This is a genomic window from Bradyrhizobium sp. 199 (genome assembly GCF_023073355.1).
Lineage (GTDB): Bacteria > Pseudomonadota > Alphaproteobacteria > Rhizobiales > Xanthobacteraceae > Bradyrhizobium.
The window spans coordinates 954844-1180150 of sequence record NZ_JADPJI010000005.1; the positions used below are offsets into that span (position 1 = coordinate 954844).

General features: G+C 64.4%; 218 protein-coding genes, 5 tRNA genes and 6 pseudogenes (2 of these 229 running past the window's edge). 140 read left to right on the plus strand and 89 right to left on the minus strand.

Features of this window, described 5'->3' with window-relative positions:
- The 4 genes in view from IVB28_RS13000 to IVB28_RS13015 are tightly spaced (at most 30 nt apart) and all read left to right on the plus strand, a layout consistent with a single transcriptional unit that may run on beyond the window.
- Positions 1-801, plus strand: partial view of an NAD(P)/FAD-dependent oxidoreductase gene (locus tag IVB28_RS13000; RefSeq protein WP_247526570.1) — the 3' portion only. The gene continues 99 nt to the left of window position 1, outside the view; only the last 801 of its 900 coding nucleotides appear in the window; its start codon lies off the left edge, out of view; it ends in the stop codon at positions 799-801.
- Between the two features lie 27 nt (positions 802-828).
- Positions 829-1848, plus strand: coding sequence for a cation diffusion facilitator family transporter (locus tag IVB28_RS13005; RefSeq protein WP_247528526.1), 1020 nt, complete (start codon positions 829-831; stop codon positions 1846-1848).
- A 30-nt stretch (positions 1849-1878) separates the two neighbouring features.
- Positions 1879-2208 carry a four-helix bundle copper-binding protein gene (locus IVB28_RS13010; RefSeq protein WP_247526571.1) on the plus strand — a complete coding sequence of 110 codons (330 nt, stop codon included), beginning with the start codon at positions 1879-1881 and terminating at the stop codon, positions 2206-2208.
- A 10-nt stretch (positions 2209-2218) separates the two neighbouring features.
- Positions 2219-2407: a hypothetical protein gene (locus IVB28_RS13015; protein WP_247526572.1), complete on the plus strand. Its 189-nt coding sequence runs from the start codon at positions 2219-2221 to the stop codon at positions 2405-2407.
- A 121-nt stretch (positions 2408-2528) separates the two neighbouring features.
- On the opposite strand, the gene IVB28_RS13020 is transcribed toward IVB28_RS13015, so the two are convergent.
- Positions 2529-2786, minus strand: a complete 258-nt coding sequence (locus IVB28_RS13020) for a hypothetical protein (protein WP_247526573.1) — start codon at positions 2784-2786, stop codon at positions 2529-2531.
- 276 nt (positions 2787-3062) lie between these two features.
- Between IVB28_RS13020 and IVB28_RS13025 the strand changes: the two genes are divergently transcribed.
- The gene (locus IVB28_RS13025) at positions 3063-3437 is read left to right on the plus strand and encodes a hypothetical protein (protein WP_247526574.1); all 375 of its coding nucleotides are present in this window, start codon (positions 3063-3065) and stop codon (positions 3435-3437) included.
- Positions 3438-3440: 3 nt separating this feature from the next.
- On the opposite strand, the gene IVB28_RS13030 is transcribed toward IVB28_RS13025, so the two are convergent.
- Complete coding sequence (locus IVB28_RS13030; RefSeq protein ID WP_247526575.1) at positions 3441-4721, minus strand: polysaccharide deacetylase family protein; 1281 nt, start codon at positions 4719-4721, stop codon at positions 3441-3443.
- 178 nt (positions 4722-4899) lie between these two features.
- Positions 4900-5673 carry a polysaccharide deacetylase family protein gene (locus IVB28_RS13035; protein ID WP_247528527.1) on the minus strand — a complete coding sequence of 258 codons (774 nt, stop codon included), beginning with the start codon at positions 5671-5673 and terminating at the stop codon, positions 4900-4902.
- Between the two features lie 116 nt (positions 5674-5789).
- On the opposite strand from IVB28_RS13035, the gene mgtE reads away from it, so the two are divergent.
- From mgtE to IVB28_RS13055, 4 genes are all read left to right on the plus strand, one after another.
- A complete protein-coding gene (gene mgtE / locus IVB28_RS13040; protein WP_247526576.1) occupies positions 5790-7211 on the plus strand; it encodes a magnesium transporter in 1422 nt (473 codons plus the stop codon).
- A 197-nt stretch (positions 7212-7408) separates the two neighbouring features.
- Positions 7409-7723 carry a helix-turn-helix domain-containing protein gene (locus tag IVB28_RS13045; protein WP_247526577.1) on the plus strand — a complete coding sequence of 105 codons (315 nt, stop codon included), beginning with the start codon at positions 7409-7411 and terminating at the stop codon, positions 7721-7723.
- 152 nt (positions 7724-7875) lie between these two features.
- On the plus strand, positions 7876-8694 hold the full coding sequence (locus tag IVB28_RS13050) for an aldo/keto reductase (protein WP_247526578.1): 819 nt from the start codon (positions 7876-7878) through the stop codon (positions 8692-8694).
- A gap of 49 nt (positions 8695-8743) precedes the next feature.
- Positions 8744-9730: a hypothetical protein gene (locus tag IVB28_RS13055; protein ID WP_247526579.1), complete on the plus strand. Its 987-nt coding sequence runs from the start codon at positions 8744-8746 to the stop codon at positions 9728-9730.
- Positions 9731-9996: 266 nt separating this feature from the next.
- Here the strand turns inward: IVB28_RS13055 and IVB28_RS13060 are convergent, their stop codons facing one another.
- Positions 9997-10710 carry a DUF599 domain-containing protein gene (locus IVB28_RS13060; RefSeq protein ID WP_247526580.1) on the minus strand — a complete coding sequence of 238 codons (714 nt, stop codon included), beginning with the start codon at positions 10708-10710 and terminating at the stop codon, positions 9997-9999.
- Between the two features lie 124 nt (positions 10711-10834).
- Between IVB28_RS13060 and IVB28_RS13065 the strand changes: the two genes are divergently transcribed.
- From IVB28_RS13065 to IVB28_RS13080, 4 genes are all read left to right on the plus strand, one after another.
- A complete protein-coding gene (locus IVB28_RS13065; RefSeq protein WP_247526581.1) occupies positions 10835-11497 on the plus strand; it encodes a glutathione S-transferase family protein in 663 nt (220 codons plus the stop codon).
- Between the two features lie 303 nt (positions 11498-11800).
- A complete protein-coding gene (locus IVB28_RS13070; RefSeq protein WP_026202495.1) occupies positions 11801-11992 on the plus strand; it encodes a hypothetical protein in 192 nt (63 codons plus the stop codon).
- Between the two features lie 156 nt (positions 11993-12148).
- Positions 12149-13141: a hypothetical protein gene (locus IVB28_RS13075; protein WP_247526582.1), complete on the plus strand. Its 993-nt coding sequence runs from the start codon at positions 12149-12151 to the stop codon at positions 13139-13141.
- Between the two features lie 42 nt (positions 13142-13183).
- Positions 13184-13624 (plus strand): DUF1489 domain-containing protein, encoded by a 441-nt coding sequence (locus IVB28_RS13080; RefSeq protein ID WP_247526583.1) that lies wholly within the window; start codon positions 13184-13186, stop codon positions 13622-13624.
- Here the strand turns inward: IVB28_RS13080 and panC are convergent.
- Positions 13621-14472 (minus strand): pantoate--beta-alanine ligase, encoded by an 852-nt coding sequence (gene panC, locus IVB28_RS13085; protein ID WP_247526584.1) that lies wholly within the window; start codon positions 14470-14472, stop codon positions 13621-13623. The two genes, IVB28_RS13080 and panC, sit on opposite strands and share 4 nt — an antisense overlap.
- A 75-nt stretch (positions 14473-14547) precedes the next feature.
- Between panC and IVB28_RS13090 the strand changes: the two genes are divergently transcribed.
- From IVB28_RS13090 to IVB28_RS13110, 5 genes are all read left to right on the plus strand, one after another.
- On the plus strand, positions 14548-14772 hold the full coding sequence (locus IVB28_RS13090; RefSeq protein ID WP_247526586.1) for a hypothetical protein: 225 nt from the start codon (positions 14548-14550) through the stop codon (positions 14770-14772).
- A complete protein-coding gene (locus IVB28_RS13095) occupies positions 14756-15679 on the plus strand; it encodes a division plane positioning ATPase MipZ (RefSeq protein ID WP_247526587.1) in 924 nt (307 codons plus the stop codon). Before IVB28_RS13090 ends, IVB28_RS13095 begins: the two co-directional genes overlap by 17 nt.
- 339 nt (positions 15680-16018) lie before the next feature.
- Complete coding sequence (locus tag IVB28_RS13100; protein WP_247526588.1) at positions 16019-16879, plus strand: alpha/beta fold hydrolase; 861 nt, start codon at positions 16019-16021, stop codon at positions 16877-16879.
- 166 nt (positions 16880-17045) lie between these two features.
- Positions 17046-17795 (plus strand): VWA domain-containing protein, encoded by a 750-nt coding sequence (locus IVB28_RS13105; RefSeq protein WP_247526589.1) that lies wholly within the window; start codon positions 17046-17048, stop codon positions 17793-17795.
- Between the two features lie 74 nt (positions 17796-17869).
- Complete coding sequence (locus tag IVB28_RS13110) at positions 17870-18595, plus strand: DnaJ domain-containing protein (protein WP_247526590.1); 726 nt, start codon at positions 17870-17872, stop codon at positions 18593-18595.
- Between the two features lie 234 nt (positions 18596-18829).
- Here the strand turns inward: IVB28_RS13110 and IVB28_RS13115 are convergent, their stop codons facing one another.
- Complete coding sequence (locus IVB28_RS13115) at positions 18830-20665, minus strand: D-alanyl-D-alanine carboxypeptidase (RefSeq protein ID WP_247526591.1); 1836 nt, start codon at positions 20663-20665, stop codon at positions 18830-18832.
- 387 nt (positions 20666-21052) lie between these two features.
- On the opposite strand from IVB28_RS13115, the gene IVB28_RS13120 reads away from it, so the two are divergent.
- Positions 21053-21391, plus strand: a complete 339-nt coding sequence (locus IVB28_RS13120; RefSeq protein WP_247526592.1) for a phasin family protein — start codon at positions 21053-21055, stop codon at positions 21389-21391.
- Between the two features lie 74 nt (positions 21392-21465).
- Here IVB28_RS13120 and IVB28_RS13125 read toward each other — a convergent pair whose 3' ends face one another.
- Positions 21466-22812: a pilus assembly protein gene (locus tag IVB28_RS13125; RefSeq protein ID WP_247526593.1), complete on the minus strand. Its 1347-nt coding sequence runs from the start codon at positions 22810-22812 to the stop codon at positions 21466-21468.
- A gap of 482 nt (positions 22813-23294) precedes the next feature.
- Between IVB28_RS13125 and clpS the strand changes: the two genes are divergently transcribed.
- On the plus strand, positions 23295-23627 hold the full coding sequence (clpS, locus tag IVB28_RS13130) for an ATP-dependent Clp protease adapter ClpS (RefSeq protein ID WP_247526594.1): 333 nt from the start codon (positions 23295-23297) through the stop codon (positions 23625-23627).
- A 279-nt stretch (positions 23628-23906) separates the two neighbouring features.
- A complete protein-coding gene (gene clpA / locus IVB28_RS13135; protein WP_247526595.1) occupies positions 23907-26312 on the plus strand; it encodes an ATP-dependent Clp protease ATP-binding subunit ClpA in 2406 nt (801 codons plus the stop codon).
- A gap of 70 nt (positions 26313-26382) precedes the next feature.
- Here clpA and IVB28_RS13140 read toward each other — a convergent pair whose 3' ends face one another.
- The 5 genes from IVB28_RS13140 to IVB28_RS13160 all read right to left on the minus strand — a co-directional run bounded on the left by IVB28_RS13140 (position 26383) and on the right by IVB28_RS13160 (position 30736).
- Entirely contained in the window at positions 26383-26841 is a 459-nt protein-coding gene (locus IVB28_RS13140) for a PEGA domain-containing protein (protein ID WP_247526596.1), read from the minus strand.
- Between the two features lie 129 nt (positions 26842-26970).
- Entirely contained in the window at positions 26971-28392 is a 1422-nt protein-coding gene (locus tag IVB28_RS13145) for an MFS transporter (RefSeq protein WP_247526597.1), read from the minus strand.
- Between the two features lie 178 nt (positions 28393-28570).
- A complete protein-coding gene (locus IVB28_RS13150) occupies positions 28571-29596 on the minus strand; it encodes an aldo/keto reductase (RefSeq protein ID WP_247526598.1) in 1026 nt (341 codons plus the stop codon).
- Positions 29597-29725: 129 nt separating this feature from the next.
- The gene (locus IVB28_RS13155; RefSeq protein WP_247526599.1) at positions 29726-29956 is read right to left on the minus strand and encodes a hypothetical protein; all 231 of its coding nucleotides are present in this window, start codon (positions 29954-29956) and stop codon (positions 29726-29728) included.
- 141 nt (positions 29957-30097) lie between these two features.
- Positions 30098-30736, minus strand: a complete 639-nt coding sequence (locus tag IVB28_RS13160; protein WP_247526600.1) for an HAD family hydrolase — start codon at positions 30734-30736, stop codon at positions 30098-30100.
- 89 nt (positions 30737-30825) lie between these two features.
- Between IVB28_RS13160 and IVB28_RS13165 the strand changes: the two genes are divergently transcribed.
- The 4 genes from IVB28_RS13165 (at position 30826) to tsaA (ending at position 33641) form a co-directional block, all read left to right on the plus strand.
- Positions 30826-31779, plus strand: coding sequence for a lytic transglycosylase domain-containing protein (locus tag IVB28_RS13165; RefSeq protein ID WP_247526601.1), 954 nt, complete (start codon positions 30826-30828; stop codon positions 31777-31779).
- Between the two features lie 250 nt (positions 31780-32029).
- The gene (locus IVB28_RS13170; protein WP_247526603.1) at positions 32030-32770 is read left to right on the plus strand and encodes an AzlC family ABC transporter permease; all 741 of its coding nucleotides are present in this window, start codon (positions 32030-32032) and stop codon (positions 32768-32770) included.
- Positions 32767-33117, plus strand: a complete 351-nt coding sequence (locus IVB28_RS13175) for an AzlD domain-containing protein (RefSeq protein ID WP_247526604.1) — start codon at positions 32767-32769, stop codon at positions 33115-33117. Before IVB28_RS13170 ends, IVB28_RS13175 begins: the two co-directional genes overlap by 4 nt.
- Before the next feature lie 32 nt (positions 33118-33149).
- Positions 33150-33641, plus strand: coding sequence for a tRNA (N6-threonylcarbamoyladenosine(37)-N6)-methyltransferase TrmO (gene tsaA / locus IVB28_RS13180; protein ID WP_247526605.1), 492 nt, complete (start codon positions 33150-33152; stop codon positions 33639-33641).
- Positions 33642-33657: 16 nt separating this feature from the next.
- Here tsaA and IVB28_RS13185 read toward each other — a convergent pair whose 3' ends face one another.
- From IVB28_RS13185 to IVB28_RS13200, 4 genes are read right to left on the minus strand one after another with little or no spacing between them, the layout of a single operon-like run.
- Entirely contained in the window at positions 33658-34086 is a 429-nt protein-coding gene (locus IVB28_RS13185; protein WP_247526606.1) for an HIT family protein, read from the minus strand.
- Between the two features lie 50 nt (positions 34087-34136).
- The gene (locus IVB28_RS13190; RefSeq protein ID WP_247526607.1) at positions 34137-35393 is read right to left on the minus strand and encodes a GNAT family N-acetyltransferase; all 1257 of its coding nucleotides are present in this window, start codon (positions 35391-35393) and stop codon (positions 34137-34139) included.
- A 54-nt stretch (positions 35394-35447) separates the two neighbouring features.
- On the minus strand, positions 35448-36194 hold the full coding sequence (locus IVB28_RS13195) for a glycerophosphodiester phosphodiesterase (protein WP_247526608.1): 747 nt from the start codon (positions 36192-36194) through the stop codon (positions 35448-35450).
- A gap of 5 nt (positions 36195-36199) precedes the next feature.
- Positions 36200-36667 carry a RidA family protein gene (locus tag IVB28_RS13200; RefSeq protein ID WP_247526609.1) on the minus strand — a complete coding sequence of 156 codons (468 nt, stop codon included), beginning with the start codon at positions 36665-36667 and terminating at the stop codon, positions 36200-36202.
- A gap of 246 nt (positions 36668-36913) precedes the next feature.
- Here IVB28_RS13200 and IVB28_RS13205 point away from each other — a divergent pair, with 246 nt between their 5' ends.
- Together IVB28_RS13205 and IVB28_RS13210 are read left to right on the plus strand one after the other, a co-directional pair.
- Positions 36914-37759: a cell envelope integrity EipB family protein gene (locus IVB28_RS13205; protein WP_247526610.1), complete on the plus strand. Its 846-nt coding sequence runs from the start codon at positions 36914-36916 to the stop codon at positions 37757-37759.
- A gap of 181 nt (positions 37760-37940) precedes the next feature.
- Positions 37941-38342 (plus strand): RidA family protein, encoded by a 402-nt coding sequence (locus IVB28_RS13210; RefSeq protein WP_247526611.1) that lies wholly within the window; start codon positions 37941-37943, stop codon positions 38340-38342.
- A gap of 69 nt (positions 38343-38411) precedes the next feature.
- Here the strand turns inward: IVB28_RS13210 and IVB28_RS13215 are convergent.
- The 3 genes and pseudogenes from IVB28_RS13215 to IVB28_RS13225 form a co-directional block, all read right to left on the minus strand.
- Positions 38412-38805: pseudogene (locus IVB28_RS13215) on the minus strand (ACT domain-containing protein).
- Positions 38805-40094 (minus strand): DNA polymerase IV, encoded by a 1290-nt coding sequence (locus IVB28_RS13220; RefSeq protein ID WP_247526612.1) that lies wholly within the window; start codon positions 40092-40094, stop codon positions 38805-38807. Before IVB28_RS13220 ends, IVB28_RS13215 begins: the two are co-directional and overlap by 1 nt.
- Positions 40091-40402, minus strand: coding sequence for a DUF3572 domain-containing protein (locus IVB28_RS13225; RefSeq protein WP_247526613.1), 312 nt, complete (start codon positions 40400-40402; stop codon positions 40091-40093). Before IVB28_RS13225 ends, IVB28_RS13220 begins: the two co-directional genes overlap by 4 nt.
- A gap of 242 nt (positions 40403-40644) precedes the next feature.
- Here IVB28_RS13225 and IVB28_RS13230 point away from each other — a divergent pair, with 242 nt between their 5' ends.
- Both IVB28_RS13230 and IVB28_RS13235 read left to right on the plus strand, forming a co-directional pair.
- Positions 40645-41010 carry a response regulator gene (locus IVB28_RS13230; protein WP_008130064.1) on the plus strand — a complete coding sequence of 122 codons (366 nt, stop codon included), beginning with the start codon at positions 40645-40647 and terminating at the stop codon, positions 41008-41010.
- A gap of 14 nt (positions 41011-41024) precedes the next feature.
- Positions 41025-42398, plus strand: coding sequence for a PleD family two-component system response regulator (locus IVB28_RS13235; protein ID WP_247526614.1), 1374 nt, complete (start codon positions 41025-41027; stop codon positions 42396-42398).
- Between the two features lie 309 nt (positions 42399-42707).
- Here the strand turns inward: IVB28_RS13235 and IVB28_RS13240 are convergent, their stop codons facing one another.
- Positions 42708-43319 carry a TetR/AcrR family transcriptional regulator gene (locus IVB28_RS13240; RefSeq protein ID WP_247526615.1) on the minus strand — a complete coding sequence of 204 codons (612 nt, stop codon included), beginning with the start codon at positions 43317-43319 and terminating at the stop codon, positions 42708-42710.
- Positions 43320-43448: 129 nt separating this feature from the next.
- Between IVB28_RS13240 and IVB28_RS13245 the strand changes: the two genes are divergently transcribed.
- The 3 genes from IVB28_RS13245 (at position 43449) to IVB28_RS13255 (ending at position 45767) form a co-directional block, all read left to right on the plus strand.
- Positions 43449-44687 (plus strand): MFS transporter, encoded by a 1239-nt coding sequence (locus IVB28_RS13245; RefSeq protein WP_247526616.1) that lies wholly within the window; start codon positions 43449-43451, stop codon positions 44685-44687.
- 166 nt (positions 44688-44853) lie between these two features.
- Positions 44854-45426, plus strand: coding sequence for a chemotaxis protein CheB (locus IVB28_RS13250; protein ID WP_346730730.1), 573 nt, complete (start codon positions 44854-44856; stop codon positions 45424-45426).
- Positions 45423-45767 carry a hypothetical protein gene (locus tag IVB28_RS13255; RefSeq protein WP_247526625.1) on the plus strand — a complete coding sequence of 115 codons (345 nt, stop codon included), beginning with the start codon at positions 45423-45425 and terminating at the stop codon, positions 45765-45767. Before IVB28_RS13250 ends, IVB28_RS13255 begins: the two co-directional genes overlap by 4 nt.
- Before the next feature lie 87 nt (positions 45768-45854).
- Here the strand turns inward: IVB28_RS13255 and IVB28_RS13260 are convergent.
- Positions 45855-46102 (minus strand): annotated as a pseudogene (locus tag IVB28_RS13260) (tyrosine-type recombinase/integrase); the annotation flags it as partial.
- A 253-nt stretch (positions 46103-46355) separates the two neighbouring features.
- On the opposite strand from IVB28_RS13260, the gene IVB28_RS13265 reads away from it, so the two are divergent.
- Positions 46356-47636, plus strand: a complete 1281-nt coding sequence (locus tag IVB28_RS13265) for an amidohydrolase/deacetylase family metallohydrolase (protein WP_247526627.1) — start codon at positions 46356-46358, stop codon at positions 47634-47636.
- A gap of 362 nt (positions 47637-47998) precedes the next feature.
- Here the strand turns inward: IVB28_RS13265 and IVB28_RS13270 are convergent, their stop codons facing one another.
- The 7 genes from IVB28_RS13270 to topA form a co-directional block, all read right to left on the minus strand.
- Positions 47999-48556: a hypothetical protein gene (locus IVB28_RS13270; protein ID WP_247526629.1), complete on the minus strand. Its 558-nt coding sequence runs from the start codon at positions 48554-48556 to the stop codon at positions 47999-48001.
- Positions 48557-48838: 282 nt separating this feature from the next.
- A complete protein-coding gene (gene rpmG, locus IVB28_RS13275) occupies positions 48839-49006 on the minus strand; it encodes a 50S ribosomal protein L33 (protein WP_007603295.1) in 168 nt (55 codons plus the stop codon).
- A gap of 124 nt (positions 49007-49130) precedes the next feature.
- Positions 49131-50456 (minus strand): LLM class flavin-dependent oxidoreductase, encoded by a 1326-nt coding sequence (locus IVB28_RS13280; protein ID WP_247526632.1) that lies wholly within the window; start codon positions 50454-50456, stop codon positions 49131-49133.
- 155 nt (positions 50457-50611) lie between these two features.
- Positions 50612-51364 carry an NUDIX domain-containing protein gene (locus IVB28_RS13285; protein ID WP_247526633.1) on the minus strand — a complete coding sequence of 251 codons (753 nt, stop codon included), beginning with the start codon at positions 51362-51364 and terminating at the stop codon, positions 50612-50614.
- A gap of 32 nt (positions 51365-51396) precedes the next feature.
- Positions 51397-51837 (minus strand): DUF983 domain-containing protein, encoded by a 441-nt coding sequence (locus tag IVB28_RS13290; protein ID WP_247526634.1) that lies wholly within the window; start codon positions 51835-51837, stop codon positions 51397-51399.
- Positions 51831-54188, minus strand: a complete 2358-nt coding sequence (gene rnr, locus IVB28_RS13295) for a ribonuclease R (RefSeq protein WP_247526651.1) — start codon at positions 54186-54188, stop codon at positions 51831-51833. Before rnr ends, IVB28_RS13290 begins: the two co-directional genes overlap by 7 nt.
- Before the next feature lie 7 nt (positions 54189-54195).
- A complete protein-coding gene (topA, locus tag IVB28_RS13300) occupies positions 54196-56946 on the minus strand; it encodes a type I DNA topoisomerase (protein WP_247526653.1) in 2751 nt (916 codons plus the stop codon).
- A gap of 227 nt (positions 56947-57173) precedes the next feature.
- On the opposite strand from topA, the gene IVB28_RS13305 reads away from it, so the two are divergent.
- Positions 57174-57413 (plus strand): hypothetical protein, encoded by a 240-nt coding sequence (locus IVB28_RS13305; protein ID WP_247526654.1) that lies wholly within the window; start codon positions 57174-57176, stop codon positions 57411-57413.
- Between the two features lie 40 nt (positions 57414-57453).
- Here IVB28_RS13305 and IVB28_RS13310 read toward each other — a convergent pair whose 3' ends face one another.
- Together IVB28_RS13310 and IVB28_RS13315 are read right to left on the minus strand one after the other, a co-directional pair.
- Positions 57454-58008: a flavodoxin family protein gene (locus IVB28_RS13310; protein ID WP_247526656.1), complete on the minus strand. Its 555-nt coding sequence runs from the start codon at positions 58006-58008 to the stop codon at positions 57454-57456.
- 92 nt (positions 58009-58100) lie between these two features.
- Positions 58101-58568, minus strand: coding sequence for a helix-turn-helix domain-containing protein (locus IVB28_RS13315; RefSeq protein ID WP_247526657.1), 468 nt, complete (start codon positions 58566-58568; stop codon positions 58101-58103).
- Positions 58569-58682: 114 nt separating this feature from the next.
- Here IVB28_RS13315 and IVB28_RS13320 point away from each other — a divergent pair, with 114 nt between their 5' ends.
- Both IVB28_RS13320 and IVB28_RS13325 read left to right on the plus strand, forming a co-directional pair.
- Positions 58683-59456 (plus strand): SDR family oxidoreductase, encoded by a 774-nt coding sequence (locus tag IVB28_RS13320; RefSeq protein ID WP_247526671.1) that lies wholly within the window; start codon positions 58683-58685, stop codon positions 59454-59456.
- 173 nt (positions 59457-59629) lie between these two features.
- Positions 59630-59812, plus strand: a complete 183-nt coding sequence (locus IVB28_RS13325) for a hypothetical protein (protein WP_247526673.1) — start codon at positions 59630-59632, stop codon at positions 59810-59812.
- 72 nt (positions 59813-59884) lie between these two features.
- Here the strand turns inward: IVB28_RS13325 and IVB28_RS13330 are convergent, their stop codons facing one another.
- On the minus strand, positions 59885-60493 hold the full coding sequence (locus IVB28_RS13330; RefSeq protein WP_247526675.1) for an NAD(P)H-dependent oxidoreductase: 609 nt from the start codon (positions 60491-60493) through the stop codon (positions 59885-59887).
- Between the two features lie 83 nt (positions 60494-60576).
- On the opposite strand from IVB28_RS13330, the gene IVB28_RS13335 reads away from it, so the two are divergent.
- Positions 60577-60987, plus strand: a complete 411-nt coding sequence (locus tag IVB28_RS13335) for a helix-turn-helix domain-containing protein (protein ID WP_247526677.1) — start codon at positions 60577-60579, stop codon at positions 60985-60987.
- Here IVB28_RS13335 and dprA read toward each other — a convergent pair.
- Positions 60984-62126 carry a DNA-processing protein DprA gene (gene dprA / locus IVB28_RS13340; RefSeq protein ID WP_247526679.1) on the minus strand — a complete coding sequence of 381 codons (1143 nt, stop codon included), beginning with the start codon at positions 62124-62126 and terminating at the stop codon, positions 60984-60986. The two genes, IVB28_RS13335 and dprA, sit on opposite strands and share 4 nt — an antisense overlap.
- A gap of 91 nt (positions 62127-62217) precedes the next feature.
- On the opposite strand from dprA, the gene IVB28_RS13345 reads away from it, so the two are divergent.
- On the plus strand, positions 62218-63462 hold the full coding sequence (locus IVB28_RS13345) for an amidase (protein WP_247526681.1): 1245 nt from the start codon (positions 62218-62220) through the stop codon (positions 63460-63462).
- Here IVB28_RS13345 and IVB28_RS13350 read toward each other — a convergent pair.
- From IVB28_RS13350 to IVB28_RS13365, 4 genes are all read right to left on the minus strand, one after another.
- Positions 63454-64653, minus strand: coding sequence for a patatin-like phospholipase family protein (locus tag IVB28_RS13350; protein ID WP_247526682.1), 1200 nt, complete (start codon positions 64651-64653; stop codon positions 63454-63456). The two genes, IVB28_RS13345 and IVB28_RS13350, sit on opposite strands and share 9 nt — an antisense overlap.
- A gap of 202 nt (positions 64654-64855) precedes the next feature.
- Positions 64856-65452 (minus strand): glycerol-3-phosphate 1-O-acyltransferase PlsY, encoded by a 597-nt coding sequence (plsY, locus tag IVB28_RS13355; protein WP_247526695.1) that lies wholly within the window; start codon positions 65450-65452, stop codon positions 64856-64858.
- A gap of 44 nt (positions 65453-65496) precedes the next feature.
- Positions 65497-66804 (minus strand): dihydroorotase, encoded by a 1308-nt coding sequence (locus IVB28_RS13360; RefSeq protein WP_247526703.1) that lies wholly within the window; start codon positions 66802-66804, stop codon positions 65497-65499.
- Positions 66804-67751: an aspartate carbamoyltransferase catalytic subunit gene (locus IVB28_RS13365; RefSeq protein ID WP_028135931.1), complete on the minus strand. Its 948-nt coding sequence runs from the start codon at positions 67749-67751 to the stop codon at positions 66804-66806. Before IVB28_RS13365 ends, IVB28_RS13360 begins: the two co-directional genes overlap by 1 nt.
- A 237-nt stretch (positions 67752-67988) precedes the next feature.
- Between IVB28_RS13365 and IVB28_RS13370 the strand changes: the two genes are divergently transcribed.
- Positions 67989-68726 (plus strand): M15 family metallopeptidase, encoded by a 738-nt coding sequence (locus IVB28_RS13370; protein WP_247528529.1) that lies wholly within the window; start codon positions 67989-67991, stop codon positions 68724-68726.
- 49 nt (positions 68727-68775) lie between these two features.
- Positions 68776-69540, plus strand: a complete 765-nt coding sequence (locus IVB28_RS13375) for a type II CAAX endopeptidase family protein (protein WP_247526706.1) — start codon at positions 68776-68778, stop codon at positions 69538-69540.
- 127 nt (positions 69541-69667) lie between these two features.
- Here IVB28_RS13375 and IVB28_RS13380 read toward each other — a convergent pair whose 3' ends face one another.
- Both IVB28_RS13380 and ruvX read right to left on the minus strand, forming a co-directional pair.
- Positions 69668-70591 carry an AEC family transporter gene (locus IVB28_RS13380; RefSeq protein ID WP_247526708.1) on the minus strand — a complete coding sequence of 308 codons (924 nt, stop codon included), beginning with the start codon at positions 70589-70591 and terminating at the stop codon, positions 69668-69670.
- Positions 70592-70594: 3 nt separating this feature from the next.
- Positions 70595-71086, minus strand: a complete 492-nt coding sequence (ruvX, locus tag IVB28_RS13385) for a Holliday junction resolvase RuvX (protein WP_247526710.1) — start codon at positions 71084-71086, stop codon at positions 70595-70597.
- 46 nt (positions 71087-71132) lie between these two features.
- Here ruvX and IVB28_RS13390 point away from each other — a divergent pair.
- Together IVB28_RS13390 and IVB28_RS13395 are read left to right on the plus strand one after the other, a co-directional pair.
- A pseudogene (locus tag IVB28_RS13390) lies at positions 71133-71346 on the plus strand (hypothetical protein).
- A gap of 319 nt (positions 71347-71665) precedes the next feature.
- Entirely contained in the window at positions 71666-73888 is a 2223-nt protein-coding gene (locus tag IVB28_RS13395; RefSeq protein ID WP_247526713.1) for a DNA/RNA non-specific endonuclease, read from the plus strand.
- A gap of 167 nt (positions 73889-74055) precedes the next feature.
- On the opposite strand, the gene IVB28_RS13400 is transcribed toward IVB28_RS13395, so the two are convergent.
- Positions 74056-74946 (minus strand): LysR family transcriptional regulator, encoded by an 891-nt coding sequence (locus IVB28_RS13400; protein ID WP_247526715.1) that lies wholly within the window; start codon positions 74944-74946, stop codon positions 74056-74058.
- A 95-nt stretch (positions 74947-75041) separates the two neighbouring features.
- On the opposite strand from IVB28_RS13400, the gene IVB28_RS13405 reads away from it, so the two are divergent.
- From IVB28_RS13405 to IVB28_RS13440, 8 genes are all read left to right on the plus strand, one after another.
- Positions 75042-76019: a nitronate monooxygenase gene (locus tag IVB28_RS13405; RefSeq protein ID WP_247526717.1), complete on the plus strand. Its 978-nt coding sequence runs from the start codon at positions 75042-75044 to the stop codon at positions 76017-76019.
- A gap of 19 nt (positions 76020-76038) precedes the next feature.
- The gene (locus IVB28_RS13410) at positions 76039-77115 is read left to right on the plus strand and encodes a nitronate monooxygenase family protein (RefSeq protein ID WP_247526719.1); all 1077 of its coding nucleotides are present in this window, start codon (positions 76039-76041) and stop codon (positions 77113-77115) included.
- 77 nt (positions 77116-77192) lie between these two features.
- Complete coding sequence (gene gatC, locus IVB28_RS13415) at positions 77193-77480, plus strand: Asp-tRNA(Asn)/Glu-tRNA(Gln) amidotransferase subunit GatC (protein ID WP_247526726.1); 288 nt, start codon at positions 77193-77195, stop codon at positions 77478-77480.
- A gap of 23 nt (positions 77481-77503) precedes the next feature.
- Positions 77504-77716: a hypothetical protein gene (locus IVB28_RS13420; RefSeq protein WP_035709922.1), complete on the plus strand. Its 213-nt coding sequence runs from the start codon at positions 77504-77506 to the stop codon at positions 77714-77716.
- The gene (gatA, locus tag IVB28_RS13425) at positions 77713-79188 is read left to right on the plus strand and encodes an Asp-tRNA(Asn)/Glu-tRNA(Gln) amidotransferase subunit GatA (RefSeq protein WP_247526728.1); all 1476 of its coding nucleotides are present in this window, start codon (positions 77713-77715) and stop codon (positions 79186-79188) included. The genes IVB28_RS13420 and gatA overlap by 4 nt, the downstream gene beginning before the upstream one ends.
- Positions 79179-79484 (plus strand): hypothetical protein, encoded by a 306-nt coding sequence (locus IVB28_RS13430; RefSeq protein ID WP_247526729.1) that lies wholly within the window; start codon positions 79179-79181, stop codon positions 79482-79484. The genes gatA and IVB28_RS13430 overlap by 10 nt, the downstream gene beginning before the upstream one ends.
- Positions 79481-80965, plus strand: a complete 1485-nt coding sequence (gatB, locus tag IVB28_RS13435) for an Asp-tRNA(Asn)/Glu-tRNA(Gln) amidotransferase subunit GatB (protein ID WP_247526732.1) — start codon at positions 79481-79483, stop codon at positions 80963-80965. The genes IVB28_RS13430 and gatB overlap by 4 nt, the downstream gene beginning before the upstream one ends.
- Before the next feature lie 1475 nt (positions 80966-82440).
- The gene (locus tag IVB28_RS13440) at positions 82441-82707 is read left to right on the plus strand and encodes a hypothetical protein (RefSeq protein WP_247526733.1); all 267 of its coding nucleotides are present in this window, start codon (positions 82441-82443) and stop codon (positions 82705-82707) included.
- Between the two features lie 422 nt (positions 82708-83129).
- Here the strand turns inward: IVB28_RS13440 and IVB28_RS13445 are convergent.
- Positions 83130-83222 (minus strand) — tRNA-Ser (locus IVB28_RS13445).
- Between the two features lie 829 nt (positions 83223-84051).
- On the opposite strand from IVB28_RS13445, the gene IVB28_RS13450 reads away from it, so the two are divergent.
- The gene (locus IVB28_RS13450) at positions 84052-85623 is read left to right on the plus strand and encodes a porin (RefSeq protein WP_247526734.1); all 1572 of its coding nucleotides are present in this window, start codon (positions 84052-84054) and stop codon (positions 85621-85623) included.
- A 561-nt stretch (positions 85624-86184) separates the two neighbouring features.
- Here the strand turns inward: IVB28_RS13450 and IVB28_RS13455 are convergent.
- A complete protein-coding gene (locus IVB28_RS13455; protein ID WP_247528532.1) occupies positions 86185-88641 on the minus strand; it encodes a lytic transglycosylase domain-containing protein in 2457 nt (818 codons plus the stop codon).
- A gap of 279 nt (positions 88642-88920) precedes the next feature.
- On the opposite strand from IVB28_RS13455, the gene dapA reads away from it, so the two are divergent.
- The 4 genes from dapA to IVB28_RS13475 all read left to right on the plus strand — a co-directional run bounded on the left by dapA (position 88921) and on the right by IVB28_RS13475 (position 91502).
- Positions 88921-89811, plus strand: coding sequence for a 4-hydroxy-tetrahydrodipicolinate synthase (gene dapA / locus IVB28_RS13460; RefSeq protein ID WP_247526735.1), 891 nt, complete (start codon positions 88921-88923; stop codon positions 89809-89811).
- Positions 89812-89968: 157 nt separating this feature from the next.
- Positions 89969-90382 (plus strand): large conductance mechanosensitive channel protein MscL, encoded by a 414-nt coding sequence (gene mscL / locus IVB28_RS13465; RefSeq protein ID WP_247528533.1) that lies wholly within the window; start codon positions 89969-89971, stop codon positions 90380-90382.
- Positions 90383-90439: 57 nt separating this feature from the next.
- Positions 90440-90913, plus strand: a complete 474-nt coding sequence (gene smpB, locus IVB28_RS13470; protein WP_061847806.1) for an SsrA-binding protein SmpB — start codon at positions 90440-90442, stop codon at positions 90911-90913.
- 4 nt (positions 90914-90917) lie between these two features.
- Positions 90918-91502, plus strand: a complete 585-nt coding sequence (locus IVB28_RS13475; protein WP_247526736.1) for a peroxiredoxin — start codon at positions 90918-90920, stop codon at positions 91500-91502.
- Here IVB28_RS13475 and IVB28_RS13480 read toward each other — a convergent pair.
- Together IVB28_RS13480 and IVB28_RS13485 are read right to left on the minus strand one after the other, a co-directional pair.
- Complete coding sequence (locus IVB28_RS13480) at positions 91499-92173, minus strand: uracil-DNA glycosylase (protein WP_247526737.1); 675 nt, start codon at positions 92171-92173, stop codon at positions 91499-91501. The genes IVB28_RS13475 and IVB28_RS13480 overlap by 4 nt on opposite strands.
- Positions 92154-92798: an NYN domain-containing protein gene (locus IVB28_RS13485; protein WP_247526738.1), complete on the minus strand. Its 645-nt coding sequence runs from the start codon at positions 92796-92798 to the stop codon at positions 92154-92156. Before IVB28_RS13485 ends, IVB28_RS13480 begins: the two co-directional genes overlap by 20 nt.
- Before the next feature lie 327 nt (positions 92799-93125).
- Between IVB28_RS13485 and rpoZ the strand changes: the two genes are divergently transcribed.
- From rpoZ to IVB28_RS13545, 12 genes are all read left to right on the plus strand, one after another.
- On the plus strand, positions 93126-93518 hold the full coding sequence (gene rpoZ, locus IVB28_RS13490; protein WP_007603391.1) for a DNA-directed RNA polymerase subunit omega: 393 nt from the start codon (positions 93126-93128) through the stop codon (positions 93516-93518).
- 204 nt (positions 93519-93722) lie between these two features.
- Positions 93723-96005, plus strand: coding sequence for a bifunctional (p)ppGpp synthetase/guanosine-3',5'-bis(diphosphate) 3'-pyrophosphohydrolase (locus IVB28_RS13495; RefSeq protein ID WP_247526739.1), 2283 nt, complete (start codon positions 93723-93725; stop codon positions 96003-96005).
- A gap of 44 nt (positions 96006-96049) precedes the next feature.
- On the plus strand, positions 96050-96802 hold the full coding sequence (locus IVB28_RS13500) for a pyridoxine 5'-phosphate synthase (protein ID WP_247526741.1): 753 nt from the start codon (positions 96050-96052) through the stop codon (positions 96800-96802).
- Positions 96799-97218, plus strand: coding sequence for a holo-ACP synthase (acpS, locus tag IVB28_RS13505; RefSeq protein WP_247006372.1), 420 nt, complete (start codon positions 96799-96801; stop codon positions 97216-97218). Before IVB28_RS13500 ends, acpS begins: the two co-directional genes overlap by 4 nt.
- Before the next feature lie 247 nt (positions 97219-97465).
- Positions 97466-98230 (plus strand): signal peptidase I, encoded by a 765-nt coding sequence (lepB, locus tag IVB28_RS13510; RefSeq protein ID WP_247526749.1) that lies wholly within the window; start codon positions 97466-97468, stop codon positions 98228-98230.
- Positions 98227-99153, plus strand: a complete 927-nt coding sequence (gene rnc, locus IVB28_RS13515) for a ribonuclease III (RefSeq protein WP_247526750.1) — start codon at positions 98227-98229, stop codon at positions 99151-99153. Before lepB ends, rnc begins: the two co-directional genes overlap by 4 nt.
- Positions 99143-100069, plus strand: a complete 927-nt coding sequence (gene era / locus IVB28_RS13520; RefSeq protein WP_247526751.1) for a GTPase Era — start codon at positions 99143-99145, stop codon at positions 100067-100069. The genes rnc and era overlap by 11 nt, the downstream gene beginning before the upstream one ends.
- A 21-nt stretch (positions 100070-100090) precedes the next feature.
- Positions 100091-100471: a hypothetical protein gene (locus tag IVB28_RS13525; RefSeq protein WP_247526752.1), complete on the plus strand. Its 381-nt coding sequence runs from the start codon at positions 100091-100093 to the stop codon at positions 100469-100471.
- A gap of 139 nt (positions 100472-100610) precedes the next feature.
- Entirely contained in the window at positions 100611-101363 is a 753-nt protein-coding gene (recO, locus tag IVB28_RS13530; RefSeq protein WP_247526757.1) for a DNA repair protein RecO, read from the plus strand.
- A gap of 101 nt (positions 101364-101464) precedes the next feature.
- The gene (locus tag IVB28_RS13535; RefSeq protein WP_247526758.1) at positions 101465-101740 is read left to right on the plus strand and encodes a hypothetical protein; all 276 of its coding nucleotides are present in this window, start codon (positions 101465-101467) and stop codon (positions 101738-101740) included.
- Positions 101741-101801: 61 nt separating this feature from the next.
- Entirely contained in the window at positions 101802-104060 is a 2259-nt protein-coding gene (parC, locus tag IVB28_RS13540; protein ID WP_247526760.1) for a DNA topoisomerase IV subunit A, read from the plus strand.
- Between the two features lie 346 nt (positions 104061-104406).
- Complete coding sequence (locus IVB28_RS13545; RefSeq protein ID WP_247526766.1) at positions 104407-105951, plus strand: GMC family oxidoreductase N-terminal domain-containing protein; 1545 nt, start codon at positions 104407-104409, stop codon at positions 105949-105951.
- A gap of 52 nt (positions 105952-106003) precedes the next feature.
- Here IVB28_RS13545 and IVB28_RS13550 read toward each other — a convergent pair.
- Positions 106004-107216 (minus strand): annotated as a pseudogene (locus IVB28_RS13550) (YeeE/YedE family protein).
- Positions 107217-107886: 670 nt separating this feature from the next.
- On the opposite strand from IVB28_RS13550, the gene IVB28_RS13555 reads away from it, so the two are divergent.
- Positions 107887-108867 (plus strand): sensor histidine kinase, encoded by a 981-nt coding sequence (locus IVB28_RS13555; RefSeq protein WP_247526769.1) that lies wholly within the window; start codon positions 107887-107889, stop codon positions 108865-108867.
- Positions 108868-109530: 663 nt separating this feature from the next.
- Positions 109531-110724, plus strand: a complete 1194-nt coding sequence (locus tag IVB28_RS13560; RefSeq protein ID WP_247526770.1) for an HWE histidine kinase domain-containing protein — start codon at positions 109531-109533, stop codon at positions 110722-110724.
- 93 nt (positions 110725-110817) lie between these two features.
- On the opposite strand, the gene chrA is transcribed toward IVB28_RS13560, so the two are convergent.
- A complete protein-coding gene (chrA, locus tag IVB28_RS13565; RefSeq protein WP_247526775.1) occupies positions 110818-112200 on the minus strand; it encodes a chromate efflux transporter in 1383 nt (460 codons plus the stop codon).
- Positions 112200-113018 (minus strand): chromate resistance protein ChrB domain-containing protein, encoded by an 819-nt coding sequence (locus IVB28_RS13570; protein WP_247526782.1) that lies wholly within the window; start codon positions 113016-113018, stop codon positions 112200-112202. The genes chrA and IVB28_RS13570 overlap by 1 nt, the downstream gene beginning before the upstream one ends.
- A gap of 197 nt (positions 113019-113215) precedes the next feature.
- Here IVB28_RS13570 and dmeF point away from each other — a divergent pair, with 197 nt between their 5' ends.
- Both dmeF and IVB28_RS13580 read left to right on the plus strand, forming a co-directional pair.
- The gene (gene dmeF / locus IVB28_RS13575) at positions 113216-114187 is read left to right on the plus strand and encodes a CDF family Co(II)/Ni(II) efflux transporter DmeF (RefSeq protein ID WP_247526785.1); all 972 of its coding nucleotides are present in this window, start codon (positions 113216-113218) and stop codon (positions 114185-114187) included.
- An 89-nt stretch (positions 114188-114276) separates the two neighbouring features.
- Positions 114277-115107 (plus strand): N-acyl homoserine lactonase family protein, encoded by an 831-nt coding sequence (locus IVB28_RS13580; RefSeq protein ID WP_247526786.1) that lies wholly within the window; start codon positions 114277-114279, stop codon positions 115105-115107.
- An 8-nt stretch (positions 115108-115115) separates the two neighbouring features.
- Here the strand turns inward: IVB28_RS13580 and IVB28_RS13585 are convergent, their stop codons facing one another.
- Both IVB28_RS13585 and IVB28_RS13590 read right to left on the minus strand, forming a co-directional pair.
- On the minus strand, positions 115116-115307 hold the full coding sequence (locus tag IVB28_RS13585) for a hypothetical protein (protein ID WP_247526787.1): 192 nt from the start codon (positions 115305-115307) through the stop codon (positions 115116-115118).
- A 31-nt stretch (positions 115308-115338) separates the two neighbouring features.
- Positions 115339-116496, minus strand: coding sequence for an MFS transporter (locus IVB28_RS13590; protein WP_247526789.1), 1158 nt, complete (start codon positions 116494-116496; stop codon positions 115339-115341).
- A gap of 165 nt (positions 116497-116661) precedes the next feature.
- Between IVB28_RS13590 and IVB28_RS13595 the strand changes: the two genes are divergently transcribed.
- Positions 116662-117921: an adenylate/guanylate cyclase domain-containing protein gene (locus IVB28_RS13595; RefSeq protein ID WP_247526792.1), complete on the plus strand. Its 1260-nt coding sequence runs from the start codon at positions 116662-116664 to the stop codon at positions 117919-117921.
- A gap of 28 nt (positions 117922-117949) precedes the next feature.
- On the opposite strand, the gene IVB28_RS13600 is transcribed toward IVB28_RS13595, so the two are convergent.
- Positions 117950-119194, minus strand: coding sequence for an MFS transporter (locus IVB28_RS13600; protein ID WP_247526793.1), 1245 nt, complete (start codon positions 119192-119194; stop codon positions 117950-117952).
- 166 nt (positions 119195-119360) lie between these two features.
- Between IVB28_RS13600 and IVB28_RS13605 the strand changes: the two genes are divergently transcribed.
- Positions 119361-120716 (plus strand): Nramp family divalent metal transporter, encoded by a 1356-nt coding sequence (locus IVB28_RS13605; RefSeq protein WP_247526796.1) that lies wholly within the window; start codon positions 119361-119363, stop codon positions 120714-120716.
- Between the two features lie 483 nt (positions 120717-121199).
- Here the strand turns inward: IVB28_RS13605 and IVB28_RS13610 are convergent, their stop codons facing one another.
- The 3 genes from IVB28_RS13610 to hemB form a co-directional block, all read right to left on the minus strand.
- Positions 121200-121976 (minus strand): arginyltransferase, encoded by a 777-nt coding sequence (locus IVB28_RS13610; RefSeq protein ID WP_247526798.1) that lies wholly within the window; start codon positions 121974-121976, stop codon positions 121200-121202.
- Positions 121977-122095: 119 nt separating this feature from the next.
- The gene (locus tag IVB28_RS13615; RefSeq protein WP_247526800.1) at positions 122096-122638 is read right to left on the minus strand and encodes an RDD family protein; all 543 of its coding nucleotides are present in this window, start codon (positions 122636-122638) and stop codon (positions 122096-122098) included.
- A 322-nt stretch (positions 122639-122960) separates the two neighbouring features.
- Positions 122961-124022 (minus strand): porphobilinogen synthase, encoded by a 1062-nt coding sequence (gene hemB / locus IVB28_RS13620; RefSeq protein ID WP_247526801.1) that lies wholly within the window; start codon positions 124020-124022, stop codon positions 122961-122963.
- A gap of 123 nt (positions 124023-124145) precedes the next feature.
- Between hemB and IVB28_RS13625 the strand changes: the two genes are divergently transcribed.
- The 12 genes from IVB28_RS13625 (at position 124146) to IVB28_RS13680 (ending at position 134724) form a co-directional block, all read left to right on the plus strand.
- Positions 124146-124646 (plus strand): DUF6163 family protein, encoded by a 501-nt coding sequence (locus IVB28_RS13625; RefSeq protein ID WP_247526803.1) that lies wholly within the window; start codon positions 124146-124148, stop codon positions 124644-124646.
- A 477-nt stretch (positions 124647-125123) separates the two neighbouring features.
- Entirely contained in the window at positions 125124-125642 is a 519-nt protein-coding gene (locus IVB28_RS13630; protein WP_011087797.1) for a MarR family winged helix-turn-helix transcriptional regulator, read from the plus strand.
- A 194-nt stretch (positions 125643-125836) separates the two neighbouring features.
- On the plus strand, positions 125837-126073 hold the full coding sequence (locus tag IVB28_RS13635) for a hypothetical protein (RefSeq protein ID WP_247526805.1): 237 nt from the start codon (positions 125837-125839) through the stop codon (positions 126071-126073).
- Between the two features lie 37 nt (positions 126074-126110).
- Positions 126111-126332 carry a hypothetical protein gene (locus tag IVB28_RS13640; RefSeq protein ID WP_247526806.1) on the plus strand — a complete coding sequence of 74 codons (222 nt, stop codon included), beginning with the start codon at positions 126111-126113 and terminating at the stop codon, positions 126330-126332.
- A gap of 271 nt (positions 126333-126603) precedes the next feature.
- On the plus strand, positions 126604-127902 hold the full coding sequence (gene glyA / locus IVB28_RS13645; RefSeq protein WP_247526808.1) for a serine hydroxymethyltransferase: 1299 nt from the start codon (positions 126604-126606) through the stop codon (positions 127900-127902).
- A gap of 15 nt (positions 127903-127917) precedes the next feature.
- Positions 127918-128400 carry a transcriptional regulator NrdR gene (gene nrdR, locus IVB28_RS13650; protein WP_247526809.1) on the plus strand — a complete coding sequence of 161 codons (483 nt, stop codon included), beginning with the start codon at positions 127918-127920 and terminating at the stop codon, positions 128398-128400.
- On the plus strand, positions 128397-129545 hold the full coding sequence (gene ribD / locus IVB28_RS13655; RefSeq protein ID WP_247526812.1) for a bifunctional diaminohydroxyphosphoribosylaminopyrimidine deaminase/5-amino-6-(5-phosphoribosylamino)uracil reductase RibD: 1149 nt from the start codon (positions 128397-128399) through the stop codon (positions 129543-129545). The genes nrdR and ribD overlap by 4 nt, the downstream gene beginning before the upstream one ends.
- The gene (locus tag IVB28_RS13660) at positions 129545-130156 is read left to right on the plus strand and encodes a riboflavin synthase (protein WP_247526814.1); all 612 of its coding nucleotides are present in this window, start codon (positions 129545-129547) and stop codon (positions 130154-130156) included. The genes ribD and IVB28_RS13660 overlap by 1 nt, the downstream gene beginning before the upstream one ends.
- A gap of 63 nt (positions 130157-130219) precedes the next feature.
- The gene (gene ribH, locus IVB28_RS13665; protein ID WP_247526816.1) at positions 130220-130711 is read left to right on the plus strand and encodes a 6,7-dimethyl-8-ribityllumazine synthase; all 492 of its coding nucleotides are present in this window, start codon (positions 130220-130222) and stop codon (positions 130709-130711) included.
- A 3-nt stretch (positions 130712-130714) separates the two neighbouring features.
- Positions 130715-131212 (plus strand): transcription antitermination factor NusB, encoded by a 498-nt coding sequence (gene nusB, locus IVB28_RS13670; protein WP_247526817.1) that lies wholly within the window; start codon positions 130715-130717, stop codon positions 131210-131212.
- A gap of 167 nt (positions 131213-131379) precedes the next feature.
- Positions 131380-132378: a thiamine-phosphate kinase gene (thiL, locus tag IVB28_RS13675; RefSeq protein WP_247526819.1), complete on the plus strand. Its 999-nt coding sequence runs from the start codon at positions 131380-131382 to the stop codon at positions 132376-132378.
- 225 nt (positions 132379-132603) lie between these two features.
- Positions 132604-134724 carry a sodium-translocating pyrophosphatase gene (locus IVB28_RS13680; RefSeq protein WP_247526822.1) on the plus strand — a complete coding sequence of 707 codons (2121 nt, stop codon included), beginning with the start codon at positions 132604-132606 and terminating at the stop codon, positions 134722-134724.
- A 108-nt stretch (positions 134725-134832) separates the two neighbouring features.
- Here the strand turns inward: IVB28_RS13680 and IVB28_RS13685 are convergent, their stop codons facing one another.
- From IVB28_RS13685 to IVB28_RS13700, 4 genes are all read right to left on the minus strand, one after another.
- Complete coding sequence (locus IVB28_RS13685) at positions 134833-135249, minus strand: carboxymuconolactone decarboxylase family protein (RefSeq protein WP_247528534.1); 417 nt, start codon at positions 135247-135249, stop codon at positions 134833-134835.
- Positions 135188-135616: a MerR family transcriptional regulator gene (locus tag IVB28_RS13690; protein WP_247526823.1), complete on the minus strand. Its 429-nt coding sequence runs from the start codon at positions 135614-135616 to the stop codon at positions 135188-135190. Before IVB28_RS13690 ends, IVB28_RS13685 begins: the two co-directional genes overlap by 62 nt.
- 136 nt (positions 135617-135752) lie before the next feature.
- Entirely contained in the window at positions 135753-136766 is a 1014-nt protein-coding gene (locus IVB28_RS13695; protein WP_247526825.1) for a tripartite tricarboxylate transporter substrate binding protein, read from the minus strand.
- Between the two features lie 215 nt (positions 136767-136981).
- Positions 136982-137467 carry an outer membrane protein assembly factor BamE gene (locus IVB28_RS13700; protein ID WP_247526827.1) on the minus strand — a complete coding sequence of 162 codons (486 nt, stop codon included), beginning with the start codon at positions 137465-137467 and terminating at the stop codon, positions 136982-136984.
- Between the two features lie 98 nt (positions 137468-137565).
- On the opposite strand from IVB28_RS13700, the gene IVB28_RS13705 reads away from it, so the two are divergent.
- From IVB28_RS13705 to IVB28_RS13740, 8 genes are all read left to right on the plus strand, one after another.
- Positions 137566-138117, plus strand: coding sequence for a ubiquinol-cytochrome C chaperone family protein (locus tag IVB28_RS13705; RefSeq protein WP_247526829.1), 552 nt, complete (start codon positions 137566-137568; stop codon positions 138115-138117).
- The gene (locus IVB28_RS13710; protein ID WP_247526832.1) at positions 138114-138698 is read left to right on the plus strand and encodes a DUF177 domain-containing protein; all 585 of its coding nucleotides are present in this window, start codon (positions 138114-138116) and stop codon (positions 138696-138698) included. The genes IVB28_RS13705 and IVB28_RS13710 overlap by 4 nt, the downstream gene beginning before the upstream one ends.
- Positions 138699-138996: 298 nt before the next feature.
- Complete coding sequence (gene plsX, locus IVB28_RS13715) at positions 138997-140058, plus strand: phosphate acyltransferase PlsX (RefSeq protein WP_247526835.1); 1062 nt, start codon at positions 138997-138999, stop codon at positions 140056-140058.
- A complete protein-coding gene (locus tag IVB28_RS13720) occupies positions 140055-141035 on the plus strand; it encodes a beta-ketoacyl-ACP synthase III (protein ID WP_247526836.1) in 981 nt (326 codons plus the stop codon). Before plsX ends, IVB28_RS13720 begins: the two co-directional genes overlap by 4 nt.
- A 133-nt stretch (positions 141036-141168) precedes the next feature.
- Complete coding sequence (locus IVB28_RS13725; RefSeq protein WP_018456841.1) at positions 141169-141510, plus strand: integration host factor subunit alpha; 342 nt, start codon at positions 141169-141171, stop codon at positions 141508-141510.
- Positions 141511-141534: 24 nt separating this feature from the next.
- On the plus strand, positions 141535-142116 hold the full coding sequence (locus IVB28_RS13730) for a MerR family transcriptional regulator (RefSeq protein WP_247526837.1): 582 nt from the start codon (positions 141535-141537) through the stop codon (positions 142114-142116).
- Between the two features lie 107 nt (positions 142117-142223).
- Positions 142224-142301, plus strand: a tRNA-Pro gene (locus tag IVB28_RS13735).
- A 235-nt stretch (positions 142302-142536) separates the two neighbouring features.
- Entirely contained in the window at positions 142537-142905 is a 369-nt protein-coding gene (locus tag IVB28_RS13740) for a hypothetical protein (RefSeq protein WP_247526838.1), read from the plus strand.
- 740 nt (positions 142906-143645) lie between these two features.
- On the opposite strand, the gene IVB28_RS13745 is transcribed toward IVB28_RS13740, so the two are convergent.
- Together IVB28_RS13745 and IVB28_RS13750 are read right to left on the minus strand one after the other, a co-directional pair.
- Positions 143646-144206, minus strand: coding sequence for a hypothetical protein (locus IVB28_RS13745; RefSeq protein ID WP_247526839.1), 561 nt, complete (start codon positions 144204-144206; stop codon positions 143646-143648).
- A gap of 43 nt (positions 144207-144249) precedes the next feature.
- Positions 144250-144834 carry a TetR/AcrR family transcriptional regulator gene (locus IVB28_RS13750; protein ID WP_247526840.1) on the minus strand — a complete coding sequence of 195 codons (585 nt, stop codon included), beginning with the start codon at positions 144832-144834 and terminating at the stop codon, positions 144250-144252.
- 163 nt (positions 144835-144997) lie between these two features.
- Here IVB28_RS13750 and IVB28_RS13755 point away from each other — a divergent pair, with 163 nt between their 5' ends.
- On the plus strand, positions 144998-145963 hold the full coding sequence (locus IVB28_RS13755; RefSeq protein ID WP_247526844.1) for an alpha/beta fold hydrolase: 966 nt from the start codon (positions 144998-145000) through the stop codon (positions 145961-145963).
- A 132-nt stretch (positions 145964-146095) separates the two neighbouring features.
- Here the strand turns inward: IVB28_RS13755 and IVB28_RS13760 are convergent, their stop codons facing one another.
- Entirely contained in the window at positions 146096-146335 is a 240-nt protein-coding gene (locus IVB28_RS13760) for a hypothetical protein (RefSeq protein ID WP_247526845.1), read from the minus strand.
- Between the two features lie 144 nt (positions 146336-146479).
- A complete protein-coding gene (locus IVB28_RS13765) occupies positions 146480-146692 on the minus strand; it encodes a hypothetical protein (protein WP_247526846.1) in 213 nt (70 codons plus the stop codon).
- A 19-nt stretch (positions 146693-146711) separates the two neighbouring features.
- On the opposite strand from IVB28_RS13765, the gene IVB28_RS13770 reads away from it, so the two are divergent.
- A complete protein-coding gene (locus tag IVB28_RS13770) occupies positions 146712-147683 on the plus strand; it encodes an SDR family NAD(P)-dependent oxidoreductase (protein WP_247526855.1) in 972 nt (323 codons plus the stop codon).
- A 248-nt stretch (positions 147684-147931) separates the two neighbouring features.
- Complete coding sequence (locus tag IVB28_RS13775; protein WP_247526857.1) at positions 147932-149047, plus strand: alpha/beta hydrolase; 1116 nt, start codon at positions 147932-147934, stop codon at positions 149045-149047.
- Between the two features lie 112 nt (positions 149048-149159).
- On the opposite strand, the gene IVB28_RS13780 is transcribed toward IVB28_RS13775, so the two are convergent.
- Positions 149160-149666 carry a MarR family transcriptional regulator gene (locus IVB28_RS13780; RefSeq protein ID WP_247526858.1) on the minus strand — a complete coding sequence of 169 codons (507 nt, stop codon included), beginning with the start codon at positions 149664-149666 and terminating at the stop codon, positions 149160-149162.
- Between the two features lie 408 nt (positions 149667-150074).
- Between IVB28_RS13780 and IVB28_RS13785 the strand changes: the two genes are divergently transcribed.
- On the plus strand, positions 150075-151631 hold the full coding sequence (locus IVB28_RS13785; protein WP_247526859.1) for a porin: 1557 nt from the start codon (positions 150075-150077) through the stop codon (positions 151629-151631).
- A gap of 515 nt (positions 151632-152146) precedes the next feature.
- On the opposite strand, the gene IVB28_RS13790 is transcribed toward IVB28_RS13785, so the two are convergent.
- From IVB28_RS13790 to IVB28_RS13800, 3 genes are all read right to left on the minus strand, one after another.
- A complete protein-coding gene (locus IVB28_RS13790; protein WP_247526860.1) occupies positions 152147-152617 on the minus strand; it encodes a GcrA family cell cycle regulator in 471 nt (156 codons plus the stop codon).
- A gap of 72 nt (positions 152618-152689) precedes the next feature.
- Complete coding sequence (locus IVB28_RS13795) at positions 152690-152887, minus strand: hypothetical protein (RefSeq protein ID WP_007603456.1); 198 nt, start codon at positions 152885-152887, stop codon at positions 152690-152692.
- A 200-nt stretch (positions 152888-153087) separates the two neighbouring features.
- Positions 153088-154029, minus strand: coding sequence for an acetamidase/formamidase family protein (locus IVB28_RS13800; protein WP_247526861.1), 942 nt, complete (start codon positions 154027-154029; stop codon positions 153088-153090).
- 167 nt (positions 154030-154196) lie between these two features.
- Here IVB28_RS13800 and IVB28_RS13805 point away from each other — a divergent pair, with 167 nt between their 5' ends.
- The 4 genes and pseudogenes from IVB28_RS13805 to IVB28_RS13820 form a co-directional block, all read left to right on the plus strand.
- Complete coding sequence (locus tag IVB28_RS13805) at positions 154197-154964, plus strand: YdcF family protein (RefSeq protein ID WP_247528535.1); 768 nt, start codon at positions 154197-154199, stop codon at positions 154962-154964.
- Positions 154965-155020: 56 nt separating this feature from the next.
- A complete protein-coding gene (locus IVB28_RS13810) occupies positions 155021-155803 on the plus strand; it encodes a DUF169 domain-containing protein (protein ID WP_247526862.1) in 783 nt (260 codons plus the stop codon).
- 9 nt (positions 155804-155812) lie between these two features.
- Positions 155813-156997 (plus strand): saccharopine dehydrogenase NADP-binding domain-containing protein, encoded by a 1185-nt coding sequence (locus tag IVB28_RS13815; protein WP_247526863.1) that lies wholly within the window; start codon positions 155813-155815, stop codon positions 156995-156997.
- 79 nt (positions 156998-157076) lie between these two features.
- Positions 157077-157234 (plus strand): annotated as a pseudogene (locus tag IVB28_RS13820) (MarR family transcriptional regulator); the annotation flags it as partial.
- Here the strand turns inward: IVB28_RS13820 and IVB28_RS13825 are convergent.
- The 3 genes from IVB28_RS13825 to IVB28_RS13835 form a co-directional block, all read right to left on the minus strand.
- Entirely contained in the window at positions 157203-158459 is a 1257-nt protein-coding gene (locus IVB28_RS13825; RefSeq protein ID WP_247526864.1) for an O-antigen ligase family protein, read from the minus strand. The pseudogene IVB28_RS13820 and the gene IVB28_RS13825 overlap by 32 nt on opposite strands.
- Positions 158460-158626: 167 nt before the next feature.
- Positions 158627-160174, minus strand: a complete 1548-nt coding sequence (locus IVB28_RS13830) for an undecaprenyl-phosphate glucose phosphotransferase (RefSeq protein ID WP_247526866.1) — start codon at positions 160172-160174, stop codon at positions 158627-158629.
- Between the two features lie 113 nt (positions 160175-160287).
- Positions 160288-161421, minus strand: coding sequence for a glycosyltransferase family 4 protein (locus tag IVB28_RS13835; protein WP_247526867.1), 1134 nt, complete (start codon positions 161419-161421; stop codon positions 160288-160290).
- A 203-nt stretch (positions 161422-161624) separates the two neighbouring features.
- On the opposite strand from IVB28_RS13835, the gene IVB28_RS13840 reads away from it, so the two are divergent.
- Positions 161625-163919, plus strand: a complete 2295-nt coding sequence (locus IVB28_RS13840) for an exopolysaccharide transport family protein (RefSeq protein ID WP_247526868.1) — start codon at positions 161625-161627, stop codon at positions 163917-163919.
- Positions 163920-163967: 48 nt separating this feature from the next.
- On the opposite strand, the gene IVB28_RS13845 is transcribed toward IVB28_RS13840, so the two are convergent.
- On the minus strand, positions 163968-165149 hold the full coding sequence (locus IVB28_RS13845; protein ID WP_247526869.1) for a GNAT family N-acetyltransferase: 1182 nt from the start codon (positions 165147-165149) through the stop codon (positions 163968-163970).
- Between the two features lie 130 nt (positions 165150-165279).
- On the opposite strand from IVB28_RS13845, the gene IVB28_RS13850 reads away from it, so the two are divergent.
- The gene (locus IVB28_RS13850) at positions 165280-166323 is read left to right on the plus strand and encodes a polysaccharide deacetylase family protein (protein ID WP_247526871.1); all 1044 of its coding nucleotides are present in this window, start codon (positions 165280-165282) and stop codon (positions 166321-166323) included.
- Between the two features lie 5 nt (positions 166324-166328).
- Here IVB28_RS13850 and IVB28_RS13855 read toward each other — a convergent pair whose 3' ends face one another.
- Positions 166329-166550, minus strand: coding sequence for a DUF2842 domain-containing protein (locus IVB28_RS13855; RefSeq protein WP_247526873.1), 222 nt, complete (start codon positions 166548-166550; stop codon positions 166329-166331).
- Between the two features lie 110 nt (positions 166551-166660).
- Here IVB28_RS13855 and IVB28_RS13860 point away from each other — a divergent pair, with 110 nt between their 5' ends.
- Complete coding sequence (locus tag IVB28_RS13860; protein WP_247526875.1) at positions 166661-167743, plus strand: COX15/CtaA family protein; 1083 nt, start codon at positions 166661-166663, stop codon at positions 167741-167743.
- Positions 167744-167767: 24 nt separating this feature from the next.
- On the opposite strand, the gene IVB28_RS13865 is transcribed toward IVB28_RS13860, so the two are convergent.
- The 4 genes from IVB28_RS13865 to IVB28_RS13880 all read right to left on the minus strand — a co-directional run bounded on the left by IVB28_RS13865 (position 167768) and on the right by IVB28_RS13880 (position 171212).
- Positions 167768-168112 carry a hypothetical protein gene (locus IVB28_RS13865; protein ID WP_247526876.1) on the minus strand — a complete coding sequence of 115 codons (345 nt, stop codon included), beginning with the start codon at positions 168110-168112 and terminating at the stop codon, positions 167768-167770.
- 161 nt (positions 168113-168273) lie between these two features.
- Entirely contained in the window at positions 168274-169554 is a 1281-nt protein-coding gene (locus IVB28_RS13870) for an O-acetylhomoserine aminocarboxypropyltransferase (protein ID WP_027567230.1), read from the minus strand.
- Between the two features lie 139 nt (positions 169555-169693).
- On the minus strand, positions 169694-170278 hold the full coding sequence (locus IVB28_RS13875; protein ID WP_247526877.1) for a CoA-binding protein: 585 nt from the start codon (positions 170276-170278) through the stop codon (positions 169694-169696).
- 109 nt (positions 170279-170387) lie between these two features.
- Positions 170388-171212: an enoyl-CoA hydratase gene (locus IVB28_RS13880; RefSeq protein WP_247526878.1), complete on the minus strand. Its 825-nt coding sequence runs from the start codon at positions 171210-171212 to the stop codon at positions 170388-170390.
- Between the two features lie 86 nt (positions 171213-171298).
- Between IVB28_RS13880 and IVB28_RS13885 the strand changes: the two genes are divergently transcribed.
- From IVB28_RS13885 to IVB28_RS13910, 6 genes are all read left to right on the plus strand, one after another.
- On the plus strand, positions 171299-171727 hold the full coding sequence (locus tag IVB28_RS13885; RefSeq protein ID WP_247526879.1) for a PaaI family thioesterase: 429 nt from the start codon (positions 171299-171301) through the stop codon (positions 171725-171727).
- A 157-nt stretch (positions 171728-171884) separates the two neighbouring features.
- Entirely contained in the window at positions 171885-172349 is a 465-nt protein-coding gene (gene rplM / locus IVB28_RS13890; protein WP_091965253.1) for a 50S ribosomal protein L13, read from the plus strand.
- 1 nt (position 172350) lies between these two features.
- Positions 172351-172830: a 30S ribosomal protein S9 gene (gene rpsI / locus IVB28_RS13895; RefSeq protein WP_008547917.1), complete on the plus strand. Its 480-nt coding sequence runs from the start codon at positions 172351-172353 to the stop codon at positions 172828-172830.
- A gap of 230 nt (positions 172831-173060) precedes the next feature.
- Positions 173061-174281, plus strand: coding sequence for a GGDEF domain-containing protein (locus IVB28_RS13900; RefSeq protein ID WP_247526880.1), 1221 nt, complete (start codon positions 173061-173063; stop codon positions 174279-174281).
- A 60-nt stretch (positions 174282-174341) separates the two neighbouring features.
- Positions 174342-174581 carry a hypothetical protein gene (locus IVB28_RS13905; protein WP_247526883.1) on the plus strand — a complete coding sequence of 80 codons (240 nt, stop codon included), beginning with the start codon at positions 174342-174344 and terminating at the stop codon, positions 174579-174581.
- A gap of 131 nt (positions 174582-174712) precedes the next feature.
- A complete protein-coding gene (locus IVB28_RS13910) occupies positions 174713-175009 on the plus strand; it encodes an antibiotic biosynthesis monooxygenase family protein (RefSeq protein WP_247526886.1) in 297 nt (98 codons plus the stop codon).
- 6 nt (positions 175010-175015) lie between these two features.
- On the opposite strand, the gene IVB28_RS13915 is transcribed toward IVB28_RS13910, so the two are convergent.
- Positions 175016-176155, minus strand: a complete 1140-nt coding sequence (locus IVB28_RS13915; RefSeq protein ID WP_247526888.1) for an AI-2E family transporter — start codon at positions 176153-176155, stop codon at positions 175016-175018.
- 134 nt (positions 176156-176289) lie between these two features.
- Here IVB28_RS13915 and IVB28_RS13920 point away from each other — a divergent pair, with 134 nt between their 5' ends.
- Together IVB28_RS13920 and IVB28_RS13925 are read left to right on the plus strand one after the other, a co-directional pair.
- On the plus strand, positions 176290-177036 hold the full coding sequence (locus tag IVB28_RS13920) for a hypothetical protein (RefSeq protein WP_247526890.1): 747 nt from the start codon (positions 176290-176292) through the stop codon (positions 177034-177036).
- 93 nt (positions 177037-177129) lie between these two features.
- The gene (locus IVB28_RS13925) at positions 177130-177903 is read left to right on the plus strand and encodes a gamma-glutamyl-gamma-aminobutyrate hydrolase family protein (RefSeq protein WP_247526892.1); all 774 of its coding nucleotides are present in this window, start codon (positions 177130-177132) and stop codon (positions 177901-177903) included.
- A gap of 841 nt (positions 177904-178744) precedes the next feature.
- Here the strand turns inward: IVB28_RS13925 and glnA are convergent.
- Together glnA and IVB28_RS13935 are read right to left on the minus strand one after the other, a co-directional pair.
- The gene (glnA, locus tag IVB28_RS13930) at positions 178745-180154 is read right to left on the minus strand and encodes a type I glutamate--ammonia ligase (protein ID WP_247526894.1); all 1410 of its coding nucleotides are present in this window, start codon (positions 180152-180154) and stop codon (positions 178745-178747) included.
- Between the two features lie 152 nt (positions 180155-180306).
- The gene (locus IVB28_RS13935) at positions 180307-180645 is read right to left on the minus strand and encodes a P-II family nitrogen regulator (RefSeq protein WP_007603495.1); all 339 of its coding nucleotides are present in this window, start codon (positions 180643-180645) and stop codon (positions 180307-180309) included.
- Positions 180646-181025: 380 nt separating this feature from the next.
- Between IVB28_RS13935 and IVB28_RS13940 the strand changes: the two genes are divergently transcribed.
- A complete protein-coding gene (locus tag IVB28_RS13940) occupies positions 181026-182525 on the plus strand; it encodes an NAD(P)H-hydrate dehydratase (protein ID WP_247526896.1) in 1500 nt (499 codons plus the stop codon).
- Between the two features lie 4 nt (positions 182526-182529).
- Here IVB28_RS13940 and IVB28_RS13945 read toward each other — a convergent pair whose 3' ends face one another.
- Positions 182530-183846: a multicopper oxidase domain-containing protein gene (locus IVB28_RS13945; RefSeq protein ID WP_247526897.1), complete on the minus strand. Its 1317-nt coding sequence runs from the start codon at positions 183844-183846 to the stop codon at positions 182530-182532.
- A gap of 154 nt (positions 183847-184000) precedes the next feature.
- Between IVB28_RS13945 and IVB28_RS13950 the strand changes: the two genes are divergently transcribed.
- The 3 genes from IVB28_RS13950 (at position 184001) to IVB28_RS13960 (ending at position 186533) form a co-directional block, all read left to right on the plus strand.
- A tRNA-Leu gene (locus tag IVB28_RS13950) sits at positions 184001-184085 on the plus strand.
- Between the two features lie 172 nt (positions 184086-184257).
- Positions 184258-185619, plus strand: coding sequence for a trigger factor (gene tig, locus IVB28_RS13955; RefSeq protein ID WP_247526898.1), 1362 nt, complete (start codon positions 184258-184260; stop codon positions 185617-185619).
- Positions 185620-185897: 278 nt separating this feature from the next.
- Positions 185898-186533 (plus strand): ATP-dependent Clp protease proteolytic subunit, encoded by a 636-nt coding sequence (locus IVB28_RS13960; RefSeq protein WP_247321790.1) that lies wholly within the window; start codon positions 185898-185900, stop codon positions 186531-186533.
- 72 nt (positions 186534-186605) lie between these two features.
- Here IVB28_RS13960 and IVB28_RS13965 read toward each other — a convergent pair whose 3' ends face one another.
- Complete coding sequence (locus IVB28_RS13965; protein ID WP_247526899.1) at positions 186606-186812, minus strand: hypothetical protein; 207 nt, start codon at positions 186810-186812, stop codon at positions 186606-186608.
- A 178-nt stretch (positions 186813-186990) separates the two neighbouring features.
- On the opposite strand from IVB28_RS13965, the gene clpX reads away from it, so the two are divergent.
- The 3 genes from clpX (at position 186991) to IVB28_RS13980 (ending at position 191485) form a co-directional block, all read left to right on the plus strand.
- Positions 186991-188262 (plus strand): ATP-dependent Clp protease ATP-binding subunit ClpX, encoded by a 1272-nt coding sequence (gene clpX, locus IVB28_RS13970; protein ID WP_091965274.1) that lies wholly within the window; start codon positions 186991-186993, stop codon positions 188260-188262.
- 323 nt (positions 188263-188585) lie between these two features.
- On the plus strand, positions 188586-191009 hold the full coding sequence (gene lon / locus IVB28_RS13975; RefSeq protein WP_247526900.1) for an endopeptidase La: 2424 nt from the start codon (positions 188586-188588) through the stop codon (positions 191007-191009).
- 71 nt (positions 191010-191080) lie between these two features.
- Positions 191081-191485: a GFA family protein gene (locus tag IVB28_RS13980; protein WP_247528536.1), complete on the plus strand. Its 405-nt coding sequence runs from the start codon at positions 191081-191083 to the stop codon at positions 191483-191485.
- Positions 191486-192282: 797 nt separating this feature from the next.
- On the opposite strand, the gene IVB28_RS13985 is transcribed toward IVB28_RS13980, so the two are convergent.
- A complete protein-coding gene (locus IVB28_RS13985; RefSeq protein ID WP_247526901.1) occupies positions 192283-192501 on the minus strand; it encodes a hypothetical protein in 219 nt (72 codons plus the stop codon).
- 83 nt (positions 192502-192584) lie between these two features.
- Positions 192585-192660, minus strand: a tRNA-Val gene (locus IVB28_RS13990).
- A gap of 367 nt (positions 192661-193027) precedes the next feature.
- Here IVB28_RS13990 and IVB28_RS13995 point away from each other — a divergent pair.
- From IVB28_RS13995 to IVB28_RS14005, 3 genes are all read left to right on the plus strand, one after another.
- Positions 193028-193888: a methyltransferase domain-containing protein gene (locus tag IVB28_RS13995; RefSeq protein ID WP_247528537.1), complete on the plus strand. Its 861-nt coding sequence runs from the start codon at positions 193028-193030 to the stop codon at positions 193886-193888.
- 122 nt (positions 193889-194010) lie between these two features.
- Positions 194011-195009, plus strand: a complete 999-nt coding sequence (locus IVB28_RS14000; protein WP_247526902.1) for an acyltransferase — start codon at positions 194011-194013, stop codon at positions 195007-195009.
- Between the two features lie 36 nt (positions 195010-195045).
- Positions 195046-196692, plus strand: a complete 1647-nt coding sequence (locus IVB28_RS14005) for a hypothetical protein (protein WP_247526903.1) — start codon at positions 195046-195048, stop codon at positions 196690-196692.
- 6 nt (positions 196693-196698) lie between these two features.
- On the opposite strand, the gene IVB28_RS14010 is transcribed toward IVB28_RS14005, so the two are convergent.
- The 5 genes from IVB28_RS14010 to IVB28_RS14035 all read right to left on the minus strand — a co-directional run bounded on the left by IVB28_RS14010 (position 196699) and on the right by IVB28_RS14035 (position 203904).
- Positions 196699-197667: a cation diffusion facilitator family transporter gene (locus IVB28_RS14010; RefSeq protein ID WP_247526904.1), complete on the minus strand. Its 969-nt coding sequence runs from the start codon at positions 197665-197667 to the stop codon at positions 196699-196701.
- Between the two features lie 2 nt (positions 197668-197669).
- Positions 197670-200888, minus strand: coding sequence for a CusA/CzcA family heavy metal efflux RND transporter (locus tag IVB28_RS14015; protein ID WP_247526905.1), 3219 nt, complete (start codon positions 200886-200888; stop codon positions 197670-197672).
- A complete protein-coding gene (gene ihpB / locus IVB28_RS14020) occupies positions 200881-201858 on the minus strand; it encodes a divalent metal ion exporter adaptor subunit IhpB (RefSeq protein WP_247526906.1) in 978 nt (325 codons plus the stop codon). Before ihpB ends, IVB28_RS14015 begins: the two co-directional genes overlap by 8 nt.
- A complete protein-coding gene (ihpA, locus tag IVB28_RS14025) occupies positions 201855-203129 on the minus strand; it encodes a divalent metal ion exporter subunit IhpA (protein ID WP_247526907.1) in 1275 nt (424 codons plus the stop codon). The genes ihpB and ihpA overlap by 4 nt, the downstream gene beginning before the upstream one ends.
- A 532-nt stretch (positions 203130-203661) precedes the next feature.
- Positions 203662-203904 (minus strand): hypothetical protein, encoded by a 243-nt coding sequence (locus tag IVB28_RS14035; RefSeq protein ID WP_247526909.1) that lies wholly within the window; start codon positions 203902-203904, stop codon positions 203662-203664.
- A gap of 358 nt (positions 203905-204262) precedes the next feature.
- On the opposite strand from IVB28_RS14035, the gene IVB28_RS14040 reads away from it, so the two are divergent.
- Positions 204263-205150 carry a hypothetical protein gene (locus IVB28_RS14040; RefSeq protein ID WP_247526911.1) on the plus strand — a complete coding sequence of 296 codons (888 nt, stop codon included), beginning with the start codon at positions 204263-204265 and terminating at the stop codon, positions 205148-205150.
- Positions 205151-205307: 157 nt separating this feature from the next.
- Here the strand turns inward: IVB28_RS14040 and pepT are convergent, their stop codons facing one another.
- The 4 genes from pepT to IVB28_RS14060 form a co-directional block, all read right to left on the minus strand.
- Positions 205308-206558: a peptidase T gene (gene pepT / locus IVB28_RS14045; RefSeq protein WP_247526913.1), complete on the minus strand. Its 1251-nt coding sequence runs from the start codon at positions 206556-206558 to the stop codon at positions 205308-205310.
- Between the two features lie 105 nt (positions 206559-206663).
- Positions 206664-206978 carry an HU family DNA-binding protein gene (locus IVB28_RS14050; RefSeq protein ID WP_247526916.1) on the minus strand — a complete coding sequence of 105 codons (315 nt, stop codon included), beginning with the start codon at positions 206976-206978 and terminating at the stop codon, positions 206664-206666.
- Positions 206979-207184: 206 nt separating this feature from the next.
- Positions 207185-207261 (minus strand) — tRNA-Asp (locus IVB28_RS14055).
- A gap of 160 nt (positions 207262-207421) precedes the next feature.
- Positions 207422-207625 (minus strand): hypothetical protein, encoded by a 204-nt coding sequence (locus tag IVB28_RS14060; protein ID WP_247526918.1) that lies wholly within the window; start codon positions 207623-207625, stop codon positions 207422-207424.
- 178 nt (positions 207626-207803) lie between these two features.
- On the opposite strand from IVB28_RS14060, the pseudogene IVB28_RS14065 reads away from it, so the two are divergent.
- The 17 genes and pseudogenes from IVB28_RS14065 to IVB28_RS14145 all read left to right on the plus strand — a co-directional run.
- Positions 207804-208316, plus strand: a pseudogene (locus IVB28_RS14065) (MarR family transcriptional regulator).
- 172 nt (positions 208317-208488) lie between these two features.
- Entirely contained in the window at positions 208489-210726 is a 2238-nt protein-coding gene (locus IVB28_RS14070) for a TonB-dependent siderophore receptor (RefSeq protein ID WP_247528538.1), read from the plus strand.
- Positions 210727-211427: 701 nt separating this feature from the next.
- On the plus strand, positions 211428-211793 hold the full coding sequence (locus IVB28_RS14075; protein WP_008136158.1) for an NADH-quinone oxidoreductase subunit A: 366 nt from the start codon (positions 211428-211430) through the stop codon (positions 211791-211793).
- Positions 211784-212371 carry an NADH-quinone oxidoreductase subunit B gene (locus IVB28_RS14080; RefSeq protein WP_247526920.1) on the plus strand — a complete coding sequence of 196 codons (588 nt, stop codon included), beginning with the start codon at positions 211784-211786 and terminating at the stop codon, positions 212369-212371. Before IVB28_RS14075 ends, IVB28_RS14080 begins: the two co-directional genes overlap by 10 nt.
- 11 nt (positions 212372-212382) lie before the next feature.
- Positions 212383-212994, plus strand: a complete 612-nt coding sequence (locus IVB28_RS14085; RefSeq protein WP_247526922.1) for an NADH-quinone oxidoreductase subunit C — start codon at positions 212383-212385, stop codon at positions 212992-212994.
- A gap of 2 nt (positions 212995-212996) precedes the next feature.
- Positions 212997-214193, plus strand: coding sequence for an NADH-quinone oxidoreductase subunit D (locus IVB28_RS14090; protein WP_247526924.1), 1197 nt, complete (start codon positions 212997-212999; stop codon positions 214191-214193).
- Positions 214193-215155, plus strand: a complete 963-nt coding sequence (locus IVB28_RS14095; RefSeq protein WP_247526926.1) for an FkbM family methyltransferase — start codon at positions 214193-214195, stop codon at positions 215153-215155. The genes IVB28_RS14090 and IVB28_RS14095 overlap by 1 nt, the downstream gene beginning before the upstream one ends.
- A gap of 12 nt (positions 215156-215167) precedes the next feature.
- Complete coding sequence (nuoE, locus tag IVB28_RS14100) at positions 215168-215779, plus strand: NADH-quinone oxidoreductase subunit NuoE (RefSeq protein WP_247526928.1); 612 nt, start codon at positions 215168-215170, stop codon at positions 215777-215779.
- Entirely contained in the window at positions 215779-215979 is a 201-nt protein-coding gene (locus IVB28_RS14105; RefSeq protein WP_247526929.1) for a hypothetical protein, read from the plus strand. Before nuoE ends, IVB28_RS14105 begins: the two co-directional genes overlap by 1 nt.
- A 15-nt stretch (positions 215980-215994) precedes the next feature.
- Positions 215995-217320, plus strand: a complete 1326-nt coding sequence (nuoF, locus tag IVB28_RS14110) for an NADH-quinone oxidoreductase subunit NuoF (protein ID WP_247526930.1) — start codon at positions 215995-215997, stop codon at positions 217318-217320.
- A gap of 5 nt (positions 217321-217325) precedes the next feature.
- Positions 217326-219401, plus strand: coding sequence for an NADH-quinone oxidoreductase subunit NuoG (gene nuoG, locus IVB28_RS14115; RefSeq protein WP_247526931.1), 2076 nt, complete (start codon positions 217326-217328; stop codon positions 219399-219401).
- A 10-nt stretch (positions 219402-219411) separates the two neighbouring features.
- On the plus strand, positions 219412-220479 hold the full coding sequence (nuoH, locus tag IVB28_RS14120) for an NADH-quinone oxidoreductase subunit NuoH (RefSeq protein ID WP_018320148.1): 1068 nt from the start codon (positions 219412-219414) through the stop codon (positions 220477-220479).
- 14 nt (positions 220480-220493) lie between these two features.
- The gene (gene nuoI, locus IVB28_RS14125) at positions 220494-220982 is read left to right on the plus strand and encodes an NADH-quinone oxidoreductase subunit NuoI (RefSeq protein ID WP_026202312.1); all 489 of its coding nucleotides are present in this window, start codon (positions 220494-220496) and stop codon (positions 220980-220982) included.
- Positions 220983-221116: 134 nt separating this feature from the next.
- On the plus strand, positions 221117-221755 hold the full coding sequence (locus IVB28_RS14130; protein ID WP_247526932.1) for an NADH-quinone oxidoreductase subunit J: 639 nt from the start codon (positions 221117-221119) through the stop codon (positions 221753-221755).
- Positions 221752-222060: an NADH-quinone oxidoreductase subunit NuoK gene (gene nuoK, locus IVB28_RS14135; RefSeq protein WP_008547737.1), complete on the plus strand. Its 309-nt coding sequence runs from the start codon at positions 221752-221754 to the stop codon at positions 222058-222060. The genes IVB28_RS14130 and nuoK overlap by 4 nt, the downstream gene beginning before the upstream one ends.
- A 65-nt stretch (positions 222061-222125) precedes the next feature.
- Positions 222126-224231, plus strand: a complete 2106-nt coding sequence (gene nuoL, locus IVB28_RS14140) for an NADH-quinone oxidoreductase subunit L (RefSeq protein WP_247526933.1) — start codon at positions 222126-222128, stop codon at positions 224229-224231.
- Positions 224232-225307, plus strand: the 5' portion of a protein-coding gene (locus IVB28_RS14145) for an NADH-quinone oxidoreductase subunit M (RefSeq protein WP_247526934.1). It continues 433 nt past the right edge of the window; 1076 of the gene's 1509 nt are visible here — the first part of the coding sequence; its start codon is at positions 224232-224234; its stop codon lies off the right edge, out of view.

Sequence of the window (225307 nt, forward strand, 5' to 3'; positions counted from 1 at the left end):
GTCGATAAGGGCGCGAGCCGGGCCGCGCTGATCCCGCGCAGCCACAACGTTCCCGGATTCGTTCACGGGCTATCGGGCGCGGACCTGATTGCCCGCATGTCGGCGCAGCTGGACGAACTCGCCGTACCGCGCGTAGAGGCCGAGGTCACCGCGTTGCGGCGGCACGATCATGGTTTTGAGGCGAGCTGGAACGGCGAGGCGCATGCCGCCGCCACCGTCATTCTCGCCAGCGGCATCGTCGACATCCATCCGCCATTTCGGGAGTGGCGCGCTGCCGTCGCGGACGGGTTGTTGCGCTACTGTCCCGTCTGCGACGCCTTCGAGGCGACCGGCCATCGCATCGGCGTCATCGGCCCGCTTGACCGTGCCGCCGGCAAGGCGCTGTTCCTGCGCGGCTACTCGCACGACGTGACGCTGCTCGCGATCGGCCAGGATGACGAACGAAGCGCAACTTCGGAGCTGACCGAGGCCGGCATCGATGTCGTGTTCGCACCCCACCCGCATCTGCGGCGGAGGGGCGGGGGCATCGAGGCCGTCATCGAAGGCGGCCGGACGCTGCAATTCGACACGGTCTATCCGGCGATGGGAGCCGAGGTGCGTTCGCAGCTCGCGGTGTCGCTGGGGGCCGAGCATGTCGGGGAAGGCAATCTGAAAGTCGACGACCATCAGCGCACCTCGGTCAGCGGACTCTATGGCATCGGCGACGTCGTCACCGACCTGCACCAGATCTCGGTCGCGTTCGGCCACGCGGCGGTCGCGGCTTGTGCGATCCACCACAGCCTGCCGCGGCCCCTGGCCTGAGCAGCGGGATATCGGACAATGGCAAACATGGCCGCGGGATCATCCACGAAGACCTCGGTCTATGCGGCGCTGCTCGGCAATGTCCTCGTCGCGGTCACCAAGATCGGCGCCGCCGCGTGGACGGGAAGCTCGGCGATGACGAGCGAAGCCGTGCACTCGCTCGTCGACACCACCAACGAGATCCTGCTGCTCTACGGGTACCGGCGCGCAAGCCGTCTGCCCGACGAATCTCATCCGCTCGGCTACGGCCGCGAGCTGTACTTCTGGAGCTTCATCGTTGCGCTGCTCATCTTCGCGCTGGGTGCCGGCGTCTCCCTGTATCAGGGTATTCTGCACGTTGCTTCCCCCGAGCCGATCCAAGATCCCATGGTCAGCTTCGCGGTGCTGGCCTTGTCCTTCCTGTTTGAAGGCGGCTCCTGGCTGGTCGCCCTGCGGCACTTCCGCTCCGAAGCCCGGCGCTTCGGATACTATCAGGCCTTCGTTCGCAGCAAGGATCCTCCCGCGTTCATGGTGCTGCTCGAAGACAGCGCGGCGCTGGTCGGCATTGCGATTGCTGCCGCGGCCACTGCGGCCGCCGTTTGGCTGGGCCAGCCGGTCTGGGACGGGATCGGCTCGATCCTGATCGGCCTGTTGCTGGCGATCACCTCCGTCGGCCTTGCACGCGAGAGCAAGAGCCTGCTGATCGGCGAGCCTGCCGATCCGGAGCTGGCGCGGTCCGTCCTCGACATCGCGAGGCGCTCGCCCGGCGTGCTCAGGGCCAACGGCCTCCTCACGGTGCAATTGTCGCCGGCTGAAATCGTGGCGGCCCTGAGCGTCGAGTTTGCGGATGACAAGCGCGCGGACGACATCGAACAATGTGTCATCGCGATCGAGACCGAGATCCGCAAGCGGCATCCAAGCGTGGCGGCGCTGTTCATCAAGCCGCAGACCGCTGCCCGCTACCGCGCGGTGCGCGGGAGGCGTTTCGGCGCGGTGGCATCGCGCGGTTCCCCGGATGTCACAATCGACCAGAACGGGGAACGAAGGGCATCGCCTCGCCTTGGTTGAGCTGGGCGGGCGCGCCAAAGGAAGAGAGATATGGCCCAATCAGAAGACATGACCCGCTGCATCGCGCTCTGCATGAGCTGCTACCAGACCTGCCTCGGCACGGCGATGAACCACTGCCTCGAGACCGGCGGGAAGCACGTCGAGCCGAAGCACTTCCGCCTGATGATGGCCTGTGCCGAAATGTGCCGGACGGCTGCGCATTTCATGCTCATCAACACGCCGCATCACCGGCATACCTGCGGCGAGTGCGCCGAAATCTGCACCGAATGCGCTGCGGATTGCGAGCGGGTCGGCGGCATGGACGAATGCGTCGCGATGTGCCGCTCCTGCGCACAATCCTGCCGCGCGATGGCAGCCTGAAGGAGAGCCCATGCTGGAAGAGAAACTCAAGGACGCCATCATCGGCGAATTGCAGCGGCAAGCCGCGAACCGGCCGCAAGCGCTGAAGGTTCAAGGCGCGGACGATGCGAACAGTTCGGAGGAGCTGATCGTCAATGGCAGGATCGATCTGGGCGCGCTGGTCATGGTGATCGCGGGATCAGTCGCGGGCGGGCCTTAGGCTCGATCGGCAAGCGGCTCCTAAAGCATGATCCGGAAAAGTGCGCAGCGGTCTTCCGAAAAGATCATGCTTAAACAACAACCTAAAGCGCGATGGCGATTCATCCTGATCGCATCGCGCTTTAGCCGTATTCCTCTCCGATGCCGTATTCCCGATAGATATCCAGCGGGTCGAGATCGGGAAACAGGCGGCATTTGGCCTGGGCGAGGTGCAGGGTCACCGCCGCCGGCTCCTTGCCGTTCGCCAGCATCTTGCGGATGTCGTCCATATGCGCGTTCGGCTGGTGCTTCGGATCGAGCTGCTCCAGCGCGACCAGGGCAGTCGCGAGGGCCTCGGTCAGAACCCAGTCGTCGTGGCCGGTGATTCCCTTCTTCGACATTCCGCAGACCCCAGCTGTGGCGGCAGCGTCCAGTCTATCGCGACTTCCGCCAGAAAAGCCATTGAGCCGTAACGGACGCGCTGCGGGGGGCGGCCTCCGGCTTGCATTATGGCAGCGTGTGGCTAAAAGGCGGCGACTTGCGAGACGCTAGTATCTTTGTCGAAACAAAGTTGGCGTAGACGGGCCGCTACCGCATCCAGGCTGCCCGTTCCGGTCTGGGTCCCCGATCCCGAATTGCAACACCATTGGGTTGCGCCCCTCAAGGTTCGAGCCAGCATGATCTTTCTCAGCTTCGTCTATCGCTTCGTGACCAACTTCGCATTCATGGCGATGGTCTATTTCAGCTTGAACTTCATGGAGAAATACCAGAACCGGGCGATCATCGCGATCCTGGTGCTGGTCTATGCCGCCATGCGCGCCGTCTCGACGCTGCGCGCGTTCTACTTCTTCCAGAAAATCGAGAAGCTGGAAGCCGAGACGCGGCGCCTTCAGGGCCCGATCAATGACGGCTCCGGGGGAACGAACGTGCGCAAGCAGGTCGTCGCCGACGTTGCGCGGCTGCGGCGCGACGGCGAGCTCAAGTCCTATATGGACCTGTTCTTCCTGGCGCTGATCGTGCTGCTCTGCGTCGCCGCCATCATGCGGCAGTAGAACTCACGCGCGTTTCTTCGCGCTGGTGGCGAGGCGGGTCGGGCGGGGGGCAGTCGTCTTGGCCTGCGCGGCATGGTTCAGTGCGGCCGGTATCGCATGCGCGGTGTGTCGAGCCTGGGGCTTGGCTGCCTTGGCCCTTGCTGCCTTGCCTCCGGCCGCATGCTGGGTCTCGGCCGCCATCGCCAGCCGCGTCGCGGCACGCCGCGACAATGTCGTCGACAGCAGCACCTCGACCGAGCCTTCCGGGATTGCAAAGAGAGCGCGGCCGGGCACGGGCAGGGTCGCCGCGACATTGGCCTGTGCCATGGTCCGGCGCGGCAGCAGCGGCTGGTGCTCGGGCTGCGCATTGAGATCGGCAACCGAGGGCGCCGGAAGCGTCTTGCTCTGCGTGAACACGAAGTTCGGGACAGCCGGCCAGCGCGCGATCGGCACAGTCTCGGTCGGCGGATGCAGCAGCCACTCCACCGGCGCGGTTGGTGTCGCCGGACGGTCGGCGGTCGCCGGCACCACATGCACGATGCGATAGCCGCGCGCCTTGAGGTCGCGGATGATCTTCGGCAGCGCCGCCACCGTCCGGGCCTGAATATCGTGCAGCAGCAGGATGCCCTTGCCCTTCGCCTCCAGCCGCTGGATCGCGAGCTGATAGACGCGGTCGGACGACACATGGCGCCAGTCGTCGGCCGGGAAGTCTGCGCTCCAGACCTGGATGCCGCGCGAGATCAGATGATGCTCGACGCCTTCGGCGCGCATCAGGCCGGGAATGCGGAAGAACGGCGCCAGCTTGGACGGATCGGTCATCGCGGCCGAGGTCCACTCGATGCCGCCGTTGATCTCGGCCTCGAATTTCTCGGCCGGCATCCGGTCGAAGGTCAGCGGATGGCTCATGCTGTGGGTGCCGACGGTGTGGCCCGCCGCCACCAGCTTGCGCACGCCTTCCGGGTTCGCCTTGGCTTGGCCGCCGATGATGAAGAAGGTCGCCTTGATGCACTCGTCGTCGAGGATCTTGAGGACTTGGTTGGAATATTTCGGCAGCGGACCGTCGTCGAAAGTCAGGACGACTTCATGGTCCTTCAGCGGCAGCGTCTCGCGATACTGCATGGTGCCGATCAGCGGATGTTCGTGCGGATCGACCACGAGGGTGCGGGAGGTCCCCAGTGCGTCGGGGTGGCCAGGGCAGTCGGCCGCAAGCGCCGCCGGCGATCCGATGGCCGAAAATCCGAGGAATCCGCTGAGGCAAAGGACGGTCCACGATCGCGTCCGCGAAACAACGCTAGTTCCGATCATGAACCCGATCTGCCCTCATCTGCGCTTGCCGCCATAGTAGGTCGGAGACATCGGGAAACGGTTCAGGCGCAAGACCCTTTCCCATCGCAAAGTCTCCATCCATTTGCATGGGGTAGCATGAACGGAGTGTTAATAGGGCTCAAATCACCCCATTTTGCCCCGGCGTGACATTCCGGCATCAGCGCGCGTCGGCATTCTTCTGCGGCAGGCCGGCCGGTACGACGTGGACCACGCGAAAACCGTTCTCCCGGAGATACCGTAGGAAGGCCGGCATGATCGCGGCCGTGCGTGCCTTGGGGTCATGGAAGAGGACGATGCCCTTGCCGCTCGCGGCGAGGCGCTCGGTGACCAGCTTCAATTCCTGCTGCGGCGTCATCTCGTTCCAGTCGCTGGCCCACAAATCGGCCCCGAACACGACGATGCCGCGCGACTGGAGCAGGTCGAGCTGCGCCGGCGTCCCCTCGAAATAGGGGAAGCGGAAGAACGGCGTCGAGGGCGTCGTCGTCGAAGTGCCGTGCAGTGCCGTCTCGACGGCTGCGATGCCGCGGTCGATCTCGCTCTTCGCCTTGTCGAACGGGATCCGCGCCATGAACGGGTGCGAGAAGGTGTGATGGCCGATGGTGTGGCCCTCGCGGGCGATGCGCTTGACCATGTCGGGATGCTCGCCGGCGTGCAGGCCGATCAGGAAGAAGGTCGCGCGCACGCATTCCTGCGCCAGCGCCGCCAGCACCTTCGACGTCGTCGGCGGGTTCGGCCCGTCATCGAAGGTCAGCACGACCTCGCGATCGGCCAGTGCAAGCGTCTGCGGAAAGCTCTTCAGGCCGACGCGCGGCGTGGTCTTGGCATCGACGCTCAGCACGCGCGAGGTGCCGAGCGCGTCCTTGCGCGGGCACTCGGCCGCTTCAGTCCAGGTGATGCCGGTGAGGGCCGCGAGGAACACGCCCAGCGACATCGAAGTCCACCTCAGTCGAAGCATCTTTGTCATTGCGCTCGCGATTGCCTTGTGGGTATTGCCTGACCGTCAGCTCAGACCACCTGATCCCAACCTGTCAAACGGCGAGGCGCGCCATGGATGAACATATGGACGTTGCCCGATCCGCCGCGGATTCGGTACTCGACCACGTGCCGATGCGCAATGAAGACGGCGATATCAGGCACGAATTCGTCGAGGAGATCGCGCATGCGATCGAGGCGGGCGACAGCGCATCGCTGCGCGCGTGCGTCGCCGAGCTGCACGAGGCCGATCTCGGCGACCTGATCGGCGCTCTGGAGCCCGACGACCGCGTCCGCCTGGTCGAGCTGACCGGGCGCGACTTCGATTTCGCCGCGCTGAACGAGGTGGACGAGGCCGTCCGCGAAGAGATCTTGGACGAGCTGCCGCCGGAGACCGTCGCCGAGGGCGTCCGCGAGCTCGAATCGGACGACGCCGTCGAGCTGCTGGAGACCCTGGATCAGGCCGAGCAGGAGGAAATCCTCGAAAAGCTGCCGCTCAAGGAGCGCGTCGCGCTCGAACGCAGCCTGCTTTACCCCGAGAATTCCGCGGGACGCCGGATGCAGACCGAGTTCATCGCGGTGCCCCAGGATTTCACCGTGGGCCAGGCGATCGACTACATGCGCGAGACCCCGGATCTGCCCGACCGCTTCTACGAGATCTACGTCGTCGACAAGGACCAGCACTGGCAGGGTGCGGTGCCGCTCGACGTGCTCTTGCGCGCGCGCCGGCCGGTGCCGCTTGCCGAACTCACCGATGAGGACCGCCGCCGCGTCTCCGTTCTGGAGGACCAGGAGGAGGTCGCGCGTATGTTCGGCAAGTACAATCTCGTCGCAGCCCCCGTGCTCGACACCCAGGATCGCCTGGTCGGCGTCATCACCGTCGACGACGTTGTCGACGTCATCGAGGAGGAGGCGGACGAGGACCTCAAGGCGCTCGGCGGCGTCACCAGCGACGAAGAGCTGTCGGACACCTTCCTGACCATCGCGCGCGGCCGCTTCAACTGGCTGCTGGTCAATCTGGCCACCGCGTTCCTGGCGTCCTCCGTGCTCGGCCTGTTCGAGGGCCAGCTCGAAAAGATGGTCGCGCTCGCCGTGCTGGCGCCGATCGTGGCGAGCCAAGGCGGCAATGCCGCGACCCAGACCATGACGGTCGCGGTGCGGGCGCTGGCGACGCGTGAGCTCGGCGCCTCCAACGCCTGGCGCGTAGTGATGCGCGAAGCGCTGGTCGGCCTTATCAACGGGCTCGCCTTTGCCGTGATCACGGGCATCGCGGCGGTGGCCTGGTTCAAGATTCCCGGCCTCGGCATCGTCATCGGGCTTGCGATGATCTGCAACCTCATCGCCGGTGCGCTCGGCGGCATCCTGATCCCGATGGCGCTCGAACGCGTCAGGGCCGATCCGGCGGTGGCCTCCGGCACCTTTGTCACCACCGTGACAGACGTCGTCGGCTTCTTCTCCTTCCTCGGCATCGCGACGCTGTGGTTCGGGCTGAGGTGATCTCGTGTCCCGGGCGCTGCGGCGCGTAAGCGCTGCTGCGCAGAACCGGGACCCAAAAAGCAGCGGACTCCGCGACGAGATGGGCCCCGGCTCTGCAGCGCACCGCTGAAGGAGCGCTGCGCTGCGTCCGGGCCACGATGCCGCTATCTTTAATCCGAACTTAAGCGACCTGCCGCATCATCGCCTCGCTTGGGGGAATGGGCATGCGTGTGCGGTTAAAGGCGGACGGACGGATCGTCGAGGTGCGGGACGGGCAGGAGTTTCCGGTCCAGCCGTCCGCGGTCGAGCCGGCGGCCACCGCCGCGCCTGACAACTCTTCGCTCGCGGTGCGCGATTTGCGCCGCCGCGCCTGCCTGACCCAGATGGAGTTCGCCGCCAAGCTCGGCGTTCCCGTCGAGACCATCCGCAACTGGGAGCAGGGCAAGCGTGCTCCGCGGGGACCGGCGCGCGCGCTGCTCGCGGTGATCGCGCACGCCCCCGATATGGTGTTCCAGGCGCTCGCCAAAGCCTGAGCCGAGGGCCCAAGCCCGACGCGAGCCTTGCGTTAGCATTGCGCCAAATATCCCGCCGGACTGCCGCGGCTTCCGTTGGCAGCGTCATGCGCCGGGTCCATAATGAAGGGCCTGATGACGTCAGGGGCTGCCGCAACGGAAGAGGACTCCTCATGCTGTTCGTCGAGGCCAACGGCGCGAGAATCCCGGCGATCGGGCTCGGGACCTGGGAGCTGAGCGGAAGGCCTGCCGCGCGCGTGGTCGAGCAGGCTTTGCGGCTCGGCTATCGCCACATCGACACCGCGCAGATCTACGACAATGAACGCGAGGTCGGCGACGGCTTGCGCGCCTCGGGCGTGCGCCGCGACGACGTCTTCCTCACCACCAAGGTCTGGACCAACCATTTCGCGCCCCATGATCTCGAGCGATCGGTCAAGGAGAGCCTGGCGCGTTTGCGGCTTACCTCCGTCGACCTCTTGCTGCTGCACTGGCCCAATCCGCACGTGCCGCTGGCGGAGACGCTCGGCGCACTGTCGCATGCCAAGCGCATGGGCCTGACCCGCCACATCGGCGTCTCCAATTTCACGGTGGCGCTGATCGAGCAGGCGGTGGCGCTGTCGGGCGAGCCGCTCGTCTGCAACCAGGTCGAATACCACCCCTATCTCGGCCAAACAAAGGTGAGGGCAGCCTGCGATCAGCATGGCCTTGCCCTCGTCGCCTATAGCCCGATTGCGAAGGGTCGCATCAAGACCGACCAGACGCTGGCCGAGATCGGGCGCATCCACCACAAGACGCCGGCGCAGATCTGCCTGCGCTGGCTGGTGCAGCAGAATGTCGCTGCGATCCCGCGCACCTCGCGCATCGAGCGCCTGTCCGAAAACATCGAGATATTCGATTTCGAGCTATCGGCGGATGAGATGAGCCGGATCGCCGCACTCGCCAGTCCCAAGGGCCGCCTGACCGACTTCGGCTTCGCCCCGAAATGGGATTGAGAGGGGGCCGGGGTATGCTAGGACCGCGGCGGCAACCCAAGATCGGTCGATGGAACTGCGGAAGATCATACGGACGGACATTGCGGCGTCGGCAATCGCGCATCTGACGCTGGTCGCGCTGATCATCGTGATCAGCGAGGTCCATCCGTTTCACGCCGCACCGCCCGAGACCGTTACCGTTGACATCGTCACGCCGGAGCAGGTGAAGGAGGAGATCAAGGAGCAGGAGACGAAGGAGGCGGCCAAGGAGAAATTGCCGGAGCCGCCGCCCGATCTGAAGCTGCCCAAGCTAGATTTCACCGACAAGTCCGAAGCGGCGGGCAAGCCTGCGGCCAAGCAGCAGGCAGCAGCATCATCGCCGCAGCAGACGCCAGCTGAACCGCAGCAGAAGCAGCCGCAGCCGCAACCCTCGTCGGCGCCGAAGCAGCGTGAGGCCAATGTGCAGCCGCAGCCTGAACAACCGCAGCCCTCGCATCAGCCGCCGCCGCAACCGCAGCAACAACCGCCGGCCCAGCCCATGCAGCAGCCATCGACGCAGCCACCGACGCAGCCGCCGCCACAGGCGATGCAGCAGCCACAGGCCGCGCCGCCGCCGGCCTATCAGGCTCCGCAGCCTGACGTCACCGTCAAGTACGGCGTCATGCTGGGCTTGCCGCCCGAACTGCCGACGCAGTTGCCGAAAGACGCCCCCAAGGACGATGGCGGCGACGCCAAGGATTCGATTGCAGCCAAGCTGCCGGCCGAGATCATCGCCGCGCTTCGCAGCTATTTGCGCAGCTGTGCGAAATTGCCGGCCGGACTCAGCCCGACTGACAACGTTCACATCAAGCTGCGCACGGTGCTCGCCACCGACGGCACCTTGGCGCGCGAGCCGATCCTGCTTGAAGCGCCGCCGTCCGCGAAAGGGGTGGCCCTCGTGAAGTCCGCAATGAGCGCGCTTCAGAATTGTCAGCCTTACAAGATGCTGCCCGCCAATCTGTACGAGGAATGGAAGGTGCTGGACCTGCCGTTCAGCCCGCGGGATCTTGGCGGGTAGCGCGGGTAGTCCTCCCTCCGGGCTACGAGCCGCTCCTGTGTCGCCCCGGCGTCAATCCATTCCGTTAAAAATATTCCACTTTACCGAAATGCGGTTTTGCGGCGTAGCCGGACACAGCCCGGCCCGACGAAGAGGGGCGGCGTAGCGCTCCTTCAGCGGTGCGCTGCAGAGCCGGGGCCCATCTCGCCGCATCGTACCGTGTGGCCCCTGGGTCCCGGCTCTGCGCCGCATGCTTGCGCATTGCAGCTTGTCCGGGACACGTGCCCTCAATGGCCGCGCTTACCCATCCCCTCATCCACATGCTCCGGCGCCATCGCCTCCCACGCACTCGACGCGAACTGCCGTCGCCAGGTCACGATCACCACGGCGGCCGTGGTGACGAACAGCAGCCAGGGGCTGACGAACCAGCCGAGATAGCCGAGCGCGAAGAAGAAGGCGCGCTGGCCGCGGTTGAAGTGGCGGCCGGCGGATTCGAACAGGCGCGAGGTGCGGATGACATGGGCTTCGGCCGCTGGCGTGTCGCGCTGGTCCGCCGGCGGCATGCCGCCGAACAGGATCGCGACGTAATTGAACAGGCGGTAGGCCCAGGCGAACTTGAAGAAGGCGTAGACGCAGATCAGCACGAGGCCGACGCATTTCAGCTCCCACATGGCCGGCGAGGTGCTGAGGTCGATCGGCAGCTTGCTGAGAATCGTGATGGCGTCGTTGGTGGCGTGCAGCAGCGCCAGCGCGCCGCCGAGCGCGATCAGGCTGGTCGAGGCGAAGAAGGCGGTGCCGTTCTGCAGCGATGTCATGATCTGCATGTCGACCATGCGCGTGTCGCGGTCGAGCAGGCGGCGCACCCAGACCTCGCGATAGCGGTTCATGCGCGCCGACAGGCTGTCGCGGCCATAGGCCGAATGTTCCAGCGTCAGCGCATAGACCAGCCATTCGATGATGAAGAAGCCGACGGCGGTGATGTCGACCCAGTGCCTGCTCATGTCTGTCTCCTGGCGCGGACCGCAACGATTGCCACGCATGACGGGGCGCAGCAACGATTGATTGGCGGCAGGCGATGGCGTTAAAAGCGGCTCGTTCCAGGACGCCTCGGGAAGGACTGATGACATGGCTGCGCTGAAACTCGCGATCGGCAACAAGAACTACTCGTCATGGTCGATGCGGCCCTGGCTCGCACTGCGCGCCAACGACATCCCGTTCGTGGAGACGCTCATCCCGCTCTACACCGACAATCCCGCGGACAAGGAGCAGATCCTGTCCTTCAGCCGCGCGGGCAAGGTGCCGGTGCTGGTCGACGGCGACGTCACGGTGTGGGACTCGCTCGCCATCATCGAATACATCGCCGAGCGCTATCCGGAAGTGAAGCTGTGGCCGGACGACGTCGCCGCGCGCGCGCATGCCCGTTCAGTGTGCGCCGAGATGCATTCCGGATTCCTCGCTCTGCGCAACGAATGCGGCATGAACCTGCATCGGCCGATCCGCCCCGTCGCGCTGTCGGCGGACGCCAGGGCCAACGTCGCGCGCATCGAGGAGATCTGGCGCGAGTGCCGCACGCGCCACGGTGCCGACGGACCGTTCCTGTTCGGCCGCTTCGGTGCCGCGGACGCGATGTATGCGCCGGTCGTGCACCGCCTGCGCACCTACGCGATCGACGTCGCGGCGGACACCAAGGCCTACATGGAGACGATGATGGCGCTGCCGGCGTTCCAGGAATGGACCCGCGACGGGCTGGCTGAAACGCTTGTCATCGCCAGGTTCGAGGATGCCTGATCGTCGGGGTTGACCGTGGCGGCCGGCCGGCGGACTGATGGGCCGGAAATTGCCCGGGGGCAGGGATGGTCTGGGCTGCGACCGGCCTGCGACACGCCGCCGGAACATGCGGCCCCCGGCGGTATCATTGGCCCGCCGGTTCCATCTCTATCACTCTGAAAAGATTGCAAAATGTGCGTGTTTGCCATGCTGGCATCGCGCTGGCCAAAACCGCCGGCCGCGTGCTATACAGTGCTCGGGTTTCCGGCCGGCCGTCGCAGTGGGACCATGGGCGAGGCAGGCGTTGTTTGAGTGGAGAGGGTGTTGAAGCACAAATTCCCGATTGGAACGCGCGTATTGTTCACGGCCAGCAACGTCGCGCGTCCCGCTGCCAGCGGCTCGTATGAGGTCATCCGTCTGCTGCCGACCGACGGCGATGATTGCCAGTACCGGATCAAGAGCTCGACCGAAGCCTTCGAACGCGTCGCCAAGGAAAGCCAGCTCGCGCTCTCCTAGATATAGACGCCACCAGCGCATTCGCGCCTCCTGCGGAATTGCGTTCTGCCGCCGTTAAAAGGCCCGCTTCGCCTCCAAAAGGTGAGCCGGGGCAGTTGCCGACTCGCGGTGCTCGCTTGACCATTCGCTCTCTGCTCGCGTGAGGGGACGTCGCGCATGAACTGGGCATGGGCCACTTCGCTCGATCAAATCTGGCGCTCGCCGGCCTTTCCGATGTGGATGACGCTGGCCGCAGCCGGATTCTTCGGCTTGATCCTGCTGATCACGCTGCTGCGCGCCGAGAAATCGGTCGCCAACGGCGCGCTGACCGTGATTACGCTGCTATCCATCGTGGTCGCCGGAGCTGCCACCATGCGGGTCTATGGCCCGGCGGGCCAGGACGCGCCGACCGAGGCGCGCGCGCAAGGTGCTGTCGTCGCGAGCCTGCCGGCGCTGGCCTGCCTCGACGATCTCGCCGGCGATGCGGTCGCCATTGGCTGCGAGAAGGCGCTGTTCGGCTCGCCGGATGCTGCGGCCGCGGCCGTGTCCTACACCGCGGCCCGGATCGACCGGCTGACGGCGCTCGGTGATGCCGCGGCCGCCGAGAAGAGCCTCACGGCGGATATGAAGGCGCTGCGCAAGGCGCTGGAGCACGATCGCTACGGCCTCGTGGCGCAGGTGCTGGTGGCACGCGACGGCTGTACCCAATTCGACTGCGCCGCGTTCCGCGCGCTGACCGACCAGCAGCAGGTCGCCGCCAACATGGACTCCCATCTCTACGACACGCTGGTCGCGCGCCATGCGCCGTCCTGGAACGTGCCTGCAACGGCGCCGCCGATGCCGGCCAATGCGGCGCTCGCCGGGCTGCCGCCTTCGATGCCGACGGGTAAGCCGACCAGTGCGGAGTTCCCGAGTGCCTCGTCGACGCCGCCGGTGAGCATCATGAATCCGGAGCCTACGGCAACGACGCGGCAGGCCTCGCCCGCCGCAAACGCAACAGCCGCGCCGCGCGCGCCAGCGGCTGCCTCCGCACAGGCCGCGGCGCCTGCGGCACCACCGGCTGCGAAGAAGCCTCCGGCACCGAAGGCTGCGCGTGCCCCAGCAGCACCGGTTCCGCTCGCGCCGCCGGCGGCCACGGCGGCCGCTCCCGCGGCTGCGGATAACGAGTAGATCGGCATTCCAAATGCGGTGTTGCCCGGCTAATGCTGGGGCATGCCGCTACATCTGATCAAGCTCGCCGTCGGCTGCGACTCCGTCAAGGAATTGAAGGGGTGGATCGCCGAACGGATGCAGACCGCCAAGAAGAAGGGTCTGCCGCAACGTCACATCCACATCACCCGCATGGTGCCCAAGCGCGACGCCGAGATCCTCGCGGGCGGGTCGCTCTATTGGGTGATCAAAGGCGAGATCGCCGCGCGGGAAAAGATCATCGGGATCGAGCCGTTCCGCGACAAGGACGGCATCGGGCGCTGCCGCATCCTGATGCAGCCGAAGGTGATCTCGGTATCGCCGCGGCCGATGCGCCCGTTCCAGGGCTGGCGCTACCTCACCGACGATTCCGTGCCGTCCGATCTCGGCAGGTCCGCCGCCGGCTCGATCGCGGCGATGCCGGAGCCGATGCGGCGCGAACTGCGCGACCTCGGGCTGCTCTAAACCGCGATATTGTCGATCAGCCGGGTGTTGCCGAGCTTGGCCGCGACCAGGATCCGCAAGGGGCCATCCTTGCGCGAGGTGGCTGGCGCCAGCGTCTCCGCATGGCGGATCTCGTAATAGTCGAGCGCAAAACCCGCTGCCTTGATCATTTCGGCGCCGCCGGCCATCGCGGGCGCGACGGCATCGCCGGCCTTGATCCGCCGCGCGCTCTCCTTCATGGCGCGGTAGAGGACGGTCGCGGTCTGCCGCTCCTCGGGCGACAGATAGACGTTGCGCGAGGACATCGCGAGCCCGTCGCGCTCGCGCACGGTGCGGGAGCCGATCACCTTGACCCCGAGGTCGAGGTCGCGCGCCATCTGCGTCACCACCCGCAACTGCTGAAAGTCCTTTTCGCCGAAGATCGCAAAGTCCGGCCGGCACTGCGTGAACAGCTTGCCGACGACGGTGGCGACGCCGCCGAAAAAGTGCGGTCGGAAACGGTCCTCAAGACCGGCGAGCGCCGGCCCCTGCGGCACGATTCGGGTGGCGAAGCCGTCGGGATACATGGCCTTGACGTCCGGATGCCAGACGATGTCGACGTCCTCGGCCGCGAGCTTGGCGATGTCGGCCTTCCAGGTGCGCGGATAGGCGCCGAAATCCTCGGTCGGGGCGAATTGGGTCGGGTTGACGAAGATCGAGACCACGACGCGGCTGGCGCGCCGCTTGGCGAGGCGGACGAGGGACACATGGCCGTCATGGAGGGCTCCCATGGTCGGGACCAGTGCTATCGCGGCCTTTCGCTTGCGAAGATTGTCGACGGCGCGGCGCAAGGTTGGGACCGTGCGGACGATCAGGGGACTTGGTGACATCAGGACTCGGCAGGGTTCGGAATCGGCGCGGCACGATCTGGCGCCCGGGGCGACTAACCTTAACAAGCAGCGATCATGGACGCCATGCATCCGGATGCGGCACAGCATCCCGCGCAAGCAGCGCACGCCATCGCGCCGTTGTGGGCTGGATCACAGACGAAAATTGGCGCCGCGATTCATGATGAAGAACGGCGCACTACGATTTGCATGACCTGTCACGCATTTAACTTGACCGCAGAGGCGGCCAACTCGAAGATATTCATCAGGGGTGTTGAGGATCGCCATGCTTGTGCAGGCTAGCCAAGGCCAATCCGGCTCGGCGCATGTAGTCGTGCTCGGCAACGAGAAGGGCGGCTCCGGCAAGTCGACCACCGCCCTGCACATCGCGGTCGCACTCCTGAAGGCCGGCCAGCGCGTTGCGACCATCGACCTCGACTGCCGTCAGCAGAGCTTTACCCACTACATCGGCAACCGCGCCGCCTGGGCGCGCCGCACCAAGCTCGACCTCGAGTTGCCGGTGCATCGCTGCATCAAGCTCGGCGAGACCATGCAGATCGCCGACAACGAGAATTCCGAGTTCCAGCAGTTCATGGAGGCGGTCTCGGCAGTCGAGAGTAGCTTCGACTTCATCGTCATCGATACGCCGGGCACCGACAGCTACCTCATGCGCCTCGCGCACTCGATGGCGGACACGCTGGTCACGCCGATCAACGACAGCTTCCTCGATTTCGACGTGCTCGGTACCGTCGATCCCGCGAGCTACGCGGTGACGGGCGAGAGCCACTATGCCGAGATGGTGCGCGACGTCAGGCGCAAGCGCCGTCAGCTCGACGGTTCGACCACCGACTGGATCGTCGTGCGCAACCGCCTGTCGATGCTTGGCTCCCGCAACAAGCAGCTTGTCGCGGAGGGGTTGAAGGATCTGTCGCTGCGGCTCGGCTTCCGATATGTCGACGGCTTCGCCGAACGCGTGGTCTATCGCGAATTCTTCCCGCGCGGCCTGACCGCCCTCGACGAGATCGACGAGGCTACGCTCGGCATGCGGCCCAATCTCGGCCATCTTACCGCGCGCGAAGAGGTGACGAGCCTGCTTCGCCAGCTCAAGCTGCCGCTCGACGAGCGCGGGCGCCGCCGCGCCGCCAACCGGGCCGAGTGGTTCAACCAGATCGACAAGCCGCTCGAAGTTCACGACATCCTGGGCGCCTGAGCGGTATAGCGCTACTTTCGATGGATCTGAGCGCCTGGTTCCCGCGGGAACCCCGGTGGTGTTCGGCCGTTTTCATCCCGCATTCACCGTGAAATTGAACCCGATGGCGACAGGTTGCGTCCGATGGTGAGCTGCACCTGACGTGGCCTAGGAAATAGCGGGTGCCTACAAAACGTGTGCGCCGCACAATGAAAGAGCTGCCGGCTCACAATATTTGGCCTTCCTGTCACGCGCCTGTGACATATATTAGCGAATAGGCGACCAGGGGACGAAGAGCCCCGGAAGGACACGATTTTCAACAGGGATTCAGGCCGCAAGAGCCTGAGGCTGAGGACGAAAATGAAGCGTGGAATTGCCGTTCTGGTTTCGGTCAGCGCCCTCTGCGGCATCGCCTATTTCACGGCGAGCAAGTGGGCGATCAAGCACGAGACCATCACCTTCTACGACGCCTCCCGCGATAATCGTCCGGTGCCCCTGCAAATCGCAGTGCGCCGTGACAAGGAAATGCAGGCCAATGCCGGCATGATCACGCTGCCGGTCGCGGTGATCAATCACGGCAATACCGTCAAGAACACCGAGTACGGCTTCCTCGCCAACATCTTCGCTGCGCGTGGCTATATGGTCGTGAGCCCGCAGCACGATCTGCCGACCGATCCTCCGATGGTCACCAAGCCCGGTGAGCTCTATGTCGGCCGGCTGCCGCAGATCCTGCGCGGCGTTGCCAACATTCATCTCGCCCTGCAGGAGATGAAGAAGGTTCAGCCCAACGCGGACTACGCCAAGGTGACGATGGTCGGCCACTCCATGGGCGGCGACATCACGATGTATTTCGCCAAGCAGTATCCGGATGAGGTCAAGAAGGTCGTCACGCTCGACAATCTGCGCGTGCCCTTCGTCACCGCAGGCAAGTTCAAGATCCTGTCGTTCCGTTCGCAGGATCCGCAGTTCAAGGCCGATTCGGGCGTGCTCCCGACCGACGAGGAATGCGAGAAGGCGGGTATCCAGGTCGTAAGGACCGAGTTCCAGCACAACGACATGCGCGACACCGGTCCGGATGTCGCCAAGAACTCGATCCAGAGCATGCTCGACAAATTCCTGAGCGCGACCGACAGCGAGATCGCGCCGGTCGACACGCAATCATCGCCGCCCAACATCCTCGAGCCCGGCCCGGTCGCGCTGATGGCACCTGCCAAGAGCTGATAACCAAGAGCTGGTGCCTTAGGAGCGGACAGCAGCTTAGAACTGCTGTCTCCCTCATCGCCGATCACGATTGTCAAAGCCTCCGCCGGTCTCGGCCCGCGGGGGCTTTGCACATTGACCGGGCTGCCCGCGCTGACCACATTAGCCGCTCACGCAGGGTCGAGGGATGTCGGGCGAACCCATCAAGCCGCGCCGCGGCCATGCCGTCTCGGCGCAAGCAGGCGGCGCGGTGCCGCAGGCCGGAACGTCGACCGCGGAGGACATTGCCGCTTTCGTAGCCAAGGCGCGGGCGCTGTCACCGCATGCTCCTGGTGCGAAAGGTCGGCTGATCTTCGCATTGGATGCGACGATGAGTCGACAGCCGACCTGGGACATGGCCTGCGCGCTTCAGGCCGACATGTTCCGCGAGACCGCGGCACTCGGCAGTCTCGACATCCGGCTCGTCTATTATCGCGGTCTGAACGAGTGCCGGGCAACGGGCTGGATCTCCGACAGCACAAGGCTTGCGGCGTTGATGAGCAAGATCGATTGCCGCGGCGGCGACACCCAGATCGGCAAGGTGCTGAGCGAGGCGCGGCGCGAAGCGGTCACATCCGGCGTGCGCGCCGTGGTTTTCGTCGGCGATGCCATGGAGGAGAAGGTCGACGAGCTCTGCGTCAAGGCCGGCGAGCTCGGCATGCTCAGCGTGCCAGTGTTCGTGTTTCAGGAAGGTCATGACGCCATCGCTGAGCAGGCCTTTCGCGAGATCGCGCGCCTGACCGGCGGCGCCTGGTGCCGGTTTGATCCGGGCGCGGCGGCGCAGTTGCGCGAGCTGCTGCGGGCGGCCGCGGCCTATGCCGCCGGCGGTCGCGAGGCATTGTTGAAACTGGCGAAGACCGCGAGCGGAGCGGCCAGGCTCATCGGTCAGATGAAGTAGCGCTCAGCTCGTCGGGGCTCGCGGCGAGGGGCGTATGCCATGCATTTTGCCGCGAGGGCGACTATATTCCTGATATGACCCTGATCGCCGGCGCTGTCGCAATTATCACGCTCTACCTGCTGCTCCAGATGTTCCGCGCCGCCAACCCGGCGGTGCTGGCGCGCGCCATCAGGTTCGGCGGCGGCGTGGTGGCGCTGGCGGTCGCAGCATTCACGGGCTTGCGGGGCGAGCTGGTGGTGGCGATCCCGTTGGGGATTTTCGGCGCCGGGCTGCTGGGCTGGACACCGCTGGCAAATGCCGGCTTCGGTAATGTCGGCGGGCTGTTCGGCGGCGGTGCCGCGCCCGCGCCAGGGCAGGCCTCGCGCGTGCGCTCGCAATTCCTGGATATGCGACTCGACCACGACACCGGCCAGCTTGGCGGGCAGATCGTCGCCGGGCCTCACGCCGGGCGCGATCTCGGCCAGTTCGATCTCGCGAGCCTTTTGGCAATGGTCCCGACGTTCGACGCCGAGAGCGTGGCCTTACTTGAAAGCTATCTGGACCGCCGGTTTCCCGCCTGGCGTCAGAACGCGCAGGGCGATGCGGCAGGGGGGCAGCGCCGCCCGCCGGCGAGCGGAAAAATGACGGCGGAGGAGGCCTATCAGATCCTTGGCCTGCAGCCGGGGGCGGGGCGTGACGACGTCCGCCGGGCGCACAAGTCCCTGATGAAGAAACTCCATCCCGACCAGGGGGGCTCGAACTATCTCGCTGCCCGTGTAAACGAGGCCAAGGATACTCTGCTTCGTACGCATAACGGCTAACTCCGGCACCACGCCACAAACGCCCGTACCGTGTGAGCTCCGCTTGCTCTGTTTGCCGTCGCCCCGATGCCCGCCGTTTCGGCGTGGTCGATCCCTTGGGCAAAGTTTTAACCGTAAATTCTTGACGAGAGGTTGTCGCGGAACAGCCTTGTGACGAACAGCCCCGCGTCACCGCGTCCCAAAAACGAAAATGCCCGCGCTGAGCGCGGGCATTTCCTTGGAAGGGAAAGGAGATCAGTTGCGGACGGTGATGCAGGAGATCTCGGCGCGCTTCAGGGTACGGCAGACGGCTTCGGCCTGGTCACGCTCGAGGCCGGCGAAGCGGGCGCGGTAGAGCTTGCGATTGTCCTTTGCGACGACCTCGGTGAACGGATCAGCCTTGCTGAGCAGGCCGCGGGCCGAACTGCGCGCGGCGTCGATGCGGTGCTGCGCTTCGTTCTCGGTCTCGAGCGCGCCGACCTGGACGATCCAGCCGCTGTGGGCGGCGACCGGCTTGGTGGTGGCGCTCATCTGGACCGGCGTCGGATCGGCGGAGGCAAGCTTCGGACTGGCCGGGGCGGGTGCGGCGGGTGCGGCGGCCGTCGCGGCCGGCAGCACCCCGAGGATGCCGTTGCCGGTGCCGAAGCCCGCCGGCTGCCGCGGCAGTTCGGCACGGGCGATCTCGGCCTTCGGCGCTTCCGGTTGGCTGACGATCTCGGGCTTGTTGATGAGATCGGCCCGGGCGACGACGGCACCGGAGGTTTCCGCGACGTCGGAACGGGACGGAATGGCGTTGGTGACCGGCGGGGCGACCTGGGTCGGGGCGGCCGAGGCGACCTTCACGGCGCCGGCCTTGACCTGAACCGTCTTGACGCGAACCGGCTTCATCGGCTCGGACGAGCCGGGGATGATCGAGAGCGGCTGGCTCGAGATCACGCCACTGGTGAGCGGCGCGGGCTCGATCCTGGATTCCGTCGGCCGAGCTTCGGGTTTGGGCTGGGCGGGCGGCACCGCGGCCGTCGCGGCTGCCAGCGTCGATAGACGCGCCGCGAGACGCGACGGGGCAGCTTCGGGGGCGGGGGCAGAAGCGGCCTGAATCGGCGCAGCGGGCCGGGCCGGAGTATCCGATGCGTCGGCGACCTCGGTATTGGCGTCGGCGCCGTTACGCTCGGTGACCGCGACAACCGTGTGGGCGGTCGCGCCCTTCTCGAGATTCTCGGCAAGCAGGTTGCGCATGATGGCATCGCGCGAGCCGCCGCTGCGGCCGCCGAGCACGACGCCGATCAGGTGGCGGTTGCCGCGGCGCATCGAGCTGACGAGGTTGAAGCCTGAGGCGCGGGTATAGCCGGTCTTGATACCGTCCACGCCCTCGACGCTGCCGAGCAGGTGATTGTGATTGCGGATCGACTGTCCACGCCAGTTGAACGTCGAGGTCGCGAAATAACGATAGTAGCGCGGGAAGCGCTCCTGGATGGCGCGCCCGAGCGTGGCCTGGTCGCGCGCGGTCGTGACCTGCTCGTCGTTGGGAAGGCCGTTGGCGTTGCGGTAGACGGTCTTGGACATGCCGAGCGCGCGCGCCTTGCGCGTCATCATCTGCGCGAAGTCGTCCTCGTGGCCAGCGATTGCTTCCGCGATCACCACCGCGGCGTCGTTGGCGGAGCGGGTGACGAGACCCTTGATCGCATCCTCGACACGGATGGTCTGGCCGGCACGCAGGTTCAGCTTGGTCGGATCCTGATCGGCAGCGTGCTTGGACACCGGCATCTCGGTGTCGAGTTTCATCTTCCCGGACTCGAGCCGCTCGAACAGCAGATAGAGCGTCATGATCTTGGTCAGCGAGGCGGGGTGGCGGATCCCGTCGGGGCTCGTTGCCTGCAGCACCGCGCCGGAATTGCCGTCGACGATGATGGACGCGAATTTCGGGCTGGAGCTCTCGGAGACATCGCGCTGCACCCGGTGATGCGCGTAGTGCCGGCGATGGCGCCGCGCCTCGGCGGCATCGGTGGTGAAGATGACCGCGGCCGTAACCGTAAGAAGCCCGAAAACGCCAACCCGCGCCAAGCGCGAGGAAGACAAGTTTTTACGAAGCATGGAACCCCGTCCCCGTTTCTGACTTGATCACCGGCCCGTGAGGCGAAATTGTGCCCACTGGACCCGGGATCATTACCTGCTCAGGCTGTCCCTCCGCTGGTGTTCGCCGCGGGGGACGTTAGGCCTGAGCCGCTATTCTGGCTAAGGCGATGTTCTCAAACGGCTTTTGACCGTTTGCGGAAGTTGAACACGTCCAGGGAATCAGGGTAGGGGTCCGCGGTTTCCAAAAGCTTAAGGAACTATTGCGGGAAACCCCGGGAATCTCTTCGATTTCAGTGCATTTTTGTGCGCCGCACAATATTCTTGACTTTTTTGTGCGTTGCACTAATTGTGGGCAGAGTCAGGGAGCCGGGCTTCCCGACGAGAGCCAGGGAAAAGGATTCCGAAATGTTCAAGGTTGAAGACTTCCAGAGCTACGGGAAAGAGCACTTCGAGCAGTACGTCGCCTCCGCGACCTCGGTGCAGCACGGCCTCCAGGCGATCGCCAGCGCCTATGGCGACTATACGAAGAAGTCGTTCGAAGACACCAAGTCCTTCGTCGAGAAGCTTTCCGGCGTTAAGTCGCTGGACAAGGCGGTGGAAGCGCAGACCGATTTCGCCCGTTCCGCCTACGAGACCTTCGTTGCGGAATCGCAGAAGATCGCCGGCCTCTACAGCGACCTCGCCAAGCAGGCGTTCAAGCCGGTCGAGACCATCGTGTCGAAGTTCACCCCGGCTGCTCAGTAATATTTTCAGGACGTCCTGGAATCGAAAAGCCCGGCTGAAGCAGCCGGGCTTTTTGTTTGTGGGCGGTCAATCCGTCAGCGCGCCACGCGCAGCTTCGACAGAGAAGTGCCGATGTCCTTGAACACGGAGACGGTCTGGCTCGCCGACGTGACAAGATAGAACTTGTCGGTGCTGCTGGCGCAATATTGCAGCACGCTCGAGGTCGGATCGCTGCCGGTGTTCACCTGCACCGTGTAGATCGTGATGTTCTCGGCCTTGGCGTTGTCGCACAGCTTCTTCTGTCGCGCGTCGATCTGCGAAGCGTTGCTATACCAGCGGTTCTGCGTGTTCAGACCGTCGGAGAGCAGAACGATGGCGTCCTTGTAGGTGTAGTTCGCATCCTTGGCCGGCGCGTTCATGGGATTGCCGGTCGACAACGTCATCCAGCCCCAGGCCAAGCCGATGCCCTGGTTGGTGTTGCCGGTCGGCTTCATGGCATCGATGCGGCTCTTGAGGGAGCTCCAATCGTAGCTCAGCGGCATGATCGGTTGCAGATAGGAAGAACTGCCGGAGTTGCAGTAGGAATACTGCTCGGCCGGGAAGAGCGTTCCCACATTGCCGCTCGTCGGCGTGGTGTTCTTGGTGTCGAAGTCCTGGTCGCGATCGACCACACAACCGGTCCAGGTGTTGTGGCTGGCCGGCGTCCACTTCCAGTTATTGCAGTTCCAGTTGTTGCCTGCGGTGCAAGTCCAGCTGCCATTGGCGGCATCCCAACCGCTGAAATCAATCCAGTCCTTGTTGGAGTTGCTGGCGCCGACGTTGACGTCCTTGGCGAACGGAACGATCGAGATGTAGACGTCGCCATCGGCCTTCGCGAGCGCGCTGAGCTGATCGACCAGGTTCTTCGCGGCCGTCTGCATCGCCGGCATCTTGCCGTCGTTGGCCATCGAGCCGGTGTTGTCGAGCACCAGGGCCACGCGCATGCGGACATTGCCCCAGGCGCTGGTGGACGTGGTGCCGATGCCGAGCGTCGGAAAGCCGGCGATCTTCATGAAAGTGGTCGTGTAGGTGCCTGTTCCGCTGAGCTGGATCGTGGAGCCCATGCTGGTGCTCGCCGTATAGGTGGCGGCGACGCTGACCGATGGCAGGGCGGAGGTAGCTGTAAATAGCGCGTTGAAATAGGCTTGCGCCTTCGTGCCGAGCTGCGACGTCGTGATGGTGCCGGACGACAGATCCTTGGAGAGCATCAGGGCGGCGGAGTCGAGGGCCGCCTGCATGGACGTGCGGGCCTGGACGGCGCGGCTATAGTCCACTGCGGCACCGATGAAGCTTAGCACCGGAACCAGCGCGATCGCGAAGATCATGGCGATATTGCCTTGCTCGGCCGCTACGAAGCGGGCGAACTGTCGACCAAACAGGCTGACGAGCAGCGAGCGAAACATGACGTGCCCCGAAATCGGTGGTTTTGCCCGATTTCGCGCCACGCCATTGAAGGCTTGGTAAATTGCACCGTAGAAGTCCGGGGTATCGCGGACGAAACGTCGGAATCGTGTCAAATGACCGGGTTCCTGGTCAACATGGTCTGGCCGCCGCACCGGAAATTTTTGTCAAATCGGTCCGGGTTGATTAACCTTGGCTGGATCGCCCGGACCGGGAATCGGGACTGCCGTGGTCGCATTGGCCGGACTTTTGCGCGCTTGCGGCGGGCCAGGGGCAGGCCCATATTGCTTGCGAACGATCCGGCTTGGACCGGATTTGTCGGGAGCGGCGATCCAATAAGGCGGCGCGCCTGCGCCAGGCTCCGAAGGGCGGGGTCGCGCGGTGACCGCCATTCGCTTCCGTGGGGAATATGAACGCCTGAGCCATGCCGCAATTGACTTCCAGCCTCGAACTGTCCGCGCCAGCCGCTGCCTACGCTCCTCGCATGAGTAATGACGAGAACCGTTCGGGTAACCCCACGGGTCCGAACACTTCGGTCATCACCAAGGTCAAGCCCAAGACCAAACGGCCGAACCTCTACCGCGTGCTGATCCTGAACGACGACTACACGCCGATGGAATTCGTCGTCCACGTGCTGGAGAAGTTCTTCAACAAGGACATCGAGGCCGCGACCAAGATCATGTTGCACGTCCACCATCATGGCATCGGGGAGTGCGGCGTGTTCACCTACGAGATCGCCGAGACCAAGGTGACGCAGGTGATGGATTTCGCCCGCAAGCACCAGCATCCACTGCAATGCGTGATGGAAAAGAAGTAACGCGTTCGCGTTCTTTAGAGTGGTTCTGTTCGCGTGGTGTGTGATGGCAGCACAGGCTGCTGCGCGATCCGGCGAGTATCTGCACCAGCGTCAACCTGCCCAATTGGGTAGTTCTGCCCAAATCGGAACGGGTTTTGCATCGAAAATACCGTGGGTGTGTCGCCGCCGAGTCGCGGAACCGGTCTTTCGCCGCGGTCTTGTATAACTATATGTGACAAAGGTTGTTGTTGCCTGACCGGGTGATGGCGATCATGATGATGGGGGCCATAGAGGACGCGAATGCCGACTTTTTCCCAAAGCCTTGAACAATCCCTGCATCGTGCACTGGCGATCGCAAACGAGCGTCATCACCAATATGCGACGCTCGAGCATCTCTTGCTCTCCCTGATCGACGACTCCGATGCAGCCGCCGTCATGCGCGCCTGTAGCGTCGATCTCGACAAGCTCCGCACGAGCCTGGTCAATTATCTTGAGACCGAATTCGAGAACCTGGTGACGGATGGCGCCGACGACGCCAAGCCGACCGCCGGCTTCCAGCGCGTGATCCAGCGCGCGGTGATCCACGTGCAGTCCTCCGGTCGTGAAGAGGTGACCGGTGCCAACGTGCTGATCGCGATTTTCGCCGAGCGCGAGAGCCACGCCGCCTATTTCCTGCAGGAGCAGGACATGACGCGCTATGACGCGGTCAACTACATCAGCCATGGCATCGCCAAGCGGCCGGGCGTGTCCGAGGCGCGGCCGGTGCGCGGCGTCGACGAGGAGACCGAGGCCAAGGGCAACGATGACGCCAAGAAAAAGGGCGAGGCGCTCGATACCTATTGCGTCAACCTCAACAAGAAGGCGCGCGACGGCAAGATCGATCCGGTGATCGGACGCAATTCCGAAATCAACCGTGCGATCCAGGTGCTGTGCCGCCGGCAGAAGAACAACCCGTTGTTCGTCGGCGAAGCCGGCGTCGGCAAGACCGCGATTGCGGAAGGCCTCGCCAAGCGCATCGTCGACAGCGAAGTGCCGGAGGTTCTGGCGGCCGCCACGGTGTTTTCGCTCGACATGGGCACGCTGCTCGCGGGCACGCGCTATCGCGGCGACTTCGAAGAACGCCTGAAGCAGGTGCTGAAGGAGCTCGAAGCGCATCCCAACGCCATCCTGTTCATCGACGAAATCCACACCGTGATCGGTGCGGGCGCGACGTCGGGCGGGGCGATGGACGCCTCGAACCTGCTCAAGCCCGCCCTTGCCTCGGGCACCATCCGCTGCATGGGCTCGACCACCTACAAGGAATATCGTCAGCACTTCGAGAAGGACCGCGCGCTGGTGCGGCGCTTCCAGAAGATCGACGTCAACGAGCCCACGGTCGAGGACGCGATCGCGATCCTGAAGGGCCTCAAGCCGTACTTCGAGGATTACCACCGTCTGAAGTACACCAATGAGGCAATCGAGGCCGCCGTTCAGCTCTCCTCCCGCTATATCCACGACCGCAAGCTGCCGGACAAGGCGATCGACGTGATCGACGAGTCGGGTGCGGCGCAGATGCTGGTCGCCGAGAACAAGCGCAAGAAGACCATCGGCATCAAGGAGATCGAGACCACGATCGCCTCGATGGCGCGGATCCCGCCGAAGAGCGTGTCGAAGGACGATGCCGAGGTGCTCAAGCATCTCGAGCAGACGCTGAAGCGCACGGTGTTCGGCCAGGACAAGGCGATCGAGTCGCTCGCCGCCTCGATCAAGCTGGCGCGTGCCGGCCTGCGTGAGCCGGAGAAGCCGATCGGCTGCTACCTGTTCTCGGGCCCGACCGGCGTCGGCAAGACCGAGGTCGCAAAGCAGCTTGCGGCAAGCCTCGGCGTCGAGCTGTTGCGCTTCGACATGTCCGAATACATGGAGCGGCATACCGTGTCGCGCCTGATCGGCGCGCCTCCCGGCTATGTCGGCTTCGACCAGGGCGGCCTGCTCACCGACGGCGTCGACCAGCATCCGCATTGCGTGGTGCTGCTCGACGAAATCGAGAAGGCGCATCCCGATCTCTACAACGTGCTGCTCCAGATCATGGATCACGGCCGACTCACCGACCACAACGGCAAGCAGGTCAATTTCCGCAACGTGATCCTGATCATGACCACGAACGCGGGTGCTTCCGATCTCGCCAAGCAGGCGTTCGGCTTCACGCGCTCCAAGCGGGAAGGCGACGACCACGAGGCGATCAACCGGCAGTTCGCGCCGGAATTCCGCAACCGTCTCGATGCCGTCGTCTCGTTCGGCCATCTCAGCGTCGAGGTGATCGGCACGGTCGTGGAGAAGTTCGTGCTGCAGCTCGAGGCGCAGCTCGGCGATCGCGACGTCACCATCGAGCTGTCCGAGCCGGCCAAGGCCTGGCTGGTTCAGCATGGCTACGACGAGCAGATGGGCGCACGTCCCATGGCCCGCGTGATCCAGGAGCACATCAAGAAGCCACTGGCGGATGAAGTACTGTTCGGCAAGCTGAAGGGCGGCGGCCATGTCCGCGTCGTTCTGGTCAAGGACGAGGTCGACGAGACCAAGGACAAGATCGGCTTCGAATTCGTCGAGGGGCCTGTTACCCCGAAGCAGGAGAAGCTGCCTGGCGCCCGCAAGCGTCCGCCGGGCAAGTCCAAGCCGGGTGGCCCCGGCGGCTCGAAGGGACCGACCAAGAGCCCGCTGGTCAAGGTTTGATCCGCACGCGATGAATTGAAAAGGCCGGCTGCGAAGCCGGCCCTTTTGTTTCCGAGCCCGGATGTGACCCTTACGTCCCGGCTTCCGGCGCAGCCGCGAGCGGGCGCGGCTTGCGCGGAGCGGCGGGCCGTGCGCTGCGGGCGGGGGCCGACGGCTGCATCGTCACGATGACCGGATTGGGCTTGTGATCGGTTGCCGCGCCAGTCGCGGCATCGACGCCCATGCCGACGACGCCACCGAGCAGGAGATTGCCGGCGAAGCCGGCGGCCCCCGACGTCTGTACGTCCCGGCTGAGCGGCACGACCTGGGGTTCATAGCCTTCCTTCTGGAAGGTGATCGAGATGTCGGCGTTGCGCTTGACGACCACGGAGCAGGGCGTCGTGCAGGTGGTCGGAACTTCCATTCCGCTGACGACGGCTTCCACGCCTGACGGTGTCGATGAGATGCTGATGTTCTCGGTCGTGCCGCGCGTGACGGACGCGCAGCCGCCCAGCATGACGCTGAGCGCCACAATTCCCAATGAACGCATGTAATGCCCCTTGTTCCCCGCGCCACTAAAACGCAACCGGAGCGCGAGGGCAATAGGTCACAAGTCGGGATAGTTAAGCCACGCCGGGGTTGTGCACGAAACAGCGGGAACCTGGACGTGGGCCTGGTGCTATTCGCCGCGCAGGCGCTGATCGTCCTGCACGCGAACATGCTCGGCGCCGCGCGCGCCTGCGGGAGACAGCCGCATCATGCTCAGCACCGCTCCGCAGAGCGCGAAGCCGACGCCGGTCAGCAACGCGATCCTGGTTCCCTCGATCGGATAGCGGCCGAGGAACAGCGCGACCAACGCCGCGCCGGTGGTCTGGCCAAGCAGCCGCGCCGTCCCCAGCATGCCGCTGGCGCCGCCGGCGCGCTCGCGCGGAGCGGCCGCGATCATGGTGCGGTTGTTGGGCGTCTGGAACAGACCGAAGCCGGCGCCGGCCAGCGCCATCCGCCAGATCACGTCAAGCGATGTCGGAGTCGCCGGCAGCAAGGCGAGCGCGGCGAGGCCGCAGGCGAACAGCGTGAGCCCGATGCCGCCGAGCAGGCCGGCGGGATAACGCTCGACCAGGCGGCCGGCGAGCGGCGCTGCGAACGCCACCGCGATCGGCCATGGCGTAATCAACAGGCCCATATGCACCGCCGAATAGCCGAAGCGGCTCTGGAGGTAGAACGGGATCGCGACGAAGGCGAGCATCTGTCCGCAGAACGAGGCGATCGAGGTCGCAATCGACAGGGCGAACACCGGGATGCGCAACAGGTCGATCGGCAAAAGCGGCGAGGCCATGTGGGTCTCGCGCCAGATCAGCAGCGCGCCTGCGACGATGGCAATGGCGAACTGCACGAGGCAAGTGATCGCGGCCTCGCCATGGCCGACGCTGTCGACTGCAGCGATGCCGACGCCGAACGTGATCGCCGATAACCCCGCGCTTTGCCAGTCGAAGGAACGGCTCGCAGGCTTGGTGTGCGGCAGGCTGCGCAGGCCCAGCAGCAGCGTCACCGCACCGAGCGGTACGTTGATGGCGAACAGCCAGGGCCAGCTTCCGACCGCAAGGATGCCGGCGGCGAGCGTCGGGCCGACCGCAGCGGAGAAAGCGACGACGAGCGCGTTGAGCCCGATGCCGCGGCCGAGCTGGCTGCGCGGATAGGTGAAGCGCACCAGCGCCGCATTGACGCTCATGATGCCGGCGGCGCCAAAGCCCTGGATGATGCGTGCGATCGTCAGCAGCGGCAGCGTATGCGCCAGCGCGCAGAAGGCGGACGCCAGCGTGAACAGCACCAGCCCGACCAGATAGACGCGGCGGTAGCCGACGATCTCGCCGAGCGAGGCCAGCGGCAGCAGCGAGATCGTGATCGCCAGCTGGTAGCCGTTGACGATCCAGATCGAAAACGCCGGACTCGCATCCAGGTCGGCGGCTATCGTCGGCAGCGCGACATTGGCGATGGCGCTGTCGACGACCGCCATGATGATGCCGAGCGCAATGGTCAGCACCGCCTGGTTGCGCTGCGGCTGCGGCAGTCCGTCGGCATGCTCTATCGGGGCGGACGACATGAGGGCGGGCTTGATCCGAGCCGTGTTTCATCTCCGGATTAGGAAATTGCGGGATGCATCGCAACCCGGCAGGACACGGACAGTTCCTTCGCCGGAAGCGGTCTTCCGGCATGGCAAGCATGGTCGGAAGCGCTTTCGAGAGCGCTCAAGGGTCGGGCGGTCAGGCGATCTGCCGTCGCTACACCGTCGGCGGGTTCCGGTCAGTGAAGGTCGTGCGCTGATGCCAGTAGGGATAGGGCAGCGTGACCTTGCTCGCCGCGTCGAGCTTCGCGATCTGGTCTTTGGTCAGCGACCAGCCGACCGCGCCGAGATTTTCGCGCAGCTGCGTCTCGTTGCGCGCGCCGATGATCAGCGTCGATACTGTCGGGCGCTGCAGCAGCCAGTTCAGCGCGATCTGCGACACGCTCTTTCCCGTTTCCTTCGCGACATCGTCGATGGCCTCGACGACACGATAGACGTGTTCGTCCGGCACCGGCGGGCCGAAATCGGCCGTCTGGGGCAGGCGGCTCACCTCGGGCTTGGTCTGACCCCGGCGGATCTTGCCGGTGAGGCGTCCCCAACCGAGCGGCGACCAGACCACTGCACCCAGCCCCTGGTCGAGGCCGAGCGGCATCAACTCCCATTCGTAGTCGCGCCCGATCAGCGAATAGTAGGTCTGGTTGGCGACGTAGCGCGGGAAGCCGTGCTCGTCGGCAACAGAGAGCGATTTCATCAGGTGCCAGCCGGAGAAATTCGAAACGCCGACGTAGCGGATCTTGCCGGCGCGCACGAGCACATCGAGCGTCGAGAGCACCTCTTCGGGCGGGGTGAAGGCGTCGAAGCCATGAAGCTGAAACAGATCGATGTAGTCGGTGCCGAGCCGGCGCAGCGAACCGTCGATGGCTGCGAGCAGATGCTGCCGTGACGAGCCGATGTCGTTGGGACCGTCGCCGAAACGGAAGGTTGCCTTGGTCGAGACCAGGACCTTGTCGCGGCGGCCCTTGATGGCTTCGCCGAGCACACGCTCGGACTCGCCGAGCGAATAGACGTCGGCGGTGTCGAACATCGAGACGCCGGCCTCGAGACAGATGTCCAGCAGGCGCCGGGCTTCGGTCGCATCCGTCGTGCCCCACGCCGCGAGGCGGCCGACGCCGCCGAACGTGCCGGTCCCGAGACTCAAGGCGGGCACCATGAGGCCCGATCGGCCCAAGCGTCGGTATTCCATCGCTATGCTCCTCCGCTGACTGCTGATTGTTCGTTGCGGCCTTGGTGGGTGAAGTTAGCGCAAGCGAACGCCTTGTCCTATCGCGCGCTCACATACCGGCCCTGCTTGGGAGCCCTGCTTGGGAGCGGTCTAGTCGTGCAGCAGCATGTCATCGAACGCTGCATCGGCAACCCGCGAGCGGACCGCTATCGCCTGGGCCTCGCTCCTCGTCACACGCGGGTGAAGGCAGGCGCGTTCGCTGTCACGCATCTGCGGCGGCAGGAGCGTCAGGCCCCAGCCGACCAGAACCAGCGCTGCGAGCCGGATCGCGATCACACCAAGCAACAGCTCCGATCCGCTTATCGTCGTGCGAGTCCTCATGCCCGCGAGCCTGATGCAGGCGGCAGGACCTGACAATCTGGAATTGACGAGCCTTGTCTTCGTCGCAAGCGAAGGCTCGGGCTGATGGCTGTCGGAAAACGGGCATGCTGGCGGCGGTGGAGACCTCCAGCGTCTGACAGCCTAGCCCACGCAATGCCCGAGCAGCTCGGGATGCGCGGCGCAGATGTGATGCGCGCCGGCGTCCCTGAGCTCGGCCTCGCTGCCATAGCCGTAGAGCACGCCGATGGCGGTCATGCCGTTGGTGCGGGCGCCGATGACGTCGTGGCTGCGGTCGCCGATCATGATCGCGCTGCTCGCATCGGCCATGGTCTCGTTGAGCGCGTAGCGCAGCAGGTCGCGCTTGTCGACGCGCGTGCCGTCGAGCTCGGAGCCGAACACACGCTCGAAGTAGGGCTTGAGGCCGAAATGATCGACGATGCGGGTGGCGTAGACCGCGGGCTTGCTGGTCGCCACGAACATGCGCGGCGTGGTCGCGGCCAGCGTCGTCAGGGTGTCCACGATGCCCGCATAGGCCTCGTTCTCGAACAGGCCGATATCGCTGAAGCGCTCGCGATAGAGCAGCAGCGCGCGGTCGGCGAGTTCATCGGTTCCGGTGAGCTTCTTCAGGCTGGCATGCAGCGGCGGCCCGATGCACCAGGTCAGCTCGTCCTCGCTTGGTACTGCAACGTCCAGCCGCTCCAGCGCATACTGGATCGAGCGAGTGATCCCCGGCTTCGGGTTCGTGAGTGTGCCGTCGAGATCAAAAAAGATTGTCACCATTCGGGCGAGACCTGCGTTGATACTGCCGTCTTTTGCTAGTTGGCTGGGGTTCCAAGTCAAGGTCCGATTTGTCCGATAGCGCCAGTGCCATGCGATTAGCTCAGGTTATTGCTGTCTTGTGCCAGGCCCTCGTGCTGTCGCCGACGCTCGCGGAGGAGACGCTGCCGCCCGTCGCGCCTCCGAAGGCGGAGGAGCCCGCCAAGCCCGCGGAGAAGCCAGCTGACGCGCGCGCGAGCGATGCGCGGGAGTCGATCTGCCTGATAGTGGAGGCGGCCGCGCGCGATGCCAACCTTCCGCTGGAATTCTTCGCCCGGGTGATCTGGCAGGAGAGCCGCTTCCAGGCCGATGCGGTAGGCCCCACGACACGCAGCGGCGAGCACGCGCAGGGGATCGCGCAATTCATGCCGGGCACGGCAAGCGAGCGCGGGCTGCTCAATCCGTTCAATCCGGTGCAGGCGTTGCCGAAATCGGCAGAATTTCTCAACGAGCTGCGCAACCAGTTCGGCAATCTCGGCCTTGCGGCGGCCGCCTACAATGCCGGCCCGCGGCGCGTGCAGGAATGGCTCGCCGGCACCGGGGGCATGCCGGAGCAGACCCGCAACTACGTCTTCGCCATCACCGGCACGAGCGTCGATGCCTGGGCCAAGGCCGGCAGCACCGGCAAGGGACCGCCGAGTTCGCCGCCGACGAGCTGCCGTGACCTGATGGCGCTGCTCAAGCGCGCGCCGAATGCCTTCGTCGCCGAGCTCGAGCAGCATGTGGAGCTTGCGGCCGCAAAGGCCTGGGGCGTCCAGCTCGCCGCCGGCTTCGACCGCAACAGGGCGCTGGCGATGTACTCCCGCGCCGTGACGCGACTCAGCCCGGTGATTGGCGAGCGCGATCCGAGCCTGCTGTCATCCGTGATGCGCAGCCGCGGCACGCGCGCGTTCTATCAGGTGCGCATCGGCACTGAGACGCGCAGCGAAGCGGATGATTTGTGCACCCGGATCAGGAAGGCGGGTGGTGCGTGCTTCGTGCTGAGGAACAAGGGTGTGACGGGGTAGGGTCGCACTCCTCTCCTTTCCGGCATTCCGGGCGATGCGAAGCATCGATCCCGAAATCCATGGGGCCACTGAGATCGTCGCGAGATGGATTCTCAGGTGCGCAATCGCGCACCATAATTCGCGCTTCGCGCGCCCCGGAATGACGGCGTTGGGTGTGCCGCGCATGCCAGCCCCGCCGCGTGCTTCCTTGACGCGAGCCGCCGTCTCGCCCGTTATGCGGGCACGATTCCGCAACCCGGCCAAAGCTCCCGTGGCGCTTCCTCCGCTCGATTCACCGCAATGGAATAGCCGCTGGCTTGCCTTCGGCTGGGGCCTGCGCTCGATCACGCAGACGATCCTCACCATCGTGTTGTTCGTGACCTATCTCGGTATTGGCGCGCTCGCCCATGACACCCATTTCAGCCTGGCCTGGGCGCTCGCCTCGACACTGTTCGTCTGGGCGGGGCCGGCGCAGATCATCCTGATCACCACGCTCGGCTCCGGCGCCACCATCATTCAGTCGGCGATTGCAGTCACGGTCAGCGCGATCCGTCTGTTTCCGATGGTTGTCTCGGTGCTGCCTCTGATGCGCACACAGGCGACCAGACGGCGCGAGTTGATCTTTGCCGCGCACCTCACCGCGGTGACGCTGTGGGTCGAATGCCACCGCTTCCTGCCGCTTGTGCCACGTGAGCGACGGATCGCCTTCGTTCATGGGCTCGGCTGTGGCCTCGTCTCGGTGTGCCTCGTCGCCAACACGGTCGGCTATTTCCTCGCCGCCAATCTGACGCAGACGCTCGGAGCCGCGATCCTGCTGCTGACGCCGCTGTCCTTCCTGTTCTCGACGGCGCGCAACAGCCGCGAGGTCGCCGATGTCGTGGCGCTCGTGCTGGGCATATTGCTGTATCCGCTAGCCGCGAAAATGAACTCCGGCGTCGATATCCTGGTCAGTGGGGTGGTGGCCGGCACGATCGCCTATGGAGTGCATTGGTGGCGACAGGTGCGCGCATGAGCTTTGCGCAAGCGATCGGCGACTGGCATGCGCTGGCGGTGCTGTTCGTCGCCGGTGTCGTTCCCAACCAGATATGGCGCATGCTGGGCCTGTGGTTCGGCGGCGGCATCGATGAAGGCTCCGAACTGCTGGTCTGGGTGCGGGCGGTTGCGACCGCGATCCTCGCCGGCGTCATCGCCCAGATCGTGGTCGAGCCTCCAGGCGCGCTTGCCAGCGTGCCTGATGTCCTGCGCTATGGCGCGGTAGCGGCCGGCCTCGTCGCCTTCCTGCTGGCCCGCCGCTCGATCTTTGCGGGCGTGGTGACCGGCGAAGTCTTCATGCTGGCCGGCAAGTGGTGGTTGGGCTAAAACCGCCGGCGAACAGCTGAGGAACAGGAAATATGGTTCGCGAACAGGAGCTCCGCGAGGGCGAGGTCGCCATCGAGCTGCCACCGACGCAAGATGCCGGCCTCGTCTTCATCGGCCGGATCCGCACGCCCTGGGCGTCGCGGCTGGAGACGCCGCGGCAGGGACGTCAGGATGGTCCGGTGTGCCGCCTCGAGATCTTCGAGCCGTTCGTACCCGCCATCAAGGGCGTCGATTTCTACAGCAATCTCGAAGTGCTCTACTGGCTCGACCAGTCGCGCCGCGACATCGTTTTGCAAAGCCCGAAGAACAACGAGAAAACCCGCGGCACCTTTTCGCTGCGCTCGCCGGTGCGTCCCAATCCGATCGGAACATCGATCGTGAAGCTGGTCGGCATCGAGGGCAACGCGATCCTGGTGCGCGGGCTCGACTGTCTCGACAACACGCCGCTGATCGACATCAAGCCGGATCGTTGCGAGTTCACGCCGCTGGCAGCGCCGCAGAAGGGTGATTTCGAGACGGAGTAGGGCTACGAACGCAGATCTACCCCGCCTTCAACGCCGCGATCAGCTTCGCCGCATTCTCTTCCAGCACCTTGGCGTCTTCCTTGCGGCTGGCGGGCGGCAGCATCGCCACGCCATCGTGGCGCGGCATCACGTGCATGTGCAGGTGAAACACCACCTGTCCGCCGGCGGCCTCGTTGAACTGCTGCACCGTGATGCCGTCGGCGTTGAAGGCCTTCATTGCGGCGGCCGCGATCTTGTGCGCGCCGCGGGCGACATGGGCGTAATCGTCGGGCTTGATGTCGAGAATGTTGCGGGCAGGGGCCTTCGGGATCACCAACGTGTGGCCAGGCACGCGCGGCATGATGTCGAGGAACGCGAAGACGTGCTCGTTCTCGTAGACCTTGGCGCAGGGCAGCTCGCCGCGCAGAATCTTCGCGAAGATATTATTGGTGTCGTAGGCGGTCATGACGGCTCCCTCAGGATTTTGCGCTTACTGTCACCAGCCACGGCGAGGCGTCAAGGCGCCTCGTCGATGCCTTTGCGAAACGGGCCGAGCTCGGCGAGCTCCCGTCCGGCTTCCGCGACATAGGCGCGCTCTCGCTTGAGATAATCGTCGATGGCGCGGCGCAGGCCGGGATCGGCGATGAAGTGAGCCGAATGCGTGGTGCGCGGCAGGTAGCCACGCGCGATCTTGTGCTCGCCTTGCGCGCCGGCCTCGACATGCTTCAGGCCGCGACTGATCGCGAAATCGATCGCCTGGTAATAGCAGACCTCGAAATGCAGAAAAGGATGATGCTCGACCGCGCCCCAGTTGCGGCCGAACAGCGTGTCCGCGCCGATGAAGTTGATCGCGCCCGCGATCCATCGAGCGTTGCGGCGGGCCATCACCAGCAGCACGTCCTCGCTCATGGTCTCGCCGATCAGGGAGAAGAACTCGCGTGTTAAATACGGGCGCCCCCATTTGCGCGAGCCGGTCTCCATGTAGAACATGAAGAAAGCATCCCAGGCGTCCTCGGTGATGTCCTTGCCTGTGAGCCAGTGGATGGTGGTCCCTGCGGCAAGCGCATCGCGCCGCTCGCGCTTGATCGACTTGCGGTGGCGTGAATTCAGCGTCGCCAGGAAGTCGTCGAAGCTCGCAAAGCCTTCGTTGTGCCAATGGAACTGCTGGTCGGTGCGCTGAAGGAAGCCGTGCTCGGCGAGCAGTTTCCATTCGGCCTCGCGCGCGAAGGTGACGTGCACAGAGGATGCCTTGCTGTCGCCGCACAGCGCCACCAGCCCGCTCGCCAGCGCTTCCATGATGCGTTCGCGATCGACGCCGTCGCGGACCAGCAGCCGCGGCCCGGTTGCCGGTGTGAAGGGAACCGAGACCTGGAGCTTTGGATAATAGCGCCCGCCGGCGCGCTCATAGGCATCCGCCCAGCCGCGGTCGAAGACGTACTCTCCTTGGGAATGCGATTTCAGATAGCAGGGCACGACGCCGGCGACGCGGCCATCGAGCTTGGCCACGAGATGCCGCGGGCCCCAGCCGGTGCGGATGGTCGCCGAACCCGATGTCTCGACGGCCGACAGAAATGCGTGCGAGACGAACGGGTTATAGGCGGGTCTTGAGAGGCCGAGGGAATCGCCTGGAACGTCGGATGAGGTTCCCGGATCATGCCCGTTGCAGGCCTTCTCGGTGAAGGCCTTGCCGGGATTGGCGCAGGCGTCCCAATCCTCTGGCGATACCTCGCCAATGGACGGTACGGCCTCAAGGGTAACGTCGGATGATGCCATCTTGGCCAAGATCGTGCATTGCAGCAGCGACTTCAAGAGTGGGAAACATCAAGCCTACGGCACGAAGCCCTCGAAGATCATCTGATCCGCATGTTGCGCGACCCGTGTTCGCTGCTCGGTCGTGCGCACGGTCCAGCCGAGCAGGGCGCAGCCGAAGACGTTGCGGGCGATCCAGGGGGCGGGGGTCGGCAGGTCGTCGATCCTGAAGGCGACGAAGTGGGGTTGGGTCTGAAAGCCGTGGCGCAGATGCAGCATGCTGTCGCGCTGCGCCTGGCTCAGTTTGGCCCAGTAGTCGTCTTCATAGGTCCGCTGCGCCACAATGCCCCGCGGACGGGAGGGCAACAGCTCGCGCAGCGCCAGCACCTGGTCGGGATCGAACGACATGCCGACGGCGGGGCCGTCATAGGATGCCAGCACCTCGGTCATCCGCTTCACCAGCTTGCGGTCGCCGTCAAAAAGGCTCTTGACCTCGATCACCAGCGGCACGCGGCCGGCGACGAGAGCGCAGAGGTCGCTGAGCGACATCATCCGCTCAGGGGTGTCCTTGAACCTGATCGCCTTCAACTCCGCCGCGGTCCTCTCGACCACCTCGCCGGTCGCCTCGGTGAGGCGGCCGAGGGCATGGTCGTGATGCACCATGGCCTCGCCGTCGGCGGAGAGCTGGATATCGACCTCGATCGCGAAATTGCCTGCGATTGCAGCCTGCACCGCGCCCGGCATGTTCTCGACGATGCCGCGAGAGATGTCATGCAGGCCGCGATGGGCGACCGGCCGGGCTGTCAGCCAATCAGGAGCGCGCATGCGCGTCAGGCGACCTCGAACACGCCGTCGACCTCGACCGCCGCATCGGCGGGCAGCGAGGCGACCCCGACGGTGGTGCGGGCATGGCGGCCCTTGTCGCCGAAGGCCGCGACCATCAGATCGGAGGCACCGTTGAGCACCTTCGGCCCGTCCAGGAAGTCCGGGGCCGAGTTGATGAAGCCGCCGAGGCGCACCACGCGCACCACCTTGTCGAGATCGCCGAGCGCCGCCTTGACCTGGGCAAGCAGGTTGACCGCGCAGCCGCGTGCGGCCGCCGCGCCGTCCTCGATCGAGACGCCGGCACCCAGCTTGCCCTTGGCGATCAGCTTGCCGGCGGGGTCGAAACAGACTTGGCCGGAGACGAACAGCAGATGACCGGTGCGCACGAACGGGACGTAATTGGCGACGGGGGTGGGGGCCTCGTGCAGGTTGATGCCCTGTTCCGCCAGCTTTTGCTCGACCGTGCCCGCCATGTCCGACCTCGTGTCCAGAAAACATTCGCCCCGGCACGTCCGCAAGGCGCCGGGCGCGCCCTGTTTCGCCCATCGGGCCGCCACATGCAAGCAACCGGAAGGGGCTGCATTTTGTTGAGGTCGGACGGCAGGTTCGACGCACGGGCCGCAACTTTACGTGAAGCCGCCTCAGTTGCGACGCAATGGAACGGCCACTAAAATGTCGAATCTGCGCTTCCCAAGGATCTGCGCTTCCAAGGAACAGACATGGTGCACCTTTTCCGGACTTCGCTCGGTGTGATAGCGTTCGCGGCGGCCGCGTTCGGTCCCGGCGGCGGGGCCCACGCCGCTAACGGTCCGTTTCTGGCGCACCAAGCGCTCTATGACCTCAGTCTCGTGAAATCGCGCTCCAACTCCGTCAACAGCGCGCGTGGCCGCATCCTCTACAACTTCACCGGAAGTTCGTGCGAGGGCTATACCTCCGAATTCCGCCAGGTGTCCGAGCTCGACAGCGGCGAGGGCAAGGTCACGCTCAGCGACCTCCGTTCCAATTCCTGGGAGGACGCGGCCGGCAAGAGCTACCGCTTCAAGATCGAGACGCGCATGAATGAGGCGGATGCCGGCCGGGTCGACGGCTCGGCCGAGCGCGACGGCGACCACATCAACGTCAAGCTGAAGCTGCCGGCGCCGAAGAGTTTCACCCTCGACGGCAAGATCGTGTTTCCGACCGAGCAGATCCAGCGCATCATCGCGGCAGCCAACGAAGGCAAGTCGCTGCTCGAGCTCTCCGTCTATGACGGCTCCGACGACGGCCAGAAGGTCTACAACACGCTGACTGTGATCGGCCAGCCGATCCCCCCTGACCGCGCCGGCTCGCCGGATCCGTCAACCTCCGACGAGCACATGAAATCGCTCAAGCGCTGGCCGGTCACCGTCAGCTATTTCGACCGCGACGCCCAGCAGAAAGAGGGCGAGCAGACGCCGGTCTACGCGATGGCGTTCGAGCTTTACGAGAACGGCGTCTCGCGCCAGCTCGTGCTCGATTACAACGATTTCGTGATTTCGGGCGCGATGGGCAAGTTCGACGTCAAGGACAGCAAGCCCTGTAATTGAGGGTTTTTCTTTCTCTCGTCATTGCGAGCGAAGCGAAGCAATTCAGACTATTCCCACGGTGGCAGTCTTGATTGCTTCGTCGCTTTGCTCCTCGCAATGACGAAAGAGATGTTGCGGGCTAGCCCTTAGCGCGCTGTACGGCTACGCTCCCACCCAAGGACAAAACCTCCGGGAGGCAACCATGCCCAAGCTCGATCATCTTCGCCCCAGCGGCCTGCATCACAACCCCGCTTATTCCCACGTCGTGACGGCGACCGGTGCGCGGACCATCTACATCTCCGGCCAGGTGTCGGTGGATGAAGAGGGGCGCATCGTCGGCGAGGGCGATATTGCTGCACAGACGACGCAGGTGATGCAAAATCTCGGGCATGCGTTGAAGGCGGCGGGCGCGAGCTACGCCAACATCGTCAAGATCACGACCTTCGTCGTGAACTACAAGCCGGAGCTGCGCCCCCTCATCGGCAAGGCCCGCTCCGCCTTTTTCGAAGGCATGGAGCCGCCCGCATCTACGCTCGTCGGCGTTTCCGCTCTGGCCGCGCCGGAATGGCTGATTGAGATCGAGGCGGTGGCGGTCGCGGATTGAGGTGACTGTAGGATGGGTAGAGCGAAGCGAAACCCATCCTTCTGTTGCACGGAAGGAGCTTGACCCGTCCTACGCGGAGCTCGCCTTCAGGACCGCCATTGCCTCGTCGGCCCTTTCCGCCGGCACAAACAGGTGATCGTGATAGAAGCCCGACACGGCGTTCACGCTGATGCCGTTCGGCAAGACGTGAGGTGACGGCCGCCAGAAAGCCTACCGCATCGAGTGCGGAGTGGATCGTCAGAGTGATCAGGCGCGAGGCACATTCGTAGCGCAAGCCTGCCGCTTCGGCCGCTTCGCGGGGGATCACGAGCGTGTTGCCTTCCTGCTCGCGAAACGTCAGCAGCGGATTGAGTCCCGTAGGAATCGTCTCACTTGCCGGGATCGTGCAAAAGACGAAGATGCCGGGCCGAATGTCCGGCTTCAGCTTTCCCAAGAGAGTGGCGAGGTCGCGTTCACCCGTCATCACTCCTGCGCCTTCTGAGGTCCTTCATACGCGATGCCGCGGATCACGGCGGCGCTGCCAAATTTTTTGCGCAAGCTGTCCACCGCGCGTTCGGCGTGGGCGGCACGGCGGTCGAGCATGTCGGTGTCGTCGCGGACCGAGCCGTCGCGCAGTGCACTGACGCCGGCGCCCATCAGGCGGAAGGCGGTGCCGTCGATCTCTTTCGCCAGCATCTCGCGACAGATCGCAAAGATCTTGGCGGCGAGCTGGGTCGGGGCGGCGATGGACTGCGAACGGGTGCGCTGGCGGAAATCGGCCGTCTTCAGCTTCAGCGTGACGGTCGAGCCGGCGAGCTCGCCGCTCTTGAGCCGCGACGACGTCTTTTCGCACAGCCGCCACAAGATCTTCTCCAGCGTCGCGAAGTCGCGGATATCGGCCTCGAAGGTGGTTTCGCTGGAAATCGTCTTGGCGCCCCGATCAGGCTCGACGCGGCGGTCGTCGATGCCGCGCGCGAGCCGCCACAGCCTGCGGCCGTCGCTCGGAAACTGCCGCATCATCTCGATCTCGTCGGCCTTCTGCAGATCCGCGATGATGCGGAAGCCGCGCTGCACGAGGCGCTCCTGCGTAGCCGGGCCGACGCCAAAGATGAAGCCGACCGGCTTATCCGCCAGCATCGTCAGTGCTTCCTCCCGGTCGAGCGTGGCAAAGCCGCGCGGCTTGTCGAGGTCGGAGGCGATCTTGGCCAAAAACTTGTTGCAGGACAGGCCGACCGAGACGGAGATGCCGATGTTGCGCTCGACGTCGCGGGCAAAGCGCGCCAGCACCTTTGCCGGGATCATGCCGTGCACCCGTTCCGTGCCGGAGAGGTCGAGGAAGGCCTCGTCGATCGAGAGCGGCTCCACCTGCGGCGTCAGCGCCTGCATGGCCTGGCGCACCTCGCGGCCGACGCGGACGTACTTCGCCATATCCGGCGGGATTACGGTCGCATGCGGACAGGCGTCCAACGCCTTGAACATCGGCATCGCGGAGCGCACGCCATAGGTGCGCGCGATATAGCAGGCGGCCGACACCACGCCGCGCTTGCCGCCGCCGATGATGACGGGCTTGTCGGCGATATCGGGGTTATCCCGCTTCTCGACTGTCGCGTAGAAGGCGTCGCAGTCGATATGCGCGATGTTCAGCGTAGACAGCGCCCGGTGGCGCACGAGGCGAGGGGAACCGCAGGCCGAGCAGCGCCGCACACCCATGTCCAGATCGGCCAGACAATCCCGGCAGAAGCAGCGGGGCCCGGCCGGGTCGGGGCTGGTCACGGCACCTCGCGCTCCCAGGAGCGGTCGCCGAGCGCGTCGCCGAGGACCTGCCGCGCTGCGGCAACGTTGGTCGGGTGCAGCTCCGCGGAGCTGGCAAAGGCCTTCGCAGTGGCGTCATCGCGCAGCACGAAGTCGAGGACGCTGAGCAGGAAATTGGGGTCCGCAGCGGCATTGCGCAGGGTCTCAGGACCGACCCCCGTCTCGGCCAGAAACAGGCCCAGCCGCTCGGGCTCGCTCGCGACGAAGGACAGAGCCTGAATTGCAACGATTTCAGCGACTTCGCGAGGGTTGTGAACAGGCTTTTTCAAGGGGGCGGTTTGCCTTTCCGTTAACTTTCGGTGTCTACTTTGGAGTCATCATGCCCGAGTCTCGTCCGTAAGTCTTCCGACCCCAGGCAAGCAACTGGAAACCACATCGCAGAAAGTCGCCCCTCGGGTTTAACGAAACTCAAGCGAATCTGAGGCTAGTTTGAATCCAGTTTTCGAAGCGCCGGCGAGCGGCGCCTGAGGCGTCACATGTATGGGTCCTTCGGACCAATCAGGAGGGCGGGATGGCTAAGACCGTCCTGATCGTGGAAGACAACGAGCTCAACATGAAGCTCTTCCGCGACCTGTTGGAGGCGCACGGCTACCAGACCTCCGGCACCAGCAACGGCTACGAGGCGCTCGACCTCGTTCGCAAGATGCGGCCCGACCTCGTGCTGATGGATATCCAGCTGCCGCAGGTCTCGGGCCTGGAGGTGACGCGCTGGATCAAGGACGATCCGGAGCTGCGCAGTATTCCCGTCGTCGCGGTCACGGCGTTCGCCATGAAGGGCGACGAAGAGCGCATCCGCGAGGGCGGCTGCGAGGCCTATTTGTCCAAGCCGATCTCGGTCGGCAAATTCATCGAGACGGTCCGGCGTTTCATCGGATAGGAAGTGAGTTCACAGTGTCCGCGCGTATCCTGGTCGTCGATGACGTCCCTGCCAACGTCAAGCTCTTAGAGGCCCGCCTTTCCGCCGAATATTTCGACGTGATGACCGCCTCGAATGGCGCAGAAGCGCTGGCGATCTGTCATCGTGCTGAATGCGACATCATCCTGCTCGACGTGATGATGCCGGATATGGACGGTTTCGAAGTCTGCCGCCGCCTCAAGACCGATCCGACGACGCACCACATTCCCGTCGTCATGGTGACGGCGCTCGACAGTCCCTCCGACCGCAATCGCGGGCTCGAGGCTGGCGCCGATGATTTCCTGACCAAGCCGGTGTCCGACGTCGTGCTGATCGCCCGCGTGCGTTCGCTGACGCGGCTGAAGATGATGACGGACGAACTGCGCATGCGCGCCATCACCTCGCTCGAGATCGGCATGCAGGCGCCCGAGCGCAGCGCCGTGGCCGACACCGGAAAGGGCGGCCGCATGCTGCTGGTCGACGACCGTCAGTCCTCCTACGAGCGGCTGGCGACGATCCTCGCCGCCGAGCACACCATCGACGTCGAGCCGAACCCGACGGAGGCGCTGTTCCACGCCGCCGAGGGCAACTACGACCTCCTGATCGTCTCGCTCGACCTCAACAATTTCGACGGCCTGAGGCTCTGCAGCCAGGCGCGCTCGCTGGAGCGCACGCGCCATGTGCCGATCCTGGCGATCGCCGACCCCGAGAATTCGACGCGGCTGCTCCGCGGCCTCGAGATCGGCGTCAACGACTACCTGCTGCGTCCGATCGACAAGATCGAGCTTCTGGCGCGCGCCCGCACCCAGATCCGCCGCCGCCGCTACACCGATCATTTGCGCGACAACGTGCAGAACTCGATCGAGATGGCGATCACCGATGCGCTCACCGGCCTGCACAACCGCCGCTACATGGAGAGCCATCTGGCGACCCTCGCCGAGCAGGCCGCGAGCCGCGGCAAGCCGCTGGCGCTGATGATCCTGGACATCGACTTCTTCAAGTCGATCAACGACAATTACGGCCACGACGCCGGTGACGACGTGCTGCGCGAATTCGCGGTGCGGGTGCGCAAGTCGATCCGCGGCATTGACCTTGCCTGCCGCTACGGCGGCGAGGAATTCGTCATCGTGATGCCGGAGACCGATCTCCACGTCGCCGGCATGGTCGCCGAGCGCCTGCGCCGCTCGATCGCGGGCGAGACGTTCGCGATCCACAAGGGCGCCAAGCGCATCGAGGTCACGATCTCGATTGGCCTGACCACGCTGGAGCAGAAGGGCGAGGCAGTCGGCGACGTCCTCAAGCGCGCCGACACCGCGCTGTATCGTGCCAAGCATGATGGGCGAAATCGGGTGGTGTCGCACGCGGCGTGAGGGCCGGCTACGCAAAATTGCGAAAACAACCCCATGCACAGTAGCCGGCGCTAACGGAATCAACAGCTTACGTCGGGGCCAAAGCGGTTGGTGCAGACCACAACGCCGTTTGACTCGTCGGCCAAAACAGGAGCATCCTGCTAGCATCCCGAACGTCCACGAACTCTGCTGTCATTCCCGCGAAGGCGGGGAATCCAGTACGCCGCGGCTTCTCCGTATCCAACAACTGTCTCTGGCATACTGGATCACCCGCCCGCCGTGCGCCATGCGCAGAAGGCGGGTGGGGACAGCGAACGATGGCGGTAGCTATTACGGCGGCGTGGGTTTGCGCCCGGTCGTAGCCCCCACCGGCTTCGCATCCCCCACATCCACGCCGGCATTGCGCAGCAGCACTGTCGCCGCCTCCTTCGCGGCCCGCGCCATCGCGGGGTCATCGCGGACGAGGTCCTGTGCGATCGAGCCGTCGACCAGCAGCACGAGCTGCGTTGCAAGCGCTTCCGCGTTCGTAACGCCGAGCTCGTTCAGCCGGTCGCGAAACCAGAGGCGGCGGCTTTCCTTGAAGGCGACCGCGATCTTCTTCACGGCGCGGTCCGCAGGACCGAGCTCGGCGACCGCATTCACGAACGGGCAGCCGCGAAAATCCTTTGCTGCAAACCGCCGCTCCAGCGAATCGAAGGTGGCGAGGATCTGCTCGGCGGGGGGCTTGTCGGAGGGACGCTGAGCGACGAAGCGGCGTTCCAGATAGGCGGTGATCAGCGCGTCCTTGGAGGGGAAGTGGTTGTAGAGCGTGCGCTTGGAGATGCCGATCTCGGCCGCGATGGTGTCGACGCCGATCGCGCGAATGCCCTGCAGATAGAACAGCTTGTCAGCGGTCTGAAGGATCCGCTCTTTCATCGACTGTGGGGTGGGCGGGGGAGCCATGCAGCGGAAACCGTCCTGTTCGCTTGACAGCACCTGCCATTCATAGCCTATGTACACAGGTCTGTGTAACCAAAATCAACGGCAAAAGCAGACGACGGTCTTCGCGCCGTGCCCACGAGGGAGAAGAAAATGCCCCTGCTGCAGGTCCTGCGTCCGACATTGCCCATCCTGATCGGCGCCTCGATCATGCTGACGCTGAGCATGGGGCTGCGGCAGTCGCTCGGCATCTTCATGCAGCCGCTGACGCATGACATCCACCTTTCGATCTCGGACTTCACGCTGGCGCTCGCGGTGCAAAACCTCGCCTGGGGCTTTCTCCAGCCGCTCGCCGGCGCGATGACGGTGCGCTACGGCTTCCGTCCCATCATGATCGTGGGATCGCTGATGTACATCCTCGGTCTCATTCTGATGGCGACCGCGAACGGGCTCGTCAGCATCATGATTGGGGCCGGCGTGTTGATCGGGACGTCGCTGGCCTGTACCGCGGCGGCGATCGCGATGTCGGTGGCCGCGCGCGCGGTCCCTGCGACGGTGCGCTCCACCGTGCTCGGCATCGTTTCCGGCGCGGGCTCGCTCGGCGCGCTGCTGTCAGCGCCGATCGGACAGATGCTCAACGAAGGATTTGGCTGGCGCGTCGGGCTCGCCGGCTTCGTCGTCATGTCGGTGCTGATGATTCCGGCGGCGTGGTATGCCGGTCGCGTCGATCAGGTGCCGCTGCCGAAGCCGGCGGCCGACGAGATCGCCGATGCTACGGCGATGACCGCGGCAAAAACCGCGTTCGGCAACGCGTCATTCGTCGTGATGACCTGCGCCTATCTCGTCTGCGGCATGCAGCTGGTGTTCCTCACCACGCATCTGCCGTCCTATCTGGCGATCTGCGGTCTCGATCCGATGCTGAGCGCGCAGACGCTCGGCATGATCGGCGGCTTCAACGTGCTGGGCTCGCTGTTCTTCGGCTGGGCCGGCCAGCGCTGGAACAAGCTGGTGCTGCTCGGCGGCATCTACGTCCTGCGCTCGCTCGCGCTCGCCTGGTACTTCATGCTGCCGGCGACGCCGTTCTCGACACTGCTGTTTGGGGCGATCATGGGCTTTTTGTGGATGGGCGTCGGCCCGCTGGTCGCCGGCGCGGTCGCCGAGATGTTCGGCCTGCGCTGGCAGGCGATGATCCAGGGCCTTGCGTTCATGAGCCACCAGATCGGCAGCTTCCTCGGCGCCTACGGAGGCGGGGTGCTCTATGACGCGCTCGGCTCCTACACCATGGCCTGGCGCATCGGCGTGGCGCTGGGTCTGGCCGGCGGCATCGTGCAGGTCGCGTTCGCGCTGATCAGACCGTCGCAGCCGCCGGCGCCGGTGTTGGGGACGGCGTAAGGCGGGGAGGGTGCGCGCTTCTGAGCGTCCGCTTGGGACCTTACAGCGGACGCCGCGTCGCCCGGTCGTGATCGGCCGCTTCTGACTCAAAGCAGACGTTCCAGGCTCTTGATCGGCCCCTGGGGGCGATCACGGGAACCTTTCATTGTTCCTAAGCTTGTTCTGTGTGCCTGACCAAAACATCATCATAGCGATTGGCTGTTCTCAGGGTGGCGTGGAGGCGCTGATCAGGCTAGTTCAAAAGTTCGATCTTATGTGGCGTGCGAGCATTCTCATCACGAGCCATATCGGGCGCAGGGGTTCTTCCTTGCCGCAAGTGCTGCAGCGGCATTCCGAACTCGCGGTTTCGCACGCGCGCAATGACAGCCTGATGGTGCCCAATCACATCTACATAGCCCCGCCCGATTATCACCTCTGCACGCTGGGGGACCGGCTCAAGCTGAGCCACGGCCCGACCGAGAATTGGTCCCGTCCCGCGATAGACCCGATGTTCAGGTCTGTTGCGGGAAGTCATGGTCGAGGCGTCATCGGTATCCTTCTTAGTGGCCGGCTGGATGACGGTGTGAGCGGGCTCATCGCTATCCAGAGTCAAGGTGGCCAGACCATTGTCCAGAACCCCACAGATGCGCTTGTGCCTGACATGCCGGAAGCAGCTCTGAAACGGATGACACCGACTCGTGTCGCTTCAATAAGAGAAATTCCGGGAGCGATAGAATCCTGTGTTGAGGCCCGACGATGACCGGCTACAACATGCAAAGGCCATATACCATCACCTGCCCCGAGTGCGGGGGCGCGTTGTTTCCCATGATCGCAGAGCCGGCGCCTCATTTCGAGTGCCACATCGGCCACAAGCTCTCACCCGAGACTATGATGGAGTCTCAATTGAAGCGGCTGGAGGTTTCGCTTTCAGCGGTGATGGTGGGCATGAAGGAGCGAGCTGAACTTTGCCGCCAGCTTGAACAAAGTGGCCTTATACACCGCGAGACAGCAATCAAAATGATCGCGGAAGCAGATGAACGGGCTAGGGAAATGAAGAAGCTACTGGAGTCTTCTTGGCTGCCCATTCCTGCCGAATTGTAGATTCGCTTTCACCCGAGACCATGTCCGCTGATGGCCCGAAGCCGGCTGCAAGAAAGGGGCAGAGTATGTCCGCTCTGCGCACTTAGTTCAGACGTCGACTTGCTCTGCTATTGCAAGCGCATCGGCCACTTCAATTCCCAGGTATCGGCGGTACTGTTGGTGTGTCCCAGAAGCAGCTGCACGGCTCGCAGGTTGCCCGTGCGCCGATAGATAAGGGTCGCTTTTGTTCGACGGAGCGAATGCGTTCCAAACAGGTGAGGATCCAACCCTATACCGGCCAGCCAGCCCGATAATTGACGCGCATATTGCCGAGTGGTCAGGCTGCCCCCGCGCCCTCGACGGCCGGTACTTTAGGTCCAATTCGATGGACCAAAGGTCGCAATTTGACCCAAGCGGAATCGTTGCCCGTCCGCGGTGCGGCTCATGCGGCCCCAATAGGGATCGTTCCGGCCAGCCGCGTAGGCGGCCACAGGATCGGATCATCGAGCGAACTGGCTTTGGCACTGCATTCGTTCTAAGCTCTGCGTTGACGCCGAAGGCGAAGCAACTCGTCGAAGCGCGAACAAAAAAAGCACAGGGGGGATCATCATGTCCGCGTTGTCACGCCGCGATTTCCTGGCACTTTCGACATCAGTGGCCGCCGTCGGCCTCGCCTCACCGGTGCAAGCCGCGATGGGGCCGAACGACAAATACGATCTGGTGATCCGCGGCGGTGAGGTTCTCGACCCCAGCCAGTCGCTGCGCGCCAGACGCGATATCGGTATCCGCTGGGGCGTCATTGAGACGGTACAGGAGACGATTCCTGCCGAGCGCACGCTGAAGAGCATCGACGCGTCGGGCAAGCTCGTGATGCCCGGTCTCATCGATCTGCATAGTCACGTCTATCCCTACGGCTCGGCAATCGGCATTCCCGCGGACGAGCTCGTGCAATTCCAGGCTACGACAACCGTCGTCTCGGCGGGCGATGCCGGGGTCAACAATCTGGCGGCGTTGCGCCGGTTCATCGTGGCCCAGACAAGGGCGCGGATGTACGCCTTCGTCCATATCGCCAATAACGGACTTTCGGCGTTCCCGGCCGCCGAGCTTTACAATATCGACGTCGCACAGACCGAAGCCTGCGCGATGGCGCTCGCCGAGAACGCCGATTTCCTGCTCGGGGTCAAAGTGCGGATGTCGGAGAACGTGATCTATAAGCACGGGCTCGAGCCGCTGAAGCGCGGCATCCAGGCTTGCGAGATGTGCGGCTGGCCGGCCAAGATGATGGTGCATATCGGCGGCGTCGAGTCCAAGGAGCTGATGTCGCAAATTCTCGACTTGCTCCGCCCGGGCGACGTGCTGACGCATGCCTATTCGGGCGCGCCGAACATGACGAACGTCTTCACCAATATCGTTCAAGACGGCAAGCTGCTGCCTGCGGCTCTGGCTGCCAAGCAGCGCGGCGTCATGTTTGACGTCGGTCACGGCGGCGGCAGTTTCGATTTCACCGTGGCGGAGGTGGCGATTCCCGGCGGATGCACGCCGGACACGATCTCCTCCGACATCCATGTCTTCTCCGGTAATTCGCCAGGCATTCCGTTCCTGCCCAACGTGATGAGCAAGTTCATGACGCTCGGCTTTACGCTGGAGCAGGTGGTCGCGATGGCCACCACCGCCCCGGCGAAAATCATCAATCGCGCGCCGAAGATCGGCACTTTGCAGGTCGGTGCGCCCGGCGACGTCGCCATCATGGAGCTGGTGGAGGGGCCGGTCAGCTTCCTTGACACCCGCAACAACAAGAGGGAAGGGAAGGCCTATCTCAAGCCGTTCCAGACCGTCATCAACGGGGTCCCCTTCGGCCGGCCCTATCAGGCGCCGTTCGCGGTGAGATGACGCGGTAGAAAGCAGCTAGGACGCGGCGACGTTCACCCTGACCGTGGACGGATCGCGGAAGGCGAAGCCCGCGAGCCAGCACCGAGCGGCGCGGGGGCCGGCTGCCGCCGCGCCAATGCGGGAGCTGATCGGGGGATCTGTCGCTCACGGCGTTCGCCGTCAAAAGCGCTGCATTTCAGCAAATTGATCGCAGCGGCCCCGCCAAGCTCTTCAACGCCGTGCGCCATCTTGCTTGATGATTGGCTTTGCGTAGGTCGGCGTGCTTGCCGCAACCGCCGGACGAGGTCCGGCGATCCGCGACCGGCATTGGCCAACAGCCCGGCCCAAGTTCAAATAGCCAGGAAGTCGGCCGACGGTATGGGCTAACGCGTGCGTCCTGACCGCTTGAGATCGGCGACCTTGAACCTGTTGCCGGCGGCCAGGCTGCTGCACAACCAGTGCGCCTTGTTTCGGTTGTCGCCTAGGAACGTTCTGGTCTCGACGCAATCGAGGAAGGATTTGTGGGTGATGGTGTCTCGGCAGGTTGGCGAGAAAGGTCCGTAGTCTATGTTGCCGCCCGACAGGCTGCATCCAACCCAGGGCTCCTTGCCATTTGAAAAGCTTGATGCACAGCCACCGTTGCAGCTGCTAGCGACTTTCTCCAGGCTGGCAAGCCTCGCCATTGCTGAGCCCGGCGCATAGGACGGCGTTCGGGCGGCCGTCGACGTCGTTCGAGCCGCCGGAGTCCGGCGCGATGTGCCGGTGCTTGCCGCGCGCTGCGGCGCATGCGGTTTCGCCACCGGTTTTGCCGCATCGACCGTGATGGGGGGAAGCGTGGCAGCGGAGCCTGTCGGGATTTGCGATGCTGCCGAGGTGCACAGCAAAATGGTCGACAAGGCAGCGATGGTTGAAGGCACGACAAGGCTTGATGACAATCTCATGACCATGTCCTTCAATGCCGGGCGGAAATGCCCCCGGTAGTGCACGCTAACACACATTTGGGATGGAGCAACCGAGGGTTGAAGTGACGTCTGCTCGATGACTCGGCATCGACGTCGCAGTCAGGCGAATGTGGATCGCGTCGCCGCGTCGCCGCGTCGCTTTGGGCCCCGGCTCTGCGGAGCAGCGTTGCACGCTGCACCGCGTCCGGGGACACGAGCGGAGCCAAAAACAAAAACGGGGCCCGCAAGGGCCCCGCAAACTCTACAACGCTTGCCGCGATCTTACTTGATCTTGGCTTCGCGGAATTCGACGTGCTTGCGCGCGACCGGATCGTACTTCTTCTTGACCAGCTTGTCGGTCATGGTGCGCGAATTCTTCTTGGCGACGTAGTAGAAGCCGGTGTCGGCCGAGGACACGAGCTTGACCTTGATGGTGACCGCTTTGGCCATGTTCAGAACCTCAGGAATGAAGGGAATCTGGAGCCGGCCAAACGGCCCGCGTTGGCCGGCAACCTAGCCAGAAACCGCTTGATGTCAAGGTTTTAGACCCCAAAAACCACCCGAAACGGGCCCATTAGGCCTCGAAGAACCGGTTTTTCGGCCGCGGCAGGCCCAGATTCTCTCTCAGAGTGGCACCTTCATACTCCTTGCGGAAAATCCCGCGGCGCTGCAACTCCGGCACCACCTTGTCGACGAAATCATCGAGGCCGGCGGGCAGGAACGGGAACATGATGTTGAAGCCGTCGGAGCCGCGCCCGACCAGCCATTCCTCCATCTGGTCGGCAATGGTTTTGGCCGTGCCGACAAAGGACAGCCCGCCATAGCCGCCGACGCGCTGGGCGAGCTGACGCACGGTGAGCTTGTCGCGCTTGGCGAGGTCGACCATCCGTTGGCGGCCGCTCTTGCTGGCATTGGTCTCGGGAATCTCGGGCAGGGGCCCATCGGGATCGAAGCCCGAGGCATCGGTGCCGAGAACGACGGAGAGCGAGGCGATGGCGCTGTCGTAATGCACGCGGCTGTCGAGCAGCGCGCGCTTCTCCTTGGCCTCGTCGACGCTGTCGCCGACCACGACGAAGGCGCCGGGGAGGATCTTGAGGTGCTCGGGGTCGCGGCCGATCTTCTCCATGCGGCCCTTTATGTCGGCATAAAGCTTTTGGCTATCGGCGAGGCTGCCGCCGCCGGTGAACACGGCTTCCGCGGTTTCAGCCGCGAGCTGCCTGCCGTCTTCCGACGCGCCGGCCTGCACGATCAGCGGCCAGCCTTGCACCGGACGGGCGATGTTGAGGGGGCCGCGCACCTTCAGATATTTGCCCTGGTGGTCGAGTACATGCATCTTCGCGGGATCGACGAACACGCCGCTTTCGACATCGCGCACGAATGCGTCGTCGGCGAAGGAATCCCATAGGCCCGTGACGACGTCGTAGAACTCGCGGGCCCGCTTGTAGCGCTCGGCGTGCTCCATGTGGTCATCCAGACCGAAATTCAGCGCCGCGTCCGGGTTCGAGGTGGTGACGATGTTCCAGCCCGCGCGGCCGCCGCTGAGATGGTCGAGCGAAGCGAAGCGGCGTGCGACGTGATAGGGCTCGTCGAACGTGGTCGAGCCGGTCGCGATCAGGCCGATGCGCTCGGTGACCGCCGAGAGCGCCGACAGCAGCGTGAACGGCTCGAACGAGGTCACCGTGTGGCTGCGCTTGAGCGCGTTGATCGGCATGTTCAGCACGGCGAGGTGATCGGCCATGAAGAAGGCGTCGAACTTGCCGGCCTCGAGCTTCTGGATCAGCTGCTTGATGTGCGAGAAGTTGAAATTGGCGTCAGGCCAGGCCCCGGGATAGCGCCAGGCGCCGGTGTGGATGCTGATCGGGCGCATGAACGCGCCAAGCTTGAGTTGCCGTTGTGCCATCGCCCGGTGTCCGTTCTTGGTGACGCTCGGGAAGACATAGGCATGCGCGGGAACTCCGCCATCGGGGAAGGCGGGAAGATTATTTTGTTTTTCGATGTGAGCTCAGCACAATCTCGTCATTCCGGGCTCGCGCTGCGCGCGCCGGGAATGACAAGTCAGCTCAAAATATCCTTCTGCATCTTGCCGCCGTAGAAATGGAAGAACGGCACCGGTGCATCGTGGCGGAGCGGGCCGGTGGCGAGGCGGGTGTCGAGCTCGTTGAGCACGTTGCGCGTCATCGGATGCAGATCGGCGAGCGGCTTCGAGCCGAGCTCGACCCAGACCAGCTCGACCAGTTCGGCGTCGGCGTGGATCACGCCGTCGACGCGGTGGGTGATCGCGGAGGCATCTGCGGTGAAGAAGCGCGTGTCGAAGCGCTTGACGCGGCCGGGCGGGGTGATGGCGCGGGCAATCAGGAACAGGCCGGAGGGATCGGGCAACAGGCCTGCATCCGCAAACGGCTTCCAGGGACCATCGAGCTTCGGCGCCTTGCCCTCCGCTCTGCGGCCGAGGCAGAGACCGGTCTCCTCGCAAGCCTCGCGGATCGCGGCGATGGCGAGCGACTTCGCGCGTGAGGCCGGCGTCTTCGGGCTGCCCTTGGCGAGATTGGCCTCCAACTCTGCCGTGATCGGCGCCGCACACGGCACGCGGTAGTCGGCCTTGTCGACGCGCCCGCCGGGGAAGACGAACTTGCCGGGCATGAACACCACCTTGTCATGGCGTTTGCCAACGAGCACCTTCGGAATGGCGCCGCTGCGATCGACCAAGATCAGGGTCGCCGCATCCCTCGGGCGGAAATAGGGATGGTGATCGGCTTCCTTCTCCTCGTGAACCTTTGCCTTCTCCGCGACGTGCGTCGTATCCGTCATGTCCTCACCCAGACCGTTCCTGTTTATTTTGCTTATACAGGCGGAATACCATCCGGAGGGTTCTCGTCAAACCCGTGCATGCGCAGAGCCCATTGCAAGCCGACCACAGCTCCCTTCATCGGCTGCAGCAGCGCGAGCGAGGCCACGAAGGTGAAGGGCAGATAGGCCGCGAAGCTGATCCAGACCGGTGTCGTGTAATTGGTCTCGATCCAGAGGATGGCGGGTACCACGATATGGCCGACGATGACGATGACGAGATAGGCGGGCAGATCGTCCGCACGATGCGGCGTGAAGTCGAGGTCGCATTTGGCGCAATCATCGGCGGTCTTCAGGAAGGCGCGGAACAGCTTTCCCTCGCCGCAGCGCGGGCAGCGGCCGCGAAAGCCGCGCTTCATCGCCGTCCAGAGATCGCGCTTCTCGATAAGACCCGTCTCGCGCGTCCAGATTTTTGGGGCCGTGCTCATCGTCACCACGCTTTGCCCTTTTTACCTCCGCCTTTTCCCTTGTTCTTTCCTTTGCCCTTCTTCGGCTTGCCGGACTTCTGCTTTGTCGGCTTGCGTTTCTTATCCGGACTGCGTCCGGGGTGCGCCTTGAACGAGGGGCGGCGTTGTGTGCCAGTTGGTCTGCGGCCGGGCGGCGCGCTTTCACTGGTCGACGACAGCAGCTCGAAGCGCAGCGCGCCCGCGATGGGGGCCGCTTCTATGAGACGAACATCGACCACGTCACCGAGCTGATGCATGGTGCCGCTGCGCGTGCCGACCAGCGCGTGCCGGCTCTCGTCATAGTTGAAATATTCCGTGCCGAGGGATCTGATCGGGATCAGACCGTCGGCGCCGGTCTCGGCAAGCTTGACGAACAGGCCAGCGCGCGTGACGCCGGAGACGCGGCCCTGGAAGCTTGCGCCGATGCGGTCTGCGAGGTGATGGGCGATCAGGCGGTCGACGGTCTCGCGCTCCGCCTTCATGGCGCGCCGCTCGGTCATCGAGATGTGCGCTGCGACTTCGCCAAGGCTTTCCGGCGTCTCGCTGTCGGGCAGGGCGCCTTCGCCGAGGCCGAGCGCGCGGACCAGCGCGCGGTGCACGACGAGGTCGGCATAGCGACGGATCGGCGAGGTGAAATGCGCGTAGCGGCGCAGGTTCAAGCCGAAATGACCGTAATTTTCCGACGAGTATTCAGCCTGCGCCTGCGCGCGCAGCACGACTTCGCTCACCAGCGGAAAATGGTCGTGGCCTTCCTGCTGGGCCAGCACGCGGTTGAAAAGAGCGGGCCGCAGCGCGCCGGATTTCGCGAAGGGGACGTCGAGCGTCTGCAGGAATTCCGCGAGCGCGTGGACCTTCTCCAAGGTCGGCTCGTCATGCACGCGGTAGATCAGCGGGAGCGATTTCTTCTCCAGCATCTCGGCCGCGGCGACGTTGGCGAGGATCATGAACTCCTCGATCAGCTTGTGCGCGTCGAGCCTTTCAGGCACGATGACACGGTCGACCGTGCCGTCGCTCTTCAGCAGGATCTTGCGTTCCGGCAGATCAAGGTTGAGCGGATCGCGCTCGTCGCGTGCGCGCTTGGCGCAGGCGTAGGCGGCATAGAGCGGCCTCAGGATCGGATCGAGCAGGGGACCGGTGGTGTCGTCCGGCCTCCCATCGATCGCAGCCTGCGCCTGCGCGTAGCTCAGCTTCGCGGCCGAGCGCATCAGGATGCGGTGGAAACTATGCGAGCGCTTGCGGCCGTCGGGGCCGAGCACCATGCGCACCGCGAGCGCGCCGCGCGGCTCGCCCGGCACCAGCGAGCAGAGGTCGTTGGAGATGCGCTCGGGCAGCATCGGCACAACGCGGTCGGGAAAATACACGGAGTTGCCGCGGTCGAGCGCGTCGCGATCGAGCGCGGTGCCGGGCCGGACGTAGAAGCTCACATCGGCAATGGCGACGTTGACGATGAAGCCGCCCTTGTTGTTGGGGTCGTCGTCAGGCTGCGCGTGCACCGCGTCGTCGTGGTCTTTCGCATCCGGCGGATCGATGGTGACGAGCGGCACGTCACGCCAGTCCTCGCGACCCTTCAAACTGGCGGGCTCCGCTGCTTCGGCCTCGCGCTCTGCCGCGGGGCGGAATTGCAGCGGGATGTCGTGCGCGTAAATCGCGATCAGGCTGATCGCCTTCTCCGACTTGACCGAGCCGAGCTTCTCTTTCACCCGGCCAGACGCCAGCCCAAAGCTGCGCGTGCGGACGATGTCGACGCTGACGAGGTCACCGTCCTGCGCGCCATGCGTATCGGCTGCTGCAATGTTGAGCTCGCGGTCGGCGGACTTCTTGTCGACCGGGACCAGCCGTCCGCCGCCTTCGGGAAGGCTGCGGAACACCCCGAGGATGCGGGTCTTGGCCTTGTCGAAGACCTTGATGATGTGGCCGCGATAGGCCGGGCCGTCGGTCTCATCGGAGCGCTCGACGCGCACCAGCGCGCGATCGCCAACGCCGGCCGTGGTGCCGGGCTTTGGCCGGCGCGGCATCGTGATCAGGATTTTTGGCGGTTCGCCGCTTTCGACCTCGTCCCATTCGGTGGGGGAGGCGACCAGCTCGCCGTCGGCGTCGCGGCCGGTGATGTCGGCGACCAGCGTCGGCGGCAGGCTGTCCGGCTCGGAGATCGTGTGGCGCTTCTTCTTGACGACGCCGTCATCGGCGAGTTCGCGCAGCATGCGCCTGAGCTCGGCGCGATCGGCGTTCTTCAGCCCGAACTCGCGTGCAATTTCGCGAGTCCCGACCTTTCCTGGATGTGCCTTGATGAAGGCGACGACGGCGTTCCGGTCGGGAAAGCCATGGTCATTCTTGCGTTTCACTTAACCTCTAGGTCGTGCCGGCGCTCTTCTTGGCCGGAGCTTTGGCGCTCGCGGCCTTGGTCGGCGACGTTTTGGCCGTCGACGACACGGCTGCGCGCGCCTTGCTGGTGGATTCGGTTTTCGATTTGGCCGCAGCTTTCTTTGCGGCCGGCTTCTTCGGCTTTGGCGCGGCGTCCTCGCCATCCGTGGCCTTCGCCGCTGCCTTCTTGGCCTTGGCCGGCTTTGCCGCCTTCTTCGCCTTGGTCTTGCCGCCGCCCTTGGCGGCGCGCTCGTCGATCAGCGCGATCGCCTGCGGCAGCGTGACGGTGTCCTTTTCGAACTCGGCGGGGATTGTGGCGTTGACGCCGCCGGCCGTGACGTAAGCGCCGTAACGGCCGCTCTTGACGGTGACGGTGCCGAGCGTCGGATGGTCGCCGATCGCCTTGCCGGGATCGGCGCCGAAACGGCGGCTAGGGCCCTTGGCAACCTTTTCCGCGATCAGCGTCACCGCGCGATTGAGGCCGATGTCAAAGACCTCGTCGCCGGCTTCCAGGCTGGCATAGGTCTTCTCATGCTTCACGAACGGCCCAAAGCGGCCGAGGCCGGCGGTGATGGGCTGGCCGGTTTCCGGGTGCTTCCCGATCTCGCGCGGCAGCGACAGCAGCTTCAGCGCGAGCTCGAGGTCGACATCACCGGGCGAGGTGCCCTTGGGAATGCCTGCGCGCTTCGGCTTCTCGCCTTCCTCATAGTCCTTCTGCTCGCCGAGCTGGATGTAGGGGCCGAACCGGCCGGCCTTGACCCAGACATCGCGACCCGTATCGGGATCCTGGCCGAGCGAACGGTCGGCGCTGGCTTCGCCGTCGGCGGCGAGCTGGCGGGTGTAGCGGCACTCCGGATAGTTCGAGCAGCCGACGAAGGCGCCGAACTTGCCGGCCTTCAGATTGAGGCGGCCATTGCCGCAGCTGGGGCACTGCCTGATGTCGCCGCCATCGGGCCGAGGTGGATAGATGTGCTGTCCGAGCATCTCGTCGAGGACGTCGAGCACCTGCGCCACACGCAGGTCCTTGATCTCGTCGACGGCGCCGATGAAGCCGGTCCAGAAGTCCTTCAGCACCTGCTGCCAGGAGATCTCATTGTTGGAGATGCGGTCGAGCTGCTCTTCCAGATTGGCGGTGAAATCGTATTCGACATAGCGGGCGAAGAAGCTCTCGAGGAACGCGACTACGACGCGGCCCTTGTCCTCGCCGTGCAGGCGCTTCTTCTCCAGCTTGACGTAGCCGCGGTCCTTCAGCACCTGGAGGATCGAGGCATAGGTCGAGGGCCGGCCGATGCCGAGTTCTTCCATGCGCTTGACCAGCGAGGCCTCGGAGAAGCGCGGCGGCGGCTCGGTGAAGTGCTGGGTGACGGCAAGCGACTGCCGCTTGAGCGCATCGTTCGGGCTCATCGCGGGCAGGCGGCGGGAATCCTCGTCTTCCTCGTCGTCGCGGCCTTCCTGGTAGAGCGCAAGAAAGCCGTCGAACTTGACGACCTGGCCGGTGGCGCGCAGCTCCAGCGTGCGGCCGCCCGCCTTCGCCGTGATGTCGACGGTGGTGCGTTCCAGCTCGGCCGATTCCATCTGGCTCGCAATGGTGCGCTTCCAGATCAGCTCGTAGAGCTTCGCCTGATCGGCATCGAGCTTGCGGCTCATGCTGTCGGGGCGGCGCGACATGTCGGTCGGGCGGATTGCTTCGTGGGCTTCCTGGGCGTTCTTGGCCTTGGCCTGGTACTGGCGGGGGGCGTCAGGCACATAGGCGTTGCCGTAATCCTCGCCGATCACCTTGCGCGCCTGGGTGATGGCGGACGGATCGATCTGCACGCCGTCGGTACGCATATAAGTAATGAGTCCGGTGGTCTCGCCGCCGATGTCGATGCCCTCATAGAGGCGCTGGGCGATGCGCATCGTGTGCGCCGGCGCAAAGCCGTATTTGCGGCTGGCTTCCTGCTGCAGCGTCGAGGTCGTGAATGGCGCCTGCGGGTTGCGCCGGGCCGGCTTGGCGTCGACCGAGGTCACGGCGTAAGCCGCCGCCTCCAAGGCCTTCTTGAAGTCTTCGGCTTCCGCGCCGGCGCCGATGTCGAGGCGCTGGATCTTCTTGCCGTCGGCGCCGACGAGGCGGGCCTCGAACGCATCGCCGCGCGGGGTCAGCAGCGTCGCGACCAACGACCAATATTCACGCGCGACGAACTTCTCGATCTCGAGCTCGCGGTCGCAGACAAGGCGCAGCGCCACCGACTGCACGCGGCCGGCGGAGCGGGCGCCCGGCAGCTTGCGCCACAGCACGGGGGAGAGGGTGAAGCCGACGAGGTAGTCGAGCGCGCGGCGCGCCATATAGGCGTCGACGAGCGCGCCATCGATCTGGCGCGGATGCTTCATCGCGTCCGAGACCGCTTGCTTGGTGATCGCGTTGAACACCACCCGCTCGATCTTATGGTCCTTCAGTGCGCGCTTTTCCTTCAGCACCTCCAGCACGTGCCAGGAGATGGCCTCGCCCTCCCGATCAGGGTCGGTGGCGAGAATCAGGCGATCGGCGCCCTTCAGGGATTTTGCGATGTCGTTGAGCCGGCCAGCCGCCTTGGGATCGATCTCCCAGATCATCTTGAAATTGGCGTCGGGATCGACGGAGCCGTTCTTCGCCGGCAAGTCCCGGACATGGCCGAACGAGGCCAGAACCTCGTAGGACGAGCCCAAATACTTGTTGATCGTCTTGGCTTTCGCCGGCGACTCCACAATGACGATATTCATGTAGTTCCAGTAACTTATGGGAAAATTCTGGGCCGAATTCGATGAGATTCGGGTCGGCCGCTTCGTCCCGAACATGGGTGGTGAGGCCGTCTCTGTCAAATCGAAGGGTGTTGAAAGCCCCCTAGATGAGAAAAGTTTCATATCGAGAAAGTTGCAGAATACCGCCTTTGAGTTGCGGCCGATGCCGGCGTAATGTTTCTGTGGGGCATGGATTCGGGTAGGGGCTGGTGGCTAGGCCAGGGAAGAAACGGGCGGCCGCCGCATCGCGGGCGGCGGGAGGCTCGCGTTACGAGGAACCGGGAGAGGGCGGGGCGGACGAGGCCGTCGCCTTCATCGCCGAGCAGGTCGGGACGCTGCGCAAGCTCGCCGAGCGCCACAAGCTCGACGTGCTGCATCATCTCCTGGGGATGACCAAGCTCGAGGCCGACGAGCATCTGCGGCTGCGGAGCAAGCGCAAGCTGTCGTGAGGATGCGGCACTCCTTCAACCTCGGCAATGACGGGTGAGGTTAGCCGTTGCGGCGTGCCATTTTGGCCAATCGCTGGCCGAGATACTCGGCCGTGCTGACGTCGCTCTGAGGCAACGTGCCGTCGACCAAGTGTGTCGCCAGGCCTAGTTGGCTACCCAACCGGTTACGATCGCTCGGGTCCTCGCCCCCGGGAATGTCGAGCCCGCACCAGAGCATGCCGTGCTGGGCGGCCAGAATAGAAAAGTAGGTCAGCGCGTGGAGCTGGTCGCCACCCGCGCAGGCACCGGTCGTGAAGCCGCCTGCGATCTTGTTGGCCCATCGCTGCTTGCTCCATCGGTCGCTTGAAGCGTCTGCGAAGGCTTTGAATTGGGCCGCTGGCCCGCCCATATAGGTCGGGCTGCCAAACGCGACCGCGCCGGCGCGGTCGATCGACTCCAACAGGCTCTCATTCTGGAAGCGGCCTGACACGATGTCGTCGCCGACGATCCGACAAAACGCGATCTCCGCCATACCGTCCGCTCCCCGCGCCATTGCATGCGCCAGCCGCTCGGTGGTGCCGGAAATGGAAAAATAGACGATGGCGAGCAGGGGCATGGCGGCGCCGCTTCGGGTGTTCAACCATCTTCGGCCTCGCCGATGTTTTGTACAAGGCCCGCAACGACGAGTGTGGTGGCAGTGCGCCGCTGTCAGGCCGAGCGGCGGCGCGGTGCAGGCCGCAGTTTGAGCGTCGTGTCGGCCTGCGTGAGCAGGCGGCCGTCGTCCGCGCGCAGTTCGAGCTTGCGTACCGGGCGGCCCTTCTTGCGATCGACCAGAATGGTGGCGATCTCCTCCGGGTGGTTGTCGAACTCCTCACTCCATTGCCGCAGCGCCACCAGGATCGGGAAGGTGCCGCGACCCTTCGGCGTCAGCACATACTCTTGATACGCGCTGCCGTCGGAGGCGGGGGCAGTCGCCAGTATGCCGTGATCGACCAGCGCGCGCAGCCGCGCCGCCAGGATGTTCTTGGCCATGCCGAGCTTGCTCTGAAACTCGCCGAAGCGGCGCTGGCCGGACAGGGCCTCACGGATAATCAGCAGCGACCACCAATCGCCGATCGCTTCCAGCGCTCGCGCGACCGGGCAGGAATCGCCTTCGAAACTCGTTCGTTTCACCATTGCTTCGTCTTTCGCGTTCGCTCGAGAACCCATCACGCGCTTGTGTGGTTGCATTATAAAACCATAGGCCCTAGATGGCAAATTGGTTTTATGATGCAACCGTTGGAGGCGAACGTGAGATTGAAGAACAAGACGGCCCTGATTACCGGCGGCAACAGCGGCATTGGTCTTGCGACCGCAAAGCTGTTCGTCGCCGAAGGCGCGAAGGTGGTGGTCACCGGACGCAACAAGGAGAGACTGGAGGCCGCCGCGAAGGAGCTCGGGCCGAACGCGCTCGCGCTCGCCGCCGACGCTACCGACATCGCCGCGACGGAAGCGGCGATCAAAAAGGGCGCCGAAAAGTTCGGCAAGTTCGACATCGTATTCGCCAATGCAGGCATCGCCGGCGGCACGCCGCTCGGCTCGGCGACGCTGGACGTGTTCGAGAAGGTCATCAGCACCAACCTCACCAGCGTCTTCTTCACCGTTCAGTCCGCGCTGCCTTATCTCAACGACAACGGCTCGATCATCCTCAACGGCTCGGTGATCTCAGTGCTCGGGATTCCCGGCTACTCGGCTTACGGCGCCGCGAAGGCGGGCGTGCGCGCGATGGCGCGGATCATGGCCTCGGAGCTGTCGCCGCGCGGCATTCGCGTCAATGTGGTCGCGCCCGGCGCGATCCGCACGCCGATCTGGGGGGCAGCAACCGCCACACCGGAAGCCGAGAAGGCGTTCGAGAAGCGGATCGCGCTGACGACCCCGCTTGGCCGAATTGGTGAAACAGATCACGTTGCGAAGACGGTGCTGTTCCTGGCTTCGGATGATTCCGCACATGTGCAGGGCCAGGAAATCTTCGTGGACGGCGGCGCGGTTGCCTCTCCAAGCGGCGCACCGATCTATCGCGGCTGATCAAGTGAAGTGAAAACGAACTAGTCGGCGCGACCGCGCGGTTGCGCCGACAGGTTCCTGCACTGCGCAAGCTGTATTTCTTGAACCTTGCGTGAGGCGTTGAACCTTCGCTTGCGCTGGCAAGACCCTTTTACGGGCAGGGGTCACAAGACTCATTTTCGAGGGAGCCCGAAATGCCAAAGGCAGCTCGTATTATTTCTCTGATTTCAGCACCGCCCATTTACACCGAAAACTCCGCCGTTCCCGCCAGGCATTCCGACGTCTCCGAGTTCATCGGGGTGGCTGTTTTCGCCGGTATCGGCCTGTTCGTTTCGCTCGTCGCCGTCATCCTCGGCATTCAGGGCGCCTGGTTTTAGCGTTGTCGCTCGCGCGCCGTTCGATCAGCCGCCGCACGCGGTGTTGCGGCGGCTGATGATGTGCGCGTCGCCTCAGGCCGCCCGGAGGCTGGTTGCCGCCTGAAGCGCGCTTGCGAGCGACTTCTCGCGGTGCTCCGGCCCGACCTGGATGCCGTCGGCACTGATGAATTCGGGGGCGTGAATGCCCATGAAGCCGAACACGCCACGAAGATACGTTTCGAGATGCTCCAGCGACGCGGCCGGCGAGCCCGCGCCGTAATAGCCCCCGCGCGAGATTGCGAAGATCACGCGCTTGCCACCGGCAAGACCCTGCGGTCCGTTCGCCCCATAGCTGAACGTCTTCCCCGCCACCAGGACGCGGTCGATCCAGGCCTTGAGCTGGCTCGGAATGGTGAAATTGTACATGGGCGCGCCGATCACGACGATGTCGGCGGCAAGGAACTCATCCAGCGCGGCCGCGCCCGCCGCGAGGTCGGGGCCCAGCTCCGCCGGCGCAGGTGCGCCTTGCGCGGCGGCGAGATGGGAGCCGGAGAGGTGGGCGAGCGGGCTCTGGGTCAGGTCGCGATAGACGATGTCCAGCGCAGGCGTCGCCTGGCGCAGCCGGTCGACGATGGCGGCGGAGACCTGCCGGGAGACGGAGTGGGGGCCGAGCACGCTGGAGTCGATATGGAGAAGTTTCATTCGGGAGCACCCTGGTATATGTTTGTAACCAGAGCTACATGAGTGACTATCAAAATCCCCGCAAGAACGCACTTTTTTGAGCCATGGACACATCCTTGAAACTTGAGCACATCGATTTGCCTGCCTCACCGAGGCCGAATCCCGACCATGCCGACTGCCGCGGCGTGGCCTCGGTGCTGTCGCGCGTCGGCGACAAATGGAGCGTGTTCGTGATCATGATGCTCAGCGACGGGCCGAAGCGCTTCAACGAGCTCAAGCGCATGATCAACGGCATCTCGCAGCGGATGCTGACCTTGACGCTGCGCGGGCTGGAGCGCGACGGCCTCATCACGCGCACGATCTTCCCGACCATTCCGCCGCGCGTGGATTACGAACTGACCGATCTTGGTCGCGGGCTGCAACAGCCGGTAAAGGCGCTCGGGCAATGGGCGATCGCGCATCAGGAGCAGATCGCGGCGGCACGCACACGCTTCGACGCGCGCAACGAGACCTAAACCAGCGACACCAATCCGCCCCCATGGCGCTCGAGCTTTCCGGCAAGCTCGAGCTCCAGCAGCACGGTGCGCACGATCGCGGGCGAGGCTCCTGACATGCGCACGAGGTCATCGATCGAGATTGGCGTCGGCCCAAGCAGGCCGGTGATCTGGTCGCGGTCGTGGCCTTGCGGATCGCTCTCGAACGGCTCGCTGTCGGGCTCTTCGGCCGGATGCATCGGCGGCCGCTCCATGATCGGCTGGACCGCGTTGACGATGTCGGCGGCTTCCGTGACGAGCGTTGCGCCCTGCTTGATCAGATCATTGGCGCCGGCGGCGCGCGGGTCGAGCGGCGAGCCGGGCACCGCGAACACCTCGCGGCCCTGTTCGGCCGCCATGCGCGCGGTGATCAGCGAACCCGAGCGGTGCGCCGCTTCCACCACGACCACGCCGAGCGAGGCGCCCGAGATCAGCCGGTTGCGGCGAGGGAAGTCACGGGCGCGCGGCTCGTGGCCGAGCGGCATCTCGGAGATCGCGGCGCCCGCGTGGTCGAGGATTGCAGTGAGGAGATCACCATGTTCGGGCGGATAGATGCAGTCATGCCCGCCGGCCAGCACGGCGACGGTGCCGCTTTCGACGCTCGTGCGATGCGCGGCCTGGTCGACGCCGCGGGCGAGGCCGGAGATGACCACGAAGCCGGCTTCGCCGAGCTCACGCGCCAGCATGCCTGCGAATTTCAGTCCGGCGCCGGAAGCATTGCGCGAGCCGACGATCGCGATCATCGGCCGCATCAAGGTTTTCCTGTCGCTCCGCACGGCGAGCAGCGGCGGCGCATCGTCGATCATCGCCAGCCGGGCCGGATAGCCGTCCTCGCCCGGCGCGAGCCAGGCGATGCCGAATTTGCGGCTTGCGGCGAGCTCGGCCTTGGCCTCATCGGCGCTGCAGATGCGCCCCGATCGCTGCGCGCCCCCGCGGCGCGCCAGATCAGGCAGCCGCTCCAGCGCGGCGCGCGGGCTGCCGAAATGATCGACCAGCGAGCGGAAGGTGCGCGGCCCGACATTGTCGGAACGGATCAGCCGCAGGCGGTCGATCCGTTCAGCCTCCGTCAGCTCCATGCTTGGATTGATGGCGTCCACGGTGTCTCCTTGCAGGGGCAGCATGGAACAACCTGAGGGCGTTGCGCAACAGGGACGTGTGCTTGCGTGGCCTCGCCCCGATGCTAAAAGCGATCCCAATAAGAAGGATGTTGCCATGATCTCACTCGCCGATCTCCAGCGTCGCATTGAAGCCGGCGAGTTGTCGCCCGATGCCGCGATCGCGCAGTCGCATGCGGCGATCGAGGCCAGGGAGAAGGACGTCCGCGCCTTCGTCCGCCACGACAAGTCGGCAATAGCGCAAGCCTCCGGTCCGCTGCGCGGCATCGCGGTCGGCATCAAGGACATCATCGACACCGCCAATATGCCGACGGAGATGGGCTCCGAGATCTATCGCGGCTGGCAGCCGCGCGCGGATGCGCCCGTGGTGATGATGCTGAAGCGGGCAGGCGCCACCATCATCGGCAAGACCACGACCACGGCCTTTGCCTCGCGCGATCCGACCCCGACACTCAATCCGCACCACCTTGGCCACTCGCCGGGCGGCTCGTCCTCGGGCTCTGCGGCGGCGGTCGGCGCCGGCATGATCCCGCTGGCGCTGGGGACCCAGACCGGCGGCTCGGTGATCCGGCCCGCCGCCTATTGCGGGACCGCTGCGATCAAGCCGTCGTTCCGAATGCTGCCGACGGTCGGAGTCAAATGCTACTCGTGGGCGCTCGACACGGTCGGCCTGTTCGGCGCGCGTGCGGAGGACCTGGCGCGCGGACTCCTGGCGATGACGGGCCGCAGCGAATTTTCCGGCATCGTTCCGGCGACGTCGCCGCGCATCGGCGTCGTCAGGCAGGAGTTCGCCGGCGGCGTGGAGCCGGCGGCGGAAGAGGGGTTGCTGGCCGCGATCAAGGCGGCGGAGCGCGCCGGTGCCAGTGTGCAGGTCATCGACCTGCCCCAGGGGGTGCAGGAAGCCTGGCGCATCCACCCCATCGTCCAGGATTTCGAGGCCCATCGCGCGCTTGCCTGGGAGTTTTCGGAGCGTCACGACGAGATCGCGCCGATGCTGCGGGCAAGCCTCGATGCAACGGCCCATCTGACGCCGAAGGAATATGACGAGGCGCGGCGGATCAGCCGCCGCGGCCGCCGCGAACTCGGCGAGCTGTTCGAGGGTTTTGACGCGCTCCTGACCTATTCGGCGCCGGGCACGCCGCCGGCCAAGGAGCTCGCGACCACGGGCGATCCCCGCTACAACCGGCTCTGGACGCTGATGGGCAACCCTTGCGTCAACGTGCCGGTGCTGAAGGTGGGTGGCCTGCCTGTTGGCGTGCAGGTGATCGCGCGCTTCGGCAACGACGCGCGCGCGCTGGCGACGGCGTGGTTCCTGGAAGACGCGCTGGCGAAGTCAGGCTAGCGCCGGTTCCGCCACGGGCGATTGGCGTTGGGCCTCGTTGCTCGTCGCGCCTTGCCCGAGCCAGCGCTCGGCGGCTGCGCGGCCGCTTCGGTGCAAGAGGCGAATGAAGCCGCGGCCGAGATCGGTCGATGAGCGCTGCGCCAGGCCGTCAATGGAGTCTTCTGCCGCGATCCGGGTGAGCCGCAGCGAAGAGGCTGCGTGCGACTGCGCCCATGCGATCGCCGCGATCTCGGCATTGAGCGCGGCATTGGCTGCGATCTGGTCGAGCCGGCGGTCGATCGCGGCGAGGGTGATCGGCACATAGCTGTCGCGCGTCGGCGTGACCTGGACGAGCAGGACGTCGGAAGTCGTCGTCTCCTGCACCAGCCGCAGCAGGGGCGGATTGCCGCCGAGGCCGCCGTCCCAGTAGGCTTCGCCGTCGATCTCGACTGCGCAGTGAACCAGGGGCGGGCAGGTCGAGGCCAGCGCGACGTCGGCGGTGAGGGCGTCGTTGCGGAAGATCTGCTGATGCCCGTCGCGGATCCGCGTCGCCGCGATCAGCAGCTTGGGAGCGCGGGCACTGCGCAATGCGGAAAAGTCGATGTCGCGCGACAGCGCCTGCCTGAGCGGATCGAGATCGAATGGATCGAACTGGCCGGAGCGCAAGGTCGGACCGAATGCGACCGAGCTTCCCGCCGGCGAGAAGCCGCCGACCAGCATCAGCGAGCGGAACGAGCCCTCGTGCATCAGGCGAAGCCAGAACCGGTTCAGCCGGCTGCGTGCAGCTTCGCGGCCGCCCTCGGCGAGGCCCGAGGCGAGCAGGAACGCATTGACGGCGCCGGCGCTGGCGCCGCTGATGGTGTCGATCTCGATCGGGTCTTCCAGCAGCCGCTCCAGCACGCCCCAGGTGAAGGCGGCAAAGGTGCCGCCGCCCTGCAGGGCCAGCGAGAGTCTCCGCGGCGGCCATTGGTTGGAACGCGGCTGCACGGTCGCGATCGGCGCAGCTCTGCTCACGACCTCGATTGTCACAGGCGCTGGCGCGATCACATCGGGTTGGGGCGCCGGCGGCAAAACCGGAACAGGTTTTGGCGAAGGTGGAGGCGAGGGCGCGTCGGACCAGATATTGGTCGTCGAGAGCAGCCGGCTTGCTGCGGTGCCGGAAGCACCGAGTGAACCAACCTCGTCACACGCGCCGCCAATTTTCTCGCTCATTCTGAGCAACCGCCGCCATTTCCGCTGTCGGGATGACAGGTTCGGAACCCGCTCGCCATACAACCGTGATTCGGTCGCAAGTAGCGAACAGGATTTGAGATATAATGCAGAAGGTCGCTTCGGTATCCGTAGATGCCCGGCTTTGGATTCTTGTTTGACGCGTTCTCTGATGCGAACCGTATCCACTTCGCTCGAGAACGCTCTAAGCCTTCTCGCCGATCCGGCTTTCCTTGCCCCCTTGCAATCGCTTGATGTTCTCGCGATGCGCGTAGAACAAGAGCAGCGTCAGCACCGCGAACAAGGCTGCGAGCGCGAGGTGCCCGAACCACCACAGGAACATTGGCGCGATAAACGCCGCCACCAGCGCCGAGAGCGATGAGTAGCGGGTAGTGAGGGCGGTCGCCAGCCAGAGCAGGCAGAACACCACCATGCCGGGCCAAAACAGGCCGAGCAGGATGCCGATATAGACGGCGACGCCTTTGCCGCCCTTGAACTTCAGCCAGACTGGGAAAAGATGGCCGAGGAAGGCGCCGAGCCCGGCCACCATGGCGGCATTGGGGCCGGCAAGGTAGCCGGCGATCACCACGGCCGCGGTGCCTTTGAGCGCGTCGAGCAGCAGGGTGCCTGCGGCGAGGCTCTTGCGTCCGGTGCGCAGCACGTTGGTGGCGCCGATGCTGCCGGAGCCGATCGAGCGGATATCCTGGGTGCCGGCGAGCCTGGTCAGAACCAGGCCGAACGGAATCGAGCCGAAGAGGTAGCCGATCACGAGTGCCACCGGCAGGAATGCTTCAAGCCCCATGGCTCATCTCCAAAGGCTGGATATCGATCGCGCGATCTCGCACGTCAGACATGCTCGTACACCGTGCGACCACCGACAATGGTGCGCACCACGCGGCCTGTAAAGCGGGCCTCGTCGAACGGGGTGTTCTTGCAGGGCGATTTGAGGTCGGCGGGATCGACCACCCAGGGCACATCGGGGTCGATCACGATCACGTCGGCCGGGCTGCCTGGGCGCAGGGTTCCGCCAGGCAAGCCGAGCAACTCGGCCGGGCGGGTCGACATCGCCCGGATCAGTGTCTTCAGTTCCAGTTCGCCATTGTGAACGAGGCGCAGGCCGGCGGGCAGCATGGTTTCCAGACCGAGGGCGCCGGGAGCGGCTTCCGCGAACGGCAGGCGCTTGACCTCGACGTCCTGCGGATTGTGGTCGGACATGATGACGTCGAGGAGGCCGGAGGCGATTGCGGCCACCAGCGCGCGGCGGTCGTTCTCGGTCCGCAGTGGGGGCGCCAGCTTCAGGAACGACCGGTAGGGGCCGATGTCGTTCTCGTTCAGCGCGAGATGATTGATCGAGACCGAGGCGCTGACCGCGAGCCCGGCATCGCGGGCCCGCTGCAGGACGTCGAGCGAGTCGATGCAGGTCAGCGAGGCCGCGTGATAGCGGCCGCCGGTCAACGCCACGAGGCGCATGTCGCGTTCGAGCATCACCGCCTCGGCGGCATTCGGGATGCCCACCAGGCCGAGGCGCGATGCGAACTCGCCCTCGTTCATCACGCCCTCGCCGACCAGATCGGGGTCCTCGGTGTAGTGGACGATCAGCGCGTCGAAATCGCGCGCGTAGGTCAACGCGCGGCGCATCACCTGCGCATTGGTCACGCTTCTGGCGCTATCGCCGAAGGCGATGGCGCCAGCGGCTTTGAGCAGGCCGAACTCGGTCATCTCCTCGCCGTGCATGCCCTTGGTGAGCGCCGCCATCGGCTGGATGTTGACGATCGCGGTGTCGCGGGCGCGGCGCATCACGAAGTCGACGGTCGCCGAATTATCGATCACCGGAGAGGTGTCGGGCTGGCAGATAATGGTGGTGATGCCGCCGGTCGCAGCCGCCTGGCTCGCGGTGGCGAAGGTCTCGCGATGGCTGAAGCCGGGTTCGCCGACGAAGGCACGCATGTCGATCAGGCCGGGCGCGACGACCTTGCCGGAGCAGTTGACGATGTCGGTGCCTTCGGGAACGCCGGCAGCGCCAATGCCGCGGCGGGTTTCGCGGATGATGCCATCGGCGATGAGAACGTCGCCGACACCGTCGAAATCCCTGGAAGGATCGACGACGCGGGCGTTGGCGAGCAGGATGGGGCGGCGATCGGTCAACATTGGCATCACGCGTTCGGCAGGTTACGGGCGAGCGCTTCCAGCACCGCCATGCGCACGGCGACGCCCATCTCCACCTGTTCGCGGATCAGGGACTGGGCGCCGTCGGCGACGATCGAGTCGATCTCCACGCCGCGGTTCATGGGGCCGGGATGCATCACCAGGGCGTCCGGCTTGGCGTAGGCGAGCTTCTTCTGGTCGAGCCCGAAATAGTGGAAATATTCGGAAGACGACGGCACGAAGGAGCCGTTCATGCGCTCGCGCTGGAGCCGCAGCATCATGACGATGTCAGCACCGTTGAGTCCCTCGCGCATGTCGCGCGCGACCTCGACGCCCATCCGCTCGATGCCGGGCGGCAACAATGTCGTGGGGCCGACCACGCGGACACGGGCGCCCATCGTGTTGAGCAGGATGATGTTGGAGCGGGCGACACGCGAATGCAGCACGTCGCCGCAGATTGCGACCACGAGCCCTTCGATCCGGCCCTTGTTGCGACGGATGGTCAGCGCGTCGAGCAAGGCTTGCGTCGGATGCTCGTGGGCGCCGTCGCCGGCATTGATCACGGAACCGTCAACCTTGCGCGCCAGCAGTTCCACCGCGCCGGAGGCGTGATGGCGCATCACCAGGATGTCCGGATGCATCGCGTTCAGGGTCATCGCGGTGTCGATCAGCGTCTCGCCCTTCTTCATGGACGAGGAGGACACCGACATGTTCATGACGTCGGCACCTAAGCGCTTGCCGGCGAGCTCGAACGAGGACTGGGTCCGGGTGGAGGCCTCGAAGAAGAGGTTCACCTGCGTCCGTCCCCGCAGGACGGTGCGCTTCTTGTCAACCTGACGGTTGAGCTCGACGTATTCTTCGGACAGGTCGAGGAGGCCGGTGATGTCGGCCGCGGAAAGGCCCTCGATGCCCAGCAAATGCCGGTGGCCGAGGACGAAGGTCGATTTCGATGTCATTAAAAGCAGAGCTATAGGGGGGGATGGCGGGGGGAGCAAGGGGCAAAGGCGAGGAAGTGAGTTATCCCCTGATCTGTCGGCGTGGCACGACGCGGCCTGGAGCTGCTGGCGTTTTTCTCCGTCATGCCCGGGCTTGTCCCGGGCATCCACGATCTCTATCGCATTTGACGCAAAAACCTCGTGGATGGCCGGGACAAGCCCGGCCATGACGATGGGAGACATCGCGTGAAACCAACAATGGCTGCGGTCGTGGCAATCGGCTTCATCTCATCCGCCCACGCCCAATCGCTGCCCGGCGGCTTCGTCTATTTGCGCGACATCGACCCGAGCATCGTCCAGGACATCCGCTACGCCACCTCGAACAATTTCATCGGCCGTCCGCTCGCCGGCTACGGTGCGGGCGAATGCGTGGTGAAGCGGGAGGTGGGGCTGCGGCTGAAGGCGGTGCAGGAGGAGCTGGCGGGGCAAAACCTGTCGCTGAAAATGTTTGACTGCTACCGGCCGGCGCGGGCTTCGCTCGACATGGTCAAGTGGTCGCAGAACGGCCACGAGACCGCCGCCGAGCGGCGCTACAATCCGAAGATCGCGAAGACCGAGCTGTTCCGCCTCGGCTACATCGCGAGCCGTTCGCAGCACTCCACCGGTGCAGCACTCGATCTCACGCTGGTTGATCTCAAAGCTGACAATTCGGGCAGGTACGACCCGTCAAGGACCTATGCCGACTGCACGGCCTCCGTCGAGACGCGCGCGCCGGAAGGCAGCGTCGACATGGGCACCGGCTACGACTGCACCGACACGAAAGGCCATACTGCGGCACCGTCAATCACGCCGGAGCAGCGCGCCTGGCGCAGGCGGCTGGTTGCTGCGATGGCCAGGCAAGGCTTTGTGAACTATTCGAAAGAGTGGTGGCATTTTTCCCTGCCAGGGGCCGGTGGGGCAGCCTATGATTTCCCGATCCAGCCGCGGATGAAGTAGATCGCAATCCGACCAGCCCGGAATGCTTCCCCCAAACGAAAGCGCTTTGATGGACTCGCTCAATCCCGATCATCCGCCGCCGACCGTGACGCCAGCGGCGCCGGGGGTCTGGAAGTTCTGGGGCACGGCGATATGGGGCCTGCTTATTTTCGCCGCGATGTTCATCGGGCAGATCGGCGCCATTGTTCTGCTGGCGGTGCAGCGTGGCCTTCCGATGGATCTCGCCTCGCTTCAGCTCGTCGGCCACGAGCCGCAGGCGCTGGCGCTATCGGTGATCATGGGATTGCCGGCGACGCTGGCGGTGGTGTGGCTGGCTATCCGCATCAAGAAGGTCTCTTTCGTCGATTACCTCGCACTGCATTGGCCGTCATGGAAGCAACTCCTGTTCGGCGCCGTCGGTCTCATCGTGATCGTGCTGGCCTGGGAGGTCACATCGCGATCCCTAGGCCGCGAGGCGACACCGGGCTTCATGACCGATCTCTTGAAATCGGGCCGCGACAAGGGCGCCGCCGTGATGCTGCTGCTCGCCTTCAGCGTGGCGGCACCGATGTCGGAAGAGGTCTTGGCGCGCGGATTCCTGTTTCGCGGCTGGTCGGCGAGCTTCCTGCGCGTGCCCGGCGCGATCGTCCTGTCGTCGCTGGTGTGGACGGTCGTGCATCTGCAATACGACATGTACTTCCTCGCCGAAGTCTTCTCCATCGGCCTGTGGTTTGGCTACATGCGCTATCGGGCCAACTCGCTCTGGCTCACCATCGTGCTGCACGCGCTGAATAATTTGACGGCCGTGGTGCTGACGATGTGGCTGGGGAGCTAGTCCATATTCGGTCATTGCGAGCGCAGCGAAGCATCCAGAATCCCTCCGCGGGAAGATCCTGGATTGCTTCGTCGCAAGGGCTCCTCGCAATGACGGGGTGAGACGGGTGCGCGCGCAATGACCATTGTCAAGCCACCAGCGCGATCGCGATCGGCATCGTGATCGCTGCCAAAATCGTCTGCAGCGTGATGATCTGCGCCAGCAGCGGCGCATCGCCGCCCATCTGGCGCGCCAGGACATAGGCGCTCGAAGAGGTCGGGACCGCGGAGCAGATCGCAACGATCGCCAGGCTCTCGCCTGACAGCCCGAACCAGACGGCGAGGGCGAGGGCAAGTGCGGGCATCAGCACGAGCTTGAAAGCGACGCCGATGGCAGCGCCGGCGCTCGGGCGCAGCAGGCCTTCGAGATGCAATCCCGCCCCCGTGACGAGCAGGCCGATCGCGAGCGAGGAGCGGCCGAGCGCATCCGCCACCTCATGCCAGAGTTTCGGCAGCGGCAGGTGGGTGATGTTGACCAACAGTCCGATCGCGCAGGCCCAGATCAGGGGGTTGCGCACCAATGTCATGACGATGGCGCGGCCGGATTGCTTTTCTGGCGCAGCATAATGGGCGAGCACGGCAACGCTGAACACGTTGACCAGCGGGATGATCGCGACCATCGCGACGGAGGCCAGCGCCAGCCCGACATCGCCGAACATGTTGGCGGAAACGGAGAGCGCGACATAAGTCTGCCAGCGTGTCGCGCCCTGGAAGATCGAGGTGAAGGCGGGCCCGTCGATACCGAGCCGCGCCAGCGCAGGGCGGAGCGCGAGGCAGAGCAGCGACATCGCCAGCGCCGACAGCAGCAGCGCGCCGCCGACGCCGGCGACCGGCACCTTGGACAGATCGGCCTTCACCAGGGTCTGGATCAGCAGCATCGGAAACAGCACGAAATAGGTCAGCCGCTCCAGCCCGTGCCATTGCGTGTCGAGCCGCATCAGGCTGCGCTTGAGCACCACGCCGAGCACGATGAGGATGAAGACCGGCAGCAGCGCCGCGATCACGACGGCCATGGATCAGTCGGTCCCCGAGGCGGCGTTAAGATTGGCGAGGCGGTCGAGCGCGCCTTGCAGGATGAAGATCGCGGCATGCTCGTCGATCACTTCGGCGCGTTTGGCGCGGCTGACGTCCATGCCGATCAGCTCGCGCTCGACCGCCGCGGTCGAAAGCCGCTCGTCCCACAGGCCGATGGGAAGCGCGGTAAGGCCGGCAAGGTTGCGGGCGAAGGCGCGGGTGGATTGCGCGCGCGGTCCTTCGCTGCCGTCCATGTTGATGGGCAGGCCCAGCACGAAACCGGCCGCCTTGCGCTCGGCCGCAATCGCGAGCAACCGGGCGGCGTCCTGCTTGAACGCCTTGCGCCGTACCGTTTCGACGCCGGTCGCAAGCCGCCGGTCCGGGTCGGACACGGCAACGCCGATGGTCTTGGTGCCCAAATCAAGCCCGACCAGCGCGCCGCGCGCGGGCCAGTAGGTTGCAGCATCGACGAGAGGCAGGATAAGAGCCGGCATGGATTTAGCGCATATCATGCGTCGCGCTGCGGAGTGAACCCGGAACATGGATGTGCTGACACTATTCGGCCTGTTGGCCGTCGCGGCGATGCTGGTCTGCTATGCGATGGAAGACCGCAGCCACTGGTTCGTGCTGCTGTTCGCGGCGTCCTGCGCGCTCGGCTCGGCCTACGGTTTTCTCCAGGGCGCCTGGGCCGTTCGGTCTGGTCGAAGCGGTCTGGGCATTGGTGGCGCTGCGGCGGTGGCATCGAAAGGCGTAGCGAGAGAAACTCGTCTTCGGTCCGCTCCCGAGAAGGACTTTCGAAATCGTGATGCACGCACGCGAGAACATCGCTCATTTGTTGTGTAGTTCACACAAGCAAAGCCGCTTCCCATGACATGATGTCGCGCAAGCGGCCGTCGGCATCGATTGACGCTTCGGTTGTGGCGGCGTAAGTTTATCGGGCTTAAGTAGTAACGGGCCGGTCCCGATTTTTGAACAATTCTTGGCAGTGAACGGCCGGTCGGGCCGCACTGCAGCCTTGGCGCAATTTTCAGCGTCCACACGTCGATGTTCATCCGAATTTTCGAGAGGTCATCATGTTCATCAAGCCAAGCCTGATCGCGGGCGCAGAACGGCGATTCAAGCAAGCCGAGTTTTCACCGGAAGTCCTGAACCGAAAACTGGGCGACGGTCCGATCGAGATGTCCGTCGACAAGATGCGCCTGCGCCAGCGCCAGCTGCTGGCCGAGACGCAGGACGTGGAGAAGGCAGAGATCGGCCTGGAGCGGATCATCCAAGGCAACGATCTCGACAGCATCAACTATCTCGCCAAGGGGACCACGGCCTCGCGCTCGGTCTGCCGCATTCAGCTCAGGGATCTCAAATCGAACCTGCTCGGCTACGGCTCGGGCTTTCTGATCGGGCCCGGCTTGCTGCTGACCAACCATCATGTGTTCGGCAAGCCGGCCGACGCCGCCAATTCGATCGCCGATTTCAACTACGAACTCGACATCTCGGGCACGGAGCGTGTCTCGGTCCGGTTCGGCTTCGAGCCGAGCAAGTTCTTCTACACCAACGACAGGCTGGATTTTTCGATCGTCGCAGTGGCGCCGACTTCGCTGTCGGGCGGGGAAGAGCTTGAGGACTTCGGATGGCTGCCGCTCAGCGGCGCGCCCGGCAAGGCGGACCCCGGCGAATATCTCACCATCGTTCAGCATCCCAGCGGGCAGATGAAGCAGGTCTGTGTCCGCGAGAACAAGCTGCTCAAATATGTCGGCGACTTCCTCTGGTACAACACCGATACCACGGCTGGATCGTCGGGCTCGCCCGCGTTCAACCGCTTCTGGCAGGTGGTCGCGCTGCATCACAGCGGCGTGCCCCGCAAGGATGGGCAGGGCCGCACCCTGACCAAGGACGGCAAGGTGTGGAAGCCGTCGATGGATGAATCCCTGATCGATTGGGTCGCCAATGAAGGCATCCGGATCAGCGCGATCATCGCCGATCTCAGGGTTGCCGTCGGCTCCCATCCCCTCATCAAGCCGGTGCTGGACGAGGAGGAGCCGCCGATCCGGCAGGAGATCGAGAAGGTCCGCGCGCCGGCCACAGCGCCTGCTTTCGGCGCCAATATCTGGGTCGAGCAGACCCTCGACGGGACCTCGCTCGTGGTTCCGATCCGCGTGCCGTTGCCGATGCTCAGGGCCGAGATTCCATTTGCTCCGCTGCCGCCCGTGCCGACCCCCGCGCGGGGCAACGGCGGCGCGTCCAACGGCGGCATACCAAACGGCGGCACGCCGTTGATCCCGCCGCCGGCCGGCCTGCTACCTCACATCAGCGTCAACAACGGCCTGCCCATGGAGGCCGTGCATATCGACCAGAGCACGCTGAAATCGCGCCCTGGCTACAAGGCGAATTTCCTCGGCACAGGCAAGTTCTCGGTGCCCTTGCCGAAGATTCCGGCTGCGCTCAAGGCCCGAATCGCGACGCTGAAGGGAAGCTCCAAGCAGTCCGAACTGAAATATTTCAATTACAGCGTCGTCATGAACAAGGAACGCCGGCTCGCCTTCTTCAGCTGTGTCAACATAGACGGCCGCAAGCAGCAGGACGTCGGCAAGCGCGAAGGCGATTCCTGGCTGCGCGATCCGCGCATCGACGACGATGCCCAGATCGGCGACGAGTTCTACCGCAAGCAGGCTACGTTCGAGGCGGACCGCAGCAAAAATCCGTTCGACCGCGGTCATCTCGTGCGCCGGCTGGATGCGACCTGGGGCGACACCGTCGCCGCCGCCAAGCAGCACGGTGACGATTCCTTCCACTTCACGAACTGCTCGCCGCAGTTCTTCTCGTTCAACCAAGGCAAGCAGCTCTGGGCGGGCCTTGAGGATTATACCCGTGACGTCCTGCTGGAGGGCGAGGAGAAGGGCATCGTCATGAACGGTCCGGTGTTCGACGGGCCGGACGCCGACGGATCCGAGCTGCCCAATCCGGCAGGGCGATCGCACAAGGATCCAAGCTTCGGCGGCGTTCAAATCCCGAAATATTTCTGGAAGATCCTGATCCGGCGCGACAAAGATGACGACGTTCTCAAGGCGGCGGCATTCCTGATGAGCCAGCGCAAGCTGATCATGGATATCGACCGCATCGAGGAGGCGGACCTGCTGGAAAAGATGTCCGAGGAGGACGTCAGCGTCTTCCAGGTCTCGATCGCGAACCTCGCGAAATTGACCAAGCTGGATTTCGGCAACCTCTCCGACGCGGATTCGCACGAGGCGACCTCGGTCGGCCCGCGGCTGATCGAGTCCTACGAGGACATTCGAATGTAGAGCAGATCCGGACTTCGGAGCGCCCCTCTGGCGCAAAGCCTGCTGAGGCCTTCCGAGAGATCATGTCTTAAACACTGGCCAAAAGCGCGATGACGATTCATCCCGATCGCATCGCGCTTTTTGACTTTGCCTGCCAGAGCAGCAGCGGCTGGCACGGCGTCACCGCCTCAAGCGGCGATGACGTCCTCGTCCGTCTTCAGGCATGCGGCAAAACCGCTCAGCGCGCTGGTTTGATGTCCGGCACGACGCTGGATGAAAAGTGTCTCGACCCGCGCATGCGAGGCGCTCAACGTATGGATCGAGACGCTGCCATTCATGGCGCTGCGTTCGACGACCGCACGCGGCAATAACGTCACGCCCATGTCTGCGGCGACGCAGCCGATCATGCCGTCGAGTGTCCCGAGCTCGAAGCGTGCCGCCGAGGGCCAGCCGAAATCGACGAAGATCTGCTCGAGCCGTTGGCGGTACGTGCAGCCGGTGCGGAACACCAGCGCGGTCGGGCCGGACTCTGGCGTGCCGGCGCGCAACTCGGCGAGCGAGGTCCAGCGCCGCGCGCTGACCAGCACCAGCTCCTCGCGGAAGGCGCTTGTCGCCGTGAGGTCGACATGCGCGATCGGACCTGCGACGAAGGCACCGTCGAGCGCACCTTCGAGCACGCCTGCGACGAGATCGGCTGTGGTTGCGGTGCGCAGGGAGAGCCGCACGGCCGGGAAGCGGCGGTGGAAATGAGCGAGCAGCGGCGGCAGCCGCACCGCAGCGGTCGTTTCCATCGAGCCGATCGCAAGCGGTCCCTTTGGCTCGCCATCGTCGCGCGCGGCGAGCACGGCCTCGCGCGACAACGCGGCCATCCGCTGTGCGTAGGGCAGGAGGCGCTTGCCCGCGCCGGTCAGCGTCATGCCGCGGCTATGGCGTTCGAACAGTGCCGTGCCGATCTCCGCCTCCAGCGCCTTCACGCGCTGGGTGACGTTGGATTGCACGGTATTCAGCTCATCCGCTGCGCGGGTAATGCCGCCGGTGCGGGCGACGGCGGCAAAGGTCTGGAGATCGCTGAGTTCCATGGACCGTTTCTCTTTTTAGATGGCAGCGTTCTGTAGAATTCAATTTTGAAGAATGTTATTCGCGCCTATTCTTCCTGTCCAGAGTGGGAGAACCTATGCCGATTGCCACGCCCCTGACGGAGATGCTCGGGATCAGGCATCCGATCCTGTCGGCTCCCATGGATACCATCGCTGGCAGCCGGCTGACCCGCGCTGTCAGCCAGGCCGGCGGATTCGGCATCCTGGGTGGCGGATACGGTGACGTTGTCCGACTTCAGACAGAGGCCGCCGAGTTGAAGGGCTTTGCGCCGTTCGGTATTGGCTTCATTACCTGGAGCCTGGCAAAACAACCCGAACTGCTCGACATCGCGCTCGACGCTCGCCCTCAGGCCATCATGCTGTCATTCGGCGATCCCGCGCCGTTCGCGTCGCGCATCAAGGCGAGCGGTGCGCGACTGATCTGCCAGGTGCAGAGCGAGGACATGGCCAGGCAGGCGCTCGATGCCGGCGCGGAGATCCTGATCGCGCAGGGCACCGAAGCCGGCGGCCATGGCGCATCGCGCACGACGGTCGACATCGTCCCTGCGATCGTCGATCTCGCGGCCGGACGCGTGCCTGTCGTCGCGGCCGGCGGGATCGCCGACGGCCGGGGCCTCGCCGCCATGATGATGCTGGGCGCATCCGGCGTGCTGATCGGCACGCGCTTCTACGCGAGCGTGGAGGCCAACGGCGCGCAGGGAGCCAAAGAGCGCATTCGCATGGCGAACAGCAACGATACCGTGCGCGGCGTTGTCGCCGACTGGTCGCGAAGCCTGTTCTGGCCGGCCCCGTTCACGGCACGAACGCTGGTCAACGATCACATCAGGCGCTGGACCGGCTGCGAGATCGACCTGATGCAGCGCGCGGCCGAGGTTGGCGTCGAATATGCCGCCGCGAAGGCCGCGGGCAATTTCGAGGTCGCCGCTGTCTTTGCCGGCGAGGCTGTCGGCCTGATCCATGATATTCCGTCCGCCGCCGAGATCGTCGAGCGGATTGCGACCGAAGCGGAGCAACTGCTAACCGGCCGGCGTAATTCCATCGCACCGCTTGCCTGAACCACGAGAGATCAAAACCATGTGGCCTGACCGTCGACTGATCGACCTCTTCAAGACCGAATTGCCGATCGTGCTGGCGCCGATGGCCGGCGTGATGGATGCCGAGCTGGTGATCGCCGTGGCGGAAGGCGGCGGGCTCGGTTCCTTGCCGAGTGCGATGCTATCGCCGGAGAAGGCGCGTGAGCAGGTCAAGCTCATTCGTCAGCGCGTGAAGGGGCCGGTGAACATGAACTTCTTCTGCCACACGCCGGTTGACCTTACGGCGGACGCTGAGGCGCGCTGGAAGCAACGGCTCGCGGGCTATTACACCGAGCATGGCCTCGATCCCGCCGCGCCGATCACCGCCGCGAACCGTGCACCGTTCGATGCCTCTTTTTGCGAGGTCGTCGAGGAGCTGAAGCCGGAAATCGTCAGCTTCCATTTCGGCCTGCCGGACGCGATGCTACTCAAGCGCGTCAAGGCGGCGGGCTGCCTCGTCATCTCGTCGGCCACCACGGTGAAGGAAGCCGTCTGGCTGGAACAGCACGGCGTCGATGCCGTGATCGCGCAAGGTGCGGAGGCGGGCGGTCATCGCGGCATGTTCCTGACCGACAAGATCGCCGAGCAGCCCGGCACCTTCGCGCTGGTGCCGCAGGTCGTCGATGCCGTGAAGGTGCCGGTGATTGCGGCCGGCGGCATCGCCGACGGCCGCGGCATTGCCGCGGCTTTCGCACTCGGTGCCTCCGGTGTGCAGATCGGCAGCGCTTATCTGCGCTGTCCGGAATCCAAGGTCAGCGCGGGCAGCCGCAAGGCGCTCGCTGAAGCGCGGGATGATTCCACTGTCATCACCAATGTCATGACCGGGCGGCCGGCGCGCGGCGTCCAGAACCGCCTGATGCGCGAGGCCGGCCCGATCTCGCCGGATGCCCCGCCATTTCCTCATGCCGCGACCGCGCTGAGCCCGCTGAAGGCGGCTGCCGAAGTACAGGGCAGGGTGGATTTCACCAATCTGTGGGCCGGCCAGGCCGTCGCCTTGGGCCGCGAGGTCCCGGCGGCTGAATTGACCCGGGATCTCGCCAGATCCGCGCTGGCCCGCATGAAAGCGCTGGCCGGCTAGGCCAACCACGCCGGTTGCGGCGCAAAACCGGCCTCTGCTATACGGCACATAGGTTTTGCCGTGAGAGGCCTTATATAATGTCCGTCGACGCCGCTACCGTCCGCCGCATCGCGCATCTGGCGCGCATTGCGGTTTCCGAGGGCGAGGTTCCGCATCTTCAAGGCGAGCTCAACGCCATGCTCGCCTTCGTCGAGCAGCTCTCGGAGGTCAATGTCGAGGGCGTGGAGCCCATGACCTCGGTCACCCCGATGCAGATGAAGAAGCGGCAGGACGTGATCGATGACGGCGACATCGCCGACGATATCGTCGCCAACGCGCCCGCGACGGAAGGTCACTTCTTCCTTGTGCCCAAAGTCGTCGAATAGTCTTCAAGTCAGGACGCTGTCCGATGTGCATGCTCTGCGACGATGAGAAGGCCTATCAGGCCTACATGAATTACCTCGACAAAATGGAGCGGCAGGGCAAGGCCGCCGATCCCAACGTCGCCGTCAATGCCGTGCTGGACGAGATCGAGGCCGCTGCGAAAGCAGCCGCCAAAAAAGACGACCCGGCCAACGACAAGACCCTGTCTCCGTTCTTCTGCAGCCCGATCAATAAATGACCGATTTGACATCGCTGACGCTCGCCGAGGCGCGCAAGGGTCTCGCGGCCAAGACTTTCACGTCCCTCGAGCTGACCGACGCGCACCTCTCCGCGATCGAAGCCGCGCGCGTGCTCAACGCCTTCGTGATGGAGACGCCGGACCAGGCGCGCGACATGGCGAATGCCGCCGACGACAAGATCGCGAAGGGTGAGGCGGGCCCGCTCGCCGGCATCCCGCTCGGCATCAAGGACCTGTACGCGACCAAGGGCGTGCGCACCACGGCGTGCTCGAAGATCCTCGGCAATTTCGTCCCGACTTATGAGTCCACGGTCACCGCGCAGCTGTGGCGCGACGGCGCCGTGATGCTCGGCAAGCTCAACAATGACGAGTTCGCGATGGGCTCGGCCAACGAGACCTCGTGCTTTGGTCCCGTCGGCAATCCCTGGCGGCGCGAGGGAAGCAACACGACGCTGGTGCCGGGCGGCTCGTCCGGCGGTTCGGCCTCGGCCGTGGCGGCGCTCTTGTGCATGGGTGCGACCGCGACCGACACCGGCGGCTCGATCCGCCAACCGGCGGCGTTCACCGCGACCGTCGGCATCAAGCCGACCTATGGCCGCTGCTCGCGCTGGGGCATCGTCGCCTTTGCGTCCTCGCTCGATCAGGCAGGGCCGATCGCGCGCAGCGTGCGCGACAGCGCCATGCTGCTGCGTTCGATGGCCGGGCACGATCCGAAGGACACCACCTCCGCTGACGTTCCCGTGCCGGACTATGAGGCCGCGATCGGCAAGTCCGTGAGGGGCATGAAGATCGGTATTCCCAAGGAGTACCGCCTCGACGGCATGCCGGCCGAGATCGAGAAGCTGTGGAGTGAGGGTGCGGCCTGGCTGAAGGCGGCCGGCGCTGAGCTCGTGGAGGTGTCGCTGCCGCACACCAAATACGCGCTGCCGGCCTACTACATCGTGGCGCCCGCAGAGGCGTCCTCCAACCTCGCGCGCTACGACGGCGTGCGCTACGGCCTGCGCGAGCAGGGTAAGAACATCATCGAGCAGTACGAGAACACCCGCGCCGAAGGTTTCGGTGCCGAGGTGCGCCGCCGCGTCATGATTGGCACCTATGTGCTCTCGGCCGGCTACTATGATGCGTATTACTTGCGCGCCCAGAAGGTACGCACGCTGATCAAGAAGGACTTCGAGGACTGTTTCGCGAGGGGCGTCGACGCCATCCTGACGCCGGCGACGCCCTCGGCGGCCTTCGGCATTGGCGAGAAGGGCGGCGCCGATCCGGTCGAGATGTACCTCAACGACATCTTCACGGTGACCGTGAACATGGCGGGCCTGCCCGGCATCGCCGTGCCCGCCGGCAAGGACGCGCAAGGTCTGCCGCTCGGCCTGCAACTGATCGGACGGCCGTTCGACGAGGAGACGCTGTTCTCGCTCGGCGAGGTGATCGAGCAGGCAGCCGGCCGTTTCACGCCCGCGAGGTGGTGGTGAATGTCGCCGCGTTCATCGCGAGCCTCGACGGCGCGGCGCCCGCGCCGGACCTGAATGCGCCGCTCGCCGGTCTCTGGTGGGCCGCCAAGGGCGACTGGGACCGCGCGCACAAGATCGTGCAGGACGAGAGCAGCCGCGAGGCGGCCTGGGTGCACGCCTACCTGCATCGCGTCGAAGGCGATCTCGGCAATGCCGGCTACTGGTACCGCCAGGCCGGCCAGCCAGCGGCAAAGGATTCATTGGAAGCGGAGTGGGAGCGGATGGTTTCCGCGCTGCTCGGGGATGGAAAAGCATGAACGCGTCAGTCAGACAGGGAAAACTGATCAAGGGCCAGACCGGCGACTGGGAAGTCGTGATCGGGATGGAGGTGCATGCTCAGGTCACCTCGCAGTCGAAACTGTTCTCCGGCGCCTCGACCGAGTTCGGAGGCGAGCCCAACAGCCATGTCTCGCTGGTCGATGCGGCGATGCCGGGCATGCTGCCCGTCATCAACGAGGAGTGCGTCAGGCAGGCTGTCCGAACCGGGCTCGGCCTCAACGCCGCGATCAATTTGCGCTCGGTGTTCGACCGCAAGAACTATTTCTATCCGGACTCGCCGCAGGGCTACCAGATCAGCCAGTACAAGTCGCCGATCGTCGGCGAGGGCGAGGTCGTCGTCGAACTGGACGGCGGCAAGGTAGCCAACATCGGTATCGAGCGGCTGCATCTGGAACAGGATGCAGGCAAATTGCTGCATGACCAGTCGCCGACCATGTCCTTTGTCGACCTCAATCGCTGCGGCGTGGCGTTGATGGAGATCGTCTCCAAGCCCGACATCCGCGATGCCGAGCAGGCCAAGGCCTATGTGACCAAGCTGCGCTCGATCCTGCGCTATCTCGGCACCTGCGACGGCGACATGGAGAAGGGATCCTTGCGGGCCGACGTCAACGTCTCGGTGCGCAAGCCCGGCGCGCCGCTCGGCACGCGCTGCGAGATCAAGAACATGAACTCGATCACCTTCATCGGGCAGGCGATCGAATACGAAGCACGGCGCCAGATCGAAATCCTCGAGGAGGGCGGCGCCATCGACCAGGAGACGCGGCTCTACGACCCCAACAAGGGTGAGACGCGCTCGATGCGGTCCAAGGAAGAGGCACATGACTATCGCTACTTCCCCGATCCCGACCTGCTGCCGCTGGAGTTCAACCAGGCATTTGTCGACGCGCTGAAGGCGGAGCTGCCGGAACTGCCTGACCAGAAGAAGACGCGCTTCGTCGCCGACTTCAGCCTGTCGGCCTATGACGCGAGCGTGCTGGTCGCCGAGCGCGAGAGCGCTGTGTTCTACGAGAGCGTGCTCGACAGGCTCGCGGACCGCGCGCGCGACGGCAAGATGGCGGCGAACTGGGTGATCAACGAGCTGTTCGGCCGCCTCAACAAGGAAGGCCGGGATATTACGGACTCTCCCGTCAACGCCGAACAGCTGGCTGCCATCGTCGACCTGATCGGCGAGGGCACGATCTCCGGCAAGATCGCCAAGGATCTGTTCGAGATCGTCTGGCAGGAGGGCGGCGATCCCCGCGCGCTGGTGGAAAGCCGCGGCATGAAGCAGGTGACGGATCTTTCGGCAATCGAAAAGGTTGTCGACGACATCATCGCGGCCAATCCCGACAAGGCTGCGCAGGTCAAGGACAAGCCGCAGTCGCTCGGCTGGTTCGTCGGCCAGGTGATGAAGGCGTCGGGCGGCAAGGCGAACCCGCAGAGCGTCAACGACCTGCTCAAGTCGAAGCTCGGCGTCTAGCGTCGCGCGTTCGAACGAGGTGATGGCGCGTGTCAGTCACCTCGCTTTCCGTTCGCGGCGCGACGCTCGCACGCATCCTCGGTGGTGAACTTCATCCTGATCGACGGCGATGCGGCGTCCGAATCGCGGTCACGCGATTCGCGCAAAACGGCGGCTTGAACACCCTTCGCGGGGCGCTCGTGCCGTTGGCCATGAAAATATTTTCGTTGCCAAAAATCGCGACTCAGAGTCCGCGGAACGCCTTCGCGAGGTGATCGCGCCCGTCGCGATAGACATCATCGCGTCGATGATGCTCAATGCGTGAGTGCAGGAAAATACTTTCTGCATAGTGTTTTTATGCGATCGCATCTGCCGCGAACATGCACGATGCACCCACTCTCTGCGAGCACGCCAACACCTCGTGCGGATCATTCGCATCGCGTTCGCCAAGCGCACGCGCCTTACGCCGTCAACACTTCTTTAAGCGAGACGCTGTTTTTTTCGTTGTGTTGGTGTATTCGGGATGAGTGTGCACTCGATCCCCGACTGCATGCAGCGATTAGAGCCATCTCACACATCGGAGGGCAACATGGCCAAGAAAGCTAAGAAGGCAAAGAAGGCGAAGAAGGCGAAGAGCGCAGTGAAGAAGACTGCGAAGAAGACCCGCAAGGTCGCCAAGAAGAAGTAACTTCGCTTCTGAAGTCGCCGGCTCTTCAAATGAGCCGGCACGTCATCAGCGCCTCCTAAAGGTTCTGGTCGACGATAGAGGGTGTCGGCGAGACATCAGGTCAACGGTCGGATCGTTCTCTTTGACGGTCCGGCAGAAGAAACAAGTTTTCTTCGTTCGGTGCGGTTCTCCCGCGAGGGCTCCGCAATTTCACATCCGGCCTTCGGGCCAACGTGAAATCTGGTCCTGACGTGTTCGCCGACGCCCTCGTTCTCCTGAGGCCGGGGTATTGCCGGCATTTCTTTCCCAGACATTGCTGATCTGATCGTGACGTGGCCTCGCCGACGTCTTGCTCTGCTTGGGCAGGCGAGGGCGGCGGCTATTGCGAGTTCGCGCGCTGCATCGCCATTCGCGGTGTCATCGCCCGGCTGCGACCGGGCCATCCAATAGGCCGCGGCTTTTCGGTGGACGGCTGCTGCTTCCGATGGACCGGATCCCCCGCCAGCGTGGTGACGACGAGCGGCGCGCGAAACGCTACGGTGCGCATCCGACCGCGCGCGATGGTTATCGTTCTCCCAAAATCGCAGGGTAAACCGAATCTGACGAAACGCGGAAGTGCCTGTCAGACAAGGGCTTCTCGAATTGTTCGCGCTCGCGTCGCGCGCCCGCGTTTACGACTGCTTCATCGCGATACTTAAACTGCCATTCAAATTTGCCCGCCATCATCGCCTCCAACAAGCCGGCAAACGGCGCGGGGATGAGTTGAACGATATCTGGACGGGAGCCGCGCTCGGGGGACGAGGCGGCACAAGAACAAAGGGGATGCGTGATGTTTCAGGGTACTTTCGACATGGAGACGGCAACGCCGATCGACGCGAGCGCGCTGTCGGACGTGCTGTTCGAGCGCGGGATTTATTGGGCGAGCGGCCGCTCGGGCGTCGTCGATCTCGTCGCCGCACATAAATGGTTCAACCTCGCCGCGCTGAAGCGCCGCAAGGACGCCGTGACGCTGCGCCAGGAAGTTGCCGGGCAGATGTCGGAGGCCGAGATCTCGGTCGCGCAGCGCGAGGCGAGGGCGTGGGTCTCCACGCACTGAACTTGAGAATCGCATCCGCACCCGTGTTCCGCGCGGGTGGGCCGGGTTGCGCTGAATCAAGTTTCTTCGTCGTGGCGCCACATAAGACCCGAGCGGCACGAGTGACCGACGCGAATGGACGTTGGCTGCCGATTGAGGTCGCTCCCGATCAGTGCGACCTGGAACCCGGGCGTCGGCACAAGACGGGGATTCTGCCGCGGTTGTTTCCGTGCCGGCGCAGATCCGGCGTATGGTTCACCACCTGCGCGGATGAAGCGGTGCGGATTTCGGGCTCAAACTGGCGGATCAGGCAGTTCCGCCGCTAGAGGCGGACGCGCCTATATAAAGATGGTGCGAATCGAGCTGAGCGCACCGCGCCGATCCTTGCGCCAGGCCTTCGCGCCGGCCTCACGATCGCTTTCAGGATTGATTCTGCCGTTGGGTGGCGGAGAGGGAGGGATTCGAACCCTCGATACAGCTTGAGACCGTATGACGCTTTAGCAAAGCGTTGCCTTCAGCCACTCGGCCACCTCTCCGGTGCGAGCCTTATGCATCTAATTGCTTGGGCTGGTCAATTTGGAAGCGTGTGTTTTCGCTCGAATATTCCCAGCGATTTTCGAATTAGACGGCTTGGCTCTCGGGGCATGAACGCAACGTTGCCTGACTGGGCACAGAAGGGGCGTTTGGCCCATGCCGGAGCGTGGTTCCGGCGTATAAGCACCGCTTTGCTCCCGTAACAGCCTGAGTTTACTAGAAGATTTGGCCCGATGCGGGGATGGGGCCTTTCGAAAGTTCGATTCGCCCGTCTGCCGCCAGCCGGCTCCTCATCCGGCCCTCTATAAGAGTGTTCGCTGCGGCCGTGTCCGCCGCGCGCGCTGAGGCCTTTCCGGTGTCAGGCCTGGAGGCGGCGGAGCAGATCGCTGTCTTCTCCTTGAATCCTCCTCTGATTCCACGATTCGAGCGCGTCAAAGCCTCTCCAGGCCGAGATCCTGCCTGCGGTGCCCTAAGTGAGGAACTTTGAGGGCCATACGAACCGTCTCGAAAAAACCAGTAAGAACAATAGGTTGCGAGGGCGCCTCGATCACATCTGCGTGTTATTTGTGCAACACCCGCCGGAAAACAAGCGTCATGGGCCGGCTTCGAAGCGTTCTGTTGTTGTGTGTGCAAGGGCGTTCGGTAATTGTGACTGAGCGACGGAGGGGGGCATCCCGAGGTCGTCCCGTTTAGGTCAATTCGCTTAAGTCCCTCGCGTTCATGCGGGTGTGTCCGAAGACGCGAAGGAGCCCAAGGCGGTGATTTAAAGGGGGTTGGGGAATTGGCCGTCCGGTCAGTGACCTTCCCTGAAGAGCAACTTGGAGGTTTAACATGAAGTTGGTTAAGAGCCTTTTGCTCGGCTCAGCGGCGGGTCTCATCGCCGTGGGCGGAGCGCAGGCAGCCGATCTTCCCGTGAAGGCCAAAGCGGTCGAATACGTGAAGATCTGCTCGCTGTACGGCGCCGGATTCTACTACATCCCGGGCACCGACACTTGCATCAAGCTGGGTGGTTATCTGCGCGCTGAAGTCGCGCTGAACACCAACTCGGACTTCAGCGGTCAGCTCACCGGTAACAATGGTGCGCGCAACCGTCTGACGAACTACTACACCATGCGCGCTCGTGAAGATCTCAACATCGACACGCGCACCGCGACCGAATACGGCGTCGTCCGCACCTTCTTCGACGGCGTGTTCTCCTGGACCACCGGCAACTATGCCGGCACGGGCAGCGCGACCGGCGCAACCGCCTACAGCGGCACGCTGGCGCTCAACACCTCGGGCGCAACCCCGGCGCTGGTTGGTTCGTCGATCAACGGCACCGACGGCAACACCTCGGGCGGTTCGCTCGGCGTGTACTACGCCTTCATCCAGTTCGCTGGCTTCACCATGGGTAAGGCCGTGTCGCAGTTCGACGCGCCCTGGACCAACTATCCCGGCAACAACTTCGACAGCCTCGTCGGCGGTTCCGGCACGGTCACGGGTGTCAACCAGTTCACCTACACCGCTGACTTCGGTCAGGGCGTGACGGCGTCGTTCTCGGCTGAAGACGCGACGGCCTACTACCAGGCCGGCAACCTGAACATGACCGGCGCGTCTGCGACCGGCATGATCGGCGGCGCGTACGGCTCCAACGCCATCGGCGGCTCGCGTTCGCCGAACCTCGTCGGTATGGTCCGTGTCGATCAGGCCTGGGGTCTGTTCCAGGCGTCGGTTGCTGCGCATGACAACCACGTTGCCTACTACGGCGCCACCGAGCCGACTGGCCACCCCGACGACAAGTGGGGTTGGGCTGTTCAGCTCGCTCTGTCGATCAAGAACATCCCGACTGGTGCGGGTGACGTGATCAACATCCAGGGCGTCTACACCGACGGCGCGTCCCGCTACAACTTCCAGAACCTGGCGGGCGGCAGCTACTCGATGTTCGGCAGCTCGGGTGTTGCCTACCAGAGCGTCGGCTTCGCTCAAGCTCCGGACACCGTGTTCGTGACCGGCTCCTCGCAGGAGACTGTGAAGACCTGGGGCTTCCGTGGTGCCTACACCCACAACTGGGATCCCTACTGGAACACCGCGCTGTACGGTGCCTACGCTCAGGCGCAGTTCGGCTCGCTCGCCAAGACCACGCTTTGCGGCGCTGGCGGTGCAGGCGGCGTGTTCGGCGGTCTCGCCGGTGTCACCGGTTGTAACCCTGACTTCGCCATCGGCCAGGTCGGTGTGATCACCCGCTGGACCCCGGTCAAGAACCTCACGTTCTCGGCTGACCTGAACTGGACCCATCTCGACCAGAAGTACTCGGGTACGGTTGCTTACGCTGGTTCCGGCACGACGGCCAAGCCGGCCGCTGTGTACCAGCTGAAGGATCAGGACACCATCACCCTGCTCCTCCGCGCTCAGCGCAACTGGTAAGTTCGGTCTAACGACCTGACAGAGGAGCCCCGGCGGGAAACCGCCGGGGCTTTTCTTTTGCCGCGATGCTTGCGGTCTCGCTTGCGCAATGGGTCAGGTTGGCCCGTCATTCTCCATTGATCGGCCTTCGTTGCGACCTGATGGAAGCCATTGTGGGGAAGGGGATCGCCGCGCTTGCCCGACCGAGGCGCGCGCGGGGCAGAACTTCCGTTGGCCTGCGTGGCCGCGCAAGCGCCTCGCTGATCTGCCTCAGCGGCGGTAACAGCTGGCGCCTTTATCTTCGCACAGGACAACGGCGAGCTTGCCGCTCTGACCGCGGCTGTCGCGGCGCTCAAGGAGCGCGTCGAGGAAGCTCGCCTTGAGGACCGCCTTTGATCGCTGGATAGGCTTCGGCGGCTCAGCCCCGCCAGGACAGCGCTCGCCGCCCATGCTCGCGGCTAAAGCATGATCCGGAAAAGTGCGTAGCGGTTTTCCGAAAAGATCATGCTTGAACAACAATTCAAAGCGCGATGGCGATTCATCCTAATCGCATCGCGCTTTAGAAATCGAAAGAGGGGATCGCTACTCCACGCTTGCGGTGCCGCGGCGCAGATCAGCTTCGATCTGCAAGCGCGAGCCGCCGCCGAACCGGGCGCGATAGACCTGAAGGTTCTCCATGATCCGCTGCACGTAATTGCGCGTCTCGGAGAAGGGAATCAGTTCGACCCAATCGACCGCATCCACCTTCGGATCGCGCGGATCGCCGTAGCGGTCGATCCACTTCTTCACGCTCCCGCGGCCGGCATTGTAGGCGGCAAAGGTCATGATGTAGGAGCCGCGGTAATCCTCGAGCAGTCCACCGAGCTCGGCCGAGCCGAGCGTGGCGTTGTAGACTGAATCGTTCTTCAGCCGGCCCAAATCATAAGTCGCGCCGTGCCGCTTGCAGACATAGCGAGCGGCGTCCGGCGTCACCTGCATCAGCCCGTAGGCCTGTGCCGGCGAGACCACCTTGGGATTGAACGCGCTTTCCTGCCGGGCGATCGCGTAGATGATGCTGCGCTCGACCTCGGGGCCGATCGGCGTGAATTGCGGAATGCCGTTGACGGGGTAGGCGTAGAAGTCGAAGGGCAGGCCGCGGTTCAGCGCGGCCTTGCCGAGCAGCAACATGCCACGCGCGTCGTTATAGCGCTGGGTCAGTTCGCCGAGACCGGCAAGTGCTTCGGGATCGCCGTTTTCGCCCATGTCCGCGAGCAGCGGTATCGCCATCTCGCGCTCGTCGAGCTCGTAGAGCAGTTGCGCGGCGCGCACGATCTCCAGCCGGTCGGCGCCGCGTCCGCGCGGCTGGCTGTTGAGCTCGATCTGGGGCAGGCCGAGCTTAGCGCGCGCGAGCTGGCCGTAATAGCTGGTCGATTGCTCGGCCGCCCGCGCGTAAGCGTTGCGTGCGTCCTGCTGGCGGCCCATCGCCTCCGCGGCACGGCCCTGCCAATAGCCGGCACGTGCCAGTGCAGTCGGATTGACGCTGCCGACCCCGATGCGGGCGAAATGCTGCGCGGCGGCGGCGGGGTCGTTGAGGAAGCGGAGCGCGATCCACCCGGCGGTGAACTCCTGCTCGGTCTTGTAGATGTCGCGCGAGGGCAGGGCAGCATCGCGCGCGATCAGATAGGCGCTGCGGAATTCCTCGGTGTCGATCATCTTGCGCGCCAGGAGGCGCCGCTCGATCCACCATTCGTCGAGATTGTGGAGGCGGCCCGGATCCTTGGGTGCCGACAGCATCAGCTGCGCTGCCTCGGCGAATTTCTCCTCGCGGCGCAGGAGCTGGATCTTGCTGAAGAGGAAGCCGGGATCACTGTGCAGCTCGCGCGGCACCGCGTCGAGCAGCGCGCGTGCGTTCGGCGCCTTCTTGACGGCGGCGATGCGGGCCTTGGCGAGTGCGACATAGCCGGCACCGAGACGCTTTGCGGCGCGCAACGCGGCCTCGTTCTCGCTGCCGTAGAGCAGGGTGTCCATCCGCGCCTTCTGGTCGCCCGGCGTCAGCAGGGCACCGAACTGGTCGAGCGCGTTGTTCTCGGTGTCCTCCGACATCGGATCGCTGCGCCAGGCGTCGCGCACCAGCCGCTCGGCATTGGCGCGGTCGCCGCGCGCCAGCATCGCCTTGGCGAGCGTGAAGCGGCCTTTGGCCGAGATCGGAGACTCGTTCTCGAACCACGACGACGCCACTGAATCGTCGCGCCTGTCGTCCCACATCGCAGCTTCGAGACGCCGGCGCAAAAAGGTCTGCGACGGCCAGCTCGGATTGGCGGAGAGGAAGGCGCGATAGCGCTCCACCGTTGCGCCATTGTCCTCGCTGCGCAGGATGATCCATTCCGCGAGTTTTCGCGCGACCGGATCCGAGATGCCAGCGCTCGCGTTGGTGGCGTCACCCCCCTTGCGCGTGCGCACGAGCTCGATGACGCTCTCCAGGGTCTCCTTGTCGCCCTGCGACGTCGACGACGTCGCAGCGACCGCGGCCGGTACGACCGGCTTGCGCGGCGCGGAATGCTGGCGGGTCGCAGGAGCCAGCACGGGAGCCGCCACAGGTTTCGGAGCAGGAGCGGAAGGTTTGACGGTGGCGGTCATAGCCGGCGCCGGGGCCGTTTTCGGAGGCGAACCGTTTGCGGTCGGATGCGGCTTCGGCGCGGGTGCTGTCGCGGCAGGCTTGGGCTTGTCTTTCGCGGGTTCTTTCCAGGCGCTCTTGGCCGCGTCCTTGCCCGCGTCCTTGCCAACATCCTTACCGGTATCCTTGACCGGTTGCTTCGCCGCGTCCTTGCTCGGGGCGCTAGCCGCCCCCTTGCTCGCGCCCTTGGCTGTGTCCTTCGAAGTTCCCTTGCCTGCGTCCTTGCTGGTTCCCTTGTTGGTTTCCTTGGACGAGCCCTTTGCGGCGTCCTTCGCTACGTCCTTGGCGGCGGGTTTCGCGGCAGTCTTCGCAGCGTCCTTGGCGGTCTCCGCCGTCGTCTCATTGGACTTGGCCAGGGCGACGCAGCCGACCGACAGCCCTGCCATCAGGCTCACGACCAGACCGGTGGATCGCCAAGCGGCGCGAGGGAATGAGGTCAAGGGTTTCGTCGCCCCGAATCAGTGAGTTGGCTCAAGATCTAGCTGTATTTGATTGAATATGCGGACAAAATACCAACAGCCGCTTACCTCGGGCCGATTTGCACCACCACCGCGGCAAAATCGCGGCCTAAACGGTGCGTCACACGGAAGCGGGCCTTTTACCGGCGGGACAGACCCGATATGAATGGCGCTTGCTCAAGAGATAGCCGCGTACGGAGGAAGTCCATGGCAGCCAAGACGAAATTCCGGGGGTCTTTCACCGCCTTGGTCACGCCGTTCAAGAACGGCTCGCTGGACGAGGCGGCGTTCCGCTCACTGGTCAACTGGCAGATTTCAGAGGGCACTAACGGTCTGGTCCCGGTTGGTACCACCGGCGAGAGCCCGACGCTCAATCATGACGAGCACAAGAAGGTTGTGGAATGGTGCATCGCTGAAGCCAAGGGCCGCGTGCCCGTCGTCGCGGGGGCCGGCTCGAACTCGACCAAGGAGGCGATCGAGCTCTCCCAACATGCCGAGAAGGCGGGCGCAGACGCCGTGTTGGTCGTGACGCCCTATTACAACAAGCCGACGCAAGAAGGCATGTACCAGCACTTCAAGGCGATCAACGACGCGATCGGGATTCCGATCATCATCTACAACATCCCGCCGCGCTCGGTGATCGACATGTCAGTCGACACCATGCAGCGGCTGTGGGAGCTGAAGAACATCGCCGGCGTCAAGGACGCCACCGCCAGCATGGTGCGCGTGTCGCAGCAGCGCGCGGCGATCGGCGAGGAGTTCAACCAGCTCTCCGGCGAGGACGCCACCATCCTTGGCTACATGGCCCATGGCGGCCATGGCTGCATCTCGGTGACCTCGAACGTCGCGCCGCGCCTGTGCTCGGAGTTCCACACCGCCTGGCAGAAGGGTGACCACGCCACTGCCTTGAGGCTGCACGACAAGCTGATGCCGTTGCACAACAACCTCTTCATCGAGAGCAATCCGGCGCCGATCAAATATGCGATGTCGCTGCTCGGCAAGCTGGACGAGACGCTGCGGCTGCCGATGGTGCCGGTCTCCGAGCCGACGCGTGTGGCCGTGCGCGCCGCCATGGTTCATGCCGGCCTGCTGAACTGAGGCACTAAAGCATGATCCGGAAAAGTGCGCAGCGGTTTTCCGAAAAGATCATGCTTAAACAACAACCTGAAGCGCGATGGCGATTCATCCTGATCGCATCGCGCTTTAGCGTTTCCGGGGGACCTTCATGAGCGCGATCGACGAAAGGGGCAGACGGATGCTCACGGAGTTCCGCGAGTTCGCCATGAAGGGAAATGTCGTCGATCTCGCGGTCGGCGTCATCATCGGCGCGGCTTTCGGCGCCATCGTCAATTCGCTGGTCGGCGACGTCATCATGCCGATCATCGGCGCCGCCACCGGCGGCCTCGACTTCTCGAACTACTTCACCCCCTTGTCGAAGGCGGTCACCGCCACCAATTTAGCCGATGCGAAAAAGCAAGGCGCCGTACTTGCTTGGGGTAGCTTCCTCACGCTGACGATCAACTTCATCATCGTTGCGTTCGTGTTGTTCCTGGTGATCCGCGCCATCAACACCTTGAAGCGCAAGGAGGCGGCGGCGCCTGCCGCCCCGGCGAGGCCGTCGGCCGAGGTCGAGCTCCTGACTGAAATCCGCGATCTTCTCAAGAAGTGACGCGCGCGCTTCATCCGAACTGTTAGCTTACGCGCATCTGGATCAGGGTTGCCTGTCATGGCCGATAAAAACGAACGTCCAATCAAGGTCATGGCGGAAAATCGCAAGGCCCGCTTCAACTATGCGATCGAAGACACGATCGAGGCGGGCATTGCGCTGACCGGCACCGAGGTCAAGTCGATCCGCAACGGCAAGAGCACGATTGCGGAATCCTACGCCGATTCCAAGAACGGCGAGATCTGGCTGATCAACGCCACCATTCCCGAATATCTCCAGGGCAACCGTTTCAATCACGAGCCCAAGCGGCCGCGAAAATTGCTGCTTCATCGCCGGCAGATCAACAAGCTGATGGGCGCGGTCGATCGCGAGGGCATGACGCTGATCCCGCTCAAGCTCTATTTCAACGAGCGTGGCCGCGCTAAACTGCAGCTGGCGGTTGCAAAGGGCAAGAAGCTGCACGACAAGCGCGAGACCGAGAAGAAGCGCGATTGGAGCAGGGAGAAGGGGCGCCTGATGCGGGCGAGGGGCTGACGCGATGACCCAAAGGAACCTGCTCGAGGTCGATTGGAGCAAGATTCCAGCGCCCGAGGATGACGGCGGCGCCGCGCATCTCAAGGGCATGACGTTGCCGCCGATCGGCCTGCTCGCAACCGACGACAGGTCAGTCACGCTGTCGGCTCTGCGCGGCCGCACCGTGGTCTTCGCTTATCCACGCACGGGCGAGCCCGGCAAGATCGCGCTGGTCGACGATTGGGACATGATCCCGGGTGCACGCGGCTGCACGCCGCAGACTTGTGCGTTCCGCGATTTGTTCGCCGAGCTGAAGGCCGCCGGTGCCGCCCATGTGTTCGGCCTCTCGACCCAGAGCAACGAATACCAGACCGAGATGGCCTCACGGCTGCATCTGCCGTTCCCGGTGCTGTCGGACGAGAAGCTGACGCTGACGCGCGCGCTGAAGCTGCCGACGATGGAGGTCGCAGGCCTGACGCTGATCAAGCGCCTTGCGCTTGTGATCGACGATGCCAGGATCACGCATGTGCTCTACCCGGTGTTCCCGCCCGACCGGAACGCCGGCGATGTGCTGGACTGGCTGAAGGCCAATCCAGCAAAGGCCGGCTAGCCGAGGTCCGCCTTCACCTTCGCGAACACCGATCGAAACATGTCCGTCGTCAGCACGCCCGTGTTCGTGTTGTAGCGCGAGCAGTGATAGCTGTCGTAGAGCTTGAACGCGCCGGCCTGATGCACGGCGCCATGGCCGAAGGGGGCCTGGGAGGCCCTCAGCTTCAGCGGCTTGAGCACGCTGTCGTGCGCAATTCGCCCGAGCGCGATGATCGCGCGCAGCTTCGGCATCGTCTCGAGATTCGCGACCAGAAACTGCCGGCAGGTGTTGATCTCGACCGGCAGCGGCTTGTTCTGCGGCGGCACGCAATGCACTGCGTTGGCGATCCGGCAGTCGACCAGCTTCAGGCCGTCATCGGGACGCGCCTGATAGGTGCCCTTGGCAAACCCGTATTCGAGTAGCGTGGCGTAGAGCAGGTCGCCGGCATAATCGCCGGTGAACGGCCGCCCCGTGCGGTTGGCGCCCTGCATCCCCGGCGCGAGGCCGACGATCAGCAGGCGCGCCTTGATGTCGCCGAACGGGGCTACCGGCGCATTGTGCCACGACGGCTCGCGCGCCCGGTTCGCCTCGCGAAAGGCGACCAGTCGCGGACAGAGCGGACAATCGCGGTCGGGAACGACGGTGGAGGGCTGGCGGCTTGACCGGGCCGCCTCACTCCTCGAAGTCGTCATCGCCCCTCGGCGCCATCGTTGTTGCGCGCTGGAGGAATTGCGGGGCGTGGTGGCGTTCGCCACGCTCGCCGCGGTCACGCGGCGCAGGGCGTTCGGACGGATCGCGGCCGAGCTTGGATTGCAGCTCGACGAGGTCGGTGAAGACGTCGGCCTGGCGGCGCAGCTCGTCTGCGATCATCGGCGGCTGGCTGGCGATGGTGGAGATCACTGTGACCCGCACGCCGCGGCGCTGCACGGCCTCAACCAGGGAGCGGAAGTCGCCGTCACCGGAGAACAGCACCATCTGGTCGATGTGCTCGGCGAGCTCCATCGCATTGACGGCGAGCTCGATGTCCATGTTGCCCTTGACCTTACGGCGGCCGGAGGCGTCGATGAATTCCTTGGTCGCCTTGGTGACGACGGTGTAGCCGTTGTAGTCCAGCCAGTCGATCAATGGGCGGATCGAGGAGTATTCCTGATCCTCGATGATCGCGGTGTAGTAGAACGCCCGCAACAACGTCCCGCGGCTCTGAAATTCCTTCAGCAGGCGCTTGTAGTCGATGTCGAAGCCCAAAGTTTTCGCCGTCGCGTAGAGATTTGCTCCGTCGATGAAGAGCGCGATCTTGTCGGTAGAGGAAGGTGACATTCAGTTTGCTCGCGTAGTGTTCGTGATTGATGTTTTATTGTTGGCGCGGCGACAGCAGGCCGCGCGTTTCTAGAGTGCCGCTGAGACCCGTCGAAACCGCAAATCCGGAGAAGTCGGGGCAATCAAGGTATAGTTATGGCGGACTTTCATATTCCGGCGCCGCCCTTGATGGCAGCCCGGGAAACCACCCATCCCAGCCCAATGTGGGGGTAGCAGAGCCGTTTGGCGAGGCCAAATCACAAATTGGCCTTGCGAAAGGGTCCCGGCCCCTATAACTAGCCCCAATCATCCACATATTTCGTCCCACCCACAACGGAGCGACAGTCCATGGCTCGCGTCACCGTAGAAGATTGTATCGACAAGGTCGACAACCGGTTTGACTTGGTCCTGCTGGCCGCCCACCGTGCCCGCATGATTTCGTCCGGTTCACAACTAACGGTTGATCGCGATAACGACAAGAACCCTGTTGTGTCTTTGCGCGAAATTGCTGAGACGACCATTTCGCCGGAGGACCTCCGCGAGGAGCTGGTCCACTCGCTCCAGAAGTTCGTCGAGGTCGACGAGCCCGAGCCGGATACGGTGCCGCTGATCGGTTCCGCAGGTGCAAGCGTCGACGCCGACGATACCGAAGTCGCCGTCGAGCGCATGACCGAAGAGGAGCTCCTGAAGGGTCTCGAAGGCCTTGCGCCGCCCGAGGAGCAGCCCGAGGAGGACGAGTAAATCGTCCGTCGCGATCGTCGACTTCTTGTGATCTTATCAAAGGCCCGAACGGTTGTTCGGGCCTTTGCTTTTGTTGACCTTTTCGTGGTTACCATAGCGTTGTCGATTGGATGCGTCCTGTCACCGAATTGATCGGACATGCGCGCGATCGGAGCTAAGATGTATACAGCGGGCTGCTTAGGGCCCGTTTGAAGGCAGGACGGCATGGTCTATCGGCGCCGCAGATCCACGCAGATGCAGGCCGCAACCGAATCGGTTGCCGTGGCCCCGACTGCGCCGGTCGCGCGCCCGGCCAGGGCCCGCGCGCGCATGATGCGTCAATATGACCTCGTCGAGCGCGTCAGGTCCTACAATCCCAACACCAACGAAGACCTGCTGAACCGCGCCTATGTCTATGCCATGAAGGCGCATGGCTCGCAGACCCGCGCCTCGGGCGATCCGTATTTCTCGCACCCGCTCGAAGTGGCGGCGATTCTCACCGACCTGAAGCTCGACGACGCCACCATCGTGGCCGCGCTGCTGCACGATACGATCGAGGACACCGAAGCGACGCGGGCCGAGATCGACCAGATCTTCGGGCCGGAGATCGGCGCCCTGGTCGAAGGCCTGACCAAGCTGAAGCGGCTCGAGCTGGTGTCTCGGGAGGCCAAGCAGGCCGAAAACCTGCGCAAGTTGTTGCTGGCCATTGCCGACGATGTCCGCGTGCTCCTGGTCAAGCTCGCCGATCGCTTGCACAACATGCGCACGCTGGACTTCGTGCCGACGGAATCGCGCAGGCGCATCGCCGAGGAAACGCTCGACATCTATGCACCGCTGGCCGGGCGCATGGGCATGCAGGAAATGCGCGAGGAGCTGGAGGATTTGTCCTTCCGCACCCTCGATCCCGAAGCCTATTCGGTGGTGATGCAGCGCCTCGACGCGCTGGCCGAACGCAACCGCAACCTGATCGGCGAGATCGAGGACCAGCTCTCAAACAATCTGCGCCACCGGGGCTTAGGGGCGCGGGTTTATGGCCGCCGCAAGAAGCCATTCTCGATCTGGACCAAGATGGAGCGCAAGTCGGTCGGCTTCGAGCAATTGTCCGACATCTTCGGCTTTCGCGTCGTCGTCAATGACATCGAGGCCTGCTATCGCGCGCTCGGCATCGTCCACACCAACTGGCCGGTCGTGCCGGGGCGCTTCAAGGACTACATCTCGACGCCGAAGCAGAACGATTACCGCTCGATCCACACCACGGTGATCGGCCCCGGCAACCAACGCGTCGAGCTGCAGATCCGCACCGAGGCGATGGACCAGATCGCCGAGCGCGGCATCGCCGCGCACGTCTTCTACAAGGAGGGCGTCGGCTCGCCGACCGAATTCCTCAAGCGCGAGTCCAATGCGTTCGCCTGGCTCCGCCACACCATCGGCATCCTCTCGGAGAGCGCCAACCCGGAGGAATTCCTCGAGCACACCAAGCTCGAGCTGTTCCACGACCAGGTGTTCTGCTTCACCCCGAAGGGCAAGCTGATCGCGCTGCCGCGCCAAGCCAACGTGATCGACTTCGCCTATGCCGTGCATACCGACGTCGGCAACAGCGCGGTGGGCTGCAAGATCAACGGCCAGTTCGCGCCGCTGTCCTCGGAGCTGCAGAACGGCGACGAGGTCGAGGTGCTGACGTCGGAAGCGCAATCGGCACCGCCCTCGGCCTGGGAAACGCTCGCCGTCACCGGCAAGGCGCGCGCCGCGATCCGCCGCGCCACCCGCACCGCAGTGCGCGATCAATATGCCGGGCTCGGCCGGCGCATCGTCGAGCGCCTGTTCGAGCGCGCCAAGATCGAATATGCCGACGACAAGCTCAAGGGCGCGCTGCCGCGGCTCGCGCGCACCTCGATCGAGGACGTGATGGCGGCTGTGGGGCGCGGCGAGATCAAGGCCTCCCACGTCGCGCGTGCGATGTACCCCGACTACAAGGAGGAGCGCATCGCGCGCTACGGCATTAAGAAGGGGCTTGCCGCCAAGCTGAAGGAGAAGTCCTCCGAGCCGCGCAGCCCGGTCGCCATTCCGATCCGCGGCATCAATTCCGATCTGCCGGTGAAGTTCGCCCCGAACGGCGGCGCCGTGCCGGGGGATCGCATCGTCGGCATCGTCACGCCGGGCGAGGGCATCACGATCTATCCGATCCAGGCGCCGGCCCTGAAGGATTTCGAGGAGGAGCCGGAGCGCTGGCTCGACGTGCGCTGGGACATCGAGGACTCCGCGCCGCAGCGATTCCCGGCCCGCATCAAGGTCGAGAACGTCAACGAACCCGGGGCGCTGGCGCAGATCGCGACCGTGATCGCCGAGCACGACGGCAACATCGACAACATCAGCATGCAGCGCCGCTCACCGGATTTCACGGAGACGACGATCGATCTCGAAGTCTACGATTTGAAACATCTGAGCGCGATCCTGGCCCAGCTGCGCGCGAAGGCCGTCGTCGCCAAAGTCGAACGTGTTAATGGATAGGCGCATCATCGGATGCGCCGGTCCCTCCGATCGTGAGTTCTGAAATGCCCGCTTCTCCGCTCCGCCTCGGCGTCAATGTCGACCATGTCGCGACCCTGCGTAACGCGCGCGGCGGCCGCAATCCCGATCCGGTGCGTGCGGCGCTGCTGGCGATCGAGGCCGGCGCCGACGGCATCACCGCCCATTTGCGCGAGGATCGCCGCCACATCCGCGACGAGGACATGGCGCGGCTGAAGGCCGAGATCTCCAAGCCGCTCAATTTCGAGATGGCGGCGACCGACGATATGATGCGCAGCTCGCTCGCCACCAAGCCCCACGCGGTGTGCCTGGTGCCGGAGCGCCGGCAGGAGGTGACCACCGAAGGCGGGCTGGATGTGGTCGGCCAGCACAACGCGCTCGCGCCTTATATCGCGCGGCTGAACGATGCCGGTATTCGGGTCTCGCTGTTCATCGCCGCCGATCCCGCCCAGATCGAGATGGCAGCGCGGCTGCACGCGCCCGTGGTCGAGATCCACACCGGCGCCTGGTGCGATGCCGTGGTCGACGGCCACACGGAGAAGGCCGAGGCCGAATGGCAGCGGATCGTGGCGGGGGTGAAGCTGGCGAAGACCGCGGGACTGGAAGTCCATGCCGGGCACGGGCTCGACTATGCGACCGCGGAGACGATCGCGGCTCTACCTGACATCATGGAGCTGAACATCGGCTATTACATGATTGGCGAAGCGCTGTTCGTCGGTCTTGCCGAGACGGTGCGCAGTATGCGGGCGGCGATGGATCGCGGCCGGAGCCGGGCATGATCATCGGCATCGGCTCCGACCTCATCGACATCACCCGTGTCGCCAAGGTGATCGAGCGTCATGGCGAGCGCTTCCTCGACCGCATCTTCACCCCGGCCGAGCGGGCCAAGGCGGAGCGGCGCGCCAAGAACGAGAAGATGGTGGTGGCGACCTACGCCAAGCGCTTCGCCGCCAAGGAGGCCTGCTCCAAGGCGCTCGGCACCGGGATCCGGCGCGGCGTGTGGTGGCGCGACATGGGGGTGGTCAACCTGCCGGGCGGGCGGCCGACCATGCAACTGACCGGCGGCGCCCTGGCCCGCCTTCAGGCCCTGACGCCGGAGGGATTCGAGGCGCGGATCGACCTGTCGATCACCGACGACTGGCCGCTGGCGCAGGCCTTCGTGGTTATTTCCGCCGTGCCGCTGCCGAAACCCTGACAGCGCCTTGGGATTTATGATTTCTATTATAAATCAATATCTTATGCAGTTTTGATGCGATCCTTGATTGCGTGGCCTCCGACAACCGTCTAAAAGTCCGCCGACGCAGATCAGCTTGGACGAATTCGGCTTTACGCCGGAATTGGCCCTCACTATCAGAATCAGGACAATCTCCTTGCGCCGCGAACCGATGGGCTGTTCGCGGGAGGAGGGCGCTCTGTGATCGCCGGCCGGAATTGAGAGAGCAATGAGCGTGACTTCGGGAACGAAAACTGAGAGCAGCGTCGGCGAAACGATCCGGGTCGTGATCCACGCTCTCCTGATCGCGCTGGTGATCCGCACCTTCCTGTTCCAGCCCTTCAACATCCCGTCCGGCTCGATGAAGGCGACGCTGCTGGTCGGCGACTATCTGTTCGTCTCGAAATATTCCTACGGCTATAGCCACTATTCGATTCCGCTCTCGCCGCCGCTGTTCTCCGGGCGGATCTGGGGCTCGGACCCGGCTCGCGGCGACATTGCCGTGTTTCGCCTGCCCAAGGACGATTCCACCGATTACATCAAGCGCGTGATCGGCCTTCCCGGCGACCGCATCCAGATGCGTGACGGGCTGCTCTATATCAACGACACGCCGGTCGAGCGGCAGCGGATGAGCGAGTATGTCGGCGAAGAGCCCTGCGGCTCTGAGGGCGGCGGCATCTCCCGGGTGAAGCGCTGGAAGGAAACGCTGCCGAACGGCGTGTCCTATGAGACGCTCGACTGCGCCGACAACGGCTATGTGGACAACACCAATGTCTACACCGTGCCCGCCGGCCATTTCTTCATGATGGGCGACAACCGCGACAACTCCACGGACAGCCGCTTTCTCGGCCAGGTCGGCTATGTGCCGCAGGAGAATTTGATCGGCCGCGCCCAGATGATCTTCTTCTCCATCGCCGAAGGCGAGCATGCCTGGATGTTCTGGCGCTGGCCGTGGGCGGTGCGCTGGAATCGCTTCTTCAAAATTGTCCGATGAAAGACGAAGCCAAGGACATCGCGATCCAACCGACCGAGGCCCAAGCGGGCCCCGACGGCGAAGCTGCGACCAAGAGCCTTGCGCCCAATACCTCTGAAACCAAGACTTCTGAAATCAAGACTTCCGAAGCCAAGACTTCCGAAACCAGGACTCCTGACGGCAAGACTCCTGAAGCCAGGTCACCCGCGAAGAAGAAGCGGACGCGGAGCAGCAAGGCCAAGGGCACCGATGCCAACGCGGCGCTCGAGGCGCGCATCGGCTACAGCTTCACGGACCCCAACCTCCTGATGCAGGGGATCACGCATGTCTCGGCGCTGAAGTCCGGGCGCAAGCGCGGCGACAGCTATCAGCGGCTGGAATTCCTCGGTGACCACGTGCTCGGGCTCGTCGTCTCCGACATGCTCTATCATGCCTTCCCGAACGCCGATGAAGGCGAACTGTCCAAGCGTCTTGCCGAGCTCGTGCGCAAGGAAAGCTGCGCCGACGTCGCCAAGTCGCTCGGTCTGCTCGACGACGTCAAGCTGGGCTCAGTCGGAGCCAGTGCCGACGCGCGCCTGCGCAAGTCGGTGCTCGGCGATATCTGCGAGGCCGTGATCGGTGCCGTCTTCCTCGACGGCGGCTACGCGGCGGCGTCCGATTTCGTCAAACGCAACTGGACCGAGCGCATGCACAAGCCGCGCCGTCCGTTGCGCGATCCCAAGACCGTGTTGCAGGAATGGGCGCAGGGCAAGGGGCTGCCGACGCCGGTTTACCGCGAGGTCGAGCGCACCGGGCCGCACCACGATCCGCAATTCCGCGTCGCGGTGGATCTGCCGGGCCTCGCGCCGGCGGAAGGCATCGGCGGCAGCAAGCGCGCAGCAGAGAAGGTGGCAGCCTCGGTGATGATCGAACGTGAAGGCGTCGGCGGCAGCAATGACGGCTGAAGCAAGCGGCGAGACGCCCATTGCGACGCGCTGCGGCTTCGTTGCGCTCATCGGCGCGCCGAATGTCGGCAAGTCCACGCTGGTCAATGCGCTGGTCGGGGCCAAGGTCACGATCGTCTCGCGCAAGGTGCAGACCACGCGCGCGCTGATCCGCGGCATCGTGATCGAGAACAACGCGCAAATCATCCTGGTCGACACGCCCGGCATCTTCCTGCCCAAGCGAAGGCTCGACCGGGCCATGGTCTCGACCGCCTGGAGCGGGGCGCATGACGCCGATCTGGTCTGCGTGCTGCTCGATGCCAAGACCGGCATCGACGAGGAAGCCGAGGCGATCCTTACCAAGGCGGCCAGCGTCAATCACGACAAGATCCTTGTCATCAACAAGGTCGATCTGGTCCAGCGCGAGAAGTTGCTGGCGCTGGCGCAGGCCGCCAACGAGCGCATGAAGTTCGTGCGGACCTTCATGATTGCGGCGATCTCGGGCGATGGCGTCGACGACATTCGCACGACGCTTTCAGAGATGGTGCCGGCCGGTCCCTACCTCTATCCGGAAGACCAGATGTCGGACGCGCCGATGCGGCAGCTGGCGGCCGAGATCACGCGCGAAAAAATCTTCCAGAAGCTCCACCAGGAATTGCCCTACCAGTCCACGGTCGAGACCGACAAATGGGAGGAGCGCAAGGACAAGTCGGTGCGGATCGAGCAGACAATCTACGTCGAGCGCGAGAGCCAGCGCAAGATCGTGCTCGGCAAGGGCGGTGCCACCATCAAGTCCATCGGCGCGGACTCGCGCAAGGAGCTGATGCAGATCCTGGACGTGGCGGTGCATCTGTTCCTGTTCGTCAAGGTGCGCGAAAACTGGGGCGACGATCCCGATCGCTACCGCGAGATGGGCCTGGACTTTCCCAGGGAATAACCAAGAAAAGATCGGTATCCGATGAGCGTGCCCAGCAACGTCCGGCGCTTCGAAGCGCTGCTCTATGCATCGTTGATGCTGGACGCCTTGTCCGTTGCGGTGCAGGACCGCACGCCGAATGCGGAGACGACCGAGCAGATGATCATGACGGCGACCTTGCTCGCCGGCGGCATGATCCTGCTCCTAGTCTACTTCGTTTGGTTGGCCGCGCATTGGCGCAAGAGCTGGCCGCGTTGGGTGCTGGCGGCAGCGCTCGTACTGTCAGTGATCTCGCTCGGCCAGATCGTTGGCGTGAAGGGCCTGGAGCTCGACAGCGCCATCGAGATCGTGTCCTGCGCCCTGACGACGGTCGGCCTGTATTTCTCCTTCACCGGCGACGCGCAGGGCTGGTTCAACGCCTAGCGGCTTGCGCGAGTGCTTAGGGGCGCAAAAGGCTCGCTTCTGCGCGCCGTGCCCACCATGTTTGTTGCGGGGCAAATTGGTGAGCGCGCTTCGCTTTTGCCCATGCGACGGCCGACCGAAATGCGATAGACTTCCTCCCATGGAATGGACCGACGAAGGCATCGTGCTGGGCGTGCGGCGGCATGGCGAATCCAGCGCCATCGTCGAGCTGCTGACGCGCGCGCACGGCCGGCATCTCGGCCTCGTGCGCGGCGGCGCCGGCTCGCGGATGCGGCCGCTGCTCCAGCCCGGCAACAGCGTCAGTGTGGTGTGGCGGGCGCGGCTCGATGAGCATCTCGGCACCTATGCGATCGAGGGCCTGAAGCTGCGAGCCGCGACGCTGCTCGGATCGTCCCATGGCGTCTACGGCATCACTCATCTGGCCTCGATTGCGCGCCTTTTGCCGGAGCGTGATCCACACGAGGAGATCTTCGCGCTGCTCGAACATTCGCTCGACGATTTCGACGATGTCGGCGGCGCCGCCGTCCACGTCGTCCATTTCGAGTTGGCAATGCTGGCCGAGCTCGGCTTCGGGCTGGCGCTGGACAACTGTGCGGTGACCGGCGAGACCACGGAGCTGATCTACGTCTCGCCGAAATCCGGCGGCGCGGTGTCGCGCGGCGCTGGCGAGCCGTGGCGTGACCGCCTGTTGCGCCTGCCGCCGTTTCTGCGCCGGGGCGAAACCGCAAGCGACCTGACCGAGCAGGACCTCCAGGACGGCTTTCGGCTCACCGGCTTATTCCTGTTGCGCCACGTACTGGAGCCGCGCGGGCAGGGCCACTCGGATGCGCGCGCGGGCTTCATCAACGCCCTGATACGGCAGCAGGCGAGGGCGGCGATCCCCGCGCCATGAGCGAAGCGGGACTCACGGCATTCCTTTGTCATGGAGGTCCGTGGAACCAAATCCGGGCTGCTGGAATTGGCGCTTAGGTTCCACAAACGGGGACAGCCTAAATGTTGATCAGGGGATTGGCCTTCTCTGCGGCGCTGCTCGCATTTGTGCCTGATGCAATGGCTGGCGAGCCGCAACCCGGCGTGTTTCGCCGAGCCTCCTGCACCGTCGTCCGGTACTATGTGGCCAAATATTCTGCTGCGGCCGCAGAGACATGGGCGCGGTCGAAGGGAGCGACGGAGGCCGAAATCGAGGCCGCCCGGCGTTGTCTGACCAATGTGCCGGCGCCGGCTCAGGACAAGACCCAGACCTTCACAGCCGGCTGGGCAGGCCAGTAGGCCGCCCACAGGGAACCAATCCATCCTTGCCCGATTCGCTTCCACGGTTTAACCGGGCGGCATGGGAAAACGATTGATTCCGCCGCAAGAGCCGGCCGAAATTCACGAGGTGCCGCTGCGTGAAGCGCTGGAAGAGCGCTATCTCGCCTATGCGCTCTCCACCATCATGCACCGCGCGCTGCCCGACGCGCGCGACGGCCTGAAGCCGGTCCACCGGCGCATCCTCTACGGCATGCGCCTGCTCAGGCTGGACCCCGGCACGGCCTTCAAAAAATCCGCCAAAATCGTCGGCGACGTGATGGGCTCGTTCCATCCGCACGGCGACCAGGCGATCTACGACGCCATGGTCCGCCTCGCGCAGGATTTCTCCTCGCGTTATCCGCTGGTCGACGGCCAGGGCAATTTCGGCAATATCGACGGCGATAACCCCGCTGCCTACCGCTACACCGAAGCGCGCATGACCGACGTCGCGCGGCTTCTGCTCGATGGCATCGACGAGGACGGCGTCGAATTCCGTCCGAATTACGATGGCCAATCGAAAGAGCCCGTCGTGCTGCCCGGCGGCTTCCCGAATTTGCTCGCCAACGGTGCGCAAGGCATCGCGGTGGGCATGGCGACATCGATTCCGCCGCACAACGCCGCCGAGCTCTGCGATGCCGCGCTGCATCTGATCGAGAAGCCCGACGCGAAGTCCAAGGCGCTGCTGAAATGGGTCAAGGGGCCGGATTTCCCGACCGGCGGCATCTGCATCGATTCCAAGGAGGCAATAGCTGAAGCCTACACCACCGGCCGTGGCTCGTTCCGGGTTCGCGCCAGGTGGGAGCAGGAGGAGGGCGCGCGAGGCGCCTGGGTCGTCGTCGTCACCGAGATCCCCTTTTTGGTGCAGAAGTCGCGCCTGATCGAGAAGGTCGCCGAGCTGCTCGACCAGAAGAAGCTGCCGCTGGTCGGCGACATCAGGGACGAGTCGGCCGAAGACGTTCGTCTGGTGATCGAGCCGAAGTCGAAGAACGTCGATCCCGCGGTGATGATGGAATCGCTATTCCGGCTGACGGAGCTCGAAAACAAGATTCCGCTGAACCTCAACGTGCTGATCAAGGGGCGCGTTCCCAAAGTGGTGGGACTCGCGGAGTGTCTGCGTGAATGGCTCGACCATCTGCGTGACGTGCTGATCCGTCGCACCAACCATCGCAAGGCCGAGATCGAGCGCCGGCTGGAGATTCTTGGCGGCTTGCTGATTGCGTACCTGAACATCGATGAGGTGATCAGGATCATCCGCACCGAGGACGAGCCGAAGCCGGCGCTGATGAAGGCGTTCAAGCTCACCGAGCTGCAAGCGGAAGCCATCCTCAACATGCGGCTGCGGAGCCTGCGCAAGCTCGAGGAAATCGAGATCCGCACCGAGGACAAGGATCTGCGCAAAGAGCTGAAGGGCATCGAGGGACTGCTGGCGTCCGAACCCGAGCAGTGGAAGAAGGTCGCCGAGCAGGTGGGCAAGGTCCGCGACATGTTCGGACCGAAGACCCCGCTCGGCAAGCGCCGCACCACCTTTGCGGATGCGCCCGAGCACGATCTCGCCGCCATGGAGGAGGCTCTGGTCGAGCGCGAGCCGGTGACCGTGGTCGTTTCCGACAAGGGCTGGATCCGCACCATGAAAGGCCATGTCGAGGATCTCTCGGGCCTTGCCTTCAAGCAGGACGACAAGCTCGGCTTTGCCTTCTTCGCGGAGACCACCTCGAAACTGCTGCTGTTCGCCACCAACGGCAAGTTCTACTCGCTCGATGTCGCGAAACTCCCCGGCGGGCGTGGACACGGCGAGCCGATCCGCCAGTTCATCGATCTCGAGCCGGAGGCCGCGCCGGTCACGCTGTTCGTCAACAAGGGCGGGCGCAAATTCCTGGTCGCCAGCCACGAGGGCCAGGGTTTTGTCGTCAACGAGGACGATTGCGTCGGCACCACCAAGAAGGGCAAGCAGGTCCTCAACGTGGACATGCCGAACGAGGCGCGCACCGTCACCGAGGTGCTCGGCGACACCGTCGCGGTCATCGGCGAGAACCGCAAGATGCTGGTCTTCCCGCTCGACCAGGTGCCCGAAATGGCCCGCGGCCGCGGCGTGCGCCTGCAGAAGTACAAGGACGGCGGCCTGTCCGACGTCGTCGTGTTCGAGGCCAAGGCAGGCCTGACCTGGAAGGACTCTGCGGGGCGCGAGTTCTCCGCGACCATGAAGGAGCTCGCGGAGTGGAAAGGCACCCGCGCCGACGCTGGCCGCCTGCCGCCGAAGGGCTTTCCGAAGTCGAACAAGTTCGGGCGGGTGATCGGGTAGGGGGTTTCGTGTCCCGGACGCGCTGCAACGCTCTTCGCCTTGCTGCGCAGTGCCGGGACCCACGCGGCAGGGATTGCTCGGAGACATGGGCCTCGGCTCTGCAGCGCACCTCTGAAGTAGCGCTGCGCTGCGTCCGGGGCACAGGACTTTCTGTCGTGCACATCTCTCTCCACACCTTCATTGCGAGCGAAGCAATCCAATCATTCCGGTGTGGCAGTCCTGGATTGCTTCGCTGCGCTCGCAATGACGGAATGCGACAGCATTGCCTCCAATTCGTATTCCGCCGCTCTGCGCGCTCTGATACCGTCTGACATGCGGGTTTTCTCGAAGGTTGAGACCTAACGCGATGTACGATGTCATTGTTGTCGGCGGCGGCTCCGCTGGCGCCGCGGTTGCGGCGCGGCTTTCTGAGGACCCCGCACGGCGCGTCCTGCTGCTCGAGGCGGGCCGTGACTGGCGCGCCGACGAGGCACCGTGGGAGGTGCGGACGCCGAATCCGATCCCGATCATCCACAAGCGCGAGTACCAGGAGAAATGGCAGTGGCCTGACCTCTTGTCGCGCCGGGTGGCGGGGCAGGAGCCGCGCTTCTACTGGCGCGGCAAAGGCCTTGGGGGCTCGTCGATGATGAACGGCCAGATCGCCATCCGCGGCGTTGCGGATGCGTTCGACGAATGGGCCGCCAATGGCTGCATCGGCTGGTCGGCCAAAGAGGTGATGCCGTTATTCTCCGTGATCGAGGACGATCTCGAATTTGGTGACATTGATGGGCATGGCCGCGGCGGTCCGCTGCCGGTCTACCGCGCGCCTCCGGAAAAGTGGGGGCCGATCGATCGCGGCTTGCGCGATGCCGCGCTGGCGAGTGGCTATCCCTGGTGCGCCGACCTCAACGGCCCCGACGGCGAGGGCGTCGCCTGCTATCCCATCAACAGCCGTAACTTGCGCCGCATCAGTACCAATGAGGGGTATCTGGAGCCGGCGCGCGGCCGCGCCAATCTCGAAATTCGCGGCCATGCGCTGGTCGATCGCGTGCTGATCAGCGACGGCCGCGCGACCGGCGTTCGCGTCCATATCGAGGGGCAGGGCACTCACGAGATCAGGGCGCGCCAGATCGTGCTGTGCGCGGGCGCGATCCACAGTCCTGCGATCCTGCTGCGCTCGGGCATTGGGCCGGCCGACGAATTGAAGGCGATGGGAATTGCGGTCGCGCGCGACCTCCCGGTGGGCAAGCACTACTTCGATCACCCGCTGTTTCGCGCCACCATCCAGCTCCACGAAAACCTGCGCCCGACCGACCCGGACACCCGTCACACCAATTGCTGCGTGACCTATTCCTCGGGTCTCGGCGACGGCGGCAAGCGCGACATGATCCTGATCGCTTTCAATCACCGCGGCATCGGTAACGCCGGGGCGATCGGCGCCGGCCTGTTCAATGCCTATTCGCGCGGGACGCTGAAGCTCGCTTCGGCCGATCCCGCGATCGATCCTGTTGTCGAGGAGAACATGCTGGCCGATCCCCGCGACATGCTGCGCATGATGGATGCGGTGAGGCGCCTCGCCGTGATCACGTCCCAGCCGGCGCTGTCAGGCATTGCCGACTGGATCCGGCTCGCCGATACCGACCTGACGCTGCCGCAAGCGGCCGCGCTGCCGGATCACCAGCTCGACGCGGTGCTGCGCCGTGAGACCGGCGACATCCAGCACGCCGCCGGCAGCTGCCGCATGAGCGGCGTTGGCGATGCCGATGGTGTGGTCAATCCTGACGGTGGGGTGAAGGGCATCTCGGGCCTGCGCGTGGCCGATGCCTCGATCATGCCGTCCGACTGCCGCGCCAACACGCATTTCACCACGGTGGTGATCGGAGAAGCGATCGCACGGATGATGATGCGGTAGTTCAATCGCCGGCCCCGCATGGCGGTCTGACGAAGAGTGCGCAGACGAAGACCTACCGCTCGACGGCCAGGCCAAACAACGGTCGGAGTCGTGTTCCCAGAATGTTGCCGAGGAAAGCTGCGACCAGCCAGCACCAGCCGTGCAGGCTGCCGGACGCGATCCCGCTGAAATAAGCGCCGATATTGCAGCCATAGGCGAGCCGGGCGCCGTACCCGAGCAGCAGGCCGCCGATGATGGCGGCGAGCAGCGAGGATGCGGAGATGCGCCACGTCGGATTGAATTTCCCGGCGAGACCCGCTGCCAACAACGCTCCCAGGATGATGCCGAAGTCCATGACGGAGGTGATGTCAGCGAAGATGCTTTGGTGCAGCGACGGAGCGCGAGGGCCCTGCCAGTAGGGCCATGAAGCGACGTCGACGCCTAGGCCCATCAGGATCTTCGATCCCCAGAGCGCGAAAGCCGAGGTGATGCCCCATGGCCGCCCTGCAAGATACAGCGTGGCGAAATTTCCGATCGCGAGCAGGATTGCGCCCCACAGCAGCGGCCACGGCCCCTGCATGAAGCGGCGCGCGCCGCGCAGCTTCGTCCGCTCCCGGCTCGAGTTCGCCGTGCCGGCCGATCTCGGCCCTGACCGTGATGAGATAGATCGCAGCCATCACAGCCCAGCAGAGCATGAGCGCCGGCGCCCATCCGAACCGTTCAATCAACGAGACCGCGCCGATGTTCGGCAACGCGCTCCACCACGGTAGATGCGATGCACCGAGCGTCGATCCGGCGATGAAGGCCGCCAGCGTCACCAGCATGCGGGTGTTGCCGCCGCCGGCGGTGTACAGCGTTCCCGAGGCGCAGCCGCCGCCGAGTTGCATTCCGAGCCCAAACATGAACGCCCCCGTCAGCATGCCCACGCCTACGGCGCCCACCTCGCCATGCACGGCAACGCCGAACAGTGTGCCTTGCGCCAGGGTCGGGAAGAAGAGAGCCGTCGCCAGCGCAAGCATGACCATTTGCGCGCGGAGGCCGGCTCCTCTTCGCGCGACGATGAAAACGCGCCAGGCCGAGGTGAACCCGAACAGCGCATGATACAGCGTCAGGCCAAGCGCGCCTCCGAGAAGAAACAACAATCCTTGCTGCCAGGAGATCGTGCCCGACAAGGCGACTGCGCCCGCCAGAAGAGACATCGCCGCAACAGTGACGACCGTGAGATTGGCCCGGTGCCGGTCATTATCAGGAGCAAGCAGCCGTGCATCGATGGACAGATCAGTCATGCTCTCGTCCGAGGAAAGCGTATTCTTGTGACAACGGGAGCTAACCGGAGTGGATTGTCCCCGTTCCAATCTTCTCATTCTGGAACCGAGCCGGCCGTGTATCGGCGTGCGGGCGACTCAGGTTCAGAGCAAGTTCCGCACCTTTGCCGCGGGGTGTTTGGCCGACGGGCAATGGTCGGCGGGAGCGTTGGTGACGTGCATTGGCAGCTTCTGAGCACAAAGCAGAGGTCGCCTGCCTTTTCGAATTCGACGTGCCACCTGGTCTGTTGCGGAATTTTGTATCTATTTCGAGCGAACCAGCGCCTAGTGGATCCATCACCGGCCCATCATGGCGCCTATCGGTGACTGAGAGCCCACGTGCTCCCGCCAGGTCCCGCGGAGCCATTCATGCTCAAGTTGCCCCCTTCTCTGACAGAACGCCTCACTCGATTAGCGAGTGCCGCTCGCAGCCGTGCAGAGACAGCGCCTCCCGGTCCAAAGCGGGAAGCTTTGTTGAAGGCCGCGCGACTGAGCGAGAACGCCTTGCATATCCAGCAGTGGCTAAATCCCCGTCGGCCGTCCGGTCCAACGTAAAGCCTACCATTCGATGACCTCCCATCGGCGTGCTCGGCGGACGCGGTTGGTTGAAACAACTGGAAAGCTAAGCCTGATGTGTCCCGCGGACGCGACTATGCCGGTATGGCACGAAAAGCACCTGCGAGCCGCAACGCGCGCCGCCGGCGTCGCATTGTGGTCCTGGAACGTGGATACCGACGCGATCACGATGGACGAGGCTGCATACGAGCTTTGGCAAGTTCCCAAGGATGAACGGACAATTACCTTCGAGATACTTTCCAAGAACATTCACCCTGCCGATCTCGAAAGGGTCAGGTCAGCTTTTTCGGCAACGCGAGCCGTAGTCGGTGCCTATGAGATAGATTTTCGCATTTTATCAGCAGGCGATGTCCGCTGGATTTCCGCTCGCGGCCAGGGGGACGATGCTGATATCGCCGAGCGAGTTATGTTCGGCATCTTCCTCGATGTTACCCAGCGCAAGCAAGCGGAGGAAGCAAATGAGCTGCTGGCGGGCGAGATGAGCCATCGGGTGAAAAACCTTCTGACCATCGCGACGGCTCTTACTCGAATCACATCCCGCTCGGCCGAGACAAAAGAAGACATGGCCCAGGAATTGACCAGTCGATTGATCGCTTTGGACCGTGCTCAGGACCTCATTCGTCGAGTACCCGGCCAGAAGACCGAGGCCACGCTTCTCGGCGACCTCATCTCGGTCCTGCTCGCACCTTACGACGAGAAGGGAGCCAGTGTCCGTATTCGTATCTCGGTCCCGAAGATAAATGTGGGGGAGAGTTCGAGCACAGCACTGGCCCTCGTGATTCACGAGCTGGCCACGAATTCCGCGAAATACGGCGCATTGTCCGTTTCAAGCGGCACCTTGGACGTTTCGTGCAATGCTCATGAAGACGAGGTTGTGGTTATGTGGACCGAACGCGGCGGGCCCCCGGTCGTCGCACCCACAAAGCTGGAGGGCTTCGGAAGCAAGATGGTGCACCGAAGCATGGCTTCACAGCTCGGCGGCACTATAGCTTTCGACTGGTCGGACGAGGGGGTGGTTGTCGCCTTGCGGATGAGTAAGCGCAGCCTCGCGGATTGAAGCGCCGCAATCCCGCGGCCGCTTGTGATGGCGAATTTATTCAAGCGAGAGCGCTTCTGACGCGAAGGGCAGGAAAGGGGGATTCAACGAATGATTGAAAATATGGAACTATTTCTCGCAATGGTTGTTGACTTGGAGATCCTCGAACACCGGGGATCGAAGACCAAAAAGTCAGCAGCCTTAAATGATCAAATCCTCACTGTCCCTCGCGATTTTCATGCTCCTCGGAGCTTCGGTGCTCGCTTTGCCGGGGTTTGCCCCTAAGGTGCAAGCGGATGAGGTCGCGGCGCTGGCGAAAAGCGACCGGCTTCAGGCGCCCGCCGTAACTTCGAACTGCTCCACCCAGGTCTGGCCGGACTTTGCCGTTTCCTGTTTGCGACATGCCGGCTCTGGGGCGAAGCTTCAGGAAGCTCGCCTGGTAACTGCCCGCCGATAGTCTCTTTTCCCCCTTGTCGCCAAGCGATCAGTTTTGCTGCTTCGAGCCCGGCAGGACACCAGTCGTCGTGTCGAGGCATTCGTGTGCTCCGGACTAGCCCTGCTATCGCTTTCCAAGGCGGAGCAATTGCCAAGCCATTTGCGCCGATGGTTGGCGGGGGATCCAGGGAATAGCGCTCTCGGTTGGTCGGACCTGCACCGGCCGCCCCGAAATAGAGAGATATTGCCATGTCTACAAATTCAATTCCGGTGCCGAACGTTCTGATTGTGGAAGACGAAATGATCCTGCGCATGCGCGCAGTCGATATCGTGGAGGACGCCGGATTCTGTCCCGTCGAAGCCGTCAACGCCGACGAGGCAATGTCGGTCCTCGAATCCCGATCGGATATTTCGTTGCTTCTCACCGACATTCAGATGCCTGGCAGCATCGATGGCCTGAAGCTCGCCCATGCAGTGCACGAACGCTGGCCGTCGATCAAGATCATCTTGATTTCCGGTCAAGTGAAGCCGTCTGAGGAAGAGAGGCCAGCCAACAGCCGCTTCTTCGGCAAGCCGCTTGGTGTCGAGCAAATGATCACTGAGTTGCAGGCGATGATCGGTGCAGGTGCGCTGCAGATAGTTCCGACGGCAACCGATTGGACGGGCGGCGAGGCGTCTCACCACCCGGCGCACATGGCCGACCCTTCGTCCCGATCAAGAGACGAGACCGTTCTGTCGGCCGAAAACGACAGTCTCCGATTACTGCTCGAACAAGCCGAGATAGACGCCCAGGCGCTCATCATCCAGGCCGGGATCGACGCCGAGCAGCGAACCGCCGCCGACAAGCTGCAGAAACTGATCCTGGGCGAGCTTCATCATCGCGTCAAAAACACGCTTGCCATGGTCAGCGCCATCGCGTCCCAAAGCTTCCGCGGAGCGCTGAGTATCGAGCACGGACAGAAGGCCATGGAGGGAAGGCTGCTCGCATTGGGACGAGCCCACGATCTGCTGATGCAGGTCAGTTGGGCGGATGCAAGCCTTACTCACACGCTGAGCAGCGCGACGGAACCTTATGATAGCCATGGAGACAGACGTTTTCATTTCAATGGACCCGATATCAGGATCACCTCCGTCGCTGTCATCGCGCTTGCGATGACGATGAACGAGCTGTGCACGAATACGACCAAGTTCGGAGCCCTGTCGGTCCCCACAGGCCGGGTAGAAGTGGCATGGGCTGTTGACGAGGCGAAGCAGAGACTTCGCCTTGTGTGGACGGAAAGGGGAGGTCCCGCCGTCGAGCCCCCGGTGCGGCGGAGCTTCGGCACCCGGATGATGGGGTCACTCGGACAGCAATTGGCTGGCCAGGTGAGCCTTGCTTACGAACCAAGCGGCTTCATTTATTCGCTGGATGTGCCGCTGAGTTCAGTTATTGCGGTCGCCTGAACTGTCGCTGCTAATCCCGGTGATTTGCTGACCGATATAGGTGCGCGTCCCGTCAACTTCGCTTTGCGGCAGTCAACGAGACGCGATCACCAGTTAAATCAACCCCGCCAGCCGCAGCGCCACGCCAGCCGCACAGCTCCCCGCCAGCACCGTCAGCATCCCCAACTTGAACCGGAAGATGGCGGTCGCCGCTGCGATCGACAGCAGCAGCGCAGGGATATCGACACTGGTCAGCACCGGCCTGTCGAAGTTCAGCGGAAACGCATGCACAGGCACCGTCTCGCGAAACAGCGTATGCAACGCGAACCAGATCGAGAGGTTGAGGATGACGCCGACGACGGCGGCAGTGATCGCGCCGAGCGCGCCGGCGAGGCCGGTATTGCCGCGCAGGCGCTCGATATAGGGGGCGCCGACGAAGATCCAGAGGAAGCAGGGTGTGAAGGTGACCCAGGTCGCGAGCAATCCGCCGAGGGTGGCCGCCAGCATCGGCGACAGGCCGCTCGGGTCGCGGTAGGCGGCCATGAAGCCCACGAACTGCAGCACCATGATCAGCGGACCCGGCGTGGTCTCGGCCATGCCGAGGCCGTCCAGCATCTCGTGCGGCTTCAGCCAGTGATAATGCTCGACTGCCTGCTGGGCGACATAGGCCAGCACGGCATAGGCACCGCCAAAGGTGACCAGCGACATCTTCGAGAAGAACAGCGCGATCTGGCTGAACACGTTGGCTTGACCCAAGGCAGCGAGCAGCGCGATGACCGGCACCAGCCATAGCGCCAGCCACAGCGCACCGATGCGGATTGTGCGTGATGTATTGGGCCGCACGTGTTCGGGCACGGCCTCCCCGAGCATGCTGTCGATGGCGGCGCTGCCGCCATGGCCGTGGCCACCCGGCGCGAATTCGGGCCGGCCGCTTCGCGCGCCGGCATAGCCGATGATGCCGGCGGCGATGATGATGATCGGGAAGGGGACGGCGAAGAAGAAGATCGCGACGAAGGCTCCGGCTGCGAGGGCGATCATGATGCGGTTCTTCAACGCGCGCTTGCCGACGCGCACCACCGCCTCGACGACGATGGCGAGCACGGCGGCCTTGAGGCCGAAGAACAGCGCCTCGACGAAGCTGACATTGCCGAAAGCCGCGTAGATGTAGCTGAGGCCCATGATGGCGATGATGCCGGGCAGGATGAACAGTCCGCCCGCCATCAATCCGCCGGCAGTGCGGTGCATCAGCCAGCCGACATAGGTCGCGAGCTGCTGCGCCTCCGGCCCCGGGAGCAGCATGCAATAGTTCAGCGCATGCAGGAAACGGCCCTCGGAGATCCACTTCTTCTCCTCGACCAGGATGCGGTGCATCACCGCGATCTGGCCCGCGGGCCCGCCGAAACTGAGGCAGGCGACGCGAAGCCAGACGCGGAACGCTTCGTTGAAGCTGATGCCGTGACCGGCATCAGCTCCTGCTTGAACGTTACGGGTGTCCATTACGCCTTCACCTTGTTGGTCGGCCAGTTGTGGGTCTCGGCCGTGGCGTCGCGGCACCAGCGGTAGAAGGCATCGTAGAGCGTCATGCCGGCCTCGAGCTGTTCGAGGTCGTCGTCATACATTCGCGACAGCCCGAGCGAGGCCGCGAGCAGGCCGGGTGCCTCCGGCGCCAGATCCGGCCGCGCGGTGTCGGCGCCGCGCACCAGTGTTGCGAGCCTGAGCAGCGCCGGTGTCGCGATGCCGAATTCCTCGATCATCACGTCGAAGGTGCAGAGCTCGCCGCGGTGGCTCCAGAACACGTTCTCGATGTCGAAGGGAGCCGCATTGAATCGCTCGCCGACGGCGACCACTTCGGAAGGCGCCACATAGAGGAACACCGCGTTGGGGTCGACGAAGCGGCGGATCAGCCAGGGGCAGGCGATGCGGTCGACCTTGGGCCGGGCCCGCGTCACCCAGACCGTGCGCCCCTGGGGATCGCGCGGCGGCAGCTTGCGCGCGTCGACCAGCGGCAGCTTCGCCGCCATCCAACCCTCGAAGCCGCCCTCCAGCGTCTCGGCTTGCACGCCGAGCTGGCGCAGCCAGGCCGCGGTGCCTTGCGCGAGCTTCTCGCCGCGAAAGCATGAAACGATGGCTGAACGGCCGGCAAATTCGCCGCCCCATTCCGCGACGGTCTCGTGGCTGAGCTTGATCGAGCCGGGAATCAGCCGCCTGTCGGCGGCAAAATCGTCCTCGGTGCGGACGTCGATCAGGACAGGAGTCTTGGCCGTGCCGATCAGGCGCGCCAATTTATCGGATGATATGGTCGTGAACGTAGACATGATGCGTCCTCGCATAAATCAGACGGGACGCGATACTTGGGCATGTCGCCTCGTGGGGAGATCGCTCAAATCCCCATGGTGCAGATTACATCGAAACTAAGAAGCACTGTCAATCCGCGGGACGATTGCGCCTTAGAAAAGTGCTACCCACCGGGCTATACTGGCCTCCAACAGACCTGAATCCTCTGGAGTATTCGATGCATTCGCATTCCATCGAACAATGGACCCACGACCACGCCTTTCTGGGCGAGAAGCACGACGAGAACGAGCGGCGTACCTGGCTGGTGGTCGTGCTGACGCTGGTCATGATGGTCGGCGAGATCGTGGCCGGTTCGCTGTTCGGCTCGATGGCGCTCTTGGCCGACGGCTGGCACATGGGCACGCATGCGGCGGCGCTCGGCATTGCCGCCTTCGCGTACCGCTTCGCCCGCCGGCATCTGGGGAATGCGCATTTCACGTTCGGCACCGGCAAGTTCGGCGATCTCGCCGCCTTCGCCAGTGCGATCATCCTCGGGCTGATCGCCGTCGAGATCGCCTATGAGAGCGTGCTGCGGCTGATCAATCCGGTTCCGATCGTCTACGGCGATGCCATGGCGGTGGCCGCACTCGGTCTGTGCGTCAACCTCGCCAGCGCGTGGCTGCTGCGCGACAACCACGGTCATCACCATCACGGTCAGGCGCACGGCCACAGCCATCCGCATGATGACCACGACGATCATGACCACGATCACCACGACCATCGCCATCACGACAACAATCTTCGCGCGGCCTATGTCCATGTCATGACGGATGCCGCGACCTCGGTGCTGGCAATCGCAGCGCTCGCCGTCGCCATGTATTCGGGGTGGGTCTGGGCCGACCCCGCCGTCGGCCTGATCGGCAGCGCGGTGATCGCGAGCTGGGCGTTCGGCCTGGTCAAGTCGTCAGGTGCGGTGCTGCTCGACGTGCGCGCCGACGAAAAGCTGGAGCGGGTGATCCGCTCGCGCATGGAGGTCGGTGACGATCGCGTCACTGACCTGCATCTCTGGCAAGTCGGCCCCGGCCATTGTGCCGTGCTGCTCTCGGTGGTGTCGGACCAGCCGAGGCAGCCGGCCGTCTACAAGCAGCGGCTCGCCGGACTGAAGGGCCTCAGCCATGTGACGGTCGAGGTGGAGACCTGTCCGCATTGACGGGAGCTGTGCCCGCGGAATTCTGTGGCGCCGCCGGGGTTGATCCTCGGTCGCAGCTCCGTAAATCGCTTGCCAAGGAGGGACCAAGGATGACGTCCACGATCAAGCTTGCTTTCGCCGCCGCCGCGCTCGCCTTCTCCAGTCATGGAGCGATGGCGCAGGCGGAGAAGTCCGGCGTCGAAAGGCTCTACGTCCTCAATTGCGGCGAGGGCACTGCCGGCGACATCTCGCGCTGGACGCCCGGCCTGAACGAGGGCAAGACGATGGACTTCGTCGACAGCTGCTATCTCATCAAGCACGCCAAGGGCTGGTTCCTGTGGGATACCGGCATCGCCGATGCCGTTGCTTCCATGCCGAACGGTCTCGCGCCCGCCGATCCCAAAGCCGTCACCTGGCGCAGGCCGAAGACGCTGGCCGGTCAACTCGAGCAGCTCGGCCTCAAGCCGGACGACGTCAAGGCGATGGCCGTCTCGCACACGCATCCCGATCACACCGGCAATGTCGAGCTGTTCCCGCAGGCCACGCTCTACGTGCAGAAGGCCGAATATGACTGGCCCGGGGCAAACAACGCGCCGCGCTTCAAGCCGTCACATCCGGTCGAGCTGCTCACGGGCGACAAGGACGTCTTCGGCGATGGCAGCGTGACCATCCTGTCAACGCCCGGCCACACGCCCGGGCATCAGTCGTTGCTGGTGAAACTGCCGAAGACCGGCGCGGTGGTGCTGTCCGGCGATGCCGTGCACTTCAAAGACAATTGGGACAACCGCCGCGTCCCCGGCATGAATGTTGACAAGGACCAGAGCGTGGCCTCGATGCAGAAGATCGCCGACACGCTCGCCAAGGAAAAAGGGCAGCTCTGGATCAACCACGACAAGGCCCAGCGCGACAGCCAGAAGATGGCGCCGGAGTTTTACGACTGACGCTCGGATCAGCTTTTCGGCGCGGTCGCCGCGGGCGGGCTCGGCTCCGGCGTCTTCTTCGGCTTCAGTGTCCCGGCATAGAACGAGATCAGCCAGATCGAGAGGAGGGCGAGGAGGTAGACGCCCCAGGCCTGCGGCGGCGTGGTTGCCCAGCGCAGGAGGCCTTTAAACGTGCGGGGCGGGTCGGCGTCGTGGCTCATCGCCCGCTTGTGCGCGAAAGCTCCGGCTCCGTCAATCAGGCCGCGGCTTGGTGCGGATCAGGAACAGCGCGGCCAGCGCCGACAGGCTGAGCGCGGAGGAGACGATCAGCACCTTGGCGCCCATGAGGTCGATCAGCAGGCCGAAGGCCAGAGGCGCCACCGCCTGCGCCATCCGCGCCGGGGCGCCGATGATGCCGAGACGGTAGCCGAAATCCTTGGGGCCGAAGATCGACAAGGGTAGCGTGCCGCGCGCGATCGTCAGGATGCCGTTGCCCGAGCCGTGGAATAGCGCGAACGCGCTCGCCGCGGCGCCACCGAAGATCGCCACGATCACCGCGCCGATCGGATGGGTGAGGCAGGCGAGCCGCGTCGACCACAGCGGATGGAAGCGGCTGAGGAAGCCGGCCTCCAACATGCGTGCGCCGACTTGCGCCGGGCCGATCAGTGCGCCGGCTGCGATCGCCTCGGCCGGCGTGGCTCCCGTCGCCTCCAGGATGCGCGGGAAATGCGCGGCCATGGCGCCGGTGACGGTCCAGGCCGCCGCGAAGATGAAGGCGAGCAGGAGCATGGTGCGATCGAGCGGCAAATGCGGCTTCTCGGCCGTGGCCGCCGCCTGCCTGGCGCCCTTGATCACCGGCAGCATGAAGAAGTTGAGCGGCAGGCCGATCAGGAGGTTGGCGGCGGCCCAGGCAAAGCAGGTCTCGCGCCAGCCGATATGGGCGAGGCCCCAGGCGGTGAGCGGCCAGCCGACCGTGGAGGCGAAGCCCGCCATCAGCGTGATGCCGGTGATGGGCCTGCGTGCCTCGGTGCCGTAGATGCGCCCCAGAGCGGCGAAGGCGGCGTCGTAGAGCCCCATGGCCATGCCGATGCCGAGCACGAGCCAGGCCAACACCATCACCGGGACGGAGTGTGCGAAGCCAAGCAGCGCGAGGCCAGCGGCAATCGTCAGGTTGGACGCCGACAGCACCTGCCGGCCGCCGACGAGATCGATCTGACGCCCGATGCGCGGGCCGAGCATCGCCGAGATTACCAGCGAGGCCGAGAACGCGCCAAAGATCCAGTTGGAGGAGACGCCGAGGTCGCGCGCCATGGGATCGGCGATCAGCGCCGGTAAATAATAGCTCGAAGCCCAGGCCAGGGTCTGCGTGGTGCCAAGCGTCAGGATGATCGGAAGCTGGCGCTGGCTCATATTCCTGGATGCCTGGTCGGCGGTGTCATCGGTTCCATTTGCAGCCGGTAACGAGAGCGCGTCAACAGCGTCCGTGACATACTCGATCTGCTGCTGACGGGAGCCTTGATGGCACGCACTCGCGCGTGGCCTTCCGCTCGTCACGAATGCACGTCATAATGGCGTATGCAATTGACCTCGCGCCTGGCGCTGATGAACTGGCTGGCCAGCCAAGGGCTCACCGGCCTGCCTGAACCGGAACTGCTCCGTGGATTTTGTGAGCGCTGCTGCGTCGAGGGACTGGAGCTCTCGCGCGGACTCGTGGTCATCGATACCTTGCATCCGATCTACGAGGGCCGCGCGTTCCGCTGGAGCGATACACCGACCAACGAGAGCGACGTCGTCGAATACGGCTCGACCGCCGAGGGCGACGCGGCCAAGAATTGGCGCCGCTCGGTGTTCTTTCGCCTGCTCGAGCATGGCCACGACGAGATGCTGCTCGACCTTGCCGACGCGCCCTCACTCGATTTCTCGCAGATCGGCGACCTCGCCGAAAAGGGGCACCGGCATTTCCTCGCTTTCGTGCACCGCTTTGGTGAGACCGGAGCGCTTGGGCAGATGGACTGTCTCTACTCGTATTGGACGACGCGACGCCAAGACGGCTTTACGGAAGCGGAGCTGGCCGCACTGCGCGATCTCGTGCCGGTGCTGGGGCTCGCGATCAAATCGGCGCAGCAGGTCGACATCGTGCGCACGCTCGGCCGCGTCTATCTCGGCCGCGATGCCTCCGAGCAGGTGCTGCGCGGGCGCATCTCGCGCGGCGTCACCGAGCGGATCAACGCCGTGCTCTGGTATTCGGATTTGCGCGGCTCGACTGGGATCAGCGAGAGCATCGGCCCTGACGAGATCATCCCGTTCCTCAACGACTATGCGCAGGCCGCGATCGACGCGATCCATGGGGCGGGCGGGGATGTGCTGAAGCTGATCGGCGATGGCGTGCTCGCGATGTTCTGGGGCGAGGACATGGCCGATGCGCGGCGCGCTGCGCTCTGCGCCGAGCATCTGTTCCGCAAGAACGTCGCGGCGCTGAACAAGCGGCGGGAGGCCAACGGCCGTCCCACCACCTCGGCCTATATCGGCCTGCATGTGGGCGAGGTCTTCTACGGCAATATCGGCAGCGAGGACCGGCTCGACTTCACGGTGGTCGGCCCTACCGTCAACGAGGTCAGCCGCATCGCCTCGATGAGTCGTTCGGTCGATCGCGAGTTGCTCGCATCGTCCGAGTTCTACAAGGGCCTCGACGCCGCCGGCCGCCGCTATCTCGTCTCCACCGGCCGCTACGCCTTGCGCGGCATCGGCCGCGCGCAGGATCTCTACACGCTCGATCCCGAAGTTGACGCAAGCGAGCGGGTGACGGGGAGCTACGAGCGGTATCTGGCGAATTAGGCTGGCGGCTCCATCCCACGCGGCGGCGCTAACAGCGCGCAGCGGCTTCGTCCCCCACCATAACCGGCTGCCGATCCAGCCTCACCGCGGGCGAGAGCCAAATGACCAGCGCCTGCACGCCGAACACGGCCGCCGCGAGATAGAGGCACGCTTCCGCGCTCCAGAGGCCGCCGACGATGGCACCGAGTGCCGAGCCGACCGGACGGGCGCCGTAGCTCATGATGTTGATGGCGGAGACGCGCCCCAGAAGGCGCGGCGGCGTCACCGACTGGCGCAGCGTCGTGGTCGAGATCACCCACAGGATCGGGCCGACGCCGAGCAGGAAGAAGCTCAAGCCTGCGAGCCAAGGCGAGGGGACCAACACCGTCAGCGCCATCACCACTGCGGCGATGAAGCCAGTGACGGGGCCGAGGCCGACCACGGTGCCGAATGCGAACCGCTTCATCACCCGCGTGGCGAACAGCGCGCCGATCACCATGCCGACGCCGTACATCGTCAGCACGGTGCCGATGCCCGCGGCGGTCAGGCCGAGATGGCGCACGGCGTAGGGCACGAACACGGCGATCTGCAGGAACCAGCCGGTGTTGAAGATGAACTGAGTGATGAACACCGGCCGCAGCAGCGGATGGTGAAACACGAAGGCCGCGCCTTCGCGGATGTCCTGGAACGCATGCCGCCGCGGCGACGGCGCGCGGGCGGGCTCGTAGATGCCGGAGAGCAGCACGACCGCGATGGCCGAGAGTGCCGCCGCAAAGCCGAAGGCCAAGCTCGCGCCCCACCACCCCACCAGCGCGCCGCCGAGCGCAGGGCCGCTGGCGAAGGCGATGGTGCGTGCGAGCTCGATCCGGGCATTGGCCGCCGGCAGCAGCTCCGCGCTCACCAGCGAGGGCACCAGCGCCGGCGCGGCCACGCTGTAGACGACGGTGCCGCACACCGCAGCGAAGCCGAGCAGCGCCAGCAGTGGCAGATTGAGCGCGCCGAGCGCGAGCAGCAGCACGATAGTGGCGAGCGCCACCACGCGCAGCGCCTCGGCCCCCGCCATCAGCGAGCGGCGTGAGATGCGGTCGGCGAGCAGGCCGGCCGGAATCGCGAACAGCACGAAGGGCAGGGTCAGCGCGGTCTGGAGCAGGCCGGTCTGGCCTTCGGCGACGCCGAGCGTCAGCACCGCGACGATAGGGGCCGCCGCCAGCGCAATCTGTTCGGCCGACTGTGCCGCCAAGTTGGACCAGGCGAGGCGGCTGAATGTCTCGGGAAGGCGCGGGGGATTTGACATGGCTGATTTCCTGCAGAGTCGAATTGGCGCCAGTATCCGCCCCCGAGGACCGCCAAACCCACCCGCTTCCCGACAGGGCGACAAACAGCGGCCGCCACCGAACCAATGCGGCTAGATGCAGTTGCAAATGAGTTGCAATAAGCCTCGACTTCGGTATTCTCGCCTTATGGATGCTCGCTCTCCCGATCTGACCCGAGACGCTGCCGGCTGGCGCTCCGACGCGCCTGCTACCAAGAGCCTGGCCGAGGTGAATGCCACGGTGGCCATCCCCATCGCGGGGGTGTGGTGGCGCCGCCTGCTCGCTTTCGTCGGCCCAGGCTATCTGGTCTCGGTTGGCTATATGGACCCCGGCAATTGGGCGACCGACCTCGCCGGGGGCTCGAAGTTCGGCTACACGCTGCTTTCGGTCATCCTGCTCTCGAATTTGATGGCGATCCTGCTGCAGTCGCTCGCGGCACGGCTCGGCATCGTCACCGACCGCGACCTCGCGCAGGCCTGCCGCGCGACCTATTCGCCGGCGGTGAACTTCATGCTGTGGCTGGCCTGCGAGGCGGCGATCATCGCCTGCGATCTCGCCGAGGTCATCGGCACCGCGATCGCGCTCAAGCTCCTGTTCGGCATTCCCCTGATCGGCGGCTCGCTGATCGCCGCGCTCGACGCTTTTCTGCTTCTGATCCTGATGAACCGCGGTTTCCGTTTTCTCGAAGCCTTCGTCATGGCGCTGCTCGCGGTGATCGCGGTCTGCTTCGCGGTCCAGATCGTGGCCGCGGCGCCGCCGGTTGCAGAGGTTCTGCACGGCTTCCTGCCGAAGAGCGAGATCTTCACCAACCCTGAAATGCTCTACATCGCGATCGGCATCATCGGCGCCACCGTGATGCCGCATAATCTCTATCTGCACTCCTCGATCGTGCAGACGCGCGCCTATGAGCGCAACGACACCGGCCGGCGCGAGGCGATCAAATGGGCGACGACGGACTCGACCATTGCCCTGATGCTGGCGCTGTTCATCAATGCCGCGATCCTCGTGGTGGCTGCCGCGACCTTCCACAAGAGCGGCCATTCCGACGTCGCCGAGATCGGCCAGGCGTTCGAGCTGCTGTCGCCGCTGCTCGGCCTCGGCATCGCCTCGACGCTGTTCGCGGTGGCGCTGCTCGCCTCGGGCCTTAATTCGACGGTGACAGCGACGCTCGCCGGCCAGATCGTGATGGAAGGCTTTCTCGACCTGCGCCTGCCGAGCTGGGCGCGCCGGTTGCTGACGCGCGGCATCGCCATCATTCCGGTGATCATCGTTACCGCGATCTATGGCGAGCGCGGCACAGCGGATCTATTGGTGTTCAGCCAGGTCGTATTGTCGATGCAGCTTCCCTTCGCCGTCATCCCGCTGGTCCGCTTCGTCTCCGACCGCCGCAAGATGGGCAAGTTCGCCATACCAGTATGGGTGGCGGCGATCGCGTGGATCGTCGCGGGTATCATCGTGATTTTGAACTTGAAGCTGCTGGTAGATACGCTGTTGGGATCGTGATCGTTGCGCGCCACTGCGCATCAAGTGCTGAGGCTGCAATCACTCATTTGGCATCCGGCGAACCGACCCTGCGCAGACTAGACCCGACGTCGCGGCTGGTAAGGACTGAGGGGATTTACGTCGAGATCTACAACCTTCACGCATTGTTGGCGCTCGCGATGGCTTGAGCCGGCGTGCCATTCCCCGCTTTGAAGCTTGACCTTCGTCATCTCCGCCACCTTAAAGCACTTCCATTCCCCTCCGGGTGGCAGGCCTTTGCTGGAACTGCCTGCAACTGAAAGGCGAGCGTGCGTTCCTGGCCATCGGTATGGCCCAATATTGCGGGACAAATTTTGCGCGGATGGCCTTGATAGAAACAAAGCATCTGTTGGCGCTCGACCATGCTCCGCGCGATCAGATCATAGGTGCTCGACAAGGAAAACCTCCGGAGCTGGTCCCATTCGCGCGGTTCCAAACTGCCCGGCTTATGAGAGCGGCGCGCCGTTAGTCCTGCGGCTCGGACGCCACGTCCCCTTGCGCGTCGATGCGCAGCCAGCCTGAGGGCGCGAGGCGCTGCTGCGGCAGGAAGCGGGCCTTGTAGTCCATCTTCTTCGAGCCATCGATCCAGTAGCCGAGATAGACGTAAGGCAGGCCTTGCCGGCGGGCGCGGGCGATGTGGTCGAGAATCATGAAGGTGCCCATCGAGCGGCTGACCTCGCCCGGCTCGAAGAACGAATAGACCATTGACAGACCGTCGCTGAGCACGTCGGTCAGCGCCACCGCGATCAGCTCCTCGCCGCGGCCGGTGATGCCGCTGTCGGGGCCGCGCTTGCGGTACTCGATGATGCGGGTCTCGACATGGCTGTCCTCGACCATCATGGCATAGTCGAGCACGGTCATGTCGGCCATGCCACCGTGGCGGTGGCGGGCATCGAGATAGGCGCGGAACACCGAATATTGCTCGGAGGTGGGCACCGCGCTTCGCTGCTCCCCGATGATGTCGGCGTTGCGCGCCATCACCTTGCGGAAGTTGCGGGAAGGCCGGAACTCGTTGGCGACGACCCGAACCGAGACGCAGGCGCGGCACTGGTCGCAGGCCGGGCGGTAGGCGATCGACTGGCTGCGCCGGAAGCCACCATGGGTCAGGAGGTCGTTGAGGTCACCGGCGCGCTCTCCCACCAGGTGCGTGAACACCTTTCGCTCATGACGGCCCGGCAGGTACGGGCAGGGCGAGGGCGCCGTAAGGTAAAATTGGGGGGTGTCGCGCGAGTGCTGGGTCAAGGGACGTCGTGGGCCTCCGAAGTGAGTATCAACATCGCGCTACGGAAGCCCCCGGTCAATTGGTCAGCTCGGCAGGTCAGATCAGCCAGCTTAGATGGTCGTGGTTGACAGGTCCTTGCTTACCAGGTCCTTGCGGCTTGCGGCGCGGGCACGCGAACCGAATTGTTGATCACGACCGTTCCCAGCACAACGTCGTGCAGCAGACGCCGGCGGCCATTGAACAGTCCGACCAAAACCACGAAGGGCGTCAGGAACGAGACCGTCACCCAGAACAGCACGGCATGGGTGGCGCCGAGCACGAAATAGCCCGGTGCGCCGTACCAGGTGCGCAGTTCCAGATCCATCAGGCGCATGCCGACCGTCGCCGACGAGGGACCGCCGATGCAGGCGCCATAGTAGACGATGGCCCAGATCACGGAGGCTGGCCAGGCCAGCCAGAACAGCGCCCAGCCGATGCCGAGCGTGACCACGCCGAACAATGCGATGAAAATGTAGCCGAGGATCACCGGCACCGAGATCACGACCATGTCGATCAGGAAGGCGAACACCCGCCGCGTCGCTACACCGCGGAACAGTTCCGGTTGCAGATTGGAATCGTGGGCGTGTGGTTGCGCCCCGCCGTCATTGCGCCAGGCGCCCGAATTGCCCGAGTCATACGACATGGTCCGTCCTCCCAAGGGGGAAACAGAGGGAAAACCCTCGAGGCAGCACATGGGAACAGGCCATCCCGGTGCCAAGGGCGCAGGGACATTAAGAAGCGGAAATATTCCGGCGATTCGGGGGCGGGCAGGTTGACGGTGAAGGGGCGCTGATGTCGCCACATCCTCGGTGTCATCCCGGCGAACGCGGGGGATCCATACCCAGGGGAGGAGTTTGGCGAAGACCCGCAGTTTGTCCTTCGTCGGTACGACCACCGTTGTCACAGATAAAGCACGCGGTATGGGTCCCCCGTTCGCAGGGACGACGTTGAAAGGGAGCGTTAGCTCACCCCTGCGCCCGCAGCTTCTCCGCCACCTTCGGTGCAAAGTAGCTCAGCACGCCGTCGGCGCCGGCGCGCTTGAATGCCAGGAGGCTCTCCATCATCGCGCGCTCGCCGTCGAGCCAGCCGTTATTGGCGGCGGCCGCGATCATCGCGTATTCGCCGGAGACCTGGTAGGCGAAGGTCGGCATCGCAAAGGTGTCCTTCACGCGGCGGACGACGTCGAGATAGGGCATGCCGGGCTTCACCATCACCATGTCGGCGCCTTCGGCAATGTCGAGTTCGACCTCGCGCAACGCTTCGTCGGTGTTGGCGCTGTCCATCTGATAGGTGCGCTTGTCGCCGGTGAGCGTCTTGGCCGAGCCGATGGCGTCGCGGAACGGGCCGTAGAAAGCGGAGGCATATTTGGCGGCATAGGCCATGATCTGCACGTCGAGCAGGCCGGTGCGGTCCAGCGCCCCGCGGATCGCGGCGACGCGGCCATCCATCATGTCGGAGGGCGCGATGATGTCGCAGCCGGCCTCGGCCTGCACCAGCGCCTGACGCACCAGCACGGCGACCGTCTCGTCGTTGAGGATCCTGCCGTCCGAGATCAGGCCGTCATGACCGTGGCTGGTGAAGGGATCCAGCGCGACGTCGCAGAGAACGCCGATCTCCGGAAACTCCTTCTTGATGGCCCGCACCGCCTGGCAGACCAGATTGTTCGGATTGGTCGCTTCAGAGCCGTCCTCGTCGCGCAGGGACGGGTCGGTGTAGGGAAACAGCGCGATGCAGGGGATCGTGAGCTTCATCGCGCGCTCGGCCTCGCGCACGGCCTGGTCGACGCTGAGGCGCTCGACACCGGGCATCGAGGCGATCTGCTCGCGCTTGTTGTTGCCGTCGATCAGGAACAGCGGCCAGATCAGATCGTCTGTGGTGAGCACGTTCTCGCGCACCATGCGCCGGGCCCATTCGGCCTTGCGGTTGCGGCGCGGGCGAACGGCCAGATCGAGGGCAGGGGAGGCGCCAGCGCCGTCCCGGCGCGAGACCTCGCGCAATTCGATCGGACGTCCGTATTTGATCGCCATCACTCTTCCTCCGCCTGGAATTGTTCTTATACCAGCTCGCATGGTTCCCGTCACCGCGGCTTGACCTGCCGCAAGGGATGGGCAGCCGATTGATTTTGCGGGCCGAAGCAGCCAGAAGGGGGCATGTCCGAGATCTCCACCCGCGATGCGGCCCGTGACGGCAGCCCCAGGGACGCCGTCAGAGACAATGCCCGAGACAGCGCGATGTCGATGGCTGCGATCTCGTCGGAGCGTTCGGAGTCCGACGACAATGTCTGGACGCGCCGCCTGGTGCTGTTCCTGCGGGTGATGGCGCTGCTCTCGATCCTGAAAGGTCTCTACCACTGGGCGCAGGTGACGGGCTTCGTCGGCGGTGAGGACGAGGCTTTCGAGAACCAGTCGATGGCCTGGCAGGCGTCGACGATCTATTTTGCCGTGATTGAGCTCGTCGCCGCGGTCGGCCTGTGGCTGGCAACGCCGTGGGGCGCGGTGGTGTGGCTGACGACCGTGGTGTCGATGGCGGTGATCGAGCTGATGTTCCCGGGCATCTACGGCGGCAGCCTGGTCGTCGTCGGCGTCGAGGCCTTCATGCTCGCCGCCTATCTCGCGCTCGCCTGGATGGCCGCGCGCGAGCGGCCGCCGTAGCGATCGCGAGCTCAGGCATCTTGTAGGATGAGCGCAGCGAAACCCATCGATGCAGACGCGCGTGGTGATGGGTTTCGCTGCGCTCTACCCATCCTACGGTCTGTTCAGCTTCGGGACACGCGAGGTTTCGCGCGCGTTTGGTTGACCGTTGGTTGCCTAAAATTTGCAGTAACTTTTCGTTGACTCCGCGCATCCGGCCACAGCCGTTACGCGCCCGTTTCGAAACGAAGCGGGCCTGTTCTGGAATGCGACAAGGGGGGCGGACGGAGGGTGAACAGGACCTTGCGAAGGTCAACAGACAGTTGCGAAAAGTGCTTGTGGCACAGGCTTAATCGGCAATTCACTCTCTTAAATTCATGATCTCTTTATTCTCTTATTTAAGCCGATCTTCAAACGAGCCCCTTAAGTTGCAGCTATCAGGCGGGACACAAGTTTCGTCGAATGAGTGTCGATAAAAACGACAACAGGGGAAGTGTCATGATGAAAGCCGTCGCAACTGCGGCAGATACCGCAGAGCGCGTCTCCGGCCAGCAAGGTTCGGTGCAGTCGCTCTATCTGGAAGCTTTGACTCTGGTGGAGCGGCTGCATCGCCGGCTCCTCGACGTGATCAAGGATGAATTCGATCGCCGCGGTCGTGCGGACATCAACTCGGTGCAGGCGCTCCTGCTCTACAACATCGGCGACAAGGAGCTGACCGCGGGCGAACTGCGCACGCGCGGTTATTATCTTGGCTCCAACGTCTCCTACAATCTGAAGAAGCTCGTCGAACTCGGCTTCCTCGATCATCAGCGTTCGCGCGTCGATCGCCGCTCGGTGCGCATCCGCCTGACCCCGCAGGGCCAGGAAGTCCGCCGCATCGTCGATTCGCTCTACCAGAAGCACGTCAAGACGGTGGAACAGGTCGGCGGCATCTCGGGCGAGGAGTTCTCCACGCTCAACAAGTCGCTGCACCGCCTGGAGCGGTTCTGGACCGACCAGATCCTGTATCGGCTCTGAGTTTTCAAGGGATCAAAGCCGGCCCTCAACAAGACCGGCAAGCTTCCCGAACGTCACTGACTTCCCCAAGCGCGCCGGCCCGGATTCCCTCCGGACCGGTGCGTTTTGCTTTTGTGCACTTGCGAAAAAATCTGCCCGCGGAGGGAACCAGTTCCGGGCTCGGCGCTTACCTCCTTCGGATCGGAGACAAGTCGATGCTGGTCGAGCGCGGGCTTCAGGCGATGAACGTGGAACTCGTGAGCGAGGCCTATGCCATCGCCGCGAACTACCTTCGCCGCTCGGGCGCGATCCCCGATACTCTCGTCACCGACGAACGCCTGCTGGGGATGATCGTGCAGCTGCTCCAGCACGGCGAAATCAACAAGATCAGGCTCGCCAACAAGGCGATCAATTGGTTCGAGACGCAATCCGAGGCCCGCGCGGTTGCCTGATCAAGACTCCGGAAATTCAAGAGAACCAGAGGGTGCCATGGAAGCCGCCATCGACCGCATCATGCAGACCTATGACCTGCTCGCCAACCGCACCGCCGCGGCCAGCCAGGAGGCACGGGCCAAGGTCACGAACTATCTCACGACGTTGATGGAGGCCGGCGAGAAGGACCCCCACAGGTTGACCGTTTGCGGCCTGACCTATCTGCGCCAGCTCGACGGCAGCGTGGACCCCGTGAAGGCGGGGTATACCGGGCTGTAAGGCGACTTCTGCCGCAGCCCGCGGCCCCGGGCGTGAGGAGTTAAAGGCCCGAATCGGTCCCATTCGGATGTGAGGGACGCGTGGTTCCCTCCAGCCGGCCCGGTCGCCGAAAACCTCCGCTGCCCACCATATCTTGCACAAATCTCGCCTCCGACCCGCAAATGCTTGGCCTGTTGCGGGCGATGTGGTAGATCGCGCTCGCCGCTTCCGATCGCCACACCAGACCGCCCGTAGCCCGCTAAAAGGCCGCGGCGGTGGAGATATTCGCAAGATGACCGCAGCCAAAACCGCCTCCGCGCCCGATTCGTTTTTCAGCGCCTCGCTCGAGCAGGCCGACCCGGAAATCGCCGCCGCCATCAAGGGCGAGCTCGGCCGGCAGCGCCACGAGGTCGAGCTCATCGCCTCCGAGAACATCGTCAGCCGGGCCGTGCTGGAAGCGCAGGGTTCGGTGATGACCAACAAATACGCGGAAGGCTATCCGGGCGCGCGCTATTACGGCGGTTGTGAGTGGGTCGACGTCGCCGAAAACCTCGCGATCGACCGTGCCAAGAAGCTGTTCGGCGCCAATTTCGCCAACGTGCAGCCGAACTCGGGCAGCCAGATGAACCAGGCGGTGTTCCTGGCGCTGCTCCAGCCCGGCGACACCTTCATGGGTCTCGATCTCGCGGCCGGCGGTCATCTCACCCACGGCTCGCCCGTCAACATGAGCGGCAAGTGGTTCAAGGCTTCTCACTACACCGTGCGCCGCGAGGACCAGATCATCGACATGGACGCGGTCGCCAAGCAGGCCGAAGAGGTCAAGCCGAAGCTGATCGTTGCCGGCGGCTCGGCCTATTCGCGTGCCTGGGACTTCAAGCGCTTCCGCGAGATCGCGGACTCGGTCGGCGCGTATCTCCTGGTCGACATGGCGCACTTTGCCGGCCTCGTGGCCGGCGGCGTGCATGCGTCGCCTGTGCCGCATGCCCACATCACCACCACCACCACGCACAAATCGCTGCGCGGTCCGCGCGGCGGCTTGATGCTGTGGAATGACGAGGCGCTGACCAAGAAGCTCAATTCGGCGATCTTCCCGGGCCTGCAGGGCGGGCCCCTGATGCATGTGATCGCGGCGAAGGCGGTTGCCTTCGGCGAAGCGCTGCGTCCGGACTTCAAGGTCTATGCCAAGAACGTCGTCGAGAACGCCAAGGCACTGGCCGAGGCGATGAAGAGCCACGGCTTCGACATCGTCTCCGGCGGCACCGACAACCATCTGATGCTTGTCGACCTCCGGCCGAAGGGCCTGAAGGGCAACGTCTCGGAGAAAGCGCTGGTCCGCGCCGCCATCACTTGCAACAAGAACGGCATTCCCTTCGACCCCGCCTCGCCGTTTGTCACCTCCGGTATTCGGCTGGGCACCCCGGCGGCAACCACCCGCGGTTTCGGTGTTGCCGAATTCCAGCAGGTCGGCGGCATGATCGCCGAGGTCCTCAACGCGATCGCGCAGTCGGATGACGGCAAGGCGCCGCTGGTCGAAGCCGCGATCAAGGAACGCGTCAAGGCGCTTACCGACCGGTTCCCGATCTATCAGTAAGGCTAGGCCAAACGGATGCGCTGCCCGAACTGCAACAGTCTCGATACGCAGGTAAAGGACTCGCGTCCGACCGAGGAGTCTTCCGTGATCCGCAGGCGGCGCGTGTGCGTCGCCTGTAATTTCCGCTTCACCACCTTCGAGCGCGTGCAGCTGCGCGAGCTCACGGTGATCAAGCGCAATGGCCGCCGCGTGCCGTTCGATCGCGACAAGCTGATGCGCTCGGTCTCGATCTCCTTGCGCAAGCGGCAGGTCGAGCCGGAGCGGGTGGAGAAGATGGTCTCAACCATCGTGCGCGAGCTCGAGACGGGGGGCGAGGCCGAGATCTCCTCCGAGGTGATCGGCGAGACCGTGATGGAGCATCTGCGCACGCTCGACGACGTCGCGTATGTGCGCTTTGCTTCCGTCTACCGCAATTTCCGCGAAGCCAAGGATTTCGCCGACGTGCTCGGCGAGCTCTCGGGTGAGGAGGAAGCGCGGCTCGCCGCGATCCGCAAATGATCTTCCGCATCCTGGAAGATCAGTTCGCGCAGAAGGCCCGCGAGGCCAAGGACGCCGATTTTCGCTTTATGCAGCTTGCGCTGGCGCTGGGTAAGCGCGGGCAGGGGCGCACCTGGCCCAATCCGGCCGTCGGCGCGGTCATCGTCAAGGACGGGGTCATCGTCGGGCGGGGCTGGACGCAGCCCGGCGGGCGGCCGCATGGCGAGCCCGAGGCCTTGCTGCGGGCAGGCGAGGCGGCGCGGGGCGCTACACTCTACGTCACGCTGGAGCCGTGCTCGCATTTCGGCAAATCGCCGCCTTGCGCCGATGCGGTGATCGCGGCCGGCATCAAGCGGGTGGTGGCGGCAATTGAGGATCCCAATCCTGAGGTCGCGGGGCAGGGGCATGCGCGCCTGCGTGCCGCCGGCATCACGGTAGACGTCGGTCTTTGCGCGGCGGAAGCCGCATTCGACCATGCCGGGCATTTCCGCCGAATCCGGGACAAGCGTCCGCATGTGATCTTGAAGCTCGCGGTGTCGCCAGACGGCAAGATCGGCGCCGCCGGCGGCAAGCCGGTCGCGATCACCGGCGAAGCTGTGCGCAATCGCGTGCATCTGCTCCGCGCCCGGAGCGATGCGGTCCTGGTCGGCATCGGCACGGTGCTGGCGGACGATCCGCTACTCACCTGCCGCCTGCCGGGCATGGCGGCGCGCTCGCCGGTGCGCGTGGTGCTCGATCAGAGCCTGCGCATTCCCGGCGCAAGCAGGCTCATAGGCTCCGCGCGCGAGACGCCGCTCTGGGTGGTGGGTTCTGAGCTTGCGGAAGCCGCAGCCGCAACGCGTCTCGGTGCGACCGGCGCGCAAGTGATCCGCGTCCCGCCGGCAAACGCCTCCGGCCTCGATTTGCCGGCCGTGCTGCATGCGCTGGCCGGGAAGGGCATCACTCGCCTCTTGGTTGAGGGTGGCAGCAGGGTCGCCGCGTCCTTCGTCGCGGCCGACCTCGTCGACGAGATCTGGCTGTTCCGCGGCGCGGAAGCGGTGGGCTCTGGCGGCGTCGATGCGCTCGATGCATTGCCCCTGTCGAAAATCACGCGGTCGCAGGCCTACAAGGTTCATGCTAGCGAGACATTCGATCACGATACTCTCACCATCTACGAGCGCGCATAATGTTCACCGGCATTGTCACCGATATCGGCGAGATCGTCGGCTTCACGCCGAGGTCGCAGGGGCAGTTGCACCGGCTGCGCATCGCCTGCCGCTATGACCAGACCACCATTGCCGACGGCGCCTCGATCGCCTGCAACGGCGTCTGCCTGACAGTGGTGGCCTCCGGGGTCGAGGGCAGCAAGACCTGGTTCGACGTCGATGCCGCCGCCGAGACGCTGGCGCTGACAACGGCAAAGCGCTGGAATGTCGGCACGCGCCTCAACCTCGAGCGCGCGCTCAAGATCGGCGACGAGCTCGGCGGGCATATCGTCGCCGGCCACGCCGACGGCGTTGCCACGCTCGTCAGCCGCGAGGATCTACCCGACATGGCGCGGTTCGAGCTCGCGACCACGCGGGAGCTGGCCCGGTTCATCGCCACCAAGGGCTCGATCACGCTCGACGGCGTCTCGCTGACGGTCAATACGGTTGCGGACGTGACCTTTTCGGTGCTGATCATCCCGCACACGCTTGAGGTCACGACCATCGGCGGCTGGAAGGCGGGGACCGAGGTCAATATCGAGGTCGATTTGATGGCCCGTTACGCGGCGCGGCTGACGGAAATGACAGTTTAAAACTTGGCTTACCCGCCTGCGGCGACTACATAACGCGCCAACCACTGTGGAACGGATTTGACGATGGCAGACGCGCGGCGCGCACCCCTGAAGGACCAGACCGACATTTCCGGCGCGCGCGCGCTAATTGTCGAGGCGCGGTTCTATGACGATCTCCAGGACGCTCTGCTGGACGGCGCCATTGCCGAGCTGAAGGCGGCCGGCCTGACCTACGACGTCATCACGGTTCCCGGTGCACTGGAGATTCCTGCGGCGATCGCCATCGCGGTCGACGCCGCGGCAGCCAATGGCAAGCCCTATGACGCCGCGATCGCGCTCGGCTGCGTGATCCGTGGCGACACCATCCATTTCGAGATCGTCTCGCAGGAATCCTCGCGCGCGCTGATGGACCTGGCGGTGGCGCGAAAGCTGCCGCTCGGCAACGGCATCCTCACCGTCAACACCGAGGCCCAGGCCTGGGCGCGGGCGCGCGCCAGCGAGCTCAACAAGGGCGGCGATGCCGCGCGCGCTGCGCTTGCGATGCTGCGCATCAAATGCCGTCTGGCGCAGGCCTGAGACATGGCCGACAACACCAAAAAGCCGGCAGGTGCTGCCGAGAAGAAGGCGAACCGGCGTGGTGCGGCGCGGCTCGCGGCCGTGCAGGCGCTGTACCAGATGGATATCGCGGGTGCCGGCATCAACGACATCTTTGCCGAGTTCGAGAGCCATTGGCTCGGCAACGAGGTCGAGGGCGACACTTACCTTCCGGCGGAAGCCGCGTTCTTCCGCGACGTCGTCTCGGGCGTCGTGCGCGACCAGAAGAAGCTCGATCCCCTGATCGACGAGGCGCTGTCGAAGGGCTGGCCCTTGAAGCGGATCGAAGCGATCCTGCGCGCGGTGCTGCGGGCGGGGGCCTACGAACTGGAGCACCGCAAGGACGTGCCGGGCCGCGTCGTCGTCTCCGAATATGTCGACGTCGCCAACGCCTTCGTCGACCGCGAGGAGACCGGCATGGTCAACGCGGTGCTCGACCAGATCGGCCGCCAGTTTCGCGGCGACGAGTTCGGGCGGGGATAGGACGAGACGCAGGGCGGTGAACTGATGCAACGCAGCTGCCCCATTTTCCGCCGTCATCACCCGCGAAAGCGGGTGATCCAGTACGCCGCGGCCGATCGATTTCACGTGACTGTCTCTGGAATACCGGATCGCGCGGTCAAGCCGGGCGATGAGAGTGGGGTTAGCTAGTGGCAGACCCGCAAAACCCCTCCGCCGAAGACTCCCTCATCGCGCGCTATTTCAAGCCGCTGGTGACCGATCCCGGTGCGTTCGGTCTGGTTGATGACGCCGCGGTGCTGTCGTCATCCGGCGACGACATCGTCGTCACCACCGATGCCGTCGTCGAGGGCGTGCATTATCTCGCCGACGATCCCCCTGACACCATCGCGCGCAAGGCGCTGCGGGTGAACCTGTCCGATCTCGCCGCCAAGGGCGCGAGGCCTGCCGGCTTCGTGCTGACGCTTGCGCTGCGCAGCAAGGAGGACGCCTGGCTGCGGCCCTTTGCGGACGCGCTGGGCGAGGACGCGAAGGAATTCGCTTGTCCGCTGCTCGGCGGTGACACGGTGTCGACGCCGGGCCCGCAGATGATCTCGATCACCGCCTTTGGCCGCGTCCCGCAGGGGCGGATGGTCGGCCGTACCGGCGCCAGGGCAGGCGATCGCATCCTGGTGACGGGCACGATCGGCGATGCTGCGCTTGGCCTCGCGGTGCTCACAGGCGGCGCGGCTGCGGCCGCACTCGCGACCGATCCCGCAGCAAGGGACGCCCTGATCTCGCGCTACCGCGTGCCGCAGCCGCGCAATGTGCTGGCAAGGGGCGTGCGCGATCATGCGACCGCAGCGATGGACGTCTCCGACGGGCTCGCCGGCGATCTGGTGAAGCTCTGCGCAGCGTCCGGTGTTTCGGCCACCGTCGACGTCGCAAGCGTGCCGCTTTCAGCCGCGGCGGCGGGCCTGGTCGCCCGCAAGATCGTTTGCGTTGAGACGCTGCTTGCCGGGGGCGACGATTACGAGGTGCTGTGCAGCGTCCCGCCGGCGCAAGCCGATGCACTGATTGCCGCGGGGCGGGCGGCCGGCCTTGCCGTCACGGCGATCGGCACCATCGTCGCGGGGACGGACAGGCCGCGCTTCCTGGACCGGCAGGGCCAGGAATTGGCCTTGACGAGGCTGTCCTACAGCCACTTCTAGGAATTACTCCAAACCGGCATCTCAGTTCTTGGCACCTGGTGCTAAATACCTGCCGAGATCGGCGTTTTCGGCCTTATCCGGCGTTGCACCCTCAATTTGATTTTGGCAAGCTTGCGACCGACTAAGGCCGCCTTTGGGCGGCTTTGTTCGAAATCAAGGCGCCGCACCGCACGACGGTCAACAAAAGGCGCCGGGGGTACATCAAGGATCTGAGGCAAAAATCACATGACAGCATTATGGTTGATTGTGCTCTGCGGAGCGCTTTCCGTCGTCTACGCGATTTGGGCGACGTCTTCAGTGTTAAGCGCGGATGCGGGGTCGCCGCGCATGCAGGAGATCGCGGGAGCGGTCGCTGAGGGTGCACAGGCCTATCTGCGGCGCCAGTACACCACCATCGGTATTGTCGGCATCGTCATCTTCGTGCTGCTTGCCTATTTCCTCGGGCTTTATGTCGCGGTCGGTTTTGCCATCGGCGCTATCCTGTCCGGCGCCGCGGGCTTCATCGGCATGAACGTCTCGGTCCGCGCCAATGTGCGCACCGCCCAGGCCGCGACGACGTCGCTCGCCGGCGGCCTCGAACTCGCCTTCAAGGCGGGCGCGATCACGGGCATGCTGGTGGCGGGTCTCGCGCTGCTCGGTGTGACACTCTATTTCGCCTTCCTGGTTCACTCGCTGAAACTGGCGCCCGATAGCCGCCTCGTGGTCGACGCCCTGGTGGCGCTCGGCTTCGGCGCCTCGCTGATCTCGATCTTCGCCCGTCTTGGCGGCGGCATCTTCACCAAGGGTGCGGACGTCGGCGGCGACCTCGTCGGCAAGGTCGAGGCCGGCATTCCCGAGGACGATCCGCGCAACCCCGCCACCATCGCCGACAACGTCGGCGATAACGTGGGCGACTGCGCCGGCATGGCCGCCGACCTGTTCGAGACCTATGCGGTGACCGCGGTCGCCACCATGGTGTTAGCTGCGATCTTCTTCGCCAAGACGTCGATCCTCGCCAACATGATGACGCTGCCGCTCGCGATCGGCGGCATCTGCATCATCACCTCCATCATCGGCACCTTCTTCGTCAAGCTCGGGCCGAGTCAGTCGATCATGGGCGCGCTCTACAAGGGCCTGATCGCAACCGGCATCCTGTCGCTGATCGGCATTGCGCTGGTGATCTACTACCTGATCGGCTTCGGCAAGCTCGAGGGCGTCGATTACACCGGCATGGCGCTGTTCGAATGCGGCGTGGTCGGCCTCGTCGTCACCGCGCTGATCATCTGGATCACCGAATACTACACCGGCACGGACTATCGCCCGGTGAAGTCGATCGCCCAGGCCTCGGTGACCGGTCACGGCACCAACGTGATCCAGGGCCTCGCCGTCTCGATGGAGGCGACCGCGCTGCCCGCGATCGTGATCATCGCCGGCATCCTGGTCACCTACAGCCTCGCCGGCCTGTTCGGCATCGCGATCGCGACCGCCACCATGCTTGCGCTGGCCGGCATGGTCGTCGCGCTCGACGCGTTCGGCCCCGTCACCGACAATGCCGGCGGCATTGCCGAAATGGCGGGCCTGCCGAAGGAGGTGCGCAAGTCGACCGACGCGCTCGACGCGGTCGGCAACACCACCAAGGCGGTGACCAAGGGCTATGCGATCGGCTCAGCCGGTCTCGGCGCCCTGGTGCTGTTCGCGGCCTATAACGAGGACCTCAAGTTCTTCGTTGCGGACAGCGCGCACCACGCCTACTTCGCCGGCGTCAAACCGGACTTCTCGCTGAACAATCCCTACGTGGTTGTCGGTCTGCTGTTCGGCGGCCTCTTGCCCTACCTGTTCGGCGCGATGGGCATGACCGCGGTGGGACGTGCGGCAAGCGCCATCGTCGAGGAGGTGCGGCGTCAGTTCCGGGAGAAGCCGGGTATCATGCAGGGCACCGACAAGCCTGATTACGGCAAGGCGGTCGACCTGCTGACCAAGGCGGCGATCAAGGAGATGATCATCCCCTCGCTGCTGCCGGTGCTGTCGCCGATCTTCGTCTATTTCGTGATCTACGCGATCGCGGGTGGTGGCGCGGCCGGCAAGTCGGCGGCGTTCTCCGCAGTGGGCGCCATGCTGCTCGGCGTGATCGTGACGGGCCTGTTCGTCGCGATCTCCATGACCTCGGGCGGCGGCGCCTGGGACAACGCCAAGAAGTACATCGAGGACGGTCATTTCGGCGGCAAGGGCAGTGATGCCCACAAGGCGGCCGTGACCGGCGACACCGTCGGCGATCCCTACAAGGACACGGCCGGCCCGGCGGTGAACCCGATGATCAAGATCACTAACATCGTGGCCTTGCTGCTGCTGGCGATTCTGGCGCACTGAGCGGCGGAGACGACACAAGACCAAAACCCCGCGGCGAAAGCCGCGGGGTTTTTTGTCAGGGGGCAGCGCAGTCCGGCTGCACGACGAACAGGGTTCGGCGGTCGAGCCTCAGGCTTTCGGCTCTGATCCGCCCTCGGCTCTTTGCGCGAATACCTCCTTGGCTGCGAACAGGCCGTTGAGGGCAGCCGGGAAGCCGGCATAGACGGCCATCTGCATGAGGATCTCGATAATCTCCTCTCGGCCGAGCCCCACATTCAGACCTGCCTCGATATGCACCTTAAGCTGAGGTGTGGCGTTCCCCATGGCCGCGAGTGCTGCGATGGTTGCGATTTCGCGCGAACGGATGTCGAGTCCGGGCCGTGAGTAGATGTCGCCAAATGGAAATTCGAATACGTAGGTGGCGAAGTCTGGGGCGATGTCACCAAGCGCCGCCACGACCTTATGGCCCGCCTCTCCGTCGATCTCAGCGAGTGCGCGGCGACCGCGCTCCAACCGGCTTTCGCCGGCGTTCGGCAAGTGTTGCATCATAATCCTTCATCCTCTGTTCCGTTTCGGCATAACCGCCGATCTTGGTGTCGAGGACGAGAAGACAGGCATTCAGTTCGTCGACGTGGGCACGCACGCTTTCGCGGTGTCGCTCCAGCAGCGCGCGGCGTTCGGCCTCAGTGCCGCTGCCGCGATCCCGGAGATCCGCATAAAGCAGCATGTCCCGGATCGGCATGCCGGTTGTCTTCAGGCGGCCGAGAAACTCGATCCAGACCAGGATCGAGCCATCGTAGTCACGTCGGCTGGATCGATCCCGGTCGGCGTAAGGCAACAGTCCGATCCGCTCGTAGTAGCGGATCGTATGGGCCGTCAGTACGGAACGCTTGGCGAGTTCGCCGATCTTCATGCCTGTCTCTCATCACGACGCACGCAAACTACGAGTTTGAGCGCGCTCTAAGTCAAGAGACATTTGGGCCGAAACTGTGCGAGCGTCGCGTCGCTTTCGGCCGGCACGTCCTGTCGGCATGTGGCGGGCCAGCGACCTACTGCACGTCCATCTGCAATCCTTCCTTCTGGATGATGCCGGCGAATTTCTTCGTCTCGGCATCCACGAAGGCGGCGAACTGCTCCGGGCTGCCGTAGTCGGGACGGGCGCCCATGGCGGTGATCTGCTTCTTGACGTCGTCGCGCTCCAGCATCGCCTTGATCTGGAGATTGAGCGCGCTGAGCACCTCGGGTGAGACGCCCTTCGGCAGGAACACCGAGAACCACGACGAGACGTCGAAAGCCGCGAGCTCCGGCGCGCTCTCGCGCATGGTCGGCAGGTCTTTCGCGAGATCGCTGCGCTCGGTGGTGGTGACGCACAGACCGTTGAGCGTGCCGCTCTGCACCTGCGGCAGGCTCGGATAGAGATTGTCGAACAGGATCTGGATGTCGCCGGCGAGCGCGGCCTGAAGCGCGGGACCTGCGCCGCGGAACGGAATGTGGGTCATCTTCAGTCCGGTGAGCTGGAGAAACCAGGCGCCGGTGAGGTGAGGGCTCTGGCCGACCCCGGAGGAGGCGTAGCTGAGCTTGTCCGGATTGGCCTTGAGATAGGCGATCAGCTCGGCGATCGACTTGATGCCGGTCTTCGGATGTGCCGAGACGATGTTCGGGATCCGGATCATGTTGGAGACGGGCTGAAGCTGGTCCGGCTTGTAGGTGAGATTCTTGAAGATGCTGTAGGCGATGGCGTTTGGACCCGGATTGCCGACCAGGATGGTGTGGCCATCAGGCTTGGCGCGGACTGCCTCGGCGGTGCCGATGGTGCCGCCGCCGCCTGAGCGATTCTCCACGACGGCCGTCCCGCCCCATGCGGTCTGCAGATGCGCGGCCAGGAGCCGGCCCATGACGTCGGTCGAGCCGCCGGCCGCGGCTGGCACAATGAGACGAACGGTCTCGGTGGGCTTCCAGTCTGCAAGGCTCGATCGCGGCAGGATCGCTGCGGCCGTAAGGGCGGCAGCACCGGTGAGCACGCGACGGCGGGACAACAAAGTGTTCTGACGTTTCCTGGACACGAATCCACTCCCCAGCTTTTTGCTTTGGAGGGAGCGTAGGGAACACGGCTTGCGACGGCAAGTCGCACGCCGCGGCAAAGGCCGCGCGAAGGGCGGCACGACGCCGCAGGTGAAGGCCAATTACCATCGGGTGGAATTGGAACGGGCCTCCAGCTTCTCTTCGCGCATCTTTTTTGCGCGAAGCTGTATTCACGTCCCTCGAACGCTCTGCGCGCTCAGTTAAAGCTGAGCAGCTTGAATAGCGGCGTGAGGTAGCTCATTTCCTGACCCGATGTCGGCGTGGTGCGGCTGATGAAGTCGAAGATCTTGCCATCCTGCAGACCGTAGTTGGCGAGACGCCGCACGCGCCGGTTCTTGTCGAAATAGATCGCGATCACGCGCTGGTCGACCACCTTCTGGTTCATGAAGGCGACCATGCGCTCCGAGCGCTGCGAGATGTAGTAGAACACCTCGCCATCGAGGGTCGCGACCGTCGAGGGCGTGCCCATCACGATCAGCACCTGGTCCTGGCTCGCGCCGATCGGGATCTGCTCGAGCGCGCCGGGCGGCAGGATGTAACCCTTCTGGAACTGCTCGCCGGTGCAGCCCGCGAGCGCCGCACCGATCAGGGTGACCGCGGCGAGCATGCGCAAGCCGCGCCAGCGTGCATGAAGGCCGCGCCGCTTGTCAGCGCGGAGGCTGGTCTGGTTCGTTGTGGTCATAGCGGAACTGATTCCGTCCCCTTGCGTCGCGCGAGGCGCTGAAGTACCGGGCGGAGGCTCTGAATGCAACACACGCACGCCCGCTTGCGGAAACCACAATGCCTTGGCCGTTCAATCACTTCAGGAAACCCCGGCTAACCCCGGCCGGCACCATTGAAGCCATCTATGGCATGATCGTGACGCAGGCGCGAGAACCCATATTTTACCGCGACTTGGGCGTGCCCGACACGGTTAACGGGCGTTTCGACCTGTTGCTGCTGCATCTCTGGCTGCTACTGCGCCGCCTGCGCACGTTCCAAAGCGCCACGGAGCTGTCCCAGGCGCTGTTCGACCGATTCTGCGAGGATATGGACGACAATTTGCGCGAGATGGGGGTGGGCGACCAGACCGTGCCGAAGCGGATGCGGGCCTTCGGCGAGGCCTTTTACGGCCGCGTCCAGGCCTATGACCAGGCCATGGAGGCCGGCGGCGAGGCTCTGGCAGAGGCGATCTGCAAGAATATCTTGAATGGGACTGGCGCGGATCAGGCGCAGCGGCTTGCGGCCTATGCCCGGGCCAGCGAGGCCGATCTCGGCCGGGCCGATGAGGCTGCGCTGCTGCTCGCCTCCTTCAGGTTTCCTCCAGCGCTCCCCGAGGATGTCACGCCATGAGCCGACCGAATGCCGAATCCCGGCCTGATCCCTGGCGGTCCCCCGTCATCGTCGCGCAGATCCCCGACACCGGGCTGCATCGCAAGCTCGAGGCCTCGGCCGCCGAGCGGCAGGCCATCGCCGAGGTCGGCGGCTTGCGCGAGGTCCTGTCTGCCCAGGCCGACTTCGACGTCGTGCCCAAGAGCGGCGGCCGGGTCCAGGTCACGGGGTACATTCGCGCCCGGATCGGCCAGACCTGCGTGGTCACCCTCGATCCCATCGAGAGCGAGATCGAGGAGCAGGTGGACCTGGTGTTCGCTCCCGAGGCCGAGGTTCGGAAGATGGCGGACCTGATCGAGGAGGGGCGGGACGATGAGGAGCCGCCGGACGTGATCGATCCGCTGGAGCCGATCATCAACGGCATCATCGACCTCGGCCGGATCGCCACCGATGCCCTGTTCCTGGCGGTTGACCCCTATCCGCGCAAGGAGGGGGCCGTGTTCGAGCACGAGATCACGGCGCCCGATCCGGAGGACCATCCCTTCGCGGCGCTCAAGGCGCTCCAGGACAATGCCAGGAAGGGCAGGAAGAAAGGCAAATAGCTGGGCATTCCCTGTTCAGGCCACTTGCCAGCGCGTGTGAGGGGATTGCGGGAGTGGTTTGAGAGGCTGATTTATCTATTTGATTTTGTACGTTCCTGAAAAATCCCCCTGTCCGCCCCCGGATCGGCCCGGATACAAAAGCCTGGGGGCAAGAGGTTGTTTCGGGATAACAAAACGCTATTGTCGCGCCCCGGTCCGGGCGCGGCGTGGCGCCTGACCGGTCGCCATGTCCATGGCGAACCCATTCTGCGGCCCCGCTCGTTCAAGACCGCACCAGACCAGGTTTTCCAGGACTTTTATGCCAAGCAAGGTTCGCATTGCGCTTGACGCCATGGGGGGCGACGCCGGCGCCGCCGTGGTCATTCCGGGCGCCGCCATCTCACTTGGCAGGCATCGCGACACCGAATTCCTGCTGGTCGGCGACCGCGCCAGGATCGAGCCCGAGCTCGACCGGTATCCTGAGCTCAAGGCCGCCGCGAAGATCATCCATACCGAGGTTGCCGTCAGTGGTTCGGACAAGCCGAGCCAGGCGCTGCGGCGCGGCCGCAGGACGTCCTCGATGTGGCTTGCCATCGACGCGGTGAAGAAGGGGGATGCCGATGTCGCAGTCTCCGCCGGAAACACCGGCGCGCTGATGGCGATGTCGCGCTTCCATTTGCGCACGCTGAAGGGGATCGACCGCCCGGCGATTGCGGGGTTATGGCCGACGAAGCGCGGCGAGTCAGCCGTGCTCGACCTTGGCGCCACCATCGGCGGCGACGCGCACCATCTGGTGGCGCTCGCACTGATGGGCGCGGCGATGACGAGCGTGCTGTTCGACAAGAAGCGGCCCACGGTCGGACTCCTCAATATCGGAACCGAAGAGATCAAGGGGCACGAGGAAATCCGCGAGGCCGGGGAAATCCTGCGTGCCAGAAACCTGCCGGAGCTCGACTATATCGGCTTCGTCGAAGGGGACGGTATCGGCAAGGGACTGGCCGACGTCATCGTGACCGAAGGTTACAGCGGCAACATCGCGCTGAAGGCCGCCGAGGGAACCGCCCGGCAGATGGCCGAATTGCTCCGCGACGAGATGAAGCGGACCTGGCTGTCCAAGCTCGGCTATCTCTTTGCGCGCGGCGCCTTCCAGGCCCTGCGCGACAAGATGGACCCGAACAAGTCCAATGGCGGCGTGTTCCTGGGTCTGAACGGATTGGTGGTGAAGAGCCACGGCGGAACCGGCGCCGAAGGCTTTGCCTATGCGATCGATGTTGGCTATGAGATGGCTCACTACGATCTCCTGAACAAGATCAATCAGATGCTCAACCGCGAGGGTGGTGCACTCAATTCCGTGCAGGCCGCGCAGGAGGCTGTTTCGTGACTCAAATTCGTTCGGTCGTGCTCGGCTGCGGCTCCTATCTGCCGGAGCAGGTGGTGACCAACGCCCAATTGGCGGCGCGTATCGATACCTCGGACGAGTGGATCGTTCAGCGCACCGGCATTCGCGAGCGGCACATTGCGGCCGAGGGCGAGTTCACGTCTCATCTGGCGATCAAGGCGGCGCAGGCCGCGCTCAGCGATGCCGGCCTGGACGCGCAGTCGATCGACCTCATCGTGCTGGCGACCTCGACGCCGGACAACACCTTTCCCGCCACCGCCGTCGCCGTGCAGAACGCGCTCGGCATCAATCACGGCGCGGCCTTCGACCTGCAGGCGGTGTGCTCGGGCTTCGTGTTCGCGCTCGCCACCGCCGACAATTTCCTGCGCACCGGCGCCTTCAAGCGCGCGCTGGTGATCGGCGCCGAGACCTTCTCGCGCATCCTCGACTGGAACGACCGCGGCACCTGCGTGCTGTTCGGCGACGGTGCCGGCGCGGTGGTGCTCGAGGCGCAGGAGCAGCCGGGCAATGCGGCGACCGACCGCGGCGTCGTCACCACGCATTTGCGCTCCGACGGCCGCCACAAGGCAAAGCTGTTCGTCGATGGCGGCCCGTCCTCGACCCAGACCGTCGGCCATCTGCGCATGGAGGGCCGCGAGGTCTTCAAGCATGCGGTCGGCATGATCACCGACGTCATCGTCGACGCCTTCAAGGCCTCCGGGCTCAATGCGGACAGCATCGACTGGTTCGTGCCGCACCAGGCCAACAAGCGAATCATCGATGCGTCCGCGCACAAGCTCCATATCGCGCCGGAGAAGGTTGTGCTGACGGTGGACCGTCACGGCAACACCTCGGCCGCCTCGATTCCGCTGGCTCTCTCGGTGGCGCGCAAGGACGGCCGGATCAAGAAGGGCGATATGATTCTGCTGGAAGCGATGGGCGGCGGCTTCACCTGGGGCTCCGCGCTCGTGCGCTGGTAGAGCCACAGTCGATAAAAATTTACCGAATCAGCGCCGATTATCGATGCGCCTGCATTGATGAGCGCTGTTGACCGCCGTATCGTAACCTCATAATTTCAGACAACAATTGTTCGCCGTGATGTGGGGCAGGGCGATGACCGATCAAAGCAAAACCGTAACGCGTGTCGATCTGTGCGAAGCCGTCTACCAAAAGGTGGGCCTGTCGCGCACGGAATCGTCCGCCTTCGTGGAACTCGTGCTGAAGGAGATCACCGACTGCCTGGAGAAGGGCGAGACGGTGAAACTCTCTTCATTCGGGTCCTTCATGGTCCGCAAGAAGGGCCAGCGCATCGGCCGCAACCCGAAGACCGGCACCGAGGTGCCGATCTCGCCGCGCCGCGTCATGGTGTTCAAGCCGTCGGCGATCCTGAAGCAGCGGATCAACGCCCAGCACCGCACCAATGGCGATGCCAGCAAGGCTCAACCCGAGGCGTAACGCCTTTCGCGAAGGATTTGGCATTTGGACAAGGCGCCGGATGCGTTCCGAACCATCAGCGAAGTAGCGCACGAGCTCGACATTCCGCAGCATGTGCTGCGGTTCTGGGAGACCCGCTTCTCCCAGATCAAGCCGATGAAGCGCAGCGGCGGCCGCCGCTATTACCGCCCCGACGACGTCGATCTGCTCAAGGGCATCCGCCGCCTGCTCTACAGCGAGGGCTACACCATCCGCGGGGTGCAACGGATCCTGAAAGAGCACGGCGTCAAATCGGTGCAGGGCCTCGCCGACAGCGCGGCCGCGGTCTCCTTCGGTGCGATCGAGGATGCCATCGGCGCGAGCCTGAGGGAGCCCGAGGACGAGGAGGCGCCCATCAAGGGCGTTACTGACGCCGACAATGACGACTACCAGGGCGATGAGGAGGAAGGCATCGACTTCCGCTTCACCGAGATCGACGACGAGGACATCCTCACCACCTTCCGCAAGGGCGGCACCCCCGCCGCACCGGCCGGCCCCAGCGCGCTGGACCGCGAACGCCTCGGACGGGCGCTCGCCGACCTCGTCGCCTGCCGGGAAATGCTGGATCAGGCGCTGAGCGACGGCTGAAGGCTCTCTCGCCGGCTTGACGGTCAGTTCCCTGGCTCGGGCAGAGACACCAAAATGGTGTCGCTCGCCTTGCGCATCGCGCCGATCCTAGCTAATGGAACGACGTTCGGAGCGTGGCGCAGCCCGGTTAGCGCACTAGTCTGGGAGACTAGGGGTCGGAGGTTCAAATCCTCTCGCTCCGACCAATTTTTCTCAAAGCAACTGTTGGTGGATTGAATGTCGGCGTGGGACGCGCTCCCTGCCGGGGACGCGCGCGGTGATCAATCGCGGTGACCCCTGGATGATCCGCAGGCCAAAATGTCGAAAACAACCCCATGCACAGTAACGATGTTGTTGGTTTTATTTCGTTTTTCCGAATCTATTTGACCCATCCGACGCAGTAGGGGCATCATGCGGCATTGTCAGCCTATGGGGTTGCGGATGCTCCGGATCGCTCTGCTCTGCGCGTTCGCGCTGACCGCCTCGGCCACTTTGGCCGGTGATGGGCGGAAAGATCAAGAAACTGATCAGCTCATCCAGGTTCTTCGTGACGAGATCGCGCGCGAGGATTGTCTGTGGCGTGAGAGCTTGGCGCGACTATCCAACCAAACTCTGGACGAGCAGCGGAAGATTGCCGGACTCGTCGCTCATTTCTGCAGCCAGAAGAATAGAGAACAGATCGTCCAAGGGGCGACGACGGAAGATCTCGGAAGGCATGAAGTCGCTCAATACGACCAATTGTGGGGGCAGGAGAGGGCGATCGCGATCGGGCGGCAGATTCGGGAACTCAGGGAGCGCCGGCTTCCCTAGAAGCACACGTGCTATGGGGAGCTTCCATAAACCAGCTTGCGCCGGTGGAGCTGCAATTGCTGCGCGACAAGCCGCACAATCGAAATAAGTGCACTGTCACCGCAACTGGAGGAAGTATCTTGTGGAGCGGCTGCCCGCGGAAGGTCAGCAACTCAGCGCGAAAACTGGATACCACGGCCCGTTCGTGGGCAAGTAGAACCATTCGAGGCCATCTGGCCTCGGCATCCGCCAAGCGCGAAAATTGCGCAGCGAAGGAGGGCGACTGAGTCGGGCAGTGCAAGGGCGCGCAATTGCCAATCCACCGACATCCCAGCTTGCTCTCATCCTTCGGTTGCGATTGATTTGACAGAGTTGTCGTAGGCTGGAGGTTCGCTCCCACCGGCACAAAACGCGAGTCAATCAAACATCATTTGTCGAGACCTGCACACTCGGTGAAGGTGCCAAGGCTCAAGTGCGCTGCTAACGCACTATCTATCAGAGACTTCGGATGCCCAAACAGACTAAAACCATAAAACGGTATGGGCCCGCCCAATGGAAAAGTATCCCTTCTCAGGGAGGCCGTTACGTGTGGGACATGACGGACGAAAATATTGCTGTGGCTCTGGGCACATTAGTCGTTCGATTTGCGCATGCTGAGGAGCATCTGATCGATATCCTGGGGATTCTGATCGGATCGGAAGACTCTGGTGTGGCGAGGCAAATCTTCCGGTCGGTGGCAAGCGAGAAGGCAAGATTGGATATTATCCGCGCACTGTTGGAGAGGACGTTCCGAAATGCGAAGCGCGCGCGCTTTTAATGACGCTCTCAAGGCTTTTGAGATCGTCAACCGGAAAAGAAATCGATTTGTCCATGGACTCTGGTACACTCATACAGACACAAATACGGTCTACCTGAGTGACGACCTGAAGCATCAACTTCCCATTATGCGCGGTAAGGAGATCGTGGCTGCTGATGTCGAGATTGTTGTTAAGGAGATTATGCAAGTGGAGAAACGTTTGCGTGATCTCTTCAGGCAAGAATTGCAGGCCCGGATCGAAAATGCCGAGAAGGCCGGCTCTTAACAGAAGCCTTTTGAATTGAAGAGAGTCAACAATATGAGTTCCGGAAGAGCGGATCATCGCATGCGCCGGCAACTTGCTGGCCGCTCCCTGGGGAATGGCTAATGCAGCAGTCCACGTGAGCCGGCCCTGGATTAGTCTGAATTCCACTCCCGTATCTTGTTCGGACTTGGATACGCTCTTGAGCATTCCCTCTGCAACGGCTGCAAGTCGCGTGGCCGCGACCTTGGCATCTTCGATCAATGATCAGCGAAGGCGCTGATTTAGCGGACGGGTCGTTTGTGCACTACCTCAAATACCCCACCACCAACCGTGTCGTCTCGTCCACCAGCACCTTCACCATCTTCTCCGTCAGCATCTCCGCCCCGTTCAGCACCGTGTTGTGCGCCACCGCTTCGATCGCGCTGACGCAGATGAAGGTCGCGATATCAGGGTCGATCTTGCGCATTTCCTTGCGGTGGCGTTCGAGATAGGCGCGCACGAGGGCGTGGACTTCGCGGTTTGACGCTTCGACGTCCTTGAGCTGGCCGATGCGCGGGATCTGCTCGGCGAGGATGCGGTGCAGGTCGGGGTCGATGTGGTGAGCCTCGATCGCGACCGTGACGAGCCGGCGCACCGCCTTCTCGATCGGCATGTCCGTCACCTCGACGAAGGCGGCGCGGACGACCTTCATAATCTCATCGTTGTGACGCTCGATCACGGCGGCGACGAGCGCCTCCTTGCTGGGAAAATATTGATAGAGCGAGCCGACGCTGACGCCGGCGATTTCGGCGATGCGGTTGGTGCTGGTCTTCTCAAAGCCCTCGCGGACCAGAATGCGAGCAGTCGCCTCCAGCAGCGCGTCCACGGTGGCGCGTGATCGCGCCTGCAAGGCATTTTTCCGGGGCTTTGTCGGCGGCACGCGCGCCATGGGCGTTACGATCCGAATGCGAGTAGGAAAAGCGAGCGAATGCTCGCATTATATCCGCCGGTGGCGGCCTTTTGGCAAGCCTCCTTGTCGCCATATGGATAGCGAGTCAGGTGGAGAACTGACCATGAGCGTCGCAAGGCTTGTGTCGGCCCTGCAGTTTTGTCCTGACATCTGCGGACCGCGGAGCCGCGACTCCGCGCCGAGCCTGCAAAGCCGCGCCTTCAATCTGCTGCTGCGACAGCTTCCGTATAAGCAGCAACTCGCCTCCGCCGAAGCCGTGCAGGCGCATGTGCAGAAGCTTGCCTTGCAGCCCGCCTCGTTCGAGCCGATCGGACTCGGTCGCGGTGTTGAGGCGATCCTGACCCGGATGGGCGGCTGGCCCGTGTATTACACCGCGCCGTCCTCGGGCCATGAGGGCTGCAATTACGTCATGTTCCTGCACGGCGGCGGCTACATCAACGAGATCGCGCCGGCGCATTGGCGCTTCATCGGCGAGATGACGCGCAAGGCGCGCGTCTCGTGCGTCGTGCCCATCTATCCGCTGGCACCGCGCGCGACGGCCAAGGATGTCGTACCGAAGACGGCCGAGCTGCTCCGGATGCTGCTGGAAGACGCTGGCGCCGGGAAGGTCACGGTTGTGGGCAATTCCGCGGGCGCGGGGCTTGCGCTCGCTGCGTGCCAATGGCTGCGCGATCGTGGCCACCGCCAGCCGAACCGGCTGGTGCTGATCTCGCCCGCGGCCGATGCGTCGGTCAGCCGTCCGGAGCAGGTCGAGATCGCAACGCGCGATCCGATCCAGGATATTCCTGGAATCGTCGAGGCAGGGCGGCTCTATGCCGGCGAACTCGATGTCGGCCATCCCTTCGTCAGCCCGCTCAACGGCGCCTTCCGCGCGCTGGCGCCGATGACGATTTTCTCGGGCACGCGCGATCTGCTCTATCCCGATAGCGTCGACCTCGCGGCGCGGGCGAGGGCGGTGGGGGTGCCGGTGGAGCTGCATCTGCTGCGTGACCAGCCGCACAATTATGCGCTGATGCCGACGCCGGAGGGACGGCGCGCGCGGGCGATCATATTGCGGGCGGTGGCGTGATCGGAGAGGCGTGCGTGATCGTTGTCACGGAGCGCGCCGTCTCATCGGACTGGCGACGCTGCGGCCCGTCGGAGGCGGCCTCCGGGGCGTTTCCTCGATCGGTCGTCTTCGGATCAGTAGTTTTGCGGGACCTTAGGCGTGGCCCTTGATCTCGTAATGGCCGGGCACGCATTTGTACCGATCGAGCCGCCAATTGGCGTGATAGATCGGATGCTCGCCCATCCATTTCGCCAGCGGTGCCTGCGCGCCGACGGCGCACTGCATCATCGACATCTCGGGCATCATGTTGCTGTCGGTCACGATTTCCTCGATGCAACTGCCTGAGTTAGCTGCGCTAAGCCGGCACAGCACGGCAACGACGGTCACGAACATTCCTGTAACCTCATCGGTAGTTTCAGACCACGAAGAGGATGCAAGCGGAGTGCCAGAGCCTGTGACACGCAAACGACACGCTGGCCTGGCCGACTCAACCCAGCGTCCGGACTCAATTTGACGATTCGGATTGTAAAAAATTGCTTATAAACCGAAGCCGGACGAATACGGGAACCGGCCGAATGCCCGATTGCGAGCCCGGTGCAGCGAGGCGGCCGCGTCGAAGCGGCCGATAGTCCGTCCGCCGAAATTACTGATATCGAACTGGGCAAACGCCGCTTTTACCTGCGGATGCAGCGCTGCTACATTTCGCGCGAGCCCGGCGAACGGCGCTGTGACGAAGAAACATACCGACAAGAGGAGGGACCGAAATCCAATGAAGGATTTTGCAGGAAAGATCGCGGTCATCACCGGCGGCGGCACGGGAATGGGGCGCGAACTCGCACGGCAGCTCGTGGCCGAGGGCTGCAACGTCGCGATGTGCGACGTCTCGGAGGCCGCCATGGCCGAGACCAGGCGGCTCTGCGAAGCCGAGAAGCTGCCGCAAGGCCTGCGCGTCACGACGCATGTCGCCGACGTCGCGATCGAGGATCATCTGAAGCGTTTTCGCGATGAACTCGCCGAGCAGCAGAACACCGACAAGATCCATCTGTTGTTCAACAATGCCGGCATCGGCGGCGGCGGCAGCCTGTTCACCAACACGCGCGAGCAGTGGGAGCGCACCTTCAACATCTGCTGGGGCGGCGTCTATCTCGGCGTGCGCACCTTCCTGCCGATGCTGGTCGCGGCGGACGAGGCCCACATCGTCAACACCGCGAGCGTCAACGGCTTCTGGGCCTCGATCGGCATGGGCCAGGCCCACACCGCCTACAGCTCGGCCAAGTTCGCGGTGAAGGGATTTACCGAAGCGCTGATCAACGACCTCCGCCTGCACGCGCCGCATGTCAAATGCTCGGTGGTGATGCCCGGTCACATCGGCACCTCGATCGTCTCCAATTCGCGCAAGGTGCAGAGCGCAGACGGCTCGGTGCGGCTCAATGCCGACGAGGTCGCGCTGACCCGCAAGCGCATGGTCGCGGCCGGCGTGCCCGATGCTGACAAGATGTCGGACGAGGACATCCAGGCGGCGTTCGCCGAGCGCGCCCGCAGCTTCCTCGAGGACGCGCCGACGACGGCGGCAGAGGCCGCGAAGATCATTCTCGACGGGGTCAAGGCGGAGCGCTGGCGCATCCTCGTCGGCGACGACGCCCAGAAACTCGACGCCCGCGTGCGCGCGACGCCCGAGCAGGCCTATGACCGCGCCTTCTACGAAAGTTTTACCCAGGAGGTCGGCTGGCGGCTTGGTTGAGGCCGTCCCCGGGCGGGCGCGGATATAGCTATGATGATCATCATAGCAAGACATGCCCGAGCAATTTTGCGTGCCACCTGTTGCCAATGCGCGTCCTCTCCATGACCAAATGGAATGTCACGCATGACGTGACGTTTGTTCAAGCGATGGTGATCTCGAACAGCTCTCATTGGCCGCACGGCTGCTTGGTTGGGAAACCGAAATGGTTTAGTCAGTCTGGTGTAAGCGATGATAGAGCGTAGCTCACGATGATACCCGCATGCCTCTCCGACGACTTGATCCTGTGCCCGGAGCGAGAGGACATCTCCGCTGAATTTACGCGGCTGCTGATCGCGGCCCAGGAGGGCGGGGCCACGATCGCCGAATGCCTGATGATCGCGCGGCAGCTGAAGCGGGGCGACGACCGCTCCTGGCATCGCGAGTGGAAGCGGCTGGCGCAGGCCAATCGGCAGCGCGCCGAGGCCGCCTTCGCGGAAGGCCACATGGCGAGCGCCCAGCGCAACTGGCTGCGCGCCTTGAACTACTATGGTGCGGCGGCGATGCCGCTCGAGCCGGACGACGAGCGCCGCTGGGTTGCTGTGCTCGCGATGCAGGAATGCGCTCGCCGCTACCTTTCGGCGCGCAGCCCGGCGGGCGAGGTCGTGACGATCCCCTGGCTCGATGGGCACGCGTTGCAGGGCTACTTCCTCCCAGCGCCGTCCGGAAGCGGGCAGGCGCCGACCGTCATCTGCATCGGCGAGCCCGGCCACCGCAAAGAGGAGTTTCTGTTCAAGCTCGTGCCGCATGCGCGCGAGCGCGGCTTCTCGATGCTGGCACTCGACCTGTTCGGCGACCAACGTGACGATTATATCGATGCGCTGCTGCGGCGCCGGGATCTCGAGAGCGCGATTCCCTGCGTCATGGACTATCTGGAGACGCGCAGCGACGTCAATTTCGCGCGCGTCGGGATCATCGCCGACGGCTGGGGCTCGTCCTTCGTGGCGCGGGCCGTGTTGCAGGAGCCGCGACTTGCCGCCGCCGTCTGCGACGGCGGCCTGTGGGATCTGCACGAGCGGGCCTTCTTTGCCAGCCGATTCGCGATGAGCGACCTCAGCATCGTGCCGGTGCCGCATGCCCCGCTAATGGCCTCGAGCGCCGACTGTCCGGTGCTGATTACGCTCGGCGAGGACGGCTGGCTCAAGGCCGACCGGGCGCGCCAGCTCGTGCAGAACTCCCGGCTCGGCAGCTCGAACGTCATGTTGAAGGTGTTCACTGCGGCCGAGACCGGCGCGGCGCAGGCCCATGCGGACAATCCGAGCCTTGCCAACGAATACATCTTCGACTGGCTCGAATCGCGGCTCGGCCCCGCCGTTCGGCGGATCTGAGCGCTGCCCCAAGACGCTGAAGCATGATCCGGAAAAGTGCGCAGCGGTTTTCCGAAAAAGATCATGCTTAAACAACAAGTGCGATGGCGATTGGTCCTGATCGCATCGGGCTTTAGAAGTCGAGGGAGATCCGGACGCAGGCCTTCTCGAGGCGATTCTTCAGCGTCGCGAGCTTGGTGGTGAATTCGGTCAGTTCGTTCTCGTCGAACTCCTGGAAGACGAATTCGCGGATCGTCTTGTACTGCTCGTTGAGGCTTGTGATGTGCTTCTGCGCCTTGTCGGCCAGGGACAGCCGCACCACGCGGGCGTCGGTGGGCGAAGGGCGACGCCGCAACAGGCCCTTCTTCTCGAGCAGCTTGGACTGGGTAGTGACGAAAGACGGATCCACGTGAAGGAGCTTGGAGACGACGTTGACAGGGATGCCGTCGTCCTTGTCGAGGTCGGAGATGGCCATCAGGATCAGCCATTGCGGGCCGCTGATGCCGAGTGTCTTGGCCCAGAACTGACGCAGCTCCTCCAGATACATGTTGATCGACGATATCTCCCAGGTGAAGCGCCTGATGATATCCAGATTGCCGATCGAGCGCAGGCGCGCTCCCTCTTTCCTCGTCGCGGACACAGCGTCACTCCAGTGACTGATTGTTCAGGCCGGTGTTCGTGGAAGGTCATAGTCCACGCAAGCCTGCTCTGACGCAAGTGCAGAGCAGGGTAATTGTGTCACTAAAACTACAAAGATGATCAGCTCAGTAATTTGGCTCCTGGGGTTGTGGTGTTGCGCGCCGAGCACAGGCTCGGCAAAATTAAAAGGCTGACTTAATAAACTATTTTGATTACGGAACGACGCAGGCATATTGATCGGCGACGGTGGGGGGTACTCGATCGTCCCGTTGCAGGTGGTTCGCTCACGTCCCTCGCGTCGAAAGCGGGTGTGTCCGAAAGCGCAAAGCGGCCGAGCGGATTGTGAGACGGGGATCTTGGGGGGCCTCACGGTCCGGTCTCCGTAAAATGAGCAACTTGGAGGTTTTAAATGAAAATGGTGAAGAGCCTTTTGCTCGGCACCGCGGCGGGTTTGATCGCCGTCGGTGGAGCCCAGGCGGCCGATCTTCCGGTCAAGGCCAAGGCAGTCGAGTACGTCAAGATCTGCTCGCTGTATGGTGCCGGCTACTACTACATCCCGGGCACCGACACCTGCATCAAGCTCGGCGGCTATGTGCGTGCCGAAGTGGCGCTCAACGCCGGCGGCAACTACAGCGCCCAGTACAACGGCGTGTTCGCGGCCAACAACCGCCTGACCAACTACTATTCGATGCGCGCTCGTGAAGATCTCAACATCGACACGCGCACCGCGACCGAGTACGGCGTCGTCCGCACCTATTTCGACGCGGTCTTCACCTGGACGACCGGCAATTACGGCGGGACGGGTTCGGCCACGGGCGCGACCCAGTATAGCGGCACGATCGGTCTCAACGCGGCCGGCACCGGCCTCACCGGTTCGGGCGGCGGCAGCATCAACGGCACCGACGGCAACATCTCGGGCGGCGCGCTCGGCGTCTACTACGCCTTCATCCAGTTCGCCGGCTTCACCATGGGTAAGGCGGTGTCGCAGTTCGACGCGCCCTGGATCAACTATCCCGGCAACAATTTCGACCAGCTCGTCGGCGGCAGCGGCACCACCAACGGCGTGGCGCAGTTCACCTACACCGCCGATTTCGGCCAGGGCATCACGGCTGCGTTCTCGGCGCAGGACCAGACGCAGGTATTCCAGACCAATATCTGGAACACGGCCGGCATGTCGGCCACCGGCGTGCTCGGCGGTGCGTATGGCTCGAACGACCTCGGCGGCAGCCGCGCGCCCGATCTCGTCGCGATGGTTCGCGTCGATCAGGCATGGGGCGTGTTTCAGGCGTCGGTCGCCGCGCATGACAACCATGTCGCCTACTACGGCGCCAATGAAGCCACCGGTCATCCGGAAGACAAGTGGGGCTGGGCCGTTCAGCTCGCGTTGGGCATCAAGAACATCCCGACCGGCGCAGGCGACGTGATCAACGTCTCGGGCGTCTACACCGAGGGCGCGAGCCGCTACAACTTCCAGGAGCTGGCTGCGACCAGCTACTCGATGTTCGGCAGCTCGAACGTCGCTTATCAGAGCATCGGCTTTGCCGGCGTGTCTGACGCGGTGTTCGCTCCCGGCGGCGGCCTCGAGCTGACCAAGACCTACGGCTTCCGGGGTGCCTTCACCCATAACTGGAGCCCGAACTGGAACTCGGCGCTCTACGGCGCGTGGGCTGCGGTCAATTACAACGGCACGGCGAAGGGCCTGATCTGCGGCAGCGCGGCGTTCGCCACCCTGACCGGCACCTGCAACCCGGACTTCAACATCGGCCAGATCGGCGTCATCACCCGCTGGACGCCCGTGAAGGGCCTGACGTTCTCGGCTGACTTCACCTACAGCCACCTCGATCAGAAGTATTCGGGCGTGATGACGACCGGTGCGCTGACGGGCGTTGCCAAGCCGGCGGCGACCTACCAGCTGAAGGACCAGGATACCTACAGCCTGCTGCTGCGCGCCCAGCGCAACTGGTAAGCTCTCGGGTTCTTCGATGCGACACAGCCCCGGCGGGACACCGCCGGGGCTTTTTTGCGGGCGCTCTGCCACATCCCAACGGCCGGTGCAGCGACGAAGACGAGCTATGCGATTCAAGAGCCTTCAAATTAATTCACTTACATGAGCTACTAAGCTATACAGCTAGCAGCCAAATACGAAAGTTGCGGCTCTTAGCTTCACGCTAAGCCTCCAGAAACCTCCGGTGATGCCCCCGCCGGAGGTTTTTCGTTTTGGAGTGCTGCGAAAAACGTCCGGAGCGATCGCATTTAGGAGAAGCGTGGCAGGACCTCATTTGCGGCTATCCTTCGAGACGCCCGCCTTCGGCGGCCCTCAGGATGAGGACGGAGTGCGCGACTGCAATTTCACCCGCAAAAGTGCCGCTTAGCCTCATCCTGAGGAGACCGCACAGCGGTCGTCTCGGAGGACGAGGCGCGCGCGCAGGTGCCGCCAAAACGTCGAATGCGATTGCCCTGCCAAAACCGTCAGGCAACGATTTAGCCGCGCATCACGCGGGCCCGCGCGTTCGGCCGATAGGCGAGGCGGCTGTGGCCGGCGCAATAGGACTGGCCGTCGGGCGCGGAGTTGCCGCAAAAACAGAAATCCTCGGCGCCGGGTGTCGAGATCGGCCAGCGGCAGCGGTTCTCCGCAAGCTCCAGCAGCGAGCAGCGATTGGCGTCGTCGATCGGACCTGTCCCCACGGGTGCATCTGTCTCGCCATAGAGGGTGGCGAGCATCTCATATTGGAGCCGTGGCACGGCTCTCGGCGCCCGCGTCGGCCTGTCCTGAACCTTGCGGTCGTCGATAGTGCGGCCACGCGTCAGATTGAGGCGAGACAGCTTGCCGATCACGGCGTTGCGGCTGACGCCGATGTCGGCGGCGATCTCGCGGCAGGAGAGGCCGGCCTCGAAGTGCCGCTTCAGAAGCTCGATGCGTTCGTCGGTCCAGGTCGGGGAGAGAACAGGCATGTGTAACGGTCCCAGGTTGCAGATGTGGCCATCCGCTTCTCGAGATCCGTCCGCTTCACGTTCGGCGCGCGCTCACGTCCTGCCATTGTCGCGGATCGACAAAAGCCCGTCCTTGATGGCGAGACGGATGCCTTCCTCGATCAGGGTACGCGCGACGCCGGGGACGCTGGTGCCGTGGGTGCCCTGTCTCACCAACTTCTCCAGGTAGGTGATGGTCGAGAGCGCCAAGGTTACGGGAATGCGGTCAGTCTCGGCTTTTTCGGTGGCCATGGCCCGAACGCTAGCCTCTTACTCAGGTACATAAAAGTAACGATTAAGACTCTATTTAGGTTTGAGGGCGGAAGTCAAATGCAGCCTGAGCTTGACCTTCAGCGTGTTGGAATCGCACGGGAAATTAGACAAGCTTGAGCACGCCGCGCGGAATACCGGCGGCGGCGTGGCGTCAACAGGCCGGGGAAGGGCGTCCGGCCTCAGCCGTGCACGATCGCCTTTTCGATCATGCAATGGATACCCTTGGCGCCATTGACGGTCTGGGTGACCCGCAGATCGGCCGCCAGGCTGCACAGCGTGTAGGCGTCCTCGCGCGACAGGTTTCGTCTCTCGCCGAGCAATGCGATCATGTCGCGCAACGCGCGCACCACGCATTGGTCGAGGTCGGGGTCCATCGCCATGGTCATGTAGTGGGTCGCCGTCTCGGCGCGGGGATAGTCGAACCTGAGGTCCTTGCGCAGCGTCAGGCGGAGGCGGCCCTGGAGCGCAGTCTCGATCGCGGTGACGCAGACCTCGCCGTCCCCTTGCACGCCATGGCCGTCGCCGCAGGAGAACATCGCGCCCGGCACGAATACCGGCAAATAGAGCGTCGCGCCCGCACCTAGCTCCTTGTTGTCGAGATTGCCGCCCATGGCGCGCGGGATCAGCGAGGATATGCGGCCCCAGCCCGGTGGCGGTGAAACGCCCATCACGCCGAAGAACGGTTTGAGAGGCAAATCGAGGCCCCACGGCATGCGGCCGACCATCCTGGTACGGTCGAGCGGGATGTTGAGGATGCGCGTCTCGTGGAAATCGTCGGGCAGGGTGCCGGACAGCGGCTTGATCATGTTCCAGCCCCAGTCCTGCCGGAGCTGAACGTCGAGGATCTCCACCGCGAGCACGTCACCCGGCTCGGCGCCTTCGACCGCGATCGGGCCGGTGAGGATGTGGCCCGGCAGCATGCGCTCGTTGTTGGCATGAACCTCGTGCATCTCGGGCGGAATATGAAACTTGTCGCGGTCGGGCAGCATGTCGGGGCCGCCGCTGATGGTGTCGACCGTCACCTCATCGCCGCTCGCGATGGTGAGGACGGGCTTGAGCGCGGCTTCGAAGAAGCCCCAATGGCAGGTTTTGGTGCTGGATTGCAGGTGGTGATGGGTCATTTGCCGCGTCCGATCACTTTCGTCAGGCCGGGCTTGACCCGGCGATCGATCCTCTTTCAAGAAGATTTCCGAGGATCGCCGGGCAGGTCAAGCCCTGCGCGGACTGGCAAGATCATTCCAGCGAGGCTCCCCTGTTTTTCGTTCTGTCCAAGACCCTCGGCGCCGCGCTGCTGCCGATCAACCTTCTGGTCGAGCTCGGTATCCTGTCGCTGGTGCTGATGGCGACGCGCTTTGCAGCGCTCGGCCGCAAGCTTGCCGTGACCACGCTGGTGTTGCTGGCGCTGGCGGCGTTCTCGCCGCTCGGCAATCTCCTGATCTATCCGCTCGAATCGCGCTTTCCCGCGTGGGAGGCCTCGCGCGGGGCGCCCGACGGCATCATCGTGCTCGGCGGCTCGGTCGACACCGATCTGTCGGCGGCGCACCGCACGCCGGTGGTCGCGCACGCAGCCGATCGTCTGTTTGCGCCGGCCGAACTCGCGCGCCGCTATCCCCATGCGCGCATCGTGTTTACCGGGGGGACCGCGAACCTGGTCTCCACCGACGCCCGAGAGGCCGACTACTCCGCGCCGATCCTGGAAAACCTGGGCATTTCAAAGGAGCGCCTCATCCTGGAACGGAGCTCCCGCAACACCTGGGAAAATGCGATCTTCACCAGGCAGCTGGTGACGCCGAAGCCGGGCGAGCGCTGGCTCCTGGTGACGTCGGCCTTCCACATGCCGCGCTCGATGGGAATCTTCCGCAAGGCCGGATTTGACGTTGAGGCCTATCCCGTGGACTGGCGGATGGGCGGACGTGACGATCTTTTCTCCTTCACCAACATGGGCGCGGACGGGCTGGGGCGAACCGAAGTTGCCGTACGCGAATGGATCGGTCTGGTGGCCTACCGCCTGATGGGCAGGACCGGCGAGTTGCTTCCGGGCCCCGCCAAGGACTAGAACGAGGATCGCAAAACAAGAACACGCGGCGCGCGATCGCCGGTCCGGAGGAAGCCATGCAACAGCAGGATGCAGACAGCATCGATCTTGCCGGCCTCGTCGCCGATCTCAACAGCCTGCTGCGGCTGAAGACGAACGTGATCGGCATGAAGCTGTTCGCGCAAGCGGCCGAGATGGAGGCGATCCCGAAAATCCGGCGGCCGAACGCGATCCACACCACCGACCAGATCGTCAGCATGGCCGCACGGCTGGGCTGGACCGTCGGCATCACCGCCGACGATCTCGTCGGCGCGCAGTGCCGCGCGGTGATCGGCCTTGCGCCGCGAGACGAGAAATGGCTCGCCGGCGAAAATTATGTCGGGGTCTGGCACGGCACGGCGGAGGACGCGCGCAAGCGCCAGGAGGCGCTGGACGTGGTTCCGTTCGGACAATATCAGGCGCTCGCCGTCAGTCCGCTCGCGAGCGGCCGGCTCGATCCGCCCGACATCTGCCTCGTCTATGCGACGCCGGGGCAGATGATCATCCTGATCAATGGGCTGCAATATACCGGCTACAAGAAGTTCGAATGGGGCGTAGTCGGCGAAACAGCCTGCGCCGATTCCTGGGGCCGGGCGCTCAAGACCGGGGAGCCCAGCCTGTCCTTGCCATGCTATGCCGAACGGCGCTATGGCGGCGTGCCGGACGAGGAGATGCTGATGGCCTTGAAGCCGTCGCATCTCGCCAAGGCGGTTCTTGGCATGAAGGCGCTGGCCAAGAACGGCCTGCGCTATCCGATCCCGCCCTATGGCATCCAAAGTGACGTCCGTGCCGGCATGGGCGTGAGTTACGCGAAAAAGTAAGGGACGAGCATGAGCTCTGCGAAATTCGACATCGTCGTCTACGGTGCGACCGGTTTTACCGGCCAGCTCGTCGCCGAGTATCTGACCAGGCAATACAAGACCGACAATTCGCTCAAATGGGCGATGGCAGGCCGCAGCCTCGGCAAGCTGAAATCGGTACGCGATGCGATCGGCGCGCCCGGAAATACGCCGCTGATCGTCGCCGATGCGTCGGACGCGGCCTCGCTGAAGGCGATGGCGGAGCAGACGATGTCGGTGATCACGACGGTCGGTCCGTATCAGCTCTACGGCGAGGAACTGTTGGCTGCCTGCGTTGCCACCGGCACGGATTATTTCGATCTCTGCGGTGAGCCGATCTGGATGCGGCAGATGATCGACAAGTACGAGGCGGCAGCGAAAGAGAGCGGCGCGCGCATCGTGTTCTCCTGCGGTTATGATTCCGTGCCGTTCGAGCTTGGGACCTTCTTCGTGCAGGAAGAGGCCAAGCGGGTCTTCGGCGCGCCGGCGCCGCGCGTGAAGGGCCGCGTGCGCGACATGCGCGGCACGCTGTCAGGCGGCACCGCGGCAAGTGCGAAAGCGACCTTCGATGCGGTCGCCAAGGACCTCAGCCTCGTCGCCATTCTCAACGATCATTTTGCGCTGACGCCTGATTTCACCGGGCCGAAGCAGCCGAAGGGCAACAGGGCGATCCTCGAGGAGGATCTGCAATCCTGGGCCGCGCCGTTCATGATGGCGCTGATCAACACGCGCAACGTCCACCGCTCCAACATGCTGATGGGCTTTCCCTACGGCCAGGAGTTCGTCTACGACGAGATGGTTCTGACCGGTCCCGGCGAGAAAGGTGAGGCCAACGCCAAGCGCGTGATGGCCGCCAACGCCGAGAAGACCGGGCCGAACGCGCTGAAGCCGGGCGAGGGGCCGTCGAAGGAAGAGCGGGAGAACGGCCTCTTCAATCTGCTCTATGTCGCGATCGCACCCGACGGCCGCATGGTCCGCGCCGGCGTCACCGGCGACCGCGATCCCGGCTACGGCTCAACCTCGAAGATGATCTCCGAATGCGCGATCTGCATGCTGCGCGACACCACGGATGTTCCGGCAGGCTTCTGGACGCCGGGCGCAGCCATGCAGCACAAGCTGATCAAGCGGCTGCGCGACAATGCAGGGCTGACGTTTGAGGTGGAGCAGCAGGCGTAGCTTCCCCACGCTGGGCAAAGCGCCTTGTCCGCCGTAGCTCGACGAGCGAAGGCGGAAGCGTGCTCACCACTGTCATCGTGGCGGTTATTCCGACGAGGAATTGCGCCTGCAGCTGCGTTTCGCCAATGAGGGCTACAAGGGCGTGCTTGCGGCCACGGAGGCACTCAAGCGTTTCTCGACACGCTGGCGGAGAAGCGTCCCGCTCTCAAGCTGAAGACGCGTCCTCGCCAGCCCTGATCGTGTAGATCTGTGCGGCCGCGATCATGCCCCACATCACGCCCAGCATCATCCAGAAGTGCCGCCAGTGGTCGGTGTCGATCACGAAGCTTTCGCCGACGGTGCCGACGAAGGCGGCGAACACGGCGAGATAAGCGCGCTGCCAGGGTACACGGACGAAGACGTGCCGGAAGCCCATGATGACGGTGGTGAAGACCAGCGCGGGATAGCACACGCCGGCCAGCCAGCCGCCGGACATGAAGGCGTTGAGATAGGAGTTGTGGGTGTCCTCGGGAAAGAACCGGTGGAATTGCAGCGGGCCGATGCCGAACGGCAGGTCGAGCGCCATCTCAGCACCGAGGATGTGGCGGCCGAAACGGCCGAAGCGGCCTTCGTCATAGCTCTGGTCGAAGCTCGCGCGCTGCTTGAACATCTCGGCGGTGGAATCGAACGACAGCAGCACCGCAATCAGCGCCAGCCCCAGCACCGCGGCGACAATCGCCATGATGATGATGCGCGAGCGCTGCGCGTTGGTGCGGCTGGTCAGCACCATCAGCGCCAGCATGAAGGCGGAGGTCAGCACCAGCCCGCCCCAGGCGGCGCGCGAGAAGGCGAGCAGGATCGCCAGGGACATGATGCCGAACGCGAAGACGTTGCGGAAGGCCTTGCCAAGCTTGTCCGAAACCACGCTCTGCAGCGCGAACAGCGCCGGCAGGATCAGGAAGGCGCCAAGCACGTTCGGGTCCTTGAACGTACCGCGCGCGCGCCCGTAGAGCGTGAGGAGGTCGTTGCCGCCGGGAACGAGGTGGAAATAGCCGGCGACCGCCAACACCGAGGCGACCATCGCACCGACCACGAGGCCACGGCGGAGCATGTCGAGCCGGGCCGCGGTGTCTTCCGACATGACCATCGCGAAGAACACCACGGTCACGGCCATGTACCAGGACGTCGCGATCCAGCTCACCACCTCGGACTGCTCGAACAGCGGGATCGCGCTGATCGTGTAGCCGATGTTGAGCAGGACCAGCAGCGCTGTCAGCGGCATCAGCGCGAGCCGCAAGCGCAGGCCGGTGGCGAAGAACGTCACGGCCGCGAGCAGCGTCATGATCTCGTAGGGGCTCGGCTCGATGAAGACGACCGCGCCGGAGGCGCCGACCAGCCACACCAGCGCGCGCTGCAGCGCCAGCACGCCGGGCGCAGCCGGCACGGTAAATCTCACTTCATCGGCTGTCGCCGCATACGCCATTACACGCTCATACGCTCACGCAACTCATGGTAACAACTTCCGCCGTCATGCTCCGCGAAGGCGGGGCATCCAGCACTCCGGGCCGTTCGTGGCAGTTCTCGCTGCCGGTGATTACTGGGTCGCCCGGTCAAGCCGCGCGATGACAGCGTGACTCGGGGATAGCCAACTCAATACGCGTTCTCGTTCTTGGTCAGCAGCGCGAGCGGCGTCTTCAGGAGAATGTAGAGGTCGAACAGCACCGACCAGTTCTCGATGTAATACAGGTCGAACTCGACGCGCTTCTGGATCTTCTCTTCGTTGTCGATCTCGCCGCGCCAACCATTGATCTGGGCCCAGCCGGTGATGCCCGGCTTGACGCGATGGCGGGCGAAATAGCCGTCGACGGCCTCGTCGAACAGCCGGCTCTGCAGCTTGCCCTGCACCGCATGCGGGCGCGGGCCGACCAAAGAAAGATTGCCGGAGAAGACCACGTTGAAGAGCTGCGGCAGCTCGTCGAGGCTGGTCTTGCGGATGAAGCGGCCGACGCGGGTGACGCGCGGATCGTTCTTGGTCACGACCTTCGATGCCGTGGGATCGGCCTGATGATGGTACATCGAGCGGAATTTGTAGACGTCGATGCGCTCGTTGTTGAAGCCGAAGCGCTTCTGGCGGAATAGCACCGGGCCGGGACTGTCGAGCCTGACCGCGAGCGCCACCAGTCCCATCACCGGCAGGGCTGCGAGCAGGGCGAGGCTGCCGACCACGCGGTCGAACAGCCATTTCATCACCAGGTCCCAATCCGTGATCGGGGCCTCAAACACGTCGAGCGTCGGTACCTCGCCGAGATAGGAATAGGAGCGGGGCCGGAAGCGCAGCTTGTTGGTGTGCGCGGAGAGGCGAATGTCGACCGGCAGCACCCAGAGCTTCTTCAGCATCTCCAGGATGCGTGTTTCCGCCGAGATCGGCAGCGCGAACAGCACGAGATCAACCCGGGTGCGGCGGGCGAATTCGACGATGTCGTCGACCTTGCCGAGCTTGCGGGCGCCGGCGCAGGTGTCGAGCGCGCGGCTGTCGTTGCGGTCGTCGAAGACGCCGAGCACGTGGATGTCGGAATCCTCCTGCGCCTTCAGCGCTTCGACCAGCTGCTCGCCATTGCTGTCGGAGCCGACGATGATGGTGCGGCGGTCGAGCCGGCCCTGGCGCGCCCAGCCGCGCACCAGCGAGCGCAGCACGAGACGCTCGGCCATCAGCGCGGCGAGCCCGAGGATGTAGAAGGCGGCAAGCCACAGCCGCGAGATTTCGCTGCCGTATTTGGCGAAGAAGGAGATGCCGATGAACAGCAGGAACACGAACGACCAGGACGAGATCATCCGTGTCATCTGCCGCAGCTGCCCGCGGAACAGCTGCACCTGGTAGATGTCGGCGGCCTGGAAGCAGATCACGGCGGCGACCGCCACGGCGATGACCTCCGCAGGATAGAGCCAGCTGAAGCCGGAGAGTGGCATCACGTAGCCGAGATAGAGTGCGATGCCGACGAGGCTTAGCAGCGCGAAATCGGCCACGCGCACGAAGCCGGCGATCACGATCGGCGAATAGGCGCGGGCGACCTTCTGGTTGACGACCTCGAGCGCCGCGGGCGAGAGCCGGCGACGCCGTTCCACGAAGGGTTGGTCAGCGGGCTTCGCCGCGGCGCTGGTCGCGGCGTCGAGCATCGAGCGTGCGTTGAGCGGTTCCACGGGCGTCCACGTCCATTCCAAAGCCCGCGGCACAGCCTTGAGCGCCCGGGCGAGCATCCCCCCTTCGATTATCGAACAAATCGGAAGATTCTCTAAAGCGCGCTTAAGGATGGTTAATGATTGGCAAACGCGTCGCGATAGCCGGCGATCACGCCGTCGACCATCGCAGCTTGCGAGAAATGCGCCGAGATGCGTTCGCGCAACGAGACCGCGCGCTGCGCCGTTGCTTGCGGATCGTCCAGAGCGGCCGCGATCGCCTCGGCCATGGCCTCGGAATTGCTCGGCGCGAACAGGGCCGGACTTTCGGAGCCGAAGATCTCGGGAATGCCGCCGATGCGGGACGCGATCATGGGAATGCCGGCCGCGCCGGCCTCGATCACGACATAGGGCATGGAATCGCCGCGCGAGGGGACGACCAGCAGCCGCCCCTTGGAGAAGCCGTAACGCGCCTTGACGTGACCGATGAAGCGGATGGCGCTGGTGAGGCCGAGCTTCTCGACCTGCGCCTTCAGCGCCGCAGTTTCCTCGCCGTCGCCGCCGAGCGTCAGCGTGACCTTCTTGCCGCCCTCGTGCAGGCGCGCCACGGCGTCGACGAGGAGATCCGCGCCCTTGATGTGCCTGAACTCGCCGACATAGCAGAGGTCGGAGGCATCGTCGGCGGTGACGACAGGCTCGAACTCCTCGGGCGTGACGCCGTTGAAGACGCAATGCACCACGCCCTTCGGCGTGCCGACGATGCGTTGATAGGTGTCGCGGGCGAACGCGCTCTCGAACAGGAAGAGGTCGGTCGCATCCATCAGCGTCCGCTCGAGCCGTGCATAAAACTCGCCCTTGAGGGTGTTGAGGGGATAGTGCAGCGAGCCGCCATGCGGCGTGTAGATGCGGATGGTGTCGTCGGAGCGTCGCCGCATGCGGATGAAGGCGCCGGCCTTGGCGCCGTGGCCGTGCATGACGTCGGGCTTGAGCGTGGCGATCAAGCGCCGCATGCGAAGCCACACCAGGACATCGTCCGGCGAAGGTTCACGGCGGATCGCGAGCCGGTGCACGCCGAGCTTCAGCCGCGGCGCGAGTTCGGCAAGTGCCTTGTCGGCGCGCTCGCCGCCAGTGAGGCTGTCGGCGAGAATGCCGACATAATGGCCGCGGTCGACCTGGCCGTTGGCGACGTCGAGGATGTGGCGGAAGATACCGCCGACCGGCGCGCGCACGGCGTGCAGGATGCGAAGCGGCCGGTCGGGAGAGGGGGGCATGATCAAAACCAGCGCTCGACGGCGAATGCCGAACAATTCGACGAAAATATCGAGACGGATTAAGGGACCTCGTGGTTAACAAACAGTGACGAGCGCGTGCGCGACAATCGCCGGATGCTGCGATTAACCCAGCGGCAACCTTAATGGAGTGTAATTGGCCCGGTTGAGGTAGCTTAGTGGCGTTGCCCCTGCGGGAGTGTTCGATGCGTTTAGCGTTCTGGCGTGCCGGCAAGGACCAGGCTGTGGTTGCGCGGGCCGTTTCAAAGCCCAAAGCCGACGCCGCGCCCAAAGTCGAAACCAAGCTTGAGGCGAAGGCTGAAGCCGAGGTTGAGCCAAGGCCTGCGCCCGTCCTCGCCAAGCAGCCACAAGTCGAATCCGGCGACATCGATCTGCATGCGCTCGGGGCGGCCTTGGCGCACAGGCGCGGCTGGATCATCGTCCCGACGGTGCTGGCGCTCGTCGCATCCATTGCCGTCGTCAATCTCGTCACGCCCCGCTACAAGTCCGAATCGCGCATCCTCATCGATGGTCGCGAGAACGTGTTCCTGCGCCCGAGCAGCGACCGCACCGAGGAACGCCAGGCGCTCGACGCCGAGGCCGTCACCAGCCAGGTGCAGCTGGTGCTGTCGCGCGATCTCGCGCGCGAGATCATCAAAAAGAACAAGCTTGCGGAACGCCCCGAATTCGATCCGGTGCTGCAGGGTATCTCGCCGCTGAAGTCGCTGGCCGCGATGATCGGTCTCGGCCGCGATCCGTTCTCGATGACGCCGGAAGAACGCGTGCTCGATGCCTATTACGAGCGCCTCCAGGTCTACGCCGTCGACAAGTCGCGCGTGATCGTGGTCGAATTCCAGTCCGCCGATCCGGAGCTTGCCGCCCGCGTCGCCAGTTCGATCGCTGACGGCTATCTCGTGCTCCAGCAGGGCGTGCGCCAGGAGCAGGCCAAGAACGCCAGCCAGTGGCTTGCGGTCGAGATCGAGAGCTTGCGCAAGAAGGTCTCCGACGCCGAGGCCAAGGTCGAGGACTTCCGTTCCAAGTCGTCACTCTTCATAGGTACCAACAACACGACGCTGTCGAACCAGCAGATGGGTGAAGTCAACACCCAGCTCAACAACGCACGCTCGATGAAGGCCGACGCGGAGTCCAAGGCGCGGCTGATCCGCGAGATGCTCCAGAGCGGCAAGCCGATCGAGGCATCCGAAGTCGTGAACTCCGAATTGATGCGGCGGCTGTCGGAGCAGAGGGTGACGTTGCGTGCGCAGCTCGCCGAACAATCCTCCACGCTGCTCGGCAATCACCCGCGGATCAAGGAGCTAAAGGCCCAGCTTGGCGACCTCGACAACCAGATTCGCGACGAAGCGGCCAAGATCTCGCGCTCACTCGAAAGCGATGCCCGGATTGCCAGCGGCCGGGTCGATGGCATCACCGTGAGCCTCGAGCAGCTCAAGAAGCAGGCGGCCTCGACCAACGGTCAGGACGTCCAGCTCCGCGCGCTGGAGCGCGAGGCCAAGGCGCAGCGCGATTTGCTCGAGTCCTATCTCGCCAAGTACCGCGAGGCCAATACCCGCGAGACCATCGACACGGCGCCGACCGATGGCCGCATCATCTCGCGCGCCATCGTCTCGAATACGCCGGCCTATCCGAAGAAGCTGCCGATCGTGCTGATCGCGACGATCGCGACGCTGCTGCTCTCGTCTGGCGTCGTCGTCACCGGCGAACTGCTGCGCCAGACCGCGCCGCGCGCGATGGCAGCTGTGCTCCCGGCACAAGCGTCGGTGCGCCGTACGGCGCAGGTCCAGCCGATCGTCGATCCCGTCATAGATCCCGGCATCGCCACCGCTTTGGCAGAGCCCGCGCCGCTCCAGCCGGAGATGCCGAGCGACATGGACGTCACCGAATTCACCGAGATCGGGCGTCTCGCCGACAACCTGCGCGCCGCCGGCGCTGCAGCGAAGAAGATCACGGTGCTCGGCACCGCGGCCGGCGAAGCCATCACGCTGTCGACGCTGACGCTTGCTCGGCATCTGGCGCGCGAGGCGCGCGTCGTCGTGGTCGACCTCGCCGCGTCCTCGCCGACGATCGCTGCGGTGTCGGTCGATGCTTCGGCTTCTGGCCTTGCCGAGTTGATGCAGGGCGAAGCGTCGTTCGCGCAAATCATCACCCGGGACAAGCTGTCCCGGCTGCATCTCGTCATGGCCGGCCGTCCCGGCTTCGACCGCAGCCTGCTGCAATCGCCGCGGGTGACGCTCGCGATCGACGCGCTGCTGCGCGCCTATGATCACGTGCTGATCGACGCCGGCAGCGCGTCGGACCTTCCGGCCGAGTTGCTGACGGCGCATGCCCGCGCCGTCGTGGTGCCCGATGCGTCGATGGCGCCGGATGCACGCACGCTGATGTGCGAGCAGCTGAGAGCAGTCGGCTTCAGCGAGGTGACCATGCTGAGCAAGCCGGTGCAGGCGTCCGACGCGGTGGACGCGCCGCGCGTGGTAGCGGCATAGGCTTTCGTTCGTTTTCCACCTTACGATATCGAAGTTCGCGCCGAGGTTTTAGCCGAAGGCCTGCCGCAGCCGCCGGGCCAAATCGAACAGCATCTGGTTCTGCTTCACCAGCCGCTTGCCGTGGCTCAGCGAGGACATTGCCATCGCCGCGAGCTTGCCGCGCGGGGTCAGGGGGACGAAGCTGTCGAAGATGTCTTCGTCGTCCTTGCAGAACATCCGCTTGTAGTCGTCCGAACCGATGCCAAGGTCGAGCGAGCGGTAGCCGCGCTCGCCGTAGCGATCGATGATATAGCGCATCAGGATCAGGCCCGGGCTGTAGCGGGCGTGCTCGGACATTGTGTAGGTGTTGAACATCGTCGAGAAACGCTCGCCGTCGGCGACGCCGGCGAAGATCGCGATCACCTCCTCGTCGCATTCGAGCGCGTGGATGTCGATGACGCGGCCTTCACCGCGAGGCGCGAGGCAGGCGCTGCGGACGAATTGTTCGACGCCGGGCTCCGCGAAGACGTTCGGGAGCTTCTGTTCCGCCATCCGCACCGGCTTGACGCGGAAGAACCAGTCGAGCAGGCGGGTGATGTCCGCGTCGGTGGTGGCAAGATGATAGCGATAGCCCGCGAGGCTCTGGAGCTTCTTTTCCTTGCTCTTGAGTCGGCGGCGGAAAGAGTTGGTGATCCGCGATTCCAGCGGCTCGCCCGGCTCCATCACCAGCTGCGGGCAGCCGTTGATCGCGCTCTGCCGGGGCAGCAGCGCAAACGGATTCTGCTGGTCGTGCCAGCGCAGCGGCTGCTGCGTCAGCGCGAGCACGTCGATGTGCGCGCCGAGCGGCGCAAGCAACGCCTCGAGATCGGCGGCTACGGTCTGCGCAGCGCACTCGGCGTTCCACAGGCCCATGTTGAAGGTCGTATGCTTGCCGCCCATGAAGCAGGCCGTGCGCACGCCGTGGCCCTGGCGCAGCGAGAGCGGCAGCAGCAGGAGCGGCCGGTGATCGTCGTCGCGAGCGATCACGACGAACGGACGCGCGCCCTCGCGCTCGCCGACCAATCGCTGCCAGGGGCACAGCAGATCGAACCGCTGATAGGGCGTGAAGAGATGGCCGGGCTCCTCGAAGGCGCGCCAGACCGTCTCGGCGGCGCCGAGATCGGTGACGATATCGACATGCGCGATGCGGCTCGCTTTCGACCGCGCTGGCGCTTCTGCCGTCCGGCTTTGCATCGCCGCAGCCATGGTCATTCGCGAAACCTGTCGAGAAATCAGAAATATGCGTAATTCGGCCTGTGGCCGACCTTTGCAAAGAAATGTCAACAAAGGGTAAGGACAATGGGAGCGGGAACAGGCGCCGGCGGGCGCGAAGGATGGGATATTGGCATCCGACGACAGATGGCTGGATCGGTTGCGCCTCGAGCTGGCCTGGTTCACCGGCCGCGCCGCGCTGCGCAGTCGCGGTGCCGGCGCCATCCTGCGCTTTGAACGGGTGCGCCCGCGGCGGCGCGGCGGGTTCCAGCCGCTGCGCGCGCACGAGATCACGCCGGAGTTTCTCGACCGCGCCGTTCGCGCGCTCAAGCGCTGGAAGTACGATTTTCTCGGCATGGACGAGGTCTGCCGGCGTGCGGTGACGCTGCCGGAGCAGCGGCGCTTCGTGGCGCTTACCTTCGACGGTGCCAACAAGGATCTGATCGATTTTGCCTACCCGGTGCTGGCGCGTCACGCCGTGCCCTTCACGATCTACGTGCCCACCGCCTTTCCCGACAGTGTCGGACAGGCCTGGTGGCTCGGGCTCGAACAGGTGATCGCGCGCGAGAGCCGCATCAGCCTGATGATGGGGGAGAAGGAGCAGCGCTTCGGCGTCACTGATCGTGCCGAGAAGCAGGCGCTGTTTTCGCATCTCGAGAGCTGGCTGCGCTCGCTGTCGCCAGCGGATCTGTCGGCGGCGATCGCCGATCTCTGCACGCGCTACCGGATCGACCTCGCCGCGTTGTCGCGGCAGGCGTCCATGGATTGGGAGGATCTGGCGAAGCTGGCGGCCGACCCGCTCGTCACGATCGGCAGTGCGACCGTGAACTATCCCGTTCTCGCCAACATGAAGGACGGAGCGGCGCTGCGCGAGATGACGATGGGCAAGGCGGTCGCCGAAGCGGCTTTCAGGCGCGAGATCCGCCATCTTGCCTTTCCGTTCGGCGATCGCACCTCGTTCCGGCGCAGTCATGTCGTGATGGCGGAGGAGGCCGGCTTTGCCAGCGCGGTGTCGACGATCCCCGGCATCGTGGATGCGGAGGGGCGGACCAATCTGCGCGCGTTGCCGCGGATCGCCTGGGACGGCCGTGTGCGCTCGCTGCGCATGTTGCGCGTGCTGGTGTCGGGCGTCGCCTTTGCGCCGGTGAAGCCGACCGGCGGCGCTGTGAACTAGAGGCGCTACGAACTGGATTTGGCGCGGTCGGGACGCTGCATCCAGCTCACGATCGGCATCGCCGGCAGCACCCACCCCATGCCGACCACCACGTAGTAGATCGCCTGCCGCCAGCCGGACTCGGCAATCCAGGGCATCTGCGCCGCGGCCATGCCGAGCAGGGCCCAGACCGTGGCCAGCACCAGGAGCAGGATGGCGCCGAGGAACTTGCGGGTGCGGATTCTCATGACGGGAGCTTGCGGCTTTCGCGTAACTTGCGCTGCGGAAGCGGGGGACTATAAGGGGCACGCAATCCGGTTCAAGTCTCTTAAGTTCAAGGCTGGTTTTAACCCCTGAAATGACGACGAATTCCGTTCCAACCAACCCGCATCGCGCCGTGCGCTGGTGGCTGATCTTCGTCGCCGCGCTGATTGCGCTGATGGTGTTGGTGGGCGGTGCGACGCGGCTGACGGAATCCGGGCTCTCGATCGTCGAATGGAAGCCGGTCACGGGCAGCGTGCCGCCGCTGTCGGAGGCGCAGTGGACCGAGGCGTTCGACGCCTACAAGAAGATCCCGCAATATCGCGAGCTCAACGCGGGCATGAGCTTGTCCGAGTTCAAGCAGATCTTCTGGTGGGAGTGGAGCCACCGGTTGCTCGGCCGCTTCATCGGGCTCGCCTATCTCTTGCCGTTCCTGTTCTTCCTGTGGCGGGGCGGCCTGTCGGGCGAATTGAAGCGCCGGCTGTGGCTGCTGTTCGCGCTCGGCGGGCTGCAGGGCGCGGTCGGCTGGTGGATGGTCGCCTCAGGTCTCACCGGGCGGGTCGAGGTGTCGCAATATCGGCTCGCGGCGCATCTGGTGCTCGCGCTGTTGATCTTCGCCGGCATCGTCTGGACGGTGCGGCGGCTCAAGCCGCGGCCGCTGATCGCGGCATCGGCGCGGCTGCGGTTCACGAGCGCGCTGTTGCTCGTCCTGACCTTCGTGCAGATCTATTTCGGTGCGCTGGTCGCGGGCTTGCGCGCAGGGCGCGCCTACAACACCTGGCCGCAGATCGACGGCGCGTTCATTCCCTCGGCGGAGCGGCTGTGGTTCGAGACGCCGTGGTGGCGCAACATGTTCGACAATGTCCTGACGGTGCAGTTCGAGCACCGCATGGCCGCCTATGCGCTGTTCGTGCTGGCGGCGTTGCACGCGATCGACGCGATGCGCTCGCGCGCAGGTTCAGCTGCGAGCGGCGCGCTGTGGCTGTTTGCTGCGGTGAGCCTGCAGGCGGTGCTCGGTGTCCTCACGCTGCTCAACCAGGTGCCGATCGATCTCGCGCTGTCGCATCAGGCGGTTGCGATCGTGGTGCTGACGCTTGCGGTGGTGCAGGTGGAACGGCTGGCTTCGCGCCAGCAGACGCACGCGCAGCTGCGCGCGGTTCCGATCGGTCAGGCCGGCTGATCACCATCAGCCCGGCTGATCAGGTCAGCAATAACCGTAGATGCCGCACGCGTAGGGCAGGCGCCAGAAATAATCGACCTGCTTGCCGCCGTAATACGCGCCCTGATAATCGTAGCTCCAGGGCCGGCCGTAATAGCCCGGCAGCGTGTGGGAGCCCGGCAGCAGCGGCGTGCCCGGCAGGTTGCGAATGTAGCTGCCAATGCCATAGGCCGGCGAGATCAGCGCATCGGGATCGGTCTCGACATAAACCTGCGGCGGCTCCTGCGGCGGAGCAGCGGCCCGCCGCTTCGGCGTGGCCGGCAAGTCGGCGGCAAGCGCAGCCGAGACCGTCAGCATTGCCGCAAGGGCAGGCACCATCCAGCGCAACATCGTCGGCTCCGAATCAAAAGGGCGATCCAATGATGATGTATGCGGCAGACATGGTTAATGACTGTTAACTGGGGCTGTCGTTCCGGGCGGTGCGAAGCACCGAACCCGGAACCTCGAGATTCCGGGCTCGCGCAGGCGCGCGCCCCGGAATGACAAGGAAACTAAGCCCCCAGCGCCTGTTCCAGGTCGGCGATCAGATCTTCCTTGTCCTCGATGCCGATCGAGAGTCGCACCACGTCGGGGCCGGCGCCGGACTTCACCTTCGCCGCGTCGTCGAGCTGGCTGTGCGTGGTCGAGGCGGGATGGATCACGAGCGAGCGGGTGTCGCCGACATTGGCCAGATGCGAGAACAGCTGCAACTTCGACACCAGGCTGACGCCGGCATCGTAGCCGCCCTTCAGGCTGAAGGTGAACACGGCGCCGGCACCCTTCGGCGCATATTTGCGCGCGAGCTGGTTGTACTTGTCGCTTGCAAGGCCCGCATAGTTCACCGCGGCCACCGCCGGATGGCCGGCGAGGAATTCGGCGACCGCTTTCGCATTGTCGCAGTGCTTCTGCATGCGCAGCGGCAATGTCTCGATGCCGGTGAGGATCATGAAGGCGTTGAACGGCGACAGCGCGGGTCCGAGGTCGCGCAGGCCGAGCACGCGGCAGGCGATCGCGAAAGCGAAATTGCCAAACGTCTCCTGCAGCCGGATGCCGTGATATTCGGGCCGCGGCTCGGAGAGCATCGGATATTTGCCGCCGGTCGACCAGTCGAAGGTGCCGGCATCGACGATGATGCCGCCGATCGAATTGCCGTGGCCGCCCAGGAATTTCGTCAGCGAGTGTACGACGATGTCGGCGCCGTGGTCGATGGGGCGGATCAGGTAGGGCGAGGCCAGCGTGTTGTCGACGATCAGCGGCACGCCCGCCTTGCGCGCCACCGTCGAGATCGCCTCGATGTCGGTGATGCTGCCGGCGGGATTGGCGATGGATTCGATGAAGATGGCTTTTGTGCGCGGCGTCACCGCGCGCTCGAAGCTGGCGATGTCATCGGGATCGGCCCACACCACGTTCCAGCCAAAGCTCTTGAACGCGTGCGTGAACTGGTTGATCGAGCCGCCATAGAGCTTTCGCGCAGCGATGAACTCGTCGCCGGGCTGGAGCAGTTGCTGCAATACCACGACCTGGGCGGCGTGGCCCGAGGCCACCGCGAGCGCGGCCGTGCCACCTTCGAGGGCTGCGACGCGCTCTTCCAGCACCGCGTTGGTGGGATTGCCGATGCGGGTATAGATGTTGCCGAATGCCTGCAGGCCGAACAGCGAGGCGGCGTGGTCCGCGTCGTTGAAGACGAACGAGGTCGTTTGATAAATCGGAGTTGCGCGCGCACCGGTGGTGGGGTCGGGCTGTGCACCGGCATGCACGGCGAGGGTCGAAAATCCCGGAAGGCGATCGCTCATTTGAGGGCGTCCTGTTCTCTTGGTCTGAAATCGCGCGGCATGCTGATGGGCGCCGCGCTCGCCGTCAAGCCGCCGCTTCACATCGGCACGATCGTGCTACGCCTTGTCGCGTTCGCGAAAGAAATCCTTCGCGATTGGGTCAGCTTTGCTCGCTCTTGTTTTTGGCAGCGCGATCAGAGGCTGCGGTATCGCCACCGCCGACACTCATCCGATTGAGGGATAGCCGCATGCCTTGGGTCGGCGCCGGCGCCCGTTTGGAACTCAGCGTGCGCGAGTTCACGCCCATCCAGGAAATTTCGGATGACAAGCGGCCATATTCGATCTTGGGGCAGCGGTTCATCACCACCTTGATACCAACCGATTCCGCCTTCAGCGCCGCCGCGTCATCGCGCGCGCCGAGCTGCATCCAAATCACCTTCGGCAGTGGATCGAGCGTGAGCGCCTCTTCGACCACAGGCATGATGTGGCTGGAATTGCGAAAGATGTCGATCATGTCGATGGGACGGTCGATGTCGGAGAGCGAGGCGACGAAGGGCTTTCCGAGCAGCTCCTTGCCGACATGGCCGGGGTTGACCGGGATCATGTCGTAGCTGCGCTGCGCCAGATATTTGAAGGCAAAATAGCTCGGCCGCACATTGAGCGGCGAGGCGCCGACCATCGCGATCGACTTCACGCTGTTGAGGATAGCGCGGATGTAATCGTCGGGATAGGCGTCGTGGTTCATCTTTTTCTTTCATTCGTCATTCCGGGGCGATGCGCAGCATCGGACCCGGAATCTCGAGATTCCGGGTCGGCTCTTCGAGCCGGCCGGAATGACAGCGTACCAAATACAGTCACTCATCCCGCCACGTCGGCGTGCGCTTCTCGATGAACGCGCCGATGCCTTCCTCGGCATCGCGCGCCATCATGTTCTCGGTCATCACCTCGGCCGCATAACGATAGGCATCCGCAAGGCTCATCTCGGCCTGGCGATAGAACGCCTCCTTGCCGAGCTTGACGGTGTAGGCGGATTTCAGCGCGACCTGCTCCGCCAGCGCGATTGCGGCGTCGCGCTCGGTGCCGGCGGCAACCACGCGGTTGACGAGCCCGATTTCACGGGCGCGCGCGGCCGGGATCGGCTCGCCCGTCAACAGCATCTCCATTGCCTGCTTGCGCGGCACGTTGCGCGACAGCGCCACCATCGGGGTCGAGCAGAACAGGCCGATGTCGACGCCGGGGGTGGCGAAGCTCGCCGCGTCCGAGGCAACGGCGAGATCGCAACTCGCCACGAGCTGGCAGCCGGCCGCGGTCGCGATGCCCTGGACCGATGCGACCACGGGCTTTGGCAGGTGCACGATCGCCTGCATCATCGCGCTGCAGGCCATCATCATCTCGGCGAAAAAGGCACGGCCGCGATCGGGATCGGCGCGGCGCGCGGTCAGCTCCTTCATGTCGTGGCCGGCGGAGAAGGCGGGACCGTTGGCCGCGATCACGACACCGCGGACCGCCTTGTCGTCGCGAATCTCGTTGAGCTCGGCATGCAGGCTGGCGATCATCGCTTCCGACAGGCTGTTGCGCGCGGCAGGACGGTTGAGGGTCAGGATGGCGATGGGGCCTGCGGTCTCGCGCAGCAGGATCGGCGGTTGCGGGGAGGGGGCGCGGGCAGCCTGGACGGGCATCAAAGCGTTTCCGGTTGGATTATTGCGATTGGATGACGCAGATAACTTAATGTAACAGGGGACGTGAAGCGAGGGTGAGGCGAAGCATGGCGTTAGCGAAAATGAGCGTGGCGGAGCTCGAGCAGTTTCTCCGGCACGAGTTTCCCCAGGCGTTCAGCGGCGACGACATCACGATCGAAAGCGCGGACGGCCAGACCTGCCTTTTGCGCCAGCGCTACAGCGAAAGGATGCTGCGGCCGGGTGGAACCGTGTCCGGCCCGACGCTGATGGCGCTCGCCGATTTCGCCATGTACGTGGTGCTCCTGTCCGCAATCGGGCCGATCGGGCTTGCCGTGACCACCAATCTCAACATCAACTTCCTGCGCAAGGGCCAGCCAGGCCAGGACGTGCTGGCGGAGGCGCAGCTGCTCAAGCTGGGCAAGCGGCTGGCGGTCGGGGAAGTGAACCTGTTGTCCGGCACCTCGCCGGATCCGATCGCCCACGTCACCTCGACCTATTCCATTCCAACTATTTGAGCTTTTTGCAGGTACTATAGCACCGTATTTTTAAGTCTTTGATATCCCAGTGTTTATTTCCGTCTCCGGGCATTGACCGTAGCGCGTCTCTTCTCTAGAAACCGCGCAGTCCGGCGCGGTGTTCGCGCCGATGCTCCCCGTCCACGGAAACTCTGACATGAAAACCTTTTCGGCAAAGCCGGCTGAGGTGACGAAGAAGTGGGTGCTGATCGACGCCAAGGGTCTGGTCGTCGGCCGCCTCGCCACCATCGTCGCCATGCGCCTGCGCGGCAAGCACCTCCCGACCTACACCCCGCACGTTGATTGCGGCGACAACGTCATCATCATCAACGCGCAGCATGCGGTCCTCACCGGACGCAAGCGCGAGCAGAAGACCTATTACAAGCACACCGGCTATGTCGGCCACATCAAGGAGCGCACCGCGCGCCAGATCCTCGAGGGCAAGCATCCCGAGCGCGTGCTCGAGAAGGCCGTCGAGCGCATGATCCCGCGTGGCCCGCTCGGTCGCGTGCAGATGGGCAACCTGCGCGTCTACGGCGGCGCCGATCATCCGCACGAGGCTCAGACCCCCGAGAAGATCGACATCGCCAAGTTGAACCGCAAGAACACGAGGGCCGCATAACATGGCCGAATCCATCCAGTCGCTCGACCAGCTCTCGCAGCTCAAGACTGCGGCCGCGCCCGACGCGCCCAAGCACGAGAAGAAGGTCGACAAGTTCAACCGCGCCTATGCCACCGGCAAGCGCAAGGACGCGGTCGCCCGCGTGTGGATCAAGCCGGGCGCCGGCAAGGTCACCGTCAACTCGCGCGAGGTCGAGGTCTATTTCGCCCGTCCCGTGCTGCGCATGATGATCGAGCAGCCGTTCTCCGTGGCCGCGCGTTCCGGCCAGTACGACGTGATCTGCACCGTCGCCGGCGGCGGTCTGTCGGGCCAGGCCGGTGCGGTTCGTCACGGCATCTCCAAGGCGCTGACCTATTTCGAGCCGGAGCTGCGCTCCGTGCTCAAGAAGGGCGGCTTCCTCACCCGCGACTCGCGCGTGGTCGAGCGCAAGAAGTACGGCAAGGCCAAGGCCCGCCGGTCCTTCCAGTTCTCGAAGCGTTAATCGCTTCGGTCACATTCGCCGCGAAAGCGGCTTCAATGAGATGCAAAAGGGCGCTGTTTTCAGCGCCCTTTTTGCTGTTCGTTTGTGTGCAAATTGATGGCGTGTTTCCCGAAAACTTGAGTCCGCGTGAAAACCTGAATGGAACCCGCGGGACGTAGCGTCGCATTCGGAAGGGCGCGCAAGTCGGCTGGGCCGATCGCGTAAACTGCTATGTTCTAGAGGGGGCCGACATGATGTCGCTCGATAGCATCACGCTCTATTTGGTCGCCACCATGATCGCCGCACTGCTCGGCGCCATGATGTTGTTTTTCGGAAGGCAGGAGAACAGTCCTGCGTTGAAATGGTGGGGCACCGCCTATCTGCTCGGTGCCGCCTCCGTCGCGCTATGGACCGCGGCCGGCGACAGGCTGGGCCCGCATCTTTACCTTGCGCTCAACGCGGTCGGCTTCGTGGCCTGCGGCATGGTTTGGAATGCGGCGCGCGTCTTCCATGGCCGCAAGCCGAACTGGCCTGGCCTCGTGCTCGGCGCGCTCGCCTGGGTCGCCGCCGTCACGCTGCTCGATCCCGCGGCGTCCATGCTGCGCATGATCGCAGGTGCCGGCATCGTCTCGGTCTATGCGGCGCTGACGGCGGGCGAGCTCTGGACCGAACGGCGCAAGAGCCTGCAGCGGCGCTGGCCGGCCGTCGTGGTGCCGGTAATGCACGGCTGCGTGTTGATGCTGCCGATCCTGATCGGAAGCTTCCTGCGCCCGTACGATGCCGGCTTCTCCTCGAGCATCTGGGTCACCGTGTTCGCAGTCGAGCTCGTGCTCTATGCGGTCGGCACCGTGTTCGTGATCTTCATGCTGGTGTCGGAGCGCACCGTCACCGCTCACCGGACCGCAGCATCCACCGATCCGATGACCGGCATGCTCAACCGGCGGGGTTTCTCCGAAGCTTGCAGCCGCCTGATCGAGCGCGAGGCCAAGGCCGGACGTCCCGTGACCGTGATGATCTTCGACATCGATTACTTCAAGTCGATCAACGACCGCTTCGGCCATCCGGCCGGTGACGAGATGCTGAAACTGTTTTCGACCGTCGTCGTCAGCAATCTGCGCATCACCGACCTGTCGGGCCGCATCGGCGGCGAGGAATTCGCAGCGCTGCTGCCGTGTTCGCTCGAGGAGGGCGTGCTGGTCGCCGAGCGCGTGCGTGAGGCGTTCGAAACCTCCGGCGTCGTCGTCGATGAGGGCCCGGTCGACACCACCGTCAGCATCGGCGTCGCCGGCGGGCCCGCCGGCACCGAACTCGAGGTGCTGCTGGCTTCGGCCGACACCGCACTCTACCAGGCCAAGCGCGGCGGCCGTAACCGCGTCGAGGCGGCGGAGGAGCTGCCACTGTCGCTGGAGAACTGGCGCCGCCAGAGCGCCGCGCGGGTCGGTGCGCCGCAGGTGCGGCCGGCCACCGCCTGAGACGCAAGGGGGCAATTGCGGTAATTCTCTGTTTACCATTCGATCCCTACCATTGCGGTCATGGAATCGATCCGTCGACAGAACCCGCAAGCTGCCCTGATGTCGCTCGAAGCCGCCGCGACCTCGGCACGCAGCGGTTTCGCCTGTGTGTTCTCGACCGCGGATGAATATGAGAGCGCGCTGATCAGCGAGCGCCGCGCGCAGGGACGCTACGCGCAAAGCCGCCGCAGCTATTGGCCGCTCGCGCTGTTCGTCGGTTGCGCCCTCATCGTGGCGGGCACGGTTCTGCTGCTGGTCTGAGCGACCTGCATTTGGGAGACGTGCATCTAGGATGCGCGCATTTTGGGCCGACCAGGGCGCCGTTTCGGCGCCTTTTTCTTTTTGGCCGGCTGGGCTAGACACGCCCATCGAACAAAAATGGGTGGAAACCGATGATCACCGAGATCGCGCAAATCGACGTCAAGCCGGGCAGCGAGAAGGACTTCGAGGCCGCCGTCGCCAAGGCCAAGGCCGCCTTCGGCCGCTCCAAGGGCTTTCACGGCTTCGAGCTGCACAAGTCGATCGAGAAGCCGCAGCGCTACCGGCTGATGGTGAAATGGGCGACGCTGGAAAACCACACGGTCGATTTCCGCGGTTCGGAGAATTTCACCGAATGGCGCGGCCTCGTCGGCCAGTATTTCGCGTCGCCGCCCGAAGTCGAGCACACCGAGACCGTGCTCACCGCCTGAGGCGGCTCAGGCCGCCTCGGCCAGTGGCGGTGCCTCATACGTCTTGAAATGGTCGATCATGACCTTGGCGATGGCGACCAGTGGCAGCGCCAGCGCGAGGCCCCAGATTCCGAACACGACGCCGAGCAGGATCTGGAACGCGAACAGCGTGGCCGGCGGGATGTCCAGCGCCTGCCGCTGCAGGATGGGCGTCAGCACGTAACTCTCCATCGCGTGTACCCCCATGAAAAGCAGAAAGGCCGAGAGCGCCGGGATCCAGCCCGAGGCAAGGCTTGCCAGCACCACGATGACGCCGGCAACGATGGCCCCGACGGTCGGGATGAAGGCGAGCAGGCCGGCCTGAATTCCCAGGATGAACGAGCCGGGGATACCGATGAGGGCAAGCCCGATCCAGGTCACTGCGCCGACCGCGAGCATGACGACGATCTGCGCGATCAGCCAGCGCTCCAGTGTCTCGGCTATGCGGTCGATGACGACGGTGACGCGGGCGCGGTGCCTGGCCGGCGCCAGGAACAGCAGGCCGTCGTGATAGACGGCGGGCTGGGCGGCGAAGGCGAACCCCAGGAACAGCACGATGAAGATGTTGCCGACACCGTGGATGGTGCCGAGCAGCAGCTTGAAGGTCTGGCTCACGATCGCGCCGCCGCTGGAGGCCAGCGCGCCCGCGCCGGGCAAGGGACCGCGCGAGGGCGCTGCCGGTGCGGGCGTCGCCTCCGACGGCGTATTGGCCGAGGGCTCAGACGCAGCGTTGCCGAGATCGAAGAAGCTGGTGTCGATGCCGTGGTTATCGAGAAAGGACCTGACATTGACGAGCTGCGACTTGAGGGTCTTGCTCAACAGCGAAGCCTGTTCGGCAATGGTGGCGCCGCCGAGATAGGCGACGCCGGCGAGCATCAGGGCGAGCGCGGTGCAGACGATCGCGAGCCGCACCGCATGCGGCAGGGGCACGCGGCGGCCGAGCGCGATCGTCAGCGCGTTGAGGCCGAGACCGAGCAGCATGCCGGTGAAGATCAGCAGCACGGTGGCGGCGAAATACCAGGCGAAGGCGAGCAGCGCGGTGAACAGCACGACCCCGATGCCCCCGACCGAGATCGCCCAAGCGAGGTCGCCGCGGGTCCGGGAGCGTTCATCTTTGGCCATGGTCACATCGGGTCCTTTCAGCGCGGCGCGCGCCGCACTCTCCCGGCAAACGAGCTTCCGATCAAGACCGCGTCAACGCGCTGGTTTGACGCCGGCGCGCCGACGGTGCAGAGCGATGGGGAAAGAACAATGGGGGCTGTTTGAGCTTCATCAGCAAATGGGCCGGTCTGCTCGGGCTCCTGGCCGTGATCGTGATCGGCGACCAGATCCGGATCAACCGGCCCGGCCACAAATTTCGCCTCACGGTCGAGGTGACGACGCCTGACGGGATCAAGACCGGGTCCGGCATTCTGGCCGTCGTGCCCGACCGCAACTATAACCGCGGCGGCCGCACCACGATGCGCGGGGAGGCGGTGTTCATCGACCTCGGCCAAGCCCCCGGCCAAGCCCCCGGCCAAGACCCCGGCCAAGACCGCGGCAAAGGCAGGAATCTGGTGGCCTTGCTGGCGCACCGGCAGGGCGCCAAGCTGGACTTCGACGACATCAACTATGTCGCGCTTCGCGCCTATGGCGCCGCGCGCGGCAACCGCGTCTCTTTCAACGATATTCACCGGCAGACCGGCGTGGTGCCGGTGCAGGGAGACCTCATTCCCGTGCTCGTGAGCTTTGGCGATCCCAATGATCCGAAGACCGCGCGCCTTGTCGCCGGCGACCATGCGGAGGTGGTTCTGGGCGAGGGCTTTGCGATCCGTGGCCTCACCGCCGAGGTCGTACCCAACGGATTTTGGCCGATTGATTTCGGTGGGGCGCTCGGAGATCCCGTGACGCGCGGAATCAGCGCGAAACTGCCCTGGCTGGCCGCGCCGGGCGATCCGGCCGCAATTGCGCTCCAGGCCGCCGGCCTGCCTGCCGGGGGCGAGGCCCGGGAGGCCTTTGCGCGAAAATAGCATTGCCGTCCCGCGTACCCTTCTGTTGAATTTGTTCCATCCCAAGGGCATGTTTGGAAGAAGCGTCTTCGGCGGAGAGGCACGGAACGACAGATGAGAAAGCCGGTCGTCGGCGTGATCGGGAACGCCCATCGCGTCGAAAATCGATTTCAGGTCCAAATGGTCGGCGAGCGCAATTTGCGCGCCGTGGCCGAGGTTTCCGGCGGCCTGCCGCTGATGTTCGCGGGCGCGCCTGATATCACCGATGTCGGCGCGTTGCTTGACGTGGTCGACGGAATCGTGCTCACCGGCGCCCGCGCCAATGTCCATCCGACCCACTTCAATGTCGATCCGTGTGAGCGGCACGAGCCGTACGATATCCATCGCGACGAGGTCGCGCTGGCGCTTTCGATCGCCTGCGTCGCGCGCGGCGTGCCGCTGTTCGGCATCTGCCGCGGCCTCCAGGAGATGAACGTCGCCTTCGGCGGCTCGCTGCATCCCGAGATCCGCGAAATCCCTGGCCGCATGAATCATCGCATGCCCCGGCTCGAGAGCGGCGAGATCCATCCCGATCCGACCGTCGTGTTCGCCGACCGTCACGACGTCGACCTGACGCCCGGCGGGGCGTTCGCAAGGTTGCTCGGCTGCGAGAAGATCCGGGTCAATTCGCTGCACGGGCAGGGCATATTGGAGCCCGGCAAGCGGGTGCTGATCGAGGGCATCGCCGAGGACGGCACCATCGAGGCGATCCGCATCGCGGAAGCCCCGACCTTTGCGCTCGGCGTGCAATGGCACGCCGAATACGATCCCCAGCACAATCCGATCAATCGCAAGCTGTTCGAGGCCTTTGGCGAGGCCCTGATCGCACGACAGAGGGCGGCGGCGTAGGGCACGCTCGTGTCCCGGACGCATTCGGGAAAGTGGAATATAGGGCTTGACGGGGTGTGTTGCCCCGACGCCTCGCGAGGGCGGCCCCGACCTCCGTTGGTTATTCCGCGGCGCGCTTTCGCCCCATCGTCATTGCGAGCGCAGCGGAGCAATTCAGAATCCCTCCGTGGCGGCAGTCTGGACCATCCTTGCGCCACGCCTGCGATCGGAAGGCCGCGCCCACTGCGCCACCGTCCGATGCGCATTGCAAATCTCGGGCGGAATAAACCAATCAGTAGGAATTGGTCCGTCCCTGTTTTTGCGGATCTGATTTGTTCTTTGAGAACGAAGTGGAGTCAGATGCAGAACGAAAGCCGACGCATCTGACCCGCAAGGTTTATCCCTGCACCGTCCGCTCGATCCGGCGCGCGCGATCGACCTGCGGCGATATCAAGGTAGTCAGCTTGTGGTACGCCTTGCGAAAGCCGCTCTCGTCCTCGTAGCCGGCCGTGCGCGCCTCGCCTTGATGGGCTGCATCGTCGTCTCCGGCAGCGTGCGAGCATGCTCGACGCGGCGGCGCATGATGAAGGCTTGTGGCGGCTCGTGCGTGAGCTCCTGAAATTTCCGGTTCAGCGGTACGCTCGCTGAGGCGAGGGCATGGGCCAGAAGGCGCGTGTTCTCACCCAACCGCTGATCGCAGGCGGCGTGACCGCGCCGGCCGAGCTGCAGAAGGCGTTCACGGCGACGTGGTAGCGGCTGAGTAGATCGGGTTCTGTAAGGCTCTACTCACCCTACGACACCCCCGAAACGAAAAGGCGCTCCTTTCGGAGCGCCTTTTGCTTGTCGAATAAACTTCCGACCATCAGAGCGAATAGTACATCTCGAACTCGACCGGGTGCGGGGTCATTTCGAAGCGGGCGACTTCGGTCATCTTCAGCTCGATATAGGCGTCGATGAAGTCGTCGTCGAACACGCCGCCGTTCTTGAGGAAGCCGCGGTCCTTGTCGAGGTTCTCTAGCGCCTCGCGGAGCGAACCGCAGACGGTCGGAATCTGCTTCAGTTCTTCCTTGGGCAGGTCGTAGAGGTCCTTGTCCATCGCCGGACCCGGATCGATCTTGTTCTTGATGCCGTCGAGGCCGGCCATCAGCATCGCGGCGAAGCCCAGATAGGGATTGGCCATCGGATCGGGGAAGCGCACCTCGACACGCTTGGCTTTCGGCGAAGCCGTGTAGGGGATACGGCAGGAGGCCGAACGGTTGCGCGCGGAGTAGGCGAGCAGCACCGGGGCCTCATAGCCCGGGACCAGACGCTTGTAGGAGTTGGTCGACGGGTTGGTGAAGGCGTTAATCGCCTTGGCGTGCTTGATGATGCCGCCGATGTAGTGCAGGCAGGTCTCCGACAGGTCGGCGTATTTGTTGCCGGCGAACACCGGCTTGCCGTCCTTCCAGATCGACTGGTGCACGTGCATGCCCGAGCCGTTGTCGCCATAGACCGGCTTTGGCATGAAGGTGGCGGTCTTGCCGTAGATGTGCGCGACCTGGTGGATGCAGTATTTGTAGATCTGCATGTGGTCGGCCATCAGCGTCAGCGTGTCGAACTTCATGCCGAGCTCGTGCTGGGCGGAGGCGACCTCGTGATGGTGCTTCTCGACCTTGACGCCCATCTTGGCCATGGCGCCGAGCATCTCCGAGCGCATGTCCTGCACCGAGTCCTGCGGCGGCACCGGGAAGTAGCCGCCCTTGGTGCGGATGCGGTGGCCGAGATTGCCGCCTTCATATTCGGTGTCGGAATTGGTCGGCAGCTCGGAGGAGTCGAGACGGAAGCCGGTGTTGTAGGGGTTGGCGGAGAAGCGCACGTCGTCGAACACGAAGAACTCGGCTTCGGGGCCGACGAACACGCTATCGCCGATGCCCATCGACTTCACCATGGCTTCGGCCTTCTTGGCGATGCCGCGGGGGTCGCGGTTGTAGGGCTCGCCGGTGGTCGGCTCGAGCACGTCGCAGGTGATGACCATGGTGGTCTCGGCGAAGAACGGATCGATCGTCGCGGTGACCGGATCCGGCATCAGGCACATGTCGGACTCGTTGATCGCCTTCCAGCCGGCGATCGAGGAGCCGTCGAACATCGTCCCCTCGGCGAAGATGTCATCATCGATCATGCTGACGTCGAACGTCACATGCTGCCACTTGCCACGCGGATCGGTGAAGCGCAGGTCGACGTACTTGACGTCGTTGTCCTTGATCGATTTCAGGACGTCTTTGGCGGTCTTCATGCATACCCCTTTTGGCTCTGCGGGTCGGTTTCCAGATGAGCAGGATTGTTCTCGTTTTTGGCGAGTTCGCGCGCGACCGCACAAACGAAATCAGGCCGCCGAAGCAGCCTTTTTCTTGTCAGAGTGTCGCAAAACGCGGGATAGCACCCGGCTCAGATAGCGTCCAGCCCGGATTCGCCGGTTCGGATGCGGATCGCCTCTTCGATGTTGGAGACGAAGATCTTACCGTCGCCGATGCGTCCGGTCTGTGCGGCGCGGCGGATCGCGTCGATGGCGCGCTCGACCAGATCGTCGCCGATCACGATCTCGATCTTCACCTTGGGCAGGAAATCGACGATGTATTCTGCGCCGCGGTAGAGTTCGGCGTGGCCCTTCTGCCGGCCAAAGCCCTTGGCCTCGGTGACGGTGATGCCCTGAAGGCCGACTTCCTGAAGCGCTTCCTTCACCTCGTCGAGCTTGAATGGCTTGATGATGGCTTCGATTTTCTTCACTGCGCGCCTCCCGGCCTTTCGAACAAATGCAACGTCTTCGTCAGGATGCGCTTCTCTTAACGCACGATCTTGTCTTCGCTAAGCCGGGATCCCTGACCTGTCCGGCAACAACGGCCGGCGACACCTGATAAATGCCAGTGAGCACGACGAACCGAAGCGGCTTCCTCGAAAGCAGGGTCTATGCCAAATTGCAAATGCCCTGATTATTGGAGCGTTATCAGCCTTTTAACGAGCATCTCTGAGTCGTGGCGCCGACCTGCATAAAATACCGAAGACTACGAAATAGGCAAACGGTTCAATAAGTGTGCAAGTCGGTGTTCCCCGCGTCGGATCGGCGCGGAAGATGCCTGTTGAAAAGGCGATTGTACTAGGGAAGTGGCATGGAAGTTCTGACCAACGCCGAAATGCAGCGGGCGGACCAGCTCACCATCGCGGCCGGCACGCCCGGTTTCAAGCTGATGCTGAGCGCGGGCCAGGCGGTCGCCGACGCCGCCCAGGCGCTGGTGGAGGAGGGGCCGATCCTGATCGTGGCCGGACCCGGCAACAATGGCGGTGACGGTTTTGTCGCAGCCGCCGAGCTCGCCGCCCAGGGGCGCGAGGTCTCGGTGATCGCCATGTGCGAGCGCGACCAGCTCCAGGGCGATGCGGCCTCCGCCGCGCGCGGCTGGAAGCATCCGCTGCTCCCGTTCAATCCGCAGGCGATCGGACGTCCCGCGCTGATCATCGATGCGCTGTTCGGTGCAGGCCTCAGCCGTCCCGTCGACGGCGAGGCGCATGCGATGATCGAGGCGATCAACGCCAACGGCGCCCCGGTGCTCGCGGTCGACCTGCCGAGCGGCATCAACGGCACCAGCGCGGCCGTAATGGGCGCGGCGGTGAACGCCACCGAGACCGTCACCTTCTTTCGCAAGAAGCCGGCGCATTTGCTGCTGCCGGGTCGGATGCATTGCGGCCATGTGCGCGTCGCGGACATCGGCATCGACGCGCAGGTGCTGGACGAGATCGCACCGCAGACGTTCGAGAACGATCCGGAGGTCTGGCGCGCAGCTTTCCCGGTGCCGCGCATCGGCGGCCACAAATACGCGCGGGGCCACGTGCTGGCGGTCTCCGGCGATGCGGCGGCGACCGGCGCGGCAAGGCTGGCCGCGCGCGGCGCGCTGCGGGCAGGAGCCGGCCTGGTGACGCTGGCGAGCCCGCGCGGTGCGCTCGCGATCAACGCGGCCGCGCTCACGGCCGTCATGGTTCACCCCGTCGACACGGTCGTCGAGTTCGGCGAGCTGCTCGGCGACAAGCGCTACAGCACCTGCATCATCGGCCCCGGCGCGGGCATCGGCGAGCGCACCTGCGATCTCGTTCACACCGCGCTGAGCGCACAGCGGCATTTGGTGCTGGACGCGGATGCGCTGACGAGCTTTGCTGCAAGCCCTGCGCGCCTGTTTGAATCAATCAGGTCCTCAGGTGACAATGCGGTGGTGCTGACCCCGCACGAAGGCGAGTTTCCGCGCCTGTTCTCCGACCTCAGCAACAAATTTCCGGGCCGTTCCAAGCTGGAGCGCGTGCGCGCAGCCGCCGAGCGCTGCGGCGCCGTCGTGCTCCTGAAGGGACCCGACACCACGATCGCCGCTCCCGACGGCCGCGCCACCATTGCCGCCAACGCGCCGCCCTGGCTCGCCACCGCCGGCGCGGGCGACGTCCTCTCCGGCATCATCGCTGGCCTCCTGGCGCAGGGCGTGCCGGCGTTCGAAGCCGCCAGCATCGGCGTGTGGATGCATGGCGAGGCGGGCAGCGAAGCCGGGCCCGGCCTGATCGCCGAGGATCTCACCGAGACGCTGCCGGCCGTGCACCGGCGGATCTATTCTGCGCTTGGCATCGAATACTGAGCGCTCACTCCACCCCATACCAGCGCACCAGCCGCGGTGCGGCCCAGTCGGTCGCGACGGATTCCATCAGCCATCGTCCGGGCGAGGTCGCCGCGAAAGCGATGCGCTGGGTCTGGCCGGGCTCGATGGCGAGCGTGTCGAGCCAATAGGGCTTCCAGCCGTCGTCGAGCCTGTCGAGCAGGCGGAAGGGGTGGCCGTGCAGATGGAAAACGATTGTGCTCGGGGCAGGGTTCTTGAGGGCCAGCACGACCGTGCGGCCGGCCTTGGACCGAAAGGCTGGAGTGGACGCGGTGGAGAAGCTTGCAGGCCGGATCCAGCCGGCGTCGGCTGCGCCGAGCGCGACATCGACCCGCAGGGCGCCTTTCAGGTCGAGCTTCTCGGGCAGGTCGTTCGGAGGGAGCGACTGCGGCGGCACGAGGGGCGCACGCCGCGCCAGTGTGCCTGATATCGTCAGCCTGCCGACCTGGCGCGCCTCCTTGCCGTCATGCAGCAGGAAGGGGGCCGATGTGGCTGCATCCACCAAGACGTCGGCGCGTCCGCCAGGTGCCAGGACCAGGGCGCCGTTGCGGGCCGAAAACGGCTCGGCCGGCTGTCCGTCCACGGCCATCACGCGCACGTCGTGGCCTTCCAATTTGATCGCCAGAACAGTGCGTTGGGAGCCATTGATAAAGCGCAGCCGCAGCCGCTGATTGCCTGGGGCTGAGAGTTCGAATGAGATCTGTCCGTTGATCGTATAGAGCGGCTTGATGTCCTTCGGGTCCTGGCCCGGCGGCACCGCGGTCCCGTCCGGCTGCAGGCGCCATTCCTCGATCAGCAGGACCTCGTCACGATCAACGGCGAGCGGGGTCGTCTCGGCGGCAATGATCGGAAGCGGGCGCGCCGGCTGCTTCAGACCGTCCTCGAACAGGCGGAAGTCGGCCAGCAGGGTTCCCGCATTGAGAATTGAAATGATTGATGTTTCAACCGCGTTTGGCGGCGCGGGCGCGCGTCCCCGGAGCGGGTCAGCGGGGGCCCCGCCGTTGAGGCCGTACCAGACTGGCGCAAGCGGCACAGGGAGGTCGTTCCGAAACACGACCTCGCAGCGGTCACCACGCCTCAGACGGACGTCCTTGAGATGGCTTAGGGCGGCGAGCTCCCAGATCGGTGTAGGCGGCTGCCCCGGTCTCAGAGCGAGCGTTGCCGGCCTTGCCTGCAGGGCGAGCTGGGCGGTCACAAGCGGGCCTGCGCCGCCCGATAACAGCCCTGCTGCTGAAGCTCCAAGGCCGGCGCCGAGGCCGGCCAAAAGCTCGCGTCTGGTCGGGTCGAAGATCCCTGGTTTCATGGCGCGATCCGGACCACGGCGCGCTGGATAAGTCCAGCCGTGGTGCCTACCTAAAGCCTGCCTCCATCGGGCCATTTTTTTGCTGCGAACAGTCAGGCACATGCTATAAGCCCGGCCGCCCGCGGCATCGCGGCCGGTCTTGATGCAACTTCACGCGGGCGTGGCGGAACTGGTAGACGCGCTGGATTTAGGTTCCAGTGACGAAAGTTGTGGGGGTTCGAGTCCCTCCGCCCGCACCAAGCGCTAATCGCGTTTGCACGGATTACGAGGCCTGCTTCCGCGCGGATGTTTGTCCGCCGGGAGCCGGTCCGATGAAGCACCGGCGTTGAGGCGTTTGCCTTGCGCCGGATCGATTGATGACAGCGTCCCGACGCATGCGCGCCGGGACCGAAGAGAAGAAGATTGGACGCCATGCAGGTCACAGAGACCCTCTCGGAAGGTTTGAAGCACGAGTTCAAGATCAGCGTTCCTGCGTCTGATCTCGACGCCAAGGCTGGTGCCAAGCTCGTTGACCTCAAGGACAAGGTCCGCATCAACGGCTTCCGCCCCGGCAAGGTGCCGGTCGCTCACCTCAAGAAGGTCTATGGCCGCTCGGTGATGGCCGAGACCATCGACCAGACCATCCGCGACACCAATACGCAGCTGTTCTCCGAGCGCGGCTTTCGCCTTGCAACCGAGCCGAAGATCACCATGCCGAGCGAGCAGGCCGAGGTCGAGGAATTGCTGAGCGGCAAGACCGATCTGACCTACACGGTCGCGATCGAGGTGGTGCCTTCGATTGCGCTCGCCGACTTCAAGACGTTCGAGGTCGAGAAGCCCGTCGCCGAGGTCACCGACGCCGACGTCGACGAGGCGATCAAGCGCATCGCCGATACCAACCGCACCTTTGCCGATAAGGGCGAGGGCGCCAAGGCCGCCTCGGGCGACCGCGTCACCATCAACTTCAAGGGCAGCATCAACGGCGAAGTCTTCGAGGGCGGCACCGGCGAGGGCATCCAGGTTGCCATCGGCTCCAACACCTTCATTCCCGGCTTCGAGGAGCAGCTGATCGGCATCGGCGCCAATGAGACGCGCACGCTGAAAGTGTCGTTCCCGAAGAACTACATGAACGAGAAGCTCGCCGGCCAGCCCGCCGAGTTCGAGACCACCGCGACGCTGATCGAGACGCCGCAGGACCTCGCAATCGACGACGAGTTCGCAAAGACGCTCGGCCTCGAATCGCTTGACAAGCTGAAGGAAGCCGCGCGCGAGCGTCTGGTTGCCGAGTTTGCCGGCGCGACGCGCCAGCGCGTCAAGCGCGCGCTGCTCGACCGCCTCGACGAGGCGCACCGCTTCGAGGCGCCGCCCTCTCTGGTCGACGAAGAGTTCAATCTGATGTGGAACTCGGTCAAGGCCGAGATGGATTCCGCCGGCAAGACCTTTGCCGACGAAGACACCACCGAGGACAAGGCGAAGGAAGAGTACCGCAAGATCGCCGACCGCCGCGTGCGGCTCGGCCTCGTGCTCTCCGAGATCGGCGAGAAGAACAAGATCTCCGTGACCGACGACGAGGTCGGCCGCGCCGTGATCGATCGCGCGCGCTCCATGCCCGGCCGCGAGAAGGAAGTCTGGGACTATTACCGCAGCAACGCCCAGGCGTTGGCCCAGCTTCGCGCACCGATCTATGAGGACAAGGTCGTCGACTTCATCCTCGAGCTCGCCAAGGTGACCGAGAAGAAGGTCTCGCGCGAGGACCTCTACAAGGACGACGAGGCGGAAAAGACCGCCGCCTGAAGGCTTTGAGATAGTCTCCTATTAAGGATGATCGGCGAAGAGGCCCAGCTAGCCAGATGGCCGGCTGGGCCTGTTTGTACGAATCAGCTTCAACTGCCCGACGGATTAAGCCTTAATGCGCTCCGCACTTGTCAGAAGCGAATTGGGCTATATCTGTCGGTACGCCTTCTACCTCTTACCCAAGTTCCTGCATCACAGGACGTCCACTCGCGCTTCCGGCAAAGCCAAACTGGCAGCCAGGCCCGGTGATGTCCGTCTGCGAAAACCCTAGGTGACTCATGCGCGATCCGGTTGAAACCTACATGAACCTCGTGCCCATGGTGGTCGAGCAGACCAACCGTGGCGAGCGCGCCTACGACATTTTCTCGCGCCTCCTGAAGGAGCGCATCATCTTCCTGACCGGGCCGGTCGAGGACGGCATGTCGACGCTGGTCGTCGCGCAGCTCTTGTTCCTCGAGGCGGAAAACCCGAAGAAGGAAATCTCGATGTACATCAACTCGCCGGGCGGCGTGGTGACGTCGGGGCTTGCGATCTACGACACCATGCAATTCATCCGTCCGCCGGTCTCGACGCTGTGCACGGGCCAGGCCGCCTCAATGGGCTCGCTGCTGCTCTGCGCCGGCGAAAAGGACATGCGTTTCTCGCTGCCGAACGCGCGCATCATGGTGCACCAGCCCTCCGGCGGCTTCCAGGGCCAGGCCACCGACATCATGCTGCACGCCCAGGAAATCCTGAACCTGAAGAAGCGGCTCAACGAGATCTACGTGAAGCACACCGGCCAGACCTACAAGTCGATCGAGGACGCGCTGGAACGCGACAAGTTCCTGACCGCGAACGACGCCAAGGAGTTCGGCCTGGTCGACAGGGTCATCGACAAGCGCGCTGAGGAAGCGGCAGGGGCGAAGACCCCGTAGCACTACAGAAGTGTGACGCGATCCCTCGGCAACCCCTTGGGATCCGTCGCGCACCATAAGGTGGCGTTCACGCTATGGACGCGTGTACGCGCTGCAAAACGTAGTTTTTGCAGCCTGCACAGGCAGAAAGTTCTGCTTTCGTGCTTGTTTTTCGTGGCAATCCAGCAACGCCGGGGTGATTTCGATCACTTCATCCGTGCCAAGACCGGAAATCACGGTATTGTCACGGGTAGCCGGCGCCCCCCGATTAGCGAATTCTTGATAGTCGGGTGACAGCATGGTTGGCTACGAACGATCGGCTATGATCGCGGAGAATCGAGTGACCCTGATTCGCACGGGATGTAACGCGTAGGGTCTTTTTTGGTACGGAATTTGCTCTATTTAAGCTTCATGCTGGCCATCGTGCCGGAATGGAGCGATCGAGCGGAACGGGATCGAACCGCGGACGGAGACAGGAATGAGTAAGGTCGGCACGAGCGACTCCAAGAACACGCTATATTGCTCGTTCTGCGGCAAGAGCCAGCACGAAGTCCGCAAACTGATCGCGGGTCCCACGGTCTTTATCTGCGACGAGTGCGTCGAGCTCTGCATGGACATCATCCGCGAGGAGAACAAATCCTCGCTGGTCAAGTCGCGCGACGGCATTCCGACGCCGAAGGAAATCTGCAAGGTCCTGGACGACTACGTGATCGGCCAGAGCCATGCCAAGAAGGTCCTGTCGGTCGCGGTGCACAACCACTACAAGCGCCTCAACCACCAGACCAAGCACAACGACGTCGAACTCGCGAAGTCGAACATCCTGCTGATCGGTCCGACCGGCTCGGGCAAGACGCTGCTCGCGCAGACGCTCGCCCGCATCCTCGACGTGCCGTTCACGATGGCGGATGCAACGACGCTGACCGAGGCCGGCTATGTCGGTGAGGACGTCGAGAACATCATCCTGAAGCTGCTCCAGGCCGCCGACTACAATGTCGAGCGCGCTCAGCGCGGCATCGTCTACATCGACGAAATCGACAAGATCAGCCGCAAGTCCGACAATCCCTCGATCACGCGCGACGTGTCGGGTGAAGGCGTGCAGCAGGCGCTGCTCAAGATCATGGAAGGCACGGTGGCTTCGGTTCCGCCGCAGGGCGGCCGCAAGCATCCGCAGCAGGAATTCCTGCAGGTGGACACCACCAACATCCTGTTCATCTGCGGCGGCGCGTTCGCCGGCCTCGAGAAGATCATCTCGGCACGTGGGCGGTCGACCTCGATCGGTTTCGCCGCCCAGGTGATGGCGCCGGAAGACCGCCGGACCGGCGAGATCTTCCGTCACGTCGAGCCTGAGGACCTGCTGAAGTACGGCCTCATCCCCGAATTCGTCGGCCGTCTGCCCGTCGTGGCGACGCTCGAGGATCTCGACGAGGCTTCGCTGAAGAAGATCCTGACGGAGCCGAAGAACGCGCTGGTGAAGCAGTACCAGCGGCTGTTCGAGATGGAGAACATCGAGCTGACCTTCGCCGACGAGGCGCTTGGCGCGGTTGCCCGCAAGGCGATCGAGCGCAAGACCGGCGCGCGCGGGTTGCGTTCGATCCTCGAGGCGATCCTGCTCGAGACGATGTTCGACCTGCCGGGCCTGGAAGGCGTGGAAGAAGTCGTGATCTCCCGCGAAGTCGTGGAAGGAACGGCGCGCCCGCTCTACATCTACGCCGATCGGTCCGATCGCGCCGTCGAGAACGCCAGCGCCTGATCCGGCGGCGCTGGAACGCTCCAATTGTATCCTCAAGCCGGGCTGCGGAAGTGTATCTCCGCAGCCGGTGTTGCGTCGCTTGCCGCGTTGCGTAAGCGCCTGATGGCGCGCGTTTTTCAATGACTTGACACCCCCCTTGTCGATAGCCACCTAATGTCGGCGGCGAGCGAAAATTCTCTTCCAGATTCGCCTCAGTTCCGATCCGGCGAGGCGGTCCTACTCGCAGAGGACCGACCGGTCTTTCGGATCAATTCGGCACCTTGTGGCGGTTGCGCATGAACAGCGGGCTGCGTGCGAGGGGGTAAAGCAAAAGGAAAAAGGCGATGACTAATCCAAAACCCCGGCCAACCATCGTTCATGGCGAAACGCACGCCTATCCCGTGCTGCCCCTGCGCGACATCGTCGTGTTCCCGCACATGATCGTTCCGCTCTTCGTCGGCCGCGAGAAGTCGATCCGCGCGCTCGAAGAGGTGATGAAGAACGACGCGCTGATCATGCTCGCGACGCAGAAGAACGCGTCCGACGATGATCCGGCGCCCGATGCCATTTACGAGACCGGTACGCTCGCCAGCGTGCTGCAGCTCTTGAAGCTTCCTGACGGAACCGTGAAGGTGCTGGTCGAAGGGCTCGAGCGCGCGCGCGTGCAGAAGTACACCGATCGCGCCGACTATTACGAAGCGACCGCCATTGCGCTGGCCGACACTGATGCGAAGTCGGTCGAGGCCGAAGCGATGGCGCGCTCGGTCGTGTCCGACTTCGAGAGCTATGTGAAGCTCAACAAGAAGATCTCGGCCGAGGTAGTCGGCGTCGTGCAGGCGATCACCGATTTCGCCAAGCTCGCCGACACCGTGGCCTCGCATCTCGCCGTCAAGATCGCGGACCGCCAGGGCATCCTAGAGACGCTGTCGGTCACCACGCGCCTCGAGAAGGTGCTGGGCCTGATGGAGAGCGAGATCTCGGTGCTGCAGGTCGAGAAGCGGATCCGTTCTCGTGTCAAACGACAAATGGAGAAGACCCAGCGCGAGTATTATCTCAACGAGCAGATGAAGGCGATCCAGAAGGAACTCGGCGACGACGACGGTCGCGACGAACTCGCCGATCTCGAAGAGAAGATCTCCAAGACCAAGCTCTCCAAGGAAGCGCGCGAAAAGGCGCAGCATGAATTGAAGAAGCTGCGCCAGATGTCGCCGATGTCCGCGGAAGCGACCGTCGTGCGCAATTATCTGGATTGGCTGCTGTCGATCCCGTGGAACAAGAAGTCCAAGGTGAAGAAGGACCTGGAGCAGGCGCAAGGCATCCTGGACTCCGATCACTACGGGCTGGAGAAGGTCAAGGAGCGCATCGTCGAGTACCTCGCGGTGCAGTCGCGTGCGAACAAGCTGACTGGACCGATCCTGTGCCTCGTCGGGCCTCCCGGCGTCGGCAAGACCTCGCTCGGCAAGTCGATCGCGAAGGCGACGGGGCGCGAATTCGTGCGCGTCTCGCTCGGCGGCGTGCGTGACGAGGCCGAGATCCGCGGTCACCGCCGCACCTATATCGGCTCGATGCCCGGCAAGATCATCCAGTCGATGCGCAAGGCCAAGTCGTCCAATCCGCTGTTCCTGCTGGACGAGATCGACAAGATGGGCGCCGATTTCCGCGGCGATCCGTCCTCCGCCTTGCTCGAGGTCCTCGACCCCGAGCAGAACGGGACGTTCAACGACCACTATCTCGAGGTCGACTACGATCTGTCCAGCGTGATGTTCATCACGACCGCGAATACGCTCAATATTCCGGGCCCGCTGATGGACCGCATGGAGATCATCCGGATCGCCGGTTACACCGAGAACGAGAAGGTCGAGATCGCGCGCAAGCATCTGATCCCGAACGCGGTGTCCAAGCACGGTCTGGACTCCAAGGAGTTCTCGATCGACGACGACGCGCTGCTGCTTCTGATCCGCCGCTACACCCGCGAAGCGGGCGTGCGTAACCTGGAGCGTGAGCTTTCGACACTCGCCCGCAAGGCGGTGAAAGAGCTGATGATCTCCAAGAAGAAGTCGGTCAAGGTCACCGAGAAGACTCTGGAAGAGTTGCTCGGTGTGCCGAAGTACCGCTACGGCGAGATCGAGAGCGAGCCGCAGGTCGGCATCGTCACCGGCCTTGCCTGGACCGACGTCGGCGGCGAGTTGCTGACCATCGAGGGTGTCATGATGCCCGGCAAGGGCAAGATGACGGTCACCGGCAATCTGCGTGACGTGATGAAGGAATCGATCTCGGCGGCGGCGTCCTATGTCCGCTCGCGCGCGATCAATTACGGCATCGAGCCGCCGCTGTTCGACCGGCGCGACATCCACGTCCACGTGCCGGAAGGCGCGACGCCGAAGGACGGTCCCTCCGCGGGCGTTGCCATGGCCACCGCGATCATCTCGGTCATGACCGGAATCCCGGTCCGCCACGATGTCGCGATGACGGGCGAGATCACGCTGCGCGGCCGCGTGCTGCCGATCGGCGGCCTGAAGGAGAAGCTGCTGGCCGCGGCCCGCGGCGGCATCAAGACGGTGCTGATCCCCGAGGACAACGCCAAGGATCTCACGGAGATTTCCGATGCGATCAAGGGCGGCATGGAGATCATCCCGGTCTCGCGTCTCGACGACGTCGTCGTCAAGGCGCTGGTCAAGAAGCCGGTGCCGATCGTCTGGGAAGAGGACACCAAGGTGACGGTGAAGCCGGACGGCGATGAAGCCGCCGGCGGCCTGACCGCGCACTGATCGCCATTCTAAATGATGATAAAACGGCGCCTTCGGGCGCCGTTTTTGTTTGGGGGCAGGGGATGACGAAGATGCACATCGACGGGCAATGCCATTGCGCGACAATCACCTTCGAGGCCGAGATCGACCCCGCGGCGGTGTCGGTCTGCCACTGCACCGATTGCCAGACGCTGACCGGCTCGCCGTTCCGGGTGACGGCGGTCTGTTCAGGCGCCGATGTCCGCCTGACCGGCGGCACGCCCAAGATCTACGGCAAGCGCGGCGACAACGGCCGGATGCGCTTCCAGCATTTCTGCGCCGACTGCGGTTCGCCGCTGTTCACGAGCGGCGAGGGCGAGGAGGCCGACGATTGGGGTATCCGCTGGGGCAGCATCCGCCAGCGCGACAAATTGCGGCCCGTCAGTCAGATCTGGTGCCAGTCCGCGGCGGTGTGGATCGACGCGGTGCCGTTGCTGCCGGGAAGACCTGGGGATTGAGAAGGGCTTGCCGAGCCGAAGCTCGCGGCCCAAAAGACCGCCGCGCCCGTTGGGCTTCGGCGCGGCAGCCGTCGCCAGCTTCGCCAATGAACGCCTCGCCCGGCTTGCCGAGCGTGGCTTGCAGGCGAAGGCTGCGCACGACTGCGCGGCGAGGGCCGTTATCCACAAAAAGGACGCGGATGATCCGTGACTTCCGGTGCTGCGATCACGTCACGCCTTAATCATTGTCCGGAAGTAGACGTTCGGCCGGCCATCGTCGAAGCAGATTTCAGAGCTGCCGCATTGGGGCACGGCCTCGTTTGCGGATGCGGACGGAGACTATGCCGCCATCAAAGCGCCAGAGTGTGCGGCTGATTGGTTGTGCGCCGGCGCGGAGATGAACGAGGCTACTGACTGGGGCGGCCTACTACTACTCGATGCGATTTCGATCCCAGACGTCCCTGATCTCATAGACGACGATTATCAATGTCGTCAGCACCACGACAGGTGCGGCTAATGTTGCCATGATCGTAAGCATCTTTGCAGGTTCCCCAGCAACAATGCTCGGCAACACGCAGATCTTCGGTTTGTTCCGAAAATGAAACCAAGCCGCTGCGAGCAACCGAGCGGGGTAGGTTCGGAAATAGGCCAGCCGTCCCAAGTGCCGTGAGAACGGGCCCCGATTTGGGCACTAATCGTCTACCGCCAAGGCGACAATTCTCCGGGGCGGCACTGAGCCCGGTGAGCGGTCGGCGCGGCGTCCCCCACGCCAGTCCGCCCGTCCGGCAATGTTGAAACAGGCCGCCGACCGAGGCGACCTACATCTTCAAATGTTTCAGTGCCAACTCTGAGATCGTTTCGGGATCGCTGACGCCGGTCGCGCCGATTTCGATGACCTTGCGTGCGATCAGCTCCGTCATGGGATCGTTGCGATCGACCAGACCCAGGGAGCGCAAGGCGAAGGCGTAAGCCTTGTTAAGTCGGTCCATCTCTTCCGGTGTGGTCTTGCTCCCAGAGAGCAAGCGGTTGATAGGCATGCCCCGGTCCTCGCCGCTGAGAACTCGTCCCTCAGGGAAGCCTACAACCGGTCGCGGCTGTGGGGGAGCCAAAAAAGGCGGCGTGGTGGGCAGTGACGGGCTCGAACCGCCGACATCCTGCGTGTAAAGCAGGCGCTCTACCAACTGAGCTAACCGCCCACGTCGCCGTATCTGGTACGGTTTCTGGTACACCCAGCGATCGGACCCAAAAGCCCTTTTATTGATCGAGCTTTTTCGTTGCAAACATCTTGGTCTAAACGAGATGCTCCAACCAGCTGAGCTAACCGTCCAAGTGCGCCTCTTTAACGCTCCGGCGGGTCGCGAAGCAAGAGCCGAGCGCGGGTGAACTGGCTACTATTGGCGGCCTGGTGAGAGTTTTCGTGCCGGATAGGAGCGGCACTGCAGCAGGCCCGCGGCAGGGCATTGTCTACGCAGGGTGCGCCGGACATCCCGACGTGATATCGCCGCTGCGCAGTTGTAGAACCGCGACGGGACGGGCACGCGAATGGGAATGACCGGGGACATCATGCAACAACCAAGCGGACACGCCGAGAACGCCGACCAGATCGCCTATTGGAACGGCCCGAGCGGGCAGCGCTGGGCCGATCGCCATGCGACGCAGGAAAGCTTGCTCGGGCCTATTGCCAAGGTGCTGATCGACCGCGCCGGCGTGAAGCCGGGCGAGCGCGTCCTCGATGTCGGTTGCGGGTCCGGTGCGACGACGTTCGCGTTCGCCAAGGCAGTGTCCCCGAACGGTTTTGCGCTCGGCCTCGACGTGTCCGAACCGATGTTGTCACAGGCCCGCGCGTTTGCGCCGAAAGGTCTGCCGCTCGATTTCGTGCTGGCGGATGCGACGGTGCATCCGTTCGAGCCGACCAGCTTTGACCTGCTGGCCTCGCGTTTCGGCGTGATGTTCTTTGCCGATCCCATTGCGTCCTTCACCAACCTCCGCCGCGCGCTGAAGCCGACCGGGCGGCTCGCCATTGCCTGCTGGCGCGAGCCGAAGGAAAATCCGTGGATGATGGCGCCGCTGATGGCCGTCTATAAACACGTGCCGAAAATGCCGCCGGTCGGGCCGGAGGAGCCGGGCCCGTTCGCGTTCGCCTCGGAAGAGCGTGTGATGCGCATCCTAAAGGGTGCGGGCTTCGTCGATGTGGTGATGGAGCCGCGCAATCTGGCGATGGATGTCGCGATCGGCGGCGGCCTCGATGCGGCCGTGGATGGCGCGTTGCAGATCGGCCCGGCCAGCCGTGCGCTGCAGGGCCATCCGCCGGAAACCTATGCGGCCGCGAAAGCCGCCATCCGCGAGATGCTTGCGCCATTCCTGAAGGGGCAAAGCGTGTCGCTCCAGGGCGCGATCTGGATCGTGACGGCGAAGGCGGCGTAGTTGCGCGTCATCCGAACTGCCCGCGAGCGGATGTGCTGAGTTGTGGGACGTTGCACAAGGCTGGGTGCGCTGGTAGCTGTGACGGGATGGGAGACGCTCAACTTCATGGTCGGCTGCCGGGCGTGCAGCTCGGGCGCGCGGTCGCTGCTCTGGCGGTATTTTACTTTCACACGCATCTCGCGCTGATCTATTTCGACAAGTCGCAGCTCGTCACTTTTAAATTCCTGGCGGATCGCGGGGCCGACGGGGTCGACCTCTTCTTTGCCATTTCCGGTTTCATCGTTTGCTACATTTCGACGGCGCCGGGCTACACCCCCTTCAGTTTCCTGGCCAAACGCTTCTTTCGCATCTACCCCCTCAACGCGCTGGCCACGCTGGTCATGATCGCCTTCTTCAGCCGCAGCATCGGCGGGCCGTCTCACGAGATCGAGCTCGGGCGGGTCGTGTGGTCGCTCTTGATCGTTCCGCAGCCCGCACCGATGAATGCGGTTGGCTGGACACTCGAATACGAAGTGATTTTCTACCTCGTCTCCGCAGTGCTCATTCCGCTGGGCGGAGTCCGGCTGCTGCTGGTTTGGTGTGTTGCCGCCGCCTGGATCGGGCGCGGGATCGAACCTCAGCCACCGATCATCGCCCGGTTCGCCGATGGTCACTATGCGGACTTCGCCGCGGGCGTGTTCGCCTACATGATGGTCGCACGGTTCTCGCCCCGCTGGAGCTCCAGTCTGGCATTTCTGGCGCTCGCGGTCGGCGCGTATGTTTTCGGTCCGCGGTTGACGATATGGGCGACACCGGTAGCCTGCTGCCTGGCCGTTGCCGGCTTGGCGCTCCTGCCCGCCGCGCCGCGCCTGCTGGTCAGGCTGGGCGACATCTCCTACGGCATTTATGTGTGGCACTGGCCCGCGTTCATGTTCTTGCCGTGGCTGGCGGCTTGGAGGCACTTCGACAAGGCGAATGGCGAAATCTGGCGCTGGATTTTGCTCGTGCTCGTCATCGCGATCTCGTCCGCGTCCTGGATCTTGTTTGAACGTCCGATCAATCGGTGGGCGGCGCGTTGGCTGGCGCGACGCTCGAAGTCCCGCGTCGTCGCAGGTGCGCCCAGCTCCGACGTGACGACGTAGCGAGGCGGTTCGGACATATCGATTGCGGACATGCAAATGAATCGAGCACCAAACCAGCGCTCCGGCTTTATGTCTGCATGGCTCGGGCGGGCAGACTCCTTCGCATGGTTCTGGGTGTGGGCTGGCGCGATCGGCCTGGCCCTGATGGTTCACCTCGCGTTCCTGGTCGCCTGGCCGGATCACTTCATCCATGAGGACAGCGCGGCCTATCTCATCCAGACCGAATCCATCCTGAGGGGCCAATATCTCGAAGATACGATGAAGCGGCCCTACGGCCTGGCCGCTTTTTTTGCGCTGCTGTCCAAGCTGTTCGGTCCGCACATCCTCGTCTTGGTCATCGCACAGCACCTGATGAGCGTCTGCACCGCTCTTTTCGTCGCAGCGATCGTGCGCCTTGCCGGCGCCCCGCGTTTCTTCGCGCTGCTGGCCTTTTGTCTCGCGGCACTGCACGGCCGCATCATCCATTACGACAATACGATCGGCGCGGAGACGATCTCAAATTTTCTGGTCAGTCTTGCGGCCTTCATCGCCGCCGGCGCCGCATTGAGAAAATGGCCGCCGTTGTGGTGCGCAGCGGCGATCGGCTTGACGCTCGGCGCCGTGCTGACCTGCCGGTCGGCGGCGATAGGACAGGCGGCCGTCATTCTGTTGTGGCTGGTGGTGGTGCTGGACGCGGGATTCCTGCGCCGGCTTGGCGTGCTTGCCCTGGCTGGCGTTCTCGCCTCTGCCGTCTATCTGACGCCGGCGGCGATCAACTTGGCGATCGGCAAGCGCCCCGCCGGCAACGAGACTCTGGCCGTGATGGCTTTCGTGGTGGGCTATTCCGGCGATTTCGAGCACGGCGTCCATCTGGACCGGAAGGCGCAGGCGCGGGGGTTCGTTGAGCAGATGCGAACTGAAGACACGCCTCGGGGATGGCCCGACGTCGGTGTCTATCAATGGCCGTTCGGCGCGATCCACCGGCTGGCGAAGCCGGGCGACAGCGACGGCGATATCGAGAGGGTCGTGCGTGACATCTTCATCGAGACCTTGACGACGCCGTCGACACTCTATCGACACCTCACCAGGCACGTTCTCCGGGAGATGTACTTCCTGCTGTTCGACGCAAATTCGGTGGCGCGGCGAGCGCCCAGTCCGCAGGGCTACGAGTTCTTCGTCAACCGCGACAGGTATCCGTTCTTTGGAAGTCCCACCGGGCTCAAGTCCGGACAGTTGATTCACGACTACTATCAGCCGTGGTGGCCACTGTCGCGGCTGCTGCCGACCGCGGATCAGTTTCAGCTCACGCTGAACCGTCTCTTCGCGCGCGGCTACGCCCCGAGCTCGGATCTCGTCGCGCTGTGCTGCGGCTTGAATGTTTCGACCGAATACGACGATCGTCCGGGAGCGATCCTGTGGCTGTCCTCGGCGACGCTGGGCCTCGCTCTCGTGCTTCTGATCGGTGTTCCCGCAAGTCATGCGGGTCTGGTTCGGCGGTCGTCCGGCCGCCTTGTTGCCGGCGGCACGTTGATGATCCTGCTGGCGCTGGTCAGCGCCGCAGTTCCCACCTTCCTCATTTATGGGCTCAATCGCTACGCATACTACGTCATTCCTTTTCTTGCCGGCTCGAGCGCGATCCTGGGCAGCGTGCTGTTCGATTGGCTCAGGGCCAAGGCCGGCTGGGCCGGCAGAGGTGAAGCGTAGGCGCGCTCACACCACATCATCCGGCGCCAGTGCGCAGCCGTTGTCCGGATGCGTTTCCACCTGAAGCGTGGTGTGGCCGATGCGGAACGAGGCCCTCAGCAGCTGCGAGGTCTCGATCAGGAAGGCATCGCCGGCTCCAATGGACATGACGAGGTGGCAGGTCAGCGCCGTCTCGGTGGTCGAGATCGGCCAGACGTGGAGATCGTGGATCCCGGAGACGCCGGGCCGCGCGAGCAGAAACGCCCTGATCGCAGCGAGGTCGGTGCCCTTCGGCGCTGCTGCCATCGACATGTCGATGGAGCCGCGCAAGAGGCTGGTCGTGCTCCACAGGATGGTGGCGCAGATCACGAGGCTGGTGACGGGATCGAGCCAGAGCCAGCCGGTCCAGATGATCAGCGCAGCTGACATCACGACGCCGAGCGAGACCGCTGCGTCGGCGGCCATGTGCAGATAGGCGCCTTCGATGTTGATGTCGTCCTTGCGTCCGCTTGCAAACAGCATGGCCGTAAAACCGTTGATGAGGATGCCGATGCCGGCCACCACCATCACGGTCACGCCTGCGACCGGCTCCGGCTCGCGCAGGCGCAAGATCGCCTCCCAGCCGATCGCGCCGGTGGCGACCAGCAGGAACACCGCGTTGGCCAGCGCCGCCAGGATGGTGGAGGCGCGAAAGCCGTAGGTGAAGCGGCCGCTCGGCGCCCGCCGGGCCGCGATCGAGGCGCCCCAGGCCACCACCAGGCCGAGCACGTCGGACAGATTATGGCCGGCGTCGGCGAGCAGGGCGGTGGAGTTGCCGATATAGCCGCAGACCGCTTCGGCCACGACCAGTGCGGTGTTGAGCGAAATGCCGATCGCGAACGCCTTGCCGAAATTCGCAGGCGCGTGGACATGGCCCCGACCGTGGTCGTGACCGTGATCATGCGCATGGTCGCCACGAGCATGCTGGTGATGACCGTGATGATCGTGGCTGCCCAATTCTAGCGCTCCCGGGAAGTCGTCAAATCAGGCGCCATTGTAGGCGTTTCGCTGGTCGCGTCACGACGGAACAGCACGTAGAGTGCCGGCAATACCAGGAGCGTCAGCACCGTCGAGGAGATGATGCCGCCGATTACCACGGTCGCCAGCGGCCGCTGCACCTCGGCGCCAGCGCCGGTCGCGAGCGCCATCGGCACGAAACCGAGCGAGGCGACCAACGCTGTCATCAGCACCGGGCGCAGCCGCGTCAGCGCGCCCTCGCGCACGGCGTCCGTAATGGGGTGTCCCTCGCTGCGCAGACGCTCGATGAAGGCGATGATGACGAGGCCGTTGAGCACGGCGACGCCCGACAAAGCGATGAAGCCGACACCGGCGCTGATGGACAACGGGATGTCACGCAGCAGCAGCGCCGCGACGCCGCCGGTCAGCGCCAGCGGCACGCCGGAGAACACCAGCGCCGCATCGGCCGCCGATCCCATCCCCATGAACAGCAGCAGAAACACCAGCAGCAGCGCCACCGGCACCACGATCGTCAGCCGCTTGGTCGCGGAGACCAGCTGCTCGAACTGCCCGCCCCAGCCGATAAAGTAGCCCGGCGGCAGCTTGACCTTCTCCGCCACCGCCGCCTCGGCCTCGGCCACGAAGGAGCCGAGGTCGCGCGCGCGGACATTGGCGGTGACGACGATGCGCCGCTTGCCGTTCTCGCGGCTGATCTGGTTCGGGCCCGGCGTCGCATCGACGGTCGCAACCGACGACAATGGCACATAGCGCATCTGGGTGAGCGGGGAGGCGGCCAGCGCGGTTCGAATGGCCGAACCGGAGCCGGCCTCCTCGCCGGGCGGCAGCGGGATCGGGATCGCCCGGATCGCCTCGAGATCGCCGCGCAAGTGCTCCGGCAGGCGGACCACGATGTCGAAGCGGCGGTCGCCCTCGAACAGCTTGCCCGCCGACTTGCCGCCGACTGCGATCTCGACGATGCCCTGCACCTCACCGACGCTGAGGCCGTAGCGGGCGAGCGCCTGGCGATCGAGGCGAACGGTGAGGATCGGCAGGCCCGATACCTGCTCGATCTTGACGTCGCTGGCGCCGCGGATGCCGCGGGTCGCGGCCTCCACCCGTCTTGCGGCGCCTTGCAGGATGTCGAGGTCGTCGCCGAAGATCTTGACGCCCACGTCGCTGCGTACTCCCGAGATCAGCTCGTTGACGCGGAACTGGATCGGCTGGGAGATTTCATAGGCGCTGCCGGGAATGTCGTCGGCGGCCTTGTCGATCGCCTCGATCACCTCCGATTTCGATTTGCCCGGGTCGGGCCATTCGGCGCGGGGCTTCAGCATGATGTAGCCGTCGGTCTGTGCCGGCGACATCGGGTCGGTCGCGATCTCGGCGGTGCCGATGCGGGTGAAGAATTCCTTGACTTCAGGGATTTGCTTGATGCGCTTTTCCAGCGCCTTCTGAAGATCCAGCGACTGGGTGAGGCTGGTGCCGGGAATCCGGATCGAAGCCAGCGCGACGTCGCCTTCGTCCAGGCTCGGAATGAACTCGCCGCCCATCCGCGAAGCGGCGATGCCGCTTGCGATCACGATGAGTGCGGCCATGATGGCGACCACGCCCCGGTTGTCGATGGCAAAGCGGAGCAGGGGCAGGTAGGCGCGTTTGGCGGCCCGCATGAACAGGTTTTCGTGTTCGGATACCCTGCCTGTGACGAAGATGGCGACGGCCGCCGGCACGAAGGTAATGGACAACAGCACGGCGGCGCCCAGCGCCATCAAGACCGTCAGCGCCATCGGCGTGAACATCTTGCCCTCGACGCCGGTCAACGTCAGCACGGGCAGATAGACCACCGCGATGATCAGCGTTCCGAACAGGCTGGGCTTGATCACCTCGCTCGATCCGCGCAGGATTGCGCGCAGTCGCTCGGCCGTGGTCAGCAGCCCGCCTTTCTCGCGCTGGGCCGCGGCCAGCATGCGCAGGCAATTCTCGACGATGATCACGGCGCCGTCGACGATGATGCCGAAATCGATCGCGCCGAGGCTCATCAGGTTGGCGCTGACCTTGGTCTCGACCATACCGCTGATCGTCATGGCCATGGAGAGCGGAATGACGCAGGCCACCACCAAGGCCGCGCGGATGTTGCCGAGGATCAGGAACAGCACGGCCACGACCAGGGCCGCGCCTTCCAGCAAATTGTTCTTGACCGTACCGATGGTGGCTTCGACCAGATCGGTGCGGTCGTAGACCGTCCGCGTCACGACGCCTTCGGGCAGCGATTTGGCGATGTCCTCGAGCCGGACCGCGACGCGGCGGGCGACGCTGCGGCTGTTCTCGCCGATCAGCAGCATCGCGGTGCCGAGCACGGTCTCTTCGCCGTTCCGCGTCGCCGCGCCCGTGCGCAGGTCGCGGCCTTCCTTGACGGTCGCGACATCCCTGATCCTGACGGGATTGCCGCCCCGCGAGCCGATGACGATGTCCTGGATCTCGCTGAGATTGCCGACCTGGCCCGGCGAGCGAACCAGATATTGCTCGCCGTTGCGCTCGATATAGCCGGCTCCGACATTGGCGTTGTTGGCGGCGAGCGCCGTCATCACGTCGCGAAAGCCGAGCCGGTAGGCCATCAGCTTGCCGGGATCCGGCAGCACGTGGAACTGCCGCTCGAAGCCGCCGATGGTGTTGACCTCGATCACCCCAGGCACGTTGCGTAGCTGCGGCCGGATGATCCAGTCCTGCACCATGCGCAAATCGGTCAGCGAAAAGTCATGGCCGCCTTGCGTCTTCGCGCCCGTCTTCGCCTCGACGGTGTACATGAATATTTCGCCGAGCCCGGTCGAAACCGGCCCCATCGCGACCTCGACGCCGGCCGGAAGCTGGTCTTTCACCTGCTGGATACGTTCGCCGACGAGCTGGCGGGCGAAAAAGATGTCGGTGCCGTCCTTGAAGACGACCGTCACCTGGCTGAGGCCGTAGCGCGACAGCGAGCGGGTGTAGTCGAGCTTCGGCAGGCCGCTCATCGCGGTCTCGACCGGGAAGGTGATGCGCTGCTCGGTCTCCAGCGGCGAATAGCCGGGCGCGCGGGTGTTGATCTGGACCTGGACGTTGGTGATGTCAGGCACGGCGTCGATCGGAAGGCGCTGGAAATTCCAGGCTCCGAAGGCGACGACGCCGAGCGCGAGCACGAAGACCAGCCAGCGCTGCTGCAGCGAGACGGCGATCAGGCGCTCAATCATGTTCGGCCTCGCCTTTGCCCATCTCCGCCTTCACGACAAAGCTGTTCTCGGCGACGTAATGCTCGCCGGCCGACAGGCCGGCCTTGATCTCGACATGGCGCGGATCGGAATCGCCAAGCTCCACCGGGCGTGCCTCGATCTTGTCGCCGTCCTCGCGGACGAACACGATGGTCCGGTTCTCCAGCGTCTGGATCGCGCTCCGGCGCACGGCGACCGCGACGTTGCGGGCGGCAAGGATCAGCCGTGCCGTGACGAACAGGCCGGGACGCAGGCGGCCGTCCGGATTTTGCAGCACCACGCGGGCGAGTGCGGTCTGGGTTTCGCTCGAGCCGATCGGCGCCATGTAGGAGATCGTGCCCTTGATCTCGCCGCGGCCGTCGTCGGGATCGATCAGCACTTCGTCATTGAGGCGAACGCGCCTGAGGTCCTGCCGGTAGATCGACAGATCGACCCAGATGGTGGAGAGGTCGGCGACGACGAAGGCCGGTTTCTGCTCGGAGGCGTATTCGCCGAGCGAGATCTGCCGCTCGATGATGGTGCCGGCAATCGGCGCCTTCAGCTCGTAGACGGTGAGGCTCTGGTTGCTCTCGATCGCGGCGAGCAGATCGTCCTTGGCAACCTTGTCGCCGATGCGCTTCTGGATGGATTTGGCGAGGCCCGGGAAACGCGGCGTCACCTGCACCACCGCTTCCTGGTTGGCGCGCAGAATGCCGTTGAAGGCGAGCGTGTCGGTCAGTGTCGCGCTCGCGGCCTCGGCCAGCGTGACGCCTGCGGCCGCCAGCTTGACGTCGGAGATGCGGATGCGGTCGGCGCCATGCTCGTCCTGCTCGACATGGTCGTTCGGCTTCTTCGGTGCGGGATGCTCGGAATGCTCGCTGTGCGCGGGCTTGGCCGGCGCGAGCAGGGAATAGCCGTAGGCGCCGAGCGCGGCGGCAACGATGGCCACGAGAATGGTGGAGGACGTCTTCATCGTGCGCTCTCCCGCGCCAGCGTAAAGGGATTGCCGACCAGGCCTTCGATGGTCGCAACGCCCGCGTGGAAGTTCTGGAGCGCCTCCTGCTCGCGCAGTCGCGCCTGGGTGACGCTCGCCTGGGCGTCGAGCACCTCGAGCAGGGTGAAACGGCCCTGGCCATAGCCTTGCGAGATGGCGTCGGAGGCTTCGACCGCCTTGGGCATAGCGGTCTCGCGCAAGATCGCGAGCTCGCGCAGCGAGCCCTGGAGCGAGTCATAGGCGCGGCCGGCGATCACGATCAGCGTGTTGCGGTTGGCCTCGCGCTCGGCCTTGGTCTTGGCGAGGCTTTCCTGCGCCGACAGGATGTTGCCCTGGTTCTGGTCGAAGACCGGGATCGGCACCGAGAGGGTGAGGCGCACCGCATCGTCATTGGTGTCGTTGTAGTGGCGCCAGCCGGCCGCGATCCGCACGTCCGGATAGGGCTTGAGCCGCGCCAGCAGCAGCTCGGCATTGCGCTGGGCAAAGACGGCGGTCCAGCGCACCAGCTGCGGATTGGCGTCGATGGCGGCGACCACCGCCTGGAACGCGGGCGGCCGTCCCGTGGTGTCGAGCCGGCCGGAAACCTCGCCGAATTTCGCGGATGGATCGCCCATCAGCACCGCGAGCTCGCGCCGGGCGCTCGCCAGCGTCGCCTTGAAGCGCTCGCGGTCGGCCTTCACCAAGGCGGAGGCGACTTCGGCACGGCCGGTCTCGGCCGGCGAGGAGGCGCCGGCCTCGACGCGGCGGCGCAGCAGCGGCGTCAGCTGGTCGATCGCGGCAATCTGCTCGTCGAGGATCTGGATGCGCCGCTGCGCACCGAGCACGCTGAGGAAGGCGATCGCAGTCTCCGACAGCACCTCGAGTCGGACGGCCTTGCGCTGGATCGCGGCGACCTCGATGCCCGCCGCTCCGGCCGTGATCCGCGCGTCGCGCTTGCCGAACAGCTCGAAGGCCTGGCTGATCTGGAGCGTGGTCTCGGCCGATCGTGTCCCGCGATATTTTCCGGAGCCGAATGAATCGTCCTGTTCATAGGTCAATTCCGGATTGAGCAGCGCGCCGGCCTGGATGCGCTGACCCGTGGCGATGCCGACGTCGCGCTCCGCCGCCGTCAGCCGCGGGCTCGCGGTCAGCGCGCGCGACAATGCGCTGCGCATCGTCAAGGTCTGGGCGTGAGACGGCGCGAGCGCCGCTCCGGCAATCAGACATGCCGCCACGCACGCCAGGCGCGCGGCCATTCCCCTGCAGAACATCAAACCGACCTGTGAAGGATGAACCTAATGGGCGCGGAACGCCCGACCAATCCGTTCAGGCGATATGTTTGGGAGGCGGGGAGTCGGTATCAGGGATTATTCCAGCGAGCCGGGGTGCATGTTGCGGGCCCGTTGCCGACATAAGCGCGACCGAAGCGGTCGATAGAGGCGGCTGTATCACCGTCAGCGAGAAGCAGCCATGGCAATGATGCCCGCTGATAGCCTCTTGGTCGCTGTGGCCTGCGGAGCCGTCGAGGACCGCAGCTATCTCCGAACCCCCGCCGGGCGTGGTGACGTCGATGTCGTGCGAGCCATGCAGCGCGCTTGCGAGCAGATAGACTATCGCGATCAGCACAGACAGCAGCCCGCGCCAATTGCGCGGACGGCATGTTCCTGAGGGCTGGGGGTTCGCGAGCACGACGTCACTCTGGTTGCGGTCAGTGCCCGGCGTAGCATGGTGGCCGGAACAGTGTCGACCCGCAACATTGTTACGTCCTGGAACAATTGCCGCAGCAGTGCCTCGTGGCTTCTCTCACTGGCGGGCGATGAGGCGTCGATGCGAGGCAATGGCTTCGGTGTTGGCCGTGCGGGCCGGCTCGGCAACGAGGCTGCCCATGTCGGCGTCTATGGTGACGGCGGCACGACCTCCCGCTTCCATCGCCCGCTCCAGCCATGCGATAGCTTCATCGATCCAACGGTCGTGGTGCTCGGGATCGGCCAGGGCCTTCTCCCGGAATGCATCTGCCTGATGCAGGCACGCCGTTCTGCGATCCACGCGCCGCCCCCAGTTCCGAGGTCCCGCCCGATCGCATCTTTCCTGATCCCGCGAGTGGCGTCGTTAACATAGGACAGGAAGAGACGCGCAAGCGGGCAAACGGAAAGGCCCCAGCCGGGACTGCCGGCTGGGGCCTTCTGTGCTCACAATCTCGTCCTTGGGACTCGAACAGGTAACGCGCGTCCCACCGGGTCGTTCCCGCCGATATGTCCAATTTGGAACGTTCCTTGTGCCTCGCGATTAGGGAACAGACGAAATCGAGGAGGACGGACAATGGACGGACTGATTTATCTCATCGGCTTGATCGTCGTGGTCATGGCGATCCTGTCGTTCTTCGGCCTGCGCTGAGAGAACGGCAATGGAAACCCTCGCACGCGACAACATGATGGAGGGCGGTGTGGCGACTGCCGACGACCGACGGACCATCCAGTGGAGCTCGGTGCTCGCAGGCGCGCTCGCCGCCAGTGCAATGTCGTTCATTCTGATCGGTTTTGGTGTGGCGGTTGGCCTCGGTGTCAGTTCGGCCTCGCCGACATGGCGCGATGCCTCGGCGGCGCTGGCACTGCTCTCCGGGCTTTATCTGATCATCCAGGCGATCATCAGTTTCGGCTTCGGCGGTTATATCGCAGGCCGGACGGCGCGACCGGCGCCGGCGCTGGCAACGATCGAAGACGACGGCGAGCGGCGCGACGGGCTGCACGGGCTGACGTCGTGGGCGCTGGCCGTGCTGGCTGGCGCAGCTCTGCTCGCGCTTCTTGGCGCTGCTGCGATCGACCGTTCGCCGATGCGCAGTTCGGCCAGCAACACGTCCGCAGCCGAGCCTCTGCTGAGTTATGAGCTCGACAAGCTCTTCCGCGCGCCGCGCCGGGCGCCCAACATCGATCTGAGGGAAGCGCGTGCCGAAGCGGGACGTGTCCTCATGACCTCGTCCAGCCACAGCGGCATCAGCACCGATGATCGGGCCTACCTGGTGCAGCAGGTTGCCGGTCTCACGGGCCTGGCGGCCCCCGACGCCGAACGGCGCGTCGATGCGCTGATCGCAGACTCAAAGACGGCGATCAACCGCGCGCGACGCAACTCGATCATCATTGCCTTCTCGGTCGCAGCCGCGACCCTGATCGGCGCTGCGGTGGCTTGGGCCGCGGCTGTCGCCGGCGGGCGCCACCGCGATGGAGAGCCGTTGCCGAACTGGATGGCGAGCTCCAACCGTTTCCATCGCAGCCCGCGCGCAATGCCGGTGCCGTAAATCTCCGAGGAATTGGCCGGGCGCGAGCCCGGCCATGACGGAGATCTGCGGCTAAAGCGCGATGCGATTAGGATGGATCGCCATCGCGCTTTAGGTTGTTGTTTAAGCATGATCTTTTCGGAAAACCGCTGCGCACTTTTCCGGATCATGCTTTAGGTCAGGCTTTCTCTTCCCAGATCATGGCGAGGTGCACGATCGTCTGCACGGCCTTTTCCATGTCCTGGCGGCTGACCCATTCCAGCCGGGAGTGAAACGCGTGCTCGCCGGCAAAGATGTTGGGGCAGGGCAGGCCCATGAAGGACAGGCGCGAGCCGTCGGTGCCGCCGCGGATTGCGGTGCGCATCGGGCGCAGGCCGGCACGGCGGATCGCCTCGATGGCGTATTCGAGCACGTGCGGGTGACGGTCGATCACCTGCTTCATGTTGCGGTATTGCTCGCGGACCTCGAACTTGTAGCTCGAACGCGGATAGTCCTTCATCACGTCCTTGACGATGGACTCGAGCAGGTCCTCTTTCTCCTTCAGCCCTTCTTCGGTGAAGTCGCGGACGATGAAGGAGAGCCTTGCCTGCTCCAGTGCGCCCTCGACGCCGATCGGATGCAGAAAGCCCTGCTTGCCTGAAGTCGTCTCCGGCGAGCAGCCTTCCTTCGGCAGCCGCTCGACGATGGCGGCCGCGATCTTGATCGCGTGCTCCATCTTGCCCTTGGCGTAGCCGGGATGGGCGCTGACGCCGTTGATGGTGATGGTGGCGCCGTCGGCCGAGAAGGTCTCGTCCTCGACGCAGCCCGCGCTCTCGCCGTCCATCGTGTAGCCGAAATCGGCGCCGAGCTTCTGCAGGTCGACATTGTCGACGCCGCGGCCGATCTCTTCGTCTGGCGTGAACAGGATCTTGATGGTGCCGTGCTTCACATCGGGATTGTTGATGAAGAAATGCGCGGCATCCATGATCTCGGCGACCCCGGCCTTGTTGTCGGCACCCAATAGCGTCGTGCCGTCGGTGGTGATGATGTCGTTGCCGATCTGGTTCTTCAGCGCGGGATGCTCATTGAAGCGGATCACCTGGCGGGTGTCGCCCGGCAGGGTGATGTCGCCGCCGCGATAGTTCTGCAGCAGCTGCGGCTTGACGTCCTTGCCGGTCACGTCGGGCGAGGTGTCCATGTGCGAGCAGAAGCAGATCACCGGCACTTTCTTGTCAGTGTTGGCGGGGATCGTGCCGTAGACGTAGCCGTAATCGTCAAGATGCGCGTCCTCGACGCCCATGGCTCTCAGCTCGGCGGCGAGCACGCGGCCGAGATCCTTCTGCTTCTCCGTCGAGGGCGAGCGGGGGGATTCCGGATCGGACTGGGTGTCGATGGTGACGTAGCGCAGGAAGCGCTCGGTTACGGTATGCGAGAAGGTGAGGGAGGACATTTCTGGTCAAACCGCCGAGGTCAGGGGGAAGCAGGCGGTATATCAGAAAAAATGCGGGCCGGGATGCGGCCGGAAAGGCGCGGATCAGGCTTGGCGAAGCTGATCTCAGATCGCCTCTTTCAGTTCCTTGACCGGGCGGAAGGTGACCTTCCTGCTGGCCTTGATGTGGATCGGCTCGCCGGTGGCCGGATTGCGGCCGGTGCGGGCGGCGCGCTTGCGCACCTGAAGAATGCCGAGCCCGACGATGCGGACGCGGTCGCCCTTCTTGAGGTGCTTGGTGATCAAATCGACCATGTCGGTGAGGACGGCTTCGGCGTGCTTCTTCGAAAGGTCCTGGCTCTCCGCGATATCGGCGGCAAGGTGCTTGAGCGTGATGGTGGCGGCAGCGGCTGCTTTCCTTGCCGAATCCTTCTTAGCCATGTCTGGCCTCCTCGATGGTCCAACGGCGGGGCATCCCTGGAAAGGCCGAGAATGGGTGGGGATCCCTCTAAGTCCTTGACGCCTAGACGATTCGGCCGTGGGCTGACACCGCAGCGCGCCCAGACGGCCGAACATCGTCCAGGGCTCGCCGCGGTTGCGACAGCCCTCAAGGAGTTCAGGCTAAGACTTTGAAGGGACTGCCAAAATGGCGCGAGAGACGGGGCTCGAACCCGCGACCTCCGGCGTGACAGGCCGGCGCTCTAACCAACTGAGCTACTCCCGCGTGGTTCGCTTGGTGCGCGCGGAACGAGGGGGGACTTAAAGGCGGGGCTGGGTGAAGTCAAGGATGTTGCGCTGGCGCGGTGTATCTCGGCTAGGCATTGCTCTGGAAAACGAAAAAGGCCGCCCGGAGGCGGCCATGGGTCAGCCCGGAAGAGAACGTCTCAGCGAATTTCCGACGTCCTGGCGCTCGTCACCACCACCGGCTTGCCGGCCTTGATCACGTGGGCGGACTGGGCGGTCTGGGTGTAATCGCCATTGGTGCGGGCTGCGATCCCGAAGCCGGCCACCATGATGCCGGCCACCAGCGCCACCACCACGATCTTTAGGTGGGTCGCACGATCAGCAGAGTGAATTGAGTGGTTCATCTGAGCCTCCCGACGGGCTTTGCCGCCGTCTATGGCTCTTGTCTTAAGGACCATCTGTTTCCGGATGGTTTCGCGGGTTCCGCAAAATGGTTTCATCTCCCCGCCCGGCTGGTTTCACCGGGCGGGCCGCGCAGGGCCCGGGCTTGGCAGGCCCCGGCTGTCTTGGCAGAGGTGGATTATGAGCCAGACCGAGTGCAGGGGCGGGGCGACATCGCCCGCAGCGGACGAGAGCGAATCCTCGTGCCCAATCACCGTGATGCTGTCGTCGCGACTGGTGGTGCTCGCCAATTGCTCAGGCGCGGCGCGATCCTGCGTTACAAGCGCCTCACCGGATTGTCCTCGGTCGAGTTCGGTCTCGTCGCCTCGCTCGGCCGCCGCCCGCCAATGAGCGTGGCGCGGCTCGCCGAGGCCGTCGGCCAGGACAAGGGACAAATCAGCCGGGCGCTGGCCAATCTGCTCTCGCGAGCTGATCGCGAAAACGGCTAATCCCAGGGACAGCCGCGAGGTGCTGATCTCGCTGATCCCTGCGGGCCTCGTTGCGCATGATGCGATCATTGACGGCGCACAGGAGCGCAATCGGCGCTTGCTGGATCATGTGAGCGAAGCCGAGTTCCACACGCTGCTGCGGCAGGTGGATCAGCTCACCGCGATCGCCGCCGACATGCTCGAGAGCGAGAAGCGCTCGCGCTGATCTCGCAGCAATTCCCCGAAATGCTGAAGCGCTTCTAAGAGTCCTTCTAAGAAGCTTTCAATTAGGGAAATCGCGTACCCTCCCATAAGCCTCAGTGCGGTGCATGCCGTCACGGGACTGACGGCATGACGCATGCAGATACGTTTTGGGGTGGCGCGTGAACAGTCTGGGAATGCTGCGGTCGGCCGTGTTGACGACCGCTTTGGTTTTGGTGCCGCAGGCATCGCTTGCACAATCCTCTGCGCAGAGCGGCGCGCAAAGCTTGCCCTCGGTTACTGTCACCGCGCCGGAAGCGCGCCGGCGTGCGGCCGCGACGCCGCAGCGTCGCGCGCCGCGGTCGGTGCAGACAGCCAGTCGAAGCAAGCCGCAGCCACAGCGCGATGTCGGCTTCGTCGAGACACCGCGTGGCCCGGTGAATGGCTACGTCGCCGGTCGCAGCTCGTCCGGCACCAAGACCAACACGCCGATCATAGAGACACCGCAATCGGTGTCGGTCATCAGTGCCCAGCAGATCCGCGACCAGAAGATCGTCAGCAAGTTCGACGAGGTGCTGCGTTACACGCCCGGCGTGATCGCCGGCACCTACGGCGCCGATTTCCGCAACGACTGGTTCTTAATCCGCGGCTTCCCCGCGCAGAACGAGTCGCTGTTCCTCGATGGACTGCAGCTCTTCTACACGTCCTATGCCAGCTGGAAGCTGCAACCATTCAACCTCGAGCGCGTCGAGGTGCTGCGCGGGCCGTCCGGCATTCTGTACGGTGGCTCGGCGCCGGGCGGTCTCGTCAACGCGGTGAGCAAGCTGCCGCGCGCCGAGCCGGTGCGGTACCTCGAGACCGGCATCAACAACCACGGCAACGCCTACACCGCGTTCGACATCGGCGGTGTGGTCCCGCAATCCGGCAACGGGCAAACGTTGTACCGGTTTGTCGGCCAGGTGCAGGGCGGCGGCACCCAGACCGACTATACCTACGACAACAACTTCTTCTTCGCTCCGTCGGTGACCTGGCGGCCGGACGGCGACACCAAGCTCACCGTCTACGCCACGGCTGCGCACAACAATACCAGGGCGGAGAACTTCCTGCCCTATGTCGGCACCGTCACCAACGCGCCGTTCGGCCGCATTCCTACCAGCCTGTTCGCCGGCGACCCCCGCGCCGACCGGTTTCGCCGCGAGCAGGAGACGCTCGGCTACCAGTTCGAGAAGAACATCACGGACAGCCTCGACTTCCGCCAGAATGCGCGCTTCGCCCATGTCGACGTCTTCTACACCGGCCTCTACGGGTTGGGCTACGCGACGACGCCCGCGGCCGCCGACATCATGCGCGGCAATTTCTACGCCCGCGGCGTCGCCAACCAGTTGAACCTCGACAACCAGCTCGAGTACCGCTTCGCCACCGGCGCGCTGCAGCACACCGCGCTCTTCGGCGTCGACCTCAAGCATTACGCTCTCGACGACCGGCAAGGCTTCGGGGCGGGCACCAATCTCAACGTGCTCAATCCGGTCTATGGCGTCAACGCGCCGTTCAACGCTGCGCTGTACCAGGACGTCTATCTTACGCAGGGCATGGCCGCGGTTTATCTCCAGGATCAGGTCAAGCTCGATCGGCTGACGGTGGTGCTGTCGGGCCGTCAGGACTGGGTTGATCTCGACAACGACAACCGGCTCGGCCCCGATCAAAGCCGCAAGGACAGCAAGTTCTCCGGCCGGGTCGGCGCGATCTACAATCTCGACTTTGGCGTCGCGCCCTACGTCTCGTACATGACGGGCTACAATCCGATCATCGGCGTCAACGCGGCCGGACGGCTGCAATTGCCGGAGACCTCGGAGCAAACCGAGGTCGGCGTGAAGTACGAGCCGGTCGGGCTCAACGCCCGCTTCAGCGTCGCGTGGTTCGATCTGAAGCGCAAGAATGCGCTGACCACCGATCCGAACAATCCGCTATTCCAGACCCAGAACGGCGAGATCACCTCGCGTGGCCTTGAGCTCGAGGCCGTGGCGAACATCACGCCGGACTTCAAGCTGGTGGCGAGCTACACCAATTACGCTCTGTTCGTGAGCCAGGACCTGAATTCCGCACTGATCGGCACCGTTCCGACCAATACGCCGCGGGAGTTCGCCTCGGTCTGGACCGACTATACGTTCAGCGACGGCCCGCTGCGGGGCTTCGGCCTTGGCGGCGGCGTGCGCTACATCGGCTCGTCCTTTGCCGACATGGCGAATACCGCGCTCGTTCCGTCCTTCGTGCTGGGCGATCTCGCCATGCACTACGAATGGGACCACCACTGGCGCGCGGCGCTCAACGTCGCAAATGTGACGGACAAGATCTACGTCGCGAGCTGCGCGGTCATCACCTCATGCTATTATGGCGACCGTCGCCGCATCACCGCAAGCCTCGCCTACAAATGGTGACGGCGGACGAGGGGAGAGCTTCGTGAAGGCGCGCAAGCGTCAGGCGTTGGTCGTCATCAGGAGATAGATGAGCTCCCGGGCTATGCCCCCCAGCCCAAAGCTCATGCGGGCGCGGCGCGCGACGACCCCAAACGTCGCCGCCGCCGCGCTCGCCACCGGTCGCACTGCAGTATATCGCCGGACGGTGCCGTTCTCGCAGGCGGCAGGTCAGGTCCTGCCGTGATGCATGGCTCGTGTGATCAGTTGCGCCTGTGGATAGGTGTCTTTGCTGCAACCTGTCCTGCCTCGCGACCGCGACGATCATCGGCGGTTCGGCGTCGCGCTCCCCGGACACGGTCGGCCGATATGCCCGCCAGGGTGACAGTCGGGTTCCTGACAGCCGCCATAGCTCGGCTTGGGTGCGCGGCCGCAGCAGAAAACCGGGCGTTTTTCTCGGGCCATGCGGGGCAAGACGTTGCCGGCGCCTGTGGGGCGCAATCTACGAGCTGCGGCCCTGCAAAACTGTGGCTGCCCTTGCTGGGCTTTGCGATCTGCTCCATACCAGCGCGGGGTGATTCCGGGATTTTCACCGTTCCGGGGGCGGCAAAGGGCCTAAAAACAGCGTGTCTTGCGCCCATTGGTGCACTGCGCTAAGGCTCAGAATAATTCCAAATCGGACGAATCCGCGGCTGTCCCGAGGCTGCGGGAAAAAGGGCTCGCCAATGAGCGGCATTCTGCAGAACTATCTTCCACTCGTCGTCTTTATAGGGGTCGCGGGCCTCATTGGCCTCGTGCTGCTGATTGCCCCCTTCATCGTGGCGTTCCAGCAGCCGGACCCGGAAAAGCTGTCGGCGTATGAGTGCGGTTTCAACGCCTTCGACGATGCCCGCATGAAGTTCGACGTCCGCTTCTACCTGGTCGCCATCCTCTTCATCATCTTCGACCTCGAGGTGGCTTTCCTGTTTCCCTGGGCGGTGGCGTTCGGCAAGCTTGGCGCGACCGGCTTCTGGTCCATGGTGGTGTTTCTCGCCGTGCTGACGGTCGGGTTCGCCTATGAATGGAAGAAGGGAGCACTCGAATGGGATTGAACCCTGCATCGTCCACAGGTCCGGTTCTAGCGCCGGCCCCCAAGGGCATCCTGGACCCGTCGACCGGCAAGCCGGTCGGGGCCACTGATCCGTTCTTCCTCGAGGTCAATTCCGAGCTGTCCGACAAGGGCTTCTTCGTGGCCGCGACCGACGATCTCATCACCTGGGCGCGCACCGGCTCCTTGATGTGGATGACCTTCGGTCTCGCCTGCTGCGCGGTCGAGATGATGCAAGTGTCGATGCCGCGCTATGACGTCGAGCGCTTCGGCTTCGCGCCGCGTGCCTCGCCGCGCCAATCCGACGTGATGATCGTCGCCGGCACGCTGACCAACAAGATGGCGCCGGCGCTGCGCAAGGTCTACGACCAGATGCCCGAGCCGCGCTACGTCATCTCCATGGGTTCCTGCGCCAATGGCGGCGGCTACTATCACTATTCCTATTCGGTCGTGCGCGGCTGCGACCGCATCGTGCCGATCGACATTTACGTGCCGGGCTGTCCGCCCACGGCGGAAGCGCTGCTGTACGGCGTGCTGCTGCTGCAGAAGAAGATCCGGCGCACCGGCACCATCGAACGCTAAGGTTTTACGTCATGGACGACGCCAAGCTCGACGCCCTGGGGCAGACGATCGTTAGCGCGCTTCCGGGCGCCGCCACCGGTCATTCGGTGGCCTTCAACCAGCTCACGGTTGATGTCGAGGTCAGCAAGATCGTCGAGGTGGTCAAGTACCTCCGCGACGACCCGAATTGCCGCTTCATCAACTTCACCGACATCACGGCCGTGGACTATCCGTCGCGCGAGAAGCGCTTCGACGTGATTTATCACTTCCTGTCCCCGACCCTGAACACGCGCGTCCGGCTCAAGGCCCAGGCCGACGAGACCACGCAGGTGCCGTCGCTGATCGAAGTGTTCCCCGGCGCCGACTGGTTCGAGCGCGAGACCTACGACCTCTACGGCGTGTTCTTCGTCGGCCATCCCGACATGCGCCGCATCCTCACCGATTACGGATTCGAGGGTCATCCGCTGCGCAAGGACTTCCCGACCACCGGTTTCGTCGAGGTCCGCTACGACGACCAGGAGAAGCGGGTGGTGTACGAGCCCGTCAGGCTCAGCCAGGAATTCCGCAAGTTCGATTTCCTCTCGCCATGGGAAGGGGCGGACTATCCGCTGCCCGGTGACGAGAAGGCGGGGCCGAAGGTCTGATCATGAACGAGCAACCTGAACAGCTTCGCAATTTCACCATCAACTTCGGGCCGCAGCATCCGGCGGCCCACGGCGTGCTGCGCCTCGTGCTCGAATTGGACGGTGAGGTGGTTGCCCGCGTCGATCCGCATATCGGCCTGCTTCACCGCGGCACCGAAAAGCTGATCGAACAGAAGACCTACCTCCAGGCTATTCCTTATTTCGACCGGCTCGACTATGTCGCGCCGATGAACCAGGAGCATGCCTTCTGCATGGCTGCAGAAAAGCTGCTCGGCATCGAGGTGCCGCGCCGCGCGCAGTTGATCCGCGTGCTCTATTGCGAGATCGGCCGCATCCTCTCTCATCTTCTTAACGTCACCACGCAGGCGATGGACGTCGGCGCGCTCACCCCGCCGCTGTGGGGTTTCGAAGAGCGCGAGAAGCTGATGGTGTTCTACGAGCGCGCCTCGGGCAGCCGTATGCACGCAGCCTTCTTCCGCGTCGGCGGCGTGCATCAGGACCTGCCGCAGAAGCTGGTCGACGACATCGAGGCCTGGTGCGATCCGTTCCTGAAGGTGGTGGACGACCTCGACCGCCTGCTCACCGCCAACCGCATCTTCAAGCAGCGCAATGTCGACATCGGCGTGGTGCCGCTGAAGGAAGCCTGGGAGTGGGGTTTCTCGGGCGTGATGGTTCGCGGCTCGGGCGCGGCCTGGGATTTGCGCAAGTCGCAGCCCTATGAGTGCTACGCCGAGATGGATTTCGACATTCCGATCGGCAAGCACGGCGACTGCTACGACCGCTACCTGATCCGCATGGAAGAGATGCGCCAGTCGGTGCGCATCATGAAGCAGTGCATCCAGAAGCTGAACGCGCCCGACGGCAAGGGTCCCGTGGTTGTCGAAGACAACAAGGTCGCGCCGCCGCGCCGTGGCGAGATGAAGCGCTCGATGGAAGCGCTGATCCACCACTTCAAGCTCTACACCGAAGGCGTCCATGTGCCGGCCGGCGAAGTCTACGCCGCGGTCGAGGCGCCCAAGGGCGAGTTCGGCGTCTATCTAATCTCCGACGGCAGCAACAAGCCCTACAAGTGCAAGATCCGCGCGCCAGGCTTTGCGCATCTGCAGGCCATGGATCACATCTGCCGCGGCCATCTGCTCGCCGACGTCTCGGCGATCCTCGGCTCCCTCGACATCGTCTTCGGAGAGGTCGATCGGTGATGGCGCAGGCGCCAATCCAGTTCGACCGTGCCTCGGGGGCCCTTGAAGGGGCCAACCTGTGGGAGCGGACGGCTGCCTTGGCGCTGGTGACGGGATCGAAGATCTCCTCGCACTTCTCGCATATGGGCTACATCGCCTGCGCAAACCTGCTGCGGAAGACGCTGCCCGAGCGCAACATCGCGGTCAGGCTCAACCCTGACGCCGTGTTCGAATTCCCTTACGGCGACGGCTATTGGAGCAAGCTGCTCAACCGCTCCTACAATTACGAGGACGAGCTGGAGCTCTTGTTCGCCGACTCCATCGACGTCGACTATACGCTGCTCGATTGCGGCGCCAATTACGGCTACTGGTCGGTGCTGGTCTCAAGCAAGCCGTTTGGCTCGCACAAGGCGATCGCGATCGAGCCGTCGGGGCAGAACTTCCAGAAGCTTGCCAACAACGCCCGCGTCAACAACAGCCGCTTCGAGACCATGAAGTGCGCGATCGGCGCATCGCGTGGCACCGCGCGGCTGTCGGGCACCAAGCACGAAGCCTTCAGCATCGCCGGCAATCCGGCGGCAGGCGGTGAGGAGGTGCCGGTCATCGCGCTCGACAATCTGATCGAGGACGGCAAGGTCGCAAGCACCGGCAAGTATCTGATCAAGCTCGACGTCGAGGGCGTCGAGATCGAGGCGATCAAGGGCGGCGCACGGCTGCTCCAGGCCGACAGCGTCATCATGTGCGAGGAGCACGGCAGCGACCGTTCTCACGCCGTGTCGCGCTACATCCTCGAACACACCCCGCTGAAGCTGATCGTGTTCGATCCGCGCAGCAACCGGATGGAGACCGTGACCGAGCTGTCGATCCTCGACCGCATCAAGGTCTCGACCCACGTCGGCTACAACGTTTTCGGCACCGCAAGCGCATTTTGGCAGGACAGGATCGAAGCCCTGAATGCGAAAACAGCGCGCCGCACGCAGTGAGAGATTGAAGAGATGTCCGTTCGCCGACTAGCACCGAAGGAACTCCAGCCCGCGAGCTTTGCGTTCACGGAGGAGAACCTCGCCTTCGCCAAGCAGCAGATCGCGAAATATCCGGCCGGACGTCAGGCTTCGGCCGTCATCGCCATTCTCTGGCGCGCCCAGGAACAGCACGACGGCTGGGTCTCGGAAGCCGCGATCCGCGTCATCGCCGACATGCTCGACATGCCTTACATCCGCGTGCTGGAAGTGGCGACCTTCTACACGATGTTCCAGCTCGCGCCCGTCGGCAAGAAGGCCCACATCCAGGTCTGCGGCACCACGCCGTGCCGGCTGCGCGGCGCCGAGGATCTGATCCATGTCTGCGAGCACCGCATCCATCACGAGCCGTTCCATCTGTCCAAGGACGGCAATTTCAGCTGGGAAGAGGTCGAGTGCCTCGGTGCCTGCGTGAACGCGCCGATGGTGCTGATCGGCAAGGACACCTATGAGGACCTGACTAAGGAAAGCTTCGGAAAGGTGCTGGACGGCTTCGCCTCCGGCAATCCGCCGAAACCGGGTCCGCAGAACGGCCGCCAGTTCTCGGCGCCGACGGGCGGACCGACCACGCTGAAGGAGATCACCTGATGGGTGATCTCATCGCAATCGGAGGGGCCGAGGCCGTGAAGAAATGGGGCTCCGTCGCCATGCATGCCGCGGTCGCGGCCGCTTTCATGTTCCTGCTGCAGCGCTTCTTCCTGAACGCCACGCAGGAGACCAGTCTGCTCTGGGCGCTGATCTTCGCTGTCTGCGCCGCCGGACTTGCCTACAAGCAGTCCATTCGTTGATCGGAAAGCACTGATATGCTCGAGGACAAGGACCGCATCTTCAAGAACCTCTACGGCCTCCACGATTGGGGGCTCGAGGGCGCGCGGCGTCGCGGCGCCTGGGATGGCACCAAGAACATCATCGACAAGGGCCGCGACTGGATCATCAACGAGATGAAGGCGTCCGGCCTGCGCGGCCGCGGCGGCGCCGGCTTCCCGACCGGCCTGAAATGGTCGTTCATGCCGAAGGAATCGACCGACGGCCGGCCGAGCTACCTCGTCGTCAACGCCGACGAATCCGAGCCCGGCACCTGCAAGGATCGCGAGATCATGCGGCACGATCCGCATCTGCTGATCGAGGGCTGCCTGATCGCGAGCTGCGCGATGAACGCGCATGCCTGCTACATCTATGTCCGCGGCGAGTTCATCCGCGAGCGCGAGCATCTCCAGGCCGCGATCGACCAGGCCTATGAGGCCAAGCTGGTCGGCAAGGACAACGTCCACGGCTGGCCGTTCGACATCTACGTCGCCCACGGCGCCGGCGCTTACATCTGCGGCGAGGAAACCGCGCTGCTCGAAAGCCTCGAAGGCAAGAAGGGCCAGCCGCGTCTGAAGCCGCCGTTCCCGGCCAATGTCGGCCTGTACGGCTGCCCGACCACCGTCAATAACGTCGAGTCCATCGCCGTTGCGCCGGACATTCTGCGCCGGGGCGCGGCTTGGTTCGCCGGCATCGGCCGTCCGAACAATGTCGGCACCAAGCTGTTCTGCATCTCCGGCCATGTCGAGCGGCCCTGCAACGTCGAAGAGGCCATGGGCATTCCGTTCCGTGAGCTGATCGACAAGCATTGCGGCGGTATCCGTGGTGGATGGGACAATCTCAAGGCCGTGATCCCCGGCGGCTCGTCGGTGCGCATGGTGCCGGCCGAGCAGATCATCGACACGCCGATGGATTTCGACAGTCTGAGCAAGCTGCGCTCGGGCCTCGGCACCGCGGCCGTGATCGTGATGGACAAGTCCACCGACCTGATCCGCGCCATCGCCCGCATCTCCTATTTCTACAAGCATGAGAGCTGCGGCCAGTGCACGCCGTGCCGCGAGGGTACGGGGTGGATGTGGCGCGTGCTCACGCGCATGGCCGAAGGCCGCGCCCACAAGCGCGAGATCGACATGCTGCTCGAGGTGACCAAGCAGGTCGAAGGCCACACCATCTGCGCGCTCGGCGACGCGGCGGCCTGGCCCATCCAGGGTCTGATCGCGCATTTCCGTCACGAGATCGAAGCGCGCATCGACGAGTATTCGCACAGGGCTGACATTGACGATATCGGCGTCCGCGACCCCGTGAACATGGTCGCGGCGGAGTAGGAAGAATGACCAAGCTCATCATCGACGGCAAAGAGATCGATGTCCCCGCCGAGTACACGCTGCTTCAGGCGTGCGAAGCGGCGGGTGCCGAGATTCCGCGCTTCTGCTATCACGAGCGGCTGTCGATCGCCGGCAATTGCCGGATGTGCCTCGTCGAAGTGAAAGGCGGCCCGAAGCCGGTTGCAAGCTGCGCCTGGGGCGTTCGCGATTGCCGTCCGGGTCCCAAGGGCGAACCGCCGGAAATCTCGACACGTTCGCCGATGGTGAAGAAGGCGCGCGAAGGCGTGATGGAATTCCTTCTCATCAACCATCCCCTGGATTGCCCGATCTGCGATCAGGGCGGCGAGTGCGACCTGCAGGACCAGGCGATGGGCTACGGTGTCGACACCAGCCGCTTCGCCGAGAACAAGCGCGCGGTCGAGGACAAATATCTCGGCGCGCTGGTCAAGACCTCGATGAACCGCTGCATCCAGTGCACGCGCTGCGTCCGCTTCTCGGCGGAAGTGGCCGGCGCCCCTGAAATGGGCGCGACGGGTCGCGGCGAGGACATGGAGATCACGACCTATCTCGAGCACGCGCTGACGTCGGAATTGCAGGGCAATCTCGTCGATATCTGCCCGGTCGGTGCGTTGACCTCGAAGCCTTATGCCTTCGCGGCGCGCCCGTGGGAGCTCGGCAAGACCCTGTCGATCGACGTCATGGACGGCGTCGGCTCGGCGATCCGCGTCGATACACGCGGCCGCGAGGTGATGCGCGTGCTGCCGCGCATCAACGAGGCCGTGAACGAGGAGTGGATCTCCGACAAGACCCGCCACGTCGTCGACGGCCTGCGCACCCAGCGGCTCGACCGGCCCTATATCCGCGAAGCCGGCAAGCTGCGCGCGGCGAACTGGACCGAGGCCTTTGCCGCGATCGCTGCGAAAGCGACCCGCACCGACGGCAAGCGCATCGGCGCGATCGCTGGCGACCTCGCCGGGGTCGAGGAGATGTTCGCGCTGAAGGATCTTCTCGCGAAGTACGGCTCGGCCAATCTGGCGGTGCAGGGCGGCGATGCCTTCGACCCCGCGCTCGGCCGCGGCTCTTACATCTTCAACCCGACGCTGGCAGGCGTGGAGCAGGCGGATGCACTGCTCATCATCGGCGCCAATCCGCGGAAAGAGGCGGCCGTGTTCAACGCCCGCATCCGCAAGCGCTGGCGCTCCGGCGGTTTCAAGGTCGGCGTGATCGGCACTAAAGCCGATCTGACCTACGATTACGATCACCTTGGAGCGGGCACCGAGACGCTCGGTGAGCTCGCGGCCGGCAGGCACTCCTTCATGGACGTGCTGAAGAACGCCAAGAATCCGATCATCCTGGTCGGCGGGGGCGCGGCCTCGCGCCACGACGGCGCCGCCATTCTCGCCGCCAGCGCCAAGCTCGCGCTCGATGTCGGTGCGGTCAAGGATGGCTGGAACGGCTTTGGCGTGCTGCACGAGACCGCCTCGCGCGTCGGCGCCCTCGATATCGGCTTCTCCGCAACCGCTGGCGGCCTGAACGCCGCCCAGATGACGACGTTCGGCACGCTCGACTTGCTGTTCCTGCTCGGCGCCGACGAGATCAACGCGCCTGACGGCACTTTCGTCGTTTACATCGGCACCCACGGCGACCGCGGCGCGCACCGCGCCGACGTCATCCTGCCGGCGGCGGCCTACACCGAGAAGTCCGCGATCTACGTCAACACCGAAGGCCGCGTGCAGATGACGGGCCGCGCCGCGTTCCCGCCGGGCGAGGCCCGCGAGGATTGGGCGATCGTCCGCGCGCTGTCGGAGGCGCTCGGCAAGAAGCTCGGCTATGACTCGCTTGCCGCCCTGCGCCAGGCGATCTTCAAGGCCGTGCCGCATCTGATCCGTCTCGACCAGATCGAGGCCGGATCGGCCGACCAGATCAAGGGGCTGGCGGGGAAGGGCGGCTCGCCGGAGAAGGCGCCGTTCAAGCCGCTGGTCGAGGATTTCTACCTGACCAACCCAATCGCGCGTGCCTCCGCCGTGATGGCGGAATGCTCGCGCCTCGCCTCCGGGCATATGCTGACCGCAGCGGAGTGAGCGTGATCTGATGGAATTTTTTGAAAGCGCATTCTGGACCGGATTCCTCTGGCCGCTGATCATCATGGTCGCGCAGAGCGTCCTGGTGCTCGTCGTCCTCCTGGTCGCGATCGCCTACATCCTGCTCGCCGACCGCAAGATCTGGGCGGCGGTGCAGATCCGCCGCGGCCCGAACGTGGTCGGCCCCTGGGGCCTGCTGCAATCCTTCGCGGACCTGCTCAAGTTCGTGTTGAAGGAGCCGATCATTCCGGCCGGCGCCAACAAGGGCGTATTCCTGCTGGCTCCGCTGGTGTCGTGCGTACTCGCGCTCGCGGCCTGGGCGGTGATCCCGACCAATCTCGGCTGGGTCATCTCCGACATCAATGTCGGCATCCTCTTCATCTTCGCGATCTCGTCGCTGTCGATCTACGGCATCATCATGGCCGGCTGGTCGTCGAACTCGAAATACCCTTTCCTGGCCGCCCTGCGCTCGGCGGCGCAGATGGTGTCCTACGAGGTCTCGATCGGCTTCGTCATCATCACGGTGCTGCTCTGCGCCGGCACGCTGAACCTGTCGGCGGTGGTCGAAGCCCAGCATGTCCGCGGTCTTGCCAGCCTGATCGGGCTGCCGCAGCTCACCATCCTGAACTGGTACGTGTGGCCGCTGTTCCCGATGTTCGTGGTGTTCTACGTCTCGGCGCTGGCGGAAACCAACCGTCCGCCGTTCGACCTCGTCGAAGCGGAATCCGAACTGGTCGCCGGCTTCATGGTGGAATACGGCTCGACGCCGTATCTGCTGTTCATGCTCGGCGAGTACGTCGCGATCGTCACGATGTGCGCGATGGCGACGATCCTGTTCCTCGGGGGCTGGTTGCCGCCGGTGGACCTGCCGCCCTTCAACTGGGTGCCGGGGATCATCTGGTTTTCGCTCAAAGTCTTCTTCATGTTCTTCCTGTTCGCGATGGCAAAGGCGATCGTGCCGCGCTACCGCTACGATCAACTGATGCGCCTCGGCTGGAAGGTGTTCCTGCCGCTGTCGCTGGCGATGGTGATCGTGGTGGCCGGCGTGCTGCATTTCGCCGGCATCGCGCCGAAGTGAGGGCCATCATGGGTATCAACGTCAACGCCACTGCACGCTCGCTTCTGCTGTCGGAATTCGTCTCGGCGTTCTTCCTCGCCATGCGCTATTTCTTCCAGCCGAAGCCGACGCTGAACTATCCGTTCGAGAAGGGCCCGATCTCGCCGCGCTTCCGCGGCGAGCACGCGCTGCGCCGCTATCCGAACGGCGAAGAGCGCTGCATCGCCTGCAAGCTGTGCGAGGCGGTCTGCCCCGCGCAGGCCATCACCATCGAAGCCGGCCCGCGCCGCAACGACGGTACCCGCCGCACCGTTCGCTACGACATCGACATGGTGAAGTGCATCTATTGCGGCCTCTGCCAGGAAGCCTGTCCGGTCGATGCCATCGTCGAAGGTCCGAACTTCGAGTTCGCGACCGAGACCCGCGAGGAGCTGTTCTATGACAAGGCCAAGCTGCTCGCCAACGGCGACCGCTGGGAACGCGAGATCGCGAAAGCGATCGAGCTCGACGCGCCGTACCGGTGAGATGAGAGCATGATCCTTCCCGCCAACCTCTCGTCATTCCGGGGCGCGCGAAGCGCCAACCCGGAATCTCGCGCCACAATCTCTGGATTCCGGGTTCGCGCTGGCGCGCGCCCCGGAATGACGGGAGTTTCTCGATGATCCTTCCCGCGCTGTTCTTCTATCTCTTCGCCGGCGTCTGCGTCGCCTCGGCCGTGATGGTGATTGTCTCGCGCAATCCCGTGCACTCCGTGCTGTACCTGATCCTGGCCTTCGTCAACGCCTCCGGCCTGTTCGTGCTGCTGGGCGCCGAGTTCCTGGCGATGATCCTGATCGTCGTCTATGTCGGCGCCGTCGCGGTCCTGTTCCTGTTCGTGATCATGATGCTCGACGTCGACTTCCTCGAGTTGCGCGAGGGCTTCATCGAGTATCTGCCGGTGGGCCTCGTGATCGGCGGCATCTTCCTGTTCGAGTTGCTGCTCACCGTCGGCTTCTGGGTCATCAACCCCGGCGTCGCCAAGACGATCACGGCGGCGATCCCGACCAACGTCTCGAACACCGAGGCGCTGGGCCTCGTGCTCTATACGAAGTACATCCACTATTTCCAGCTCTCGGGCATGGTGCTGCTGGTCGCCATGATCGGCGCCATCGTGCTGACGCTGCGCCACAAGGTGAGCGTGAAGCGGCAGGACATCAACGTTCAGAACGCACGCACGCCCGAGATGGCGATGGCGATGCGCAAGGTGGCGCCGGGGCAGGGGCTCTCGGACGCCGATGCGGCGGAGTGGGTGAAATGACGATCGGGCTCGGACATTATCTGGCGGTCGGCGCGATCCTGTTCACGCTCGGCATTCTCGGCATCTTCCTGAACCGCAAGAACATCATCGTCATCCTGATGTCGATCGAGCTGATCCTGCTCTCGGTCAACATCAACCTCGTCGCGTTCTCGACCTTCCTCGGCGACATCGTCGGCCAGGTCTTCGCGCTTTTGGTGCTGACGGTTGCGGCTGCGGAAGCCGCGATCGGTCTCGCCATCCTAGTGGTCTATTTCCGCAACCGCGGCTCGATCGCGGTTGAGGACGTCAATCTGATGAAGGGCTAACGCGCATGATCCGGAAAAGTGGACACCGGCTTTCCGGTCAGATCATGCGCAAAGAGAAATAAGTCATGGTTCAGGCGATTGTCTTTCTGCCTCTGCTGGGCGCCATTCTGGCCGGCCTGATCGCGCTGTTCGGCGCGCATGCCCGCAACCCCTCGGGCGACGAGCTCGAGCATCACGGCGACCATGGTCACGCTGCGCACGCCCATGCGTCGGATACGATCAACGAGGATGCCTCCGTCATCCACGAGACGCATCATGAGCCAGGCGACGGCCATGACGATCACGGCCACGGTCCGGTCGAACCGGCGGCGGCTGGCTCGCGCGGGGCCGAGCTGATCACGACGGCTTTGCTGTTCGTCTCGGCGGCGCTGTCCTGGATGACGCTGGTCGATGTCGGCTTCATGCACCATGACTACAGGATCCAGCTGCTGCCCTGGATATTCTCCGGCGACCTCCAGGTCTGGTGGACGCTGCGGGTCGACACGCTCACCGCCGTGATGCTGGTGGTGGTGACCACGGTGTCCTCGCTCGTACATCTCTATTCCATCGGCTACATGGACGAGGATCCGAACCGGCCGCGCTTCTTCGGCTATCTCAGCCTGTTCACCTTCGCCATGCTGATGCTGGTGACGGCAGACAACCTGGTGCAGCTGTTCTTCGGCTGGGAGGGCGTGGGTCTGGCCAGCTATCTGCTGATCGGCTTCTGGTACCAGAAGCCGTCGGCGAACGCCGCTGCCATCAAGGCCTTCGTGGTCAACCGCGTCGGCGACTTTGGTTTTGCGCTCGGCATCTTCGCCGTCTTCATGCTGGCCGGCTCGACCGATTTCGAGACGATCTTCCATGCCGCGCCTAGCCTGACCGGCAAGACCATCAACTTCCTCGGCTGGCACGCCGACGCGCTGACGCTGACCTGTCTCCTCCTTTTCATGGGCGCGATGGGCAAGTCGGCGCAGTTCCTGCTGCACACCTGGCTGCCGGACGCAATGGAAGGCCCGACCCCGGTCTCCGCGCTGATCCACGCCGCCACGATGGTCACCGCCGGCGTGTTCATGGTGGCGCGCCTCTCGCCGCTGTTCGAGCTCGCCCCGAACGCGCAGGCGGTCGTGATGTTCTTTGGCGCCACCACGGCGTTCTTCGCGGCGACCATTGGCCTCGTCCAGAACGACATCAAGCGCATCGTGGCCTATTCGACCTGTTCGCAGCTCGGCTACATGTTCGTGGCGATGGGGGCAGGGGCCTACTCGGTCGGCATGTTCCATCTGTTCACGCACGCCTTCTTCAAGGCGCTGCTGTTCTTGGGCTCCGGCTCGGTGATCTACGCGATGCACCACGAGCAGGACATCCGCAACATGGGCGGCCTCTGGAAGAAGATCCCCTACACCTATGCGGTGATGGTGGTCGGCACCCTGGCGCTGACCGGCTTCCCGCTCACCGCCGGCTACTTCTCCAAGGACGCGATCATCGAAGCGGCCTACGCCTCGCACAATCCGTTCGGGGTGTACGGCTTCCTGATGACGGTCGTCGCCGCCGGCCTGACCTCGTTCTACTCCTGGCGCCTGATCTTCAAGACCTTCCACGGCGAGCCGCATGACGATCATCACTACGAAGCCGCGCACGAGGCTCCGATCTGGATGCTGATTCCGATCGGCGTGCTCGCGGTCGGCTCGTTCGTCGCGGGTCTGCCGTTCAAGGAGCTGTTCGCCGGTCACGGCGTCGAGGAGTTCTTCCGCGAGTCCGTGAAGATGAACCCGCACATCATCGAGGAGATGCATCACATCCCCGAGCACATCGCCTTCCTGCCGACGGTGATGATGGTACTGGGCTTCCTCGTCTCGTATTTGTTCTACATCCGCCGGCCTTATTTGCCGGTCGAGCTCGCGAACACGCAGCCGATGCTGTACCAGTTCCTGCTCAACAAATGGTACTTCGACGAGCTCTACGACATCATCTTCGTCCGTCCGGCGAAGTGGATCGGCTACCAGCTCTGGAAGAAGGGCGACGGCTTCATCATCGATGGCCTCGGGCCAGACGGCGTCTCTGCCCGCGTGCTGGACGTCACCCGCAACGTCGTGAAGATCCAGACCGGCTATCTCTATCACTACGCCTTCGCCATGCTGATCGGCGCCGCCGGCCTGATCACCTGGTTCATGTTCGGCTTTGGAGGCCAGTAAATGACAACCTGGCCCATTCTTTCGGTCACGACGTTCCTGCCGCTGGTTGGCGCGCTGATCGTCTATCTCAGCCGCGGCGATGACGAGGCTAGCAGGCGCAATTCGCGCTGGATCGCGCTCTGGACCACGCTGATCACCTTCGCGGTGTCGGTGATCCTGGTCATGCGCTTCGACGCCAGCAACCCCGACTTCCAGTTCGTCGAGAAGGCGAACTGGCTTGCCACTGGCATCACCTATCACATGGGTGTCGACGGCATCTCGCTGCCTCTGGTGATCCTCACCACCGCGGTGATGCCGTTCTGCATCATCGCGAGCTGGAAGGCGATCACCAACCGCGTCCGCGAATACATGATGGCGTTCCTGATCCTGGAAACGCTGATGATCGGCACCTTCTCGGCGCTCGATCTCGTGCTGTTCTATCTGTTCTTCGAAGGCGGCCTGATCCCGATGTTCCTGATCATCGGTGTCTGGGGCGGCCCGCGCCGGGTCTATGCGTCCTTCAAGTTCTTCCTCTACACGCTGCTCGGCTCGGTCCTGATGCTGCTCGCCATCATGGCGCTGTACTGGAACGGCGGCACCACCGACATCCCGACCCTGATGCACACCGCCGTGCCGCGGTCCTTGCAGACCTGGGCCTGGCTCGCCTTCTTCGCCTCGTTTGCGGTGAAGATGCCGATGTGGCCGGTGCACACCTGGCTTCCCGACGCGCACGTCGAGGCGCCGACGGCGGGCTCGGTGGTCCTGGCCGCGATCCTCCTGAAGATGGGCGGCTACGGCTTCCTGCGCTTCTCGCTGCCGATGTTCCCGCTGGCCTCGCATGACTTCGCGCCGCTGATCTTCACGCTCTCGGCCATCGCCATCATCTACACCTCGCTGGTGGCGCTGATGCAGGAGGACATGAAGAAGCTGATCGCGTACTCGTCGGTGGCGCATATGGGCTTCGTCACCATGGGCATTTTCGCCGGCACCATGCAGGGCGTCGCCGGCGGCATTTTCCAGATGATCTCGCACGGCATCGTCTCCGGCGCGCTGTTCCTCTGCGTCGGCGTCGTCTACGACCGTCTGCACACCCGCGA

Coding starts and splice junctions, on each gene's coding strand:
- IVB28_RS13005 (WP_247528526.1), top strand. CDS start 829: ATGGCCGCGGGATCATCCACGAAGACCTCGGTCTATGCGGCGCTGCTC.
- IVB28_RS13010 (WP_247526571.1), top strand. CDS start 1,879: ATGGCCCAATCAGAAGACATGACCCGCTGCATCGCGCTCTGCATGAGC.
- IVB28_RS13015 (WP_247526572.1), top strand. CDS start 2,219: ATGCTGGAAGAGAAACTCAAGGACGCCATCATCGGCGAATTGCAGCGG.
- IVB28_RS13020 (WP_247526573.1), bottom strand. CDS start 2,786: ATGTCGAAGAAGGGAATCACCGGCCACGACGACTGGGTTCTGACCGAG.
- IVB28_RS13025 (WP_247526574.1), top strand. CDS start 3,063: ATGATCTTTCTCAGCTTCGTCTATCGCTTCGTGACCAACTTCGCATTC.
- IVB28_RS13030 (WP_247526575.1), bottom strand. CDS start 4,721: ATGATCGGAACTAGCGTTGTTTCGCGGACGCGATCGTGGACCGTCCTT.
- IVB28_RS13035 (WP_247528527.1), bottom strand. CDS start 5,673: ATGTCGCTGGGCGTGTTCCTCGCGGCCCTCACCGGCATCACCTGGACT.
- mgtE (WP_247526576.1), top strand. CDS start 5,790: ATGGATGAACATATGGACGTTGCCCGATCCGCCGCGGATTCGGTACTC.
- IVB28_RS13045 (WP_247526577.1), top strand. CDS start 7,409: ATGGGCATGCGTGTGCGGTTAAAGGCGGACGGACGGATCGTCGAGGTG.
- IVB28_RS13050 (WP_247526578.1), top strand. CDS start 7,876: ATGCTGTTCGTCGAGGCCAACGGCGCGAGAATCCCGGCGATCGGGCTC.
- IVB28_RS13055 (WP_247526579.1), top strand. CDS start 8,744: ATGGAACTGCGGAAGATCATACGGACGGACATTGCGGCGTCGGCAATC.
- IVB28_RS13060 (WP_247526580.1), bottom strand. CDS start 10,710: ATGAGCAGGCACTGGGTCGACATCACCGCCGTCGGCTTCTTCATCATC.
- IVB28_RS13065 (WP_247526581.1), top strand. CDS start 10,835: ATGGCTGCGCTGAAACTCGCGATCGGCAACAAGAACTACTCGTCATGG.
- IVB28_RS13075 (WP_247526582.1), top strand. CDS start 12,149: ATGAACTGGGCATGGGCCACTTCGCTCGATCAAATCTGGCGCTCGCCG.
- IVB28_RS13080 (WP_247526583.1), top strand. CDS start 13,184: ATGCCGCTACATCTGATCAAGCTCGCCGTCGGCTGCGACTCCGTCAAG.
- panC (WP_247526584.1), bottom strand. CDS start 14,472: ATGTCACCAAGTCCCCTGATCGTCCGCACGGTCCCAACCTTGCGCCGC.
- IVB28_RS13090 (WP_247526586.1), top strand. CDS start 14,548: ATGGACGCCATGCATCCGGATGCGGCACAGCATCCCGCGCAAGCAGCG.
- IVB28_RS13095 (WP_247526587.1), top strand. CDS start 14,756: ATGCTTGTGCAGGCTAGCCAAGGCCAATCCGGCTCGGCGCATGTAGTC.
- IVB28_RS13100 (WP_247526588.1), top strand. CDS start 16,019: ATGAAGCGTGGAATTGCCGTTCTGGTTTCGGTCAGCGCCCTCTGCGGC.
- IVB28_RS13105 (WP_247526589.1), top strand. CDS start 17,046: ATGTCGGGCGAACCCATCAAGCCGCGCCGCGGCCATGCCGTCTCGGCG.
- IVB28_RS13110 (WP_247526590.1), top strand. CDS start 17,870: ATGACCCTGATCGCCGGCGCTGTCGCAATTATCACGCTCTACCTGCTG.
- IVB28_RS13115 (WP_247526591.1), bottom strand. CDS start 20,665: ATGCTTCGTAAAAACTTGTCTTCCTCGCGCTTGGCGCGGGTTGGCGTT.
- IVB28_RS13120 (WP_247526592.1), top strand. CDS start 21,053: ATGTTCAAGGTTGAAGACTTCCAGAGCTACGGGAAAGAGCACTTCGAG.
- IVB28_RS13125 (WP_247526593.1), bottom strand. CDS start 22,812: ATGTTTCGCTCGCTGCTCGTCAGCCTGTTTGGTCGACAGTTCGCCCGC.
- clpS (WP_247526594.1), top strand. CDS start 23,295: ATGAGTAATGACGAGAACCGTTCGGGTAACCCCACGGGTCCGAACACT.
- clpA (WP_247526595.1), top strand. CDS start 23,907: ATGCCGACTTTTTCCCAAAGCCTTGAACAATCCCTGCATCGTGCACTG.
- IVB28_RS13140 (WP_247526596.1), bottom strand. CDS start 26,841: ATGCGTTCATTGGGAATTGTGGCGCTCAGCGTCATGCTGGGCGGCTGC.
- IVB28_RS13145 (WP_247526597.1), bottom strand. CDS start 28,392: ATGTCGTCCGCCCCGATAGAGCATGCCGACGGACTGCCGCAGCCGCAG.
- IVB28_RS13150 (WP_247526598.1), bottom strand. CDS start 29,596: ATGGAATACCGACGCTTGGGCCGATCGGGCCTCATGGTGCCCGCCTTG.
- IVB28_RS13155 (WP_247526599.1), bottom strand. CDS start 29,956: ATGAGGACTCGCACGACGATAAGCGGATCGGAGCTGTTGCTTGGTGTG.
- IVB28_RS13160 (WP_247526600.1), bottom strand. CDS start 30,736: ATGGTGACAATCTTTTTTGATCTCGACGGCACACTCACGAACCCGAAG.
- IVB28_RS13165 (WP_247526601.1), top strand. CDS start 30,826: ATGCGATTAGCTCAGGTTATTGCTGTCTTGTGCCAGGCCCTCGTGCTG.
- IVB28_RS13175 (WP_247526604.1), top strand. CDS start 32,767: ATGAGCTTTGCGCAAGCGATCGGCGACTGGCATGCGCTGGCGGTGCTG.
- tsaA (WP_247526605.1), top strand. CDS start 33,150: ATGGTTCGCGAACAGGAGCTCCGCGAGGGCGAGGTCGCCATCGAGCTG.
- IVB28_RS13185 (WP_247526606.1), bottom strand. CDS start 34,086: ATGACCGCCTACGACACCAATAATATCTTCGCGAAGATTCTGCGCGGC.
- IVB28_RS13190 (WP_247526607.1), bottom strand. CDS start 35,393: ATGGCATCATCCGACGTTACCCTTGAGGCCGTACCGTCCATTGGCGAG.
- IVB28_RS13195 (WP_247526608.1), bottom strand. CDS start 36,194: ATGCGCGCTCCTGATTGGCTGACAGCCCGGCCGGTCGCCCATCGCGGC.
- IVB28_RS13200 (WP_247526609.1), bottom strand. CDS start 36,667: ATGGCGGGCACGGTCGAGCAAAAGCTGGCGGAACAGGGCATCAACCTG.
- IVB28_RS13205 (WP_247526610.1), top strand. CDS start 36,914: ATGGTGCACCTTTTCCGGACTTCGCTCGGTGTGATAGCGTTCGCGGCG.
- IVB28_RS13210 (WP_247526611.1), top strand. CDS start 37,941: ATGCCCAAGCTCGATCATCTTCGCCCCAGCGGCCTGCATCACAACCCC.
- IVB28_RS13230 (WP_008130064.1), top strand. CDS start 40,645: ATGGCTAAGACCGTCCTGATCGTGGAAGACAACGAGCTCAACATGAAG.
- IVB28_RS13240 (WP_247526615.1), bottom strand. CDS start 43,319: ATGGCTCCCCCGCCCACCCCACAGTCGATGAAAGAGCGGATCCTTCAG.
- IVB28_RS13245 (WP_247526616.1), top strand. CDS start 43,449: ATGCCCCTGCTGCAGGTCCTGCGTCCGACATTGCCCATCCTGATCGGC.
- IVB28_RS13255 (WP_247526625.1), top strand. CDS start 45,423: ATGACCGGCTACAACATGCAAAGGCCATATACCATCACCTGCCCCGAG.
- IVB28_RS13265 (WP_247526627.1), top strand. CDS start 46,356: ATGTCCGCGTTGTCACGCCGCGATTTCCTGGCACTTTCGACATCAGTG.
- IVB28_RS13270 (WP_247526629.1), bottom strand. CDS start 48,556: ATGAGATTGTCATCAAGCCTTGTCGTGCCTTCAACCATCGCTGCCTTG.
- rpmG (WP_007603295.1), bottom strand. CDS start 49,006: ATGGCCAAAGCGGTCACCATCAAGGTCAAGCTCGTGTCCTCGGCCGAC.
- IVB28_RS13280 (WP_247526632.1), bottom strand. CDS start 50,456: ATGGCACAACGGCAACTCAAGCTTGGCGCGTTCATGCGCCCGATCAGC.
- IVB28_RS13285 (WP_247526633.1), bottom strand. CDS start 51,364: ATGACGGATACGACGCACGTCGCGGAGAAGGCAAAGGTTCACGAGGAG.
- topA (WP_247526653.1), bottom strand. CDS start 56,946: ATGAATATCGTCATTGTGGAGTCGCCGGCGAAAGCCAAGACGATCAAC.
- IVB28_RS13310 (WP_247526656.1), bottom strand. CDS start 58,008: ATGCCCCTGCTCGCCATCGTCTATTTTTCCATTTCCGGCACCACCGAG.
- IVB28_RS13315 (WP_247526657.1), bottom strand. CDS start 58,568: ATGGTGAAACGAACGAGTTTCGAAGGCGATTCCTGCCCGGTCGCGCGA.
- IVB28_RS13325 (WP_247526673.1), top strand. CDS start 59,630: ATGCCAAAGGCAGCTCGTATTATTTCTCTGATTTCAGCACCGCCCATT.
- IVB28_RS13330 (WP_247526675.1), bottom strand. CDS start 60,493: ATGAAACTTCTCCATATCGACTCCAGCGTGCTCGGCCCCCACTCCGTC.
- IVB28_RS13335 (WP_247526677.1), top strand. CDS start 60,577: ATGGACACATCCTTGAAACTTGAGCACATCGATTTGCCTGCCTCACCG.
- dprA (WP_247526679.1), bottom strand. CDS start 62,126: ATGCTGCCCCTGCAAGGAGACACCGTGGACGCCATCAATCCAAGCATG.
- IVB28_RS13345 (WP_247526681.1), top strand. CDS start 62,218: ATGATCTCACTCGCCGATCTCCAGCGTCGCATTGAAGCCGGCGAGTTG.
- IVB28_RS13350 (WP_247526682.1), bottom strand. CDS start 64,653: ATGAGCGAGAAAATTGGCGGCGCGTGTGACGAGGTTGGTTCACTCGGT.
- plsY (WP_247526695.1), bottom strand. CDS start 65,452: ATGGGGCTTGAAGCATTCCTGCCGGTGGCACTCGTGATCGGCTACCTC.
- IVB28_RS13360 (WP_247526703.1), bottom strand. CDS start 66,804: ATGCCAATGTTGACCGATCGCCGCCCCATCCTGCTCGCCAACGCCCGC.
- IVB28_RS13365 (WP_028135931.1), bottom strand. CDS start 67,751: ATGACATCGAAATCGACCTTCGTCCTCGGCCACCGGCATTTGCTGGGC.
- IVB28_RS13370 (WP_247528529.1), top strand. CDS start 67,989: ATGGCTGCGGTCGTGGCAATCGGCTTCATCTCATCCGCCCACGCCCAA.
- IVB28_RS13375 (WP_247526706.1), top strand. CDS start 68,776: ATGGACTCGCTCAATCCCGATCATCCGCCGCCGACCGTGACGCCAGCG.
- IVB28_RS13380 (WP_247526708.1), bottom strand. CDS start 70,591: ATGGCCGTCGTGATCGCGGCGCTGCTGCCGGTCTTCATCCTCATCGTG.
- ruvX (WP_247526710.1), bottom strand. CDS start 71,086: ATGCCGGCTCTTATCCTGCCTCTCGTCGATGCTGCAACCTACTGGCCC.
- IVB28_RS13395 (WP_247526713.1), top strand. CDS start 71,666: ATGTTCATCAAGCCAAGCCTGATCGCGGGCGCAGAACGGCGATTCAAG.
- IVB28_RS13400 (WP_247526715.1), bottom strand. CDS start 74,946: ATGGAACTCAGCGATCTCCAGACCTTTGCCGCCGTCGCCCGCACCGGC.
- IVB28_RS13405 (WP_247526717.1), top strand. CDS start 75,042: ATGCCGATTGCCACGCCCCTGACGGAGATGCTCGGGATCAGGCATCCG.
- IVB28_RS13410 (WP_247526719.1), top strand. CDS start 76,039: ATGTGGCCTGACCGTCGACTGATCGACCTCTTCAAGACCGAATTGCCG.
- gatC (WP_247526726.1), top strand. CDS start 77,193: ATGTCCGTCGACGCCGCTACCGTCCGCCGCATCGCGCATCTGGCGCGC.
- IVB28_RS13420 (WP_035709922.1), top strand. CDS start 77,504: ATGTGCATGCTCTGCGACGATGAGAAGGCCTATCAGGCCTACATGAAT.
- gatA (WP_247526728.1), top strand. CDS start 77,713: ATGACCGATTTGACATCGCTGACGCTCGCCGAGGCGCGCAAGGGTCTC.
- gatB (WP_247526732.1), top strand. CDS start 79,481: ATGAACGCGTCAGTCAGACAGGGAAAACTGATCAAGGGCCAGACCGGC.
- IVB28_RS13440 (WP_247526733.1), top strand. CDS start 82,441: ATGTTTCAGGGTACTTTCGACATGGAGACGGCAACGCCGATCGACGCG.
- IVB28_RS13450 (WP_247526734.1), top strand. CDS start 84,052: ATGAAGTTGGTTAAGAGCCTTTTGCTCGGCTCAGCGGCGGGTCTCATC.
- IVB28_RS13455 (WP_247528532.1), bottom strand. CDS start 88,641: ATGGCAGGGCTGTCGGTCGGCTGCGTCGCCCTGGCCAAGTCCAATGAG.
- dapA (WP_247526735.1), top strand. CDS start 88,921: ATGGCAGCCAAGACGAAATTCCGGGGGTCTTTCACCGCCTTGGTCACG.
- mscL (WP_247528533.1), top strand. CDS start 89,969: ATGCTCACGGAGTTCCGCGAGTTCGCCATGAAGGGAAATGTCGTCGAT.
- smpB (WP_061847806.1), top strand. CDS start 90,440: ATGGCCGATAAAAACGAACGTCCAATCAAGGTCATGGCGGAAAATCGC.
- IVB28_RS13475 (WP_247526736.1), top strand. CDS start 90,918: ATGACCCAAAGGAACCTGCTCGAGGTCGATTGGAGCAAGATTCCAGCG.
- IVB28_RS13480 (WP_247526737.1), bottom strand. CDS start 92,173: ATGACGACTTCGAGGAGTGAGGCGGCCCGGTCAAGCCGCCAGCCCTCC.
- IVB28_RS13485 (WP_247526738.1), bottom strand. CDS start 92,798: ATGTCACCTTCCTCTACCGACAAGATCGCGCTCTTCATCGACGGAGCA.
- rpoZ (WP_007603391.1), top strand. CDS start 93,126: ATGGCTCGCGTCACCGTAGAAGATTGTATCGACAAGGTCGACAACCGG.
- IVB28_RS13495 (WP_247526739.1), top strand. CDS start 93,723: ATGGTCTATCGGCGCCGCAGATCCACGCAGATGCAGGCCGCAACCGAA.
- IVB28_RS13500 (WP_247526741.1), top strand. CDS start 96,050: ATGCCCGCTTCTCCGCTCCGCCTCGGCGTCAATGTCGACCATGTCGCG.
- acpS (WP_247006372.1), top strand. CDS start 96,799: ATGATCATCGGCATCGGCTCCGACCTCATCGACATCACCCGTGTCGCC.
- lepB (WP_247526749.1), top strand. CDS start 97,466: ATGAGCGTGACTTCGGGAACGAAAACTGAGAGCAGCGTCGGCGAAACG.
- rnc (WP_247526750.1), top strand. CDS start 98,227: ATGAAAGACGAAGCCAAGGACATCGCGATCCAACCGACCGAGGCCCAA.
- era (WP_247526751.1), top strand. CDS start 99,143: ATGACGGCTGAAGCAAGCGGCGAGACGCCCATTGCGACGCGCTGCGGC.
- IVB28_RS13525 (WP_247526752.1), top strand. CDS start 100,091: ATGAGCGTGCCCAGCAACGTCCGGCGCTTCGAAGCGCTGCTCTATGCA.
- recO (WP_247526757.1), top strand. CDS start 100,611: ATGGAATGGACCGACGAAGGCATCGTGCTGGGCGTGCGGCGGCATGGC.
- IVB28_RS13535 (WP_247526758.1), top strand. CDS start 101,465: ATGTTGATCAGGGGATTGGCCTTCTCTGCGGCGCTGCTCGCATTTGTG.
- parC (WP_247526760.1), top strand. CDS start 101,802: ATGGGAAAACGATTGATTCCGCCGCAAGAGCCGGCCGAAATTCACGAG.
- IVB28_RS13545 (WP_247526766.1), top strand. CDS start 104,407: ATGTACGATGTCATTGTTGTCGGCGGCGGCTCCGCTGGCGCCGCGGTT.
- IVB28_RS13555 (WP_247526769.1), top strand. CDS start 107,887: ATGCCGGTATGGCACGAAAAGCACCTGCGAGCCGCAACGCGCGCCGCC.
- IVB28_RS13560 (WP_247526770.1), top strand. CDS start 109,531: ATGTCTACAAATTCAATTCCGGTGCCGAACGTTCTGATTGTGGAAGAC.
- chrA (WP_247526775.1), bottom strand. CDS start 112,200: ATGGACACCCGTAACGTTCAAGCAGGAGCTGATGCCGGTCACGGCATC.
- IVB28_RS13570 (WP_247526782.1), bottom strand. CDS start 113,018: ATGTCTACGTTCACGACCATATCATCCGATAAATTGGCGCGCCTGATC.
- dmeF (WP_247526785.1), top strand. CDS start 113,216: ATGCATTCGCATTCCATCGAACAATGGACCCACGACCACGCCTTTCTG.
- IVB28_RS13580 (WP_247526786.1), top strand. CDS start 114,277: ATGACGTCCACGATCAAGCTTGCTTTCGCCGCCGCCGCGCTCGCCTTC.
- IVB28_RS13585 (WP_247526787.1), bottom strand. CDS start 115,307: ATGAGCCACGACGCCGACCCGCCCCGCACGTTTAAAGGCCTCCTGCGC.
- IVB28_RS13590 (WP_247526789.1), bottom strand. CDS start 116,496: ATGAGCCAGCGCCAGCTTCCGATCATCCTGACGCTTGGCACCACGCAG.
- IVB28_RS13595 (WP_247526792.1), top strand. CDS start 116,662: ATGCAATTGACCTCGCGCCTGGCGCTGATGAACTGGCTGGCCAGCCAA.
- IVB28_RS13600 (WP_247526793.1), bottom strand. CDS start 119,194: ATGTCAAATCCCCCGCGCCTTCCCGAGACATTCAGCCGCCTCGCCTGG.
- IVB28_RS13605 (WP_247526796.1), top strand. CDS start 119,361: ATGGATGCTCGCTCTCCCGATCTGACCCGAGACGCTGCCGGCTGGCGC.
- IVB28_RS13615 (WP_247526800.1), bottom strand. CDS start 122,638: ATGTCGTATGACTCGGGCAATTCGGGCGCCTGGCGCAATGACGGCGGG.
- hemB (WP_247526801.1), bottom strand. CDS start 124,022: ATGGCGATCAAATACGGACGTCCGATCGAATTGCGCGAGGTCTCGCGC.
- IVB28_RS13625 (WP_247526803.1), top strand. CDS start 124,146: ATGTCCGAGATCTCCACCCGCGATGCGGCCCGTGACGGCAGCCCCAGG.
- IVB28_RS13630 (WP_011087797.1), top strand. CDS start 125,124: ATGATGAAAGCCGTCGCAACTGCGGCAGATACCGCAGAGCGCGTCTCC.
- IVB28_RS13635 (WP_247526805.1), top strand. CDS start 125,837: ATGCTGGTCGAGCGCGGGCTTCAGGCGATGAACGTGGAACTCGTGAGC.
- IVB28_RS13640 (WP_247526806.1), top strand. CDS start 126,111: ATGGAAGCCGCCATCGACCGCATCATGCAGACCTATGACCTGCTCGCC.
- glyA (WP_247526808.1), top strand. CDS start 126,604: ATGACCGCAGCCAAAACCGCCTCCGCGCCCGATTCGTTTTTCAGCGCC.
- nrdR (WP_247526809.1), top strand. CDS start 127,918: ATGCGCTGCCCGAACTGCAACAGTCTCGATACGCAGGTAAAGGACTCG.
- ribD (WP_247526812.1), top strand. CDS start 128,397: ATGATCTTCCGCATCCTGGAAGATCAGTTCGCGCAGAAGGCCCGCGAG.
- IVB28_RS13660 (WP_247526814.1), top strand. CDS start 129,545: ATGTTCACCGGCATTGTCACCGATATCGGCGAGATCGTCGGCTTCACG.
- ribH (WP_247526816.1), top strand. CDS start 130,220: ATGGCAGACGCGCGGCGCGCACCCCTGAAGGACCAGACCGACATTTCC.
- nusB (WP_247526817.1), top strand. CDS start 130,715: ATGGCCGACAACACCAAAAAGCCGGCAGGTGCTGCCGAGAAGAAGGCG.
- IVB28_RS13680 (WP_247526822.1), top strand. CDS start 132,604: ATGACAGCATTATGGTTGATTGTGCTCTGCGGAGCGCTTTCCGTCGTC.
- IVB28_RS13685 (WP_247528534.1), bottom strand. CDS start 135,249: ATGCAACACTTGCCGAACGCCGGCGAAAGCCGGTTGGAGCGCGGTCGC.
- IVB28_RS13690 (WP_247526823.1), bottom strand. CDS start 135,616: ATGAAGATCGGCGAACTCGCCAAGCGTTCCGTACTGACGGCCCATACG.
- IVB28_RS13700 (WP_247526827.1), bottom strand. CDS start 137,467: ATGACCACAACGAACCAGACCAGCCTCCGCGCTGACAAGCGGCGCGGC.
- IVB28_RS13705 (WP_247526829.1), top strand. CDS start 137,566: ATGCCTTGGCCGTTCAATCACTTCAGGAAACCCCGGCTAACCCCGGCC.
- IVB28_RS13710 (WP_247526832.1), top strand. CDS start 138,114: ATGAGCCGACCGAATGCCGAATCCCGGCCTGATCCCTGGCGGTCCCCC.
- plsX (WP_247526835.1), top strand. CDS start 138,997: ATGCCAAGCAAGGTTCGCATTGCGCTTGACGCCATGGGGGGCGACGCC.
- IVB28_RS13725 (WP_018456841.1), top strand. CDS start 141,169: ATGACCGATCAAAGCAAAACCGTAACGCGTGTCGATCTGTGCGAAGCC.
- IVB28_RS13740 (WP_247526838.1), top strand. CDS start 142,537: ATGCTCCGGATCGCTCTGCTCTGCGCGTTCGCGCTGACCGCCTCGGCC.
- IVB28_RS13755 (WP_247526844.1), top strand. CDS start 144,998: ATGAGCGTCGCAAGGCTTGTGTCGGCCCTGCAGTTTTGTCCTGACATC.
- IVB28_RS13760 (WP_247526845.1), bottom strand. CDS start 146,335: ATGTTCGTGACCGTCGTTGCCGTGCTGTGCCGGCTTAGCGCAGCTAAC.
- IVB28_RS13770 (WP_247526855.1), top strand. CDS start 146,712: ATGAAGGATTTTGCAGGAAAGATCGCGGTCATCACCGGCGGCGGCACG.
- IVB28_RS13775 (WP_247526857.1), top strand. CDS start 147,932: ATGATACCCGCATGCCTCTCCGACGACTTGATCCTGTGCCCGGAGCGA.
- IVB28_RS13785 (WP_247526859.1), top strand. CDS start 150,075: ATGAAAATGGTGAAGAGCCTTTTGCTCGGCACCGCGGCGGGTTTGATC.
- IVB28_RS13790 (WP_247526860.1), bottom strand. CDS start 152,617: ATGCCTGTTCTCTCCCCGACCTGGACCGACGAACGCATCGAGCTTCTG.
- IVB28_RS13795 (WP_007603456.1), bottom strand. CDS start 152,887: ATGGCCACCGAAAAAGCCGAGACTGACCGCATTCCCGTAACCTTGGCG.
- IVB28_RS13800 (WP_247526861.1), bottom strand. CDS start 154,029: ATGACCCATCACCACCTGCAATCCAGCACCAAAACCTGCCATTGGGGC.
- IVB28_RS13810 (WP_247526862.1), top strand. CDS start 155,021: ATGCAACAGCAGGATGCAGACAGCATCGATCTTGCCGGCCTCGTCGCC.
- IVB28_RS13815 (WP_247526863.1), top strand. CDS start 155,813: ATGAGCTCTGCGAAATTCGACATCGTCGTCTACGGTGCGACCGGTTTT.
- IVB28_RS13825 (WP_247526864.1), bottom strand. CDS start 158,459: ATGGCGTATGCGGCGACAGCCGATGAAGTGAGATTTACCGTGCCGGCT.
- IVB28_RS13835 (WP_247526867.1), bottom strand. CDS start 161,421: ATGCCCCCCTCTCCCGACCGGCCGCTTCGCATCCTGCACGCCGTGCGC.
- IVB28_RS13840 (WP_247526868.1), top strand. CDS start 161,625: ATGCGTTTAGCGTTCTGGCGTGCCGGCAAGGACCAGGCTGTGGTTGCG.
- IVB28_RS13845 (WP_247526869.1), bottom strand. CDS start 165,149: ATGACCATGGCTGCGGCGATGCAAAGCCGGACGGCAGAAGCGCCAGCG.
- IVB28_RS13855 (WP_247526873.1), bottom strand. CDS start 166,550: ATGAGAATCCGCACCCGCAAGTTCCTCGGCGCCATCCTGCTCCTGGTG.
- IVB28_RS13860 (WP_247526875.1), top strand. CDS start 166,661: ATGACGACGAATTCCGTTCCAACCAACCCGCATCGCGCCGTGCGCTGG.
- IVB28_RS13865 (WP_247526876.1), bottom strand. CDS start 168,112: ATGTTGCGCTGGATGGTGCCTGCCCTTGCGGCAATGCTGACGGTCTCG.
- IVB28_RS13870 (WP_027567230.1), bottom strand. CDS start 169,554: ATGAGCGATCGCCTTCCGGGATTTTCGACCCTCGCCGTGCATGCCGGT.
- IVB28_RS13875 (WP_247526877.1), bottom strand. CDS start 170,278: ATGAACCACGACGCCTATCCCGACGATTACATCCGCGCTATCCTCAAC.
- IVB28_RS13880 (WP_247526878.1), bottom strand. CDS start 171,212: ATGCCCGTCCAGGCTGCCCGCGCCCCCTCCCCGCAACCGCCGATCCTG.
- IVB28_RS13885 (WP_247526879.1), top strand. CDS start 171,299: ATGGCGTTAGCGAAAATGAGCGTGGCGGAGCTCGAGCAGTTTCTCCGG.
- rplM (WP_091965253.1), top strand. CDS start 171,885: ATGAAAACCTTTTCGGCAAAGCCGGCTGAGGTGACGAAGAAGTGGGTG.
- rpsI (WP_008547917.1), top strand. CDS start 172,351: ATGGCCGAATCCATCCAGTCGCTCGACCAGCTCTCGCAGCTCAAGACT.
- IVB28_RS13900 (WP_247526880.1), top strand. CDS start 173,061: ATGATGTCGCTCGATAGCATCACGCTCTATTTGGTCGCCACCATGATC.
- IVB28_RS13905 (WP_247526883.1), top strand. CDS start 174,342: ATGGAATCGATCCGTCGACAGAACCCGCAAGCTGCCCTGATGTCGCTC.
- IVB28_RS13910 (WP_247526886.1), top strand. CDS start 174,713: ATGATCACCGAGATCGCGCAAATCGACGTCAAGCCGGGCAGCGAGAAG.
- IVB28_RS13925 (WP_247526892.1), top strand. CDS start 177,130: ATGAGAAAGCCGGTCGTCGGCGTGATCGGGAACGCCCATCGCGTCGAA.
- glnA (WP_247526894.1), bottom strand. CDS start 180,154: ATGAAGACCGCCAAAGACGTCCTGAAATCGATCAAGGACAACGACGTC.
- IVB28_RS13940 (WP_247526896.1), top strand. CDS start 181,026: ATGGAAGTTCTGACCAACGCCGAAATGCAGCGGGCGGACCAGCTCACC.
- IVB28_RS13945 (WP_247526897.1), bottom strand. CDS start 183,846: ATGAAACCAGGGATCTTCGACCCGACCAGACGCGAGCTTTTGGCCGGC.
- tig (WP_247526898.1), top strand. CDS start 184,258: ATGCAGGTCACAGAGACCCTCTCGGAAGGTTTGAAGCACGAGTTCAAG.
- IVB28_RS13960 (WP_247321790.1), top strand. CDS start 185,898: ATGCGCGATCCGGTTGAAACCTACATGAACCTCGTGCCCATGGTGGTC.
- IVB28_RS13965 (WP_247526899.1), bottom strand. CDS start 186,812: ATGCTGTCACCCGACTATCAAGAATTCGCTAATCGGGGGGCGCCGGCT.
- clpX (WP_091965274.1), top strand. CDS start 186,991: ATGAGTAAGGTCGGCACGAGCGACTCCAAGAACACGCTATATTGCTCG.
- lon (WP_247526900.1), top strand. CDS start 188,586: ATGACTAATCCAAAACCCCGGCCAACCATCGTTCATGGCGAAACGCAC.
- IVB28_RS13980 (WP_247528536.1), top strand. CDS start 191,081: ATGCACATCGACGGGCAATGCCATTGCGCGACAATCACCTTCGAGGCC.
- IVB28_RS13985 (WP_247526901.1), bottom strand. CDS start 192,501: ATGCCTATCAACCGCTTGCTCTCTGGGAGCAAGACCACACCGGAAGAG.
- IVB28_RS13995 (WP_247528537.1), top strand. CDS start 193,028: ATGCAACAACCAAGCGGACACGCCGAGAACGCCGACCAGATCGCCTAT.
- IVB28_RS14005 (WP_247526903.1), top strand. CDS start 195,046: ATGAATCGAGCACCAAACCAGCGCTCCGGCTTTATGTCTGCATGGCTC.
- IVB28_RS14015 (WP_247526905.1), bottom strand. CDS start 200,888: ATGATTGAGCGCCTGATCGCCGTCTCGCTGCAGCAGCGCTGGCTGGTC.
- ihpB (WP_247526906.1), bottom strand. CDS start 201,858: ATGAAGACGTCCTCCACCATTCTCGTGGCCATCGTTGCCGCCGCGCTC.
- ihpA (WP_247526907.1), bottom strand. CDS start 203,129: ATGTTCTGCAGGGGAATGGCCGCGCGCCTGGCGTGCGTGGCGGCATGT.
- IVB28_RS14040 (WP_247526911.1), top strand. CDS start 204,263: ATGGAAACCCTCGCACGCGACAACATGATGGAGGGCGGTGTGGCGACT.
- pepT (WP_247526913.1), bottom strand. CDS start 206,558: ATGTCCTCCCTCACCTTCTCGCATACCGTAACCGAGCGCTTCCTGCGC.
- IVB28_RS14050 (WP_247526916.1), bottom strand. CDS start 206,978: ATGGCTAAGAAGGATTCGGCAAGGAAAGCAGCCGCTGCCGCCACCATC.
- IVB28_RS14060 (WP_247526918.1), bottom strand. CDS start 207,625: ATGAACCACTCAATTCACTCTGCTGATCGTGCGACCCACCTAAAGATC.
- IVB28_RS14070 (WP_247528538.1), top strand. CDS start 208,489: ATGCTGCGGTCGGCCGTGTTGACGACCGCTTTGGTTTTGGTGCCGCAG.
- IVB28_RS14075 (WP_008136158.1), top strand. CDS start 211,428: ATGAGCGGCATTCTGCAGAACTATCTTCCACTCGTCGTCTTTATAGGG.
- IVB28_RS14080 (WP_247526920.1), top strand. CDS start 211,784: ATGGGATTGAACCCTGCATCGTCCACAGGTCCGGTTCTAGCGCCGGCC.
- IVB28_RS14085 (WP_247526922.1), top strand. CDS start 212,383: ATGGACGACGCCAAGCTCGACGCCCTGGGGCAGACGATCGTTAGCGCG.
- IVB28_RS14090 (WP_247526924.1), top strand. CDS start 212,997: ATGAACGAGCAACCTGAACAGCTTCGCAATTTCACCATCAACTTCGGG.
- IVB28_RS14095 (WP_247526926.1), top strand. CDS start 214,193: ATGGCGCAGGCGCCAATCCAGTTCGACCGTGCCTCGGGGGCCCTTGAA.
- nuoE (WP_247526928.1), top strand. CDS start 215,168: ATGTCCGTTCGCCGACTAGCACCGAAGGAACTCCAGCCCGCGAGCTTT.
- IVB28_RS14105 (WP_247526929.1), top strand. CDS start 215,779: ATGGGTGATCTCATCGCAATCGGAGGGGCCGAGGCCGTGAAGAAATGG.
- nuoF (WP_247526930.1), top strand. CDS start 215,995: ATGCTCGAGGACAAGGACCGCATCTTCAAGAACCTCTACGGCCTCCAC.
- nuoG (WP_247526931.1), top strand. CDS start 217,326: ATGACCAAGCTCATCATCGACGGCAAAGAGATCGATGTCCCCGCCGAG.
- nuoH (WP_018320148.1), top strand. CDS start 219,412: ATGGAATTTTTTGAAAGCGCATTCTGGACCGGATTCCTCTGGCCGCTG.
- IVB28_RS14130 (WP_247526932.1), top strand. CDS start 221,117: ATGATCCTTCCCGCGCTGTTCTTCTATCTCTTCGCCGGCGTCTGCGTC.
- nuoK (WP_008547737.1), top strand. CDS start 221,752: ATGACGATCGGGCTCGGACATTATCTGGCGGTCGGCGCGATCCTGTTC.
- nuoL (WP_247526933.1), top strand. CDS start 222,126: ATGGTTCAGGCGATTGTCTTTCTGCCTCTGCTGGGCGCCATTCTGGCC.